A 228,193-nucleotide genomic window follows, 5' to 3' on the forward strand; every position below is an offset into this window, starting at 1 on the left:
CGGCAGGATATCCGCGGCACTCATCGAAGACAGGTGTTTCACAGGCAAGCGCTCCCTCACGTTCTCAAGGGCTCTATTGCCCTTCTTCACCGTGAATATAGCGCCTTGACGATAGAGCCCAGTGGAAAAGAGCAGATGCTGCGTGATGAAATGCTCCTCGGAACAACGGCCGGTCTTCCTCCGTTCCGAGGAGCATTTTCATGACAGGGTCCGGTCATGTCCGACACGCCCAGCCCAACGCCGCCGCAACCCAATGTACCAAGCCCGGCGCCCCGGCCCTCCTGGCCTTCGGAGCCCCAGCGAGCCCATAGGCGTTCCGCCCGAGACGCCGAGCGAGGCGCCCAGCCCCGGTGAACGTGTGGGGGATTCCCCCATCCGGCCCACAGGAGTTCCCGACCGGCCCTTTAGGCCCTTAACCGTCGGCTCAAGATGTGCTTTGACGCAGGGCAGGATCACAGGAGTTCCTGCCCATGGATACCGGAAAGCCCTCGAATGCGGCCCAAATGGCCTCTCCCTCCTATCGCCTGGCCGCCCTCGATCAGGATTTTCTGCTGGGCGATACGATGCGGGGTGTCCGCTTCCAGCTGGAATATGCCAAGGCCGAGGAGGAGCTGCGCATCTGGGGCGTTCGCTCGACCATCGTCGTGTTTGGGAGCGCGCGCGTTCGCGAGGACGGTCCTGGGCGGCATCCTTACTGGTATGGAGAGGCCCGAGCCTTCGGAGCGATTGCCTCACAGCGCGGCGGCGCATTGACATCCAACGGCGGGCTGCGTGACAACGTTATTGCAACGGGTGGCGGACCGGGCATCATGGAGGCGGCCAATCGCGGCGCATCGGACGTTGGCGCACCTTCCATCGGCTTCAACATCACTCTGCCGCACGAGCAGGAGCCGAATCCCTACTCGACGCCGGATCTGACCTTCCGCTTTCACTACTTCGCCATGCGCAAGATGCATCTCGCCATGCGTGCCAATGCGCTGGTGGTGTTCCCTGGCGGGTTCGGAACGCTCGACGAGCTTTTCGAGATCCTCACTCTTCGCCAGACTGGCAAGGTTCCGGCTCTTCCGATCGTCCTCTTCGACAAGGCCTATTGGCGATCCATCATCAAATTCGACGCTCTGCTGGAGCACGGCATGGTGAGCGAGCACGATCGCAAACTCGTTCATTTTGCAGAAAGCGCAGAGGAGACCTGGGCGACCTTGGTTGAGAACGGACTCCTCGTCCCCGCCGCCTGAACTGATCCGGCCGGACCCATCCTCTCTATCCTGAATTGACAAAGCCAGCGCGCTTCGTATGTAATATGTCACATGGGGATTGCGATCTCCCCACGAGGCGACATGCCCAAGCATCGCATCCGCTCTAGACATTTACGGATGCTCCATGTCGTCGTTCAACACCATTTCGGTCGACAAACTCGCCCGCCTCATCGGCACTCCCAAGTGCCCCGTTCTCATCGATGTCTGCACGGATGAAGACTTTGCTGCCAATCCGCGCAGCGTGCCGGGCGCCATACGCCGCTCCCACAGCACAGTACCGGACTGGGCTCACGAATTTGCGGGACGCTCCGTCGTTGCGATTTGCGAGAAAGGCCTCAAGCTCAGCCATGGCGTAGCGGCATGGCTCCGCCATGAGGGGATTATCGCAGACGTTCTGGAGGGCGGCATTCAGGCCTGGTCACAGGCAGGGTTACCCATGGTGCCGAAAGCCGTGCTGCCGCCGCGCGATCCTCAAGGGCGCACCATATGGGTCACACGCTCGCGGCCTAAAATAGATCGCATCGCATGTCCTTGGCTCATCCGACGTTTCATCGACGCCAACGCTGTCTTCCTGTTCGTTCCAACGTCCGAAGTTCAAGCCGTTGCCGAGCGCTTTGGAGCCACGCCTTTCGACATCGAAGGTGAAGGGATTTTCTGGAGCCACCGAGGCGAGCTCTGCACCTTCGATGTCATGGTTCAGGAATTCGGCCTCACGACCGAACCGCTCCTCCGGCTCGCCACGATCGTCAGAGGAGCCGACACGGCGCGGCTTGATCTTGCACCTCAAGCATCTGGTCTGCTAGCGGCCTCCTTGGGTCTTTCCCGCATGTTTGCCGACGACCTTGCTCAACTTGAGGCCGGGCTCCTGCTATACGATGCGTTCTATCGCTGGTGCAGGGACGCAACGGACGAGACCCACAACTGGCCTTCGAAGAAGGCGGGAGCGTAAAATGCGCGTGACGGTGCAAAGCTCGGGCGCGAGCCGCTCCCGAAGATCCTCCTATCATGGCGTCTCCTTGAGCGAGGCCCTCCGGGTCTGGCTGCGTGTCGCTGCTCTGAGCTTCGGCGGACCTGCGGGGCAGATCGCAGTGATGCACCGCATCCTCGTCGAGGAGAAACGCTGGATTTCGGAAGAGCGCTTTCTGCACGCCCTCAACTACTGCATGCTTCTGCCCGGTCCCGAGGCGCAGCAGCTTGCGACCTATATCGGCTGGCTTATGCACCGCACCTTCGGCGGCCTGATGGCCGGTGGATTGTTCATCCTGCCGGGCATCGTCGCCATCATGGGCCTCAGCTGGATCTATGCGCTTTATGGCAATGTCGGTTTCGTCGCGGCCCTGTTCTTCGGGTTGAAGGCCGCCGTCTTGGCCATCGTTCTGGAAGCCGTGCTGCGCATCGGCAAACGCGCGCTGAAGAATAGTGTCATGATCGGACTTGCCGCCGCAGCCTTTGTGGCGATCTTCTTTCTCAGCGTACCCTTTCCCATCATTATTCTCGCCGCTGCTCTCATTGGTTTTGTCGGCGCGCGAGCTGGCCTGCCCTCCTTTATAGCGGCCAGCAATGGCGCAAGCCGCCAAGACGCATCCGTTGATTTGCTTGGTGACGAGCTTCCTGTTCACGCACGCCCGAACAACTGGCGCAGCCTTCGTGTGGCCGCTCTATGGCTTGCACTCTGGCTGGTGCCGGTCCTTGCGCTCCTGCTCACACACGGCATGGGCAATGTCTTCAGCCAGATCGCCTTGTTCTTCTCAAAGATGGCGATGGTGACATTCGGCGGCGCCTATGCGGTCTTGGCTTATGTCGCGCAGCAGGCTGTCGAGACTTATGGCTGGCTGAAACCCGGTGAGATGCTGGATGGTCTCGGCATGGCTGAAACGACGCCTGGGCCACTGATCATGGTGCTGCAATTCGTAGGCTTCATGGCGGCGTTCCGCGATCCGGGCACACTCCATCCGCTCGTCGCCGGAACGCTTGGCGGACTGCTTACCACCTGGGTGACGTTCACGCCCTGTTTCCTCTGGATCTTTCTCGGTGCGCCCTACATCGAGCTGCTGCGTGGCAAGAGCACTTTGAGCGGCGCGCTCTCCGCCATCACGGCGGCCGTGGTCGGAGTCATCCTCAATCTTGCGATCTGGTTCGGCATCCACACGATCTTTCGTGAGGTTCATGCCTTTACATGGGGTCCCATCGCCCTTGATGCGCCAGTATGGGAGAGCGTGAACATCTGGGCGCTCCTGCTCGCGGTGGCCGCCATCATTGCCATGTTCCGCTTCAAGCTCGGCATGCTGCCGACCCTGGCGGCCACATCTGCAGCCGGCATTGCTCTTTACGCAGCCGGAGCGATCTCCTGATCGCGAAAAGAGGGAGGCAGAATTCTGCCTCCCTCGTTGACAACTCAGGTCACAGACGAAATCTGCCCGCCATCGACACGCAGGATCGAACCCGTCATGAAGGAGGCCTTCTCACTGGCAAGGAACACGGCAGCAGCCGCGAATTCCTCGATCTCGCCATAGCGGCCCGCCGGGATGCCCGCGCGCGCGGTGGCAGCCACATCCTCGACGGAGCGGCCCGTGCGCTCGGCGTTTGCCGCATCGAGCTGCTTCAGGCGATCGGTTGCAATTCGGCCCGGCGCGATGGCGTTGACGGTCACGCCGGAGGCGGCCACCTCGCTTGCGAGCGTCTTGCCCCAGCCCACGAGGGCCGGTCGGATTGCATTGGAGATTGCGAGGTTCGGGATCGGCTGAATGACACCCGACGAGATCACCGAAATGATACGCCCGAATTTGCGCTCGATCATGCCCGGCAGCAACTGGTCTGCGATGCGCACGAGATTGACGAACATCGCGTCGAAAGACTGGCGCCATTGATCGGACGACACACCTTGAGCTTTGCCGGGGGGCGGACCACCACTGTTGAGCACGAGAATGTCAACGCCGCCGAATGCCGCTGCCACATCCTTGGCAAGGGCATCGACCTGATCGACCTTGCCCGTATCGCAAATGAAGGGCAGCACATCGCGGCCGATCTTGTCGGCAGCTGCCTTTGAGCCTTCCATGGTGCGGCTCGCGATGGCGACGCGCGCGCCTTCTTCCGCCAGCCCTTGAGCGATGCCGAAGCCTAGCCCCTTGCTCGCGCCGAGAACGAGCGCGCGCTTTCCTTCCAACCCTGTCTTCATGCTTTTCAGGCTCCTTGTTATTCCGAGCGTTCGATGCGCTGCATCAGCCAATCGATGTCCGAAACCGTCTCCGGGCTTAGCTTCGGTCCGGGCTTGCGCAACGTGTCGTGCGCGATGATGCCGCGTTTCTTCAGGACATACTTGCGGACGGCAAGACCCACGCCGGGCTGCGTCTCATAGCGCACCAGCGGAAGGTGGCGATCAAAGAGATCGTGCGCTTCCTTGCGCTTGCCCTGCTTGATCAGGTTGACGACGCCCACGAGCATCTCCGGATAGGCATAGCCCGTCATCGCGCCGTCGGCACCACGCTCCATCTCGAAGGGAAGGAACAGGCCGCCATTACCGCAGAGAATCGAGACGCGGCGCACTTCGCCCTTGTCGCTCGCGCGGCGCAGCGTCGTGATCTTGTCGAGACCCGGCCAATCCTCGTGCTTGAGCATGACGCAGGACAGGTTCTGCTCGATAATGCGCATGATCACCTTCGGCGTCATGACCACGTTCGTGGTGAGCGGGTAATCCTGGATCACGAAAGGCACATCAGTGCCGATAGCTTCTACCGCATCCGCATAGTAGGACACGATCTGATCGTCGGTCCTGAGCGTCGAGGGTGGCGCGATCATCACGCCTGCGGCACCCGCATCCATGGCTTTGGCGGCGAGAGCCGACATGGCGGCAAAACCTGCGGCCGACACGCCGACGATGACCGGAACACGTCCAGCCACGGCTTTCATGACCTGACGAACGAAGGCCTGCGACTCGTCGGCCGCGAGCTTGGGCGCCTCGCCCATGATGCCGAGGATCGTGAGGCCCGTGGCGCCGGCCTCGAGATAGGCTTCCACCATACGGTCGGTAGAGGCCATATCCAATCGTCCATCGCCCTCGAAGGGCGTGGGACAGATAACATAGACGCCGGCGGCAGAGCTCGTGAGCAAAGTTTCCTCCATGGAAGGGTTTTGTACCTGCCCTTTCCATACACGGACCTGTCGCCGAATGCACCGGTCATGTGGGCGAATGCCCCTCATGCCGGTGCATGGAAGGTATGTAGAAAATCCGGGGCCTCAAGCGCTGCCGACCCGCCTGGGGCATCGTGCGGACCCAGCGGGCCGCGCGAGCGAAAAGGGCCACGTCAGTGACCCGATGGGCCGCGTCAGCGAAAAGTAGATCCGTTTTTTCGCTAGCGCGATCCCTTGGGACGCATCAACGATGCGCAGCTTGAGAAAGGGATCATCAAAGGGGGACCAAAAGTGCAGATCCGCTTTCTCGTCCGATGCTCTAGTGCCGTCCAGATCCGCTCTTCTTGCCGCCACCTTCCTGCTTGTTGACGGTTGCCCAGGCACGCCGCTCGGCTTCCTTCTCCGAGATGCCGCGGCTTTCGTAGGATTCCTCGATATGCTCGGCTTTGCGCTTCTGCTTGTCCGTATAAGCCGACTTGTCACCGCGAGGCATGGTGCTCTCCTGTGGTTGAAATCGCCAAGCCGCCACCGACCGCCGAGAGCCAGTGACGCTTCCTTGTTTCAACCCCGAGCGCGACAGGAGGGTTCCAGGGTGCGCCCGTCAGCCGCTGTTGCGCAGGCCTGCTGCGATGCCATTGATGGAAAGGTGAATGCCCTGAACGACCTGCTCGTCCGCATCACCCAAACGGTGACGCTTCAACAGCTCGATCTGGAGGTGGTTCAGCGGATCGAGATAAGGGAAGCGGTTGCGGATGGAACGTGCCAGCAGTGGGTTCTTATCAAGCAGAGTTTGCTGCTCCATGATGACCAGCAGCGTCTTGATTGAATCCTCCCACTCGCGTCTCAAGCGCGGGAAGATGGCTTCTCGCAGGGCTTCGTCCTCCACGAGCTTGGAATAACGCGAGGCGATGGCGATGTTGCTCTTGGCGAGCACCATGTCCATGTTCGACAAGAGCGCCTGGAAGAAGGGCCACTCGCGATACATCTCCTGCAGCAGCGCAAGTCCCGTATCCGGGTGCTTCTCCAGAAAGGCATCGACGGCGGAGCCGAAGCCGTACCAGCCCGGCAGCATGAGGCGGCACTGCGCCCAGCCGAACACCCAGGGAATTGCGCGCAGGTCCTCGATACGGCGTGAATTCGTACGAGAGGCCGGGCGGCTGCCGATGTTGAGATGGGCAATCTCGCCGATCACCGTTGATTCCCAGAAATAGCGCTCGAAGCCCTCTGTTTCGTAGACGAGGGCGCGATAGGCCTTGTAGGCGCTCTCCGAGAGTTCCTCCATCGCCTTGAGATACTCGTCGCGCGGCGCCGATCGATCCGAATGAAGCAGGGAGGCTTCCAGAGTCGCAGCCGCAAGGATTTCCAGATTGCGCCGTCCAAGATCGGGGTTCGAGTATTTGCCCGCGATCACTTCGCCCTGTTCGGTGATGCGGATCGCACCCTGCACGGCTCCGCCCGGCTGCGCGAGTATCGCCTGATAGCTTGGGCCGCCACCACGGCCGACGGAGCCACCACGGCCATGGAAGAGGCGCAAGCCAACGCCATGCCGCTTGAACACATCAACAAGCTCAGTCTCAGCCTTGTAGAGCTCCCAGCCTGACGTAAGATAGCCCCCGTCCTTGTTGCTGTCGGAATAGCCGAGCATCACCTCCTGAGCCTGGCCACGGCTGCGCAAGAGGCGCATGTAGTCGGGCAAAGCAAAAAGAGCATCCATGACACGGCTGCAGTTCCGCAGGTCCGCGATGGTCTCGAAGAGCGGGATGATATTGACGGCCGTCGCCCCTTCGCGCGGACGCAAAAGACCAGCTTCCTTCAGAAGAAGCGCAACTTCCAAAATGTCGGAGGGATCGCTCGCCTTGGAGATCACATAGTTCGGCACGGCTGCCTGCCCGTAGCGCCGATGCGCTTCAGCCGCCTCATGGACGATGGCGAGTTCCTTAGCCGTCTCCTCCGAGTATTCGAGATAAGGTGAGGTCAGGAGGCGTGGCGTCCTGAGTTCTTCGAGAAGCAGCGCAACACGCTTCTCTTCCGGGAGTGTCTCATAAGCCGTTCCCGGAACGGCTTTCTCGAACAATTCAGCGACAACCCGCTGATGCACGTCTGAGTTCTGACGCAGATCGAGGCTTGCGAGATGGAAGCCGAAGACATCGACCGCGCGGCGCAAGCGGCGCAGGCGTCCACGCGCGAGTGACCCGGAGCCGTTTGAAACCAGCGAACGGTGAAGCACCGAGAGATCGCCTAAAAATTCCTCCACGCTGCCATAGGCCGGAGCCTCGCCCACCGCGTGGCGCGCCACATCGCCATGGCCGAAGCTGATGGCCGTTGCCGCGAGGCGAGCATACATGCCCGAGATCGCCCGGCGATAGGGCTCGTCCTGCCGGTGAGGAGAGATATCCGGCGAGGCTTTCGCCAGATCGCGAACCTGTTCGGAGACATTCACGTAGCGCTCATCAAGCGACAGCTCGCCACCGAGGCAGTGCAGCTCTTCCAGATAGAAACCAAGGGCGTGCTTGCTCTGCAAGAGAAGCGCCTGCTTGAGCGCATCCGCCGTCACAAAGGGATTGCCGTCACGGTCGCCGCCGATCCAGCTGCCCATGCGCAGAAAAGAGGGGATCTCGACACTCTGCCAGACGGGATTCATGGCTGCGAGCTGGTCCTCCAGCGAGGCATAGACGCGCGGCAGCTCCTTGAAGAAAGTGTAATCATAATAGGACAGGCCGTTCACGACCTCGTCGATCACCTTCAGGCGATTGCGGCGTAGAATGCTCGTTTGCCACAGAGTCAGAACGGCCCGGCGAATACCCTCCTCGGTCGCGGCCTCTTCCTCAGGCGTCAGCTCGTAGCGATCGCGCTGGGCGAGGATCTGGGAGATCTCCATCTCACGATCAATGGTGCTCTTGCGGCGCACTTCGGTCGGATGCGCGGTCAGCACCGGCACGACCAAGGCTGATGCAAAGAAAGCCTGCATTGTGGCCTGACTGACGCTGGCCTCCTGAGCAAGCTTCAGAGCCCGTGCAAGGGTGCCCTCGCGCGGCTCGGGCGCGGCCATGGCATGCGCGCCCGCCATGGCATGGGCTCGGGACCGGCGCACGTGGTGCTGGTCTTCGGCGAGGTTCGCCAGGTGAGAGAAATAGCTGTAGGCGCGGATGATCTGGTTTGTACGGCCACGCGAGAGGCTGTTCAGGATCGTCTCGAGCTCCTTGCGGGCCGCCTCATCCTCATCCCGGTGGAAGCGGATCGAGGTCTGGCGGATGCGCTCCACGATCTCGTATACCGCCTCGCCTTCCTGCTCGCGGATCGTATCGCCGAGAAGCCGGCCCAGGAGCCGAATATCGTCGCGTAATGGAAGATCCTTTTCAGGCGTGACGTCGGGATTGATCAAGGACAAGGGGCTGACTCCCGCTCGGACAAATTGTGCGATGCGAGATAATGCCCGATCTCCCCCTGACGGCAAGTATCTTCTTAAATTCCACTCCCAACCGCCCAACGGCTTGGATCCGGGCCCTGACCGATCAAAGCGAGGCCGTAGGCGATGGACTCGAACTGGTCGGCCGAGGTCAGCCTCTCCTCCCCGAAGCGCTCGACGAAGAGGCGGCGGATGGCAGGGACGAAAGAGGTGCCGCCGGTGAGGAAGACCTTGTCGATCTCAGAGGCCGAAACACCGGAATTGGCGAGCGCCTCGTCCACGGTCCCGGCAATACGCCTGACATCCTCCGCGATCCAGCCTTCGAAATCGGCGCGGGTGATGCACGCCCTGATATCGACGCTTTCGCCCTTGAAGTGGAACTCCGTCTCCTCGTGGCGCGACAGAGCCACCTTCGCAGCGGACACCGCGCGATAAAGGGCAAAGCCCAGATCATACTCGATGATGTCGATGAACTTTTCCAGCGGCTCGGGTTCAAGCGCCACCTTGGCGAGTTCGCGCAGCTCCTTCAAATCGCCGCTGCTCTTCATCATCGCGAGCTGGTTCCAACGCGCGAAATTGGCATAGTAGTGGTTGGGAATCGACAGAGTCTTTCCCATGGAGCGATAGAGCCCGCCCTTCCCGAGCCGAGGTGAAACCACGTGATCGACGATGCGGTAATCGAAGGCGTCACCCGCGATACCGATGCCTGAATGCCCCAACGGCTCGGCACGTAGAATGCCCTTGTGGCGCGAAAAGCGCATGATGGAGAAGTCGCTGGTGCCGCCGCCGAAATCCGCGACCAGAACGGTCGAGTCGTGATTGAGCTGCCGCGCATAGAAGAAGGCGGCGCCGACCGGCTCATAGACATAGCGCGCGTGATCGGCGCCGAGCTTGCCGAAAGCGGCTCGGTAGCGCTGCATGGCAAGGTCGTCATCGGGGTTGTACCCCGCGAACTGCACCGGGCGACCGATGACCACATTCGGCACGCCCCAATCGAGCCGCGCGCCGCCATGCCGCACGAGGGTGCGCAAGAAGGTGCTCAACAGATCCTCAAAGCGATACCGGTCACGGAAGATGCGGGTTTCCTGAAACGTCGCGCTGGCGGCGAAGGTCTTGAAGGACTGGATGAAGCGGTGAGGATCCAGGCCCTCCAGGAACTGCTCGATCGCCCAGGGGCCACCCTCGACCTGGGTGCGCAGGCCATTGCCGTGGCGCTCATCCCAGAAGCAGAGGGCCGTGACATAGACTTTAAGGTGCTCCCCGCCATGGTCGAAGGTCAGCGCCTCGACGTGCCCGCGCGAATCGGCAACCGCGACCACCGTATTGCTGGTGCCGAAATCGATACCAATGGAAAGATCGTGGGAAGCGGACATGGGAAAACCGGCGAACTTTGGCTGAAGGGCCGGACGGTCTATACGCCTTGGCCTGAAGAGCCAAGAGGTTTTTCGAGGAATCTTTGCCTCGCCCTTCCCATGGGGCAGTGCGACCCCGGGGCTGGGGATAGGCCGTTGACCCGGAGGGCTCGCGCACCGTAGAAGCCGCGCCTTAGCTTATTGCGGAGACGTCCATGCTATCCATCGGTCAGCGCATTGCAAACGAACTCAATGTGCAGGAGTGGCAGGTCAAGGCGGCCATCGAATTGCTCGATGGCGGCGCGACCGTGCCCTTCATCGCGCGCTACCGCAAGGAAGTCACCGGAACGCTCGACGACGCTCAGCTGCGCACCCTTGAGGAGCGTCTGCGCTACCTGCGCGAGCTGGAAGACCGCCGCAAGACGATCCTCGACAGCATTCGCGAGCAGGGCAAGCTCACCGACGAGCTGGCGCTGCAGATCAACAATGCCGACACGAAGGCGCGCCTGGAAGACTTGTATCTTCCTTACAAGCCCAAGCGCCGCACCAAGGCCCAGATCGCCAAGGAGGCAGGTCTTGAACCTCTCGCCGACCTGATCCTCGCCGAACCCCAGCGCGAGCCGAAGGAGGCGGCCGCCGCTTTCGCCAATGCCGAGAAAGAGATAGCAACTCCTGAAGCGGCTTTGGAAGGCGCGCGCGCCATCCTCGTTGAGCGCTTCGCGGAAAACGCGGAACTTCTGGGTGCCTTGCGCGAGATCTACTGGGAGCGCGGCAGCCTGACGTCCAAGGTCCGCGACGGCAAGCGGACGGATGGCGCGAAATTCGCCGATTATTTCGATTTTGCGGAGCCGCTCACCAAGCTCCCCTCGCACCGCATTCTCGCGCTCTTCCGCGGCGAGAAGGAGGAAATCCTCGACCTGCGGATGGAAGAGGACAAGGACGCGGCAGAGCCCGGCTATGTCAGCCGCTACGAGGGCCGCACGGCACTTGCCTTCAACATCACCGATCAGGGCCGCCCGGGCGACAAGTGGCTTCTCGATACGGTGCGTTGGGCCTGGCGTACGAAGCTGCGTTTCTCCATCGAACTCGACATGAAAATGAAGCTCTGGCAGCTTGCCGAGGACGAAGCCGTGAAGGTCTTCGCCGGCAACCTGCGCGATCTTCTGCTCGCAGCTCCCGCCGGCACACGCCCGACGCTCGGGCTCGACCCGGGCTATCGCACGGGCGTGAAGGTCGCCGTAGTAGACGCTACGGGCAAAGTCGTTGCGACTGACACGATCTACCCGCACGAGCCGAAGCGCCAGTGGGATGAATCCATCGCGACGCTCGCTCGCCTCTGCCGCGTGCACAAGGTGGAACTCATCGCCATCGGCAATGGCACCGCCTCGCGTGAGACCGACAAGCTCGCGGGCGAGCTGGTGACCAAGCACCCGGACCTGAAGCTCACGAAGATCATGGTCTCGGAAGCAGGCGCCTCCGTCTATTCGGCTTCCGCTTATGCCAGCCAGGAACTGCCTGATCTCGATGTCTCGCTGCGCGGTGCGGTCTCAATCGCGCGTCGTTTGCAGGATCCTCTCGCGGAGCTCGTGAAGATCGACCCCAAATCCATCGGCGTCGGCCAGTACCAGCATGATCTCGCCGAATACAAGCTTTCGCGCTCTCTTGATGCGGTGGTGGAAGACTGCGTGAACGCGGTGGGCGTTGATCTCAACACCGCCTCCGCTCCGCTTCTATCACGCGTCTCGGGTCTCGGCGAATGGGTGGCGAAGAACATCGTCGAGCACCGCAACGTCAAAGGCCCCTTCAAGACGCGCAAGGCGCTGAGCGACGTGCCGGGCCTCGGCCCGAAGACCTTCGAGCAGGCCGCGGGCTTCCTCCGTATTCCAAACGGGGACGATCCGCTCGATGCCTCCGGCGTTCACCCGGAAGCCTATCCCGTCGTACGCCGCATTCTCGAAACGACGAAGAGTGACATCAAGGTTCTGATCGGCAATGGCGGCGTGCTGAAGAGGCTCAAGCCTGAGAGCTTCACGGACGAGAAGTTCGGCGTACCGACCGTAAAGGATATCCTCACTGAGCTCGAAAAGCCGGGCCGCGATCCGCGCCCCGAGTTCAAGACCGCCACCTTCATGGAAGGTGTCGAGAAAATCGGCGACCTGAAGCCGGGCATGATGCTGGAAGGTGTGGTGACGAACGTTGCCGCTTTCGGCGCCTTCGTCGATATCGGCGTTCACCAGGATGGCCTCGTGCACATCTCAGCTCTGTCGGACACCTTCGTGAAAGATCCGCGCGACGTGGTGAAGCCCGGCGACATCGTGAAAGTGAAGGTTCTCGAGGTCGATATTCCGCGCAAGCGCATTTCGCTGACGATGCGCATGAGCGACCCTGCGGAGAAACGCCCGGCTGGCCGCTCCGACGAGAACCGGGGTGCTTTCCAGAAGCATCGTTCTCAGGCAGAGAAAAAATCGACGACTTCAGCAGGCTCGGCAGCGTCTGGGGGTGCCTTGGCGGATGCTCTGCGTCGTGCCGGAATGGCATCCTCGGTGAAGGACAAGGACACGCGTCGCTGATCGCTTCTGATGGAGGGGCGGCGAGTATCATTATCGCACGAGAGCGAGGCACTCTCCTCTCATGCGATCTTCGCCTGTATTGGCAGATCAATCATCCTTGAATCTGTCTTATCCTTGAAGGCAAGGACGCTCTCCGACGGACCTGTGCTTGAGCGCCTCACCTGGGCCGTTTCGCTGATACGAATGGCGAAGGTTGTGGCATTTTTCGAGCAGCAAGCATGACGTCCGCGCTAAACCCAGACTAGGATGTCATGCGTTGTCGCACTCAACCGTCAACAATGTTCATCCCGCCGCGGGATCCGCCTGGCTCATCAAGTTCTGAACCGTGCGAGGCCAAAAGAGGAGATATCGATCGTACTTTTCCCATCGACGACGCATTGCGCGGCGACCTCGCCGATGGCTGCGGAATGTTTGAATCCGTGCCCCGAACAGGGAGAGACCACGAGGATCCGATCATTCTCGGGATGTCGATCGATCAGGAAGTTGGAATCAGGAGTAACAGTATAAAGACAGGTCACGGCGCGCTGAGCGTGAGGTCTCAAGCCCTGGACGCGACCTGCCAGGTGCTCGCTGCGCATGGCCGCGGATTCAGCGGGAGTGACGGTCCGCTCGATCTCATCGGGATGAACGAACGCATCATATTGTTCACCGGCTGTCTTGATGGCGTTGCTGCCGTTCAAGGATGGGAAACCGTAGAAGAAATCATTCGGGCTTGAACCATGCGACCAGATGAAGACCGGGCTCTTGGCCCAATGCTTCGCATAATCAGGATCGACCTCGAACCAGTGCATCACTTGGCGGCTGGGTGCGAGCAACCGCGTGAAAGGAGCTCCCAGCAGCGACGGCGCCCAGGATCCGGCGGAGATAATGGCCTGTGCAGCCAAGAGTTCGCCCTGCTCTGTGACGACCCGCACGCCGTCGCCATCTGATGCAACGGAGAGCACGCGTGTTCCAAGTTGCGTCATGGCTCCGAGAGCACGTGCGCGCTCCAATTGGACGGCAACGCAGCGTTCGGGATTGAGATAGCCTCCGCCTGGCTCGAAATAACCAATCTCGTCCTCGCGCAGCGTGAATTGCGGATACCGACGGCGGATCTCCGCCGCATCCAGCATCTCGTGAGGGATGCTGTAGGCAATCGCCGCCTTCTGCGTGCGCGCCAGGAATGCCGCCCGGATCGTGCCGTTGGAAACAGGGGTTGCCGTTTCTATGATCAGGCATCCGTTCTGCGTAAGAAGTCGCTGGCCTGTCTCAGCCTCCAACTCTTGCCAGATCTCGTTGGATCGTAGCGCAAGCGGCACATAGACCTCGCCTTCGCCGATGGCCTGACGGGTGATCCGCGTCTCGCCGTGCGTCGAACCCTGGTCATGAGGCGGGGCGAAGCGGTCGATACCGATAGCCCTCACGCCTCGCTTGGCCAGTTGGTAGAGGGCGGCAGAGCCCATGGCACCGAGTCCGATGACGGCAACATCACAAGTTTGGGGGAGGCTCATTGCACGCGAGATCCAAAGTTTTTTCTAATCCAAACAGAATCGGAGCTCTGCCGCAAGGGCATGCCGGCATGCCCCTGGCCCAGTCCTCATCTTGTGCCGCGCCGTGAACTGCTCTAGAACCCATTCTGTCTCACGGGGAGCCTCATACGAGGCTGAGAGGTGGCTGGGCCGCCGACCCGTCGAACCTGATCCGGGTCATGCCGGCGGAGGGAATGAGCATGCGACATCGCAGAGAAAGCTGCGCCCCGTGCGAGTTGTGCCGCCAACCCGGCTTGCATCATGCATGGGAGCAACCTTGATGTTACGCCGCCTTCTTCTCACACTTGCCTCGCTCTGCCTGGCAACGAATGTCGCTTTCGCACAGAGTAAGCCCGTTCTGACGGTCTACACCTACAGCTCGTTTGCCGGAAAGTACGGTCCGGGCAAAACGGTCAAGGAGCGCTTTGAGGCCACCTGTGGCTGTGAGCTCAACTGGGTGACCGCGGAAGATGCGGGCAGCCTTGTCGGACGCCTGCGCCTCGAAGGTAACGATACGAAGGCCGATGTCGTGGTCGGCCTCGACATGAACCTTGCGGCTGAAGCCAAGGCGCTCAGCCTCTTTGCGCCCCATGGGGCGGACGTGAAGGACCTGTCCCTTCCGATCTCCTGGAATGACGACACCTTCATCCCCTTCGACTGGGGTTATTACGCCTTTGTCTACGATGCCAACAAGCTCCCCAATCCGCCTAAGAGCCTTAAGGAACTCGTCGAGAACCCCAACGGTCCGAAAGTGGTGCTGCAGGATCCGCGCACGAGTGCGCCGGGCCTCGGCCTGCTGCTCTGGATGCAGAAGGTCTATGGCGACAAGGCAGGTGAGGCCTGGGCGCAGCTGAAGCCGCGCATCGTGACCTTCACGAAGGGATGGTCGGAGGCCTATGGCCTGTTCCTGAAAGGCGAAGCCGATATGGTGATGTCCTACACGACGTCGCCGGCCTATCACATCTCCGTGGAGAAGAAGGACAACTACAAGGCCGCCTCTTTCACGGAAGGGCACTACCTGCACGTCGAGCTTGCAGGCATGACGCGCACATCGAAGCAGCCGGAGCTTGCCAAGAAGTTCATGGCGTTTGTGCTGAGTGAGCCTTTCCAGTCCGCCATGCCCGAAGGCAACTGGATGATGCCGGCCAAGAATCCGGCATCGGGGCTGCCCGCCTCCTTCAGGGATCTTATACAGCCTCAGAAGGCCTTGCTGTTCACGCCGGAGGAAGTGCAGCAGAACCGCCGCGCCTTCACTGACGCTTGGCTCAACGCCACCGCGCGCTGACGCATCATCATGACGAGAAAGCCGCCTCATCCTGGAAGTCTCGTGGCCTTTGCCATCGTGGCTCTGGTTGTAAGCGGCTTTCTCGCTCTTGCGACTGTCGGTGGAGGGGAGCCTGCGTTTTTCTCCATCGGTCCCTATCTGTGGCGTATCCTTGCTTTCTCCATCATCCAGGCCACGCTTTCGACCATTCTCTCACTTGTGCTCGGAACTGCCCTGGCGCTTGCGCTGGCCCGCCGCCGCTTTCCGGCACGCGACATGGTTCTGGCACTCCTGGGCACCACGATGGTGATCCCCACCATCGTCGCCGTCTTTGCGGTTTTTGCCGTTTACGGGCGCAGCGGATGGATTGCCGACATGCTGCCTTTTCTCGGATGGAAAGGCAGCTTCAGCATCTTCGGCTATCCCGGCATTCTCATTGCGCATGTATTCCTGAATGCCCCCTTCGTGGCACGCATTCTTCTCGATTCGTTGAGCCTTGTGCCTGCGGAACATTGGCGTCTTGCGTCGGCTTTCGGATTCACACCCGCACAGATCTTCCGCCATCTCGACTGGCCCGTTCTGCGCGCGGAACTGTCGGGTCTGGCAGGGCTCGTGTTCCTGCTGTGCTTCAAGAGCTTCGCCATCGTGCTGGCGCTCGGCGGAGGGCCGAGCCGGTCCACTCTCGAAGTCGCTATCTATGAAGCGCTCAAGATCGACCTCGATTTTGGCCGTGCGGCCTGGCTCTCCCTGATCCAACTGGTCATCTGCCTGACACTGACCGGTCTTCTCAACTGGGCTCTGAAGAGACCTCCCACGGCTCACACCATCCGAGGCCTGATCCAGCGTCCCGATGCACGAGACGGACGCTTGAAGATCTTCGACATTGTCATCCTGACGACAGGAACGCTTTTCATCGCCCCTCTCGCTCTGAGCCTGCTGAGCGGACTGAGCCATATCGCCAATGTCGTCGACGCCGATCTTCTGCAGGCCTTCATCACGAGCATCGTGATTGCCGTCGTTGCTGCAGCGATTGCCTGCGTTCTCGCGCTTGCGCTCGCGTCCGCCGCGCGGCGCTGGCGCGTCGTCCTGCGCTCTCCTCGCATCGCTGCCTTCTATGACTTTCTCCCCAATACACTCCTCGCCGTGCCGCCTTTCGCGCTGACAGCGGGACTGTTTCTCATGGCGAGGCAGTTTGCCGATCCTTCATCGATCGGGATCGTTCTTCTGCCACTCATTAACGGGTTGGCCGCCATTCCCTTTGCCTATCGCTCCCTCGCTCCTCGCCTTCTGACAGCGGAAGAGCGCTATGGCCGCGTGGCTGCTTCGCTTGGCATCACTGGCTTGAACAAGCTCACTATTATGGACTGGCCTTTGCTCAGGCGCCCCTTCGGTGCGGCCTTTGCATTGGCCATGGCGCTCTCGTTCGGCGATTTTGGCATCATCGCTCTATTCGGCGGCCAGGAACTCATCACCCTGCCCTATCTTCTGTTCGAGAATCTGGGGGCGTATCGGCTCGACGAAGCATCGGCCATTGGCCTTTTCATCGTGCTCGTCGCCTTTCTCCTCGCTCATGTTTCAGGTCGCTTGTCCCATGCTGGTAATTGAGAACTGCCGCCTCACCTGGCCCGACTTTTCGGCCGACTACACCATGAGCGTGGAGAGCGGCGCGCTTTGCGCCGTTATCGGCCCGTCGGGCGGTGGAAAGACCACCTTGCTGCACATGATCGCAGGCTTCGAGACGCCGGAGAGCGGTACGCTCACCTTCGGCGGAGTGGACTTGCTGCCGCTCGAACCGGCGAAGCGTCCTGCGGCCATCGTGTTTCAGGACCACAATCTCTTCCCGCACCTGACGGCTGCACAGAACGTCGCTCTGGGCATTCGCCCCTCGCTCCGCATGTCCAACGATGAGCAAGCTCTCATCGAAGAGATGCTCGAATCCGTAGGTTTGAAGGGTTTCGGTGCGCGAAAGCCCGGCGAAATGTCGGGCGGACAGCGGCAGCGCGTGGCGCTGGCGCGTGCACTCGTGTCGGGCCGTCCGCTGATTCTGCTCGACGAGCCCTTCAGCAGCCTCGATCCAGGTTTGCGCCGGGACATGGTCCAGCTTGTCGGCGAACTGCGCCGGAAACGTCCCGTCACCATCCTCATGACGATCCACACGCCCGAAGATGTGGCCGATCTGGCCGATCAGATGGTCTTCGTCGCCGATGGCAGAGTGATCGCCTCCGATAGCCCCTCCGCCATCCTCCACGGCTCCCTCGCGCCAAGAATCGCCGCTGCGGTTTCCAATACCTGAAGCGCACGAGAGGTCTTCGGCCTCAAGTGACCTCATACTGGTATCGCCAGAAAATTCGCTAATCTCCTGGTCCAGTTCTGGTCCAGCATCGTTTTCACGATGATCATTTCATTTTGCCTTCCTGCTTCGGACATTGCCGCTGAAAGCCTGGGTATGGATTTATCGTACCTCTTCCCGAACTGGATATTAAGTGGCATTATTAAGGTTTGATGGCTCGCGACCCTGAGAACTCCTTTTCCCATGAATAATCCCCTTTTCCTCGGCATCGATAGCGGCGGGACGAAATGCCGGGCGCGGCTTCGAGATGCCGATGGCGCCTTGCTGGGAGAAGGAACGGGTGGCCCATCGAATATTCGCCTCGATCCCGATCTGGTCTGGAATTCCATTCTGACGGCCTGCCGTGAAGCGCTGGCCCAAGCCGGATTGCAGGAAGATGATCTCAAGACAATCCATGCCGGCATGGGGGCGGCTGGCGCAGGGCAGGCAAGCGCCGTCGAGCGGCTTCTCTCCCGCCCCTCCCCCTTCGCCTCTTTCACCATCGATACGGATGCGCACACCGCTTGGCTTGGCGCCTTCAATGGTGGCGATGGCGCCATCCTGATTCTGGGCACGGGCTCCTGCGGCTACGGCGGCGTTGGCGGACAGTGCCGCTACGTCGGCGGCTGGGGCTTCGAGATTTCCGACGAAGGCAGCGGAGCCGCCCTGGGGCGCGATCTCCTGCGCCGCTGCGTCTGGGCGCACGACGGGCGGATCCCTTCCACCCCTCTCTCCGACGCCCTTCTGGCCGAATTCAGCAACGATCTCGAAGTGCTGGTTGATTGGGTCGGCAATGCACGCCCCGGCGACTATGCCCGCTATGCGCCGCTGGTGTTCGAATATGCCAACCGGTGCGATCCGCTGGGCATCGCCTTAGTTGAGGCTTCAGCTGCGGGCGCCACGCGCATCGCGACGCGCCTGCTCGAACTCGGCGCACCGGCCCTGTGCCTGTTCGGCGGCTTGGCGGAGCCTTTGAGGCCCTGGCTGCCGCCGCCGGTTCAGCAAACGATCGTGCCGCCTCAGGCGGATGCCTTGGATGGGGCCATTCTTCTGGGGCGGAAGGCCTCGTCGCGGAGGCAGCCATGAGTGACCACGCCACTCCAGCTCTTGCTCTTCCGCTGGATGAGACCAATCCCACGCCGCTCTATCTCCAGCTTCAGCAATCCATCGAGGATGCTGTCCGCAAAGGCTCGCTGAAAGCAGACGACGCCCTTCCCGGCGAGCGCGATCTCGCCAAGCAACTCGGCATCTCGCGCGTAACCGTGCGCAAGGCCATTACCGGGCTGGTGAAGAAGGGCGTGCTCGTTCAGCGCTGGGGGTCGGGCACCTTCATCGCGTCGCAGATGCGCCTGGAACAGCCGCTCTCGCGTCTGTCGAGCTTCACGGACGATATGTCCGCGCGAGGTCTGCAATCTTCCGCCATTCTGTTGAACCGCTCCACTGGCCAGGCTTCGCCCGATGAGCTCATGGCGCTGGGCCTCTCTCCCGGCGAAAGCGTGAGCCGCGTCAATCGTTTGCGCATGGCCAACGACATTCCCATGGCCATCGAACATGCGGTGATCCCGTCCCGCTTCCTGCCGGACCCCAGCTTGGTGAAGCAATCGCTTTACGCTGCGCTGCATGAACAAGGTTATATGCCGACCCGCGCCCTGCAGCGGCTTCATGCGGTGCTGCTGAACGAGGAACAGGCGACCCTGCTCCACGTTCCACCCCAGAGCCCTGCCCTTTACATCGAGCGCCGCTCGTTCACGGCTACGGGCGAAGTCGTCGAGTTCACCTCGTCCTATTACCGGGGCGATGCCTATGATTTCGTGGCCGAGCTGACCATCAGCCCGCCCGAGCGGATGCCACATGATGATGCCTGATTCGAATCCTTCCATGACCGCCATGTTGAGCGAGGCCCGCGAAGCTCCGCAGGTGGTGGCGCGCCTGCTCGCCAGCAATGCGGCCCTGTGCCGTGACCTCGGCGAGCGCCTTCGTCGGTCCCCCCCGCCGTTTGCCGTCACCTGCGCGCGCGGCAGCTCGGACAATGCTGCGACCTTCGTCAAATACCTGCTCGAGATTCATTCAGGTCTCGTCACCGCCTCTGTAGGCCCCTCCGTGACATCGGTGTATGAGGCTCGCCCTCGCATGCGCGATGCGTTGTTTCTCGCCGTCTCGCAATCGGGCCGCAGCCCGGATATTCTCAATCTTGCGCAGGCCGGCCGCGACGATGGCGCATTGACGGTGGCTCTCGTCAATGACACCACATCGCCCCTGGCCTCGACCTGCGAGGTCGTGCTGCCGCTCCATGCGGGGCCAGAAAAAAGTGTTGCGGCGACAAAGTCATTCATCGCAGCGCTCGCCGCAGGCTTCCAGCTGGTGGCGCACTGGTCGCAGGACCAGGAGCTGCTTGCAGCCCTCGATACCTTGCCGGATATCCTCGCCAAGGCTGCTGACATCGACTGGTCGGCGGCGCTTCCTGAACTGTCTCAAGCCAACAATCTCTTCGTCGTCGGGCGCGGTGTCGGTTTCGCCGTCGCACAGGAAGCGGCACTCAAGCTGAAGGAGACGTCAGGCGTTCATGCAGAAGCCATGAGTGCAGCCGAGCTCATGCATGGTCCATGGACCCTGGCAGGCGATCACTTCCCCATCCTTGTCTTGAGCCAGCGCGACGAGACCCTGAGCGGTGTGAATGATCTCGTCACCAAGCTCAACGAACAGGGCGTTCCTGTCGTCGTCGCGGGTGCAGCCGAAGGGCCTGCGACCGTCCTGCTGCCCTCAGTCGAGAATGTGCACCCCTACCTTGCTCCGATCGCCATGATCCAGAGCTTCTATCCCCTCGTGAATGCCATTGCCCTGGCGCGCGGCCGCAATCCGGACAACCCACCGCGCCTGCGCAAAGTGACGGAGACGGTTTGATGCCGATTGCCCTGACAGGTGCCCGCGTCTTCGATGGCACGCATATGCTCGAAGGCCGCGCCGTCGTCATCGAGAACGGCCGCATCATTGCCGTCCCGCAAGAGCGGGATCTCGGCGCCGGGATCCGCCGACGTGCGGTGGCAGGTCTGCTTGCGCCAGGCTTCATTGACGTGCAGGTGAATGGCGGTGGCGGCGTGCTGTTCAACGATATGCGCAGTGTGGAAGGTCTCAAGACCATCGCCGCCGCGCATCGCAGATACGGCACCACAGGTCTTCTGCCCACCTTCATCACCGATACGCGAGAGAAGATGGCAGAGGCTGTCGAGGCCATGCGATCAGCGCTCTTCATGCGCATCCCAGGCGTGCTCGGCATCCACATCGAAGGCCCTTTCATCAGCCCTGAACGGAAAGGCGTGCACAACCCGTCTTTCATCAGGGCGATGGAGGAAGAAGATCTCGATATGCTGCGCTCTCTGAAAGATGGCTGCACTCTTGTGACGCTGGCTCCTGAGCGCAACAGCATGGAAACCATCGCCAAGCTGGCCGCTGCGGGCGTTCTCGTCTGTGCAGGCCATACGGCAAGCGATTACGACACGGTGACAGAAGCGATCCGCCATGGTCTCCGGGGCTTCACGCATCTCTATAATGCCATGCCGCCGCTCGCCGGACGCGATCCAGGACCGGTAGGCGCTGCGCTCGACAATCGCGACACGTGGTGCGGATTCATCGTCGATGGCCATCACGTCAGCGACGCATCCTTGCGTCTGGCTATCGCCGCCAAAGGCACTGAGCGAATGATGATCGTGACGGATGCCATGGCCGTCACCGGAACGGACATGAAGAGTTTCGATCTCCATGGCCGTACGATCTATCGCAAGGACGGCCGGCTCACAACGGAGGATGGAACGCTCGCGGGCTCGGACCTCGACATGGCAAGTGCCGTGCGAAATTCTGTGGAACGGCTTGGCCTTAGCCTGTCCGACGTGCTGCGCATGGCGTCTCTGGTGCCGGCAACCTTCTTGAGATTGGATCGCGAACTCGGACGCATCGCTCCGGGCTTCCGCGCCGACCTCGTTCTGCTCGACGAAGGCCTCCATGTGCAGGAGACCTGGATCGGTGGCGAGAGCCTCTCTTAAGCCGCTGCCTCCTTCTCGTAGAAGACGAAACTGCGATTGCGCCCCGCAAATTCGCGCTCATAGTTACGCGTGACGCGCCATCCGTGGCGCTCATAGAAACGGCGCGCTCCGTGGTTGTCGCGGAAGCACTCCAGGCTTGTCCCACCTCGCTCTTCCGCCGCGTCGAGAAGCCGGGCCCCGCCCCCCTGCCCGCTGACAGCAGGGTCCATGAAAAGCATGTCGATATGGCCATCGGTCATCAGCAGGAAGCCGGCGATCTTGCCATTTTGCTCTGCAAGCAACATGCGCTCATACGATGAGCGGAAGCGCTCGGCGAAGAAGGCGGCATTGCGGGCTGCGAGCACCTCCGGCTCGAGGATCGTTGCGAAGGCTGCGCAGTAAGATCTTTCGGCCACCCCAGCCAGAGCCGGAATATCTTCAACACTCGCTGGCCGCACGATCACGACTGACCTCTCAGGCGCGGATCAAGGGTGTCACGCAAGGCATCACCGAGAAGATTGAAGCCGAATGAGAGGAAAAGGATTGCAAATCCGGCAAAGATCGCGCTCCAGGGCGAGAGCATGAGGAAGTTGCGGCCTTCGGAGAGCATCAATCCGAGCGAGGGCGTCGGCGGTTGCGTGCCGAGGCCAAGGAACGAGAGCGAGGCCTCCACCAGGATCGCGGCGGAGAGCAGAAGGCTCGTCTGCACGAGGATGACGGAGGCCAGGTTCGGCAGGATGTGCAGGAAGATGATGCGCGCGTCCGATGCGCCGATGGCCCTTGCTCCGGCCACGAATTCGCTTTCGCAGAGAACCAGCGCCGGACCGCGCAGGAGCCGCGCGAAGATCGGCGTATAGACCACCGCGATAGCTGCCGCCGCGCTGTAGGTATGAGGGCCCAGCGCGGCGATGATGCCGATGGCAAGCAGCATCACCGGAAAAGCAAAGAGCACGTCCATGATGCGCATGATGATGCGGTCGAGCCAGCCGCGATAATAGGCTGCCATCAGACCAAGAGTCCCGCCGGCGAGCAGGGCGATGCCGACGGCAAGCACGCAGGCGATGAGCGACGTGCGATAGCCATAGAGAATGCGTGTCAGAACATCGCGTCCCAGCTGATCGGTGCCGAGCCAGTTGAGTTCGGTCGGGCCTCTCAGGCGGCGTGCCACGCTCTGCGCCATCGGGTCGTAAGGCGCAAGGAGTGGGGCGCCAACGGCAAGGACGATCTGGATCACCACCAGCAGCACGGCGAAGGTGAGGAGCTTGTTCTTGGTCAGAGATCGCACGGCTCAGGCCCTCACCCGCGGGTCAACGAGAATGTAGAGGAAGTCGACCAGGAAGTTCACGATGACAAAGCCTGCCGTCACGACGAGGATCGTCGCCTGAATCAGCGGATAGTTGCGCTCGGCAATAGCGCCGAGGATCAATCGGCCGAGGCCCGGAATCGCGAATACCTGTTCCACCACGATGGCGCCGCCGAGGAGATACCCGGTCATGATGCCGACGCTCGTGAGAAAGGGGATGAGTGCATTGCGCAGAGCATGCTTGTAAACCACGCGCCGCTCCGGCAGGCCCTTGGCGCGGGCTGTGCGGATGTAATCCTGCCCCAGGGCATCAAGCATGGCCGAGCGCACGAGGCGTGAGAGATTGGCAAGGATCGGAAGAGCCAGAGCGATGGACGGCAGCAGCATGCGTTGAAGATTGCCGATAGGGTCTTCAGAGAACGGCACATAGCCGAGCGATGCGAAACTCGGCGCCCAGGCGGAGAGCAGAAGAATCATGACGATCCCAAGCCAGAAGGACGGGATCGTGAGACCTGCAATAGCGCCGATGCGCATGGCGACATCAGCCGCACCGCCGCGCGTCTGCGCCATAAGACAGCCGATGGGGACCGCGAGAATCGCACCCATGACGAGCGCCAGGAAGGTGAGCTCGAGCGTCGGCCAGAGGTGTATGAAGATTTCGGTTGCGACCGGGCGACCGGTCCAGAGCGAGGTGCCGAAGTCGCCGTGAAGTGCTGCTCCAGCCCAGAGCAGATACTGCTCGATGATCGGGCGGTCGAGACCAACGCGCCGGTTAAGTTCCGCCATGCGCTCCGGTGTGATCTCGGTATTCGCGCCCAGCATGATCGCAACCGCATCGCCCGGGATCAGGCGGATCATCAGGAACACGATAACCGAAACGCCGAAGAGAACGATAACGAGGTCGATGAGACGCGCGAGCAGAACTCGATTCATCAGGACCAGCCCTTCAAAAAGGAGAGCGCCGGCGCATGCAAAAAGCCGCGCCGGCGCAGGTAGTGATTAGTAGGAAGCGCTGCGCAGCATCATGAGCGAGCGGTTCGGCATCACGTCATAGCCTTTGAGCTTGTCGTTCATGGCGGAGAACAGCGTGCCATAGGTGAGATGCGCAACGGGGCCCGAGCAGGCGAGTTTCTTCTGCACCTGATCATAGGCCTTCTTGCGCTCGGCCTGATCCGACAGAGTGCGCGCCTTGTCGAGCAGACTGTCGATCTCCGCATCCGAGTACTTGAACACGTTGGTCGAACCGCCCGTGCGGAAGGTGCGGTAGAAATACTCGTCCGGATCGGGCTGGCCAGCATTGATCGAGGCGAACATGTCGAAGTTGCTGTTGCGCCAATCCTGAATGAACTGGCCCTGCTCCTGGTTGATCAGCTCAACCTTGAAGCCTGCCTTGTTTAATTGCTCCTGCACGACCTGCGCGACGTCCTTGATGTCCTGGCGCGGCAGGACCTTCATAGACACGGCAACCGGAGTCGCCACACCGGCTTCCTTCAGGAGCGCCTGCGCCTTCGCCGGATCATGCGCATAGCAGCCGAACTCCTTCACATCGAGCGCCCAGGACTTGAGCGCCGGCGAGAGCGGGCCACCCGGCACGCCTGCGCCGAAGAGCGCCGCCTCCACGATCTCCTTGCGGTTGATCGCGTAGTTCACCGCCTCGCGCACCTTCGGGTTATCGAAAGGCGGCTTCGACACGTTCATGCCGATAAGTGTGTAGGCGAGGTCCATGGTCTCGGCGAGCTTCACGTTCGGCTTGCCCTTGAGCTGCAGGGCGGTCGCCGCATCGATGTTCGGTAGAAGCGCATATTGACCGTTGGTCAGGCCGACCTGGCGGGTGGCGGATTCAGGCACGATGTTGAACTTGAGTCCCGAAAGCTTCGGCAGGCCCTTCTCCCAATAGGCCTCGTTCTTGGTGAGCAGGATATAGCCGTTCGGCTGCCATTCCTGGAACTTGAACGGGCCGGTGCCGACAGGCTGCTTCTGGAGCGCGTCCTTGTTGGTCTCCATGGAGCGCGGCACGATGGCGATGGTGGCAAGTGAGCTGAGGAGAGCCGCCGAGGGCTCCTTGAGCTTCAGCTCGACCGTCTGCGCATCGACGGCATTGGCGCTCTCGACCGCAGAGAGGCGGCTGGCGAGAGGCGAAGCGATGTCCTTGCTGAGCAGGCGCTTCACGGAAGCCACCACGTCCGCGGCCTCCATTGCTGAACCGTCGTGGAATTTGACCCCTGAGCGCAGCTTGAAGGTATAGGTCCTGCCATCGCCCGAGACGGTCCAGGATTCGGCAAGGCTCGGAATGATCTTCAGGTCCCTGTCGATGGCGGTGAGGCCCTCATAAATGTTGCCGTTCACCACCATGAAGCTCGGAAAGGCGGTGATGAGGTGGGGGTCGAGGCCGGTGGGACCGAGATCCGCGCCGATTTCCAGAACCTGAGCCGAGGCGGTGGCCATCGCGGCCACCATGAAACCTGCGCTCAATGTGCTGCGCAGTGCTGACCTGAACATGCGTCTTGTCCTCCCTTGGAAGCCGCCAGGAATTTATAGACCAGCCGCCCGGACCTGTCATGGTCCAATCTCATACCACTCTAGACCACTTGGTTTCCTGTGCTATGGTCCGGCACCTGAGCCTGATCCCGGAGGAACCAATGCCCCAACGCCCGCCCGTCAAAGCCATTGGCGTGATCAGCGGAACGTCGATGGACGGCATCGATGTGTCCATCGTGGAGACGGATGGCGAGGCCTTCGTCCAACCGGGGCCCGGGCGCACCTTCTCCTACCCGGCTAACTTGAGACAGACTCTCCAGGAGCTGATCGCAGAGCCTGCCCGCGCGCAGAGCGAGCCGCTGGAGGATCTCGAACGAGCGGTGACGAGCGCGCATATCGACGCCATCCGTCGTTTCATGGAAGAGACGGGCATCACGTCGAAGGACGTGAACCTTATCGGCTTTCACGGCCAGACGGTCTATCACCGGCCCGAGATCCGTTTCACGCGTCAGCTCGGCCTCGGCGCCATGGTCGCGCAGGAGCTTGGCGTCGACACCGTTAATCGTTTCCGCCACGCAGATGTCGCCTCCGGCGGCGAAGGCGCACCCTTCGTGCCGCTCTATCATCGCGCGCTTGCGAGCTCGCTGTCGCAACCGATCATGATTCTCAATCTCGGCGGCGTCGGAAACGTCACCTATATCGACGGCGAGACGGTGATTGCGTTCGACACCGGGCCGGCGAGCGCTCTGCTCGACGATTTTATCCTGCGCCGACGCGGCTTGAGTTTCGACGAAAACGGAAAGCTCGCGGCCTCCGGCAAGGTGGATGAAAAGCTCGTAGCGGAATTCATGAGCAATCCGTTCTTCGACCGCCCTGCCCCCAAATCCCTCGACCGTCAGGATTTTCATGCGCGCGCGAAAGGCGTTGAGGTCTTGTCAGATGAAGACGGCGCGGCAACGCTGGCAGCCTTCACCGTCGAGTCCGTCGTTGCAGCCCTCCGCCACGTGCCGCGTGCGCCGCGGCGCTGGCTGGTCACTGGCGGCGGGCGTCTCAATGCGCATTTCATGCGCCGCCTGCACGAGCAGCTCGGCGTTCCTGTCGACCCCGTGGAAACTGTGGGCTGGAACGGGGATTTTCTCGAGGCGCAGGCCTTCGGCTATCTCGCCGTCAGGTCGACGCTCGGTTTGCCATTGAGCCTTCCGACCACGACGGGCGTACCCTATCCCATGCCCGGCGGCGAACTGCATCGCGCAGCTTGAATCATGTCTCTCGACACGATCATCGATCAAGCCTTCGCCCCTGCGGCATCTTCCATCGACCGCGGCGATATCCCCGGAGCGGTGCTCGGCATCGTGACCGCCGATGGGCAGCGCAATATGCGCTGGAAAGGCCATGCGCAGATCGAGCCGCACGAGGAGAGCCTGTCGCGCGAGACATGGTTCGATCTCGCATCGCTCACGAAGGTCATCTTCACCACCACAACGATTCTGCGTTTTGTGGAAGAAGGTCGCATCGCGCTCGACGACCTGCTGATCAAGGTCATTCCGGATCTGCGCCAATACGACATGAATGCGGCCGAGCGGCGTCTCACGTTCCGGCAATGCCTGGCGCATCAAACCCATCTGCCTGCGGTCGAGCCGCTCTACACCTACGGGCAGGATCCGAATACGCTGCGCGCCTTCATTCTCCAGCGTGTGTGGCAGAGTGGGCCGCCGGTCTATTCCGACATCAACTTCATGCTGCTCGGCATCGCGATCGAACGCATCACGGGAAAACCGCTGATCGACCAGCCGCTTCCTCAAAACTTTTCCTTCCGCCCAGACCCGCACCTCTGCGCAGCCACCGAGCGCTGCACATGGCGCGGTCGCGTGATCCGCGGCGAGGTGCACGACGAGAATGCCTTCGCGCTCGGCGGCGCGTCCGGTCATGCCGGTCTCTTCGGCACCATCGACGGTGTTCTGGATTTTGCGCGCGGGCTTCTCGAAGGCTCAATTCTCTCAGCCGATTCGCTCAAGGCCATTCGCACCCGCGAATCGGAAAAGCGCACCGTGGGCTGGGAGGGGGTTTATTCGGGCTGGCATGGGGGCGATGCCTGCTCTCCCGCCACCATCGGCCATACGGGTTTTACCGGCACAGGACTCTGGCTCGATTTCGAGCGCGGTCTCGCCTGGTCGCTCCTGACCAACCGGGTGCACCCCTCCCGCCATAAGGACAGCGGAATCTTAAGTCTTCGCCGTGCAACGGGCGAGCTGGTCATCGCGTTGTTCGACGGCCAGACCCGGTTTTAAGGATGCCCGCAAAAAGATGGTGACGTGGGCCTTCAGGGCCACCGCCATCGATTGCTGGACAGGCCAACTGGTCCTATATTGGTCTGGAAGAAAGTTGGCATAATGGCGACAGAACATTTCAGTACCCGCTTCCAGGATCTCGACACCTGGTCCAGCCTCGATGTCCTCACAGCCTTTTATGAGGGACAGCTCTCGGCGGTGGCCGCCGTGAGGTCGTCGCTTCCGGCCATCGCGACGGCGGCGGAAGAGGCGGCGGCGCGCCTGCGCCGGGGTGGGCGTCTCGTCTATGTGGGTGCCGGCACCTCCGGCCGCATCGGCGTTCAGGACGGCACGGAACTCCCGCCCACCTTCAACTGGCCCGACGACAAGCTCGTCTATCTCATCGCCGGCGGCGAGGGCGCCATCATGAGGGCGGTGGAGAATGCCGAGGATTCTGTCGAGGAAGGCATTGCCGGCATCCGCAACAACAAGATTGGGCCTAACGACGTGGTGATCGGCGTGGCTGCAAGCGGCAGAACGCCCTTCACCATCGCTGCGCTGAAGGAGGCCGCCATGCGCGGCGCGCAGACCATCGGCATCTCCAACAATGCGGATGCGCCCATTCTCGAAGCCTGCTCTTACCCGATTCTCGCCGACACGGGCGAGGAGGTGATCGCGGGATCGACCCGCATGAAGGCCGGCACGGCGCAGAAGGTGATTCTGAACCTTCTCTCCTCGCTTATCATGGTGCGCATGGGCCGCGTCTATCGTGGGCTCATGGTGAATATGCGCGCGACGAATGCGAAGCTGCGTCGCCGCAGCGAAGTGATGGTGATGCAGATCACCGATTGCGACGAGGCGACGGCGACGGATGCAATTCTCCAAGCCGGAGGGGACCTGAAGACCGCCGTTCTGATCGCCATGGGCGCTAGCCCACAGCAGGCCAAGGGCGCGCTCGAGCGCAGCGATGGTAATTTGCGCGAAGCCCTGGCAGACTTTTCCAAGGCGAAGAAGTAAGAGTCAAAGAAGTAAGACGCTCGCTTAAAACGAGCAGCAGAAGGGGCGAGATTGGCGTCATGGCATTGGGGCTTGGCATCGACGCAGGCGGAACGGCGACCCGGTGGCGCCTGGCCGATGATCAAGGCCAGTGTGTTGCGCAGGGCAAATCCGAGCCGCTGACAGGCCATCTGTTCTCGGCTGCCGCGGAAGAGAGAGCCCGCCAGATCATCCTCGACATGGCTCAAGAAGTGGCGCGAATGGGCAAGCCGCTGGGCATCATCGCGGGCATCACGGGTCTCACCCGCGACACGCCCGCGGAGGCGAAGATGCGCTCCCTCTTCGCGGAGATCTTCGAGCTACCTCAGGACAAGGTTTTCGTCGCCGAGGACATGTGGATCGCCTATCTGTCCTATTTCGCTCTGGGAGAAGGCATTCTCGTCTATAGCGGCACGGGCTCCATTGGCTATTACCTCTCCGAGAACAAGGAAGTGATCCGTGTCGGCGGGCGCGGCAACCTGATCGACGATGGCGGTTCGGGCTTCTGGATCGCCCGCGAAGCCCTGAAGACGGTTCTGCGGAAGGAAGAGGAAAGCCCGGGCAAAGGCTGGACCACGACCCTCGGCCAATGTCTCGCCAGAGCTCTCGGCGGCACCGATTGGAACCTCGTGCGCTCTTACGTCTATGGCGGCGACAGGGGCAAGATCGGCTCCCTCGCGCAGGCCGTCGGCGAGGCGGCGAAAGCCGATGACAAGACCGCCCTGCGGATCCTGCGCGAAGCGGGCGAGGAGCTTGCGCGTCTCGCCAATTGCCTGACCAAGCGCGTGGGCCCCCGCCCCGTGGCCCTGGCGGGCGGCGGCTCGCGGCTCCATCCCATCGTGGCGAACGCCTTCCGCCAGGATCTCATCGCCCCGGTCGAGTTCATCACCACCGATCTGGATGCCGCCATGACGGCGGCGAGGCTCGCGGCCACGTTGAGCAAAGTCCAGGGCTAATTCCACTCGCGTGGGATCATCTCTTCTCTTCGCTACGACGCAGGCCACTGTGGGATGGCTCACTCGACGTCATCGCCGGCCTTGTGCCGGTGATCCCGATTCGTAGCGCGGCGTCTTTCCAGTCGGGCCGGGATGAGCTCGGCCATAACGAGGAGGAGAGCGGCTCTGCCCGACGGAAAGCCTCCGGCCAAGCTTATGGCGAGGCTTGCCTATTGCCCCGGTCTCGTCCAAGACTTCGTCTCCATTCGGACCGAGACTGTTGTTGAAGCCATGCAAGCTCTTTTCGTAGGCCAGACCTATATTGATGTCACTTTCCTGGCGGATGAACTCCCCACGGGGGACGAGAAAACCGTCGCGCGAGATTACGCCATTTCCTTCGGCGGCAATGCGGTGACCGCCGCCTTCGCCTGCGCCAAGCTCGGCATTGCCCCCGACCTTCTGACCTCGATCGCCGACGACTGGCTGGGTCGCATGTTCATCGACATGGCTGCGAAATACGGCATCTCGGTTCATCACCGGAAAGTGAAGGAATCCTCGCTCTCCTTCATCATGCCGCGCGGCGGAAAGCGCGCCATCGTGCGCTGCCGCGACGACCATTACCTGCATCCCGTGCCGCCGCTGAACCTGCAGGGCTGCCGCGCGCTTCATCTCGACGGCCACCAGGCCGATGCGGCGATGCATTACGCCAAGACCTGCCGCGAAGCGGGCATTCTCACCTCTCTCGACGGCGGCGGCCTGCGCTCCAACACGCATGAGCTTCTCGAGTTCATCGATGTCGCCATCGTGGCCGAGCGTCTCTGCGAGCAGATGAACCTGAGCCCCGGTGAGATGCTCGCCTATCTGAAGGGCCGCGGCTGCAAGATCGGCGGCGTGACCATGGGTGAGCGCGGCATGCTCTGGTACGACGAGAAAGGCACGGAAAGCGTTCTGCCGGCACTCGACATTCCCGCCTCGCTCGTGGTGGACACCAACGGCGCGGGCGACATCTTCCACGGTTCGTACGTCTACTCTGCGATGGCACGCCCCGAGCTGCCCTGGCGCGAGCATTTCATCTTCGCTCGTGCGGCCTCTGCCCACGCCATTCAGCATCTCGGCAACGAGGCAAGCCTTCCGAGCCTGAAGGAGGTCGAGGAGACGCAAGTTCAGTTCTCGGAACGTAAGCTTGCGGCATGATGATGGGATTCCAGGAGGCCGCAAAACGCGCCGCGGCTTCCTGATCCGGTCGGATATGCAACAAAGTTAGTTACAAAGTAACGCATGCCGGTTACAATCGAATCCAGGTCGCTGCATACCGCAGTTGATGGGTTCATGGGATACCGGCGTGAGCTCCTTCAGAGCCTGGACACATGGCCTCGACGAGATACGGCTCGGACCGGGGGCGGCAGGGCTGAGCTATGAGTTCCTCTCCAGTCTTCTGGAGAATGCGCCGCTTGCCATCTGCCTGACCCTCGGTCACGAGCACCGTTACGCGCTCGCCAACAAGATCTTCCGATCGGCTCTCGCGCTTTCAGGCGACTTGGTCGGCAAACCGCTCCGTGAAGCTCTCGGCGACCGTTACACCGAGCAGACACGGGCTCCGCGACAATTTGTTCTCAAAACCGGCCAACCTTCTCAGATCACGAGCATCCCCTTTGGTCCCGACGCGATGGGGGAGACAACCTTCTGGGACATCACGTTCCTTCCCGTGCGGGATGCGGACAATCGGCTCAGCGGGGTCCTGTCGCTCGGCATTGACGTGACCCTGCGGGTGAATGCCACTCTTGAGGCCGACCGGCGGGCGCAGGAAGGCGCCATCAACAGCAAGCGTCTTGCTCTTGCCGTCGAAGCCACCGAGTTAGGTCTATGGGAATGGATCGCCGAAACCGGCGTCATCTATTGGTCGGATCGCCAGAGGGAAATCTTTGGCATCGGTGCCGATGAACCTCTCACCCACGAACTCTGGGTTTCGTCCATTCATCCCGATGACCGGGACTGGGTCGTCGAGAAAGTCGGCTCCCTCGTCGATCCTGCTTCGATGGGCAAGCTGCAGATCGAATACCGGATCGTCCGCCCCGATGGAGATGTTCGCTGGATCAGCAGCCGGGGCCGCATGCTCTATGAGACAGTGAACGGCAGACCGCAGGCAGCCCGCCTGCTCGGCACGATTCTCGACATTACCGAGCGCCGCACGAATGAAGAGGCGCGCCGCCTTCTTGCGAAGGAGCTCGACCACCGGGTGAAGAATCTCTTCGCCATGGCCAGTGCCATGGTGAGCATGACGGCGCGAGCGGCCACATCTCCGTCAGAGATGGCCGCATCCTTGCATGGTCGTCTGCAGGCCCTCGCCAGGGCCCACGAACTCATTCACCCCGCGCTTGCCGAAGACATCCCGCGTCAGCGCGAAACATCGGTCGCCGCGATTGCCGAAACCATTCTGGCTCCGCATCAGGATCTCGGCCTTCCGGATCGAATTCTGATCGATTGTGCGCCCATTTCGGCCGGCGAAAAATCTGCCACAAGCCTGACGCTCGTTCTGCACGAGCTTGCGACCAATGCTTCGAAATACGGCGCCCTCTCCACGGCGAACGGCCATCTCACGATCACCTGCTGGCACGATGGAGAGACCGTGTTTCTGTCCTGGCGGGAAAGAGATGGCCCTGCGATCGAGCGCCCGCCGGATACCAGCGGCTTCGGATCTCACTTGGCTCGCAAGAGCGTGACGGATCAGCTTGAAGGCGAGATCGTTTATGACTGGCAGCGAGAAGGTTTGCACGTCGAGCTGCGCGTGCCGCTCCCGCACCTCCTCCGATGAACAGAACGGATGAAAAAAGGCGGCTACTAAGCCGCCTTCTTTTGGTAATCCTTCACATCCGAGAACCGGATCGATTTGTATCGATCCATCTCATATTGCAGGTTGAAGGCGTTCGCCGCCATGAACACGGGCGCCTCATCGAGATCGCGCGCCATGGATGACAGGTGGCTCTCGATGAACTTGTCGAGCTCTCGCTGATCGTCCGCCGTGATCCAGCGGCAGATCGAAAAGCGCGTCGGCTCGTAGTCGATCGGCAGACCGTATTCGGCGCTGAGGCGTTCTTTCAGCACATCGAGCTGCAGCGCGCCGACGACGCCGACGATGGCACCGGAACCGTCCTGCGGAATGAAGAGCTGAACGACGCCCTCCTCCGCCATCTGCTGCAGCGCCTCGCGCAGCTTCTTTGCCTTCATCGCATCCTGCAGCTTGATGCGGCGCAGGATTTCGGGCGCGAAGCTCGGCACGCCACGGAACACGATGTCCTCGCCTTCGGTCAGCGTATCGCCGATGCGCAGCGTGCCGTGGTTCGGAATGCCCACCACGTCGCCGGCCCAGGCCTCGTCCGCGATCGCGCGGTCCTGCGCGAAGAAGAATTGCGGCGTGTTGAGGCTCATGGGCTTGCCCGTGCGCACGAGTTTCGCCTTCATGCCGCGCTGGAGCTTGCCGGAGCAGATGCGCATGAAGGCGATGCGGTCGCGGTGGTTCGGATCCATGTTGGCCTGGATCTTGAACACGAAGCCGGTCATGCGGCTCTCGCCCGCTTCCACGAGACGCTTGTCGGCCTCCTGGCCGCGCGGCGGCGGCGCATGTTCGGCCAACGCATCGATGAGGTCGCGCACGCCGAAATTGCGCAGAGCCGAGCCGAAGAACACGGGCGTGAGATGGCCTTCGCGGAATGCGCCGAGATTGAACGGCTTGCAGGCTTCCTGCGCCAGCATCGCCTCTTCCTGCCAGGCCTCCGCCTCTTCCGGGGGCAGCAGGCTCAGGAGCTTCGGATCGTCGGGTCCGATGACGGGCATCAACTCTTCATCCGTGTCGATGCGGCGCACGACGTTGCGGCGCAGATCGAAGGTGCCGGCGAAGCTCTTGCCCTGGCTGATCGGCCAGGTGACCGGCGCGGTGTCGAGGGCCAGCGTCTTCTCGATCTCGTCGAGCAGGTCGAAGGGGCTGCGCGCCTCGCGGTCCATCTTGTTGACGAAGGTCACGATGGGAATGTCGCGCATGCGGCACACTTCGAAGAGCTTGCGCGTGCGCGCCTCGATGCCCTTCGCGGCGTCGATCACCATGATGGCCGAGTCCACCGCCGTCAGCGTGCGGTAGGTGTCCTCCGAGAAGTCCTCGTGGCCCGGCGTGTCGAGCAGATTGAAGACGCAGCCGCCGTATTCGAAGGTCATGACCGAGGTCACGACGGAGATGCCGCGCTCCTTCTCGATGCCCATCCAGTCGGAGCGGGTCGAGACGCGGTTCTTCTTGGCCTTCACCTCGCCGGCGAGCTGGATCGCGCCTCCGAAGAGCAGCAGCTTCTCGGTGAGCGTGGTCTTACCCGCGTCGGGGTGGGAGATGATGGCAAAGGTTCGGCGGCGGCCCACAGGGGCCGGAAGGTCGGTCATGGCTCTCAAGGTTCTTGGTCGACGCAATGGGGGACAGAACGCCGCAGCGCTTTGCCCTTTCGTGGCTCTCTTCTGACCCCATATGGGGGTTTCCCGTCAACAGCGAAAGGAGGTGATCCAGTGTCTCATTGTCATACCCTACGGTCCCCGGTTGCCGTGACCTGGATCTTGGCCTCTGCCGAGATCAGTGCGTAACGCACGACCAAGGCCGGCTTTCAGCCGGGCTGTGGAACCGACAATGGAAAGGCCGCTCTTGAAGGGCGGCCTTTCTTTTTTGCTTGATCGCTCCTTGCCACCCTCCCCGTCATCCCCGGCCTTGGGTCGGGGATCCACGTCTTTCGACGGTGTGGTTCATAAGACGTGGATGGCCGGGACAAGCCCGGCCATGACGTGGTGAAACGTCTCGTGCTGTCTGGATCAAGCGCTGAGCAGCTTGCCCGTTCGCTTGGCCGTGGTGCCGGCCACCTTGGCGAGACGCGTGCCCTCGGTGACGAAGCGAAGGGCGATCCGGGCGAAGACCACGCCGTCGCAAGGGGCCTTCGCCTGGGTGACGGTGCCGCTATGCGGGTCCACGATATCGGCGATGACGTCGCCCGCTTTCACCCGGCTCCCCACTTCAGCCTGGAAGACCACGATCCCGGTCGCCGGTGAGGGGACCGGCTCGGAGGCCGCCAGCGGCGTCGGCTGGCAGCAGGGCGACGGGATCTGAGGGGCCTCGCCGGCAATGACGCCGCGCAGGATCATGTAGGCGATGAGCGCCGCCGCATCGCGCCGGGCGAGCTCGTGGCTCACATCCCGCTCGCCGCGGAATTCGAGGGTCGTGGAGTGGCAGCCGAAGGGGATCGGATGATCCTTGAAGCGGGCGGCGAGCTCGCCCCAGGGGCGGCTGCAGGCCTCATCGAACGGGTCGTCTCCCGATTCGTCCGCCAAAAGATAAGCCTGCGCGCCGATGAGCGCGGAGAGCGGCGCGAACTCGTCTTCCGAGCCGGTGTGGGTGTAGAGATGCTCCACGGCCTCCGCGTCGCAATGCAGGTCGAGCACGATATCGGCCTCGATGGCGAGGCTAAGCAGCGCCTTCTTCATCACCTCCGCCGGATTGCCCGTCTCCCAGGCGTCGAGCTCGGCGCGCAGGGCTTCGCGGATCAGACGGACATTGCTGTCTGCGTCAGCCGTGAGCTTTCCCTCGATCCGCTCGGCCACCTTGGGCACGAGATAAGGGTAGCCGCGGTTGAAGTTGAGGCCGTCCGCGAGATTGAAGCGTCCGATATGGTCGCCGAGAACGCGCTGCGCGAGGCCGATGGGATTGGCGCTCGGCACGAGGATGATCTCGCCCTTGATCTTGCCTTCGGCTTCGAGCGCGACAAGCCGCTTGCGCAGATGGTGGGCCGCGATCATGCCGGGGATCTCGTCCGCATGGAGAGAGGCCTGCACGTAGACGCGCGGGCGCGCGCCTTCTTGACCGAAGCGATGGACCGTCAGCGACAGGCTGGCACCGGGAGCAAGCGGCGAAAGGGCGATCTGTTCTGTTTTCATGATGAGCGAAGGGCGTCGTCAGCCTTGAGGCGGTTTGTTGAACCGTGCTCAAGGCATGAGGCTGACGTCTAAGCTGTCCACCCCTGCGACTTGAACACGAAGCGCTCCGGCTTCGTAACGAGTGCGGCCAACCCCTGCAAGGCCGGCTCGGCATTGACGATCACGAAGGCCGGCACCCTGCGCGCCCAGGAATCATGGGGGGCCTTGCGGTCGAAGGCCTCCCGGAAGCCGCCGCTCTGGAGAATGTCCACCATGCGCGGCGCGATGCCGCCGGCGATGAAGACGCCGCCGGAGGATTCGAAGGTCAGCGCCATGTCGCCCGCATAGCGCCCGAGCCAGCGGGCGAAGAGATCGAGCGCCGCCTGCGCCAGTTCGTCACCCTCGCGAGCCGCAGCCAGAACATCGTTCGGCTTGGCATAGGGGCACTGGACGCAGCGGTGGGCTGCCATGGCTTTCGCGATCCGGAACATGCCGGGACCGGAGAGGACAACCTCGGCCGAAATGCGCCCTCCGACGCGCTCAAGGTGAGGCCAGAGCGCGGCCTCCTCCTCCGTCGACGGGCCGAACTCGATGTGACCCGCCTCGGTCGCCACGATGGCGAGGCGATCCTCCACCGGAACAAGGGCGCCGACGCCCAAACCCGTGCCCGGCCCCAGGACAACGCGAGGGGCATCTGCCTCCCGGCGGCCGCTGCCGATGGGCGCGAGATCTCCCTTCTCTTCGCTCAGGACCGTCACCGAGGCCGCGACCGGCGTGTAGTCGTTGACAAGAGTCACGCGCTCGAGACCCAGCGCCCTGCCGATGGCCTCGGCATCGACCACCCACTGAGCATTGGTCAGACGGATCGCAGGCGCGTCCACACGCGTCGCGACCGCGATCATGGCGGAACGGGGCGCCGCCCCATCATAACCCTGGAGGGCGATTCTGATGGCATCGACGGGATCGGGCGTGTCGGCCGTCAGGGTGCGGGGCAAGAGGTGAACGGGCTCTCCGGGGGCGGGCAGGACAGCGAAGCGCGCATTCGTACCGCCGATATCCCCAAGCAGAACAGGAAATGCAAACATCGAGAGAGCCTATGGTCCTTGTTTAACCCCGCCCGAACGGTCACCGTCAGAACGCGTCTTCCCAGCTCCGGCTCAAGCGCACGGCGGAGTTGATGAGACCCACCATGGAGTAGGTCTGGGGAAAGTTGCCCCACAACTCACCGGTCGTGAAGTCGGCATCCTCGGAAAAGAGGCCGAAGGAATTGCGCAAGCTCAAGATTTGCTCGAACAGCTCCCGGGCTTCGTCCTTGCGTCCGATAGCGTTCAGAGCATCCACGTACCAGAAGCCGCAGATCATGAAAGCCGTGTGCATGCGCCCGAAATCGTCTTCCACATCATAACGCAGGAGAAGATCCCCGCGCCGCAGGGCCTTGCCCACCGCATCCACGGTGGCGATGAAGCGAGGATCGTCGGGCTTGACGAAGTTGAGCTCGGACAGGAGGAGCAGAGTCGCATCCAGGTGCTCACCATCGAAGGACGAGACGAAGGTGCCTTTCTCAGGGTTGAAGGCCCGCTCGTCGATGATGCGGTGCATCCGGTCTGCATTCTCCCGCCAGAAGGCAGCACGGTCCTGGCGGTCCATGGCGACGGCGATCTTCGTCAGCCGATCACAGGCGGCCCAGCACATCACGCTCGGAAAGGTGTGCACGGCCGCTTTCGTGCGCAGCTCCCAGGGGCCTGCATCGGGTTGGTCGAAAACCTCGATGGCCCGGTGACCCAGTTTCTCCAGATGCCTGAACAAAGCCCGGTTGCCTGTCGCACGGATCAGGCGCTTGTCGAGGAAGGCGTGGACCGACGCCAGCACGACGGAGCCATAGGCATCGTTCTGGATCTGCGTATAGGCCGCATTGCCCACGCGAACCGGCCCCATGCCGCGATAGCCTGCCAAGGCCGTCGCCTCGCGCTCCTCGAGATCGGGCGAGCGCGAGATGCTGAACAGCGGCGGCATGTCCCTCTGACCCGGAATGGCGTCCATGTCGTCGACGATGTTGGTGATGTAGGTGAGGTATTCCTCCATCGTCTTCGTCGTGCCGAGCCGGTTCAGCGCCTGGATGACGAAATAGGCGTCACGCAGCCAGCAATAGCGATAATCCCAGTTGCGCTGCGTATGGGGCGCTTCCGGCACCGAAGTCGTCAGCGCCGCGACGATGGCGCCCGTTTCCTCGAAGTTGCAGAGCTTGAGGGTGATCGCGGCGCGGATCACCGCCTCCTGCCAGTCAAAGGGGATGGAGAGCGAACGGACCCAGTCGAGCCAGAAATCAGTCGTGCTGTCGAGAAACTCGCGCGCGGTGGTGTCGGTCTCGGAACGCAGCGGTTCGTCCTCTCCGAAGAAGAAGGATATCGGCCGCTCCACCACGAAGGGCCGCTCCTCATGGACATAGGATACAGACGCGTCGGTGGTGAGCCTCAAGGAATAGCGCGGCCCCACGAAGCGCAGGTGATTGCTGCCGCGCGTCGTGTTCGGCGTGATACCGCCCCATTCGTAATGCGGACGCAGCCGCACACGGATCCGGGGACGACCCTTGATGGGCGTGACGCGGCGGATCAGCATCGGCGGGCGGAACGTGCGGTCGTAATGCTTGAAGCGTGGCGCGAAATCCGTGATCTCGAGGATGTTGCCGAAGGAATCCGTCATGCGCGAGACGAGGATGGCGGTATTCTGGAGATAACTCTGCTCGCAGCTGACCATGCCCACCATGTCGATGGCAAACACGCCCTTCTGCTCCGCATCCGTCTGCCCTTCAGGAGAGTCGAGCAGCGACGAGAAAACCGGATCGCCGTCGAACCGGGGGAAGCAGCTCCAGACGATTTGCGCCCGGCGATCCACCAGGGCCGCAATCATGCAATTACCGATGACGGCGAGGTCCAGTGAGCTCATCTCATCAATCATCCACGTTGAAAGGAAGGGCGCCCTTCGACGCCCATTCTGACAGGCAATGTCGCAGATCCGCAGGCGTTCCCAGGCGAAACCTGGCAATGGTTTCACCTGAACCGATACGGACGGACAGGCCGCCACGGTCATTCACCGTCCTGAATCCATTCTCGTCGGTCAAGTCATCACCGACGAAAATCGGCCTTCGCCCCTTGTACGGCGACGCATGAAGGAATCTCTCGATCACCTTTCCCTTGCCCGCTGCGGAAGGAAGAATTTCCGCAACGGCCTTGCCGTGCTGAAGGCGATACTCGCTCCCCAGAGCTTCCACGGCGGCATGGGCCGTCGTCAGAGCAAACTCCTTCTCCTGCGGCGCAAGTCGCCAATGGATGGCAACGGAGCAGCCCTTGTCCTCGATCAGCACGCCCGGCTTGGCAGAGACCGCGTCGTTCAAGCGCCCGATCATCCGGCGCAACTGGGGATGCTCCTCCGGATCGCAGAGCTGAAGCTCACCGGCGATGCGCTCCTCGAGACCATGGAGCCCCGCCATGTCGAATTGATAGGGCAGGAAATGCTGATCGAGAAAGGCGATCGGTCTTCCGCTGACGACGGCAAGCGCCCCGTCCAGGCGCGTCTGAAGAAGATTGAGTATGTCAGGCAAGGACGGGTCCACCACGACGGCATCGGGCCGCTCGACGATATCCACGAGCGTTCCATCGAAATCGAGAAAGAGCGCGTAGGCTCCATCCATAGCGGATCCTTGAACGGGCGCATCATGCATTGGCGGGAGCCCGCTTTCTGCCGGAGGCGATGAGGCGACGAATCCTCTGCCGCTTGCGCAAGCGCGAGGCGGCAAGCAGCATCTGCCCGGCCCAGCGATAGACGTTCCGTTCCTTGACCTGGTCGCGCATCAACCGCATGCGTTCACGCTGTTCATTCTGTGACATGGTCAGCGCACGGTTGATGGCCTCTCCCATGGCGTGAGCATTGTAAGGATTTACGATCAAGGCTTCCGACAGCTCACGCGAGGCCCCTGCAAAGGCCGAGAGAATGAGCACGCCCTCCTCGTCATCGCGCGCGGCCACGAACTCCTTGGCCACGAGATTCATGCCGTCGTGCAGGCTCGAAACGATGCAGAGATCGGCGGATCTGAACAGCTCGAACACCTCGTCGGGCTCGTGATGGCGGATCAGGAGCTTGATCGGCTCATACCCATTGCCGCCATGCCGTTCATTGATCTCGCGTGCGAGGGCTTCAGCCTCTTCCTGAAGCTGCCGGTAATTGGCAAGTTTGCTGCGCGTGGGAGCGGCGACCTGGACGAAGGCGAAATTGCCCTTCCATTCAGGATGCTCGTTGAGCAGCGCATCGATCGCCTGCATGCGGTCGAGGATACCTTTGGTATAATCGAACCGCTCGATGCCGACTCCGATGCGCATGTCCAACGGAAAACCGAGGCGCTCGCGGACGACGCGGCGGCATTCCTCGACAGGCTTCTGGCCTTCCAGTGCCGTCGGGGGCCACTCGATGGAAATAGGATAGGGACGGATCAGGGTTTCTTCGCCACCGAAGGTGACTGAATCCTTCTCCCGGTCGATACGGCTCTCGACATAGGAATCCACGGCATCCATGAAATTGTTGCAATGGGCCTGCGTATGGAAGCCGAGGATTGAGGAGCCGAGCAGGCCGTCGATGATTTCCTCGCGCCAAGGACAGATGCCGAAGGTCTCTGCATTCGGCCAGGGAATGTGCCAGAAAGTGACGATGGTGGCCTGAGGCAATCTGTTGCGGATCATGCGCGGCAGAAGCGAGAAGTGATAATCCTGCACCAGGATGATGGGATCCTCGCGCTTGGCTTCGGCCACCACCGCATCCGCGAACTTTTCATTGACGGCGCGGTAGAACTGCCAATCCTGCTCGCGGAAGATCGGCCGCACGAAAGCGATGTGGCAGAGAGGCCAGAGCCCCTCGTTGGCCGCGCCGTAATAATACCCGTCCTGCTCCTCATCCGTCAGCCAGACCCGGCGCAGCGTGTAGGAGGGATGAGCCGGCGGCACCGGCACCCGGTCATTGGCGTCCACCATCTCGCGATCCGCCGTGCCGCTGCCATGGGCCACCCAGGTTCCGCCACAGGCACGCACGACCGGCTCGAGAGCCGAGACAAGGCCGCTTGCCGGGATCTGGAGGGAGACCCCTCCGCTCTCGGTGCGGTTGTGGATGTAGGGCTCGCGGTTCGAGACCACGATCACCTCCGATCCGGACAATTCGTTGGCCAGAGCGGCCCGAAGCGTGTCGGGGTTCCAATCGGTATGCGCCGCATCGATCGTCCGTCGGGAGGCCTCCAATTCCTGGAGCACGTCGCGGATCTCCTGACCGAGAGGAATCATGTTCTCCTGCTCAGGAGCACCTGCAGCTCCCGCGCGAGCGTTCTCCAGAGCCTGGCGAATGGAGGCGAGCCAGCGCCTCATGATCAATGCCGCAATCATGGCCGCGAGCGCCGCCGCGCCGAAAGCGACCCCCGCGAGGGCCAGGAAGAGATAATTGCGCGCCTCCCCTCCCCGTTTGTCGGCATAGCTGAGGTCGTGCAGAACGACGAGGTGCCCCTCGCGTCCGGCCACGATCAGCGGAAACGAGCTCACCAGGATGCTGCGGCCCTCGGCGGCAATGGTGGAGAAGCTCTGTGTATCGGATCTTGCCGCCTGCTCGCAGGTGAAGGATGGCGGCATGTTGCGCGTCGGAGAGCGCAGTTCGTCCCCGTCGCAATAGCCGATCGCGAGAACCCGCTCGTCGGAGGCGATCCGCTCGAAAAGGCCGGCGAGCCGCGCGGCATCGTTACGGGCCAAAAGGCTCACGACCTGATCGCGGGCCGAATTGAACACAAGCTGGGACCGCAGCTCCACATCGCGCCGGGTCCACTGCTCCACGAAGGATGTGGCGAACGGAAGAACGGCCAGAATGACAATGGCCGCGACAAGCAACGCAATACCGCCGAAGCGAAAGATAATTCTCAAACCTCTGCTTCCCAGAACATTTCAGACATGTCGAAGGCTGAAGCCTAAACTCGGGAAAACCTCGATGTTTGGCCTCTGACCCGAACGCCGCACCTGGGGCGCCCGTCCCTGTTATGGGGTTCCATCCCGAACTTTCCAGGTTTGAGGCTCCCGCCGGGAGCCCGCCAGGCCATAAAAAACCGCAGCCGGCACAAGGCCGGCTGCGGTCTGGAAGCCATCCTTTTGAAGGACTTAATGCTCGCGGAAGGCGCGGGCGATCTGGTCCTTCATGGGCTTGAAGAAGTACTCGAGAGGCGTACGCTCGTTCACCTCGACGAAGACCTCGGCCTGCATGCCGGCGATCAGATGCAGGTTTTCGAGGCGCTTGATCTCGTCCTGCGGCAGCTCCACGCGGATCGTGTAGAAGGTCGCACCCGATTGCTGGTCGCGGGACACGTCGGCCGAGATGCGGCTGACGGTGCCATGGAGATCGGGCATCATGCGCGCATTCGAAGCATGCACCTTCACGGTCGCCTTCTGCCCGACCTTCACCTGATCGATGTCGTTGGGGAGAACCTTGGCTTCGAGCTCGAGCTTGTCGTTCGTGGGAACGATGAGCATGACGGGCTCCGCCGGCGAAATGACGCCACCGATAGTGTGGACATTCAGCTGATGCACATAGCCGTCGCTGGGGGCGCGGATGTCGATGCGCTTCAGCTGATCCTCAGCTGCCACGCGACGCTCCGTGTACTCGGCGATCTTGCTCTGCATTTCGCGCAGCTCCTGCATGGCTTCCGCGCGCATCTGCTCGTCGATCTGGATGATCTGGAACGAGGTTTCGGCGATGCGGCTTTCAGCCTGCGCCACGGATGCGATCAGCTGGCCACGCTGGCCTTCGATGCTGGCGGCATCACGCTCGAGAGCATTCAGGCGCGGGAGCTGCACCAGGTTCTTCTGGTAGAGATCGCGGACGCCTTTGAGCTCTTCCGTAATCAGCTCCGCCTCGCGGGCCTTCGCTTCCTGCTGGGCTCTCAGGCCCCTGATCTCATCCTGGGACTGGGCGATCCGCTTCCTGAGCTGATCCTTCTGCGCATCGCGCGTGGCGCGGCGCGCCTCGAAGAGGGTCCGCTCGGAAGACATGATCTTCTGAACGGCCGGATCGTTCAGGCGATTGGCGAATTCCGGCGGCATCTTGATCTCGGAGGCGCCGTCGCGCTCGGCCTCGAGGCGCGCCTGACGGCCGATATATTCGTCGAGCTGCTTTGCAACCACCTGGAGATTGGCGCGGGTCACCGTCTCGTCCAGACGGACCAGAAGATCGCCCGACTTGACGCGATCGCCGTCCTTCACCTTCAGCTCACCGACAATGCCGCCGGTGGCGTGCTGGACCTTCTTGACGCTTGAGTCGACGACGAACTGACCACCGGCGACGACGGCACCCGACAGGGTCGAGGTGGCGGCCCACAGACCGATCGTGCCGGCGAACAAGGCGATCATGGCCATGCCGGCAACGCTCGACTGACGCAGAACCTTCTCGTGCAGCGAAGGCTTTTGCGGCTGCTGTTGTAGGACGATCATTTAACCAACCTCCCGCAGGTTCGAGGCCTGCGCCTGCGCCGGCTGCACCCGTACCGTCGGGGCCTGCGCCGGGGCCGTATTACGTTTCATCACACTCTGCAGGACTTCGTCCCGCGGGCCGAAGGCCTTGATACGGCCCTCTTCCATGATGGCGACATGATCGACCTGTCCGAGAGCGGCAGGACGATGAGTAATGACGACGACGATGCCGCCACGCTGCCGGACCGACAGGATCGCCTGATTGAGCGCCTCGTCGCCGGCGCCGTCGAGGCTGGCATTCGGCTCGTCGAGCACGACCAGGAACGGATTGCCGTAGAGGGCGCGGGCCAGAGCGACGCGCTGGCGCTGACCACCCGAGAGAGAGGCGCCGGCCTCGCCGAGAACCGTATCGTAGCCGTTCGGCAGGTTAAGGATCAGCTCGTGAGCGCCTGCCGCCTGCGCCGCGGCAATGATGTCCTCCGGCTTGGCCTTCGACTGGAAGCGGGCGATATTCTCGGCAACGGTGCCTTCAAACAGCTCCACGTCCTGTGGCAGATAGCCGATGTGACGGCCGAGAGCATCCGGCTCCCACTGGTCGAGCGCCGCACCATCGAGGCGGACTTCGCCGCGCAGGGCCGGCCACACGCCGACGAGAGCACGGGCGAGGGTCGACTTGCCCGAGGCGCTGGGGCCGATCAGACCCAGACCCTGCCCGGCCTGAAGCTGCAGCGACGCGGCCTGGACGATCGGGAACTGAGCTCCCGGAGCGGAGACGTAAACGTCTTCCACGGACACCGCTGCTTTCGGAGCGGGAAGCGGCATGCGCTGTCCCTGCGCCGGAACCAGGGTCATGATGTGCTGAAGACGGCGATAGGCCTGACGGGACGCGGTAAAGCCCTTCCAGTGCGCGACGGCGATTTCGATCGGCGCGAGAGCGCGGGACATCAGGATCGAGCCGGCGATCATGAGACCGCCCGACATCTGCCCCTCGATCACCAGGAGAGCGCCGAGGCCCAGAATGCCCGACTGGAGAACCATGCGGAAAACCTTGGCGAAGGCGCTGATGCCGGCAGACGATTCGCTGGCGGTCAGGCCGTCATTGACGTGGCGGACATGCACCGCGTCATAGCGCTTGCCGAGATGGCCGAGCATGCCGAGCGCGCGGATGGCCTCCGCATTGCGGCGGCTCGTTTCGGCTAGGGCATGACGCTCGGCGCCGCTCTTCGTCACCTGCAGGGACGGCTCCTTGCTCTTGGCGTCCGTGTAGATCGTCAGGAAGACGATGCACACGCCGCCGATGACGGAGAAGACGCCGATCCACGGGTGGATCATGAAGCAGCCGATGAGGAAGATCGGCATGAAGGGCATGTCGAAGAGAGCCGTGGGGCCAAGGCTCGAAAGGAAGCCGCGGATCGTGTCCACGTCCCGGATCGGCTGCATGCTCTCGGCCTGCTTGGCACCCTTCAGCGGCATGGTCGCCACGAGATCGAACACGCGGGGGGCGAGGATCTCGTCGAAGCGGGCGCCGATGCGTGCCAGCATCCTGCCGCGCAGCATGTCGAGGCCGCCCGAAAGAGCATAGGCCGCCAGGACGATGAGGGAGAGACCGATCAGGGTCGGGATGCTCCGGCTCGACAGCACGCGGTCATAGACCTGCAGCATGTAGATCGAACCGGTCAGCGCGAGGATGTTCACGACAGCCGAAAAGCCGGCCACGCTGGTAAAAGAAGGTAAGCACGATTTCAGAGCGTCTTGGACCTCTGTGCTCTCTTCCCGATGTCTCGATGCCTGCTTCATTATCTTCTTTCCATCGATGGTCCGGTTGCCCGGCACACCGTTCAGTTGCAGTGCCACCATGCACGGTTATATCCTAGCATGGTGTTTACCATCTTGCGATGGCTTCGATGTCGGGCTTTGGACCGTAAGACCATCTTAGCAGGGCCGGGCGGGAGTGCCCGGCTTTTTCATGGCTCTTATGGATGAGATGCCCCCAAAGGTGGCGCCTTCCGTTACGCCACCCTTGTTGTAACCCTATTTCATATAACTATGTCAACTAAAACTCTTGGCAATTGTTGGGCAAGAAAATCTTGCCCTCTATTCGAAGGGGGAACGTAACGTGACCCTCTTCGTAGCGTAACTGTTTAGTAAATTTTGATGGTTAAGCCGATGTGACCCACAAATGAGGTCGCAATATGGACACGTCTCACTCCTCTCGCCCTCTCCCTGCGGACCATGGTCGCACCGGCGAACCGGCAGCGGGCCCTGTCCAGATTGACCCGGCTGCCAGCGCGGCTCTGGCCGAAGCCGTCAAAAGTGCCCGCCAGGGGCTGGTTCCGCCCTCGTCGGCTCTGGAGGCCCGTGCAAGGCAGGAGACTCCTGCCGCCGCGTCATTCCCCAGGAACTCCTTTCTGATGCAGGCCGGGACGGCTGTCCTGCTGGTCGGCGCCGGATGGCTGGCCTCCTACATGGGAACCTTAGGCAACCGGGATGCCATTCACCGCCTGGAGGCCGAGACCGCGCGCAGCCAGGAGATCCTGTCCAAGCTCAACGACGATCTGGCGGCGCTGAAGGGCACCATGACGGCGGCTCGGGACGTTGCGTATACTGCATCCACCTCCAAGGCCTCCGACCAATCCAAGCTCGCAGAAAAGGTCGACCGCCTCACCATTGCGGTCCAGGAGCCGGGCAAGAAACTGTCTGCCCTCGAGGAACGGCTCACCCGCATGGAAAGCCAGATCATGGCAAGCCTGAATGGCTTGAGCGCGAGCAAGCCTGCCGCGACAGCGGCAGCCCCTGCCAACGAACCCGACCGCGAGAGCGCCCCCGCGGCGAAGCAGGCGAAGACCGAGCCGGTCGAAGGCTGGGTGCTGCGCGAGGTCTATAACGGTTCGGCTCTGGTGGAGAGCCGCAACCGCGGCATCTATGAGGTGATGCCCGGCAATACCATTCCAGGTGCAGGCCGTGTGGAAGCCATCGAGCGCCGAGGTGGCCGCTGGGTCGTGGTAACCGACAAGGGTCTTATCAGCACCTACCGCTGATTAGCGCATCGTGCGGACCCGGAGGTCCGCCCCGAATAATGCGCTCCTCTAAGAGGAGCGCATCGGACTGCCCCCGAAAGTGCAAGTCCACTCTTCTCGCCCGATGCTCTAGTGCGGGATAATGAATCTCAGGCCATAGACGAGAGCGGCGAAAGCCGCGAGGCTTGCGAGATAGATGAGCACGAACCAGAGCAGGCGCTTGGAACGCCTCTCCGATGCACGATGCGTTTCTGCCTGCATCAGTGATATCCGTAGCCGCCGCCCTGGATCTCCTCGGCCACCTTTCCGCGGAACACGTAATAGGCATAGGCCGTGTAGGCGAAGGTGATCGGCAGCACGATGGCAAAGCCTACGAGTGCGAAGAGCTGGGAATGTACGGTGTTCGCCGTGTCCCAGATCGTCAGGTTCGGCGGCACGTTATAGGGAAAGAGGCTGACGCCGAGGCCGAGATAGCCGAGCAGGAAGAGCGTGATCGCCAGGAAGAACGGGCGATAGTGACGCCCCTCCTCGAGATCGCGGAACAGCCGATAGGCCGTGTAAATCGTGATCAGCGGAATGGGCGCGAGGAAGGCGATATTGGGCCAGGAGAACCAGCGCGTCTCGATCTGGCGCCCGAGGAACGGAACCCACAGGGACACGATGCCCATGGCGAGGATCGTCGCGATCAGAAAGCGAACCGCCATGCGCCGCGCCCAGATCTCCAGCTCACCCGTCGTCTTCATCACGCACCAGGTGGAGCCGAGAAGCCCGTAGCCGCAGACGAGGCTGATGCCGGTGACGACGCTGAAGGGTGTGAGAAAATCGAACGTACCGCCGGTGAACTGGTGTCCGTTATTGGCGAAGCCCTGCACGAAGGCGCCGAGCACCATTCCCTGAAAAAACGTGGCGAGCAGCGAGCCGAAGAAGAACGCATTGTCCCACAAGAATTTCGAACGCTCCGATTTGAAGCGGAATTCGAAGGCCACTCCGCGAAAGATCAGCGCAATCAGCATGAGGATGATCGGCACGTAGAGCGCCGGCATGAGCACCGCGTAAGCCACATGGAACACGGCAAAGAGACCGCCGCCGCCGAGGATGAGCCAGGTCTCGTTGCCGTCCCAGATGGGAGCGACGGAAAACATCATCCGGTCGCGCCAGTTCTCGCTGCGCGCGGCCTTGAAGAGAATGCCGACGCCGAGATCGAAACCGTCGACGATCACATACATGGCCACCGCCACCGCGATCAACCCTGCCCAGATCAGCGGCAGCCAGAAGGCGAGACCTTCGTATTCGTTCCCAAATCCGAACATGCTCTCGCCCTCCTATCGCGCCGGCTGCGCCCGATGACCCGGCCTGCCCTCGATGCCTTCGTCCGGCACGGAAAGCGGCCGCTTCGACTTCTTGGCCATGTCGTCGCCGCGAATGTCTTCGACCGGATCGGGCCCGCGCCGCAGGAGCTTGGCGAGATAATAGGAGCCGAAGCCGAAGATGAAGGCGTAGACGACGAAGAAGGTGACAAGCGATGCCGCCACTGCGCCCGCAGCCACGGGCGAGACCGCATCTGCCGTGCGCAGATGTCCGTAGACCACGAAGGGCTGGCGGCCGATCTCGGCCGTAAACCAGCCGAAGAGCACTGCGCCAAAGCCTGAGGGCGTCATGAGCATCGTGGCGGTGAGGAATGGCCTGTTCGTGAACAGCGTGCCCTTGAAGCGAAGATAGAGGCTCCACAGGCCGATGCCGAGCATCGCGAAGCCGAGGCCCACCATGATGCGGAAAGAGAAGAACACGGGCCAGACCGGCGGACGATCCTCCTTCGGCACCTCCTTGAGACCCGGAACGACGCCGTCGTAAGCATGGGTGAGAACCCAGCTGCCGATCTTCGGAATCCCGATCTCGTAATGGTTCGTTTCCGCCACTTCATCGGGAATGGCGAAGAGGCGAAGCGGCATGTTGGACATGCGATCCCAGTTGCCCTCGATCGCAGCGAGCTTTGTCGGCTGGTATTTGAGAACACCGAGGCCATGCAGATCGCCGATCACGATCTGGACCGGCACGAAGATGGCGGCGAACCACAAGGCCATCGAGAGGGAGCGCCGCGAAGCAGCGAGCTTCGCCTCCGGTGCATCATGCGGATGGCGCAGCAGCATCCACGCTGACATGCCCGCCACCGCAAAGGCCGTGGTGATGTAGCAGCCCATCACCATGTGCGCATAGCGCAGGGGGAAGGACGGGTTGAAGACGATCTCGAACCAATCGACCGGCACCATCTTGCCGTTCTCGATGGCAAATCCTGCCGGCGTCTGCATCCAGGAATTCGTGGACAGAATCCAGAAAGCGGAGATCAGCGTGCCCAAGGCCACCATGCAGGTGGCGAAGAAGTGCAGCCTGTCCCCCACCCTCTCCCAGCCGAAGAGCATGATGCCGAGGAAGGCCGCTTCGAGAAAGAAGGCTGTGAGGACCTCGTAAGCCATCAACGGCCCCACGACGTTTCCGGCAATCTCGGAAAAGCGCGACCAGTTCGTGCCGAACTGATAGCTCATGACGATGCCCGACACGACGCCGAGGCCGAAGGACACCGCGAAGACCTTCACCCAGAACCGGAAGAGATTGCGGTAGAGCGGATTTTTCGTGCGCAGCCAGTTGAATTCCAGCGCGGCAAGCCAGCTCGCGAGGCCGATGGTGAAAGCCGGAAAGATGATATGGAACGCAATCGTGAACGCAAACTGGATGCGCGACAGAATCAGGGCATCGAGTTCCATATCGCTTCCCCTATAACACCTGTCCTGCTTTTAGGGCGCAGGCGGCACGGGACCAGAGGCTGCGATCCTATGAGACCTGCGAATGCGGAATGAATTCTGCTCTCAGCGGCCGCCATCCCGTGCTGAGGCGCTGCAAGGCTTCGAGTTCCACCGGATCGTGGCTGCAGAAGATTCTCACGTCGCTCTGAGGATCGTTCGCCAGAGCCCGCAACCGCTCCTGGTTGTGGAGGCGCAGGGGCCGGTCCTCCTCCATCAGGCGCTGATAGGCGAGAAGCCCCGGGGTGCAGGACGGCACCTCGTCCATTTCATGACGATGGAAGTAAGCATCGCCCGCATTGAGAAGCCAGCCTTCCGGCGTGTCGATGGCAATGCCGGCATGGCCCATCGTGTGGCCGGGCAACGGAATCATCAGGATCTCGGGCGGCAGGCCGTCGAGATCGCGCACGGAGCCGAAGCCGAACCATCGTTCGCCCGAAGGATCATAGAAATGCCAGTCACGGACACCGTCCCATTGTTCGGGACGGTAGCGACGGCGGTGAATGAAGCCTTGGCGCACCTCGGCCTCTTCCACTTCGGCGCGCAGCACATGCACCGTCGCCTCGGGGAAATCCTCCAGGCCGCCCGCATGATCGAAGTCGAGATGCGTGAGCACGATGTGACGCACATCCCGGGGGGAGAAGCCCAGGCTCTTGACCTGCTCCAGGGCGGTGTAGCGATGATCCAGCTGGATGCGATTGACGCGGACGAAGAGCGGGCTGATCCGCTCGTAAGGATCCTCCACGTCGCGGGAGCCGATTCCCGTATCGACGAGGACAAGTCCATGGCGGTCCGTCTCAATCAGCTGGCAGTGACATACGAGTTGCCCGGTCAGACCCCGGCTCACGCCATCCCAGAGCTTTCCACCCAGAGGACACATGCAACCGCAATTGAGATGGTGAATGCGCATGGAGAGCCTCGCTGACAGGACGGAGCGAAACTCTAACGCCGGAGTTCAGGAGAATGTTCGAACCCGCAGCCGCTCTTAACGCTTCTTGCAGGCGAAAGGCGGGAAGGTGCTCGCGGTTCCGGCATTCATGGCGGCGACCACCATCATGTTCGCGAGCGCCAATTCCTCAGTGGAACGGGGACACACATCGGCCTGTGTCGCGCAGCCTGACGCCAGGAAGAATTCGTGCCGGTCGAGGAACTCATGCCCCAGTCCCGTCTTGCCCATCCGCGAAAGAGCTTCGGACCATGCCTTCTTGTAGCGGGCGCATTTGACCTCGGGCCAGCTCGGCTCCTGCGCACAAGCGCCGACATTCAAGCCCACCAGCATCCATACGAGAACAACAGATGCTGTAATCGAGCGGCCCATCTTATCCTCACTCTCATTGCCGATGCGATGGAGCATGGAGAAGGGATGAGGGTCAAGGTGTCACGCGCGCATCTCGGGCGGGCTTGTACCCTGCTTCCTGCTCGCTGTCGTGCGGCGGCTTTTCGCGGGCTTCTTCGCCGGCTGCTCGACCTCACGGGACAACCGCTCCTGCAGCAGGGTCAGCACCGCCGCTTCTTCCGGCCTCAAGGACGGCAGATCCTCGCGCAGCTCGGTTTCGATCTCCTTCTTGACCTCGATGAGCAGGCTGCCTTCGAGATAGCAGGAGAACACCTCCGGGTGCACATAGCACTTGCGGCAGATCGTGGGCGTGTTGCCGAGGCGCGCGGAGACCTGCTCGATGGCTTCACGGATGTTCTTCTTGGCTTTGGCCTCGCTGTCGAATTGCTCGAATTCGGCGAGCGCCAGGGCTGCGAGCACGGTGCCCGCCCAGGTGCGGAAGTCCTTGGCCGTGATGTCGCGCCCCGTGATCTCCTTGAGATAAGCATTCACGTCCGAGGACGTGACCGATTGCTGCTCGCCATTCTCGTCCAGATACTGGAACAGGTCCTGCCCCGGCAAATCCTGGCAGGCCTTCACGATCTTCGCGACACGGCGATCCTTCACCTGCAATTTCCAGGTCTTGCCGCTCTTGCCCTTGAACTGGAAGCGCAGCTCGCTGCCATCCACCTTCACATGCGGATCGCGCAGGGTGGTGAGGCCATAGCTTTTGTTCTGCTTGGCATAATCTTCGTTGCCGACGCGGATCAGCGTGTTCTCGAGAAGATGTACCACCGTCGCCAGCACCTTCTCGCGCGGCAGGCCCGGCCGGCTCATATGCTCGTCGATGGTCTTGCGGATCTCGGGCAAACCTTTGGCGAATTCGAGCATGCGCTCGTATTTCGTGCTCTCCCGCACTTCGCGGAAAGCAGAGTGATAGCGATATTGCTTGCGCCCCTTCACATCACGCCCCGTCGCTTGGATGTGACCGTTCGCCTTGGGGCAGATCCATACATCCGTATAGGCGGGTGGAATGGCGAGCGACTTGATGCGGTCGAGCGTCGCCTTGTCCTCGACCTTCTTCCCGTCCGGGCGCAGATAAGTGAATCCCTTGCCGGACTTCTTGCGCCGGATGCCGGGCTCCTCGTCGGAGACATAAGTCAACCCCGCTGTTTCGGCGGCGTCGCGCGGATCGACGATCGTGTCATTGGAGGAGGTCGGACCCAGCAGCATGGTTAGCCTTGTTTGAAAAGCAGAGGGTCAACCGGGCTGCGCCATGCCCGGTTCCCTGCGTGATGCGGACGCATTGTCCTGCGCATGGGCGTCCTGCCGGTCGTTACGGATCTTTAAGGCAAGAATGGTGCCGCTCAAGGCCAGGCTCAGGAGGTTGAAGACGATGAGCGGAACGGCGCCGATGAGAAAGCCGTAGGTCGACCACAGAACGAAGGCGGTAACGGTCACCATGTACATCCGCTTGGAGATCGCCGCCGTATCGCGCTCCCGCCAGGCCTTGAGCACCTGCGGCACGAAACTCGCCGTCGAGAGAATTCCCGCAACCGTCGCCAGGATCGTCGGCAACCACTCGCTCATGCGCGCCTCCTTTCCAGGCCGGGTGCAACGGGTTTACGAAATGGGTGGTTCCCTCGAAGGGCCAGGATCGTTAGAACGGCACGGCTCGTTCATTGAAGGTCCCCCTTGTCCGATCGTCCCAACCTCTCAGGCAGCAAGCTCGTCTTCATCGTCACCGAGGACTGGTTCTTCGCCTCCCATTTCCTGCCGATGGCGCGGGCCGCGCGCGAGCTGGGGCTCGAGGTTGCGGTCGTCACGCGCGTGCGTGCGCATCGCGAGATGATCGAGGCCACGGGCGCGCAGGTGATCCCGCTCGAGGCCGAGCGGCGCAGCATCAATCCTTGGAAGGCCGGTCTTGCCGCCGGCCAGCTCGCCGCGATCCTGAAGGACGAGAAGGCCGACATCGTCCATTGCATCGCGTTGAAGAGCATCCTGGTCGGAGGCTTCGCGGCCGCCCTCGCGGGGGTCAGCCGCCGGGTCTATGCGCTCACGGGCCTCGGCTTCCTGGGCGCGAGAACCGACCGGATCGGACGCCTGTCGCAACGAGCCTTACGGCTGCTGGTCCGCGGCCTCGAAACGAAGAAGACCCGTTATCTCTTCGAGAACACGGACGACCCTAAGCTCCTCGATCTCGATCCGACAGGACCCAACGTCACCGTCGTCGGAGGCGCGGGCATCGACCCCGAGGCGCTCAGACCCTCTCCCCTGCCCCCGCAGCCGCCGCTGAGGATTGCTCTCGTTGCCCGCATGCTCTGGTCGAAAGGCGTCGATCTCGCCGTCGAGGCTTTGCGCACGGCCCGAGCGAAGGGAGCGGCGGTCGAGCTCTCCCTCTATGGCGCACCCGATCCATCCAATCCGAAGGCCATTCCGGAAGAAACCCTGAAGGCGTGGAGCGCGGAACCGGGCATCTCCTGGCAGGGCGCGACGCAGGACATTTCCGCCGTCTGGCGCGACCACCACGTCGCCTGCCTGTCCTCCCGGGGCGGCGAGGGCCTGCCTCGCACGCTCCTTGAAGCGGCGGCTTGCGGCCGGGCCATCGTCACCACCGATGTCCCCGGCTGCCGCACCCTGGTGCGCCACGGCGTGGAGGGCTTCGTCGTCGCGCCCCATGATGCGACGGTTCTGAGCGAAGCCTTTCTGTCCCTCGCGGACGATCCGGCGCTCGTCGCACGCATGGGCGAGGCGGCGCGCGCCCGCGTTCTCGATGGCTTCACGGAGCGGGATGTGATGGAAAGCGTCAAACGGCTTTACGCCTCGATGCTGAGCTCATGATCACGGACCCTTTCGCCTTCATCCGCGCCGAAACACGGCTTCTGCCCGTGCCCCACACGCCGGAACTCTCTCTCTATGTGGCCGACGAGGCGACGGAGCTGTGGCAGAAGACCGAGGAGGAATTGGGCGAGATCGGCCTGCCTCCGCCCTTCTGGGCCTTCGCCTGGGCCGGTGGACAGGCCCTGGCCCGCTACATCCTCGACCATCCCGAAACCGTGAGCGGACGGCGCGTTCTCGATTTCGCATCGGGCTCGGGCCTCGTGGCGATTGCGGCCATGAAGGCGGGCGCCGCCGAGGTCGTCGCCTGCGACATCGACAGCTTCGCCATCGCCGCGATCCGGCTTAATGCCGAGGCGAACGGCGTCACCGTCACGCCCGTTCAGGCGGATCTGATCGGGCGGGATCAGGGATGGGACACCGTTCTGGCCGGCGATATCTGCTACGAGCGTGACCTCGCGGAGCGGGTCACGGATTGGCTGTTCGACTTAAGCCGGAGGGGCGCCACCGTTCTCATCGGTGACCCGGGCCGCAGCTACCTTCCCCGGGAGCGGCTCGACAGGCTTGCAGACTACGAGGTTCCGGTCACGCGGACCCTCGAGGATGCCGAGATCAAGAGGACGAGCGTCTGGGAATTTCGGATTCCGGGTCGCCTAGCGACCTGTTGACCATGCCGCGCTTGACGGGAAGGGCTTTTGGCATCAGCTAAACGGCGACGGCCTGATCCCGAACGGCCGCCGTGGATTGCAGCATGTCTTTGATGTCCTCTTCGCCCGAAGCCGCTTGCCTTGAAAGCCTCGCAGGCCCCGCCCCGCGCCACCGCACGGTAGGCGTGCGGGTCGGCTCCGTGATGGTCGGCGGCGGCGCGCCGATCGTCGTCCAGTCGATGACCAACACGGATACGGCGGATGTGGATTCCACCGTCGCCCAGGTGGCGGCGCTGAGCAGGGCCGGTTCGGAGCTCGTGCGCATCACGGTGGACCGGGACGAGGCCGCGGCAGCGGTGCCGAAGATCCGCGAGCGGCTCGACCGCCTGGGCGTGACCGTGCCGCTCGTGGGCGATTTCCACTATATCGGCCACCAGCTGCTGGCCGATCATCCGGCCTGTGCGGAAGCCCTCGACAAGTACCGCATCAACCCCGGCAATGTGGGCTTCAAGGAGAAGAAGGACCGGCAGTTCGGGGCAATCGTCGAAATGGCGATCAGGCACGGCAAGGCCGTGCGCATCGGTGCGAACTGGGGTTCCCTCGACCAGGAGCTGCTCACTCATCTGATGAACGAGAACGCGGCTTCCGCGAACCCGCGCGACATGCGCTGGGTGACGCGGGAGGCGATGATCCAGTCCGCCCTTCTCTCCGCGGCCCGTGCGGAAGAGATCGGCCTCGCTAAGGACCGCATCATTCTGTCCGCCAAGGTCTCCGCGGTGCAGGACCTGATCGCGGTCTATCAGGAACTGGCCCGCCGTTCCGACTACGCGATCCATCTGGGCCTCACCGAAGCCGGCATGGGCACGAAGGGCATCGTGGCCTCCTCCGCTGCCATCGGAATCCTGCTGCAGCAGGGCATCGGCGATACGATCCGTTATTCCCTCACACCCGAGCCGGGCGGAGACCGCACGCTCGAAGTGAAGACGGCGCAGGAATTGCTCCAGACTATGGGTTTTCGCACCTTCGTGCCGCTGGTCGCCGCCTGCCCAGGCTGCGGGCGTACGACGTCATCCGTGTTCCAGGAGTTGGCGCGGGATATCCAGAACTGGATTTCCACCTCCATGCCCGAGTGGCGGCGCACCTATCCCGGCGTCGAGAACCTGAACGTCGCTGTGATGGGTTGCATCGTGAATGGCCCCGGCGAGTCGAAGCACGCCAATATCGGCATTTCACTGCCCGGCACCGGTGAGCAGCCGGCCGCGCCCGTCTTCATCGACGGAAAGAAAGCTATGACGTTACGTGGCCCGACGCTCGCTCAGGATTTCCAGAAGATCGTGCTCGACTACATCGAGAAGACCTATGGTCAACCGGGGCGCGATGCTGCCGAGTGAGGCAGATGGAACCCTGATCGAAATTTCGTTTTAAGCTCAAGCGCGATATGCTAGACAGCCGCCGCGCCGGCAGTGACGGCCGCCACACTCACTGGCGCATCGTGCGGAAAAGTCGATCCGGTTTTCCGCTTAAACGATGCGCTCCCTGAGGAAGAGAGCATCGGATAAGTCCCAAAAGTGGTGTCCACTTTTGGGTCCGAGGCTTAGAAGGGGCCGCCCTTCGTCGTTATTGCAGAGTGACTTGGAACAAGGGCCGTCCGCGGGCCACCCGCAGTAGAAAAGCACACATGGCAGAACAACAAGCTGTCGCTCCCCGGCACGCGGATTCCGCGGCTCCGGAGGCCACCCTCCCCGAAGCTCATGCCCATACTCCCGGGGGCTTTTGGACGCTCATGCTCGGCGCCATCGGCGTCGTGTTCGGTGATATCGGTACGAGCCCGCTCTACGCCTTCAAGGAATCCGTCGCTGCCGCTGCCGCTGGCGCTCCTGTCACACGAGACATCATTCTCGGTGTTCTGTCCCTGATCCTGTGGTCGCTCGTTCTGGTCGTGACCATCAAGTATGTCGTGATCCTGCTGCGTGCCGACAACAAGGGCGAAGGTGGCACCCTGACTCTCGTCGCTCTGGCGCAGCGCGCGGTCCGGCACAGAGGCGGCCTCGTCCTCGCGCTCGGCATCGCCGGCGCCGGCCTCTTCTATGGCGATGCGGTTCTCACCCCTGCCATTTCGGTTCTTTCTGCTGTGGAGGGCCTGAAGCTCGTCGCACCCGATCTCGAATCCTACGTGGTGCCGATCACTCTCGGGATTCTGGCCGCCCTCTTCGTCGTCCAGAGCCGCGGGACGGGCAAGGTCGCTTCCTTTTTCGGCCCCGTCATGCTCGTCTGGTTCGCAGCGCTTGCCGTCGCCGGGGCGATGCACATCGCTGACGACCCTACTGTTCTGACGGCCATCAACCCGCTTCACTGCATCAGCTTCTTCATCAATCATCCGGCCGTATCGCTCGCCGTTCTGGGCGCCGTCTGTCTGTCGGTGACGGGCGCCGAGGCGCTCTATGCGGATCTCGGCCACTTCGGTGCGAAGCCGATCCGCAGCGCGTGGCTCTATCTCGTCTTCCCGGCGCTCGTGATCAATTACTTCGGCCAGGGCGCGATGGTGCTTGCCCATCCCGAAAAAGCCGAGTCGCCGCTCTTCCATCTGGTGCCGGAATGGGCATTGGTTCCCATGATCATTCTGGCGACGCTCGCCACCATCATCGCGAGCCAGGCCGTGATCACCGGCGCGTTCTCGCTCACCCGCCAGGCGATCCAGCTCGGTCTTCTGCCGCGCCTCGAGATCCGCTTCACGTCGGAAACCCACCAGGGCCAGATCTATCTGCCGCGCGTCAACTGGATGCTGCTGTTCGGCGTGATCGTGCTCGTCCTGATCTTCGGATCGTCGAGCAACCTGTCGCACGCTTACGGCGTGTCCGTGTTCGGTTCGATGTCGGTGGATGCGATCCTCGCCATCATCGTGATCTGGAAGGGCTGGCGCTGGTCGCTGGGCCTCACGCTCGCAATGATGTTGCCTTTCCTCTTCATCGATCTCGCCTTCTTTGGCGCGAATCTGCTGAAGCTGTTCACCGGCGGCTATGTGCCGGTCATTCTCGCATCGGTGCTCATCGTCACCATGTGGACCTGGGTGAAGGGCACGAACATCCTGTTCGAGAAGACCCGCAAGATCGACGTGCCGCTGCTCGAGCTGGTGCAGATGCTCGAAAAGAGCCCGCCGCACCGGGTGAAGGGCACCGCCGTCTTCCTCACGAGCGACCCCGACACCGCACCCGCAGCCCTTCTGCATAATCTCAAGCACAACAAGGTTCTGCACGAGAAGAACGTGATCCTCACCGTGCGCAGCGAGGACATTCCGCGCGTGGACGACGACGACCGCGTCGCCATCGAGCATGTGGGCGACTCGTTCTGGCGCATCCGCCTGAGCTACGGCTATATGGAAACACCGAACATCCCGCGTGGTCTCGCGATCCTGCGCAAGCAGGGCTTCAAGTTCGACATCATGGCGACGTCGTTCTTCCTCTCGCGGCGTTCGATCCGCCCGGCCAGCCAGTCGGGCATGCCGCTCTGGCAGGACAAGGTGTTCATCAGCCTCGCGAAGTCGGCGAGCGACGCCACGGACTTCTTCCAGATTCCCACCGGCCGCGTGGTGGAAGTGGGAACGCAGGTCACCGTGTAAGACCTGCAAGTTGCCATTCCCTCGCCGGAATGGCAGCTTCCCGGCATGACGATCACGCTCCTCCATCCATGCCTCGAATGGTTGCCTGCCTATGAGCAGGCGCTCGTGCGCGGCTGGTCCCCCAGCGCCGACCACAACAATGGCCCAGAGCAGCTGATGGCGCTGAGGGCCGATCCCGAACGTTTTCTTTTCGATCTCTACAACAGCCCGACTGTCCGTCAGCCCGACGGGCGCGAAGTGCCGCGATTGCCTGCGCATGATTTCTGGATCAGCGACGGTGAATTCTGCGGACGTATCAGCTTCCGCTTCGAACGGGGCGTGAAGGAGCTCAAGCCGACGTCCTACGGCCATATCGGCTATTCCATCGTGCCCTGGAAGCAACGGCGCGGCTATGCGACCGAGGCTCTGCGGCAGATTCTCCTTGTTGCTCATGACGAGGGTTTTGCGCGGGTTCAGATTACCTGCGACGACGACAACGAAGGCTCTCGCAAGGTGATCCTCGCCAATGGCGGCATTGCGGATGGCACCTTTCCGCACCTCACGCGGCCGGGCCATCGAAAGCTCTCCTTCTGGGTGCCCACACACGTGCGCTGATCGCCATAACCATCCGGCTGCCTTGACCAGGGTGACGATTGCCCCTAACCGACGCTCTTTTCCGCCGAGGACATCCTTCTTGAGCACTGCCCCTTCTTCGTCCGTCTCTCCCTTCACCCTCAGCCGCAGCGAGGCTGTTCTGGTGTTCGTGACGATGATCTGGGGCGCAACCTTCCTCACCGTCCAGACCGCGCTGAGCGTCAGCGGTCCGCTGTTCTTCGTAGGCCTTCGCTTCGGTACCGCTGCCCTGATGATGGCGATCATCGCCGCGCCGGTGCTGCGCGGGCTGACATGGAAGGAGATCAAGGCGGGCGTGATGATCGGAATCGCGATCTTCTTCGGCTACACGCTGCAGACTTACGGACTGCAATATATCCCCAGCAGCAAATCGGCCTTCATCACGGCGCTCTACGTGCCCATCGTGCCGCTGCTGCAATGGCTGGTGCTGAAGAAGCCGCCGAGCATCATGGCCTGGACGGGCATCGCCTTCGCCTTTGTTGGACTTGCGCTGCTGGCAGGTCCCGATGGAACCTCCATCGGCCTCGGACTTGGTGAATTGCTGACGCTCCTTTGCGCCGTCGCCATCTCCGCCGAGATCATTCTCATCGGCGGCTTTGCCGGAAAGGTCGATGCGCGCCGCGTCACCGTCGTGCAGCTCGCGACGACGTCGCTTCTCGCGCTCGGCCTCATGGCGCCGCTCGGCGAGCCGCTGCCGGAACCGTCATGGCTTCTGATCCTCAGCGCCGTCGGTCTCGGTCTTGCCAGCGCCGGCATTCAGCTCGCCATGAACTGGGCGCAGAAGACGGTATCGCCCACGCGCGCCACGGTGATCTATGCGGGCGAGCCCGTGTGGGCCGGAATCGTCGGCCGCCTCTATGGCGAGCGTCTGCCTGCTGCCGCGCTGATCGGTGCGGCCCTGATCGTTGCCGGCGTGATCGTCAGCGAGATGAAGCTGCCGCGCTGGTTCAAGCGTCGCCAGTCCGTCAGCGCTTAAACCTCACATCGCAGCCTCACCCTGAGGAACGTAGCGTCTCGAAGGGCGAGGCGTTTCCAGAACGCACTGGATCCTCCTTCGAGACGGGCCTGCGGCCCTCCCCAGGATGAGGACAGAGTGAGTGGAAGGGGCTTCAAACCTCGCGCTCGACGACGAAGCGAACCGCCTCGCGCAAGGTCTGCGCCCTGTCGCCGAAACTCTCGAGCGCGGCATCCGCCTTCTCGACGAGCTGACGGCATTCGCGCCTGGCGCCATCGAGTCCGAGCAGATCGACCAGGGTCGCCTTACCTTTCTCCTGATCCTTGCCCGTGCGCTTGCCGAGCGCCTCGGGCGAAGCCTCGCGGTCGAGAATGTCATCGGCCACCTGGAACGCAGCGCCGAGAGCGCGCCCGTACTCCACGAAGCTTCGGCGTGCACCCGCATCGGCTTTTCCAAGGATCGCGCCGGCTTCCACCGAGAAGGTGAGGATGGCGCCCGTCTTCATCATCTGAAGCTGGCGCACCGCCGCCTCGCCCATGGTCACAGCGCCATAGCGGCCCTCCGCCGAGAGATCGAGCAGCTGCCCGCCGACCATGCCGCCGAGACCGGAAGCGCGGGCAAGCCCCAGCACGAGATCGGAGCGCACGGCGGAATCCGAATCGGTTTCAGGATCGGCGAGCACCTCGAAGGCAAGCGCCTGCAGGGCATCGCCCACGAGAATCGCGGTCGCCTCGTCATAGGCCCGGTGCACCGTGGGACGCCCCCGGCGCAGATCGTCGTCGTCCATGGAAGGCAGGTCGTCATGCACCAGGGAATAGCAATGCAAGAGCTCGACGGCCGACCCTGCCCGCAACGGGCCCTGCCCCTCAAGGCCGAAGAGGCGCGCCGCCTCAATGGTGAGGAAAGGCCTCAATCGCTTGCCGCCACCGAGTACAGCATGCCGCATGGCTTCCATGAGCCGGGCAGGCCGGGCAATCTCGCCGTGGCGGACATTGTCTGCTAGCAAGGCTTGGAGATGGGCTTCGACGAGCCTTGCGGCCTCGGTGAGTCGCGCGCTGAAAGTGCTGGTGGATGGCATCATGATGAGCCCGAATTCGGAAGGGGCGGCCGCTCCCTCCGAGGAGAATGGTGGTGGACGAACGGGCCGGCGATGGACGCTGCGGTGGGAGCCTGCGCGCGAGCCGATGACGGCTGCCCGCTTCGTCCGCCGTCTCGTCCGGATCGGCCTCGGTGCCATTCTCTTATGGGTTGGCGCCGTCGTTTGGCTAGGGCTTTTGTACTGGGTCGTGCCCCCGGTCTCGACCCTCATGCTCGGCCGCTGGCTTTCTCTGCAGAGCGTGGAACGGGACTACGTATCCATCGACGGGATCTCCCCTCACCTGCCGCTCGCGGTCATGACCTCGGAGGACAGCCGGTTCTGCGAGCACAGCGGCGTGGACTGGACCGCCCTGCGCGAGGTGGTGGAAGAGGCCGACGAGGACGGGCCGACGCGCGGGGCCTCGACCATTCCCATGCAGGTGGCCAAGAACCTGTTTCTCACCCCGAGCCGCTCCTACCTCCGCAAAGGGCTGGAGATCCCGGTCGCCCTCTATCTCGACCTGATCTGGTCCAAGCGGCAGATGATGGAGGTTTACCTTAACATTGCCGAATGGGGCGAAGGGGTCTTCGGGGCCGAGGCTGCGGCGCAGAAATACTTCCGAAAGCCTGCCAAGAACCTGACCCGCCGGGAGGCGGCCCTGCTCGCCCGGGCGCTTCCAAACCCGCTCAAGCGCAATCCGGCCCGGCCGACTGCCCGTCTGAATGGTCTGGCAGGCCAGCTTCAGGCGCGGATGGCGGGGGCTGCCCCTTACAGCGAATGCCTGAAGCCCTGACCTGCGACCACGAAAAACCCTTGTGGTGCAGGAAAGGGCTAGATATTTCCCCAAAGACCTTGTATGAGGCGCAACCTCATCAAGTTTGAGATGTGAGCGTTCCCCGGTTGAGCGGGCGCTCCGCTTTTTTGACCGGAGACGAGAAATGGCCGTTCCTAAAAGAAAAACGTCGCCCTCGCGGCGTGGCATGCGTCGCTCCGCCGATGCCTTGAAGGCCCCGACCTACATCGAGGACAAGGATTCCGGCGAGCTTCGCCGTCCTCACCATATCGACCTGAAGACCGGCATGTACCGCGGCCGTCAGGTTCTGAAGGTGAAGGCTGAAGCGTAAGTTTTACGCGGCATGCAAGATAAAAAAACCGGCGCGCGATGCGCCGGTTTTTTTATGCCCGCAATCCCCAAAAGCCCTGATTTTTCTTACACTTTTTACAGTTCGTTAAGCCTGAAGGCCGATCCTTGAGCCTCGATTTTGAACGGGGCCGGAGCCTTCCGGCGCATCACGCGCCTCCCGCCCCACCCTGTTTTGCGTGTTCGAGGGTGAGAGTGATGGCGACGAAGCGGCCTGGCCAGGCGGGGATCTTTGAAGGAACACCCCGGACGCCGCGCAAGCGCCAAGTCCCTGAGGCCTTCCCGACCTCCCATTCCGGCGCCGCCTATTCCTGGGACATTCTGTCCGACACCCTGACCTGGAGCCCCAACGCTGCCGCGCTCTTGGGCATCCTGGCCCGGGACCTTCCACGGACAGGAAAGGCCTTCGCCCAGCTCGTCGAACCAGGAAGCGGCGTCTCCCGCCACGAGGCGAGTGCTGCTGGAGGCAATGGCAGCTTCGAGACCCGCTATGCCCTGCGCCTCGGACCCGATCAGATTCTCATGGTAGAGGATGCGGGCCGCTTTCAGCTGGATATTCAGGGCCGCCCCGCTTTCCTGCGCGGCCTGTTGCGGGCCGATCGGAGCCTGGCCCCTCAAGCACTGCCCGCCCGGGTCCAGGCCCGGTCCGGCCTGCTGGGTCAGATCCAGAACGGCATCAACGAGGCCCTTCGCCTCTCCCAGACCTGCACCCTGATCGTCGGCTCCCTCGACGGGGACGATGCGGATGCTCTCGACGTCATTGCCCGCAGGCTCCGCCCGATGATGCGGCGGCACGACCATTTCGGGGCCCTGAGCCCGAGCCGCTTCACCCTGACCCTGACCGGCTGTCCGACTTCGGAGGCCGTAGGCGCCATGAAGCGGGTGGCGGGCTTCCTGAAGGATTGCTCGGGACGGCTGACGCTTGCCGCCGCCTGCGCGCCGGACCAGACATTCAAGGCCACCAAGCTTTTGCGCTTTGCCGAGCAGGCCCTCGAGGCTGCGCTTGCAGGCGATGAGTCCTTCAGGCTCTACGATTCCCGGCCCGCGCCCCGTTCTGCTGCGACCGAGAAGGCCCCCTTCGATGTGGTGGCCGCGCTCAACGACCGAAGCCTGACCCTGGCCTGCCGGCCCATGATGGACGCCCATAGCCGCAGCCCGATTCTAATGCAGGCCGTGGCTGCTCTGACCGGCCCGGACGGACGGATCGTCCCGCTCGGCCCGCTCCCAGCCCTTGGCGATACGAATCTGAGCCTCCTCGTGGACGGGCGCATGCTGGAAATGGCGGCGGACTATCTCGCCCGCCACTGCCAGGAGCGTGTCGCCCTGCCGGTCTCCCCGGCATCCTTGAAGGATGCCGAATGGCTGCCCATGCTCGCCGCCCATCTCGGCGCGCGACCCGGCATCGAGTCGCGCCTCGTGATTGAGGTTCCGGAGATCGCGCTGGCCAAGGATGCGTCGCTCCTCGGACGCCTCCATGCGATGAAGGCCATCGGCATCGGCCTGTCGCTGTCCGGCTTCGGCCTCGGGTATATCGCGCCGTCAGCCTTGCGCCACATGCCTTTCGACATGCTGAAGATCGACGGCGTCTTCATCCTACCGCTCAAGCGCTCGACGGAGGACCGGCTCTTCGTGCGCGCCCTTGTCGAGCGGGCCCAGAACATGGGTATCGCCGTCGCTGCCGAATGGGTCGAGGACGAGGCAAGCGCGCGGCTGCTGACCGCCTGGGGCGTGGATTACCTGGAAGGCGCCCTGTTCGGCGAGCCGGAGGCCGTCGTGCCGCCGCAGAACCTGCAGCAAGTGCTGAAGGCCGCCAAGGCGTAAGCACTCGATCTTGTTGCTTGCCCCCATCACGCCATCACCGGCCTTGTGCCGGTGATCCCCGCCTTCATCAGATTTCCAATGCACAAACCTCATCCTGAGGAGCAGACGCAGTCTGTGTCTCGAAGGATGTTTCAGTGCCCTCTGGAATCTCCTTCGAGACGGCGCTGCGCGCCTCCTCAGGATGAGGTCGGTGAGCGTGAAAGCAGGAGGCCCGTTCCCGGATCAAGTCCAGGGACGGCCATGACAACCTAACCGAGAGAATCCCTACTTGTTCGCCAGCTTGTCGAGCTTGGCCTGCATGTCGGCCATCTGACGCTTGAGGGCGTCGAGATCGCTGGGTTCCTCGCCCTGAGGAGGAGCCATTGGCGCGGGAGCGCCCGGACCGCCCTGAGGGAAAGGCGAGAACATGCGCATGGCTTCCGTGAAGAAGCTCATGTTCTTGCGCACCTGCTCCTCCATGGCCTGGAAGGCCGAAGGGCCGAAGGCCTGGGCCATCTGCTCCCGGAGTTTCTGCTGCTCCTGGGACAGATTGTTCATGGAAAATTCGAGATAGCTCGGCACCAGGGCCTGCATGCTGTCGCCGTAGAAGCGGATGAGCTGGCGAAGCACCGTCACGGGGAGAAGGTTCTGCCCCTCCTTGTTCTCCTGCTCGAAGATGATCTGGGTCAGAACGCTGCGGGTGATGTCCTCACCCGACTTCGCGTCGTAGACCACGAAGTCCTCGCCCTGGCGGACCATGCCGGCCAGATCTTCCAGCGTCACATAGGCCGAAGTGCCGGTGTGATAGAGGCGGCGGTTGGCATATTTCTTGATGACAGTCGGCTGTTTTTCCGTCGCCATGTGGACCCGATACGCTCCTGAAAACCGGTGGCCGGGGCTCCCAGCGGGATCTCAGCGGCCTTAACTGATTATAAGCCTTATGCTCCACGATCAAAGCGCCAAAAGTCTAAGGGACTCCCGGCCTGCTTGTCCTATCCTGTCCTTGACATCGCACCGTCTGGGGCTTTGATCGAACCAGCACTATCTTTTGAACAGCGAGTCATAGGAGAGAGAAATGGCCCAAGACAGCATCGTCATTGTCGGCGCCGCGCGCACGCCGGTCGGCTCCTTCAACGGCGCTTTCGCCAACACCCCGGCCCACGATCTGGGCGCCGTCGCCATCAAGGCGGCGCTGGAGCGCGCCAAGGTCGAGGCTGCGGAAGTCGACGAGGTGATCCTCGGCCAGATCCTCACCGCAGGCCAGGGCCAGAACCCGGCCCGTCAGGCCGCCATGGCTGCGGGCGTGCCGCAGGAAAAGACCGCCTGGGGCCTCAACCAGCTCTGCGGCTCGGGCCTTCGCACAGTCGCCATCGGCATGCAGCAGATCGCCAACGGCGATGCCAGCATCATCGTGGCCGGCGGCCAGGAATCCATGTCGCTCGCCCCGCATGCCGCCTATATGCGCGCCGGCACCAAGATGGGCGACTTCAAGCTCGTGGACACCATGTTGAAGGACGGCCTGATGGATGCCTTCAACGGCTACCACATGGGCAACACCGCCGAAAACGTGGCCCAGCGCTGGCAGCTCACCCGCGAGGAGCAGGACCAGTTCGCGACCTCCTCGCAGAACAAGGCCGAGGCCGCCCAGAAGGAAGGCCGCTTCAAGGACGAGATCACGCCCGTCACCATCTCGTCCCGCAAGGGCGACATCGTGGTGGATCAGGACGAGTACATCCGTGCCGGAACGACCCTCGAGGCGCTCGCCAAGCTGAGACCCGCCTTCTCGAAGGACGGCACGGTGACCGCAGGCAACGCCTCGGGCATCAATGACGGCGCCGCCGCCCTCGTGCTGATGACGGAAGCCGAAGCGCAGAAGCGCGGCCTCACTCCGCTTGCCCGCATCGCCTCCTGGGCGACGGCCGGTGTCGATCCGGCGATCATGGGCACGGGCCCGATCCCGGCCTCCCGCAAGGCGCTCGAGAAGGCCGGCTGGAAAGTGTCCGACCTCGAGCTCGTGGAAGCGAACGAGGCCTTCGCGGCTCAGGCGCTCGCGGTCAACAAGGACATGGGCTGGGATCCGTCCATCGTGAACGTGAACGGTGGCGCGATCGCCATCGGCCACCCGATCGGCGCCTCCGGCGCGCGCGTGCTCGTGACCCTGCTGCACGAGATGGGCCGCCGCAACGCCAAGAAGGGCCTCGCCACCCTCTGCATCGGCGGCGGCATGGGCGTCGCCATGTGCCTGGAGCGCTAAGAGCGCTGAACACGGCACATCCTCATCCTGAGGAGCAGACGAAGTCTGCGTCTCGAAGGATGGTCCAGAGTGCACTGGAGACGCCTCGTCCTTCGAGACGGACCTGACGGTCCTCCTCAGGATGAGGCTCAGGACAGCGAGTTTCGACGTCTGATCGAGACTATGACGGCTTGCCCTCCCAAAAGGTGCAAGCCGTTTTCGTTAGGCCAAAAGGCCTAAGTGAAATAACGGGCCTACACCCTTCCCCACCGCGCCACATGTAATAAGCTGTGACTGGAAGTTGCCGGCCAACGGCACTCCACCTCACGAACGGATTCACCAGAAATCCGCCAGGGAAACGCTTGAGGAAGGAAACAGCATGGCGCGCGTTGCATTGGTCACTGGAGGCACTCGCGGCATCGGCGCCGCGATTTCAACGTCTCTGAAGCAGGCCGGGTACAGGGTTGCTGCGAATTACGGAGGGAATGACGAGGCGGCGAACCAGTTCAAATCCGAGACGGACATCCCCGTTTTCAAGTTCGACGTCTCCGATCCGGCCGCCTGCGAAGCCGGCATTCGAGCCGTGGAGGCACAACTCGGTCCCGTTGACATCCTCGTCAACAATGCGGGCATTACCCGCGACGGCATGTTCCACAAGATGACCTTCGATCAGTGGTCCGCTGTCATACGCACCAATCTCGATTCCATGTTCACCTGCACGCGTCCCGTGATCGAGGGCATGCGCGAACGAGGCTTCGGCCGCATCATCATCATTTCTTCCATCAACGGCCAGAAGGGCCAGATGGGACAGGCGAACTACTCGGCCGCGAAGGCGGGCGTGATCGGTTTTGCCAAGGCGCTCGCGCTCGAGAATGCGAACAAGGGTGTCACCGTCAACGTGATCGCACCCGGCTACATTGCCACCGAGATGGTGAAGGCCGTGCCGGAAGAGGTGCTGAAATCCAAGATCCTGCCGCTCATTCCGGTAGGCCGTCTCGGCGAGGCGGAAGAAGTCGCGCGCGGCGTGCTGTTCCTCGCAAGCGACGATGCTGGCTTCGTGACCGGCTCCACTCTGAGCCTCAACGGCGGGCAGTACATGGCCTGATTGGGTTTGCATCCCGGACAGAACTCTCGCTTCTGTCCGGGCCGTCCATGCATCCCACATCGCCCATCAAGGAACCAATCGATGAATCGAATCGACATGACAGGCCGGACCGTGGTCATCACGGGTGGGGCCCGCGGCATCGGCTACGCCATCGGCGAGCGGCTCGTTCAGTCGGGCGCGAGGGTCGCTGTCTGGGATCTGAATCTCGAGGAAGCCGAGGCGAGTGCCGCCGCGCTTTCCAAGGATTGCATCGGGTTGAGCGTCGATGTGGCGGACACCTTGTCCGTCGAGCACGCCACGCAGCAGACCCGCGCCGCCTTCGACCGCATCGACGGACTGGTGAACGGAGCCGGGATCACAGGCCCGGTCAAACCCCTGACGGAATACGCGGCCGAGGAATGGCGCAGCGTCGTCGAGGTCAACCTGACGGGCACCTTCAACTGCTGTCGCTCCATCGTGCCGATCATGCAGGAGAACAATTACGGCCGTATCGTCAACATCGCGTCGGTCGCCGGCAAGGAGGGCAATCCCAATCTCGCCGCCTACAGCGCCGCGAAGGCAGGCGTGATCGGCCTCACCAAGTCACTCGGCAAGGAACTCGCGAAGACGGGAATCGCCGTCAACTGCATCACGCCCACCACCGCCAAGACCAAGATCCTGGACACGCTGACACCGGAATTCATCGAGTATATGCGCGTGCGTATTCCGAGAGACCGCTTCGTCGAACTGCACGAGATCGCCGCCATGGTGGCCTGGCTCCTCTCCGAGGAGAACTCCTTCACGACAGCAGCAACCTTCGATCTCAGCGGCGGACGTACGACTTATTAAAAGTGTCTCACAAGATACCTCTCATATTAAGAGCCCAGCTTACATAAGGATGCGGTGCGCGTATTCCCTCCCCTGGGAGGGATGAAGGACGGGGGTCGGAAAATCGGAGCGCTGCGCGTCATCCAGAAAACACGACCACCCTACAACGTCATGGCCGGGCTTGGCCCAGCCATCCACGTCTTGGGAACCACAACGGATCAAAGACGTGGATCCCCGGCACAAGGCCGGGGATGACGAGCATTGATCGTGTTCAATCGCTCACCCGGCTGCACCATCCCACCCCTCTCCGCAAGAGGGAGGGGAAATTACCGTCATCGCAAAGCAACACCACTTCTCCGCTTCGCTTTCTTACGGATGACATGCTAGGTGGCGGGCATCATGACGACTCGCACCGCCACCACCATCGGCCTCGCCGCCATCCTGCTCTGGTCCATGCTCGCCCTGTTCACGGCAGCCACGGGCAAGATCCCCCCGTTCCAGCTCAACGCCATGACCTTTCTCGTCGGCGGGCTTGTGGGCATGGTGAGCTGGATCGCACGCCCCGAAGGCATCAAGGCGCTGCACCAGAAGCCTGTCGTCTGGGCGCTGGGGATTGGCGGTCTCTTCGGCTATCACGCGCTTTATTTCGCGGCTTTGCGCTGGGCGCCGCCGGCCGAATCGGGACTCATCAATTATCTCTGGCCGCTCCTGATCGTGCTGTTCTCGTCCCTGCTTCCGGGCGAGCATCTGCGCCGCGCGCATCTTGTCGGCGCGCTTCTGGGATTTGCGGGCGTCGTCGTGCTGATTGCCGGGCGCGGTGCGTTCGACGCACGGGCAGAGTATCTGCCGGGATACGCATGTGCCTTCGTCGCCGCTTTCGTCTGGGGTGCCTACTCGGTGCTCTCGCGGCGCTTCGGCCAGGTGCCGACCGATGCGGTAGCCGGATTCTGCCTCATGACGTCGTTGCTGAGCTGGGTCTGCCACTTCGCCTTCGAGACCACCGTGTGGCCGGAGACGACGACGCAATGGCTCGCCGTTCTCGCACTGGGCTTAGGCCCCGTGGGCGCGGCCTTCTATGTCTGGGACATCGGTATGAAGCGCGGCGACATCCGCTTCCTCGGTGTCGCTTCTTATGCGACGCCGGTGCTTTCGACGCTTCTGCTCGTGCTCACCGGCTATGCGGAACCGACGCTCACCCTCGCGCTCTCCTGCGGCCTCATCGTTGCAGGCGCGCTCGTTGCGACATTGATGCCCAAAGCATTTTCCGGCGAAGTGGCTCCGGTTCGCCGCAAGAAAATGCGGTAAAGCAGCTCTTAGCTGGACCGTCCGGGCATAACCCGGTGGGTGTAGCGATAGGCCGTCTCGAAGCCGGTGGTCTTATAAAGCGAGAGTGCGACCTCGTTCTCTTCACGCACCTGGAGATAGGCGCTATGCGCGCCCTCCTGGCAGCCCCAGGCCATGAGGCTCGCGACGACGCGGCGGCCAAGGCCAATGCCGCGCAGATCGGGCGACACCACGATGTCGTAGAGCCCGATATAGCCTCGCTCGACGACACCCAGGCCCCACGCCACCGGCTTCTCATCAAGATTGAGCGTGGCGAAAGCCGCTTTCGGACGGATACGGGAGACGATCTGCATCAGGGTGGTATCGTCGGCCTTGTCGCCCCCATAGGCTTCTGCAGCCTCGCGCACCCAACGCTTGGAGGCATGCGGTTCGAGAGTGATCTCAGGATCGACTTCGCAGTCGCCGGCCTTGATCGGCGCCACGAGCACATGCGTCGGCTCGATATCCCTGAAGCCGCGCATCTTCAGGCGCTCGTCCACATCTGCAGCCTGGAGCCCGTTCAGGCGGAAGGTCGGGCGCACATTCGCTTCGACGAAGCGGGCGATCATGTAGTCGATCAGCTCTTCGTCGAGAGAGGCGTTCGGCAGGAAGGGCGTCGCGGAATTGGCGCGTTTGGAATAGCCGTTGGCAAGACGCAGAATCCATCCGTCAAAAGCTTGATAATCGAAAGACGGCCAGGCGTTCAGAAGCCGGCTTTCGAGTCCGATGATGAGGCTGTGGTCATTCATGGGACGTGCCGCTCCTGCCATGGTGGTTGTCATCAGAACCTGTTCTTCCATTCTCTTAAGGATTGGAAGACCTCCTCGGGTGAAGCCCCTTCCTTATGAACGGTTTTCGCCACGCTAAGCTCCCCGGCCCGCAAGAAAGGATTGGTGGCCTTCTCCTGTCCGATCGTCGTCGGTACGAGGAAGCGTCCTTGCGCCTTCGCCTGCTCGGCTTCCCGGGCGCGCGCCTTCAGTGCGGCATTGTCCGGATCCGCCGCCAGCGCGAAGCGCGCATTGGAGAGCGTGTAATCGTGGCCGCAATAAACGCGCGTGTCATCGGGCAAGGCGGCAAGCCTCTGCAGCGTCTGCCAGAAACCGGCATAGGTGCCCTCGAACATGCGTCCGCAGCCGAGGGTGAAGAGGGTATCGCCTGCGAAGAGCGCGCGATCCTCGTCGAACCAATAGGAGACGTGATCCGCGCAATGGCCCGGTGTTTCGAGAACCCGGGCCTGGAGGGTGCCCACCAGCACCCCATCGCCTTCGCGCACCCACAGATCGGCGGAGGGAACCGCCTCGCGCGCCCTGGCGGGTGCCACCACCCGGCAGCCGGTGCGGCCCTTCAAGGCCTCGATGGCCTGCACGTGATCACTGTGTCGATGGGTGACAAGAATGTCGGTGAGGCTCCATCCCGTCTCGGCGAGAGCCGCAAGGATAGGCCCCTCCTCCGGCGCGTCGATGGCGGCGCAGGCGCCCGTATTGGGATCGTGGATCAGAACACCGATATTGTCCTGCAGGCAGAGAAAGGCGTGAATCTGGGCTGACATCGAGGAACCCTGTCTTGATGCACTCTGAGCTATCATGGAACACTCGGAGCTTGAAACCAGATCCCGCTCCCACATGAAACGCTGTCGAACTGGATCGAGAGGCACCCTGACGAGGCCATGAGTATCGACATCACCGACCTGCGCAGCTTCTACGCGAGCCCCCTCGGGGCCGTTACGCGCCGTCACGTCGGCCGGGCGATCGATAAATTCTGGGGGCCGCTGACCGGCCTGCGCGTGCTCGGCCTCGGCTATGCCCCGCCCTATCTGACGGGCGTCAAAGGCGATTGCGAGCGGGCTCTCGCCTTCATGCCCGCAAGCCAGGGCGTGGTGAACTGGCCGAGCACCGGAGCCTCCGCCTCCGCGCTCGTCGACCCGCTGATGATGCCCCTGCCCGATGCCTCGATCGACCGGGTGCTCGTGGTCCATGCGCTTGAGACGGTCGAAAGCCCGAGCGAGCTTCTGCACGAGATCTGGCGCATCCTGACCCCCGGCGGACGCATCATCATGGTCGCCCCCAACCGACGGGGACTCTGGGCCCGCATGGACACCACCCCCTTCGGCTACGGACAGCCCTACAGCCGCTCGCAGCTCAAAAGCCTGATGCGGCAGACATGGTTCTCGCCCGAAGGATGGGCGGAAACCCTCTACGTCCCTCCCCTCACCAACCGCCTGGTGCTCAGCACCGCCCAGGCCTGGGAGCGGATCGGCTCCAGCTTCTCCCTGCCGTTTGCAGGCCTCCATATCGTGGAAGCCACCAAGCAGCTCTACCGGCCCGGCACTGCCATGGCGGTGCGCCGCGTGCGCCGCGCGGCTCCGGTTTTCGTGCCGGCACCAGCAACCCGCATGGGCGACCTTCCTTGATTTCGCCCGGTTTTAGGGGAGTAAGACAGGGCTCAACTTGACTTGGACCGCCTAAATCGCCAGTGTCCGCCCGCTCCGGCGAGGCTATTCAGTCACGCCGGCTTCCATTTTCCATAGAGTCTGATGCGCAGTTATCTCGATTTCGAAAAGCCCGTCGCCGAGCTCGAGGCGAAGGTCGAAGAGCTCCGGGCCCTTGGTGAGAGCCGGGATGCCGTTTCCATCACGGACGACGTCTCGCGCCTCGAGGCCAAGGCGGCCGAGGCCCTGAAGGATCTCTATTCCAGGCTCACGCCCTGGCAGAAGACCCTGGTCGCGCGCCATCCGCAACGGCCCCATTTCGTGGATTACTGCGCGGGCCTGATCACCGAATTCACGCCGCTCTCCGGCGACCGCAAGTTTGCCGAGGACGAGGCCATTCTCGCCGGTTTCGGCCGCTTCCGGGGCCAGCCCGTCTGCGTTCTGGGCCAGGAGAAGGGCCACAACACGGAAACCCGCATCCGGCACAATTTCGGCATGGCTCGCCCCGAGGGCTACCGCAAGGCCGTGCGCCTGATGGAGATGGCGGACCGCTTCGGCTTAGCCGTTCTCTCCTTCGTGGACACCGCCGGCGCCTATCCTGGCATCGAGGCGGAGGAGCGCGGGCAGGCCGAGGCCATCGCCCGCTCGACCGAGATGCAGCTGGGACTCGGCGTGCCGAACGTCTCCATCATCATCGGCGAGGGCGGTTCGGGCGGCGCGATCGCGATCGCCACCGCCAACAAGGTGCTGATGATGGAGCACGCCATCTACAGCGTGATTTCGCCGGAAGGAGCGGCCTCGATCCTCTGGCGCGACGCGGCGCGTGCCCAGGACGCCGCCACCAATATGAAGATCACCGCCCAGGACCTCCTGCGGCTCGGCATCATCGACGGCATCGTGACCGAGCCCGTGGGCGGCGCCCACCGGGACCCGGAAGCCGCCATTCAGGCCGCCGGCAATGCCATCGAAGAAGCCCTCCACGATCTCGGCAATATGGGTCCCGCGGAAATTCGGGATCACCGGGCCGAGAAGTTCCTCAATATCGGCCGCAAGCTCTAGGCCGCCGATAATTCCGCTGCTGTGAAGCACAGCTCCTTGAGAAGCGAAATGGCCGGGACAAGCCCGGCCATGATGTGGAGGGCTTGGAGCCCGGTTGCAATCTCTCGCCCCCGCAAGGGAGAGGAGAAAATTGAGCGGCCTCAATGCCCTTCCGGCATCAGAATACCTCCGGAGAGGTGCCCCGTCGGGACGATAAACCCAGCAATACATTCCCTCCGAAGAGACGAATTTACCTCCCATTAACGATGACTCCATCACGGCCCCGCTTGCAGTAAGGGGCAGTTAAGGCTAACGATTTAGGGGTTAAGGGGAACTGTCAGGCATAACGTCGGCAGATCAGAAATTGCGGGGTCCCCCATGTTGAAGCGTATCGCATTGGCCGCGAGCCTGGCGCTCGCGCTTGCTGCCTGCCAGGACGAGAATCTCTCCCGAGGCTCAACGCGCCACCTTGCACCGATTCCGCCGGCCGCCATGGCGCTCATGTCGGCCAAGGGCATGTCCAAGGACGATCCCATCCTGATCCGAGCCTATAAGAAGGAATCGGAGCTGGAGGTCTGGAAGCGCGGCTCCAACGGCAAGTATGCCCTGCTCAAGACCTATCCCATCTGCCGCTGGTCCGGCCAGCTCGGCCCCAAGACCCGCGAAGGCGATCGTCAGGTACCGGAGGGCTTCTACACGGTGACCCCGGCGCAGATGAACCCGAACTCGAACTATTACCTGTCGTTCGATACCGGCTATCCGAACGCGTTCGACCGTTCGCTGGGCCGTAACGGCGGCGACATCATGGTCCACGGCTCGTGCTCCTCGCGCGGCTGCTTCGCCATGACGGATCAGAACATCGCCGAGATCTACGCCATCGCCCGCGAGGCTTTCGCCAGCGGCCAGCGCGCCTTCCAGTTCCAGTCCTATCCGTTCCGGATGACGGCCGAGAACCTGGCCAAGCATCGCCTCGACCCGAACATGACCTTCTGGAAGAACCTGAAGGAAGGCTCCGACACCTTCGAGGTGACGAAGGAAGAGGTGCAGGTGGCGGTCGCCAACAACCGCTACCAATTCGGCAAGGACACCTCCGTGGCCGAGGCTGTGATGCAGAAACAGCAACAGGACGAGAAGGAAGTGGCCGACCTCGTCGCCCGGGGCACGAAGCCGATCAAGCTCGTCTACAGCGACGGCGACACCCACGAATCCTTCCGCACGGCGCTCGCCAATGCCTCCGGCGTGTCCGACAGCAAGCTCGGTTACGTGAGCCGCACCGAGGGCATCTCCTCCGGCCCGCAGCAGGTCGCGCTCGACGACAGCGGCCGCGAGAAGATCGATACCCCGGCGACGGCCCTTGCCTTCGCTTCGATGAAGGAAGCGCCGGCCGAGGCTCCGCAACCGAGGGCCGTCGCTGCAGCACAACCCGTTGCCGCCGCTCCCGCCGCTGCGGCGACCGCATCGGCCTCGCAGGAGACGCCCTTCTACAAGAAGATGTTCGGCGGCGTCGCCGATCTCTTCAGCACCTCGTCCTCGCAGCCCGCCGCCGAGACGGCCCAGGCCGCACCGGTGACCACACCTGCAGCCGCTCCGGCGCGCGCAAAGGCTCCGGTGAAATCGCAGAAGCGGGCTGAGGCCACGACCGGCGTGAAGGTGGCTCAGGTCAGGAATTGAGCTGTGTGACAGTCTGAAAATCCCGAAAGCCCGCCGAAATGGCGGGCTTTTTGTTGGCGTTTCGGATCTGCCGTGAATTGCTTGGCGCATCGTGCGGAACCGGAGGCCCGCGTCAGCGACCCGAAGGGCCGCGTCAGCGAAAAGTGGATCCGGTTCCGCTTTCAACGATGTGCTCTCTATAGAAGGCAGCATCGGATCGAGCCCAAAAGTGCATTCCACTTTCCCCCCGATGCTCGAGCAACCTACCCTTCGCGAGCGAATTGAGGATCGGAGGCTCATTGTGTTCGACGATCCAAGCATCATCTCCCTGCCGAAGCCGCTGCAGCATCGGATCGACAGCTTCGCCCGGTCGCTTCTTCAGCCAGCCCGAGCCTTCGATTTTTCCACCCCGCCTTGTGAGCCCGCGCTGGTCTCTCCGGAATCCGTCTCCTGGCGTATCTTCAAGAATCCCGTCTCCGTCTTCATTGGCGGAGTGGCGGCGGTCCTCCTCGAGTTCGGGGAGTCGCGCGTCCGCGACGGTGTCTGGCAGCACAGCAGCTTTCGGACGGATCCGCTCACCAGGCTGCAGCGCACCGGCCTTGCCGCCATGATCACCATCTACGGCCCGCGCAGCAAGGCGGAAGCCATGATCGCGGGCGTTGTCCGGCGGCATGACCGCGTGACCGGGCAGACCCGCGAGGGCGAACCATATCATGCCAATGACCCGGTGCTGCTCGACTGGGTCCAGGCGACGGCCGGTTTCGGCTTCACCGAGGCCTACCATGCCTATGTGAGACACCTCACCGAGGACGATCGCCGCTCGCTGTTCGCGGAATCCGCCCCGATCGCGCGGCTCTATGGGGCCGTGGGAGCCCCCGCGTCGCGGCAGGAACTCGACCTTTTGTTCGAGGCCATGAAACCGAGACTCGCCGCCTCATCGATCATCTTCGAGCTTCTGGCGATCATGACGCGAACCCTGATCCTGCCTGCGCCGGTCCGCCCGATGCAAAAGGTGATGCTCAAGGCTGCGGTCGAGATTCTCCCGCTTTGGGTGCGCGAGCGGCTTGGGCTCGAAGGCCAATGGGCTCTCAATCCTGTTGAGCGCGCCCTTGTTCGCACCATGGCCGAGGCGAGCGACCGTCTCGTTCTGCCGTCGTCGCCAGCCGTTCAATCATGCCGCCGCCTCGGCCTGCCCGACGATTATCTCTATCGCAGCTAGCAGGACCTGCATCCATTCGGCGGGGATGCGGGACGTTATGAGCCCTGCGGCCGCTCATGCCCAATGCCACATGGCATCGTAATGGCTTTGGACTTGTTGCGGCGTCAGCTCGTAATCGTAGATTGCGACCTTTCCGATCGCTCCCATGAAGAAGGAGCGAAAGTCCCGGGTTCCGACGCGCAGCGGAGCAGTGCCGTCACTGGGATCGACTTGATGGGGACCCGACGGCAAGGTCTCCAGCAGGGAATCCATATCGTCCCATGGATTGGGAGACGGGTTGCTCCCATTAATGTAGATCTTGGTATATCCCGGGTCTGCCGGATCCAGGGGCGTCGTGTTGATCACGAAAACATAATGGATCCATTTGCCGGCTTGTACCTGAGTCTCGTCCTGGAGATACGATCCGATTCCGCGCGGATCATCCATGTTGTAGCCATACCCGGAAATCCGTCTGGCGCGATCCTCAGCATTGACGTCGCTATAGATGCGGGCGTGCCATTCCATCTCCCCAGGCTCTCCTTTGCCCATCCAATGAACATAACCCTCGGTCTCGTCACCGTCGTTCGGAAACATCGTGGTATCCGGGCGCAGCCACGCTTCGATAGTCAGGATGCCTGTGTGCGGGACGGAGAGATCGGGCGCATCCGGGAATTCGAAATAGCTGGTTTCCCCGTTGAAGACGGGAACCCGGTCGCCATTCGGCATCACCGCCACCGTGGCGATGTTATGATAGGTCCCGCTGCGGTCCAGATGGGCGCGATCGACTTCGGTCATCGATCGGATCGCCTCCGATAAGGGGAGAAAAAGCGTTGGGCGATCGGCGAGAACGGTCTCGTCATAGACGCTTCTGCCCATCGGCGAGATATCGCGTCCCGGGATGAGTTCGGCAGGCTTGTTGGACAGCAGAATCGAGAACTCAGCGTCCGGATCGCGATCGGTATTGCCGGACAGGATACCGGTCGTCGGATCATAGCGAAGCTGTCCGGGCCCGCTGAACGGAGCATCGCCGGGCACCAATGCCGTAAAGGCATTGAGACCGGACTTCACGCTGTTCGCGTCGATGGATGACAGATCGATCCTGTCCTGCCCGGGGACAAAGTCGGTAATGACGTCGGGACGAGCAGTCGGCGTATCCTGAATGGAGAATTTGAAGATATCGCGGCCAGCTCCCCCCGTCAGCCGATCGGCATCAAGGCCCCCGATCAGTCGATCATCGCCAGCACCTCCGTTGAGCACATCGCGCCCGGTTTCACCGAGAAGAGTGTCATTATGGTCTCCGCCGATGAGACGATCGTTGCCGGTGCCGCCGTAAAGCACGTCCAGCCCGGCTTCACCCATGAGAACATCGTTATGATCGCCGCCCTTGAGTTTATCGTTGCCGGTGCCGCCATAAAGCGTATCCAGTCCCGCGTCGCCCATCAGAACATCATTGTGCGTGCCTCCCTTGAGCCGATCGTTGCCGGTACCGCCATAGAGCACATCCTGTCCCGCATCGCCCACGAGAACATCGTTATGATCGCCGCCGATGAGACGGTCGTTGCCGGTGCCGCCATAGAGCGTATCCGGTCCGAGACCGCCGAGAAGGCTGTCGTTATGCCCACCGCCGACAAGCAGATCGTTTCCGACACCTCCATTGAGCGTATCATGCCCAAGACCTCCAATGAGGGTATCGTTACCCTCCGCTCCTTTGAGAACGTCCCGCCCGGAGCTGCCAACGATCCTGTCGTTCTTCATGCTGCCGGCGAGAGCAAAGGATGCCGAGATCTTGCCCTCTAGACGCACGGGTGCTCGAGCCCAAGAGGTCTCGACCGAATTGCTGGTCGAAGCCCGGAAGACATCGGCATCCGTGAGGATGTGCTTGCGTACCGGAATGTCTTTGCTGTCCGCGAAAATATCAGTTGGTCTTTTTGCCGTGCCGGTAGAACGATCTGCGTCGGTGTTCTCCGTGAGAAGAGACGCGGCGATCAAAGGCTTGATCTCGGTAAGGGCGTTTTCCTCATCAGCATGCATATCACAGCTCCCGCTCGCAAAATCGGGCCTTATGGTTCAATGATCTCCCGAGTCTGAGCTGTTGTAGAGCTATGTAGTATCATTTCAATGACACGACGATCGATGGCATGGGACATCGTCGGTTCCACACCAAGCATACAAACTTTAAGTTGTATGAAGAATGACGCGGCAACTTCAGAGAATCTGCCGCCATCCGGGGATGTGCCTAGGGTGACCTAGGCACATCGTAAGAGGACTCAAGCCACGAACTGGCCGTGGCAGTGCTTGAACTTCTTGCCCGAACCGCAGGGGCAGAGTTCGTTGCGGCTGACCCGGCCCCAGGTGGAGGGGTCGTTCGGGTCGCGCTGCGTTCCGGCAGGCGTCTCGGCGGCAGCGGCGGCGAAGCTGCGCACACCGCCCTCGCCGAAGGCCGCGCCCTGCGGCATGTCGAACTCGTTCTCGCCTGTCGCCGGGTCGAGATGCTGCGGGAACATGGGCGGCAGCGTCTGGGCCTCGGGCTGCTGGAACACAACCTGAATGCGCATGAGCTGCCCCGTCACCTGCTCGCGCAGATGAGCGACCATATTGTTGAAGAGCTCGAAGGCTTCCGACTTGTACTCGTTGAGCGGATCGCGCTGCGCGAGACCGCGCCAGCCGATGACCTGACGCAGGTGGTCGAGGGTCACGAGGTGCTCGCGCCAGAGATGATCGAGGCTCTGCAGCAGAACCTGCTTCTCGACATAGTTCATCACCTCGGCGGAGTTTGCCTCCACGCGCTGCGCATAAGCCTCGTCCGCAGCCTTCATGATGCGCTCGCGGATCTCGTCATCCGCGATGCCTTCCTCCTTCGCCCATTCCTCGACCGGCAGGTCGAGGTTGAGGAAGTTCGCGACGTTTGCTTTCAGGCCCTGAATATCCCACTGTTCCGCATAGGCGTTCTCGGGGATGGCGCGGGCGACGATGTCCTCGACCACGCCATGACGCATGTCGTCGATGGTGTCGCGCACGCTCTCTTCCGCCATGAATTCCTTGCGCTGTTCGAACACGACCTTGCGCTGGTCGTTCATGACGTTGTCGTATTTCAGGATGTTCTTGCGGATGTCGAAGTTGCGCGCCTCGACCTTCGCCTGCGCACGCTCGATGGCCTTGTTGATCCACGGATGGATGATGGCCTCGCCTTCCTTCAGACCCAGCTTCTGCAGCATGCCGTCCATGCGGTCGGAGCCGAAGATGCGCATCAGGTCGTCCTGAAGCGACAGATAGAACTTGGAACGGCCCGGATCGCCCTGACGGCCCGAGCGACCGCGCAGCTGGTTGTCGATGCGGCGGGACTCGTGACGCTCGGTGCCGAGCACGTAGAGACCGCCGGCTGCAAGTGCCCGCTCCTTGAACGCCGCGATCTCGTCGAGAATCTCCTTCTCGCGGCGTGCACGCTCTTCGCCTTCCACATCGACGAGCTCGCGCTCGATACGCATCTTGGCGTTACCGCCGAGCTGGATGTCGGTGCCGCGGCCTGCCATGTTGGTGGCGATCGTGATGGCGCCCGGCACGCCGGCCTGAGCCACGATGAAGGCCTCCTGCTCGTGGAAGCGGGCGTTCAGCACCGCGAAGTGCTTGGTGCCGCGACCGGCGCGCGCATCCTTGTAGAGAGGTTCGAGCGCCTGCGGGTTCTCGAAGTCGATGAGCTTGTAGCCTTCCTTGATCAGGAGCTCGGCGAGATATTCCGACTTCTCGATCGAGGTGGTGCCCACCAGGATCGGCTGGCCTTTGGCCGAAGCGGCCTCGATGTCGCGGATGACGGCCTGGTAGCGCTCTTCCGCCGTGCGGTAGACCTCGTCGTCATCGTCGACGCGGGCGACGGGACGGTTGGTCGGGATCTCGACCACTTCGAGGTTGTAGATTTCCAGGAACTCGTCGGCTTCGGTGGCTGCCGTACCGGTCATGCCGCCGAGCTTCTCGTAGAGACGGAAGTAGTTCTGGAAGGTGATGGAGGCGAGCGTCTGGTTCTCGGGCTGAACCTGCACGTGCTCCTTCGCTTCGAGCGCCTGGTGCAGGCCTTCCGAATAACGGCGGCCCGGCATCATGCGGCCGGTGAATTCGTCGATGATCACTACTTCGCCGTTGCGGACGATGTAGTCCTTGTCGCGCTGGAACAGGGTATGGGCGCGAAGCGCCTGGTTCATGTGGTGAACGAGGGTGGCGTTCTGCGCATCGTAGAGGTCGCCCTCCGTGAGCAGGCCCTCGGCGCGCAGAAGCTGCTCGATCTTCTCGGTGCCTTCTTCGGTGAGCGCCACCGAGCGCTGCTTCTCGTCGAGCTCATAATCGCTCTTGTCGAGGCGCGGGATGACCTTGTCGATGGCGTTGTAGAGTTCGGAGCGATCGTCGAGCGGACCGGAGATGATGAGCGGTGTGCGGGCCTCGTCGATGAGAATCGAGTCGACCTCGTCGACGATGGCGAAGTTGTGTCCACGCTGCACCATCTGCGCCATCTCGTACTTCATGTTGTCGCGCAGATAGTCGAAGCCGTACTCGTTGTTGGTGCCGTAAGTGATGTCGGCGGCATAGGCCTGGGCCCGCTCCTCATCGTCGAGGCCGTGGACGATCACGCCGACGGAGAGGCCGAGGAAGCGATAGATCTGGCCCATCCATTCGGCGTCGCGCTTGGCGAGGTAATCGTTCACCGTCACCACATGCACGCCCTTGCCGGCAAGCGCATTCAAGTAGACGGGCAGAGTCGCAACCAGGGTCTTGCCTTCACCGGTGCGCATCTCGGCGATGGAGCCCTCGTGGAGCACCATGCCGCCGATGAGCTGCACGTCGAAGTGGCGCTGACCGAGGGTGCGCTTGGCGGCCTCGCGGACCGTGGCGAAGGCGGGGACCAGGATGTCGTCCAGGGTCTTGCCCTGGCTAAGCTGGGCTTTGAACTCTTCCGTACGGCCCCGCAGCTGCTCGTCGGACAGGGCCTCCAGCTCGGCCTCCAACGCGTTGATGGCCGCGACCTTGGGCCGGTAGGACTTCAGCCGGCGATCGTTGACCGAGCCAAAGATTTTCTTCGCGAGAGAACCGAACATCGAGAGCCTTCGAAAATTCCAGAATTCAGGAGATAAGGGGCGTTTGGGCCGCCTTATAGACCTAATTATGCGGAAGCGCATCTTAAAGGCTGTGCCTGAATGGCGCAGCCTTAACTTCCACAGGCAGCCTTTAGAATAAGGCCACGCTGTGGGGGATGCTGTCGCATAAATATGCCATCGCTTGCAAACGTAAACAGGTTAGGCCATCTCATCGTTGCAGTCCGTGGGCCCACCAGTGCCCACCAGAGGAACGTCCATGTCTTATCTTACGGTTCGTAAAAGCCTTCTCGCCAGTCTTGTCGCCCTCGGAGCCGCCCTGCCCCTGATGGCCGGTGCCGCCCTTGCCCAGACGCCCCCGGCCTCGGCGACTTCGCCCGCGGCCGTGCCCGCCATCGACCCCGCCAAGGTGGTCGCCCGGGTGAACGGCATCGAGATCACGGAAGGGGATCTGGCCATCGCGGCCGAGGACCCGGCTCTCCAGATGCCGAACGTGCCCGACGAGCAGAAGCGCGAGATGCTGACCGGCTACCTGATCGACCTGAAGCTCGGCTCCAAGGCAGCCGAGGCCGCGAAGATCGGCAGCGGCGCGGATTTCGCCCGCAAGCTCGCTTACAACCGGGACAAGACCCTGCTGGACGAATATCTCGACCAGACCGCCAAGAAGGCCGTGACCCCGGAAGCCGCCCGCAAGCTCTATGACGAGACCGTCAAGAACATCCCGGCCGAGCAGGAGGTTCGCGCCCGCCACATCCTCGTGGAAAACGAGGACGAGGCCAAGAAGGTCGCCTCCCGCGTGAAGGGCGGCGAGGACTTCGCGAAGGTCGCAGGCGAGGTGTCCAAGGATCCCGGCTCCAAGACCGATGGCGGCGATCTCGGCTTCTTCACCAAGGACCGCATGGTCGAGCCCTTCGCCGAAGCCGCCTTCAAGCTCGAGCCCGGCCAGATCTCCGATCCGGTGAAGAGCCAGTTCGGCTGGCACGTGATCAAGGTCGAGGAGAAGCGCACGAAGCCTGCGCCGTCCTTCGAGGAGACCAAGGATCAGGTGGAAGCCTATCTCGGCCGCAAGGCGCAGCAGGATCTCATCATGAGCCTGCGCAAGGACGCCAAGATCGAGAAGCTCGACGACAAGGGCAACCTCGTCGAGCAGAAGCAGCAATAAGCGCGTTTCGCATGATCAAAGGGCGGCCTTCAGGGCCGCCCTTTTTGTTTCTAGCTCTGTCGAGTGTCATTCCCGGCCAGCGCAGCGGAGGGGAAGGGAATCCACTCTCACGTGCAACACCATAGACCCCCCTTCCCGGTCCTATGGACCGCCGGGGATGACAGCGGCTGAGCAAGCCGCCGTCACTTGTTCGTCCGGCCTATGCGGTTTGGATCGATGCCGCCTTCGCGGTTCGTCTCATTCTCAATATCGCCCTGGAAGGTCGAGCCGCCGTCGAGATTGCGCGGATCCTCGCCGGTCATGTAGGAGCCTTTGGATCGCCCGATCCCCGGATCGGCATTGAGGTCGCTGAGCGGCCGTTCCTGGGGCTTGGTCTTGGGGTGCTTGCCGGTCATGCCAGCCTCCATGGTTTTCAGACTGGGTCAACGAGGACACAGCATCCGCGTTCCTTGCGTTCTGCGGCCTCGCTTTCTGCAGCTTTGACTTGACAAAAAGCCTTAAAAAACCACAGGTCGCCTTTCCTAAACGGTATTCCATCCGCTCACGCCTCGAGACCCTCAGCATGTCCAAAACCGTGTCTCCGCTCGCGCCCAAGACATTCCCGACCCTTCCCGCCATCGAAGGCGTCCGGCTGGCAACGGCGGAGGCCGGCATCCGATACAAGAACCGAACGGACGTGCTCTATGTGACGCTCCCGAAGGAGACCACGGTGGCGGGCGTGTTCACACGCTCCAAATGCCCCTCGGCTCCGGTCGACTGGTGCCGCAAGAATCTTGCCAAGGGCGCGGCGCGCGCGCTCGTGGTCAATTCCGGCAATGCCAACGCCTTTACGGGCAAGAAGGGCGCGGAAGCGGTGAAGCTCACCGCCGAGATCGCCGCGGAGGCCGCAGGCTGCCGCGCCTCTCAGGTCTTCATCGCCTCCACCGGCGTGATCGGCGAGCCGCTCGACGCCACCAAGTTCCAAGGCGTGCTGGAGGCGTGCGAGAAGAAGGCAAAGCCCAGCGCGTGGCTCGATGCCGCAAAAGCCATCATGACCACCGATACCTTCCCGAAGGTGTCGACCCGCACGGCGACCATCGGCGGCGTCGAGGTGACGATCAACGGCATCGCCAAGGGCGCGGGCATGATTGCGCCCGACATGGCGACCATGCTCTCCTTCGTCTTCACCGATGCGCCGATTGCGGCCCCCGTTCTGCAGGCCCTGCTCAAGAAGGGCGCCGACAAGAGCTTCAACTGCGTGACGGTGGACAGCGATACCTCCACCTCCGACACCCTGCTCTTCTTCGCGACGGGTGCAGCCGCCAAGCGCGGCGCACCGGCGATCTCCCTGCCGAGCGACCGACGCCTCAAGGAATTCCGTGCGGCGCTCGAAAGCCTGCTCTGCGATCTTGCTCGGCAAGTCGCCCGCGACGGCGAGGGGGCGCGCAAGTTCCTGACCGTGAAGGTGACGGGCGCGACGGGTGCCACATCGGCCAAGCGCATCGCCATGGCGATCGCCAATTCGCCCCTCGTCAAGACGGCGGTGGCCGGTGAGGATGCGAACTGGGGCCGCGTGGTGATGGCCGTCGGCAAGGCGGGCGAGCCTGCCGAGCGCGACAAGCTCGCCATCTGGTTCGGCGATATCCGCGTGGCGGTGAAGGGCGCGCGCGACCCGGAATACAGCGAGGCGAAAACCTCTGCCTACATGAAGGGCGACGAGATCACGATCCGCGTCGATCTGGGCCTGGGACGCAGCGAGGCCACAGTCTGGACCTGCGACCTCACCAAGGCCTACGTGGAAATCAACGGTGATTACCGCAGCTGATCAACGTCAGGGAACGACGGTGATCGTTCGCTTGATCGTGACCCGCATCGGGCCGCCATATTGACCAGTGCCGATGAAGGTATAGGCAAACTCGTCCGATCCCTGATAGCCGGGCTTGGCGACATAATAAGGTGCCAGGCCCTGCACACCGGCTTTCCCGATCCTAGGCTGCTGGGAAATCACTGTTTCCTTAATAGCGCCCGGGATGCCGCTGATGTTGAAGGCACAACCTTTGCCGGCCTTCACGGTCATCGCCCCCTCGACCTCGGCGATTTCGCTATTGAAGTAGATTGGCGCACCCGAGCAGTTTTGGGCGAAGGCTGAGCCTCCCCAAAGGCAGCAGGCAACGAGAGTGGAAACGGCAAGCGGAGCGATCTTAATCACAGGAACCTCGACGAAACGATGGTCGATGCGTTTTTGGTCGTAGAATACGTTATATAGTTTTATTGATCAAGCGCACGAAATACGTTTCGCCGCCCTCCAAAAGCGCGATATGACAACCGCGCTCAAACCGATCCTCTACAATCAGAAGCCAGAACCCTCGTGTCCCCTCTCAAGCTCACCCTCGTCGTCGCCGTCGCTCTCGTCGACACGGACAACCGGATCCTTCTGGCGCAGCGCCCGGAGGGAAAGCAGCTGGCTGGGTTGTGGGAGTTTCCCGGCGGCAAGGTGGAGCCCGGCGAGCGGCCGGAGGAGACGCTGATCCGCGAGCTGCGCGAGGAGCTCGGCATTACGGTGAAGGAGCCCTGCCTTGCGCCGCTCACCTTCGCAAGCCATGCCTATGAGAGCTTCCACCTTCTCATGCCGCTTTACATCTGCCGCCGCTGGGAAGGCTTCGTGCAGTCCATGGAAGGGCAGGCCCTGAAATGGGTGAAACCGCAGGAGCTGCGCCTCTATCCCATGCCGCCGGCCGACGAGCCGCTGATTCCCTTCCTGCTCGATCTCCTCGGCTCTTAAGGCTTGAGCATGTCCCTCGACAAAGCCGGTGCGGCTCCCGCCCCGACGCCAGCTTTCATTCTGTCCAATCTCCTTGCCTGCTCCTTTCTCTGGGGCAGCGCCCTTCTGTTCGTGAAGCTGAGCGGAGACCTCAACCCCTTTGTCCTGGCCGCCATGCGCGGCGTAATCGGGGGCACGACTTTGGCTGCGTGGTTCATGCTCCAAGGCAAGAACATCCTGCCGCAGCGCCATGAATTAAAGGTCTGGGCCTTCCTCGGCACCTTCAACGGCTGGCTCCCCAATGTGCTCGTGGCTTATGCGCTCACGCAGATCGCGACCGCGCCGGCGGCGATGATCCAGGCCTCCTCCCCGCTCATCGTCGCGGTGATCTCCCATCTGATGTTCGCAGACGAGCGCTTGAGCCTTCAGCGGCTGTTCGGCGTTCTCGTCGGCTTCATCGGCATGGGCATCCTCATCGGCCCGGCAGCACTGCCGGATAGCGGCATCAATCCCCTTGGCATCATCGCCATGGTGCTGGTGGCCTGCAGCTATGCGGCGGCGAATGTGTATGTGCGCACGGTCAAGAATGTGGACCCGGCGCGCATGGCGCTGGGCCAGCAGATCGGCTCCGGCTCTGCCGCGATCGTGCTGGCGCTTGCGGTCGCAGGACCGCCGGCCTTCGCGCCGGTGCCGCTCCATATTGCACCTCTGCTCGCTCTGGGCGCGATGTCGACGGCGTTGCCGATCCTGCTCTTCATGCACATGATCCGCCGCACGGGACCGACGCGCGCTTCGATGGTCGGCTATCTCGCGCCGGTCTGGACCATTCTTCTGGCGGTTCTGTTTCTGAGCGAGAGCGTGGGCTTGCGCGAATTGCTCGGCGGCGCGGTGGTGCTCTCGGGCGTCGCGCTCGTTTCCTTGACGGGAAGGCTCAGGCCAGCGCGTTGAGCGCCTCGCGGGTTCTGGCTGGAATGTCGACGGGGCGTTGCGTCGCCCGGTCCACATGCACATGAACGAAATGCCCCTGGGCTGCCGCAAGCTCCGCGCCTTCCTTGAAGATGCCGATCACATAGCGCACCGATGAGCGGCCGAGATGCGCCACGCGGATACCGGCTTCCAGCGTCTCAGGGAAGGCGACGCTCTCGAAATAGACGCAGCCGGTTTCCACCACGAGTCCGATCACGGGACTATGGACGATATCGAGCAATCCCTCCTCGATAAGCCAGCCGTTCACCGCGGTGTCGAAGTAGGAATAGTAATGCACGTTATTCACGTGGCCATAACCGTCATTGTCCATCCAGCGCGTGGCAATGGGACGAAAGAGCGTGAAGGCGGAGCGGGAAAGCCGCGCGGGACGTTCGGACATGAGGCCTCTCACCAGGCCGCTTCGTAGATCGCGCGTGCGTCATCCAGAGACAGCGGACGCGGGTTGTTCACGAGAAGGCGGGTCTGCTTCATCGCATCCTCGGCCAGCAACGGGAGCGCATCCTGCGGAATGCCGACATCGCGCAGGCGCGGCTGAAGGCCGACCTTCGTGCTCAGCATTGCAAGCGCCTCGACGAAAGCGTCGGCACTCGCGCATCCTTCGAGATCCGGGAAGGCATGCGGCGCAAGCTCCGCATAAGCGATCTCGCAGGCGCTCGCATTGAAGCGCAGCACATGCGGCAGCACGAGCGCATTGGACAAGCCGTGCGGCACGCCGAAGTGACCACCGATGGGATAGGCCAATGCATGGACTGCGGCGACGGGCGAATTGGCGAAAGCCTGCCCCGCGAGCATGGAACCGAGCAGCATGGCAGCCCTCGCCTCGCCGTCCAGGCCGTGATGCACGGCGCGCTCGATATTGCGCCCGAGCAGACGCAGCGCTTCTTTCGCGAGCGCTTTCGAGACCGGATTGTTGTTCGCGCTTGTGGAGGTATAGGCCTCGATGGCGTGAACCATCGCGTCGATGCCGGTCGCCGCCGTCACATGCGGCGGAAGATTCAGCGTGAGATCGGGATCAAGCAGCGCGATGTCGGGAATGATGAGGGGCGAGACCACGCCCTTCTTCTCGTGCGCGCCGGTGGTGACGATCGAGATCGGCGTCACCTCCGATCCGGTCCCCGCCGTCGTCGGAACGGCGAGAAGCGGAAGCCTCGGCCCCTTCGCGACGCCGACACCATAGATGTCAGCAAGTTTCTCGCCGCTGCGAGCGAGCAGCGCGACGAGCTTCGCCACATCGATGGACGAGCCGCCGCCGAAGCCTATCACGGCCCGCGCATCGAAGGCCCGTGCTTTCGCGACCGCCGCCAGCACGACCGCCTCGGGCGGGTCGGCCACAACGCCATCGAACACATCGGCCGCAACGCCTGCTTCCTCCAGCGCGTGCAGAGCCTTTTCGATGAGACCCGCCTTCACCAGCCCGGCATCGGTGACGAGCGCGACACGGGGTCCGAGATGCTGCGCCGCAATCTCGCCGATGCGCGCAATGCTGCCGGAACCGAAGACGAAGGATGGGGCGGTGTTGAACGTGAAGGGCGTCATGGGGTCACTCGGTTTTTCAAGCAGAGTGGCCCGGAGGCGCGGGGTCAGCAAGCCCCACTAAAGCATCGAACCCACCAAGTGGATTCCACTTTCGGGATCAATTCGATGCTTCCTTTCTGGACAAGCCCATTCGCCACAGGCGCGACCTCGTCTGCCTTACCGGGGATGAACCGGAGCAGGCGCAAGGCTTCTCAGTCGCGGAATTCCTCGATGTCGTCGACCTTCTCCGGATAGAAGGCGATGTGCTCCTTGATGGCGGCGACGGACGGCGCCGGTTCCTCGTAGCTCCAGGCGGCGTTCTCTCGCACGAGCCCACCGCCCGAGACGGTGAAGTACGAGGCATCGCCCTTGTAGGGGCAATGGGTCTGGTGATCGGTGGCATCGAGCAGGTCCATGCGGACATCCTGGCGGGGGATGTACTGCACCGGCGGGAGCGAGGCTTCCTGGAGCGTGAGGGCCTGCGTCGTCTCGGCGATGATGAAGCCGCCGAGCATGACCCGAATGCGGTGCGGGTTCTTCGTGATCGTGATCGGATGGTCCGGGCCGGGCTCTTTCATGACATAGGGCTCTTCAGGGGGCTGTCTCGACAACTGAGATAGCGCAGCCCGGTTGCAGCTGAAGATCCCGATACGAAAGATCATTCCTTCTTCTGCGGTGCGGGCTCCCCCTCCTTCACGCCGAGCGCATCGGCCAGCCGCATCTTGGCGGAGCCTGGCCGCAACGGCTTCTGCTGGCTCTCATGCGGCGTCCAGCCGGAAAGCCACACAATCTCGAAGGTGGCGGAAATGCGCCCGTCCGGATCGGCGAAGCGCTCCGCATAGACCTGAGCCGCCCGCATCAGCGTGCCGCGCTTGAGCGGCGTCCGGCGGCGGTCGTTGAGCGCATTGGTCAGCCCCATCGCGCGCAGGTCGCGCATGAGAGCGAAGGCATTGGCGTAGCGCACGCGGATGACGTCCGAATCCGCGACCGGGAGAGCAAAGCCCGCCCGCTGGAGCAGACCTCCGATATCGCGCAGATCGGCGAAGGGCGCCACGCGCGGGCTGACCCCGCCCTCCATCTCGGCCTCGGCCTGGGTCAGGGCCTGCCGCAGTTCGGTGAGGGTGGAGCCACCGAGCAGCGCTCCCATGAAAAGGCCGTCGGCTTTCAGAGCGCGGCGGATCTGGATGAGCGCGCCCGGCAAGTCGTTGACGCCCTGGAGCGCCAGGAGCGACACCGCAAGGTCGAACTGCTCGCCGGAAAATGGCAGCCGCTCCTCGTCGCCCCACACGCTCCCCGCCTCGGGGGTCGGGGAGAGACGCACGACCTTCTCCGCAAGGCCGTTCTGCAACAGAGCCTTGGCCGCCGCAGGGGTCGGCGTGCCCACATCGAGGGCGACCGCGAAGGACCGCAGCACCGTCGAGAGCCGTTCCTGCAGATCCTCCACGGTCCGGACCAGGAGGAAATCGGCATAGCCGACCTTCAGCGCCCGAGACAGGCGCTGGCGGGCGAGGGAACGGTCGAAGACGTCAGGTGTGCTCATAAGGCGCTCGATATGGCGTGCCGAGGCGCGAGAGCCAAGCGATTTTCAGAAAGAGCACCGTCTTTCTTCCCTTTCCCCTTGCAAAGAGGGAAACACTGTCTCGCTCTCATGGCCCATATCCGCTAAGCTTGGCCGATGAGCGATCTCATCGAGATGCAACGGTTGCGGTTTTCCACCCGCCTGCTCCATGCGGTACGGACAGCCTTCCGCTCGACTTTGGGACTCCTCTATCCGCCCACCTGCATTGCCTGCCAGGCCGCCACGGGCGAGGCGCACGGTCTGTGCGCCGCCTGCTGGTCCGGCATCCGCTTCATCGAGCGCCCGTTCTGCGAACGCCTCGGGACGCCCTTCCAGGTCGATCTCGGCCAGCCCCTCCTCTCGCCTGCCGCCATCGCCGATCCGCCGGTCTTCGGGCACGCCCGGGCGGTCGCTGAATATGACGGCACCGCAAGCCTGCTCGTGCACCGGCTCAAGTACAACGATCGCTTGGAACTGGCCTGCGCCCTGGGCAGCATGATGACCCGGGCAGGCGCAGAGCTTTTGGGCGAGGCCGATGTGATCGTGCCCGTCCCGCTTCACCGCTGGCGTCTGTGGCGGCGGCGCTTCAACCAGGCCATGGCTCTGGCGAAGGTCGTGTCCCGGGAAAGCGGCGTGCCCTGCGATCCTTCGCTTCTCGCGCGCGTCAGGCGCACCCGCCGTCAGGTGGGGCTCACCAAGGCGCAGCGGCAGGATAACCTGCAGGGCGCCTTCCGCGTGCGGCAGGAGGCCAAGGCCCGGCTGACGGGCAGAAGGGTGCTCCTCATCGACGACGTGCTGACCACCGGTTCAACGGCCAATGCCGCCTCGCGGGCCCTTTTGAGAGGCGGCGCGGCCTCGGTGGATATTCTGGCCTTCGCGAGAGTTGTGCAGGAGTTGTGACAGAGCCCTGATTATCCCTATATCTAGGCACAACGTTCGGAGACATTCATGCCGTCCATCACGATCTACACCAAGGGCTGGTGCCCCTATTGCTCGGCCGCAAAACGGCTCCTCGGCGAGAAGGGGGTCGCCTTCACCGAGATCGATATCGAAAAGAAGCCCGAGGCGCGGGCGGAGATGATCCAGAAGGCCAATGGGCGCACCACCGTGCCGCAGATCTTCATCAACGAAAAGCATGTGGGCGGCTGCGACGACCTCTATGCTCTTGACGACCGGGGGCAACTTGAGCCCCTTCTGCAGGCCTGACGGAGACAACCTTCCATGAATCCTACCCGCTTCACCGCTGCCTGCATCCAGATGCGCTCCGGCCGCGACGTTCTGAAAAACCGCGATGCCGTTGTCGCCCTCGTGCGCGAAGCTGCCGAGAAAGGCGCGCATTTCGCCCAGACGCCGGAAATGACCTCCCTCGTCTGCCGCGAGCGGGCTGAAATGTTCGAGAAGGTCGGGCCGCAGGCACAGGATCCGGTTCTCGCCGCCTTGCGCGAGGTGGCGCGGGAAAAGGGCATCATGGTCCAGATCGGCTCCATTGCCGTGAAGGAGGGCGACAAGGTCGCCAACCGCGCCTTCCTCATCGATACGGACGGCGAGATCGTAGCAAGCTACGACAAGATCCACCTCTACGACGTCGACCTGCCGAACGGCGAGAGCTGGCGCGAATCGGCGACCTATACCGGCGGCAGCAAGGCGGTTCTGGCCGAGACGCCCTGGGGCTATCTCGGCATGACTATCTGCTACGACGTGCGCTTTGCCGCGCTCTACAAGGCGCTGGCCGAGAACGGCGCATCGTTCCTCTCGGCTCCCGCCGCCTTCACCAGGCAGACGGGCGAGGCGCATTGGAACATCCTGCATCGCGCACGGGCCATCGAGACCGGCTCTTTCATGATCTCCGCCGCGCAGGGCGGGTTGCACGAGGACGGCCGCGAGACCTTCGGTCATTCGATCATCGTCGATCCCTGGGGCCGCGTCCTGGCGGAAGGCGGCACGGAACCCGGCGTGATCCTGGCCGAGATCGATCCTGCCCTCGTCGCGGAGGTGCGCGGGCGCATTCCGACGCTCAAGAATGCGCGCCCCTTCAAGGTGGAGGTCGTGCCGGCTTCTGAAACTCTCGGTCGGGCGGCTTCCGCCTGACCGGTTTTGTTGCGTGTAGCGAAACCTAACAAGGACATGATCAAATACGCTCTGGCCTGCGAGCAGGCCCACGAATTCGAGAGTTGGTTTCCTTCAAGCGAGGCGTTCGAGACGCAGCGCAAGCGCGGCTTCGTGACCTGCCCGTTCTGCAACTCGTCAAAAGTGGACAAGCAGATCATGGCGCCCTCCATTGCGCGCACGGACAAGGCGCCTGCCGCACAGCCGGAGGCGCAGCCCGTCGCGGTCCTTTCCGACCAGGAGAGGGAGCTTCGCGCCACGCTTCGCACTCTGCGTGAGCACGTGATGAAGAATGCGGAGAATGTCGGCAAGGACTTCGCCGATGAAGCCCGCAGGATGCATTACGGCGAGGCGGAGGAGCGCTCGATCTACGGCGAGGCCGACCTTAAGGAAGCACGCGCTCTGCTGGAAGAAGGAATCGACGTCCTGCCGATTCCCGTCGTGCCGGATGACCGGAACTAGCCGCTCGCTCGGCGGCCAGTGCCTTGTCCGATCCGTTGAAAGGCGAATCTCTCCTTGGCGATCTTCTTCACGAGCGACACTCATTTCGGCGATCCACGCGTGCTGCGGATCGACAAGCGTCCCTTCAGGACGATCCCCGAACATGACGAGGCGCTCGTCGCCAACTGGAACGAAACGGTCTCGGCCGATGACGAGGTCTGGCATCTGGGCGACTTCGCCCTGCATGTGCGACCTGAGCGCATCGACGAGCTTCTCGGTCTTCTCAACGGGCGCAAGCACCTGATCATCGGCAACAATGATGGTCGGGACACTCTTGCGGCAAAGGGCTGGGAGAGCGTCCAAGCCTATGCCGAGCTCAATGTGGACGGCCGCGCCGTCGTCATGTGCCATTACGCCTTCCGCACCTGGAAGAACATGGGCCGCGGCTGGATCGATCTGCACGGCCACTCGCATGGCAAGCTCAAGCCCCAGACGCGGCAATACGATGTCGGCGTCGATCTGTGGGATTACCGGCCCGTCACCCTCGACACGATTCTGACCTCCCGGCAACGTCGCCGGAAGGCCAGTTCTTTATGAAGGCCGAGAGGAGAAAAACCTCTCATGCTTGCCTAGGACGAAGCCTCAAAGGCATCTCGGCCTGATCGAGCCTGCGGCTCCAGAGCGCGATCAGAAGTCCAGATGCGGGGAGCAGAGCAGCGACCCATGTGACGGCCCCAAGCCCGGGCCCGTGGTCGATCACGAAGCCGCCGAGCCAGGCTCCCAAGGCATTGCCCAGATTGAACGCGGCAATGTTGAGGCTCGACGCAAGGCTCTGACCTGCACCATCGGCTTTCTCGAGAACCCACATCTGCAGCGGCGGAACGGTCGCGAAGGCAGCCGCTCCCAACAGGCCGACGAAAGCGATTGCGGTCACGGGGTGACGAACACCGATTGTCATCGCCGCAAGAACGAGGGCCAGCAGAGCAAGACTTCCCAGCAGCGTCGCCATGAGGTGTCGGTCGGCAAGCCTGCCGCCGACAAGATTGCCCAGCACGAGTCCCGCGCCGAACACGAGAAGGATTGGCGACACGGCAGCTTCGGAGAAGCCGGTGATCTGCGTCAGGATCGGCGCGACGTAGGTGAAGACGGCGAAGACGCCCGCATAGCCGAGTACGGTGGTGAGAAGCCCCAGCAATACGGGACGACGCAGGAGGACCTTGAGCTCCTCCTTGATACCGCTCTCGGCAGGATCGGGGCGATCCTTAGGAACGAGCAGCGCGATCACGGCCAAAGCGATGACGCCGACGAAGGTCACGGCCCAGAAGGTCGCACGCCAGCCATAGGCCTGACCGAGCCATGTGCCGAAGGGGACACCAAGAATGTTGGCCACCGTCAGGCCCGTGAACATGATGGCGATGGCGGAAGCCTTCTTGTCGGCAGGCACAAGGCTTGTGGCGACGACCGAGCCGACGCCGAAGAATGTGCCATGCGCGAAAGCCGTCAGCACGCGCGCCGCCATGAGCATCGCGTAATCCGGCGCGATGGCACAGGCCAGGTTGCCGAGCGTGAACACGATCATGAGGCCAAGCAGAACGGTCTTGCGGGACCAGCGGCCCGTCACGGTCGTCAGGAGCGGTGCTCCCACCACGACGCCGAGCGCATAACCGGAGATGAGCAGCCCTGCCGCCGAGATCGTGACGCCGAGATCGGCACTCACCTGGAGCAGCAGACCCATGATGACGAATTCGGTGACGCCGATGCCGAAAGCACCGGCCGTCAAAGCATAAAGAGCAAGGGGCATGGGGCAGTCCTTGAAGGAAGTTGTCCGGAGAAGCGGCAGAAGCCGCGCGATTGCCGCAAGATGGACGCCATCCCATCGATGAACTAGCCTGCCGGCTGGAACAGCATTTATGAATTGAAGTCACAATGGTACGGGTGGACGTCAACCGGTTTGGCGAAATGGAAGTCTTTGTCAGGGTGGTCGATCTCGGCGGCTTCTCCGCAGCGGCGCGGGCCCTGCGGATGACACCCTCAGCCGTCAGCAAGCTCATCGCCCGGCTGGAGGCCCGGCTGGGCGCGCGCCTCGTCAACCGCTCGACCCGCAAGCTCCAGCTGACCCCTGAGGGAACCGCCTTCTACGACCGCTCCTTAAGCATCCTCGCCGATCTCGAGGAGGCCGAGCGCGACGCCGCGGCCGGCGCAGCCCCTCGCGGCCACCTGCGCGTGAACACCAATGTTCCCTTTGGAATGCACTATCTCATTCCCCTCCTCCCGGGTTTTCTCGCCCGACATCCGGAGGTGACCGTCGACGTGACCCTGACGGACAAGGTGATTGATCTGCTGGAGGACCGGGCCGACATCGCCATCCGGGTCGGCCCTCTGCGCAGCTCGCAGCTCGTGGCGCGCAAGCTGGGGGAGAGCCGCATGGTGCTCGTGGCGGCCCCCTCCTATCTGGAAAAGCATGGCGCCCCTCGTCGTCCCGATGATCTGACCCAGCACAACCTGTTGGGGTTCGGCTTTGCGCGGCAAAGCAACGGCTGGCCCTTCAAGGACACGCACGGCCATGTCACGGCCGTGGTGCCGACCGGCAATGCCATGGTCAGCGACGGGGAATCGATGAGGCTCCTCGTTCTGAGCGGCCTGGGGATCAGTCGCCTCTCGATGTTCCATATCGGCCCTGATATCGCAGCAGGACGCCTTGTTCCCGTGCTCGAAAGCCACAACCCTGGCGATACGGAGAGCATCCACGCCGTTTACGTCGGCGGCGGTCACCTGCCCGCGCGGGTTCGCGCCTTCCTGGATTATCTGGTTGAGACGGTCGATCTCGCATGAAGCCCTTCCTCATGCGAAGCCTTCATCGAGCAGAGTTGCTCCTGGTTTTGTGATGGGAACCTGAGCCATTCGTCCTTCAATTCAGAACTTTTCATCCTCATAACCGGTTTTTGGTCAGGGAGGATGGATGCATGGATCAGCCCAAAAGCAGCTCGAAGCCGAAGAGGCGCGTCTCGTTGATGCGCCGGTTCTTCGACAGCGAAGCTTCAGGTGGCATGATCCTGATGGGCGTGACCGTGATCGCCCTCGTTCTGGCCAACTCTCCATGGGCTGATGCTTATTTCGGTGTCTTGAAGACCTACGTCTTCGGTCTCAGCATCCTTCACTGGATCAACGATGCGCTGATGGCCGTGTTCTTCCTGCTGGTGGGGCTGGAGATCAAGCGCGAGATGCTCGACGGGCAACTCTCCACCTGGCCGCGGAGGATCCTGCCGGGCATCGCGGCCTTGGGCGGCATGATCGTGCCCGCCCTGGTCTACCTCACCATCACGCGCAACGAGCCGCATCTCCATCACGGCTGGGCCATTCCGGCAGCCACGGACATTGCCTTTGCGCTCGGTGTACTGGCGGTTCTCGGCTCGCGTGTGCCGACGTCCTTGAAAATCTTTCTGACGGCGCTCGCAATCCTGGATGATCTCGGCGCAATCATCATCATCGCTCTCTTCTACACGAGCGATCTCTCGCTCACGATGCTGGGCGCAGCCGCGCTCTGTCTTCTCGTGCTCGTCGCCTTCAACCGGTTCAACATCACAAGCCTTCTGCCCTATCTTGCAGTCGGTGCCGTGTTGTGGGTCTTCGTGCTCAAATCAGGCATTCACGCCACGTTGGCGGGCGTTGCCCTGGCGCTCACGATCCCGCTCCATCCCAGCCCGAAGAAGACCCGCGCGGAGGATGCACCGCTGCATCGCCTGGAGCAGGCCCTCCATGCCCCCGTCGCCTACGGCATCATCCCGATCTTCGGCCTCGCCAATGCGGGCGTGTCGCTGTCGGGCCTTTCGCTCGATGCGCTCACCAGCCCCCTGCCGTTCGGCATCGCCATGGGCCTTTTCATCGGCAAGCAGGTGGGTGTCTACAGCTTCGCCTATGCCGCCGTGCATCTGGGCTTCGCCGATATGCCCGCCGGTGCGTCACGGCTGCAATGCTACGGCGTCGCCCTGCTCTGCGGCATCGGCTTTACCATGAGCCTGTTCATCGGCGCTCTCGCCTTTCCGGGCGCGCCGGAGCTCTCCGATGCCACCAAGATCGGCGTGCTCATGGGCTCAGGCTTATCGGCCATCACAGGCTATGTCCTGCTCAGCTTCGCGCCGCGTGAGAAACGTCAGATGCGCGAAGCCAGAAGCATGTAATTGACGGACAGATCCCGCGAGAGAGACCAGCCGTCCCGCAACGGATTGTAGCCGACCCCCGTGATGTCGTTCACCCCGAAGCCCGCCTGTCGGAGGGCATCCGTCAGCTCGTCCGGCGTGACGAATCTGTCCCATTCATGGGTGCCCTTCGGCAGCCATCCGAGGATGTATTCGGCGCCCACGATGGCCGAAGCGAAGGAGCGCAGGGTCCGGTTGATCGTGGCCATGACGAGGATGCCGCCCGGCTTCACGGCCTTGGTGCAGGCATTCACGAAGGCCTGCACGTCCGCCACATGCTCCACCACCTCCATGGCGAGCACGATATCGAAAGCCTCAGCCCTTGCGACCACCGCCTCGACGGTTTCGTTGCGAAAATCGACCGGCACCCCTGCACGCTCCGCATGGAGCCGGGCCACCGAGATATTCGTCGGGGCAGGATCAAGTCCCGTCACCCTGGCGCCAAGCCGGCCCAGAGGCTCGGAGAGCACGCCGCCGCCGCAGCCCACATCGAGGATCGTCAGCCCCTCGAGAGACCGGGCGGAGCGCGGTTCGCGCCCGAACCGGCGGCAGGCCTCGTCGCGGATATAGGCCAGGCGGACGGGATTGAACTTGTGCAGGACCTTCATGGGGCCGTTCGGGTCCCACCACGTCTCGGCAATCTTCTCGAAACGGGCGACTTCGGCCGGGTCGATGGTCGTGGAGGCGGCGTCTGTCATGAGATCCGATTCCTTAGGCGAAAGAATTGATTTCCGCGCGTTGACAGCGCGCGGCCCTGCGGTCATGTATACGCGCCTTTTCGCGTCGCGAAGGGCAAAATTTTCCCTCAACCCACGGCCTTCTTCGCATGCCCCGTCTTGTCATGAAGTTCGGCGGTACATCCGTCGCCAACGTAGAGCGCATCCGCAACGTGGCGCGGCATGTCAAACGCGAGGTCGAGGCCGGCTACGACGTGGCCGTCGTGGTCTCGGCCATGGCCGGCAAGACCAACGAGCTGGTCGGCTGGGTGAAAGAGGCCAACGCCCTCTACGATGCCAAGGAATACGATGTGGTCGTCGCCTCAGGCGAGCAGATCACCTCCGGTCTCCTGGCCATCGCCTTGCAGGAGATGGGGGTCAATGCCCGCTCCTGGCAGGGCTGGCAGATCCCGATCATGACCTCGGACGCGCACGGCTCGGCCCGGATTGCCGATATCGACGGTTCCGGCATCATCGAAGGCTTTGAAAAGAATAAGGAAGTTGCCGTCGTGTCCGGCTTCCAGGGTGTCCACCAGGAGACCCGGCGCATCACGACGCTCGGCCGTGGCGGCTCGGATACCAGCGCGGTAGCCCTGGCCGCCGCTATCGGCGCAGAGCGCTGCGACATCTATACGGACGTGGACGGCGTCTACACTACCGATCCGCGCATTGTGCCGAAGGCTCAGCGCCTGGATAAGGTTTCCTACGAGGAAATGTTGGAAATGGCCTCGCTCGGGGCCAAGGTGCTCCAGGTGCGCTCGGTCGAGCTCGCCATGATGCACCGGGTCCCGACCTATGTGCGCTCCAGCTTCGACGATCCCGCCGATCCCAAGCTCGGCACCCTCATCTGCGACGAGGAAGACATCATGGAACAGCAGGTTGTCACGGGCATCGCCTATTCGCGCGACGAAGCCCAGATTACGTTGCGGAATGTGGCCGACAAGCCCGGCATCGCCGCCTCGATCTTCGTGCCTCTGGCCGAAGCCAACATCAACGTGGACATGATCATCCAGGTGGTCTCGGACGACACCACCACCACGGATCTCACCTTCACGGTCCCCTCCGCCGAATACGAGCGGGCCTGCGCTGTGCTGAACGCCCACAAGAACGAGATCGAGTTCCGGGACCTTCAGGGCGCGACCGACGTGGTGAAAGTCTCCGCCATCGGCGTCGGCATGCGCAGCCACGCAGGCGTCGCGGCCAGGGCCTTCAAGGCTCTGGCGGACAAGGGCATCAACATCCGAGCCATCACCACCTCCGAGATTAAATTCTCGGTTTTGATCGACTCGGCCTATACGGAGCTTGCCGTGCGCACGCTCCACTCGCTATACGGCCTGGACAAGGCCTAATCGAGGGTCGCCCGATTGACGTCCGGTCGGTCGGGCTGCAACACTCGGTTCAACAACCGCCGGTTCGGCTCGCCGGCTCCGAAGGATGGGAACCTGAAAGCTCATGCCAAGCGCTCCCGGCGGTCCGCGCCTTCTGCTGCGCCGCCTCCGCGAGATTATGGCGGAGCCGGTAGGAGCGCAGGACCGCCTCGATAAGATCGTCCGGCAAATCGCCGCCAACATGGTCGCGGAGGTGTGCTCCGTCTATGTGATGCGCGGCGATGGGGTTCTTGAGCTGTTCGCCACGGAAGGCCTGAACCGGGAAGCCGTCCATCTGACCGTCATGCGCTCGGGCGAGGGTCTTGTAGGCCTCATCGCCTCCACAGCCGAGCCGCTTGCCCTCTCCGACGCCCAGAGCCACCCGTCCTTCTCCTACAAGCCCGAGACGGGCGAAGAGATCTACCACGCCTTCCTCGGCGTACCGCTGCTGCGGGCCGGCAACACGCTGGGCGTCCTGGTCGTCCAGAACCGCACCTACCGGGTCTATACGGAAGAAGAGGTCGAGGCCCTTCAGACCACCGCCATGGTGGTCTCCGAGATGCTGGCCGCCGGCGAATTGCAGGCCCTGGCTCCGGTGGAAACCGGAATCGCCCTGCGCCGTCCCGTCTACCAGAAGGGCACAGCGCTGGCCGATGGCGTGGGCCTCGGTTACGTGGTGCTGCATGAGCCGCGGGTCGTCATCAAGAACCTGATTGCCGAGAACGTCGAGGCGGAGCTCCAGCGCCTGGACAAGGCTATCGGGGAGGTGCGCGTCTCCATCGACGAGCTGATCGAGCGGGGCGACGTGGCCCATCATGGCGAGCACCGCGAGGTGCTGGAAACCTTCCGCATGTTCGCCCATGACCAGGGCTGGCTGCGCCGCATGCGCGAGGCCGTGGCCTCGGGCCTCACCGCCGAAGCGGCCGTGGAACGGGTGCAATCCGACAACCGCGCCCGCATGCTGCGCCAGACGGACCCCTATCTCCGCGAGCGCCTGCACGACCTCGACGATCTCGCCAACCGCCTGCTCTTCCGCCTCGTCGGGCGCGACATGGTGGCCGAGCGAAGCTCATTGCCCGACAACGCCATCATCGTCGCCCGCTCCATGGGTCCGGCGGCGCTCCTCGATTACGACCGCTCGCGTCTGCGCGGCCTCGTGCTGGAGGAAGGCGGCCCGACAAGCCACATCGCCATCGTGGCGCGCGCCCTCGGCATTCCTGCTGTCGGCGAAGTATCGAACGCGACCTCGCTCACCGAGCCGGGCGATGCCATCATCGTCGACGGCGCGGCAGGCGAGGTGCAGATCCGGCCCAATGCCGATGTGGAAGCCGCCTATGCCGAAAAGGCACGGCTTCGCGCCAAGCGCCAGGAGCAGTATCAGAAGCTCCGCAACGTGCCCTCCGTCACCAAGGATGGCGTCGAAATCACGCTGCAGCTCAATGCAGGCCTTCTCGTCGATCTGCCGCATCTCTCCGAGACGGGGGCTGCCGGCGTCGGATTGTTCCGCACCGAGCTGCAGTTCATGATCGCGGAGAGGATGCCCTCGGCTTCCGACCAGCAGGCGCTCTACAGCGCCGTGTTCGCAGAGGCCGGCGACCGGCCCGTCACCTTCCGCACTCTCGATATCGGCGGCGACAAGATCCTGCCCTACATGCAGGCGGTCGAGGAAGAAAACCCGGCCCTGGGCTGGCGCGCGATTCGCATCGGCCTCGACCGGCCGGGCCTTTTGCGCGCGCAGGTGCGCGCCCTCCTCAAGGCAGCCGCCGGACGACCCTTGAAGATCATGTTCCCGATGGTGGCGACCTGCGACGAGTTCGAGCGCGCCAGAACCATCGTGGAGCGCGAGAAAAGCTATCTCTCGCATCACGGCCACGCCCTGCCCTCGGACCTGAAGCTCGGCGTGATGCTGGAAGTGCCCTCGCTCCTGTTCCAGCTCAAGGAAATCTGCGAGCGGGCCGATTTTATCTCCATCGGCTCGAACGACCTGATGCAGTTCCTCTTTGCCATCGACCGCGAGAACCGGCGCGTGGCGGATCGCTTCGATCCGTTGAGTGCGCCGATGCTGCGTGCCCTGAAGCTCGTGGCCGAACAAGCGCAGGCCTTGGGCTGCCAGGTGACCCTATGCGGCGAAATCGGCGGCCGTCCGCTCGAAGCCATGACGCTGCTCGGCCTCGGCTTCCGCTCGCTCTCCATGTCGCCGGCTTCCATCGGGCCGGTGAAGGCCATGCTGCTCGCGCTCGATGTCGCCGAGCTCAGCGCCTTCCTTCATGACGAACTGGAAAACGCGGGAAGCGGCGATACGCTGCGCCCGAAACTTGCTCAATTTGCCGAAAGCCGTGGTATTCCGGTCTGATGACGATTGCCCCTCCTTCCGACCGTTTGAACGCTATTCTTGCCCGCCATGACATCATCACGGCGACGCTCAATGCCGGCCCCGATCCGGAAACCTTCGTGGCGTTGTCACGCGAGCTCGCGGAGCTCGACGGCGTCGTGGGCGCAATCCGCGCCTATCGCGCGATGGAGGACAACCTGGATGGTCTTCAATCGCTGATCGATGATCCTTCGACCGATCCCGAGATGCGCAAGCTCGCGGAGGAAGAGTTGCCGCAGGCGCGCGAGGACCTTGAGAAGGCAGCGCAAGACTTACGCATCATGCTGCTGCCGAAGGACGAGGCTGACGAAAAGAGCGCGATCCTCGAAATCCGCGCCGGCACGGGCGGTGACGAAGCAGCTCTCTTCGCTGGCGATCTGCTGCGCATGTATACGCGCTATGCGGATCTCAAAGGCTGGAAGGTCGAGATCGTCTCCGAGAGCGAAGGCACGGCCGGCGGCTACAAGGAAGTGGTGGCCGAAGTCAAAGGACGCGGGGTGTTCGCGCGGCTCAAATTCGAGAGCGGCGTGCACCGTGTACAGCGCGTTCCCGACACCGAAACACAAGGCCGCATTCACACCTCCGCCGCGACCGTCGCCGTGCTGCCCGAAGCGGAAGACGTCGATATCGTCATCAACGATGCGGATCTGAAGATCGACACCATGCGTGCGCAGGGTGCCGGCGGTCAGCACGTGAACAAGACCGAGTCGGCGATCCGCATCACGCATATTCCGACAGGCACCGTGGTGTTCGTGCAGGACGAACGCTCGCAGCACAAGAACCGTGCGCGCGCCATGGCCCTCCTGCGCTCGCGTCTCTACGATGCCGAGCGCACGGCAAAGGATGCGGCACGTGCCGCCGACCGCAAATCGCAGGTCGGCTCCGGCGACCGCTCCGAGCGCATCCGCACCTACAACTTCCCGCAAGGGCGCGTGACGGATCACCGGATCAACCTCACGCTCTACAAGCTCGAGGAAGTGATGGCCGGCAATGCGCTCGACGAACTGATCGATGCGCTGATCACCGAGCATCAGGCAGCCCAGCTCGCCGATCAGGATCAGGCCGCATGATCGAAGGCAAGATCGAAGGCAAGATCGAAGGATTGAGCCATATCACGCTCATCACCAGCGATCTTTCGCGCATGACCGCGATCGTCGAACAAGTGCTCGACGGCAAGGAGATCTACTCGTCGGGCGATGAGACCTTCTCGCTCTCGCGTGAAAAGTTCTTCATCGTCGGCGGGCAGTGGATTGCCGTGATGGAAGGCGAGAGCCTGCCCTCGCGCACCTACAATCATATCGCCTTCAAGATTCCGGTCTCGGCCATCGATGATTATCGCACGCGGATCGAGAGCTTGAGCCTCGAGTTCCGCGAAGCGCGTCCCCGCGTCGAGGGCGAAGGTCATTCGCTCTATTTCTACGATCACGACAACCACCTGTTCGAGCTGCACACGGGCACGCTGGAAGAGCGCCTCGAACGCTACCGGCAGGGCCTTGCGGCGTGAGTGCCCTCACCCGTGCCCGGGCCCTCAGGAACCTGCGCCAAACCCTCTCCGAAGCAGGTTTCGAAACGGCGGCCGTGGACGCGCGCCTGCTTCTTCTGTCGGTTCTGCGCGTTCCGGCGACAGAGCTCATCATCAACCCCGATGCGCTGCTGACCACCGACGAGGCCGAGCGTCTCGAGGCCGCCACCGGCCGCCGCCTCGCCCATGAGCCGGTGGCGCGAATCATCGGGGAGCGGGAGTTCTGGGGCCTGCCCTTCGCCCTCTCGCCTGAGACCCTCGTGCCGCGCCCGGACACGGAAACCGTGGTGCAGACGGCGCTCGATCTCCTGCCTGACCGGCAGGCCCCGCTGCTGATGGCGGATTTCGGCACCGGCTCGGGCTCCCTGCTGGTCGCCCTCCTCCACGAGCTGCCCCAGGCCACCGGCCTTGGCGTGGATCTCTCGCTCGGCGCCCTCAAGACCGCTCGGCGGAACGCCTGGGCCAATGGGGTGGGCCGGCGCAGCTTTTTCGCCCTGTCCCACTGGGCGGATGCGATCGCGGGCCGCTTCGACCTGATCGTCTCGAACCCGCCCTATATCGCCTCCCCGGTCATTCCGACCCTCGACCAGGAGGTGCGGGATTATGACCCGCGCCTCGCCCTCGACGGCGGCCCGGATGGCCTGGACCCCTATCGGATCCTGCTGGGGCAAGCGAAGCGTCTCCTGGCTCCCGGGGGGCTTCTGGCGGTCGAGATCGGCTATGACCAGGCCGATGATTTACGAACCTTGGCCGCATCCCATGGTCTTGAAATCCTCAAAGTCGCGCACGATCTATCAAACAACCCCCGATGCGTTGCCATGAGGCATCCTTGACCGTGCAGGGTGAGGCATTCTTGCCTCAGGCGGGGGTAAAAGCTGAAAAATGGCTTGTTGGACCGGGAGGAACCCGCTAGATTCGATCATAGAGATCGTCCCCGGTCGTAAGAAAACGGCAGCTCCCGAGGGGAGCATGCCGGAAGACCAAACGATATCCATCGCGCAGGCAGGGGCTTTTTGAACAGCCGGGCGCGATCATCTGAACCCGATACTGAAGGATAGTCCGACGCCGATTGCGCGTCTTGACTGAACGACAGACGGTTTGCCACGCGAACGGTGGGCGCTGAGCCCGTTCGGTGAACATTGGCTTGCATATCGCGTGGGCTTGAAGAACCAGCGAGGCTCGTAGAGCAAAAAAATGAGACCAGGACAAAACAGGCGTATGCGCGGTCGCAACCGCAACAACGGAAACAAGGGTCCCAATCCCCTGACGAAGAGCTATGAGTCGAACGGCCCGGACGTGAAGATCCGCGGCACGGCTCAGCATATCGCCGAGAAATACAGCCAGCTCGCCCGAGATGCTCAGGCCAGCGGCGACCCGGTGGCGGCGGAAAACTATTTCCAGCATGCCGAGCACTATTACCGCATCATCGCCGCCGCCCAGGAGCAGCTGCGTGAGCAGTATGGCTACCAGCAGCGTTTCGACGAGGAAGGCGACGAAGAGGGCTTTGCTCAAGGCGAGCGCCCGAACTTCGAGCGCGCCGGCAGCAATGGCGAGGACATGGATTTCGGCTCCCAGCCGCAACCCTATGAGACCCGCGGCGAAGGCGAGCAGCGCCTCTCCCGCTTCGACCGTGGCGACCGCCCCGAACGTGGGGACCGTCAGGATCGCGGCGAGCGCCAGGATCGTGGAGACCGCCAGGACCGTCGTGAGCGCTTCCAGCGCGATCGCGGTCCGCGTCAGGATTTCCAGCGCGAGGATCAGCCCTTCGAGGGCCGTGGTGAAGGCGAACAGCGCGAACAGCGGCCGTCCCGCTTCGAGCGTGGCGACCGCCCCGAACGCGGGGAGCGCCCCGAGCGCGGCGACCGTCCGGAGCGTGGAGAGCGCCGTGAGCGCTTCCAGCGCGACCGCCGCCGTGACGAGGCGAACACCTCCGACACAGGTGGCCTGCCAGCCTTCCTGACAAACCCGGTGCGCTCCGCGCCTGCTCCTGTCGAGGATCAGAGCCCGGTGGCTCCGACGCTGGATTTCGGCGCCGAACCCGCCGCCGAGGAGCGTCCGCGCCGCCGCACCCGCCGCACCCGCCGTGACGTCGTCGAGAGCGCGGGCGACGAGGCTGCCAACTTCACGCCGGACGTGGAAACTCCTGCCGCCGAGTAACGGCTGAAAACGTGCGATAAGAACAAAAGGGAGAGCCATGCTCTCCCTTTTTTGTTGCACTGAGTTCTCGTGTCATTCCCGGCCGGAACGTCAGCTGATCCGGGCGCTTGATGAATCCCTCCACGTCATGGCCGGGCTTGTCCCGGCCATCCACGTCTTGCGGCGGATTGAAGACGTGGATCCCCGGAACAAGTCCGGGGATGACGCCTGTAATCCTACAAAGCGAGCGTCGCCTGCTCCGTCTCGAAGTGATCGCCAACCGCGATGCTCCCTCCGCTGAGAACTTCCGCATAGATGCCGCAATCGAAATGCCCGTAAGCCTCCATCAGGTTCTTCGGGATTTGCAGGTCGCGGATGCCGGTGTCCGGGTCCACATTGGTGGCTGCACAACGCTCGATGCGCTTCGTCACCTTCAGCCGCACACCGGAGGCCGTGGTGAGCACCTGGCCCACGAGGTCGAGCTCCGCCCAGGGCGCCAATCCGTCGATGTGAACGTTGCCACGGAAGCGCAAGGGATTGACCGGAGCGCCGACCACGTTCTCCAGCTGCCGCACGCTGGCGAGATTGATCAGCGAGACGAAGCCGCGCCGGGAATCGGTGAAGCGAAAGCCCTCCGGAGCCGTCAGCACCTTCGGCGGACCGCGCAGCTCCTTCGGCATATAGCGGCGAAAGAAGGCCTCGATGGCGAGCCGCCCTTCCCGCGTCGAGAGATCGCCGCGCGCCACCTCACGCCCACCCTCCTCGATGAAGAGCGTCGTGATCCGGTCGAGATAGCGTGTCTTCAACCGTGCCAGGCTCTCATTGCGCATGAGCATGAGGAACTTGATCTTGGGCTGGTGCTGCGGGCTTTGCGCATCGAAGCCGGCGGGACCGTTCTCGATGGCGAAAAGCCGGTCGCCGGGGAAATACCCGCCCTTGCTCAGAGTGGCGGATTCCAGGGTCTCGGGCGACAGGCCCTTCACGGGATAGCGTTGGAGGGAGGCGATGCGGATGGTCATGCTTCCTGGGTTAAGGCATGCCTCAAACGGAGAAAAGCCCTGCCGACACGCGGCAGGGCTCTCTCACCGAAAATCTGCATGAGACTTTTAAGAAGCGTCCCCCGAGCGGGCGACCTTTGACCGTTTCAGCTGGGGCGTGAAGCCGGCCTCGCGGCCGCGAGTGCTGTCGATCTCCACTTGGTGCGGGTCCTGCCTCATGCCTTCGTGAGAGGTCTGGTGCTCAGGAATATTGGCAGCGGGGCCTGCCTCCTGCTTCATGTGCAGCGCCTTCTCGGCATTGGCCATCAGCTCCTGGCGGGCCTTTTCAGCCTTGCGCTTCTTTGGGTTGAGGCGAGAAAGAAAATCAGAAAATGCCATGGGGAATTACTCCTTTGCGCGCGAAAGCACGCCATCGCTCTGGTCGCTGCGATGGGTGGGCGGGGTCTCGACGTTCTGACGGTTTTCAGGGATGTCGCGGGAGGTCTTCATGGTGCCGGTGGAATCGCCGATATCCTGTTCCTCGGCCGTGACGGCTCCGGCGCCTTCGCCACCTCTGAGCACCCGTCCGCGTTTCGTCGTATCGCCGAAGGTCCGAGGCGTCACGGAAGGTTGCTCCTCCAGCGGGCTCTCGGGCACAGCAAGGCCCAGCTCAGCATTGCGCGCTAGGTCTGCGCGGGCTTTCTCGGCATCTGAGCGCGGATCGCGCGTCATGGAAACCTCCTTGAATTCATTGAACTTGCTTGCAGGGTCAATGCGAGGGCGTGATAGGGGTTCCCCCTCTTGTTGTTCTCCATCAATGCCCCCACCTTAGGCGCAGCGGATGCTTCTCATTGAAGGTCCGACATCGCAGGGTTGGCCTGTGCCTCTTGAGAGGGCGGGCGAGCCTGAGGAGGGATGACACCATGAATTTCGAAAAATACACCGAGCGCGCCCGGGGTTTCGTTCAGGCTGCGCAGAATCTGGCCATGCGGGAAGGACACCCGCAGCTCTCGCCTGGGCATGTCTTAAAAGTTCTGCTCGACGATCCTGAAGGCCTGTGCGCCGGTCTCATCGACCGTGCGGGCGGTCGCTCGCGCGATGCCCATGCTGCCGTCGAGCAATGGCTCGCCAAGCAGCCGAAGGTCTCCGGCTCCGCCGCACAGCCGCAGGCGACGCGCGAGCTGATGCGCTTCTTCGACACCGCCGAGAAGGCCGCCGAGAAGGCGGGCGATTCTTACGTCACCGTCGAGCGCATGCTGCTGGCTTTGGCTGTCGAGAAGGACAGCGAAGCGGGCAGGATTCTGGCATCGGCCGGCGTGACCGCTCAAGGGTTGAACACCGCCATCAATGCTTTGCGCAAGGGCCGCACCGCCGACAACGCAACGGCGGAAAACGCTTATGATGCGCTGAAAAAATATGCGCGCGACCTCACCGAGGCGGCCCGCGAGGGCAAGCTCGATCCGGTGATCGGACGCGACGAGGAAATCCGTCGCACGATCCAGGTCCTCTCGCGTCGCACCAAGAACAATCCGGTTCTCATCGGCGAGCCCGGCGTCGGCAAGACCGCCATCGTGGAAGGCCTCGCGCTGCGCATCGTCAATGGCGACGTGCCGGAATCCTTGAAAGACAAGCAGCTGCTCGCTCTCGACATGGGTGCGCTGATCGCAGGCGCGAAGTATCGCGGCGAGTTCGAGGAACGCCTGAAGGCCGTTCTGCAGGAAGTGACGTCAGCCGAAGGCGGCATCATTCTCTTCATCGACGAGATGCACACCCTCGTCGGCGCAGGCAAGGCCGATGGCGCGATGGATGCCTCGAACCTGCTCAAGCCCGCGCTTGCGCGCGGCGAGCTGCACTGCGTCGGCGCGACCACGCTCGATGAATACCGCAAGCACGTGGAGAAGGACGCGGCGCTTGCCCGTCGTTTCCAGCCGGTCTTCGTGAACGAGCCCACCGTGGAAGACACGGTGTCGATTCTGCGCGGCTTGAAGGAGAAGTACGAGCAGCATCACGGGGTGCGCATCACCGACTCGGCGCTCGTTGCGGCGGCCACGCTCTCAAACCGCTACATCACGGACCGCTTCCTGCCGGACAAGGCGATCGACCTCGTCGACGAAGCCTCGTCCCGCCTGCGCATGCAGGTCGACTCGAAGCCGGAAGAGCTCGACAACATCGACCGTGAGATCGTGCGTCTCAAGATCGAGCAGGAGGCCCTGAAGAAGGAGACGGACGCCGCCTCCAAGGATCGCCTCGAGCGCCTGACGAAGGAGCTCGCGGATCTCGAAGAGCAATCGGCCGCCATCACGGCGCGCTGGAAGGCGGAGAAGGACAAGCTCGGCACGGCCGCCGATCTGAAGAAGAAGCTCGACGAGGCCCGTAACCAGCTGAGCCAGGCACAGCGCAACGGCGACTGGGCGAAGGCAGGCGAGCTTTCCTACGGCGTCATTCCGGGCCTGGAGAAGCAGCTTGCCGAGGTTGAGGCGAGGGCCGACGGCGGCGGCCTGATGGAAGAGGCGGTGACGCCCGACCACGTGGCGCAGGTCGTCTCGCGCTGGACCGGCGTGCCTGTCGACAAGATGCTGGAGGGCGAGCGCGAGAAACTCCTGCACATGGAGCAGGATCTCGCCAAGCGCGTCGTCGGTCAGCGCGAGGCGGTGGAAGCGGTCTCGACCGCCGTCCGCCGTGCGCGTGCAGGCCTGCAGGACCCGAACCGGCCCATCGGCTCGTTCATGTTCCTCGGCCCCACCGGTGTCGGCAAGACCGAGCTCACCAAGGCGCTCGCAAGCTTCCTCTTCGACGACGAGACCGCTCTCGTGCGCCTCGACATGTCGGAATACATGGAGAAGCACTCGGTCGCCCGTCTCATCGGCGCGCCTCCCGGCTATGTGGGCTACGAGGAGGGCGGCGCGCTGACGGAAGCCGTCCGCCGCAGGCCCTATCAGGTGGTGCTGTTCGACGAGATCGAGAAGGCGCATCCGGACGTGTTCAACGTCCTGCTGCAGGTGCTCGACGACGGACGCCTCACGGACGGGCAAGGCCGCACCGTGGACTTCCGCAACACGCTCATCATCATGACCTCGAATCTGGGCGCCGAGTATCTGGTGAACCAGCCCGAGGGTCAGGATACCGACGCGGTGCGCGATGAAGTCATGAGCGTGGTGCGTTCGCACTTCCGGCCCGAGTTCCTCAACCGCGTGGACGAGATCATCCTGTTCCACCGGCTGAAGCGCTCGGAGATGGGTTCCATCGTCGACATTCAGCTGAGCCGTCTGCAGAAGCTCCTGGAGGATCGCAAGATCACGCTGCAGCTTGATCCGGAAGCTCGCGAGTGGCTTAGCCAGAAGGGCTACGATCCAGCCTATGGTGCACGTCCGCTGAAACGCGTGATCCAGAAATACGTTCAGGATCCGCTGGCGGAAGCCATCCTTGCCGGCGAGATCAAGGACGGCGAGACCGTGCCGGTGCATGCAGGCCCCATGGGCCTGACCCTCGGCAATGCCACCGTGACAAAGGCCACGGAGCGTCCGCCGGAAGGCGTGCGGTTGAATTAAGCCGCAGAACACACATTGCAGAAGAAAGGCCGGGTCACCCCGGCCTTTCCTGTTTTCAGGAAGGGGTTCTATTCTGCGGCTGCGCGAAACTCTTCCTCGTCGCGAGTCGGAGGTCTGTTGCTTTCACGCAGCAGCGCGTCCTTGTCGACACGCTCGGCCTTGTCTTCACGAAGTTCACGCTTGGATCTGCGGAGCTGTTTGGCAGCCTTCTGCAAGGCCTGCCGGAACGCGGCGTAGAGGTCCTTGTTCTTGGCCTCGCCGGTCATCTTCTTCAGAGCGCCCATCTGGATATTCACCGTGCATCGATAGGTGATGCCCTCGCGGGCGACATGCACGGAAGCGGCACTTAAGCGCCCAAAGTACTTTCCTGCCACTTGGCGGATATTCGTTCTGGCGTATTCGGGAAACGCCTCGCCTAGATCGACGGTTGAGCTTTGCACCAGGATAGAATTTTCGGCGCCTTCGAGACTCATTCGTTCCTCCGTTCGTGAAGGTTCGGGGGCTAACGGCTGTTGTGCAGGATGGTTTCAGGGCACTAGGAAACAAATTCCTCCCTGCAAAGGTTATATCCGGTTCGGCTCCCGGAACTCGAAAACTCCTCTGCCAAGGAGGGCGTCAGCCTCGCACACGATTCGTCAGCCAGCAACAGGTTCTTCCACCGCGAGCGGAGCCGGCATCTCCCCGGCTTCCTTTCTGTTCGGCTTCGCGTGCTCGATCCTTATCTGCAAGGATCAGGGCCGGCGAGGCCGCTGGGCCACTTCGCCCACATCGATCACCCGCACCTCGACCGTGCGGGTGCGGTTGTCCCGCATGACCTTCAGCGCCACACTTTGCCCGACGCCAACCCGTTCAAGCCGATCCGTGAGATCGGACAGGCGCCGCACGGGCGCGTCCTCGATACCGACGATGATATCGCCGATCGCGCCCATGGCAGGATCGACCCCGCGCAACCCCGCCTGCTCCGCAGGCGAGCCCGGCGCCACGCCGGCAACGATCACGCCCGTCACACCAAGCTGAGCCGCAAGCGTTTCATTGGCGGCGAGAATGCCGATGCCGGGCGTGGGCACACGGCCGTTGCGAATGAGTTCGGGCACGACACGGTTCACCACGTCGACGGGAATGGCGAACCCGATGCCGGCATTCGTACCCGAGGGTGAAAAGATAGCTGTGGTGACGCCGATCAGCCGTCCGGCGGAATCAAGCAACGGCCCGCCGGAATTGCCGGGATTGATGGCGGCATCGGTCTGGATGACATCCGCGATCTCGCGCCCGCCGCTCGTGGGCAGCCGCCGCTTGAGCGCGCTGATGATGCCGGTCGTCAGCGACTGATCGAGCCCGAAGGGATTGCCGATCGCATAGGCCGTCTGCCCCACCTTCAGATCCGCCGAACGCCCCACGATCACGGGCGCAGGCAGGCTGCCTCGGCGCCCGAGACGCAGCACGGCAAGATCGTAGTTCGGCGCCTGTCCGACCACTTCCGCAGGCACCACCTCGCCGGAGGCAAGGCGCACCACGAAGCCGGCGCCGCTCGCCACCACATGATCGTTGGTTACCACATGACCGGCGGCATCCCAGACGAAGCCTGTTCCCGATCCGGACGGTTCGGCTTCGGTCGCAGGACCTCCCCGCGCGGACATGCTGACCACCTGCACGACGGAAGGCGCGACAGTCTCGAACACGCGAATCGTCGAACGCTCAAAATCAGACAGGTCGCCACGCGCCACGACGGGCTGCGGCTGGCGTGCGGAGAGCAGATAGGCATCCACGTAAGGCTGGAGAACGAGGATCGCGAGCAGCACCGCGACCACGAGCATGATGATGCGAGTCGCACGATCCTGCATCTTGCCTCCTCGATTGACGGGACCACCTCACAATGGACGCGCTTGGATGGACTTCGTTCCTCTCAAGGTGACGCCTCGAACAAAAGTCTCCTGCAAACGTTCGCCACGAAAGATCCTCGCAAAAGATCCTCGCAGGAGAATTTCATGTCCTCTCGCCGCCTCTTGATTGCCGGCATGGCCGTCGCGTTCACCCTCCCCGCTTTTGCCCAACAGCAGAACCAGGCAATCCCCTATCCCGTGTCGCCGCAACCCACCGAAACGCAGCCCAATCAGGGACTCGGCCAGGGAGCCGAGCAGCGTCAGCAGCGCACACAACAGGGCGGCGCGCCGCAGGACACGCGAACACCCATGCGCCAGGGCCAAGTCGGCAACGCACCTCAGGCCGGCGGCGCGCCCGCAGCGCAGGGCCAGCAGCAATCGCAGGCGGATCGCCAGTACATCCAGCAGGCGCTGGCCCTGAGCACGGTCTCGCTTCAGCAATCGAACTTCGCCCTGTCGAAGGTTCAGAATCCGCGCCTGAAACAATTCGCGGAATTCGAAATCGGCGAGCAGAACAACCTCGCGGATGTTCTGCACACTTTCGCCGATCCTGCGGCGACGGCCTCGACCACCTCGGGCGCCCAGGCCTCCGCATCGACCGCTCCTGAATTGTCGCAGGACGATTCCGCCGCCATGGAACGTCTGTCGAAAGCACAACCTGGCGCAGCATTCGACCGCGATTACGTCACCCTGCAGATTCAAGGCCACCAGAAGCTGCTGAAGCTGCAGGAGGATCAGATCAAGAGTTCCGGCAGCCGCGAGATGACCAACATCGCCAAGCTCGCGCGCGGACAGATCAGGGAGCATCTCGCCATGCTCGAGACCCTTCAGCAGGAGCTTGGCCGCTAAACATCTCCGGCCCCGCTTGTTTGCATGATGCGGAGCCGGAACCCCTCTTTCGACAGGTCGTTGCTTTCCAAGACTCGCGGGCTTTCTCCAGCCCACCTTAAACCTAAGAAGAGGAATATCCGATGGCGCGAGACAAGCGCGGAAATCCCCCGGAACCGGATGTGGATGAGGTGATGAACGAGCTGGCCCAGAATGAGGGCGGTGATGACTTCGTGGCCGGCCCCACCCAGCGCAATGATGTCGGCAATACCAAGCGTGCTGCGGCGAAAGCCACTGGCGCGATGGGCGCATCGAAGAAGCTCGATCCCGATCTCGACATCGATCATGTCGACGATGGCCGCGTGACGAGCGGCTCCAATGCCGGCGTCCGCTCGTTCAAGGAAGTGCCGGAAGAGGAAGATGACGACGCCGGCTTCCGGATGTCCAACGAGGAGATCGCGGCGGGCGCGACGACGACGGCTCAGAAGAGCCCTGCTCCTCGCTCCGCGCAGACGGATGCCGAGACCGGGCCCACCGGCATGAGCGGCGGCGCAGCCTCACGTAAGCGCGTGCCGGCTCCCGGCAATGCGGTGGATGTGCCGAAAGGAACCCTCGTGCGCGGCCATCCGACGGCGAGCCAGTCCGGCGGCCGCTCTCTCTCCTCCACGGGAGACGAGAAGCCTCCGAAGCGCTCCGCGCGCGCTGGCGGGGGACAGCACCAGCGCCCACCGGCCAAGGGCGGCTCGGAAGAGCGGTAATCTCCCGGTGTCTTTCCCGGCCGCAGCGCAGCGGAAGGGAAGGGAATCCGCTCGACCGCTTAGCTTTTTGGATCTCCTTCCCTCGCTTTGTTTGGCCTGAGGATGACACGGGTGCATGGCCCCTGCTCTTCTGCTGCATACCGGCCTCGACAGAAGGTGGAGTGACACGGTCCCGCCTCCCGCTTTATTGATCGTTCAGCCCAAATGGCTTTTTCGAAATAAAGTGACCGAGGAAACTCCCATGGATAGAAGAAAAGTTCTCAAAGGCGCAGGCTTGGCAGCTGCTGCCGGTGCCGTCGCCTCGCCCGCCGTCGCGCAGGCCAATCCTGAGATTCGCTGGCGCATGGCCTCGGCTTATCCCAAGAGCCTCGACACCCTCTACGGCGCAGGCGAGATGATCGCCAAGCGCGTGGCGGCAGCCACCGACAACAAGTTCCAGATCCAGGTCTTCGCGGCTGGCGAGATCGTCGGTGCGCTCCAGACTCTCGATGCGACGCAGAACGGCACCATCGAGTGCTCCTACACCCTGTCGAGCTTCTTCATCGGCAAGGATCCGACCTTCATGTTCGAGACCTCGGTGCCGTGGGGCATGAATGTGCGCCAGCACAATGCCTGGATGCATTACGGCGGCGGCCTCGATCTCGTTCGCGAGTTCATGAAGGACTACAATGTGTATCCCATTCCGGCAGGCCAGACGGGCGCGCAGATGGGCGGCTGGTTCCGCAAGGAGATCAACTCCATTGCGGATCTGCAGGGCCTCAAAATGCGCATCGCCGGCATGGGCGGCCAGATCATGCAGAAGCTCGGCGTGGTGCCACAGGTGCTGGCCGCAGGCGACATCTACCCGGCGCTGGAACGCGGTACGCTCGATGCGGTGGAGTTCTCGGGTCCTTACGACGACGAGAAGCTCGGCTTCGTGAAGGTCGCGAAGTATTATTACTACCCTGGCTTCTGGGAAGGCGGTGCGCAGCCCTCGCTCTATGTGAACATGGGCAAGTGGAACGAGCTTCCTGCGCACTACAAGGCGGTTCTCGAAGCAGCCTGCGCGGAAGCCAACGCTATGTGCGTAGCGAAGTACGATGCCCAGAACGCCGAGGCCATCCGCCGTCTCGTGGGCCAGGGCGTGCAGCTGCGTCCCTTCCCGCGGGACGTGATGGAGCAGAGCTACAAGGAAGCCTTCAAGCTCTACGGCGAGATCGCGGCCTCCAACGCGAAGTTCAAGAAGGTGTTCGATTCCTGGAGCGCCTTCCGCGAGAAGGAGCTGACCTGGTTCCGCATCGCCGAACTGCCCTTCGACTACTTTGTCAATCAGCAGCAGGGCCAGCGGTAAGCCTTAAATGGGGCGACGCGAAAGCGTCGCCTTTTCCTCGTCTATCGGGATCGATGCCTGTCCTGCTGCGTTGTCCGGTAACGGGACTCTCTGAGCACCATGGAGACAGGGTATGAACGACAAGATGCGCAATCGCAATCAGGACAAATCGCCCGGCAAGGCCGCACACAATGATCGGAAGCTGCCGGAGAATTCCAAGAAATCTCTCGACAAGAAGCTGGATGAAGGCGTGGAAGAGTCTTTTCCCGCGAGCGATCCGGTTTCCGTGAAGATCACGAAGTAAGGTCCTTTTTCATGACGTATGCCCCAGGTCTCGCGCCTGGGGCTTTTCGTTGTCAGCTGCGGCTTGCCACCGCAACTCCCAGCGCCGCGCAGGCCATTCCGGCCATCTGGATGAGGCTTAAGGATTCTCCGAACAGCAGGAAGGCCATGACGGCCGCGACGGGCGGCACGAGATAGAGCAGCGTCGCCACACCGACGACGGCACCCTGCCTGATGAGGAACAGCAACAGCCCGATGGCGCCGATGGAAAGGCCCAGGACCGCCCAGGCGAGCCCCCCGATCAGCGGCAGCGTCCATTCCATCCGTCCCTGCTCCGTCAGCAGAACCATCGGCAGGGTCACGATTGCGGCGCCGATATATTGCACGAAGGCGTTGACCCGCAGGTCCTTCGCGCTGCCGGCCCGCTTCTGCCAGATCGTGCCGAAGGTGATCGAGAGCATGCCGAGCACACAGATCACCAGCGGAAAGACAGGCACGCCGCCATCTCCCAGCTTCGGCGCCACGACGAGCGCGGCTCCCAGGAATCCGAGGCCGATCCCCGCCCAGCGGCGCGGCGATACCCGCTCCCCCAGCAGAGGCCCGGCCAGTGCCCCCGTCACCAAGGGCTGCAGCCCCGCCACCAGAGCGGAGATGCCGGCTGGAAGTCCATGCTTCACCGACCAGAACACCCCGCCAAGATAGCACCCGTGCAGGAGGGCACCGGCAAGCATTCCATTGGCCCATTCCTGCCCCGTGCGCGGCCAGGGCGCCCGGACGGCAAGGACGATCAGCCCCAGCACCAGGAGCGCCAGGAGATACCGGACCAGGAGGAAGGTCAGGGGATCGGCATAGGGCGCAACCGTCCGCGCCACGATGAAGCCGGTCGCCCAGATGACGACGAAGAGCGGGGGCGCGAGGCGGGCGAGAGGGGATGAGGTCATAGGGGATTGGGACCAAGCAACGGGGCGGGAGGCCGACACCTCCCCGGAAGGAGACCTTCTGCCATTCCCGAACCTCTCCTGTCGAGCGGCAGTTCGAGGACGCCTGTCTAGCGCATCGTGCGGACCTCCGATCCTGCACAAACGATCCGATGCTCCAGTCCCGTGTGCGCGGCAGCACATCGCAGGCCCGGCCCCGGGAATAAAGACCCATAAGCCAGGTTACGTAACGGCAGACAAGGAAACATTCTCAACAAGGGGTGCGATGCCGTTTGGCTCGGCCAAGACCGAGAACCGTCTCTCTGGTGCAGCCCCTATCCCAAGACCACAAGCCCTTAACGAGGACTTCCCATGACAACCCAATCGACAGACATCCTGCTGTCTGCCCTCTTGCCGACGCTGAACATCATCGAGGCCTCTGAAGCCGAAGGCGTCAACGAGACCTATACGGGCAGCGATGGGGTGACTGATGTCGTTTCCTACAAGAACGCGGGCGCTGCAGTCACCGTCGTCATGCCGGGTCCCGGCAGCACCAATGCCGGCGCACCGGCGGGAGGATGGGCTGCCGACGACACCTACAATTCCATCGAGGGAATTGAAGGCACGCGGTTCAATGACATGATCTATGGCAACGCGCAGAACAACGTCTTTATCGGCGGTGCTGGCGCGGACACGATTTATGGTGGAGACGGCGACGATACGATCAGCTACGCCACGGCGACCGCCGGCATCGTCGTGTCCTTGGGAACATACGTCGATTCAACGGGCGATGCGGCGGGCGACCGGTTCCAAAGCGTCGAGAACGTGATTGGCTCCGCCTTCGCCGACACCATCAACGGCACAAGCGGCAACAACACCATCGAAGCCGGGGGCGGCAACGATAAGATCGAAGGCTTCACGGGTGCCGATTCCATCGACGGTGGAGACGGCATCGATACGATCTACTACTGGTCTTCCGTTACGGGTGTGAATGTCAGCATGAGTCTGGCTGAAGGAGAGACCAACCCGGGCAATCCCAGCGCAGATGCCGGTGCGGGCGACGTGCTCGTCAACATCGAGAACATGGTCGGCAGCAAGTGGCACGACACATTGACCGGCAGCAACGGGGATAATGTGCTCGACGGATATCTGGCCGTTGGAACCCCGGCCGACATTCTCATCGGCAAGGGTGGAAACGACACGTATTACGTCGTTGCCTCCAATGGCGGCCAGGTGACTCAGATCGTCGAAGAGGCCGGTGAAGGATCGGGAACGGACCTGGCCTATACCAGCGTCAGCTACACACTGGCTGCCAATGTCGAGAAGCTGACGGCGCTCGCCGGCAAGGACAAGGCCATCAATCTCACCGGCAATAATCTCGCCAACACGATCATCGGCAACGAATACGGCAACCGGATCAATGGCGGCACCGGAGCCGATACGATGATGGGCGGGAAGGGCGACGACCTCTACTATGTCGACAGCACGTCCGACCGGGTGGTGGAAACCTCGACCGGCGGCACGGCGGACATCGTCTCCACCAGCGTCAGCCATACGCTGTCCTCTTACGTGGAACGGCTCTACGCCTCCGGCTCCGCCGCGATCACGCTCACCGGCAACACGCTCTCGAACGTGATCAAGGGCAATGCCGGTGCCAACAAGATCAACGGCGGCTATGGCAACGACATCCTCTATGGCGGGTCAGGCAAGGACATCTTCGTGTTCAGCACCGGCCTGAGCAGCAGCTCCAACAAGGACCGGATCATGGACTGGAATGCGACTTACGACACGATCCAGCTGGAGAATGCTGTCTTCAAGAAGCTGACCAAGGCGGGCACGCTCAGCTCGAGCTTCTTCAAGATCGGAGCCAAGGCGCTCGATGCCAATGACTACATCGGCTACAACAAGGCCACCGGTGACTTGTGGTACGATTCCAACGGCAATGCCGCTGGAGGTCAGGTGACCTTCGCCAATATCGGCGCGAACAAAGCCATCGCGTATAGCGATTTCGTCGTCATCTGATCGGCAGGTCATCCACGGCAAAGGCCTCCTCCGGGAGGCCTTTTCTGTTGGAACGTTCGGCAGGAGAGCCGTTTAAAGCTGATGAGGAGCAAGAATCCATCTAAGCTCGACAGGCGTTTTGCCTTGCCTGTTCTTCGTCGCCGCACCATCTCCAGCCTCCTGGAGCCTGATTGTTGAAACGCCTGCGCCTCTATCTCGAACTGCTGACGATCACCATGAACCGGTTCGTGCTCCACGATTCCTGGGCGATCGCAAGCCATATCGCGCTGTCGGTGCTGACCTCCTTGTTTCCCTTTCTCATTCTGGTGACGGCGCTGGCGGGCGTGTTCGGCACCGGCACCCTGGCCGATGAGGTCGCCGACCTCATTCTCGAAGCATGGCCGAAAGAGATCGCAGGTCCGATCGCCGGGGAAGTCCACCACATCCTCACCGGGCGACGCAGCGACGTGCTCACCTTGGGCGTGGTGCTGACCCTCTACTTTGCATCGAGCGGCGTCGAGAGCCTGAGAGTCGGCCTGAACCGCGCCTATAACGTGCGCGAGACCCGTGCCTGGTGGTTGACGCGCCTCGAATCCATCGCCTTCGTCATCGGCGGCGCCTTCGTGCTCATGGCGATGGCCGTGCTCGTAGTTCTGGGGCCTTTCATCTGGCGCGGCATCCTATGGTGGGTGCCGGCGCTGCGGCCCTTCGACGGTCTGATCGGTTTCCTGCGGATCGGCGTGGCCACCCTCGTCATCGTGGTCGGCCTGCTGCTGGCCCACAAGCTCATCCCTTCCGGACGTCGCAGCTTCCGCTCCGTGCTGCCGGGTGTCGGCGTGACGCTTTTCCTGTGGCTTCTCGGCGGCTTCGGCTTCAGCTGGTATCTCGAATACTATCCTGGCGCCTACGCCTCCACCTATGGCGGCCTCGCGACCGCCATGGTGGCGCTGATCTTCCTCTATACCTTAGGCGCAATCTTCCTTTTCGGCGGCGAATTGAACGGCACCATCCTGGCCGCCAAGCAACGGCGGCTCGAGAAGGAGCGGCAGCCCGAACTCACCGACGTGATTACGCTTCCCTGACCGTCAGAGATTGGGAGACACCCTGATCTCCAGCATCGCCGCCGCGGAGGGCCGCGCGTCGGCAGCGACCCCGTAGCCGACCTTGACGTTCAGCACGGACCGGAAGGCATCGTCGTGGGCGCTGAGCACGGTCTGGCCGACAATCTCCGACATCAGCCCCGCGCCGAGTGACCCGCTGGCGAGATCGAAGGTCATGTTCGGCGAGAACATCACCTGCGTGCTCCATCCATCGAGCGCCAGATTCAACGGGAGGCCAAGCGTTCCGCTCACCGTCTGCGAATAATTCCCCTCAAAATTGGTCACGGAACCGGATGTTGCGAGCTTCAAACTGGGGACATTCAAGCTTGCATGGCCTTCCGACCAGAACGCGTGCCAGCTGGCTGTCGATGAAAGGCTGCTTGCATCAGCGTCGCCGCGGCTCAGTTCGGTTCCGATCTGAAGATTGAGACTCTGAAAGGGCTGCACCTTGGCGCCAACGATCCGTGCGGCGGCATCCGCATGGAAAGCGTCCGCCCGTCTCCCGCCAAGGCCACTCGCCCAGATCTGGGTGCGGGGTAGGTTGGAGCCGGTCCCCTGCTTCGGCTTATTTCTGGAGACAGCCAGATGCTCATCCAGCCAGGTTCTCGTGATGTGAAAGGGAGAGTTGGGCAAGTTGTCCAAGGCCTGAGCCGAGGCATCAAGCGGATGAGATAAAAGCAAAACCGCTCCATAAATGAAGTAAATGCGCTTCATTGCCCCAAACAAGAATATAATCTTCTAAATTGTAAAAATCTTTGATGACTCAAAGAGATATTCTTTAATAAAAATTTAAACCTACAAACCCTGAGAAAATCACCTTTGTTCTCAGGAGCATGTCCCGTTACTTAAGAATCTGCCTGGTCCGGTTTGAGGAAAGACAGACGCGGCGTCAAAGAAAAACGGCCGGACTGTGCCCGGCCGTTTTGTCTCATCGGGTCGGATCGTTCAGCCGACGACGCGGTACTTCACGAAACCCTCCGGGGCATCGCCCATCTTCTCGACCTTGATGCCGGCTGGCTGGTAGGCGCTCGCATTCGGACCCGTCGTGAAGGTCATGGTGACGCCTGCGGGCACGACGAGGGACCAGGAGCCATCGGCCTTCGGCGCGACTTCCTTCTTCTCCAAGATGTACCGCATGATCGCATCGCGGGTAAGATCGGGCGCCTCGAACACGATGGTCGTGCCGTCATTTCCGGGGAAGTTGCCGCCACCGCCCGCGCGGTAGTTGTTCGTCACGACGATGAAAAGCTGATCGTCCGTCACGGGCCTGCCGTTATAGGTCAGGTCCTTGATGCGATGCGCATCGGCATTCACGACCTTGCCGTTGTCGTCGTAGCGCGATGCTTGCGTCGGATCGATCTTGTACTGCACGCCTGCGATGACGTCGAAATTATAGGCCGGGAACTTGGAATTGATGAGCTCCTGTTCGCCGCCCTTCGCCGGATCGATCTGGTTGTAGATGCCGGCCGAACGCTCGAGCCACTCGCGCACCTGCGCGCCCGTGACCTTCACCACGCGGATCGTGTTCGGATAGATGTAGATATCCGCCATGTCCTTGATGGCGAGCGGGCCGGGCTTGATCTCGGTGAAGTAGTTCGGGCCGCCGCGTCCGCCGGCCTTGAAGGGCGCGGCAGCGGACAGGATCGGCAGATCCTTGAAAGCAGACGTCTTGAGCTGGTCCGCCACATACCACGCCTGTGCCTCGGCCACGAGCTTTACGGAAGCATCGTCCGAAACCAGCGAGAAATAGGAATGAATCGGCACCGCCGTCTTGCCGACAGGCTCGCGCACGTATTTGAGCGTGGCGTCGTGATCGGCCTGAACCGCGGCAATGATACCTGCTTCTGAATCCACCTTCGCCACCACCTTGCGGTCGACACGGTCATAGATCGGGCGCGCCTCGGTGCGGAAGCCCGCGACCTTCCAGGCATCGCCCTCCTTCACGAGGTCGAGATCGATCACGCCGAGATGGCTGCCCCAGAAGCCGGCCATGACAGCGGGCTTGCCGTGCAGCGTGCCCGCCTTCACGTCGACGCCCTCGATGTTGTTGAACTCCTTGCCGCCCGGGAACACGAAGTGCTGGTGCCCGGTGAGGATGACATCGATGCCCTCGACCTTCGCCAGATGGAGTGCTGCATTCTCCTCGCCGCCCTTGCGCTCGCCGCCCGCAATGCCGGAATGGCAGAGCGCGACAACGATTTCGGCGCCTGCCTTCTTCAGATCCGGCACATGCTTGTTCGCGGCGTCGACGATGTCGATGGTGGTCACCTTGCCGTCGAGATTGGCCTTGTCCCACTGCACGATCTGCGGCGGCACGAAGCCGATCACGCCGATCTTCAGCTGCTGCTTGGCGCCGGATTCATCGACGAATTCGCGGTCGAGAACGAGCCATGGCTTGTAGAGCGTTTCGCCGTCGGCCTTGATCGCGTTGGCGCAGACGATCGGGAATTTCGCAGCGCCCAGCGAGTTCTGCAGGAACTCAAGCCCATAATTGAACTCGTGATTGCCGACCGTGCCGCAATCGTAGCTCAAGGTGTTCATAGCGGCGACGATGGGGTGCACGTCACCCTTCTTCATGCCCTTGCGATAGGACACGTAGTCGCCCAGCGGCGAGCCCTGGATGATATCGCCGTTGTCGAAGAGCAGGCTGTTCTTCGCCTCAGCCCGCGCCGCCTTCACGAGAGTCGCCGTGCGCGCAAGACCGACCGTGTCGTCTGGCGCATCGCGATAGTAATCATAGGGTAAGATGTTCACGTGAAGGTCGGTGGTCTCCATGATGCGGAGCTTCACCACCGGGCCGGCGGCCCAGGCGAGATGAGGCAGGCCCGAGAGAGCGGCAGCGGCCACACCGGTTTGAAGGACGCGGCGGCGGGTAATCGACGATGTCATGAGATATGTTTCCCTCTGGTGGAACGTTGTTCCTTAACCAGAGGGAAGCACATCTTTTATGACAGGATCAAGATAGCCGGCTCACGATGCCTGCAGGGCCTCGTCGAGGTCGCGGAAGAGATCCTCCACGTCCTCGATGCCGGTGGACAGACGCAGGAGATCCGACGGGCAAGGCGTTCCCGGGCCTTCGATGGAGGCGCGGTGCTCGATGAGGCTCTCGACGCCGCCAAGCGATGTCGCCCTTTTCCACAGGCGAACCCTCGCGGCCGTGCTGATGGCCGCAGCCTCCCCGTCCGTCACCTGGAACGAGAGCATGTAGCCGAAGCCGCCCTCCATCTGCCGCGCGGCGATGTCGTGGCCGGGATGCTGCGGCAGGCCGGGATAGAGCACCCGCGCCACCTTCGGGTGCGCGGAGAGGCGCTGCGCGAGATCGAGCGCAGACTTCGCCTGCGCCGCCGCGCGCACATGGAGCGTGCGCATGCCGCGCATGAGGAGATAGGCCTCGAAGGGGCCGAGGATCGCGCCCTGCATCTTGCGGATGGAGGCGACCTTCGCCCAGAACTCGTCGGCCTTGGCCCCTGCGAGCGCGCCTGCCACCACATCCGAATGACCGTTGAGCACCTTGGTCGCGGCATGCATGACGATGTCGGCGCCGAGGTTGAGCGGACGGGTGTGAACCGGCGAGGCGGTCGTGGAATCGACCGCCAGCTTTGCTCCCGCCGCATGGGCGATCTCGGCAACGGCCGCGATGTCGGTGATGGTCCAGAGGGGATTGGAGGGCGTTTCGACCCAGACGAGTTTCGTGCGGCCCGGAACGATGGCGGCACGCAGGGCATCGAGATCGTCCGTCTCCACGAAATCCACGCTGAGGCCCCAGCGCACGGCCTCCGTCATCAGCCAGCTGCGCAGCGCCCAGTACATGACCTTCGAAGCCACGATGTGATCGCCGGGATTCAGCGCCTGGAACACGGCGGTGGCCGCCGCCATGCCGGAAGAGAACAGCAGCGCGCCGGCCTCGGCCTCTTCCAGCATGGCCAGAACGCCTTCGGCCTCGCGGATCGTCGCGTTGTCGGGGCGGCCATAGACGAAGCCGGAGGAATAGGCGTTGTCCTCGTCGCGGATGTAGGTGGTCGCCACATGGATCGGCGGCACCACCGCTTTCGTGATCGGGTCCACATGGCCCATGGCTTGTGCGGTCAGGCTGCGCTTCGACCATGGGGAACGCGATGACGACATAGGAACCTCCGGGAAGCGTGACGGTTGCGTCACGGAATGTAAGACGCGCACCTCATAAAGGGATTTCGACGATGCATACAGATCAATCTGTGCCGGGCAGCCATGCAACGCCGCCGCTTTGGCGGCTCCTGATCGCCGTCCCGCCGGTCGTGGCCGTCAGCGTCGCCGGCGGGCTCGTGACGAGGGCCAAGATTCCAACCTGGTATGCCGATCTCGCCAAGCCCAGATTCACGCCGCCGAACTGGCTCTTCGCACCCGTCTGGACAACCCTTTATGTGCTGATGGCTTATGCGCTCTGGCGCATTCTTTCGCTGCCGAAGAACCTGCCCGGCCGGACAGCGGCGGCAGCGCTCTTCTTCGTGCAGCTCGCGCTGAACTCACTCTGGTCCTTCGCCTTCTTCGGCGCACAGAGCCCCCTGGCGGGTCTCATCGTCATCGCCGCCCTGATCGTGGCGATCCTCTCCACGATCATTGCATTCTGGAGGCTCGATCGGATCGCCGCTCTTCTCTTCGTGCCGTATCTCGCCTGGGTTGCCTACGCGACCCTTCTGAACGGCGTGGTCTGGCAGCTCAACAGCTGATCATTCCGGCTTGTCGAAAAGATCCGGGTTCGTGTCGTGGCGGTCGAGAACGCCGACGAACGGAAGCTGGCGGTAGGAATGGGCGACATCCATGCCGTAGCCGATCACGAACACGTCGGGGCAGGTGAAACCCACATAGTCCGGATCGATCGACACGGCGCGCTTGCCGGGCTTTTCCAGGAGAACGGCGGTCTTCACGCTCTTGGCGCCGCGGGCCATCAGCAGGTCCTTGGCGAAGGTGACCGTGCGGCCGGATTCGAGAATATCATCCACGAGCAGCACGTCGCGGCCGCGCACGTCGCTTTCCACGTCACGCAGGATCGTGACGTTGCCTGAGGAAACGGTGCCGTCGAGATAACTGGAGAGATGCACGAACTCCACTTGGGGGCTGAGGCCCGCACGGTGCAGGGCCCGGAGCAGATCCGCCGCAAACATGAAGCTTCCCTTCAGCACGGCGACGACCAGCAGGTTCTCAGGCTTGGCGTTCGCGATTTCCTGCGCCAGCGCCTCGTTGCGCTTGGCGATGGTCTCCTCGTCGAAGAGAACCCGGATGCGGTGGGAAGCAGTCATCGTCAATCTGTCCAGAAAACAAGTGGAAGCATTTGAAGGCTTCTCCCTTCACGACCATGGCGGAGCGCGGAAGTCAAACGGACTTCACGATTTTCACGGCAAAATCGGACGCTTAAGCCGCTTCAGACCGATCCTGCGGCAATGTTCCGCGACTGCTTCGCTTTCCGTCCATGCCCCGCAAGTTTATGGCTTGCTAACCATGGCGGGGCGATAACGGAACGAATCGCCTTGTGGCCGGACCTGTCCGGTCGGTCACTTTTGTCGCTGCTTCAGGAGGGTTCGGGCGCGCGTGAGAGCCTATTATGAAGAGGAATTCGATGAAGACATGGCCGTTCCGGCCGTGCATTTCGAGAATGTGGGCGTGCGTTACGGCATGGGGCCCGAGGTTCTGCGCGACCTGACCTTCTCGATCGAGCCGAATTCCTTCCAGTTCCTCACGGGTCCCTCGGGCGCGGGCAAGACCACGCTGCTGCGCCTCATCCTGCTCTCGGTGAAGCCGACGCGCGGGCTGATCTCGCTCTTCGGAGAGGATGTCTCCAAGATCTCGAAGAACGAGCTGACCGGCCTTCGCCGCCGCATGGGCGTGGTGTTCCAGGATTTCCGCCTGCTCGATCACCTCACGACCTACGAGAATGTCGCTCTGCCCTTGCGCGTCCAAGGCAAGGAGGAGGCGAGTTATCGCGCCGAGGTCGTCGAGCTGCTGCGCTGGGTAGGCCTGGGGGACCGCATGCACATGCTGCCGCCCGTGCTTTCGGGCGGTGAGAAGCAGCGCGCAGCCATTGCCCGTGCGCTCATCGTGCGGCCGGACCTGCTGCTTGCCGACGAGCCCACCGGCAACGTGGACCCTTCCCTCGCCCGGCGGCTGCTGCGCCTCTTCATCGAACTGAATCGGCTCGGAACGTCGGTGGTCATCGCCACGCACGATTTCAGCCTCATGGACCAGCTCAACGTTCGCCGCCTCGTGCTCGGCGACGGCCGGCTGCATATCGACGAGTGAGCCGGATGAACGCGCCGCAACCCCGCCTCAGGAAGGCCGCGGCCCAGAAGCCGCAGGGAGGAGAGAAGCGAACGCTCCCCGCCTCCTTGAGCCGCAACGCGCCGCTCGTGCCGGTCGACTCCGCCGGCGGTCAGGCTCTCGCCGCCGTCATCGCGATCCTCACCTTCCTTGCTGCCCTGTGCGCGGGCGGCGCGGAACTGGTCTCCGCCAGTTCCGCCCAGTGGCGCTCGGAAATCGCCCGCGAGGTCACCATCCAGATCCGTCCCAATCCCCAGCGCTCCATCGACGACGACGTGGCGCGCGCGGTGACGTTGGCGCGCCAGGCGCCGGGGGTGGAACAGGCGCAAGCTTTCACGAAGGAGGAATCGGAGCGTCTTCTGGAGCCGTGGCTTGGAACCGGCCTCGACTTCAAGGATCTTCCGGTGCCGCGCCTGATCGTGATCAAGCTCAAGGACGATGAGCGGCCCGATTTCGCCCCGCTCAAGCAAAGCCTGCAGAAGGAAGTGCCCGGCGCGACCTTGGACGATCACGCGCTCTGGGTCTCGCGCCTCTCGACCATGGCCAATACGATCATTGCCACGGGCGTATTTCTGGTGACCCTCGTTCTCGTCGCGGCGGGATTGGCGGTCATCTTCGCCACGCGCGGCGCCATGGCCGGCAACAAGGAAGTGGTGGAGGTGCTGCATTTCGTCGGTGCCAACGACGACTTCATCGCCAAGGAGTTCCAGCGCCGCTTCTTCCGCTTGGGCCTTCGAGGCAGCGCCATCGGCGCGAGCGGCGCTCTCGTTCTCATCATCATCTTGGGATTGATCACCCGCTCCTGGCGGGCAAGTCCGGCGGGCGACCAGATCGAGGCTCTGTTCGGGGCGTTCAGCATCAGTTGGACAGGTTATGTGGTCGTCATGCTCATCGCACTCCTCGTGGCGCTGATCACGGGCATCGTGTCCCGCCTGACGGTGAGACGTTTTCTTAACGGAAATGGTTGATCCTGGCACACCGTGCGGAAGAGGGGTCTCGGTTCTTCGCTAGCGCGGCCCTCCGGGTCGCAGACGCAGACCTCCGGTTCCGCATACAACGATGCGCTAGCTTACCTTTGGGAAAAGAGGGCTGCCTCTCCATTGCCGCATTCTCCACTATCATCGCCCAAGATGACCTCGCGAACGCACAATTGGGCGACGCCGAGCGCCATGGAACCCGCTGAAGCCTTGGGCTGGGGCTGGACGATGCCTGGCGCTCCGACGCATCCGACCAAGAGGTCCTTGACCCGGCGGCTCTTGAGCGCCGGCGCCTGGAGCTTTGCTGCTTTCTGTCTGATCGGCTTCCTCGGTTTTCTCGCCTTCGTCTACAGCATCGACCGCATCGAGCAGCCGCCCGAGACGCGTGCCGACGGCATCGTGGCGATGACAGGCGGCGCGCAGCGCATCGGTGACGCCATCGACCTCCTGGCGAAAGGCTACGCCAAGCGTCTCCTGATCTCCGGCGTCAATGAGAAAACCAACCGCGATCAGATCTCCCGCCTCAATCCCGGCCAGCGTCAGCTCTTCGATTGCTGCGTTGATCTGGATTACCGGGCCCGCAACACAATCGGCAACGCCATTGAGACGCGGCGCTGGGCGGAAGCGAACGGGTTTAACACCATCATCGTCGTGACCTCCAACTACCACATGCCCCGCATGCTGGTGGAACTCGACCACGCCCTGCCGAACCTGCAGAAGATCCCCTATCCCGTCGCAGCCACCATCGATCCGCACGAGTGGTGGCACAATCCCGCGACGGCCAAGATTCTGGTGACGGAATACCTGAAGTTCCTCGCCGTCTGGGTTCGTACCCGCTTCGAGGAGGATCCGGAGAGTTCCTCGGTCGCCCACATCATCAGCGGCGGCGCTCCGAGCCGGCAGGCGAACGTCCGGACATCCTGGCGCTAGCGCATCGTGCGGAACCGAAGGTCCGCTTCCAACGATGCTTCCTAGAAAGATGAAGCATCGGATCGTCCCCAAAAGTGCAAGTCCACTTTTGGGTCCGTTGCTCTAGAGCCTTGCGCCAAGACCGATTAAGGTGCGCCACCCGCGGAGCCGCATGCTCCGCTTTTTACGTCTTTTAGGAAGCCATGCTGTTCGTTCGCTCCCTGCTGTTCAACATTGCCTTCTATGCCAATCTCATCCTGTGGCTGATCATCCTCCTTCCGGGCCTGCTGGTGCCGCGTCGGACATTCATCAGGCTCGCTCAAGCCTGGGCGCATTCGTCTCTCTGGCTCCTGAGGGTTCTGGCCGGGACCAGGATCGATGTTCGCGGACGGGACAAGATCCCGGCTGGCGGGGCCCTGGTCGCCGCCAAGCATCAATCCCTTTGGGAAACCTTCGCGCTGGTGACCCTTTTCGACGACCCGACCTTCATCCTGAAGCGGGAGTTGATGTGGATTCCCTTTTTCGGGTGGTATCTCTGGAAAGCAGGCTGCGTTCCGGTGAACCGCAAGGCGGGATCCTCGGCCCTCCTCCAGATGACGGCCCGGGCCAAGGAAGAGGCGCAGCATGGCCGCCAGATCATTATCTTTCCGGAAGGCACGCGCCGCCCACCGGGAGCGCCGCCCGCCTACAAGTACGGCGTCGCGCATCTTTACAGCAATCTCGGCTTTCCCTGCATCCCGGTGGCGCTGAATTCCGGTCTCTACTGGCCCCGCCGCCAGTTCATCCGCCGCCCCGGCACGATCCGCGTGGAAATTCTCGACCCCATCGCTCCCGGACTGCCGCGTGAAGAGTTCTTCAGGCTCGCCCAGGAGCGGATCGAGGAAGCGTCCGACCGGCTGCTGGCCGAGGGACGGCGGGAGCTGGGCCTGAGCGATTCGGCCGAGAAAGCGGCCGTGTCGGCCTCAAAAGTTTGATATTGCTAAGCTTTCCAGCATCTTGACGGTTCGTCTCGTCCTTCCTACATATAAGAACATATGGCGAACAAACGAACCATATCCTGGAATACGGCCATGCGGGACCTCCGCAACGACCGAATGCGGAGGGCTGGCGTGCGCGAGGAACGCTTACGGGCAACGGCGGGGCTTCGCTCCTCCTCCACCTTGAGCTCATGGCGCGGCCTGTCCGGCCGCCGCTACATCGTCGGCGTGCATCCCCTTGAGTTGAGCGAATTACTGGAAGTCACCGATGCGGTGATCCTGGCGGTCCACCGTGACGAAGGCGGCACCGGTCACGTGGTCGATTCCGTGCTCGCGGGCGCTGAGCCCAGCCCGGAGACGCGGACCCGCTGGCTCGAAAAGGTGCGGGAGCGCGGCGCCTCGGAACTCCATATCCACCGCCTCGCCGATACGGAAGCACGCCGCCGCGAGATCCTGGCGGATCTGCGCGAGAACGCCGATCAGGCCTCCTGATCGAGCGCCTCGACGAGCCGCTGCATCAGCGGATCGACGACACCCATGCTCAGAAGATGCTCGTGGGTCGAGCGCACGTAATCCGGATTGGCGCCGGAGATACCCTGTCCCTGCCGCACCAGAGCCAGCACCTCGTCGAAGGAGAGATTGCCCGCATATTGCTCATGCCTGCGGTCGGCCACGTAGCCGAGGGCCGTCACGGCCCTGCCGTCGTCGAGCCGCACGGGCAGATGCCGCTCCAGATAGACGCTCGTCACCTGCTCGCGCTCGCGCAGGTAGTGCACCGTCGCCTGAGCCTCCTGCCTCGCCACGCGAAAAGCAACCCCGTGGCAGCGCCCGCCGCGATCGAGGCCGAGAACAAGGCCCGGATTCTCAGGCGTTCCGCGATGGACATGGGAGAGAACGCAGAGCGCGCGGCGATAGCCGTGAAGATGAGCGTGGCGGCGTTCGACAAAGGGAAAGCCTGGCCTCCACATGAGGGAGCCGTAGCCGAAAACCCACAGATCGTCAGACCCGTCCATCATCACTTGTCGTGCCCGAACCTTGCCTGCTTTGCTCTTTAAGGAGCACTGCCATCACGCAACACGTGTTCTCCACTTTTCCCACGGGCGCTAGAGCATCGGACCCAAAAGTGGACTTGCACTTTTGGGATTCATCCGATGCTTACGCTTTATGCTGGCGCATCGTCGTTTGCGGAAAACCGGGTCCACTTTTCCGCACGATGCGCTAACAGTTACGAAGCAGCAGCACAACAGGAGATCTTGCATGGCTGAGGCCATCCTCACGGAAAACAGGCGCCGTAGCCGCTTCTGGCTCTACACGCCTTTCGTCCTGCTGCTTCTCGTCGCCATTGCCTGGAGCGTAGCCTGGTTCGTCATCCGCAACCGCGCGGCCGAGTCGCTCGACGCATGGCTTGCGGCGGAAGCACAGAAGGGCTGGCAATGGACCTGCACGGACCGCACCGTCGCAGGCTATCCGTTCCGCATCGAGATCATCTGCAACACGCTCGATCTGAAGCAGGGCGCGGTGACGGCATCGTTCGGACGGACGGAAGCCATCGCTCAGGTGTACCAGCCGCGTCTCGTGATCGCCGAAATCGCGGGACCGTTACGCGCGAGCGACGGCAAGGTGAATGTGCAGGGCGAGTGGAAACTGATGCAGGCCAGCATTCACGCCTCGCCAACGGGCCTGCAGCGCCTCTCGATTGCGGCCAACGCCCCTAAGTTCAATGTGACGGGGCTTCTGCCGCAGGAGATCGCAACATCGGGCGAGCGTCTCGAACTGCATCTGCGCCCCAATCCCTCGCGAGCCTCCGAGAAGGCTTATGATACGGCAATTTTCGTGAAGCAGGCGCGCATTCCGCTGCTTGATACGCTCATCGGCGGCGCGGAGCCGACGGATCTGAATGCGGATCTCACGGCAACCCAGGTCGTCGGCTTTCAGGGCCGTCCGGTTGCTGAAGAACTCGAGCGCTGGCGCATTGCGGGCGGCACGCTCGACATTCTGATGCTGTCCGGAGCCAAAGGTCCGCGCCGCATCGAGGCGAAGGGGCGCTTGAACCTCGACGAGGAGCACAGACCCGCGGGCCAGCTCAGCCTGGCCGCGGCCGGCCTCGACGGCCTCATCGGCAAAGTCACGGGCAACCGCACGGGCGGCGCGCTGCTCGGTGCGTTGCTGGGGCAGAACCAGCGGGCTCCGGAAAAGACCAATGGACAGCCGCAGCTTGCAACCCTGCCGCCGCTGACCCTCAACAACGGGTTTCTCGCGATGGGACCTTTCGTGATCCCGAATGTGAGGCTGCAGCCGCTTTATTGAATGCGGTTAACATCGTCATGGCCGCACTTGTTGCGGCCATCCACGTCTTAAGAACCACTGCGCCATAAACACGTGGATGCCCGGGACAGGCCCGGGCATGACGGAAGTCGATATCAAGCCTTGTCCTCGCGCCTGCGTCCGAAATCGGGCTCCGGCGTTTCCTGGCCTGAGGAGATGATGCCACGGCGGATCGCGCGGGTGCGGGTGAAGAGATCGAACAGCTTGTCGCCCTCGCCCCAGCGGATGGCGCGTGCCAGCAGCGCGATGTCCTCGTTGAGGCGGCCCAGCATTTCGAGCACCGCTTCCTTGTTGTGCAGGAAGATGTCGCGCCACATGGTGGGGTCGGAAGCGGCGATGCGCGTGAAATCGCGGAATCCGCCGGCCGAGAACTTGATCACCTCGCCCTGCGTGACGGTTTCCAGATCCGCCGCCGTGCCCACGATGTTGTAGGCGATCAGATGCGGCACGTGGCTGGTGATGGCGAGCACGAGATCATGGTGCTGCGCCGTCATGATCTCCACATTCGAGCCCATGGCCGCCCAGAAGGCGCGCACGCGCTCGATAGCATCTTCGTCCGTGCCTTCCGGCGGCGTCAGGATGCACCAGCGGTTATGGAAGAGCGTCGCAAAGCCTGCATCGGGGCCTGAATGCTCCGTTCCCGCCACCGGATGCGCGGGCACGAAATGCACGCCCTCCGGCAGATGCGGCTGAACCTGCGCGATCACGGAGGCCTTCACCGAGCCCACATCCGACACGATGCAGCCAGGCTTCAGGCCCGGTTTCATGGCTTCAGCCACGGCGCCGCACACGCCCACCGGCACGCAGAGGATGACGAGATCCGCATCCTTCACGCCCGAGACGAAATCGGTCGTCGCTTCGTCCGCGATGGTCAGCTCGCGCACGCGCGCCACCACCTCCTCGCTGCGATCGATCGCAACGACGGTCGCGGCGAGATTGAGATGTTTCGCCGCCCGCGCGATCGACGACCCGATCAGGCCGAGACCGATCAGGGCAATGCGGTCGAACAGCGGCTTATCGAGAGGAGGCCCAAGACGCTCAGGCATTCTGAGCTCCCTTCCTGGCCCCATTCATGAAATCACGCAGAGCCTCGACGACGAGGCGGTTCGCCTCCTCGCTGCCGACCGTGAGACGAAGAGCCTGCGGCAGACCGTAAGCGTCGATCCGGCGCAGGATCAGGCCGCGGCTCAAGAGAAATTCGTCCGCGTCTTTCGCGGTCTTCCCCGACTCTTCAGGGAAGTTGATCATCAGGAAGTTCGCAACGCTCGGCGTGACTTCCAAGCCAAGCGCCTCGATCTCCTGGGTGAGCCAGTCGAGCCATTGCGCATTATGCTCGGCGGCTTTCGCCACATGCGCGTCATCCTGAACCGCCGCGATGCCGGCGGCCATCGCGGGACCGTTCATGTTGAAGGGACCGCGAATGCGGTTCACCGCATCCACGATATGCGCAGGCGCGACCATCCAGCCGATGCGCAGGCTCGCAAGGCCGTAGATCTTCGAGAAGGTGCGCGTCATCACCACATTCTCGGCGGTGGCGACGAGTTCCAACCCTGACTCGTAATCGTTGCGGCGCACGTATTCCGCATAGGCCGCATCGAGCACCAGCACCACATGCGGCGGCAGACCCGCATGCAGCCGCTTCACCTCGTCGAAGGGAATATAGGTGCCGGTCGGGTTGTTGGGGTTGGCGAGGAAGACGATCTTCGTCCTGTCCGTCACCTTGGCAAGGATCGCATCCACATCTGTGCGGTAGTTCTTCTCCGCCGCGACCACGGGCGTGCCGCCGGCAGCGAGGATCGCGATGCGATAGACGAGGAATCCGTGCTCGCTGTAGATGCCCTCGTCGCCGGGGCCCACATAGGCGCTGGTGATGTACGAGAGCAGCTCGTCGGAACCCGCTCCGCAGACGATGCGGTTGGGATCGAGCCCGTATTTCGCCGCAATGGCCTCGCGCAGTTTGGTGGCGGAGCCGTCCGGATAAAGCTCGAAATGGTCCGCGTTCCGCACGGCTTCGATCGCCTTCGGCGAGGGACCGAGCGGCGTCTCGTTCGAGGAGAGCTTATAGACCTTCGATCCCCCTGCGGCCTTGCTCTTGCCGGGCACATAGGCGTCGATCTTCATCACGCCGGGACGGGGTTCGGGACGAACGGACATGTCAAAGACTTCCTGAACAACAAAAACTCGGGATGAGACTTCCTGGCTTGGAGCGTTTCCTCATCGGCGAACCGGTACCCGCTTCGCCGGGGAATGCTCTAACGCAGCTTGATCTTTATTTCACGTGGAAACGTTCGGCATGACTGCCGACTTCCGCCAGCTGAGCGAGGCTCGCGCCTGCTTCCGTCAGCTCCTGATGGAGGCGGGAGGCCTCCACGATGCCGGGCACGGCAATGAGCTCGGAGAGGCCGTTGGCATCGGCAGCGCTTGCCACCACCTCGCCGCCGAGGCGCGTCAGCGCCTCGTTCGCACCCCTGTGCCAGCGCTCGAACTGGGCCGCATAGAGCACCACGTCGCGCACGGCGGCATCGGTGAGGGGCTTGGAGATCACGAAGACCGGAGTGCCCGCCGGATGATCCGGCCGCTCGATGAAGGGCAGGCGCGCGATGATCTTCGGGCGGCCTCTCTCGGTGAGGGTGCGCCACCAGGCACCGCTCGTCGCGCCCTGATCCAGGCGGAAAATGCCGAGATCGCCCCTGGAGTTCGCCACGGCCTCGATGACCGCCGCCGCGCTCGGATGGGTGATGTAGGGCACCGTGAAGCCGAAATGAAACCGGGCCGAGTCGCGCATGGGCGCATCGCCCCCCGACACGTCGGCATGGACCGAGTAGTTTGACTGCACATAGGTGAAGGTGCCGATGATCACCCGCCAGATGCTCTCGACCGTATCAAGTGGGAGAAGGCCCTGGTGGCGCTCGGCGAGCGCGCGCATCATCGAGGCCTCGCGGCCCGGACGGAAGGCTGAAGCGAGGCCCGTCTCGGAAGCCTTCTTGGACTCGATCAGCCGGTCGATGATGGTACCGCGCTCCATGAGCAGCCGATGCATCGCCTCATCGATACGGTCGATCTCCTGGCGCAGCTCGGCAAGGGACGGAACGGGCTTCTCGGCGGTCATGGCTTCAATCCTGGAACAGAGCCTCTTCTTTGGCCGGTTTGAAGCCGCTTGTCATCCCCGGCAATAACAGCAAGTGCCCCGGACAGTCAGTGGAGACGTTTTACAGTCGATTGACATCGGCCATCGACGGCAGGACTTTAATCTGGACAACCGAAGCTGCTCGAATGGCGCGATGACATACTCCGTCTACCTGCTGGCCAGCCGCCGCCACGGCACACTTTATCTCAGCGTCACGAGCAATCTGCCGCGCAGAGTGGAGCAGCACAAATCCAAGGTCATTCCCGGCTTCTCGGCGACCTACGACGTGACGCGTCTCGTCTGGTACGAGACCTACGAACGCATCGACGAGGCCATCACACGCGAAAAGAGCTTTAAGAAATGGCGGCGCGATTGGAAGATCCGTTTGATCGAGGACATGAACCCCGATTGGTCAGATCTCGACGGGTCGCTGAACATGTAGGCCCCATTCAGCCCCTCGTCATGGCCGGGCTTGTCCCGGCCATCCACGTCTTGAGAGCCGCAGCGCTTCCAAAGACGTGGATCCCCGGGACAAGCCCGGGGATGACGAGCGACGGCGAAGGCTGCGGCGGCAGCGAGCGGACAAGGATGTTCTCACTCTGTTCTTGACTTCGGTCCTAATCTGAACTATGTTGCATCTGTCCTGACCTGCCGGGGGCGCGCTCGCGAGGCGTCGTGACTGCGGGGTCGGGAGCGGTCCCGTGCGGGAGGTCAACGCAGCCTCCGGTGACGGGAGGCCCAGGCTGTGCAAGTCGGGCTCGGATCGGTCACAAGCCGCCCGCAGGTCGAGAAGCGACCGCTGCGGTGTCCGCTTGCGGCGGTTGACGGAGCCGGTGCCGCCTGTCCGCCTAAAGAAGCCGTGCGCGAGGAGCCGTTCGGTTCCACGCTTCACTTCCAAGATCGAGCCGGACCGCTCCTCGCGCCCCCCTCGACCCACACCCTCGGGCCGACACGCCGCGAGGACGTTTCCGCGCGCCCGCAGGCTCTTTGACATCGCGCCCGTTCCTCCAACCGAAAGCATAATGCCGGGTCTCATGTTCGTTGACGGCTCGACCTTCCCGAAGTACCCGTTGTTCGGAAAACCGAACGTAACCATCACCCATGACATTGTCCCCCCTCTCCATGGAAGCGCGCAGCCAAGCCGACGACCCGTCGAGCCTGGTCATGCGCTTTGGCGCGGATGAGCCTTTGATGATGGATTCCGGGGTGGCGCTGGCCCCTTGGCAGATCGCATACCAGACATACGGCGCGCTCAATGCCGAGAAGTCGAACGCCGTGCTGATCTGCCATGCGCTCACCGGCGACCAGCATGTGGCGAACGACAATCCCGTCACGGGCAAGCCTGGCTGGTGGCTGACCATGGTCGGCCCCGGCAAGCCGGTGGATACCAACCGTTTCTTCGTGATCTGCGCCAACGTGATCGGCGGCTGCATGGGCACCACGGGCCCGGCCTCGACCGATCCGGCGACCGGGCAGCCCTATGCCTTGGACTTTCCGGTGGTGACCATCCGCGACATGGTTCGGGCCCAGGCCGCTCTGATCGACAGGCTCGGCATCGAATCCCTGTTCTGCGTCATCGGCGGCTCCATGGGCGGCATGCAGGTGCTGCAATGGGCGGCAAGCTATCCCACCCGTGTCTTTGCCGCGCTGCCCATTGCGGCAGCCGCGCGCCACTCGGCCCAGAACATCGCGTTCCATGAGGTCGGCCGCCAGGCCGTGATGGCCGATCCCGACTGGCGCGGCGGGCGCTATCTGCTCGAGGGCACACGCCCCTCGAAAGGTCTCGCCGTCGCGCGCATGGGCGCGCATATCACCTATCTGTCCGAGATGGCCCTGCACCGGAAGTTCGGACGCAATTTCCAGGACCGCAGCGCGCCGACCTTCTCATTCGACGCCGATTTCCAGATCGAGAGCTACCTGCGCTATCAGGGCATCTCTTTCGTCGAGCGTTTCGACGCCAACTCTTATCTCTATGTGACGCGCGCGATGGATTATTTCGATCTCGCAGCGGAGCATGGCGGCTCGCTGGCAAAAGCCTTCAAAGGCTCGGCCACGCGCTTCTGCGTGATCTCCTTCACCTCCGACTGGCTGTTCCCGACATCGGATTCGCGCGCCATCGTGCATGCGCTCAATGCCGCCGCCGCATCCGTCGGTTTCGTGGAAGTGGAGAGCGACAAGGGTCACGACGCCTTCCTGCTCGACGAGCCCGCCATGTTTGCGGCGGCAAGCGGCTTCATCGATGCGGCGGCACGCGTGCGGGGGATCGCATGAGCCCATCGAGCCTTGCCCTTCCGGCGACCGACAATGTCACCGGCCATCGCCTCGATTTTCTGCTCGTTGCCGATATGGTCGAGCCCGGCTCCCGCGTGCTCGACGTGGGCTGCGGCGACGGCGCCCTGCTGTCGCTCCTTCGCGAGCGCAGGAACGTTGACGGACGCGGCATCGAGATTTCCCGCGACGGTGTGAATGCCTGCCTCGCCAAGGGCCTGCCCGTCATCCAGGGCGACGCGGATACGGACCTCGCCGATTATCCGGATGACGCCTTCGATTACGTGATCCTGTCGCAGACGATCCAGGCGACGCGCCAGCCGCGCGTCGTGCTGGAGCACCTGCTGCGCATCGGCAGGCGGGCGATCGTCTCCTTCCCCAATTTCGGCCATTGGCGCGTGCGCGTGGATCTCGCGCTCAAGGGCCGGATGCCGGTGACGGAGAACCTGCCCTATTCCTGGTACGACACGCCCAACATCCATTTCTGCACCATCCGCGATTTCGTGGAACTGTGCCGCGAGGTCGGCGCGCAGATGGAAAAAGCCGTTGCGCTGAATGCGGGCGGCAAGCCCATGCAGGTCAGCCTGCCCTGGTGGGTGTGGAACCTGCTCGGCGACCAGGGCGTGTTTCTGTTGAAGCGGCGGTAAAGCATTCCGTTTCCGTCATTCCGAAGCAGCTCGAACATCTCTGCTGTCATCCGCGAAGGCGGGGATCCATAACCACGACGATGGCAGGACGATTGATTTCGTAGCCGCCCTCTTCTGAACCGTTGCGGTTATGGGTTCCGGGCTCTCGCTTCGCTCGCCCCGGAATGACAGAATGTGCTATCCGTCTCCCGATGACAGCGGGTGCAGGTCGCGGACCATGCTCTTCAGACGCTCGTCCAGGACGTGGGTATAGATCTGCGTGGTGGAGATGTCGGAATGGCCGAGCAGCTCCTGCACCACGCGCAGGTCAGCGCCGTTCTGGAGCAGGTGGCTCGCGAAGGCATGACGCAGCACGTGGGGACTGATCTTGTCGGCCCGCAAGCCCGCTGCAGCGGCGACGGCCTTCAGGTCACGGGCAAAAGCCTGACGAGTGAGATACCCGCTCTCGCTGTCCGCCGGAAACAGCCAGGAACCGCCTGTCTTCCCCTGTTCTTCGAGCAAGGCAAGATAGGCGCGGGCCGCGTCCCGCGCGGCATCCGTGAGAGGGACAAGGCGCTCCTTCGCGCCCTTGCCCTTGACCACGAGGAAGCGGTCGCGGGTCTTGGCCGCACTCCGGGGAAGCGAGACCAGCTCGGAGACGCGAAGCCCGGTGGCGTAGAGGAGTTCCAGCAGACAGGCCATGCGGGCGGCCCGCAGGCGCTCTGCGGGGGAAGCCTCAGGCCGGGCAACACCCTCATGAGCGACCTGCAGAAGGCGGTCGACCTGATCGACCGAGAGAACCTTGGGCAGCACCCTGCCCCGCTTCGGCGCCGAGACGGCCGCGGTAGGGTCGGCGGGGGCATAGCCCTCCACGTAAAGGAATTTGTGGAACTGGCGGACAGCGGAGAGCCTGCGGGCGGCCGAGCTCGCCTTCAGGCCACGCTCTTCGAGACTGGCCATGAAGCCGCGGATGGTGGCGGCGGAGGCATTGTCAGGCCGGGCCCCGGCCTCGTTGAGATAGCTGAGATAATCGTCGAGATCGCGCCGATAGGCATCGAGCGTGTTCTTGGAGGCGCCGCGCTCGGCGGCAAGCATGTCCAGGAAAAGACTGGCTTGGCGCACGCCGCTCATGAGGACGAGGGCGTCCGCTGCGTGGGAACGGGCACCGTGATCTCACGCGGATCGGGATTGACGAAGGTCGCGAGCGCGAACATGGCGGCGAAGCCTAGGCCCGCGAGAACGGCAACGACGAGGAGAAACCGGAACAATGTGGGCACGGGAGCCTCTTTGACTGTTCCTCCGCTAGAACCATGCATAAGCCACAAAGGCAAGACCTAACCATAGGTTACATTCCACACGTCACACCATAAGCGCCCTATGCCAGAGCCGGAGCCCCGTGCTAGGACAGGGCCATGAACAATATCAGCCGCTTCAATCCGCTCGATGAAGCTGGCGGGCAGACTGAAAATCGCCGGCGCGGCCACCCGATCAGCCGCCAGCTCGGCATGCGGTCGATTGTGCTCGTCGGGCTCATGGGCGCCGGAAAAAGCACGGTGGGTCGCAGATTAGCCCAGACGCTCAAACTGCCTTTCCGCGACGCCGATCACGAGATCGAGGCGGCCGCCGGCATGACGATCCCCGACATTTTCGCCATCCATGGGGAGGAGCATTTCCGGGACGGGGAGCGCCGGGTCATCGCCCGCCTCCTCCAGGAAGGCCCGATGGTGCTGGCCACCGGCGGTGGAGCCTTCATGAACGAGGAAACCCGCCGAAACATCGCCGAGCACGGCATCTCGGTCTGGTTGAAGGCCGACCTCGACGTGCTCATGCGCCGTGTCCGCAAGCGCGACACGAGGCCCCTGCTGCGCAATCCCGATCCGGAAGGCACCATGCGCCGGCTCATGGAGATCCGCCACCCGGTCTATGCCCTGGCGGATCTCACCATCGATTCGCACGAGGCGCCCCATGACCGCGTGGTGGCCGACATCGTCAAGGCCTTGGGCGAATGGTTCGACAAGGACAAACAGGGAAATGCCGAATGAGCAGCGTACCGGCTCAGACCAGCACCGCCGCCACCATCATGGTTCCGGTTCCCCTCGGCGACAGAGCCTATGACATCCTCGTCGGGCGCGGCCTCATCGAGACGGCCGGTTCCCGTATCGCAGGCTTAAGCGCCCGCGCCGCAGCCATCGTGACGGACGAGCACGTGGGTCCGCTCTATGCACAGGCCCTCAGCCAGTCCCTGCAAGCCAATGGCCTTCGCGCCTCCGTGATCACTTTGCCCCCAGGCGAGGCGACGAAGTCCTATGCAAGCCTGGAGCGGGTCTGCGACGCCGTTCTGGAGGCCAGGATCGAGCGCGGCGATCTCGTGGTGGCTTTGGGCGGCGGCGTGATCGGCGATCTCGCAGGCTTCGCGGCAGCCGTCGTGCGTCGCGGCGTGCGCTTCGTACAGGTGCCGACCACTCTGCTCTCGCAGGTGGATTCGTCCGTCGGCGGAAAGACCGGCATCAACTCCCGCCACGGCAAAAACCTCGTCGGCGCCTTTCATCAGCCGAGCCTCGTGCTGGCCGATACCGCGCTGCTCGATACGCTGCCCGTCCGCGAAATGCGGGCAGGCTATGCGGAGGTGGTGAAATACGGCCTCATCGACGATGCGCGCTTCTTCGCCTGGTGCGAGGCGAACTGGAAGGGCATCTTCAACGGCGGCCCTGAGCGCGATGAAGCTGTCGCGCAGAGCTGCCGCTCGAAGGCTGCTGTCGTGGTGCGCGACGAGCACGAGACCGGTGACCGCGCGCTGCTCAATCTCGGCCATACCTTCGGCCACGCACTGGAGCGGATCACGCGATACGATTCCGCGCGCCTCGTTCACGGCGAGGGTGTCGCCATCGGCCTCAACCTCGCCTTCCGTTTCTCCGCTGCACTGGGGCTTTGCGCGATCTCGGAGGCAGAGCGCATCGAGGCGCACCTTGCGGCTGTTGGACTTCCCACGCGCCTGTCCCATGTATCGGGTGGGTGCGGCACGGTCGATGAACTGCTCGACGCCATGGCGCAGGACAAGAAGGTGAAGGGCGGATCGCTCACGTTCATTCTGGCGAAAGGCATCGGGGAGAGCTTCATCGCTCCCGGCATCGAGGCTGGGAAGGTCCGCGCCTTCCTGACGGATGAAATCAACGCATCGCGATCATGATCGAGGCATCCTCTTCCGGCGACCTCTGGTTTGCTGCTCTGTTTGTTATCTTCTGCCTTCTGCTGTCGGCCTTTTTCTCGGCAGGAGAGACGGCGTTCACGGCCGCTTCGCGTGCCCGCATGCTCATGCTGGAAAAGGGCGGCGACAAGCGTGCCCGATTGGTGAACCGGCTGCTCGAAATGCGCGAGCGCTTCATCGGCACCGTTCTGATCGGCAACAACATCGTCAATATCGGCGTGTCGGCCTTCGCCACCAGCGTGCTTGTCGCAATCTTCGGCGACGGCGGTGCGCTCTATGCCACCGCCATCATGTCGGTGCTGGTGATCGTGTTCGCGGAGGTTCTTCCCAAAACCATCGCCATCTCGTCGCCCGACAGCGTCTCGCTGTTTCTCTCGCGACCCATGTCCTGGGTCGTGGCGCTGCTCGGTCCGCTTGCCATCACCATCGAACGCATCGTGCGCCTCATGCTGCGTCCCTTCGGTATCCGGATTGGTGAGAATACGCCGATCCTCTCGGCATCAGAGGAAATCCGCGGTCAGGTGAATCTGCTGCACAAGGAAGGCGGCGTCGCGAAGGTGCAGCGCGACATGCTGGGCGGTCTACTCGATCTCGAGGATCTCACCGTCTCGGAAGTGATGGTTCACCGCACGAAGATGCGCACCATCAACGCGGATCTCTCATCGGAAGAGATCGTGCGCGAGGTGCTCTCCTCACCCTATACGCGCATGCCGCTCTGGCGCGGAAGCCAGGAGAACATCGTCGGCGTCCTCCATGCCAAGGATCTGCTGCGCGCACTTGATGCCGTGGGTGGCGATGCGAGCAAGCTGAAGGTGGAGGCGATTGCGCTGGAGAGCTGGTTCGTGCCGGACACCACGTCGCTCCGCGATCAGCTCAAGGCATTTCTCGCCAAGAAGACCCACTTCGCACTCGTCGTCGACGAGTATGGCGAGGTGATGGGTCTCGTGACCCTCGAGGACATCCTTGAGGAGATCGTCGGCGACATCAAGGACGAGCACGATCTCTCGGTGCAGGGCGTGCGGCCGCAACCCAACGGCTCCGTGAACGTGGACGGCTCCGTGCCGATCCGCGATCTCAACCGCGCCATGGACTGGAATCTTCCGGATGAGGAGGCCACCACCATCGCAGGCCTCGTCATTCATGAGGCCCAGACCATTCCCGATACGGGTCAGATCTTTACCTTCCACGGCTGCCGCTTCCAGGTACTGCGCAAATCGCGCAACCGCATTACCGCGCTCAGGATCACGCCGCTTCAGCCCACGCGGGGCAGAGAGCGCTGACGTCAGGCCTTCAGAAACGCGATCAACGCCCTGTTGATGCGCTCGGGCTCCTCCAGGTGGACCCAATGCGTTGCCATCTCGACCTTTTGCGCTTGGCCGTTGGCGCACAAGGCCAGACTATCCTCACATAAGCCGAATTCCAGAAAACGGTCGCGCATGCCCCAGATTGCGAGGACAGGCGGCCTCAGCTTGTCCGGTGAACGATGAGGAGGCTTGAGAGGCAGCGCGCGATACCAGTTCAGCATGCCTGTGAGCGCACCGGGCTGCGACCACGCTCTCCTGTATTCTACCAGATCCTGTTCCGAGAACGTGCCAGCCCGGCTCGTGCGCAGAAGCGCCCGCCTCAGCACACGGTGATCGTTGGCCGCCAGGAGAGCCTCGGGAAGATAGGGAACCTGAAAGAACCCGATATACGAGCTTTTCAGCATCTGGCTGGGGTGACGGCGCATGTAAGCGCCCGCAATGGCCGGATGCGGGGCGTTGATGGCGATCAGCCGCTCGATCAGCTCCGGATGTCGGGACGCCGCCCACCAGGCGACAAGGCCGCCCCAATCGTGACCGATGAGAGAATACCGGCTGTATCCGAGCTCCTCGCCCAAAGCGAGGACATCCTTCGCCAGCGTGTCGAGTTCGTAGGCCCTGCGGCCTTCCGGCTTGTCGCTGAGATTGTAGCCGCGTTGATCCGGCGCGAGCACATGAAAGCCGGCGCTCGCCAGCGGTTCGATTTGATAGCGCCAGCCCCACCAGAATTCCGGGAAGCCATGCAGCAGGAGGACGAGAGGCCCGTCCTTCGGCCCGGCCTCGATGCAATGGAATGTGATGCCGTTGGCCCGAAGGCGGATGCCGGTCGTGCGAGGGTCGATGGCCTGAACCATGATCCGTGGAACTCAGGCCTGAGCGGCGATGGATTCTCGCACCACCTGTACGGTGGATTCCTCCGCTGCCATGAACTGCGCACGGGCGAGCTCGGCGAAGCGCCCGCCCTTCGCCACGAGTTCATCAAAGGTGCCGGATTCGATGATGCGGCCCTGATCGAAGACGAGAATGCGATTGGCGTTGCGGATGGTGGCAAGGCGATGGGCGATGACGAAGGTCGTTCGGCCTTTCATCACCTCATCGAGCGCCCGCTGCAGCTTCCGCTCGGTGGCAGCGTCCAGCGCGCTCGTCGCCTCGTCCAGGATGAGGATTGGCGGGTTCTTCAACAGCGCACGCGCAATCGACAGGCGCTGGCGTTCGCCGCCGGAGAGGGAGCGCCCGCGCTCGCCGATCACCGAATCGAGCCCTTCCGCCTGACGGGAGATGAACTCGATGGCTTGGGCACGCTCCAGCGCCTCGATCATTTCCGCATCCGTGGCATTGGGGCGACCGACCTGGAGATTCTCGCGGATCGTGCGGGCAAAGAGCATCGGCTCCTGGAACACGACGCCGATATTGCGGCGGAGTGAAGCGAGGGTCACATCGCGGATGTCGTCGCCATCGATGCGGATGCAGCCCGATTGCGGATCGAAGGCCCGGTGCAGCAATCCCAGTGTCGTCGACTTGCCGGAACCCGTTGCGCCCACCAGTGCCACGTTCTCGCCCGGATGGATCGCGAAGGTCACGTCCTGCACGGCGGCCCGCTTGCCGTCGTAGGAAAAGCTCACATTGTCGAACACGACCTCGCCCTTGAAGCGAGCAACCGTTTTGGCGTTGGAGCGGTCGTGCACGGCAGGCGTCGTATCGAGAATCTCGAAGAATTCCTGCAGCTTCGGTGCCTGCATGAAGAGTTGATTGATGAAGCTCACGGCCTGTTCCAGACGTCCAATGAGCATCGTGGCCATGCTCATGAACATGACGATCTCGCCGATGGTCGCCAAGCCGCTGAGATGCAGCCATGTTCCGAGCAGGAAAATGGCAGTGACCGTGATGGTGGCCGAAGCACGAGACGCCACGGAAGCCAGCGCCCACCAGGACAGAACCGGGTTCTGCGCCTGCAGCAATTGCTGGATGATCGTACGCAGCGAACGGCTCTCGGCCTCAATGCGCGTGAACGACTGGATCACCGGAACATTGCCGAGGGCGTCAGAGGCATGTTCGGCGAGACTCGAGTGGTATCGCTCGACGGACCCCTGCAGGGTTTCGGTCTTGCGCAGCACGATGGCGGTGAGCACGGCGAACACGCCGACAAGCACGACGAGGAGCAGTCCCAGACGCCAGTTCAGGAATACGGTCAGCGGCAGGAGAACCACAAGTGCGATGAGTGCCGACAGATGCTCCCGGAAGAAGCCGAGCCAGAGCCAGGACATGCCGCTCGAGCCTTCCAGCATCACCTTCAACACGCGGCCCGAATGGGTGGAGGTGTGAAAGGCCAATGGCAGTTCGAGAACGTGCTCGAAGTAATCGGCGACAACGGCAAGGCGACGGCGATGGGCCAGACGGTCTGCGTGGAGTGCGACGAGAGCGCCCGCCCCGATGGAGAAAAGGCCGAAGGCCACCCAGGCGGCGATCAAGGGCATGAGCACGGAAAACGTGACGGGAGGTGAGCCCGGGATCTGCGCGCGGGTGAGAACGTCGATGATGCGGCCAAACAGGATCGGCTCGGCAAAGGCCGAAATTGCCAGGGCGACATTGGCCAGGGCGAGCAATGCGCCAATTCTCAGGTCAGACCCGAGTTGGCCCAGAACGCGCACATATAACCTGATCAGCCGCATAGGATCGACCTGCAACCATGGCGAAGCTCATCAATAGAACTCCGCTCCTGATAGAGAGTTTCGTAGCCCTGTTTGCCTAGAATGCCAAGGCTCTGGTCCATAGCCGCCTCACGCCTCACCCTGAGTTTCGCCATGAGGATGGGTATGGCCGTGTTTTCTGAAGCGCTTGTGGAGGCTGCCGATCCATCTCCGCCTCGGATGTGCAGCCCTCTGCAGCAGAGGCTTCGGCAGAAGGATCGCCCCTTCCTCCGTCTTGCGAATATGAAGGGTGCGTGTGTGGAATTCCTCAAGTCCCGGACGGTGCCCGATGGACATGACGGTTGCGCCCTTCAGATCCTCATCGAACAGGGACAACATGGAATCCTGGTTCTCCTCGTCGAGGGCGGAGGTGGCCTCGTCCATGAAGACCCAGCGGGGCTTGTGGAGCAGAACACGGGCGAAGGCGACGCGCTGCTGCTGGCCGAGGGAGAGAGTCTTGTCCCAGCGCTCGTGCTTGTCGAGCATGTCCAAGAATTCGCCCAGGCCGCAGCGTTCCAGGGCTGCACGGATATCCGCATCGTCGAAGGTATCGGGCGAGGCCGGATAGCTGAGCGCGGCCCTAAGCGTTCCGAGCGGCAGATAGGGGCGCTGCGGCAGAAACATCATCTCATTGCCGGGAGGAATGCGGATCCTGCCGGAACCCCAGGGCCAGAGACCGGAGATCGCCCTGAAGAGCGTGCTCTTGCCGGCGCCGGATTCGCCCATGATCAGCACCCGCTCCCCAGGCTGAATTTCCGCCGTTGCATCTTCGATGAGAATGCTGCCGTCGCTCAATGCAATGGACACCCCCTCGAAGCTGAGCCAGCCTTTCGGGTGCGGCTGAATATCGATCTTGCGGTTCTCGACCGTGACCTCGTCCAAGTCGATGGCCGCCTGGCGGAAGGTGGCGACACGCAGCACTGCCGAGCGCCAATCCGCAATCTTTGGAAAGTTGTCGACGAAATAGCGCAAAGCGGCCTGCACCTGATTGAAGGCACCAACCACCATCATCATGCCGCCGAAAGACAACCGCCCGCTGAAATAGCCCGGCGCGGCAGCGATGATCGGAACCACGATCGCGACCCATCCGTAGCCCGATGTGATCCAGGTCAGGCGGGCAAGGGCTCCTGAGAGGCGGCGTGTTGCCTTGAGAACCGCCTCCACGAATTCATCGAGGCTGCGCCGCTCGTCATTCTCGCCATTGTACAGCGAAACGCTCTCCGCACTCTCATTCACGCGCACGAGCGCGAAACGTAAGTCAGCTTCACGCGCATAGCGGAGTGTGTTGAGACGGATCAATGGACGCCCTACAAGCCACGTGAGCCCGGAGCCAATACCCGCATAGCCGATCGCAACCCACACCATGTAACCGGGGATCGATATCTCGTTTCCGCCGATGACGAAGATCGTCGTGCCAGAGAGCGTCCACAAAACGCCGATGAAGCTGACGAGCAGGAGAAAGGCCTGAAGCATGCCGACGCCAAGCTCCGTCGACAGCTCGGAGAACAGACGACAATCCTCCTGGAGACGCTGATCGGGCTGGCCGCTCGCCTCTCCCATGAAGCCGAGCTGATAGGCACGGTTGGGCTTGAGCCAGAGATCGAGCAAAACCTGGGTGAGGCGCTGCCTCAAGCGGATCTTGAGCCGCTCCTGAAGCCAGGTCTGCCCCACAACCAGCGCAAGCAGCGCGGCGACGATGACGAGGAAGACGAGAAGCTGATGGAAGAAAGCGGATGTATCACGCTTTTCCACTGCATCGAAGAAGGCACCGTTCCACTGGTTCAGCCGCACCTGTCCGATCATGTTGCCGATCAGAACGACGACAATGGCAATGGCAAGCCGCAGCATCGGCCAGCCTTTCCGGTTCCGGAACATGTCCCGAAACAACAGAAACAGCTCTCGTCCAATGCTGGGACGATGCTCTTGTGCATGTTCAGGGCCTTGCGGCTGCTCCGGCTGATGAGCGGCGGCGCGATTTGCCTCCTTCGCCAAAGTCTTCTCCTGACCGGGTCCAACCTCCTGATTGCTCCCTGTTGCGGGAGGGGGGGGCATTTGTTTGCCCAATTTGGGATCGAAGTCCGGCATGTCCCTGAAAGCGTACTCTTTCCGCGCCGACATTGACGCTGAAAGCTAAAGAGCTACGCTTCTGTTTAGGTTCCGGACTGCGACAGAACGGCTAAGTCTTTCAATCAGGCGAAATCCTGAATCAGCGCCTGTCCGCTGCGACGACCAGCGCCCAATAGACCTTATATTTGGAATTGGGCGTATAGGCCGTGGCAATGCCGATCCGTGTGGCCTTCGAATCGAGCAGCACGCGATTGTGTTGCGGACTCTCGCGCCAACCGGAGAAAGCTTCGGCCAGCGTGTGATAGCCTGCAGAGAGATTGGCAGCCGGCGCGACATAACCTGCCGAGGACAGGCGGCTCTTGAACGCATCGGCGGAACTCGGCTTGTCCGCCGCCGCCATCGCATCGGCCTCCGCCTGCGCCGCCGCCTGCAGATCGGGATCCAGGATAAGCGGGCCCAAGCCGTTGTTGCGGCGATAGGCGCCGATCATGTCCCGCGCCATGGCGGCATCCACCACGGCACCAGAATTGGCCATGGAAGCATAAAAGCTCGGTGTCTGCGGGCGTACTTTCTGCTCGGACTGGCATCCCGCCAGGACGAGCGCTGCAAGGCTGAAACAGATGAGGCTTTTCATGCCCGCGACTTATCCTTGAGAAGGGTTAAGGTTTCATCCTCATCCCCCGTCTTTTTGGACTCATCTGCCTTGGCCTCCTCGGCCTCCTCGGGCTCAGGCGTGCTCGGTGCGGGCACGCCGATGCCCGCCTTCCGAAGCCCCCGGAAAACCTCGAAATAGAGATCGCTCGACACGCGGGCCGCCGCATCGATGTCGTCCACGAAGCAGACGAGATCGAAGTCGATCGTGTTCTCCGTCACCTTCTTGAAGAGCACGCGCGGATTTGGCTCGCTCATCACCTCGCGATGCGCCAGTGCGGCGCGGCGCATGATGTCCGCCATCAAATCAGGATCGGTTGCGCGCGGCACGGGAACCGAAACGAGCACGCGCCCGACGCGGTCGTTTCGCACGCGGTTGCGCACAATGCCCGAGATCAGGTTCGAGTTCGGCACGATCAGCGTCGAGCGGTCGAAGGTCTGGATCTCAGTGGAGCGCACATTGATCCGGCGAACATAGCCCTCACCGTCACCCACGACCACAAGATCGCCCACACGGATCGGGCGCTCCCAGAGCAGGATCAGGCCTGAGATGAAGTTGTTGACGATGGATTGCAGGCCGAAACCGATACCCACCGACAGGGCACCGGCGACGATGGTCAGCCTCTCCAGACTAAGGCCCAGATAGGTGAAGGCAACGACGCCCGCCGTGATGACGCCTACATAGCCCGCCGCAGTGCGGATCGAGTTGCGCAAGCCTGCATCGAGGTCGGTAGCCGGCAGGAAGGTGTTGTCGAGCCAACGCTGAATGATGCGCGTAATCGTGAAGCCTGCCGCGAAAAGCAGCGCCGCAATCAGGATCGATGACAAGGAGATCGTGACATCGCCGACATTGAAGCCAAAGAACAGCGCCCGCAGCGAAGTCATGACATCCGTGGATTCGATGCCCCAGGGCAGCAGGACCAGCAGGATGGCAATGGTGATGAGCGCGAGCCGCGCAATGCCGCTCGCCAGCACGCCAATCTGTTCCAGGGAGCGGCGGCGGATACCCGTATTGGCCTGCAAGGTCGTGGCAAGCCTGCTCTGTCCGCGCAGCGATCCGCCGATGAATTCATCGGCCAGCGCAATGCCGAGGATCAGCATGGCGATAATAGTCGAGATCGAGACCGCCTGCTCAATGACGAAGGAAGCAAGAGCCGTGTAGCCGCCGAGCACGCTGCCGATGACAACAGCCACAACGAACCAGCCGAGGCTTCGCACCGGACCGCCGATATCGACCTCTTGTGGAACATAAGGGCCGAGGCAGGCCTCATCCTGGCTTTCACGAGTCGCAAACCGGCGCAGCAACTCCGCGAAGAGCAGAGCCATGGCCAGTGCGAAAACCGCCCTGGTGATCACTGTGATCGGCAGGGCCGCGGCGATGGCCTTGTTGAAGGCCTCGATCACCTTGCCGACGACCATGACGGTGGCGAGCGTGACGGAGAAGCGCATGATGCGCGCGGCAGAAGCGTCCCGGACAGGGATGAGGCGCCACGACGGATGATCCGGCGCGAGAATCGCATCGATAAGTGCCCGCACGAAGGCAATGAAGGCCAAGCCGCCGAGCAGCGATTTCACCACCTGCTCTAAACGCGGCGGGACGACGTCCGCGGCGTCGAAGGCCACCCAGACGATCCAGCTTCCGGCAATGGCTGGACCTGCGCCCAGCACGAGAACGCCGATGGCAGCCATCAAGCGGCTCCGGCGTGAAGGATCCGTGATCGCCGGATCGCGACGGACGAGACGCGGGGCGATCGAACGACGGCCGATATAAAGCGCGACGGCAGCGCCGATGGCCAATCCGAGGACGAAAAGGGCTCCGAGAGTCGCGTTGCGCTGCAATTGGTCGAAGGCGTCGGACAGCACGACCCGCTGAGCTCTGAGCTCCCGCGGGATTGCCTGAATCACGTTCATCCAGAGGTTGGGGCTGAGGAGGCCATCGCTCTGTTCGAAGAGCGCGCGCGCGAAACCGGCCCGGCGCAAGTCGCCGATCTGCGCGCTCAGCTGCTCGGCCTGCACCAGAAGCGCGCGCCCGAGACGTTGGGTCTCGTCGAGTTCCGCAACGGCCGCCTCGCGGTCGGCGCGATCTTTGGCGACATCGGCGCTTTCCTCGGGCTGCCCGCTGGCAGGCTTCGGTCCGAGCTGGGACAGGCGCTGACGGCTTGCCTCCAGCTTCGGCGCCTGCTCGTCGATGACAGTGCGGATGTCGGCGATGATAGGCTCGATCTGCTGGCGCAGGTTCTGCAGCTCCACATCGGACAGCACGCGCCCCTGGAGCGCCAGCTCCTTCTGGTCGAGATCCGCCTTGAAGCCATCGAGCTTGGCACGGGCCGCCTTCGTTTCAGCCGAGACGTTTGCTGCGGGCGTCGTATCAGAGGCCGCGGCCGGAGGCGATGCCGGTTGCTGGGGCACGGGGGCCTGAGGTGCGGCAGGGGCTTGAGCCTGGGGTTGGGCCCGGGATGGCGTTTGTGCCTGCTGGGCGAGAGCCAGGCCTCCCGAGGTCAGGCCGCACGCGATGATCACGGCGGAAAAGAGCCGCTTTAGTCCAATCCCTGTCATTCAGTCCGCCTTATCGCATTCCCTTGCGGGCCGGTTCTTTCGCGAATCAATAAGGCGAAAACTCGCCGCCGGGCAGCCGGAGCGCAACAAAAAAGCCTGGATGGTCGGGTTCCATCCAGGCTTTCTCGAAGAATTTCGTCTTTTATCGCTGCGCCGGTTCGTTGGCCGAGGGCTTGGCCTCCGGCACGGGATAAGCCGGGTTTGCAGGCGTGATCCGGTTTGTGGGATTGGCATTGGAGGAGCCCGTGGTCGAACCGGTTGTAGCCGAACGAGCGGCGTCCGTACCGGGGTCATCGGGAGATTGCGCGCCTGCCCAGATCAAGTAGCCACCCACGGCGATGGCGACCAGCAGGAGCGAGCCGAGCAAGACACCCAGGACCGGGCGGCCGGAGGCACCCTGGCGGGCGCGATCGTCTGGAATTTGTTGAGCCATCTCAAGCCTCTTTGGAATGAATGGGTTTTAGGGCGAGCAGCAGGGCTCGGCGTTATCAGGGCAACGCCAGATGCGAGGGAGCGGTTCCTGCCAAGCATCCGCGCTTCGCCAGCAAGCATTCAGACACCCTCCCCTGGATCCAATGCATTGTTTCGCCGTTGTTCGAGACGGGCCACTAACCAGTGTCAGAGACGAGGGGTCGATGGTTCGGGCAGGCTTTGGAAGCATCGATTGTCGCACCCCCCGGCATGGCTTTCGTCTCCCGGTCCGAAGCCATTTTTTCGCCGTCTTGGGCGCCCTTGGGTAATCTCTGATTCAAGGAGAAATCATGCAGGACAATCGCATCAGTCTGGACGGGAATTGGGAATTTTTGCACGTTGCCGATGATCGCCTGTCCGGCCCGGCGGAGGTTCGCCAGATCGTGGTGCCAAGTCCCTGGCAGGCCCAGTTCTCGGACCTACGCATGCGGGCGGGGATCGGCATCTATCGCAGGACGATCGAGATCGACGAATCGTGGCTGCACGACAGCATCTGGATCCGGTTCGGTGCCGTCTTCCACAATACGAAGGTCTTCATCAATGGTGAGGCCGTCGGCCACAACGAGGGTGGCTTCCTGCCCTTCTCGTTCGATGTGACGCCTCACCTCAAGCCGGGACCGAACGAGATCAAGGTGCGCGTGGACTCGCCCACCGACAACCCGGCCGAGTTCCCGGATTCGCCCTTTGCCGAAATCCCGTTCGGCAAGCAGAGCTGGTATGGCCCGCTCTCCGGCATTTGGCAGTCGGTCTATCTCGAGCGTCGTATTCCTGACCATATGAACCGCGTGCGTCTCGTTCCAAACCTGGCGACAGGTGTCGTGACATCGGGCGTGTTCTTTGCGCGCCCCCTCACGGACGCTACGCAGATCCGCATCGAGGTGACGGATCCGTCAGGCCAGGTCGTGATCGATGAGATGCATGAGACGCAAGTCGGCGTCACCAGCATGCCCTTCGAGCTGAAGGTGCCGGATGTGCAGCCGTGGTCGCCTGATCATCCGAATCTCTATCGCGTCCGCTTGCAGCTCATGCGTAGTGGTGAGGTGAAGGACGAGATTGCCGACAATTTCGGTTTCCGCACCATCGAGACACGCAACGGCAAGTTCTATCTCAATGGCGAGCCGCTCTACTTACGCGCGGCGCTCGATCAGGATTACTACCCGGACACGATCTGCACCGTGCCGTCAGTAGAATTCCTGGAGGATCAGTTCCGGAAAGCGAAGGAACTCGGCCTCAACTGCCTGCGCTGCCACATCAAGGCGGCGGATCCGCGCTATTACGAAACCGCGGACCGCATGGGCATGCTGATCTGGACGGAGCTTCCCAACGGCGGCATGGCCACCGATCGCTCGCGCGGACGCAAGGAAAAACTCCTGAAAGGCATCGTCGACCGCGACTGCAACCACCCGTCCATCATCATCTGGACGATCATCAACGAAAACTGGGGCGTCGACCTCGTCAACGACGCAGACCACCGCGACTGGCTCAAGCGCACCTTCGCGTGGCTCAAAGCCTATGACCCAACGCGCCTCGTCGTCGACAACTCGCCGCTGGCACCCAGCTTCCACGTGGAATCCGATATCGCGGATTATCACTTCTATGCTGCGTACCCGGATCATCGCGCGGCGTGGGATCAGTTCGTGGACGAATTGTCGAACCGCGCGTCGTGGCTCTACTCACCTCACGGCGATGCGGTGATCACCGGTCGCGAGCCGCTCATGTGTTCCGAGTTCGGCAATTGGGGCCTGCCCTATCCGAAGGATTTGCGCGACGCCAAGGGCGAGGAGCCCTGGTGGTTCGAGACCGGCCACGACTGGGGCGAGGGCGTGATGTATGCCCACGGCGTCGAGAACCGCTTCTCGGACTGGAGCCTGGACCGCGTTTTCGGCGACCTGCGCCGTTTCGTGATCGCCGCGCAATGGCAGCAGTTCCGCGCCTTCAAGTACGAGATCGAGGCCATGCGCCGGAAGCCCAATCTGGCCGGCTACGTAATCACCGAGCTGCACGACTGCCACTGGGAGTCGAACGGCCTGCTCGACATGCGCCGCAATACACGCGTGTTCCACGAGCTGTTCCACATCTTCAACACGGATACGGTAATCGTGCCGAAATGGGAGCGCGCCTCCTATTGGTCGGGCGAGACGGTGGCGCTGGAGCTGGCGGTCGCGCACGGTGCGGGAGCACCGCTCGAGAACTGCCATCTTGAGATCAGCATCTGCAATGAGACGCAGCGCATCGATCTGCCGCCGATCGAAGCACCGAACGTGCTCGATATCGGTCGGGTCGAGGTGCAGCTCCCGGAGATGGACGAGGCCTCGTTGCGGCGAATCAGCTTCACGCTGCGCGCATCCGATGGTCGCCTCATCGCGCAGAATCACCATGACATCGCCATTCACCCGAAGCGCACAAGGCCTATGCATGTGCGGGAGCTGGTGTGGTCGCCGGATGAGGACATCCGCGAGCGCTTCCGCGCTCTCGGTTACACCATGGCACGCGCCTTCGAGGAATCGACGCTGGTCGTTTCCCGCACGCACAACAAGGCGATTGCCGATCATGTGCGCGCCGGAGCCAAGCTCCTGCTGCTGCCGGAAGAGGACATGACTCTCTATCCGTTCTTCCCCCACTGGCAGGCGGTGAGAGTGCAGTCACGGCACGGCACCCTGTGGTCGGGCGACTGGGCCTCCTCCTTCGGCTGGCTGCGACGCTCGGGCCATTTCGCCCGCTTCCCGTCAGGCCCACTGCTCGATGAGACTATGGACCGCGTGCTGCCCGACTTCGTGATCTCGGGCTGCAACCTGCTCGATTTCCAGGCCCGCGTCTTCGCCGGTCTCGTGGTCGGCTGGATTCACAAGCCGGTCGCGCTGGGCGTCGAGCGCTCCTATGGACGCGGCCGCCTTGTCGCCTCGACGCTCCGCCTGTTCCGGGATGCGCCGATGGCCGATCCCACGGCAACGATGCTGATGGATGCCCTGGTGGAGCTGGCGGTCGAGTCCCGCGCTGCCCGTCTCGAAGAAGCCGTGCGGGCCGCGGAAGCCGCGGCCTGACCGACCTACGCGATCCGAAGCAGAAACGGCGCGGATCCCTCCGCGCCGTTCTCATAGCCTCTTGGAAGATCGCTCCTGCTATTCGGCAGCCACTTTCAGGCTCTCCTCCGACCACTCAACCTCGCTGTCGATGAAGAAGCGATCAAGCGCGCTTTCAAGCCGGGGCATGAGGATGCCACGCTCGGTGGAAAGCGCTGTCCTGAGAACCGGCAGATCGCTTGCCTCCGTCACGAGGCTCGGATCGAAGCCTGCCCTCTCGGCCGCCTGCGCCGCCAGATCGCGCCAGGAAATCTCACCGATATTGGCCATGTGCCAGATCCCTGTTCCGCCGTCGATCAGCAGATCGAGAGACGTGTTCACAAGATCGGGTACGTAAGTCGGCGACACGATATCGACACTGGCCTCGACCCCCTCCCCTTTGCTCAAGGCCTTGAGGATCGACCAGACGAAATTGTAGCGATCCCATGGGCCGAAGAAGGCGCTCGTGCGGATGATGAGGGCTTTGTCGTGCGCGGCCAGAACCCGCCGCTCGGCCTCCGCCTTGCTCGCGCCATAGACGGTGGTGGGATTGACCTCGTCACTTTCGACATAAGGCCTGTCGAGTGTTCCATCGAAGACGAGGTCGGATGAGAAGGTCACGAGCGGGATCCCAAGGTCCGCGCAAGCTTTCGCCAAAATCTCAGCTCCTACCGCATTCTCACGGAAACAGGCTACGGCATCGTCTTCAGCCTCCGACACGCGCACATAACCTGCGGTATTGATGACGGCCCAGGGCCTGTGGCAGGCAAGAGTCTGCTCCACACTCTTTGCATCCGCAATATCCATGTCGGCTCGCGAGAGCGGCACATGGTTGAGTCCACGAAACTCGGCCAGACGCGAAAAAGCACGCCCCAGCGTTCCGGTGGCGCCCGTAATCAGAAGCCGGCGCGGCTCGTCAGCAAGCCAGCAGGACCGCGATGGCTTGGACGGACGCTTGTAGAACCGAATGTCGCGCTTCCACCATCCCGCACGGTCGAGAACCGGATGATCATAGCTGCCGGTCTTCGCGAGCGCCTCGGCGGCATGGGCCAGAGCCGTACGCCGAGGTTCAGGCGCCCGCACGTCGAAGGGACCAGCCTCATAGAAACCATTGCGCCGCGTGAGCAGGCTGTTCCAGTCCACCGCGCCGAAGAGCGACCAGACGGTCACGGCGCGAATGTCGGCACCTTCATCCCGCAAAGCCTTGACGTCGTTCCACACCTCGATCAGCCAGCGCAGTTGATCGTCGCGCGAACTGCCATGGTGGACCTCCGTCACCGCGATGGGACGCTTGTAGCGCTCCCATACCTCGCGCAACCGGGCCGCAGGGCCGATATCCTCAAGCGGCAGCGGCATGCGCACCGCTTCCGCATCCGCATATTGGTGGCGCCCGTTACCTCCCCAATGGTGCTCGGGATAGCGCTTCATGTTCTCGTCGAGATAGCGCTCGCTCGTGAGGTAATGATTGATGCCGATGATGTCGGGTGCAGCATCGGCTTCGAGAAAGAGTTCGAGATCCGCTTCGCTGACGCCGTTCTCGATGAAGATCGGCCACCACGGATGGTGCCGATCCACCATACCGCAAAGGAGATCGAAGCTTAAATAACGGCGCTGGTTCTCATGCTCGGCCTGATAGGCCAGCAAGGGCGTCGAGAAGGTCTTTCCCATGTCCTCCGTCTGCACAAGCTGCGCATCCGGCCGAATTTTGCGAATGGCACGCATGGACAGAACACTGGCCTTGCATTCGTTCACGAGAATTTTGAGGAAAGCCTCATAACTCGTGCCATGCGGATACCAATGGCCATAGAGCCCGGAGAAACGCGCCGTGGTGAGCGGCTCGTTGACGGGAGTGTAGAGATCGAGATGCGGATAGCGCTCGGCCACTTTGGCGGCATGACGTGCGAGAAGTTCCGGCCAAGCCGGATCAAGCATATGCGTGTAGCGCGGGCCGCTGCCATGATGGCACAGGCCCGCGATAACACGGATTCCGCGCTTCCGAAGCCGCCCCAGACGCTCGTCGTGCCATGTGAAATCAGTGTGGTCCGGGCTCTCGGGGGAAATCGTCTCCCAAAGAACCGGGTGTCGCAGCGTGCGGATTCCAAGTTCAGCAATGCGATCAAGATCCTCGACGCGATTGGTGTACCCGGTCTCCAGGCTTTGGTCGCGGTAATCGTCGCCAACACGCGCAACAGTACATTCGATACCGCCCCAAAGCTCCAGGGGTTGCTTCATCATTAAGCTCCGAGCTATTTTTTTACCGGACGTTCAAAAACTATGCTCAGTGCAGTTTGTTCGATGAAGCTTATCTGTCATGACATCATCGCAGCCGATGACGAGATTGCCTTGACGCTTGACGTATCCGCATCGACCGGCAGGGCATCGTTGATGCGCCGGAAGGTGGCGAGCGCCTGGCCGACGATCTGGTCCATGTTGTAGTAGCGATAGGTCGCCAAGCGGCCCACGAACCACACATCGGGAGTTGCCAAAGCCAGGCGCTCATACTTCTTGAAGAGCTCCTGATTTTCAGGCTTCGGAATCGGGTAGTAGGGATCGCCTTCAGCAGACGGATACTCGTAGGTCAGAGCGGTCTTTGCATGCTCCTGGCCCGTGAGATGCTTGTACTCCGTCACGCGGGTGTAGTCATGGGTCTGCGGATAATTCACCACGCCCACCGACTGATGCCAGGGCTTGTTGAGGGTGACATGCTCGAAGCGCAGCGAACGATAAGGTAACTTTCCGAACTGATAGTTGAAATACTCGTCGATGGGACCGGTATAGATGACGCGGCGATGCGGCACGATGTGCTTTATGTCTTCATAATCCGTCTGCGTCATGATGTGGATGTTCGGGTTGCTCACCATCTTCTCGAACATCCGGGTATAGCCGTGCTTCGGCATGAACTGGAACTCGTCCGCAAAGTAGCGGTCATCCCGGTTCGTGCGGGTCGGCACGCGCGAGGTCACCGACTTGTCGAGTTCCGACGGATCGAGGCCCCATTGCTTACGGGTATAGCCGCGGAAGAACTTTTCGTAGAGTTCACGCCCCACTGTTGAGACCACCACATCTTCCGACGTTCTGATCTCACCGATCTTCTCGGCGCGTTCGGCAAACCATTCCTGCAGCTGCTCGGATGTGAGGTTCAATCCGTAGAGCTTGTTGACGGTGTCGAGATTAATCGGAATCGGCACCTGCATGCCGTCTACTTCAGCCAGAACCCGGTGTTCGTAGAAACGCCACTCGGTGAAGCGGGAGAGATAATCGAAGATCTGCTTTGAATTGGTGTGGAAGATGTGCGGACCGTACTGATGGATCAGGAGGCCGTCATCATCGTAACGATCGTAAGCATTTCCGCCAATATGATTACGGCGGTCGATGAGAAGAACGCGTTCGTTGCGCTCGGTTGCAAGACGCTCAGCCAGAACAGAGCCCGCAAAGCCGGCGCCGACAATCAGCCAGTCATACATTCAGATCACTCCGCAGGCGTGGTGGCATAGATGGAGAGGGGGGCAGCGGCAGGACGGTCCGCCATCGTTTCGCCTGTGGCATCGAGCATGAGTTTGTGCATGGAGGCCCACGTCTTGTCCCATGATCCTTGAGTGAGATGCCGATCGACCTTGGCAAGCCAGGCCTCTTTCGGCCGGCCGAGTATGGTTTCGACCTTGGCGACCACCTCCTCCGCATTGCGCGCGATCTCGACGAGACCCTTTTCACCATAGGGCTTCACCACGTCTGTGATGGGCGTCGAGACCACCGGCACGCCGGCGGCGAGAAACTCGGGTGTTTTGGTCGGGCTGATGAATTTTGTCGCTTCGTTGAGCGCGAAGTTCATGAAGCCGACATCCCAGCCCGAGAGATACTGCGGCAGTTCGCTATAGTGCTTACTGCCGAGCCAGTGGATGTTGGAGCGCTGCGGCAGGGTGGCGGGATCGATCTTCACAACCGGACCGATCATGATGAACTGCCAATCGGGGCGCAGGTCCGCAACCTCGGCCAAAAGGTCGATATCCATACGCTCGTCCACCACGCCGAAGAACCCAAGGCGCGGATGCGGGATATACGCTTGGTCCTCCGGGTCCGGATGGATGGAACGCGCCTGCGAGAAATGGTTGAAATCGATGGAGGACGGAAAACCGTGGACGCTCCGATGACGGTTCTTCTTGGCTTCGTAGAGGCTCATGCCGCCGGTGAACACGAGATCGCAGCGGGAAAAGAGCGCGCTCTCAAGATCGAGCAATTGCTGCGACGCGCCACGAAAGAGTGAAAGCTCGTCCATATTGTCATAGACACAGAGATCGCACTCGAAGTCACTGGAGAAAGCCATGGCCATCGGCGTGTAATACCAGAATACGCGCGAGCCATTGGACTCCCGTCCGATCAAGGCTTCTGTCAGATCGTGCTGTTCGGCGATGATGTCCTCATGCGAGAGACCTTCCGGCAGCATCGGGACGGCGATGGTGACACCCTGCGGGCGGGTGCTCACGTCCATATGCGGCTTGATGCCGGCTTTGAAGATAGGTTCTTCAATGATCAGGACATCGTAATGCTTGACGGCGCGGCTAAGCAGGTGCTGCGGACGCTGCCAGACGAAATCCCACCGAAGGTGCGAGAAACAGACGAGGAGAGGCTTTTCGGAACTGGCCTGATAAGGCGAACGGAGGGCATGCGGCTGCGTCATCAAACGCTCATGCATAGCGCGATCCTCAAACTACAGATGTGTATCACGGTCGGACGGAAAATCACGGTCCGGGGCGAATGAAAGCTATGACTTTAGTGAAGCGCACCGGAGAAGGGTCACGGGCGCAATCGTTTACTCAACGCAATGGGCGCTATTTGGTTCCAACTGCATTCATGTTCGTGAACGACTATTCATGATGATTGTTCGTATCACTTCTTCTCCAGCATCAGGGTTCCTTGCTTTTGGATGAAGGTCTTTGCCTTTTCAGCCACCATGGCGAGAATCCACGGTAGCTGCACTTCCACACGCACCTGTTCTTCCATCACCTGGACATTGCCGCTTACGTTCTGGCCCATGGCTCCAACGCGGAAGTCCATGCGGTCCCCGGCCCAGCTTTCATCAATGGACGCAATCTTGTCGCCGAACTGCGATTTGAGGCTGCTCATTCCGCCCTGCAGCCTGCGCAAAGCCTCGGCCTTGCCAAGGTTATGTGGAATGGAAACGACGAGAGGCTTAGACATGGCGATACTCCGCTTGTTGTCTCAACAAGCGGGGCAGCACGGCTCAGGTTCCGTCGTCAGAGCATTTCGACCTTGATGGCGCGGATGACAAGGGTTTCCTGTTGGAAGCGGCGCTCAAGCTCCGCGCGGTAGTTTTCCCACCAGGCGTGATCGAGTTCGCGTGCCATCACTTCGAACACGACAATGTCGTCATGGGCGGTATGACCACCCTCCTTCCAAACCCCTTCCGCGGGCGCGCGGGTGAAGCTGGTGATGCCGCCGAACCGCTCCGACAATTCGGAGCGAACACGACCGTAAGCCTTCCCATCGAAGCGGCGGCCTGCATTGTCGGCCAGCGGCAGAAGAAGCTGCACCAGATGCATTGCCTTGATCCTGCGGCAGAAACAATCACAGGATTTCGGCGAAGCCCTGTGCGATGCAGCAGGAAATAGTTCAGGAAAGAAGAAAGGCGAGTCCTGAAAGATCAGGCAAGAAGAGCAGCAAAAAGATCCTGATCCGTTTCAGGCCAATCATCATCGACTTGGTAGCGGCTCGATGGTTTCGAGACCCGCCACGGGCGGAGGGTCGAAGCCTGGAATGCCTCGGATGGACGCAAGCGGCGGGCCGTGCCGTCGGAGAGCACCTCATCGATCACGACGAAACCAAAGATGTTGAGCCTGGTCGCCATGTCCTTGGTTGCTCGGTCATCTGCCGAAACCGGCAGCGAACCTACAGAATAAACCGCATCCATGAGGCTCTTCTGATCGCGGCGCGGATTGGCCGACGAGCGAGCGCCCGGAAAGCGAATGACGTTCGTCGGCTGAGACGATCTCGATTCCATGTAAGCAACCCTTGGTCCCGAATCGGGCCAAGAATCGCCGCAAGGGATTAAGAAGCGCCTAACTCTATCGAGGTAGGCCCCTAGTTGAGCCTGTGCAGGGAGACATAGCCGGTACCGGTGGCGGTCAGACCCAAGGCCTGAGCCGGTCCCTTGGCCAGATCAATGATCCGTCTGTGCGCGAAAGGCCCTCGATCATTGACGCGGACGATGACCGAGCGGCCGTTCGATTCGTTCACGACCCTGAGCCTCGTGCCGAACGGCAGAGAGGGGTGGGCTGCCGTCATGTCGTAGGTGTTGAACCGCTCTCCGCTGGCGGTTTTCCGTCCGTGAAAGCCGGGGCCGTACCAGGAGGCGGTGCCCCTCTGAAATTCCTGACCCAGGCTGGCTTGCGAGATGGATCCCGTCGTCGCGGGATCATTGGAAGCAGTCGTATTGCATGCAGCAACGAGTAGAAGTGGTGCCATTGCTGACACGCGGGTGAGGATGTTCCTCAAAGATGGTCTCCCCTTCCGTTTTAATTGGAAGTGAAGCTCAACTTTAAAAAGGCAAGAATAAGGCGGTTCGATTTCTGCCTTGCAAACTCATACTTTTGCGCCGGTGGATTAGTGTGATCTATAGCCTGCAAAAGGCGCAAATCAGCCAGAAATAGCCTGGATATAGTTTCAATTGCCCTGAATCATTTTACTCGTTTCTACCTCTTTTGAGCTTTGCCTCTGGTTGCCGGAGCCGGCTGTTCTACTTGTGTTGGGTTACGGATTTTCCTGTAACCAGCAGCGGTGAGGGTTGCCGATCCACGCCGAACGCCTTGCACTCGCCGTATAAGGCCATTGTCGGCGCAGGCGCCGGGCATGCCATCCGCGCCGGTCGGACCGCAAAGCGTATCTCTCAGCTCGCGAATGCCTCCTGAACATCCTGCGGCACCGCCGTGACAAGGCCGAGGCGGTCGCGGCGCACCCAGCGCCAGAGCATCAGCGAGGCAACGACGCCAAGTCCCGTCGCCAAGCCGATCCAGATGCCGATGCCACGAAGCGGCGTGCCGAAGGCCAGGATCACGCCGAGCGGCAGGCCAATGCCCCAATAGCCGAAGGCCGCATAGATCATCGGCACCCGCGTATCCTGCAGGCCGCGCAACATGCCGGCGCCCACGGCCTGTGAGGCATCAGCGAGCTGGAAAATCGCCGCCATGACCAGGAAGGAAACGGCAAAGCCGATCACCGGCGCGTTCTTCGGATCATTGAGATCCAAGAAGGCACTCAGCAGCAGGTGCGGCGCAAAGAGCATGAGAGACGCCGTGACGATCATGAAGCTCGCGGCAAGGGCAAAAGCAGTCCAGCCCGCCCGGGTCACGCCTGCTGCATCCTGCGCACCATAGGCCCGACCCACGCGCACCGTCGCCGCCTGGCTCAATCCGAAGGGCACCATGAAGCAGAAGGATGCGATCTGGAGAGCGATGGCATGAGCGGCCAGTTCATTGCCGCCGATGCGTCCCATGAGCAGCGCCGCCGCATTGAAGATCGTGACCTCGAAGGCGAGCGTCAGGCCGATGGGCACGCCGATGCGCCAAAGCGTCCGGTAACGCGGCCAGTCGGAGCGCCAGAAGCGTCCGAAGATATGATAGCGTTTGAGCTTCGGGTCGAGGCCGATCACCAAGGCCAGGGCCGCGAACATGAAGGTGCTCGAAACCACCGTGCCGACGCCTGCGCCGATCAGGCCGAGGTGAGGCATGCCGAACTTGCCGAACATGAAGCAATAGGCGGCTCCCAAGTTCACAGGCACAGCGATAATGCCGATGACGAGTGGCCAACCGGGACGTTCCAACGCCGCCAGGAACGAGCGCAGCACCAGATAGAGCAGGAACGGCAGCAGGCTCCATTGGAGTGCGCGCATGTACTCGCCCGCCTCGTGCGCGAGCCTCGGCTCCTGTCCCATGGCGAGGAGAATGAATTCGCCATTCCAGGAGACGATCCAGATCGGCACCGCAACGGTGAGTGCCGCCCAGAATCCCTGCCGAACCGTGCGGCGCACCTCGCGGACGGAGTGACGCCTGCGACCCAGCTCCTCGGCAATCAGAGGCGAGGTTGCGCTCATGAGGCCGATGCCGAAAATCAGGAAAGCGAAATAGAGATTCGTGCCGAGCGCGCCGGCCGCCAGGGCCTCGGAGCCGAGCCATCCCATGAGGATGACATCCGATGTCATCAGGGCGTTCTGCGCCACGTTGGTCAGAATCAGGGGCCAGCCCAAGGACAGTGTGGCCCGCAGCTCCGCAACCCAAGCGGATTTATCGAATTTCTCATTTTTCGCGATCATGATGGCGGGTTTTTACCCAAAGGAAGCCACGAAAGCCACACCACGGTTCCGAAAAGAGGGGGAGAAGGCAAAAACAAGGAACTCAGCTACACCGCGCCCGTTCACTCCCACGCCTCACGCTTTCGTGTTCTGCCGGAGTTCTCGATGGCGCAGATTGCGCTTCCCACGTCGATCGATTTTCTTGTGCCTCCGGTGCTTTACAACGAGCAGGGCGAGGTGCGCACGGTCGGCGTGGAGATCGAGTTCGTAGGGCCTTCCGCCGAGAAGACGGTGCAAGCCTTGCAGGAAGCGCTGGGGGGCCGGCTCATCGAGGTGGACCCACATTCCTTTGCCTTGAAGGATTCCGCTATCGGCGAGCTGATGGTCGAGCTCGACAGCCGCATTCTGCATCCGGGCAAAAGTGCAGGCAGCCAGAAAGGCGTGCTGCCCAAGATCGCCGCCCTCTTTGGCTTTGCCGCAAGCTATCTCGTGCCCTGCGAGCTGGTGACGGCACCGACCCCTATCGACCGCCTGCAGGAGCTCGACCGTATTCTCGCTATCCTGCGCAAGCTCGGCGCGAAGGGCACCCAGGATGCGCCTTTCTACGCCTTTGGGCTTCACTTCAATCCGGAAATCCCGCGCCAGGATGCCCAGACCCTCGCAGCCTTCATGAAGAGCTTCGTGCTCCTGAACCCTTGGCTGCGCCGGGAGGTCTCGCCCGACCGTACCCGCAATCTCCTTGGCTTCGCCGATCCGTTCCCGACAGATTACGTGCGCATGATCGTCTCACCCGATTACTGGCCCGGCATCCCGCGTTTCATTGACGATTATCTGGCGGCTAATCCCACTCGCAACCGGGATCTCGATCTGCTCCCGCTTCTGCATCATCTCGACAAGGAGCGCGTGCGCGCCGTGCTGCCGAACGAGAAGATCAACGGACGGCCGACCTTTCACTATCGGCTGCCCGATGCACGCGTGAGCGACCCGGGCTGGAGCATCGCGCCGGATTGGAATCGCTGGGTGGCCATAGAGCGCTTGGCTGCCAACCGCGAGAAACTCGATATGGTGGGCAGCACCTATCTTGCTTTCCAAGGCGAGGACAAAAGCTGGGCCAACGTGGTGGAGCAGGTCGTGCGGTCATGACAAGGCCTTTGATTGGCGTTACGACGTCAAGACGTGGCGGTTGGCGCAGTTACCTCATGCATCGCCTGGCGCTCGCCCGCGTGGGTGCGCGCTCCGTCCGGCTCGTGCCAGGCGAGCCCCTGCCCGAGGAGCCGTTGCAAGGCCTCGTCATCGGCGGCGGCGACGATATCGGCGCAGAGATCTATGGCGGACAGGTCCTGCCCGATGTGCGCATCGACCCGGAGCGGGACAAGATGGAGTTGTCACTCCTGAAGGCTGCGTTGCCTGAGCAACTCCCGATCCTCGGTATCTGCCGGGGCTCGCAGATGATTAACGTGGCCCTGGGAGGAACCCTGCACACGGATATCTATGAAGTCTATGTTCAGGCGCCGAAGATGCGTACGGTTCTGCCGAAGAAGCGTGTGGCCATCGAGCAGGATTCCCGGCTCGACAGGATCCTGCGCTGCAATCCCTGCCTCGTGAATGCATTGCACCATCAATCCGTGGACCGGCTCGGCGAGGGCTTGAAGATCGCAGCGCGCGACGAGAGCGGGATCGTTCAGGCCATCGAGAACGAGAAGGCACCGTTCCTCATCGGCGTTCAATGGCATCCTGAGCTTCTGGTCTGGAAGAAGCCGCAGCAACGGCTGTTCGCCGCGCTTGTGCGGGCGGCGGAAGAGGTCGCCGCTCCTTTGACGGCTGCGGCCATGGTCTCGTGATCACCTCACGCGCTTCGTCGTGCGCGGAAACAGCGGCACGATTTTGTTGCCATCATCGCGCGGCGTCAGGTGCCGCTGGATCACAGCATGCAGATCGCGGCTGATAATGGGCTTTTGCAACAGCGGGAATTCGTTCGCATCACCCGCGGCGACCGGATTACCCGTGATCAGCAGAACGGGAAGCCCAGGGAAGATCTGGCGCACTTCGCGGGCCAGCATGACACCGTTCATGGTACCCGGCATGGCGATATCGGTCAGGACGAGACCGGGCCTGCGTGCATTGAGGTTCTTGATGGCCTGCGCGGCATCGGTGGCGATGCTGGTCACATAGCCGAACTCTTCCAGAGTGGATTGCAGCGCGAGAGCAACCTCGAGTTCGTCGTCAACGATGAGGACTTCCGCATTCTGTCGCACGTCCTCGCTCGGCAACTCATCGTCGCCGTTACCTCCGAAAGGCAGCATCGTCGCGGCCTGTGCGCGCGGCAAGTATAAAGTGATCGCCACATCCACGCCGTTGCGGGAAACCTTCGAGGCTCCGCCGATGCCTTGCAGGAAATGCAAACTGCGGTTCAGACGCAGCCATGACGAGACATCGATGTCCTGCAGCATGAAGGCCGGTTCTGCAGCCTCATCCGGATCCGGAGAGTTTTCCCCGGCAATGCTGCGGATCGTGAGCTGAACAAACTCGCCTTCGATCTCCAAATTCGGGAGAGAGCCCTTCTCAACCTGCGCGTTCTGCGCTTCGAGCGAGATCGCACCGCCCTGGGTCAGAGCGTCGCGCACATAGGCGCTCAAGGTCACGATCGCGGTTTCAATATCGTCTGGGTCGGCCTCGACCGGCCAGAGCTCCTCGTCCAACGACACACGCAGCTCCACGGTGTCGCGCAGAAGGGAGCGCCCCATCAAAGCCGCAACTGAATCAATTCTCTCAGACAGGTCGAGATACTGAACCCTGGATTCACTCTGCCGGGCGAAAGCGGCGGACTTGGCGATGAGTTTGGCAGCTTGGTCCGATGCCACAAGTGCCGAAAGCAGCTTGCGCTGGATCGATGGCTGATCCTTCATCTGGCGGGCAACCGCATCGATATTGGCGCTGATCACCATGAGTTTGTTGTTGAGATCATGAATGATTCCGTCCCGCAGATGCTCGACCGCCTGAGCCTTCTGACTACGGCGCAGAGCTTCCTCGTCCTCGACGGGAGAGGCTTCTTCAGGAGAATGGAGAGCCGGCTCGACGGTGATGGTCTCAAACACGGACGCATCATCGATGGCCGGCTTTTTTCGCTTAAAAATCCTGCGGACCTGCCGCCCCACCAGCAAGGGAGCCCCCGCGGCAACCGATAGAAAGAGGGCCAGGGCGACGACAAGGGTTTCCGAGTTCCGGGTATAGGCAGCCCCAGCCAGCGCCAGACCTGACAGGATCAGGGCGAAGGACAAGATCAGAAAAGACAGCCTCAGGATCGCCGGCACCGGTTGCTCGCGTTTCTCACAAACCCATTGACCTGACGCCCGCAAGGCGCCACTTCGGGACGTTATCTTGTGTAGCACGAATGAACGACAAGCGAGACAGCTCTCGCAATAAAGTTCTCGTTCCGGATTAAGGAGATGAATGTGCGGCTTTCTTATGTCCTTGGCCTTCTTTCAGCCGTGGCCGCGGCCGGCCTGACCCTGAACGGAGTTACAGCGCAGGAAGCCATCGAGCGCCGTGTGAACGAGCTGCTCGGGCAGATGACCCTGGAAGAGAAAGTCGGACAGCTGAACCTCGTCTCCCACGGTCCTCCTCTGCGCTGGGAAGACATTTCCGAGGGTAAGGCCGGAGCGGTGCTGAACTTCAACAATGCCGAGGACGTGGCTCGAGCCCAGGCGCTCGTCCAGCAGTCGCGGCTCAAGATTCCGCTGCTCTACGGCCTCGACGTCCTCCACGGCTTCCGAACCCAATTCCCCCTTCCCCTGGGAGAGGCCGCAGCCTTCAACCCGCGCATCTCGTTTCTCGCTTCCGAGTGGGCCGCGAAGGAAGCGTCTTACGTGGGCGTGAACTGGACGTTCGCGCCCATGGCCGACCTCTCGCGCGACAGCCGCTGGGGCCGCATCGTCGAAGGATTTGGCGAGGATCCCTATCTCGGCTCCGTGCTGACGGCCGCGCGGGTGGAAGGTTTCCGGAAAGGCGGTCTTGCCGCTGCCACGAAGCACTTCGCAGGCTATGGTGCGCCCCAGGGCGGACGCGACTACGACACTACCTACATCCCCCGCGCGGAGATGTACGATACCTATCTCCCCTCGTTCCGCGCGGCGGCGGAAGCCGGATCGGCGAGCTTCATGGCCGCCTTCAACGCCCTCAACGGCGAACCCTCCACCGCGAATGCGTGGCTGTTGACCGATGTGCTGCGCAACCAGTGGGGCTTCGACGGCTTCGTCACCTCCGACTGGGTCGGCATCGGCGAACTGATGAATCACGGCATCGCGGCCGATGGCGCCGAGGCGGCGCGCAAGGCGATTCTCGCCGGCGTCGACATGGACATGATGGGCCAGCTCTATATCAAGCATCTGCCCGACGAGGTGCGCGCCGGCCGCGTGCCGGAAAGCGTGATCGACGAATCGGTCCGCCGGATCCTTCGCACCAAGATGCGCCTCGGCCTCTTCGATCAGCCAGCCATCGACCCCAAGCGCACGGATGCAAACTTCCCCTCGAAGGAAGCGCGCCAAGCCGCGCGTGAAGTTGCGCGTGAAACCCTCGTGCTGTTGCAGAACAAAGACGATCTGCTGCCAGTGAAACCCGGCACTCGCTCGATCGCCGTCATCGGACCCCTCGCCGATGCGCCTCACGACCAGATGGGCCCGCATGCGGCCCGCGGTCACAAGGAGGACAGCGTCACGCTGCTTCAGGGCATCCGCCAGCGGGCACAATCCGCCGGGGTCGCGGTAAACCACGCGCCGGCCTGCGATCTCATGTGCCGCTCGACGGAACAGTTGCCCGCAGCCATCGAGGCTGCAAGAAAGGCTGATCTCGTGATCGCCGTGTTCGGCGAGCCGCAGGAGCTTTCGGGCGAGGCGGCTTCTCGTGCCTATCTCGACCTCAGCGGCAAGCAGAAGGAGGTTCTGGAGGCGCTCGCCGATACGGGCCAGCCGATCGCGCTCGTGATCATCGGCGGTCGTCCTCAGATCCTGAACTCATTGGCCGAGCGCATCCCGTCGATCCTCATGGCCTGGTATCCCGGCACTGAAGGCGGCAATGCCGTGGCGGATGTGCTGTTCGGCGATTTCAGCCCCAGCGGCAAGCTCCCGCTCACATGGCCGCGCGCTACGGGTCAGCTGCCGATGTATTACAACCGTCTGCCATCGAGCCGCCCGACCCTTCCGAACAACCGCTTCACGCTGCAATACATCGATGAGGCTATCACGCCGCTCTACCCGTTCGGCTGGGGCCTCAGCTATACGCAGTTCGCGTATTCGGACGCGACCATTGGGCAAAAGCAGCTCGATGCAGGTCAGATACTTGACGTATCCATGAACGTGACGAACAAGGGATCACGGGCCGGACAGGAAGTGGTGCAGCTTTACATCCGTGATCCGGTGGCAAGCCGCAGCCGTCCTCTGCGCCAGTTGAAGGCCTTCGAGAAGATCAATCTGAATCCGGGTGAGACGAAACGCGTGAGCTTACGCGTTCCGGTCGAATCCTTAGGCTTCCATCTCGATGACGGCAGCTATGTCGTCGAGGCGGGCGCGATCCAGGTTTTTGTCGGTGGGAGTTCTCTGGCCGAACAGGTCGGCGAGGTGGAGATCGTCAAGACGATCAGCCTGCCGTCCGATGAACGACGCGCCTCCGCCTCGACAAGCATCGCGCAGTAATCCTAACCGAGCAGCCCGAAGCGGCTTCGGGCAGCTTTTTGATCGGTGGACCCCGCCAGTCCGGCGCAGTAATGTCATGTCAATGGACGTACAGCTGAGACATGCCAGGCACCGCATCGCCGCCGCCCGAACGTTAAGGTCGGTGAAGGCGATTGCTGCCTCTGAGCGCACAGGCGCAGCGGATACGCTCCTCGGTATGGCGCTCACCTTCATCGCGGGCGCGACCAATGCCGGCGGCTTTCTCGCCGTCGGGCAATACACGTCGCATATGTCCGGCATTCTCTCGTCCATGGCGGACAATCTGGCCCTGGGCAGCGTGACGCTTGTCGTCATTGGCCTTGCAGCATTCGTTCCCTTCGTCTCAGGGGCGGCCTGCTCCGCCATTCTGATCAACTGGGGCAGGCGGCATCATCTCGGCAGCCGCTATGCCCTGCCTTTGATGCTGGAGGCCGTGCTTTTGTGCATCTTCGGCGTGCTGGGCTGGCTGGCGCACCCCTCGACCCAATTCGTTGTGGGCGCCATACCGCTTCTTTGCTTCATCATGGGCCTGCAGAATGCCACAGTGACGAAGATCTCCGGCGCGCGCATGCGCACGACCCATGTCACCGGCATCGTGACGGATATCGGCATCGAGCTCGGCAAGCTTATCTATTGGAACCGTAGCGGTCATCGCGACGGACTCGTGATGGCAGACCGTGAGAAGCTGCGTCTGCTGCTCCTGCTGCTCGGCTCATTCTTCACCGGCGGCGTCACGGGCGCCATCGGCTTCAGCCATCTCGGCTTTCTGTTCTCCCTGCCCTTCGCCCTGCTGCTCGTGCTGCTGGCGGGCCCACCGCTCGCGGAGGACTTCATCAGCCGCGCCAAGCCCTCGCGCGCGCATTAAGCGCCCTCCCATTACCAGCACCTTTGCCAACCTCTGCCAAAGGACTATGCTCAAGCTAGCGCTGTGCGCGGCAGCCAAGTGTGCATGGTGCTCACAAGGGAGGAGCCGGGCATGTTTGCCCGGTCAAAAGCATAAAGGTCGGAACAAACCATGCGTATCGGCGTGCCGAAAGAAATCAAGAACCACGAGTATCGCGTTGGCCTCGTACCCTCATCCGTCGCAGAGCTTGTGCATCACGGTCACAGCGTGACGATCGAACACGACGCGGGTCTGGGCGCGGGAGTGACGGACCGCGAATACGAAGCCGCAGGGGCCGTCATCGTTGACGGGCCGGACCGGATTTTCGCAGAGGCGGAGATGGTCGTGAAGGTGAAGGAGCCCCTGGCGGAGGAACGCAGACGTCTTCGCCCTGGCCAAATCCTCTTCACCTATCTCCATCTCGCGCCCGACTTGAAGCAGACCGAGGATCTCATCAAGAGCGGCGCCACCTGCATCGCCTATGAGACGGTGACGTCAGCCGCCGGCGCCCTGCCGTTGCTGACACCCATGTCGGAGGTCGCCGGACGTCTCGCGCCGCAAGTGGGCGCACATTGCCTCGAGAAGGCGCAAGGCGGACGCGGCATTCTGCTCGGCGGCGTTCCCGGCGTGCCTGGGGCTGAAGTGGTCGTTCTCGGGGGCGGCGTATCGGGCACGCATGCGGCGACCATCGCGCTCGGCATGGGGGCGCATGTCACGGTGATCGACCGCTCGGCCGAAGTGCTGCGCCGCCTGTCGGCCCAGTTCAACGGGGCCGTGCGCACGGTCTTTTCGACGCGCGATGTCATTGCCCAGGCCGTCACGAGCGCCGATCTCGTCATCGGCGCCGTTCTGGTGCCGGGAGCGGCAGCCCCGAAGCTGATCACCGCCGAGATGGTGCGGCAGATGAAAGGGGGCTCCGTCTTCGTCGACATCGCCATCGATCAGGGCGGCTGCTCCGAAACATCGCGACCCACAACCCACTCAGCCCCGACCTACATCGTGGACGACGTGGTTCATTACTGCGTCACCAACATGCCGGGAGCGGTGGCCCGCACGTCCACGTTCGCGCTCAACAACGTCACCCTGCCCTTCACCCTCGCGCTGGCGGACAAGGGATGGCGACAGGCGCTGAAGGATGACCGTTTCCTGCGCGACGGACTCAACGTCCATGCCGGAAAGATCACATGCCGCCCGGTCGCAGAAGCGCATGGACTTGCCTATACGTCGGCCGATGAGGTTCTCGGCTAGCGACGGAACAAGGAACAACGGACAAGCGTGATGGTTCACTCGTGACAGAGTGGATCGTCACCGATGCTTGGTTGAAAGCATCAGCCATCGAGCGAATCGACAGAGGTTGAAACTGCCGGGCCCAGTATCGGTGCGCCTCTTCGGGAAACCAGTATCCGTCCATGCCCGAGCGAGCAGCAGCCCCGTCATCGTCGCAGCCCGAGAGCACTGTCCCGGATGCCCGTGCCCGCCGGATCACACGGACCACCGGCGGGCTGCTCCTTCTCGCCATGACGCTCTGGATGCTCCGCTCCTATCTGACGGCATTGTGCTGGGCGGTCATCATTGCCATCAGTGTCTGGCCGCTCTACCGCCGTGTCCAAGCTCGTCTTGAGGATTCCCGTATTGCTGCGCCCCTGCTCATGACCAGTGCCCTTGCCTTGCTCCTGGTCACTCCTCTGGCCCTGGTCCTCACCGAAGTCGGTCGTGAGGGGCAGATCGTGATGGGCTGGCTCACGCAGCTGCAGCAGAACGGAATGCCGGTGCCGGCCTCTATCCAGCATCTGCCAATTCTGGGTCAGCAACTCAATGCCTGGTGGCAGACGCATCTCGGCCAACCCCAATCCGCCCAGCAGTTTCTCAGCAGCTTCAATAGCCAGACCCTGGCCGAATGGTCGAAGACCCTTGGCGGCGCACTGTTGTCCCGCGTGCTGCAGGCTTTCCTGACCTTCCTCACATTGTTCATGTTGCTCCGCGAAGGCGAACAGATCGGAGGCCGCGTGCTGACGGCGATCGATCGATGGTTTGGCACACCCGGGGAGCGACTGGCCGAGACGATGACGGAGGCCGTGCGGGGAACTGTGAACGGCACGATCCTCGTCGCCATCGGCGAAGGCATTCTCATCGGGATCGGCTTCTTCGTGGCAGGCGTGCCGAATGCGGCCCTGTTCACCGTTCTCACGACAGCTTTCGCCATGCTCCCCATGGGGGCATGGCTCGCTTTCGGAACAGCGGCCATCATCCTGGTTCTGAGCGGGGGCGCGATTGCCGTGGCATTGGCTGTCTTCGCGTGGGGCGCGGCGGTGATGCTGATCGGCGACAACATCGTTCAACCGGCTCTGGTCGGCGGCGCAGTGCGTCTACCCTTCCTGTGGACCTTATTCGGCATCCTCGGAGGATTGGAGACGTTCGGACTGATCGGCCTGTTTCTCGGCCCCGTCCTCATGGCTGCCCTGCTGACGATCTGGAAACAGCAGAGCAAACCCGCGCTGAGCAATAGATTGCCAACCCATCCTTGACAGCAAGGAACATCAAAGCAGGCGTGGCAGTTCACTCGTGACACAGTGGAGCGTCGTCCATGCCTCGTTCGAACAGCAAACCCGTCGAAATGATAGCCCGCTTGGGATACGGCGCGCGCGGGATCGTCTATGGTCTCGTCGGCGGCCTTGCCCTTCTTGCCGCGATCGGTTCGGGCGGTCAGACCGGAGGCAGTCGGAGCGCATTACAAACACTCCTTTCTCAACCGCTAGGCCAATTCTGGCTTGTTCTGATCGCGCTTGGCCTCTTCGGATTCTGCACTTGGCGCGTAGTGGAAGCGCTGACCGACGCCGACCATCGCGGATCGGACATGAAGGGCTGGGGAGTCAGGATAGCCCATTTCATCAGCGGCGCGGTTTATGCCGGCCTTGGCGTGTCCGCTCTGAGGCTTGCGCTAGGCCAGGGCTCCGGCGGCGGAGAAGACCAAGCCGCTCAGGATTGGACGGCTTGGCTCATGAGCAAGCCCTTCGGATTATGGCTTGTGGGCCTTATCGGCCTCGCCGTTGCGGCGACGGGTCTCGGCTTTGCCTGGAAAGCCTGGCGCGGTGATGTCGCCGCGCGTCTTTCGCTACCAGCCGACAAGCGGCGATGGGTGACCTCTCTCGGGCGCATGGGGTTTGCCGCACGCGGCATCGTCTTCGTCATCATCGGCGGCTTTCTCATGCTCGCGGCGCTCCACAGCTCTTCGTCAGAGGTCCACGGTCTCGGCGGCGCCTTGCAGACCCTGCAGCAGCAACCCTATGGCCGGGTGCTGCTGGCGTTGACGGCCATCGGCCTCTTCGCTTTTGGTCTTTTCGGCCTGGTGCAGGCCCGCTACCGCCATATCGATGCACCGGACATCGACGACGCGAAAGCAGCCGTGGCGCAGATGGGACATTGAGATGGTTTGGTAATCCATCAAACATTACTGAACCTTAACTTGAGACCTTTGCTTCCGGTGAGATCATAGGCGCATCTTCTCCGACAACAGACCCGGTGTCCTATGAACAAAGCTCTGCTCTTGCGGCTGCATCGTTGGGTGGCTCTGATCTTTGGGCTTCCTCTGCTCGCCATCGTTCTGACCGGCCTTGTCCTGTCCTTCGAACCGATCGTCGTTCAAAGCGCGATGAAGCCTGGCTCCGTCACCGTGCAAGCCGTCGAAGGATTGCTTCAGCGCTATGACCCGCAAGGAAGCGCACGAGCCCTCTTCCTTCGTCCGCATGAGAATACGCTGACGATCAGCAGCGGACGACCCGGTGGCGGAGCCGAGATTGATCTGTCGACCGGCCAGCCGGTCACACAGGACGCGACGACACTATCCGACATCTTCGGGCTATCGCGTCAGATCCATGAGCATCTGCTCCTCCGGGCCGGTTGGCTCGTCACGGCCTCAACCATCGCCATGCTGGTGCTCATCGTGATCGGCATTCTCATGGGTGTGCCCAAGCTGCGCAATACGCCGGCAGGATGGCACAAGGGTGTAGCCTGGTTCCTGCTTCCGCTTGTTGCTTTGAGCCCGCTGACGGGGTTGCTGCTGGCGCTTGGCGTGACATTCACGTCAGCTTCTCCTGCTGCAAGGCCGTCCGGCCCTCCGTTGCCTCTGCTGGAAGCTGTCCGTGTGCTCGGCACCGATCACGACGTCTCCACTCTCACCTGGATCCGGCCGCTCGGCGAAAATCTCGTGGCTCGCATCGCTGTGGATGGGGAATTGAAAACCTATACGCTCACCCGCGATGGCGCCGCTCCCGGCGCCAGGATGTGGCCGCGTCTCATCCATGAAGGCACATGGGGCGGATTGGCCCTCTCGATTCTCAATCTCGTCACGTCGATAGCCTTGCTCGGTCTGCTTGTGACAGGTGTGTGGATCTGGGCGCATCGGAAGTTGCGCCGTGGTCCGAGCCGGCAGCGGCTTGCAAGAGGCGCCTTGGCTCGGTGAGAGGTAAGAGCGACTGACGAGGTAAGGTTGGATTACGGTAGCCGAGGGCAACCTGATCGCTCATGACATGTACTCAAAAACGAAGGCGCTCAGGAGAGGAACCTCCTGAGCGCCTTCGTGCATATTTGCCTCAAGCGTTCTGCGTCGTGAGCCCTGTCCAGTCCGCATCGTGAGAATCTTGATTGGCCCAATAGTAGCCGCGTTCGATCATGGCGATCTTCTGCTCCGCAAGGCGGATCAGAATACTGTCAGGCGTGGAATGCCTCAGCTCGCGCAACGCGTCCTTGATCTCGCTGAGGGCATGGGTGATGACCATCGGAACTTCACCCGCCATCAATTTCTGCTCCAAAACCATCGGCAATGCTCCACATACCTGCGGTGGATGGTCCATGTCCTTCCGGTCTGACGATCTCACGACCAGCCAAAGGCAAAATCCATCGCACTTGGATCAAACGAGCAGGTCACCGTCGGATCGACTGCTTCGGCCATGAGCTTAGGCGTCCCGAGAAGACGTCATGCTTACGGTTACATTACAGGTGTGTAATGCAGTTGTCGGTTTCGGGAGGTGTGCTTGATCACATGACGAGCAGGCTGCAGGCTCTTCTCACCGGATATTGAAGCGAAGAGGCACCGTGAAGGTCAGTTGCTGCTGTGGAAGTGCGTCCGGCGCTGAAGGCAGTGCAGTTCCAGGTGCCGCTGTCGCCAGGGCGGCTTCGTCGAGAACATCGTTTCCCGTGCCGCGCACCAATGATGCGCTGATGATCCGGCCGGAGCGCTGCATTGTGAAGCGGATGGTTGCGACGCCCGACACCCCCTGCCTGCGTGCGGCATCGGGATAGCGGAGACGGTTGCGCAGGGCTGCGGCCAATTGAGCCGCATAGCGATTGATCACGTTCGGATCTGCGGAAGCCGCAGCCCCTCCATTGTTCTCGCGTGAAGAGGCAGCCTGCTGCGGTCGCGGGGCCGAAGAGGCGATGTTCTTCTTCGGCGTGGGCTTACGCGGTTTAGGAGGATCCTTGCGCTCCGTCTTGGGCTGCACAGGCGGCTTCGCGGGCTCCGGGGCAGGCTTCGGCTCCACGATCTCCTCCGGCGGAGGCAGGGCTTCGACCACCTGGTGCTCGGAAGGGGGCGCCAGCTCAACTGGCTTATCCTCAATCGGCGGAGGCTCCGGCGCCTCCTCGGGCGGATCGGTCTCCGCGACCTCTTCAGGGGGTGGAGCTTCCTCTTCGACCGGCTCGGGAACGGGCTCGGGCGGCTGAACCTCCGTTACCTCCGGAGGGGGCTCAGCGGGTGGTGTCACCTCTGCGGGAGCAAGCATCTCCTCGAATGCCATCGCAGGAGCCAGATCGATGGTAATCTCCTGCTCACCCGGCGGGCTCTGAACATGATGGGGCGACCCGATCGTCACGGCCGCCAGAGCACCGGCATGCAGGATGAAGGCGGCCAGAAAGGCAGCGCCAATCCGCTTTCGGCCTATCATCGGCCCTGTATTCTGAATCGCGAGAGGCATGGACTATCGTTATTGCGAAGCTGTTCCGCCGGGCGCCTGCGCGATCAAAGAGACCTTGCTGAAGCCCGCAGCACTGACCTGCCCCATGATTTCGATGACGCGCCCGTAAGGGACGCTCCGGTCGCCACGCACCAGGACAACCTGATTCGGATCCTGTGCAGCAAACTCCTTCAGGCGCGACAGCATCGTTTCCGGCAGCAAGGGTTCCTTGTCGAGGAAGGGTTGACCATTCTGATCGATGCTGATGACGACGGGCTGCTTCGGTTTCGAAACCTTCGGCGCAGCTGTCTTCGGCAATTGCACCGGAACCCCGACGGTCATGAGAGGTGCGGCCACCATGAAGATGATGAGCAGCACCAGCATCACGTCGACGAGTGGCGTGACATTGATCTCGGAGAGGGGTGCTGCTCCGAACTCGTCGTCCGGCTCGTGCGAGCGGATTGGACCCATTCCCATTATTCGGCAGCCTCCGTCCGCAGATGAGGCTTGCGGTCACGTGCAAGGCGATCTCCGAGGGCCGTAATCCCTGCTGCAAAGGATTGCTGCACGCGCCCCAGATCGGTCGTCAGCTTGTTGTAGGCGATCACCGCAGGAATTGCAGCGACGAGTCCGATCGCGGTTGCAAACAGCGCCTCGGCAATGCCGGGCGCCACGACGGACAGGCTGGTGTCCTGGCTCTTCGCGATGGCCGAGAACGAGTTCATGATGCCCCAGACCGTGCCGAACAATCCAATGAACGGCGCCGCCGATCCTGTGGTCGCGAGGAAGGGCAGTCCGGTCTGGAGCTGGCGCATGTCGACCACAAGTGCCGCACGCATGGCGCGCTCGATCCGCTCGCGCCGTTCGGAACGGCTCTCGGAAGGGTCCTGATCGCGCCAGGCCTCCTGTGCCGCTGCCATGATGCGCCCGACCGATCCGGACATCTGCGGATGAAGCTGCCCGCCGGCACGTGCCGTGGTCTCGAAAGAGCGGGCTTGCCGCCGCAACGCAACCAGACGGAGGATCTTGTCGAAGATAATCGTCCAGCATCCGAGCGATGCGAGCACCAGAAAAATCATAACGCCTTTGACGATGGGATCGGCCTGCAGGAACAGCGCAAGGAATGACAGATCATGCGGCGTGACGGTCTCGGTCATGGCGACGGTCTCACTTTGTTATGGAAATGATGCGACGAGGATTCGATGTCCACATGCCGCCGCTCTAATGAATGGACGCGCGGCCGACTTGCGAAGCGCGTGAGGCAAAACGGGCTTGCAACTGGTTGAGTCTTTCAGACGCGCTCGAAACGGATTCGCAAAGACAAGTGGCAGCCCCTCCCATCAATGCCTCCGCGGCCTCGTGCATTTCGGAGAAGGATCCGCGGCGGGCCAAACCGATGATTCTGATGAGGCGCTCTTCATCGGCCGTTGTCCGACAGCACGTCGCCGGCAAAAAGCGCCATTCCCCCATGCACTCGCGGCGGATGGAGCGCATGATCCCTGTCATCGCCGCCACGAGTTGCGGCCCCTCGATTGGGCCTAGTGTCCGCTCGGCAGCGTCGTGAGCCGCTTCCCAGCAGGCAACGTCGCTCGTCATATAGCCGGCCGCGATGAAGCGCAGGACCGCAAGCGCCAGCACTTCGGAATCATCCATGCAGACATCGGCAACGCGGCTCAGATGATGTTGATCGTGACGGCACATATCTTCACCCATCGAGCAAGCATTCATCTTCATCGTGCAGGAGCGTGGCGGGGACAGACCTGTTTGCCTGCGACCCGGCAACGCCATGCGGTTTCTTGATTGCGAGATGCAATTCTGGACGACTGCAAACAATCGAACCGGAATTTTTAGTATCAAGGATCTGATTTATAGGTCAACGACTTAAGGCGAAATCAGAGCCTTTCTAAAAAGTGCTCTATCCCGTTGCGAGAAGGATCGAATTCTCTTCTCTAAAAATCGTCCAGACTAAAAAATTCCCTCGTTCTATCGCAAAAGGTCGATCTGAATTGGTTCTTGGTCATGCCACCTTGTCTTCTGACGCATTCGACTTGAGCGTCTTTGCCTCTGGAAGCGGACAGAGAGATCCGCAATCCTCAAAGCCTGGCAAAAGGTAGCGCAGGCAGCAAACCTTGCGCGCTCGCGTCAGCTGCCCTTCAACCTCGCAACAGCGCACCATGCCGTGCATCGGATGAGGACGCCCTTTCGCATTGGTGCGGCACTCAAGCAAGGCGCGGCCTTCACTCATGATTGCCTGGCTTGGATTGAGCGCATCCGCCTGCTCAAGGGCCCACTGGAAAGCGGTAGCGGCGTTGGTCCAGAGAAGACGCGGCGACACACGGAAATGATCGGCAAAATGCTCGACCAAGGGCTCGATGTGCCCCTCGAAAAGACGAGAGAAGCGGCCCGTTGTTCCTATACATCCCTCCCTGCCATCATCGGAAAGAACGATAGCGGCCGTGCGGCCTTCTTCGTTGAGAGCGATATTCACATGCTCCAGCTCGAGCGGCAGTTCTCTGTCGAGCAGCAGGATTGCGGCCGTGGCTGGAACGATGAGGATGCCGAAGTGCCACTGCGTCCACATCGAGACGATCGCGCGGCGATCAGCTCCCGGATAAGCCTTGGCATAGTGGCGCAGGAGTTCGTCTGCGATAACTCCATCGAGCAGGTCGCGACCGGAGAGAACGGTCGGGTGCTCGCCAGGAAGGGCCAACCCGTCCCTGTACCATTGGAAAGGCCCCGTGAAGCAGGGTGCAAGGGAGGGAATCATGGCACGTGGGACGCCAACTCTCCGGCCGGAGCGTTCTCGTGCCGACTCCGGGCTTCAGCCGAGCGCCCGCTCAGGAGCGCAACCGGAATCACCGCCGCGAGAGCAAGGGCACCGTTGAGACCAAAGAAGACGCCATATCCGTAATGCTGCGAGATCCAGCCGGCTCCCACACCCCCTGCCATGCTCACGAGAGCATCCATGCATTGCAGGAGCGTGAAGTCGACGCCGGCTTGGCGTGGATCCGAAAGCGACATGAATTGCGCATAAAGAGCAACGAAGCCGAGTGCCAAGATACCGGAGGAGCTTGCAAGGGCGAGCACGAGCAGGATGCTCTGAGGCACGCCACCGGATCGGGCGGCGAGCGCGAGACCGCACAGGGCGAGAGCCTGCAGCACGAGAGCGAGAAGCATGATGGATCGAGTCCCCCACGCGCGCACCAGCGCACCGCCCAGGAGAGCACAGGCGAAACCGGCGATCAGTCCTCCAAGGCCGTTGAGGATGCCGAGGGACGTCAGGTCGAGGCCTGAATCGATCAGGAAAGGCCCGAGCATGCTCAGGCCCCATTTCTGCGTGAAGGCATAGAGAGCCGCCAGCACGAGTCCTTTGCGCATCTCGATTCGCCCAAGCGCATCACGCAGGGACGGCCGATGCACGCGCTTATCGGCGGAATCGACCGCAGGCGAGCGCAGGAAAGGCAGGCCGAGCAGCACGAGCATTACGGCCATGCTGATGGTTGCCCATGTCCAATTGAAGCGCGCAACGAGGATGAGATAGAGCCCCGATCCGATGGCGGCTCCGAGATAGGCTCCCCCGACCTGCGCGGCATTGACCCAGCCGCAATGTCGCTCGGAGAGGCTCTCGACGGCTTCCGCATCGCAGGCGATATCGACGGTGGAGGCCGCAAAGGCGATCAGCATGAGAATCCCTAAGAGCGGTACGAAACTCGTCGGTCCGATCATGCCGAGGAGAACGAGGCCGAGTGCCGAGATCATGCCCCCGATAAAAACGATGGAACGTGAGCGGTTCGGCCCTACCGGGGGCAGCCTGTAGCGTTCGATGGCCGGAGCCCAGAGGAACTTCAGCACCCAGGGCAGGACGGCGAGATAGGTCAGGCCGATCTGATCGAGCGACACGCCCCTGTCGCGCAGGACACTCGGAAGGGCGCTGAACGTCACTCCTCCGATGATGCTCTGCCCCACGTACAATCCGCCGAGCATCAGGACGACGGCGATCGGAGAATGGAGATGCCGCACGACGATCACCAGCGGTAGCGCAGGCTTGCGATCACCTTGCGGCCTTCGTCGTAGTAGCAATAGCCGGAGGTGCAGACCTGGCTGACTTCATCGAGCAGGTTCGTGGCATTCACCTGGAAGCGCATGCCCTTCATGCTCGAGTTAAGGTTCTCGAGATCGTAGTGGATCGCTGCATCGAGGTAGGTGCGGGCTTCGTTGTCGAGAATGGCCCTGCTGAGATTGTCGCCGAGGCTGGAGCCGACATAGCGCACGCCGCCTGCGATGCCGAAGCCCTTCGCCGCGCCGTCCTGGACCGTATAATCGAGCCAGAGCGACGCCATGTGATAGGGCACGCTCGTGAGCCGGTTGCCCTCCGTTTCCGGCGTCAGGCGCAAGATGCGCGCATCCGTGTAGGAATAGGACGCCTGAATGTTGAGTCCGTTCGTGAGCGACGCGATGCCCTCGATTTCGAAGCCCTGCGAACGCAGATCGAGCTGGACCTGCTCGTTGAGACCGTTCACGACTTCGAAGACACGCGCATTGTCCTGACGAAGATCGAAGATAGCGGCGCGCAGCGACGCATTGGTGCCCGGCAGGTCATATTTCACACCGAACTCGACCTGTTCACCGGTGGTCGGCTCGGCGACGGCGCCACTCACCACTGTGCCCGGGTTCGGGGTGAAGGACGTGCCGTAGCTCACGTAAGGCGCGAGGCCGAAATCGGTGACGTAGCCCAAAGCCGCGCGGCCGGTGAACTTGCCGTCGTCGCGCTTGAACTCCATTCCGGCCGTCTCGTAGTTGCTCGTGAGCCAGTCGTGGCGCCCGCCGAGGGTCAGACGCCAGTTCTGCCACTTGAGCTGGTCCTGGACATAGACACCCGTGAGCGTCTGCGTCTGACGCGGGTGGTAGAGAAGCTCGGGATCCTCTCCCACCGGAACGCCGCCATAACCCTCCTTCGACCGATAGCGGAGATGGCTGACATCCAATCCGGTCAGGATCGTGTGATCGACGTCACCTGTTCTGACACGACTTTCGAGATGCGTGTCGCTCACGATGCCCCAATTGTTCTCGCGCACGAGACCGGGCGTGCCCACATAGACGTATTCCTGGTTCGTGCCGAGCGCGGAGAAGCGCGTGCGCTGCCGAAGCGTGAACATGTCGTTGAAGCGGTGCTCGAATTCATAGCCGATCCGGCCCTGCTGCTGGCTAAAGTCGTTGTAGCGCCTGTCGCCCGCGAAGACTTTCGTCGCGCCGATCGACTTGTAGGCGATGTTGCCCTGGCGATCCACGTAAGGACCGTAATCGTTCACATAGGCCGCCGTGCCGCCCGTCGTGGAATCCATGTATTCGCCAAGAAGCGTGAAGGTCGTTGCATCATTCGGCTTCCACGTGAAGGCCGGCGCGATGAAGACGCGATCATCCTTGACCGCGTCGATATCCGTGCCGGCCTCACGCATGAGACCGGTGAGCCGATAGAATAACGTGTTGTCGGAAGCGACGGGACCGGACAGGTCGAAATTGCCCTGCAGGCGACCATAGGATCCGGTCTGGACCTCCACTTCGCGGAACGGGACGAAGGTGGGACGCTTCGAGATCAGATCGACAATGCCGCCGGTGCTGCTTGCGCCATAAATGGATGCGGCCGGCCCGCGTAAGATAGCGATCCCCTCGAGTCCATAGGGCTCGATGCGCCAGAGGCCGTTCGGGCTGTTGACCTGCCGCAATCCGTCGCGGAACACGCCCGTATAGGTGACGTCGATGCCACGGATCGAGAAGGCGTCATAACGCGGGTCGAATCCATAACTGCCGACACGCGCACCCGGCGTATAGGACACGGCATCGAGCAGCGCCTGAGGCTTGCGGTCCTCAATCTGCTTCTGCGTAACGGTCGAGATCGATTGCGGCGTTTCGAGAAGAGGGGTGTCCGTCTTCGTTGCGCTCCGCGTCGCGGTTGCGACATAGCCGTTCGCCGTCATCGCGCCGCTCTGGTCAGCCCCCTGCACCTGAACGGTAATCTCCTCCAGCTCGATTGCCGGCGTCCCAGCCGATTGCGCGAGCGCAGCGCTCGAGACCAGCGTGAGAGCTGATGATGCCAGCAGGGAAAGAGAAAATTTCATGACGCAACCCCCAAAGAGAAAATGAGGGTTTGCGCCTATCAGAGCAGATTATTTCGAGTCAAATACTATGTTTTACATTTATTCTAATAAAAAATTGCTGTTTAGAAAATTTATATACTACGTGAACACCAACCCGCAGAGATTTAAATTTCAACAATTCTAAAGAACCATCCAATGCAGTTTCAAATTCAGAACCGTCTACGCATTACTGTCCACGAATTAGGGAGGATGCCTCGGGCACTGAGATGCTTTGTACGCACGATCTGGGTGCCGGTGGCCAGCTGGCATGCACTTTCCCGCAAGGCATGGCTCCTCTTCGCGCAGAATGCGTGAAAAGCAACCCTGGTTCAGAGGAAAGAGGCGAGGGAAACTGGCGATCCCGGGAAGACTCGAACTTCCGACCTTCGGTTTAGGAATTGGTGATGTCGGGTTCACGGGGCCCAACGGAGTATTACTACCCATAACAGCTATGTATCTGAAAGTTCTATGGTTTTTCGGATTTGGTGTGGTACGTTAAGTACACAGCATAACAGACCATATCGCTTGGTTTGATTACCCTGAGTTTACCCGGAGACAGGGAATATATTGCGCGTGTACCCAGCTGGGGCCGACACAAAAACGGGCATAGGAGCCCAGCTGACGTTGGTGCGAGCTGATGCATCGGACATCGGTGAACCTGTAGAGCGCAAGGCGCTAAAACCCCTTACCGCTGCGGCTGTGGCACGGTACCAGCCGACAACTAAGCGGCGCGAGATTCCTGATGGCGGCTCACAGGGCCTCCGGCTGGTCGTTCAGCCGAGCGGTGCAAAATCTTGGGCAATGCGCTTCCGCCGCCCCAATGGAAAAACAGCAAAGATTACACTCGGTCCTATCGACCTATCCGGAACTGAAACTCCTGAGGAACCAGTCTTAGGTGCGCCGCCTACCTTGGCAGCAGCACGACGTCTCGCAGCTGAGCTTCAGCGCCAGCGTGCCATCGGCCGGGATGTAGGCTCCGACTGCGTTACATTGAAGCGACAGCGTCGTAGGGCGGCACAGGTGCGTTCCGAGAATACCTTTTCTATCGCGGCCCGGCAGTTCGTGGAGGAACACGCGAGCACGAAAACGCGCCGCTGGAAGGAGACGGCTCGGCTGCTCGGCTTAAGTCCTCTGGACCTTAAAACCATACCGGGCGGGCTGGTGGATCGCTGGCACGATAAACCCATCTCAGAGATCAGCACCGATGACGTCTACGCCCTGGTGGACGAAGCTCGGCGGCAAGGCATTCCAGGCATCGGCCGGCGCAACACGGGACTATCGGAAGCACGAGCCCGTGCCATGTTCTCCTGCTTATCGAAAATGTTCGGTTGGTTAGTCGCCCATCGGCGCACCAAAACAAATCCATGTGTCGGGATCCCTCGGCCGGCAGCCCCTCCTGCTCGGGAACGCGTGTCAAGTGATTCAGAGATCCGCTGGTTCTGGACAGCATGTGACACACTCAGCAGCCCCTTCGGCCCATTATTGAAGTTCCTTCTGATAGCAGGTGCACGGCTGAATGAAGTCGCAAGGATGACCCGTCATGAGCTATCCGAAGACGGATCTACTTGGACACAATCGGGAGCCCGGACCAAAAACAGGCGCTCGCATATCGTTGTTTTGCCACAACTCGCACGGGAGATCTTGGGGGAGGTCAAAGTCATCTCGAGCGAGGCAGCCCTTGTTTTCCCCACCAATGGGCGCTCGCCTGTGTCCGGCTTCGTTGAAGACATGACCATAGAGGGAATTCGCCCATCGCTGATCATTCTAGACAATCTTTCATCTTTAGCTGCAGGGCTCGACGAGAACGATAACTCTGCTTTGGATAGGTTTCTGCGTTTCCTGTGTCAGCTCAGACATGGCGGACTTACGGTTCTTCTGGTGCACCATGCCAATAAGACGGGTGACCAACGCGGCGCATCGCGTCGGGAAGATCTCTTGGATACTTCAATCAAGCTTGCGCTGCCCGACAAGAATCAAGTGGCTTCGCACGATGGCGGCCATTTCATGATGGAATTCACAAAAATACGAGGGCGTACCCCAAAGCCCAACAAGCTTGAGATTAAACTTGTGCCAAGGCCCGGAGGGCTTGTGGGACTGTCATGGGGCCAAGGGCCCGTGATTGCGACTCACGAAGAAATTTTGCGCGCGATTGCAACAGAGCGTCCAAGAACACAAGCTGAGCTTGGGGAGAAGCTCGGACGTATCAAAGGAACTCTCAGCAGACAGCTCAGCAAGCTTGAGAAACGGGGCTTAATCACGCGGGAGCCAATTGCTCTAACCCCAGAAGGCAAGAAGCGAGCCTTGGAGCTCTGGCCAGATTTATGGGGTATTCTGGCTAATCAAGAGAATGCTCCCTTTTAGGCTTCACTGCAAAGGGTAAAGGTTTCCAGTTTCCCCGCCTAACGGGGGAAACTGAAACCGCCCTAGAAACCTATGTTCTTTGGGTTTCCTTACATCTTAATCGCTTCGACGAGATCAAGGATGCCAAGGCCCATCACGCCTTCTCTTCGCGCCTCAAGCTTAGCCATTTAAGCTCACAATTTGCGCAATAAGTGGGTCGATGTCTGATTTCGGGTGTAAAGTGTATGACCCGAAACAAGGCCGCTCTAGGGGGTACGATCCGTCTCTCAAACCGATCCTATTCGATACTCCTTCGCTGTACCCCTCTGCCGAGATCCACCTTTTCTCCGGCGTCTTTTACCGAGCGCTGATCGCCAAAATTATTCGGGGAGCGGAGTCATGGGACGACTATCATTGTTGCTCGTCAATGCGCTGTCGATGAACGGCACTCAACCTTGTTGGTTTTTGTGGTGGCTTAGCCTCAGTTAGGCTGTGGATTCATTAAGTGGCGGTACGGTAGAAACCTATCGTTGCCGATAGTGGCCTGGGGCCGACCCGAACCGGCCATTAAGTTCGGCTGCTGCGGCCACCAAGTTCTCATCTTACGTCGCACCCAACCGCAGAATGTGGAGCAACGATTACCCAGTACGTTGCTCTCGTGTGGAATCTCTTTTTCTTACTGTGACTTGCGGCTAAAATAGATTCCCTACATGCCACCCGGGTAACGCAAGGGTTATCAAAAGCGCGTTTTCTGCCGGCCTCGTACAGCTCCGCCGCAGAACCCATCAGCATCGCAATTCATATAAACTGTCAAATCGTCGAGTGTAGAGACATCGAATGTCGGCTCTGATTGACAAAGCGGACTAAGAACTTCGGTCCGGGAAGTGCCAGTTCCGGACCTTCCCACCTCGCTGCACTCCGGGCAGAGCTCTCAAATCTCGTCCCCATCCACGCCCCCGAGTCTGAGCAGTCGATCCGGGCGCATTTCCGCGAGCGAGTTGATCCCGAGAAGCCCCATGTTCCGGCTGATCTCGGTCGAGAGAATGTTGATGGCATGGCTGACACCTGCCTCGCCTCCGATTGCAGCCGCATAAACGAACGGGCGACCGACGAAGACGAACGAGGCGCCAAGAGCGATTGCCTTCAGTACGTCGGAGCCTCGCCGGATACCGCCATCCATCATGACGGGAATCGAAGCGCCCACTGCATCGGCAACGGCCGGCAGGACGCGGAGGGGCGAGACCGCTCCATCGAGCTGCCGTCCGCCATGGTTCGAGACGACGACGCCGTCGACGCCGCTGTCCCGGGCGATGCAGGCATCCTGCTTGGCCATGATGCCCTTCACGACCAGGCGCCCCTTCCACCGTTCTCGGATCAGCTCCAGATGACGCCAGTTCAAATGGTCCTTGGCTCCGAAGTCCCGCATCACGCTCTTGGCCAGGATCGGCGCTCCACGGGTAGCATAGGAATTCTCGAAATGCGGCATGCCGTGTTTCAGCAGCGTTCGCAAAAACGTGTTAAGCGTCCAGTTCGGCCTTGTCAGACCGTCCAAAGCCAAGCGCAGACTGGGCCGAAGCGGCGTAGAGAAGCCGCTACGGACGTTATTTTCGCGATTGGCCAGGACTGCTGTGTCCACGGTCAGCACGAGTGTTCCGAACCCTGCCCGCTCGACCCGCTCGAGCAGTCCGAGGATCCGGTCAGGGTCACCCGGGAGATAGGCCTGGAACCAGGCAGCAGGGTTCGCCTCGGCGACCTCCTCCAGCCGAATGAGGGAAGACCCACTCATCACCATCGGGATGTTCGCCTGCGCGGCTGTCCGCGCCAGGACCAGATCGCCGCGGTAGGCCGACAGGGCACTGATCCCCATCGGAGCGATCCCGAACGGGGCCGCATACGAGTGACCGAGCAGTTCGACCTTCTGCGTTCGCTTGGACACGTCGACCAGCACACGTGGGATGAAGCCGAACTCCCCGAACGCCGACCGATTGTCACGAAGGGAGGCATTGGTCTCGGAGGCCCCCGACACGTACCCGAAGATCGGTCGCGGCAGATGGCGGCGCGCCGCAACCTCGAAATCGTCGAGTGCCAGGATCTTTCGCAGGCGACGCGGGAGAGCGGCGGGAGGTGTTCGCACGATGCCCTTTGCCGGCGTGGATTCCATGTCAGTCGTGGAGCGCTCCATGCCGCGCGGCGTGTCAGAAGTTGCCATGAAAGTCTTCTCTCCAATTATTGATGAATGAGGAACGGCACGACGCTCCGGTGACCAACCGTGGCACCTCGGGCACCAGACATTCCAATGTCGCGCTCATAGATCGAGGCTCCTCAGGATCACCTTGCGCCGAACATGGACGATCCCGCTGAAGGCAAAGGTCACGGCCGCTCCGACTGCCAAAGGCCCGCGCAGCCCCGTAAGATCGGACAGTGCCCCGATGGCTAAGGCACCAAGGGCTGGTGCCCCCCGGAAGATCATGCTGTGCAGCGCGAGGAGCCTGCCCCGCAGATGATCAGGCACGGCAAGCTGGATCACAATCTGATTGGCAATTCCGCTCACGACCATGCCGAAACCCAAGATGAACAGGGCGAGAAGCCCTAACAACTTCTGATGTGCGAGGGCGGCAACGAGCAATGCCGCACCCATCAAGAGTCCGTTGGACAGAGCCATCGTCGCCAAGGCCGTCGGATCGGCTTGCCGGCTGAGACAAATCGCACCGACCAGCGACCCGAGGCCGATCGTGGACGTCATAAGGGCGAATCCGTTTGCGTCGGACCCGAACAAGGCCGCATAGCTTGGCATGAGTTCGAGAATTGGCCGGACGCACAGCGAGACCACTGTCAGCATCAAGAGCATGGCACCGAGCCCGATATGCCCGATGGCGTAGCGCCACCCTTCGACAACGGAATTCAGCAGGCTGCGGCTGGTAGATGGGGCTTGGTCAAGGGTGACGAGGCGAATACGGGCGAGCGTCCACGAGAAGGCCGCGAACGTCCCGAAGTTGATTGCGAACGCCAGGGTGAGGCTGCCCTTCGCGATCACAAGACCCGCGATGGCGGGGCCAATGAAACGGGCGGTGTTGAACACGATGGAATTGACCGCAACGGCACTGACCAGGTTCTCGCGACCGACGAGATCGGGGAGCAGCGCCATGCGGAAGGGCTGGTTGAAGGCCGTGACGACTCCACTGATCAGAGCGAGCACCAGGATCAGCAATGGGGACAGCGAGCCAAAGGCGCTGAGGACGGTGAGCAGACCTGCATGCACCATGAGCAAGGCCTGGCTGATCCGCGTGACCCGGAGCCGATCGGATCGGTCAGCCAGAGCGCCGGCTAAGGGTGTGACAAGGACCATCGGAAACAGGTCGGCGAAGGCAATGGCCCCAAGCCATGCCCCGGAGCCCGTCAGTTCCCAAACGAGCCAGCCGAGTGCGACCCGCTGTACCCATGTACCGATGAGCGAGAAAACATTGCCGATGGTGAAGTTGAGATAGTTAGCCTCGGACAACGCCGCACGGACGCCATGCCATCCGTTTCGCATCGCTACAGCCGCCCCATTGCGGAGACCTCACAGGTACACGGTACGCGTGACGCCTTCACACGGACCGAGATGGATCATGGCCTCGATCTTCCGAGGACCGAACCAGGGGCCCGACAGGGCGGATCCAACCGCGGATGCCCTGCCGGGACCAAGTCTCAAACCGGACACTCTGCGCGTGAGTGTCTCAGGCTTCCTCTTCAACGAAGGCTTCCTCACGAGTCTTGCGGATGGCAGGCACCAGCAGCAGGACGAACAGCGCCGCGGAGGCAATCAGCAGGGCCAGGCTGATCGGCCGCTCGATGAAAACGCTCGGGCTTCCCTGCGAGATCAGCATCGCCCGCCGCAGGTTCGTCTCCAGCAAAGGCCCAAGGACGAAACCAAGCAGGAGTGGTCCCGGCTCGCACTTCGCTTTCCGGAACAGGTAGCCCAGGAAGCCAAAACCAACGGCAAGAGCGACATCGAACGCCCGATTGCTGACGCTGTAGACACCGACGCAGCAGAACAGAAGGATCGCCGGGTAGAGGAGACGGTATGGCACCGTCAGCAGCTTCACCCAAAGCCCGATCAACGGAAGGTTGATGACCAGGAGCATCAGGTTGCCGATCCACATGCTGGCAATCAGCCCCCAGAAGAGATCGGGCTGGTTGTGCATGACGGAGGGGCCCGGCGTAATGCCATGAATGGTCATTGCGCCCAGCAGCATGGCCATCACGGCATTCGAGGGAATCCCGAGCGTCAGCAACGGAATGAACGAGGATTGGGCTCCGGCATTGTTGGCCGCCTCCGGACCTGCCACACCTTGGATTGCGCCCCTGCCAAACTCTTTCGGGTTGCGGGAAACCTTCTTCTCCAGAGTGTAGGCGCTGAATGCGCTGAGCGTCGCCCCACCGCCGGGAAGGATGCCGAGGAACGTCCCCAAGCCCGTACCACGGAGGACTGCTGGCCATGCCTTCCGGAAGTCTTCGCGGGTTGGCCAGAGACGGGTGATCTTGGTTGCGATCAACCCCCGGGACTCCGGGCTTTCAAGATTGACGATAATCTCGGCGATGCCGAAGAGGCCGACGGCGATGACGACGAACTCGATGCCGTCAAAGAGCTCGACCGCGCCAAAGGTGAGACGCTCGGATCCACTGTTCACGTCGGTGCCGACCCACCCTAGAAGGAGGCCGATGCCGATCATGCCGATAGCCTTGATCACCGACCCGCTGGCGAGAATCGTCGCGCACAGCAAACCGAAGACCGTAAGGGAGAAATACTCGGCCGGGCCGAAGTCGAGTGCGAAGCTCGCCAAGGTCGGGCCTGCCACCGCCAGTCCGATGGTCGACACGGTCCCGGCGAAGAACGATCCCAAGGCCGCTATCGCCAGGGCTGCACCCGCGCGGCCCTGCTTGGCCATCTGGTAGCCGTCGAGCGCGGTCACAACCGATGACGCTTCGCCAGGCAGGTTGACCAGGATCGCGGTCGTCGATCCTCCATACTGTGCCCCGTAGAAAATGCCTGCGAGCATAATCAGCGCCGCCAGCGGCGGGAGAAAGAACGTGATCGGCAGGAGAATCGCCAGGGTTGCGGTCGGACCGATTCCTGGGAGCACGCCGATGAGCGTGCCCAAAAGGGCACCGATGAGACAGAACAGAAGATTGGTCGGGGTGGCAGCCGTGCTGAACCCGAGAATGAGTGAATCAAGAAATTCCATCAGAACGGCCCCAACTGCATCTGGACGCCCAGCCCAACGATGAAAACGAGAATGCCGAAGATCGTCAGCACCACGATGGAGGCGGCAATCTCACGTAGACGCGTTTCGGGGTCGGCCAAGCTGCCGACGCCAATGAGCCATGCAGTCGCGATGACGAAGCCCAAAGACTCGGCCGCGTAGGCGAAACCTGCCACAGCGACAAGAATGATCAGGAGCGGGCGCAAGCGAACAGCACCGAGGCCCTCGCTTGAACGCATGAGACCCATGATTGTCACCCCAAGGCCGATCAGCAGGATCAGCGCCGAGACGATCAGCGGAAGGTAACCCGGACCCATCATCGCGGCATTGCCCATCCTCAGGTCACGCCCGGCCCAAAGGCCGAGCGCTCCGATGACGATGAAAATCAAGCCTGCAAGAAGATCAGGTTGGTTACCATTCCGCCCGAGTTCCGAGCGGTTGACCATTACTGCACCCAGGGTGTCTTGTTCCAAATGTCCTGGAACGATTGCAGCCGCTTCGGCATCTGCTGTTCCCACTCCTCACCCGACAGATAGGCGAGCGGAAGAGCGAGCTTCTTGGCCTCTGCCTGGAACTCAGGACTGTCGACGACCTTCTTCACCGCCTCCGAGAACTTGGCGCGGATGTCAGCGGGAACGTCTCGGCGTGCGGCCAGACCGCGCTCCGAGCTCATGAAGACCTCGACACCCTGCTCTTTGGCCGTCGGAACATCCGGTGCCTCGGGGGACCGCTTGTCGCCGAAGGTCACCAGAGGACGAATGGTGGTCAGGTCGCCGCCGGCAAACTCGCTGACGTTCAGGCCACCTGTCGTGATGTGGCCGCCGAGGAGGGCCGTACGTGTCTCGCCAGCTCCAGGGAACGGGACGTGGGTCAGGGTCACACCGGCCGCCTGCTCGAGCAGGATCATGGCGAGGTGATCATCGGTTCCGACGCCGGAGGTGCCAACCGACACCGACCCTGGTTTTGCCTTGGCTTGGTCAATCAGATCCTTGAGCGATTTGATCGGGGAGTCGCTTTTCACGACGTAAGCCGTCGGATCGTCGACGATGCGCGCCACGGCCTGGATGCTCTTCGGGTCGTACCGCAGCTTGCGCTGCACCTGCATTGACAGGTAGCCGGGCGTGTTGATGAACGAGAAGGTGTAGCCATCCGGCTTAGCTTGGGAGAGATAGGTGTAGGCGATCTCACCGGAAGCGCCGGGCTTGTTGACGATCACGATCTTGGCGCCGAGTTCCTTCTCCAGGAACGGCTGCATGGCGCGGGCCATGACGTCGGTGCTTCCGCCTGGCGCGAACGCCACGACGATCTCGATGGGACGATCTTTCGGCCACTCGGCATAAGCGGCTGTCGCAGTGGCGCTTATGGCGAGAGCACCAATACAAAGTGTTTTCAGGGTCTTCAGCACAGTTTCCTCTCCTTGTGAGCACTGTTGATGGGTTTATCCGCCTCAGGCGCGTGCTCGTTGGCGCGGCCAGCGGGACGAATTCTGGTCCTCGGTCTTACCGCCGAGTTGTCGTGTGAGTTCATCTGAGATGGATCTCAGTGGCTCAAGATGGCGGGCGACGGCCTCTTGATCGATCCGGCCTGTCGGACCTGCCACGCCGAGGACCCCGACAACCTCTTGGCCGTGCCCGAAGATTGGACAGGCAATGCTAGCGACCTGCGGATCGCGTTCGCCGAACGTTGCATAGAAGTGGTCGCGGCGGATCTGATCGTAGGGCTCTCCGGGTTCGCCGCTGAAAGCGAGGAGCACGCGTCCGGGCGCGCCGCGGTCGAGCGGCAGCAGATCGCCGGTCCTTGCGCGATGGCCGATGGATTGCGGTGAATCCACGCGGAACAAGCAAAGGCGCTTGTCGCCCTCGCGAACATAGAACGCGGCACTTTCCCCGGTTTCCTGGGCCAGCCGACGCAGGGCCGGTTGGACGTAATCCTCGATCCGGAAACTGGCCTGGTACAGGGTACCCAATCGGGCAAGCTTCGGTCCGAGGCGGAAGGTCGCGTCATCATTGCGCACGAGATAGCCGGCGCGAGCGAGGGACTTCGTGAAACGTAGAACTGTCGGCTTCGATAGGCCGACGCGACGCGCGAGTTCCGCCAGACTGAGCGACCTGTCATTGGCCGTAAAGGCATCGAGCACGGCCAGGGCACGCTCAACGGCGATGACCCCACCTTCCTCCCGCGCTTCGACGTCCAAGGCCTGTCTTGGCATATTCGTTTCACTCTGCGTAACGGCATTTCTTACTATGAAATACTGCGGAAATGTGCTTCTGTCAAAGCGCGCCGTCAAGCAAGAAAATTTCGTGAGGCGGCATCCTTTAGTCGATCAACTTGCCAGGGCTTGGATCCCGCGTCGCAGGACGGGTTGGGAGACAGGCCTTGAAACGGGAGAGGAAAGTGCTGGGAAGTCAGCCAAAGGAAGAAGCGTCAGACGCGTTGCCACCACATCGAGGCCGAGCCGTGCTCATCACAGGCTCGGCCCTCGCGGGAGAAGCCGCGGCCAACTTGGAGGCGCACGGCCTGCAAGCTCATTACTGCAAGCCCTATGCGTCGCCCGAGGACATCGCAAGGCTCGCGTCTGACCTCCAGATCGAAGGATTGATCGTCCGGCAGGGACAGATTGATGAGACCGTCATCGCAGCCTCGCCGCGCCTGAAGGTCATCGCGAAGCACGGCACGGGCGTGAACAACATCGATCTCGAGGCCGCCGCGCGGCTCGGCATCCCGGTTCTTCGGGCCCTAGGTGCAAATGCACGGTCGGTGGCCGAGCACGCCATTGCGCTATCAATTGCCTTGCTGAAGGACCTCGTGCCGCTGGACCGAGCCGTCAAGAGTGGAGATTGGCCCAAAGCCAGCTACGTCGGCCGTGACGTTGCCGGCACCAAGCTCGGACTGGTGGGCTTCGGCGCCATCGGACAGGAGGTTGCCACGCTGGCGCGGGGACTGGGGATGTCCGTTTCGGTCTTCGATCCTTATACCACCGACCTGCCGCAGGGGGTCAGCCGTGAAACCGATCTCGATGACCTCCTGGCAACGTCGGACATCGTCAGCCTGCACTGCCCGCTGACGACGGAGACACGTCACCTCATCAATGCGGAACGCCTTACCCGGATGAAGCGAGACGCCTTCCTCGTGAACACCGCGCGTGGAGAAATCGTCGATGAGGCGGCCCTGGTGGCTGCCCTGCGGAATGGGACAATTGCAGGAGCGGGTCTCGACAGCTTCGCCGAGGAGCCGCCGCCGAAAGACAGCCCACTCTGGTCACTGCCGAACATCATCGTGACGCCGCATACGGGCGGAGCGGCAAAGGGCGCCATGCGGGCCATGGCGGAGACCGCCGCACGCCACGTCATCAGCGTCCTGGATGGCGATGGACCCGACCTCAGGAGTGTCGCCAACCCAACCTTCCAGGACGCAGCATCCGCTGCGCGCTAAACAAACCGACACGACGCGGCCCACTCATACCGCCCCCCGCGTCGCGTCCAGAACCATTCAACAGTATGAAAAGGGAGCACTAACTTGACCATCGGATTCAGAGTTCTACCCCGTCAGCGCAAGGTCAATGCGGACGTCGTGCAGCAGTTTCGGGAATTGCCCGTCGCCAACGTCAGCGATGTCATGTCACGCATGACGGCTGCCGGCTCACGGCTGCGTCCGCTCCACGCAGGCGGGATTCTGGCAGGCCCCGCGCTGACCGTGAAGACCCGCCCCGGTGACAACCTCATGGTGCATAAGGCCCTCCAGATCGCGGAGCCGGGCGACGTCATCGTCGTCGATGCCGGAGGCGACCTGACCAATGCCATCATCGGCGAACTCATGCTCGCCCACGCCGAGAAGATCGGTCTTGCAGGGATCGTGATCAATGGTGCGGTGCGCGACTACGGTTACATCCGCACCCACGGGTTTCCCGTCTTCGCCGCGGGCGTGACGCACCGTGGTCCCTACAAGGACGGCCCGGGCGAAATCAATGTGCCGATCGCGATCGACGGAATGGTCGTTGAACCTGGCGACCTGATCATTGGCGACGATGATGGCCTGCTCTGCGTCTCCTTCGACGATACCGCGGCAATTTACGCCGATGCCAAGGCAAAGCAGGCGGCCGAAGCCAAGACCATGGCAGCAACCCAGGAGGGCAACGTTTCAAAGCCGTGGGTCGACGAGGCCTTGAAGCGATTGGGATGTGAAGGCGTCTAAGGCTCTGATGTTTGAACGACCGGCTGCATCAGCCGGTCGTTTTTTATGTCCCGACCAAACTTTCCAAATTTGCCAATTATGGCTTTGGACCTGGCCCATAGAACAGTCGCCTCATATGCATGCACTTTTTTCCTCTTGGGTCGTTACACGCGAAGGTCGCCTACGGGTCGATGCTGTTGAAAAACTCCCGAGGGCTGCTTCGTCCATCTATTACTAGCGTCAGCGTGCCAGATTAGGCCCAGCATCCTGTATGCTGACCACGCACAGAACGGCAGTTGCCGAGTTCTTCAACAGCATCGGTCATCCTCTGCCGATCCCCGACATCTAGGAACATCCGGTGTTCCTCGAGAGAGCAAACTTTGGGTCTACTTCCGAGAGGTGCCAGGAGCAGACGGAGAGCCCTATGGTCTCAATGGGCCGTCTAACATGGAGAGAGCAGCGCCGCGCTACCTGCAATTAAGCCAAGCCGCTAGGAGCTAAGTGGCTCGCCGCTTGATCTTTCTTCCGCAAGCCAATGACGCCGTTTGCACAATCACCGCAACCTATGACTTTCGGGGTCGGCGGCGCCCGACCGTGCCGGTATCGTATCTGCCGGGCGACCTATCCGTGACTAGGGACTAGGCAACCTCCGATAGGGCCGGAAGCGAGGATTGGGGACCTGCCTCAGACACGTCCGCTTCGCGCACCCCAGTTGTTCAGGCCAATCCGACAGCTCATCCGATGGATGGGCATCAGCTTGCGATACCGGTGACAAGCAGTCTCAGGCTCCACAGCGCGCTCAAACAGTTGCGGACACGGCTTCGACGAAGCGAGAAAGCTCGTCTTCCGTGTTGTAGTAGTGCGGGGATGCCCGCAGCACCACGGGAAGCTGGCGGGCTCTCGCATCGAGCAACGTACTCGATGGGCGGGACACGCTGATGTTGTAGCCGGATTGGGCGAGCCTTGCCTTCAGGGCATCGGGATCGCGGCCCCCAACCGTGAAAGTGACGATGGAGGCCGGGTCCGGGCCAAGATCGTGGAGTGAGACTCCAGGGATGGCTTGCAGGCCGGCGCGCAGGCTCGTCGAGAGCGTTCGGCAGCGTGACTCGATGGCTTCAAGGCCGAGGTCAAGGGCGTAGTCGATGGCGCGCCCGAGCCCGAGCCGGGCTGCGTAGTTGTTCTCCCAGGTCTCAAAGCGGCGTGCGTCCTCTCGCAGCTCGTACCGATCGGGGGCAACCCAGGGCGCCGCAAAGTGGTCGAGCATCGGTGGCTCCAGCGTGCGCAGGAGCTCGCGGCGTACGTAGAGGAAGCCCGTGCCGCGCGGGCCGCGCAGGAACTTGCGGCCGGTCGCCGTGAGGATATCGCAGCCGAGATCATTGACCCGGGTCGGCATCTGACCGACGGCCTGACACGCGTCGAGCAGGTAAGTCACGCCGTGCCGGCGCGCGATCCGGCCGACGGCCGCCGCGGGATTGCGCAGACCGCCGTTCGTCGGGACCCAGGTGATAGCGATCAGCTTTACGCGACCATCGATCATGCGTTCGAGCGCCTCGGGATCGAGCACGCCGTCACCATCGTCGGGCACGACCTCAATGACTGCGCCGGTGCGCTTGGCGACCTGCAAGAAGGCGACGTAATTGGCCGCGTACTCGGCGCGCGCCGTGAGGATCCGATCTCCGGGCTGGAAGTCAAGGGCGTAGAAGGCGAGCTGCCAAGCGACTGTCGCGTTCTCGGCCAGAGCGATCTCGTCACGCTCCGCGCCAAGCAGGCGAGCCACGCTGTCGTAGACGCCGTCGAGAGCGTCAGCGGCTTCGCCGGCTGCCTCGTACCCGCCGATCTCGGCCTCGCGGGTAAGGTAGCCGACCATCGCATCCAGCACCGTTTGCGGCATCAGTCCGGCGCCAGCGTTGTTGAGGTGAACGCGGTGCGCGACGCCCGGCGTTTCGGACCTGAGCTTTGCGACGTTGAGACCCATGCGGTAACTCTCCTATCCGCACGATCGCGGAAGCTGGGGAGGTTATGAGGGTCATGTCGGGAGGGATCAACCGGCTGGCTGACGATTTCTGACAGAAGTGAGGCTACGTCTTACCCCATGGTTGGTTCCGCTCTCGGGTTATCGGCTGATGCACGCGCTCTACCTCATCGGAACCATGGGCCGCAGCACCTCAAAGTCTGCTCGGGGTCACGGGCAGAAGCTCGAGGAAAATCGCGAAGGTCCGCTTACAAACTCATCACGGACGGTCCAAGTCTTTCTAATAAGCAGCCTTGGGCTAGAAACCGGTTTCACGCCGCTGATAGGTTGTAGGCCCCGGGAGATTCTACTCACCCAGAGCTTATCTTTAGGTGTCAGTGACTGTTTTGATGGCTGGCCAAGTGACAGAAGTGGCTTCGCATTCTGAAGACGCACTGCATCTGGGATCGGCCTAGTGACCCCTGCGAATGTTTAGACGCGCCTCTTATCCAGCGATCTCACCTCGCAACCTACGAATCTCTTTTGCCGTTTCCGCGACCGACGCTGGAGTGCCGCCAAACAGGCCTGCGCGAAAAGCAGGATCATCTGCTGGCAAGTTGGCATAGGTATCAAGCCGCTGATTCAGGTAGTCACCGAAATCTCTCCAGAAGTAATGGCCTGGAGGTATATAGAAGTGAATGCCGGTCTCTTTCACGCGCAATAGCCGACGATACCCAAACTCCAATGCGATCAAGAACTCAAGCTGATCCGCCAGCTCCCGCCCTTCTTCTTGACTTATGTTGATCAAGCCAAGCTCAGCCCCAAGCAGCGACGCCAGCCAAAGGCTTTGAGGAGCCTTCTTATTCTCGAGCCCAGCCAGGAACTTCCATTCCATTCCTGAGTATCTTGAGTACGATGCAAATGGCAGGACTTCTACCGCGGATGGCTCCTCCCCTACCCGGGTTGGCATGGGCGCATCAAGCATTGACTTGAGGAGAGAATGATCTCCCCGATCTAACATGCCTGCCAGCGCCCAGTAGAAACAGAGTGAGGCTCCGGTGTCGCGAAGTGCGCTCCAGTACTCGAATCCGCCTGGTGACTTCGCAGAGAGCACTAGGCTCCGAATGGTGCGGATGACAGCCTTGTTGGCGTTCGCAGTACCCCAACGCCCACAGATTAATGCTGCCTTTCGCAGTACCTCCGTAAGAGCCACCATCTTCGTGACGAGCGCATTCATAGCCGCGCTATCAGGAGAAGCGGTCGGGTACTCACTCCCAGTGACAAAATCTCTGACTTTTGCCGATTCCTCAGCCAGGAAATCTGACCATTCCATCGCGTACGCGTCGTCACGGCAGTACTTGCGGACCAGGGCGAGTGCCATCGAGACACTCGCCGGGTGCGGTCTTGAGGCAAGCCGCAGGGCATCGAGAGTGTGAAAGAGCCTTTTGAAGAAGCTGTCGGCATCGGTGACTGGAATCACGCGTCCGTCGCGGTGATCTATGAGATCCTGCGCCATCGATGCAGTTCTTCCACGAGCAGCCCAATACAGCGGGTATCTCCGCGACGGGGTGCGGAGGATTGCTGCACGTAAGGCTAAGTCCCACTCCCCGGACCAGCCCACCACTAGAAGGCCGAATCGGTCGAACACCTCATCAAGAAGGGTATTCATGCCAGATGCGTAGTCTGCCAGCTCAGCTTCTGTGTTCTTGATCCGGGTATCGAGATAATCGCCGTGGACTTTGATGACCGTGCATCGGGAGTGGACGAGAGGGGTCGCTCCCGCAATAGCATCCTCGCTGGCAACCACAGTCGGCTCAACCCCGACATCGCGAAGGGCATTCTCCAGCAGACGGTCGAAGTTCGTTGTGATGATGACCCGGATCGTTCCCTGGGCGACCATGGCAGCGATGGCGCGGTGGGCCTCCGTGGGTCGACGGGCGTCACTTTCCGCCGCTGGATCGATGTACCCGTGCAGAATGGAGCGGCGTTCGCTAGGAGATGACGCGAGGGCGTCAAGGATCTCAGAGTAACTCGGCTCCTTCCTGTATTTATCGTGGTACCAAGCCGCCCAGTCTGGATGCTCAAGAACCCCGTCCAGCGCCGCCAAGCGCCGAATCAGATCCACAGTAATCTCCCACCCGGTCGCGATCCCTGCTGATCGGGAGAGGCCAGAACCCACCAGCAAGGCATACACGCCTGGACTGTGATGAAGAGAAAGAGCGAGGGCGTCGAAGGCTTTGAGTTCTGGAGATGGCATCGAAGAGTACGAACCTGGAGAGCGTGAGTTATCGCGAAGGTTTGTTGTCTTACAGCATCCGGCTTATCTGTTCATCTGAACAGAAGCAGCGGGTTATCGCAGCCCATCAGATCTTAAGCTCAAGCCGCAAAAGTTTACCCTCGATGCCGAACGAGGCCCAATAGAGCTCTATAGAATGGGGCTAAGCGGTTGAAAGAATTGGCGATCCCGGGAAGACTCGAACTTCCGACCTTCGGTTTAGGAAACCGCTGCTCTGTCCTGCTGAGCTACGGGACCGCTGAGAAGACGGGATTTAGCATGGTCGCAGCGGGCATGCCAGAGGGTTGCGATTGTCGTTCCGCTTCTCGACTGCCCCCCCGCTTCGATACGGAGCCGACTCTGCCACCGTGCCACCGGCCATCGGCACGGCGGCAGGGTCGGGCCTCTAGCGTGTCGCAGCCTCCGGCATATGGACCGGAAGCATCAGGTGCTCGTAAGGCGTGTCGGGCCACATGACGTAGGGCTGGGACGTGTCGGGCTTCGCGTTTCGAGGATAGCCCTCCATCATTCCCTTGGCCCCCACCACCATGACGTGAGGACCTGTCTCGACCCAGTTGTTGGTGGCCTCGGGCTTTTGGGCATAAGGATCGGTGTTGCTGGCGTCCGTGCCGCCTGCGAGCATGTAGAGGAAGCCGACCTTGTTTCTCGGCGGCTCCTTCTTCTCGATCCAGGCTTTCGCCCATTCCATCGCGTTCCGGTCACCGCACATGGGATCGGGTCCCGGCGTGCTCGGATTGTCGGGCAGACAGGTGAAGCCGTTGGTTCCTTTCCTCAGTTCCCGCATCTGCCCATCGGGAGAAATCGCCACGATGGCGGCATCCTTGGCGACAGCGGGCGGAGCCGCCGCCATGGCACTCTTGATGAGATCCTCATCGCTCATGGAAGCTGCCGGGTGCGATGCTGGGCAGAAGCCGTGCCGATGAAGACGAAAGTCATAACGCTGCAGGCAAACCACGCGAGACTGTGATGCCGTTCCATGGCTCACCTCCTATTGCTGCGCGACCGGCTTGCCTATCCTACTCCTCTCCTGTGCCTCAGAGAACGAACTATCTTGGGGAAGCCGCGCCGCGCATTCCGGAACTCCCCACGCTTGGATCGGTTTGTGAGAGGAACCGGAGGCATTTCATGACTCAGACCCTGCGCGATTTCCTCAAAGCTGTTGAGAATCTTCCCCCCGATACTCTGCTCTGCGTCGCGGAGGTGGACGAGGCTTTCGCTTCCCATGTGGAGGAGTTCGAGATCATCGAGAACGCCAAGCTGCAGAATAAGAAGTCGGAGGGTTCGGAGGCCGTCGAACTCGGCAACGGCAATCAGACTGTCGTGGTGATCCGCTGGTAGGGCGATGAGCCTGCTGTCACGCCTGAAACCAACGGCAGCGTGATCGATTGACCCTGCAGGCACATGTTCAAGGCGTATGAGTCTTGGGCATTCCTCAGGAAGGTCATGGCGGCTCCAGCACCCAGGACACGCAGCATCCGCAGGGCGAGGACGGCAACGGCGCCTACAAGCCTCAGCACGAAGCGTCAGCAAGAGAAGAGATCATGAGCAGCACCGGCAACCGCAGCAATCCGAACGAAACCCGCGTGGCGGGCCATCGCGAGGGACAGAGCGAACAAGCTCACACCAACGCCTCCGGTAAGCCCGAGATCGGGCGCCAGGGCGGCGCGACCCACCAGGAAACCCGCGACCACAACAAGCACAACGAACCGGGCCAGAGCGGGCATAAGCCCCAGAAGCACAGCCCCGCACAGGAAAAGCACTAAGGTTGCATTTTCAATGCCTAGCCGCCTTGATACGCCTGCGTATGATCCTTCGTCTCAGACGGGATCACACATGCGGATCGGGATTGCGCTAGGTTTTGGCATGGCCCTCCTGACAGGCCCGGTCGCGGCTCAGGAGAGCGCACCCCCGCGCCTGCTTCCCAAGAACCTCCTTCCCAAGAACCTCCTTCCCAAGAACCTGCCCGGCTGCGCCGGTGAGGCACGCCAGGACCGGCTCGAAGGGATGACGCCTGAGGGCGATCTTGTGCTGGGCTCCGAGGGCATAGCCAGATTGTCCGGTCTCAGGCTGCCGGCCGAGCCCGTCCTCAGGCAGCAGGCGCTGGATTGGCTCAGAGCCCGGGCCGGGGAGCCTCTTCTGGTCACGGTTCAGGGCACGCGGGACCGGTGGAATCGTCTGCCTGTCCGGGTCCGTCTCTTGAAGGATTCCTTGATTTTCGACCTCACCCACGGCCTTGTCGAGGCTGGGCTGGCCATCGTCGATCCCGGAGCTGACTCCCCCTTCTGCCAGCCAGAATTATTCGCCCTCGAGGAAACAGCCCGTGAACGACGCCTTGGTCTTTGGGCCGATGGCCGCTATAACCCACTCTCTGTTGATCAGGCCGACCGCTTGAAGGAGCGCGTCGGCAGCTTCGTCATCGTCGAAGGGCGGGTTCGAAGCGTCGGCGAACGCAAGCAGAGAACCTATTTGAATTTCGGGGGGCACTGGGCAGACGACTTCACGATCATCATCCCGAAGAAAACCTGGATGCAGATGGCCGAGCGCGGCCTTTCAGCGGACTCGCTGAAGGGCCATATCATTCGGACCCGAGGCATTTTGCAGTCTTGGCAAGGCACCGCCCTTACCGTTGATTCGGCAGAGATGATCGAGCGTCTTGAGGACGGATACCTTCAAGACGGACGAATTGAAGACAAACGCTTGGCCCGATGAGCGAGCATGCGCGATAGACGTCACACAGCTAAGATCCGGATCGCCGCCGGCTTGATGATCTCGAGTCTGGTTGCGGGCTGCGCGGGCTTCGGCAATGCCTCTCTGCCGGCCAATGCACCGCGGGTGCTCGGCCCGGATCGCGACCGCGATCATATCCGCTTGGTTTCGGCCTTTGGCGGCGAAGGCCGGGCTCCCCAGCTTGAGCGCCTTCTGACCGATGCCGTGAACCGGCTCGTCATGGCCACCGACCGGCCTGACGAGGCCTATCAGGTGACAATCCTCAATTCGCCCGTGGTGAACGCCTTCGCCCTGCCGAATGGGCGCCTCTATGTCACCCGTGGCCTGCTGGCCCTGGCAAATGACACCTCGGAGGTCGCGGCCGTGCTCTCGCACGAGATCGCGCATGTCACTCTCCGCCATGCCTCACAGCGCAACGAGCTGCAGGCGCGCTCCGCTCTGATCGAGCGAGTGGCGGAAAACGTTCTGAACAATTCCCAGGAAGCTGCCGTGGTGCAGGACCAAGCCCGCTCATCGCTGGCGAGCTTCTCGCGTTCGCAGGAGCTCGAGGCGGATCGGACCGGCGTCGCGGTTCTGGCGCGGGCAGGCTTCGACCCCTATGGCGCGCCCCGCTTCCTCACCGCTCTGGGCCGCTCGGCCAACAGCACCAGCAATCCCGACCGGGTCGCCTCCCATCCCAGCACGAACGAACGGATCTCGCGGGCCCTTCAGGCGGCGCGACGCGCAGGCCCTCCGGGCATGGGCGAGACCGGCAGGCTTGAATATCTGACGGCTCTCAATGGCTTGGCTTATGGGGATGATCCAGGCGACGGTGTCGTGAAGGGTCGACGCTTCATCCATGCACGCCTCGGCGTCGCTTTCGAGGCGCCCGAGGGCTTTACTCTGGAGAATACCTCTCAGGCCGTTCTCGGCTCCTCCGCCGATGGCGAGCGCCGGCTGCTCTTCGATGCAGCCGATACCCCGGCCGGACAGAGCCTCGAGGAAGTTCTTCGTTCCACCTGGACCGATACCATCGAGCCAGGAAGCCTCGTGACGGCGATGGTGAATGACCTGCCTATCGTGACGGCTCTCTCCAACGGTAAGGAATGGACCTTCCGTCTCTCCGCCATTCGCATCGGCAACACCACCTATCGCCTCATCATGGCGGCCCGTAACGGAGGCTCGGATCTGGAGGGCATGTTCCAGCGGACGCTCAACAGCGTGCGCCAAGTTCAGCCGGAGGAAGCCCGTCGCATCCGGCCGCTCAAGCTGCAGATCGTGACGGCCCAGCGCGGCGACACGGCGCAATCGCTTGCCTCACACATGCCGATTGACCGTCCGCTCGACCGGTTCCTGCTGCTCAATGGACTTGAGCGGAACGGGCCGTTGAAGGTCGGCGAGCGCTACAAAATCGTCGTCGAGTAGCAGTAGGCTTGGCAAGCTTACACAGCCTCACCTGAGGAGCGGGCTCGCTTCCCCGGGGTGAGGACAGCGCTTTTCATGATCGCTAGCGCATCGTGTGGACCCGGAGGGCCACGTCAGTGAAAAGTGGACCCGGTTTCCGCGCAACCGATGCGCTCATCAAAGAAGAAGCGTCGGATCGATCCCAAAAGCAATCAGGCGAGCCGGTATCCGGCTCGCCTGATGTCTTTCCAAGGGTCTCGACAATCCTCAGACGAAAGCACCCGAGGCCTGAGGATACTTGTCCATCAGGGCGCGCTTGAGCTTTTCCAGAGCACGGTTCTCGATCTGGCGGACACGCTCCTTCGAGATTCCCAGACGATCGCCAAGGAATTCGAGGGTCACCTGCTCGTCGTCAAGACGGCGCGCCTGGAGGATGCGCAGCTCACGCTCGTTGAGGACCTCGAGCGCCTGCTTGAGCCAGCGCACGCGGCGCTCGGTGTCGATCACATCGCTCACGTTCTCATCCGGCAGCGGGCTCGTATCCACGAGAAACTCCACGCGCTCTGCGGAGTTGGACGGGTCTGCATCGAGCACCGGCGCGTTGAGGGATGTGTCGGGAGCCGAAAGGCGGGCATCCATGAGGGCGACATCCGCCTTGGACACACCGATCGCCTCGGCGATCTTCTCATGCACATCGGCGGAGATGCGCTCCTCGCCACCACGGGTCAGGCGAGCGCGCAGGCGGCGGAGGTTGAAGAAAAGAGCCTTCTGAGCGGAACTTGTTCCGCCACGGACAATTGACCAGTTACGAAGGATGTAGTCCTGCACGGAGGCACGGATCCACCAGGTTGCGTATGTGGAGAAGCGGACTTCGCGCTCCGGCTCGAACCGGGCGGCGGCTTCGAGAAGACCCACATGTCCTTCTTGAACGAGATCCGCCATCGGCAGGCCATAATGACGAAAACGGGCCGCAAGCGCTATCACGAGGCGCATGTGCGCGGCTGTCAGTTGGTGAAGAGCTGTTTCATCGCCGTGTTCCTTCCAGCGCACGGCCAGCTCATGCTCCTCTTCTCTTTCGAGAAAAGGCGCATTCATGGCTGCGCGAACGAAACGACGACGAACCCCTGAGATTTCTCCCATTGTGTCCTCCCTTGGCAGAGACACAACGAGCGAGGCGGGAAAAAGTTCACGCCGAATAGCCAAGTTTTGCGAAATAGATTCCAAAGCCATGAAAACAAGGCGTCTTCGCAAATAAAAAGCCTGGCACGAGGCCAGGCTTTCGAAAGGCTCGGTCGAAGGTGCTGCTTTTTTAAGCAGCCTCTTCCTGCATATCGTCGCCATCGGCATCGCCATCGGCTTCAGCACCCTTGGCGCGGCGCGGGGACTTGGCGAGGCTCTGCTCGATAAGCTTGAGCGCTTCCGTATCCGTGATCTTGTTCACGGCAGCGATCTCGCGCACGACGCGGTCGAGAGCCGATTCATAGAGCTGGCGCTCGCTGTAGGACTGCTCGGGCTGGGCCTCGGAGCGGTACAGATCGCGCACGACTTCCGTAACGGCAATCAGATCGCCTGAATTGATCTTCGCCTCGTATTCCTGAGCGCGGCGCGACCACATGGTGCGCTTCACGCGGGCACGACCCGTCAGAACGTCCAGAGCCTTTTGAACCAGAGCCGGTTCGGCGAGCTTGCGCATGCCGACGCTGGCAGCTTTCGCGGTCGGAACTCGCAGGACCATCTTGTCCTTATCGAAGGAGACCACGTACAGCTCCAGCTTGAAGCCGGCGATTTCCTGCTCTTCGATGGCGGTGATGCGGCCGACGCCGTGAGCGGGGTAAACAATGGCTTCGCCGGATTTGAAACCCAGGCGCTGGGCGGACTTCTTAGCGGTTGTCATGCGAGAGAGGCCTCCTTGCATGGTCCCTTGCCGGTTCAGGCTCGGGAGCGTGGTTCCGCTGAGCAGGGACCCAGGGGAACAGGAATGAGATGAGTGGTAACGGAACTTGACTATTCCGCTCGACTCCCTGATGTAAGCCAGCAGCTAGAAAACGCTCTTCCCCGAACCCAAGGCAGGCTGAGCTCCCTTAAGCCGGGTTACGTGCATCATTGCTTCAGTGTGTGAACCGACGACCTGCGGGGACGGTGCACGGCTTGAGCGCAAGCGACGGCATCCACAGACCCTACCACAGTCTGGCCGAAAAAGCAAAAATATTTCAAAGCGTAGCGTAAAGAAGCTCGGTTTATGGCCGAGTTCCAGGCGCTTCAAGGAAGAGGGGCTTCGGAGTTCCACATCAGCCGATACCCTGTCGAAATGATCATCGGCTCGACCCTGGAAGCGCCACCTTAAGCGCCGATCCGCTTATCGCATCGGCGGACCCAACGGGCCACGTCAGCGAAAAGCGGACCCGGTTTTCCGCTCAAACGATGCGCCCATCGATGCTCTAGTCGCCCTCGCCGGGATTAGGCGTGAAATACTTCTCGAACTTGCCCGCAACGCCGTCGAATTCCTTGGCGTCGACCGGGGGCTCCTTCTTCTGCGTGATGTTGGGCCAGCTCTTGGCTAGGTCGGCATTGAGCTTCAGCCACTGCTCGAGACCAGGCTCGGCATCCGGCTTGATGGCCTCGGCCGGGCATTCCGGCTCGCAGACACCGCAATCGATGCACTCGTCCGGGTGAATGACGAGCATGTTCTCACCCTCGTAGAAACAGTCCACCGGACACACCTCGACGCAGTCCATGTATTTGCACTTGATGCAATTTTCAGTGACGACGTAGGTCATGAACGGTCCTTCAGGAGTCTGTTCCAAAAAGAAAGCGGATACTGCCGCCGCTCTAGCCCTTGTCGCCGTCGCTGACAAGCGTCGCGTTGTCTCCGTTGAGATCGGCGTAGAGCTGCCTTGCTTCCGGCGCAGGACCTCGACGCGCGCCGAGGCCCTCCACCCGCACCACCAGGGTTGCGCGGGCCAGGGCGATGGTCACCACGTCACCGACAGCCACCGCCTTGGCGGCACTGTCCGTGCGCTGGCCGTTGACCCGGACGAACCCGCTCGCGACGAGCTTGGCGGCCAATGTCCGGGTTTTGGCAAAGCGTGCGAACCAGAGCCACTTGTCGAGCCGCTGCCGGTCCTCACGCATTCACAGCCTCACTTCTTTCCGTCTTCGAGCTGGGCCTTGAGGGCTATGAGCTTGGCGAAGGGCGAGTTCGGGTCCGGCTGCTTCTCGCGGCGCTCCTGCCCGCCCTCACGGCGGTTGTCGGAGCGCTTATCGGGACGCGGGCCGCGACGGTCGTCCGGGCGGGGTCCACGCGGCGGACGGTTCTGCGGACGGCCGCCCTCCCCTTGAGCCTCGCGGCGCGGGCGCTCGCCTTGGTGCTGGCCTTGGCCTTCGCCATGGCGGGGGCGCCGGTCGCCGCGTTCGGGACGCTCGCCGCGCTCCTGACGGGGGCCTCGAGCCTCGCGTCCCTGGCGGGCATGACCGCCGTCGTGATGACGGCGGTGCTGACGCCAGACCTCGATCATCTCGGGCTCGGCAGGAGCCTGAGCAGGGGTTTCGACTGCGCCCTCGGACGGGGCCATGGCCTGGCCTTCGGGAGAGGCCACGGCCTCGGCGGCGCTGGCCTCGAGGACCTCGGCCGGGACGGAAGCTTCGGGAGCTTCCACGGCCACTGCGCCAGTTTCCTCAGCCATGGTCTGAGCCTCGGCCGGAGCCTCAGCTGCGGCCTGCTCGCCCTCGGCCGCCTGCGGCGCTGCTGCCAGTGGAGCGGTAATAGCAGGACCTGGACGACGTTCCATCACATAGCCAAGCGACTTCAGGATGGTGGCGAAGTCCTCGCCGGCGCAGCCGACGAGCGACGTCATGGCCACAGTCGGTACGAAGCCTTCGCCATCGGCGGCACCGGCCGGCGGCTCGCCAGGAGTGATGCCGGGACGATAGGCGATCGCCGGACGGATCAGATCCGCCAGGCGCTCCAGGATGTCGACGCGCACGGCACGGCCGCCGCAGACGCGGAAGCCGGCGGCGCGATAAAGCCCGTGCGCGATCTCCGGATCGACCGGGATCGAGGTGCGGCCGGACTGGGCAAGATGGGCGATCTCGTCGATGCCCTTCTGGTCGAGGCCGCCATTCTGGAGGGCCCAGAGCTGCGTCGCGAGCACGCGCGGAGCGGGCTTCAGCAGGGCCGGCAGATAAAGGTGATAGGCGCCGAAGCGCACGCCCGCCTTGCGGAGCGCCGCGCGGGCATCCTGGTCGAGGCTGCGCACCTCGTTGAGAACCTTGGCGCGCTCGAGAACGCCGAGAGCCTCGCCGATCTGGAAGGCAATGCCGCGGGCGAGCCCCGTCAGTTCGGCATTGGTCTCGAGATCCATCACTGGGCCGAGCAGGCGCACCACATAGGCCTTGAGCCAGGCACGCAGGCGGGTATCCACCTTGTCGCGGGCGGGACCGGTGAGGTGCTCGTCCGAGAGAACGCGCACACGCGGCTCGAAGAGCTTGTCGCCGGGCTCCAGCTTGGCCACGGGATCGCCCATCCAGCGGACCGTGCCGTCGTTGGACAAAACCAGCGTCGTATCGGGAGTTTCGGCGAACCGGTCGGCCCGCGCCTCGATCTCGCCGGCCAAGGCCTTGCTGGCGGCATTGCGCAGCGTCTTGGCTTCCGTGGTGTCGGCCTGGGGATCAGGCACGAAATGGAAGCCGTGCAGGTGGCCGATATGTTGCCCCTCGACAGTGACGTCGCCGGTGGTCGTAATTTCCGCTTCGAGCATTGTGTTCTCTCTCAAGCGCCGCATGAGAACGCTCGTCCGCCGGTCAATGAATCTTTGGGCGAGACGTTCATGAAGCGCATCCGATAGCTTGTCCTCTACCTGACGCGCAACACCCTGCCAATGCTCCGGGTCCTTCAACCAGTCAGGACGGTTTGCGACAAAAGACCAAGTCCGTACCTGGGCGATGCGGTTGGAGAGGGTGTCGATATCGCCATCCGTCCGGTCCGAAGCCGAGAGATGGCGGGCAAACCAGTCCGCCGGAACAGCCCCGTCCTTCATGAGAAAGCGATAGAGCTGGCCGACGAGGTCCGCGTGAGTTTGAGGCGAAACTTTCCGATAATCGGGCACCTGGCAGATCTGCCAGAGCCGCTCGACCGCATATTTCGTGCGGGCGAAGGCCTGGATATCGTCGTCCCGAGCCAGGAGTTCCAGTGCGGCCACGTCCTCGCCCATGGGAGCGCGCACGAGGCCATGTTCCCGGGGCTGCTGGCTTAAGGAATCGCGCAGACGACCGAGGGACGAGAAATCGAGGTCCGGATTGCGCCATTGCAGGATGCGCACGGGATCGAAGGTGTGGTTTTCCAGCGCCTCCACGGTCTCCGCGTCGAAAGGCGGGCAGCGGCCCGTGGAACCGAAGGTGCCGTCGCGCATATGGCGACCCGCGCGGCCGGCGATCTGGGCGAGCTCCGGATTGTAGAGCTTGCGGAAGCGGAAACCGTCGAACTTCTTGTCGGCGGCGAAGGCCACATGGTCCACATCGAGGTTGAGGCCCATGCCGATGGCGTCCGTGGCGATGAGATAATCCACGTCCCCGTTCTGATAGAGCTCGACCTGGGCGTTGCGGGTGCGGGGCGAGAGCGCCCCCAGAACCACGGCCGCACCGCCGCTCTGGCGGCGGATGAGTTCCGCGATGCCGTAGACCTCCTCCGCCGAGAAGGCGACGATGGCCGAGCGGCGGGGCAGACGCGAGACCTTCTTCTCGCCGGCAAAGGTGAGCTTCGAGAGGCGTGGCCGCGTGACCACGTGAACGCCGGGAATCAGCGCCTCGATGAGGGGGCGCATGGTCATGGAGCCGATGAGCAGCGTCTCATCGCGCCCGCGCTGGTTCAGGAGGCGATCGGTGAAGACATGGCCGCGATCGAGGTCGGCGGCGAGCTGGATCTCGTCGATGGCCACGAACGACGCATCGATATCGCGCGGCATGGCCTCCACGGTCGAGATCCAGTAGCGGGGGCGGTCCGGCTTGATCTTCTCCTCGCCCGTGATGAGAGCGACGTTGTGCGGCCCCGCCTTGTCGACAACCCTTTGATAGACCTCGCGCGCGAGCAGGCGCAGCGGCAGGCCGATCATGCCGCTGTCGTGACCGAGCATGCGCTCGATGGCGAGGTGGGTCTTGCCAGTATTGGTGGGTCCGAGCACGGCGGTCACGCCGCGCGCGCGCACTTGCGGAGGAAGAGAACGGCGAACCATGCCTGGATGTCGGGTAATGTCGGATCTGATCCCGGGTGAGAGGGACGAGACGCCCCCGCATCGACCGATGCAGGCAGCCTTCTCACAAAACAGGCCTGGCCCAAAGGTCCGGCAGCAGGCTCTCTCTTATATGGGACCTCGGACCGGTTTCGCTACCGTAAACCTGAGAATTCTCCAGGGATTTTGAGGGCTTATTGCCCGGCCCCGGCTTTGATGGGGTCCTTCCCCCTGATCGCGGGCTTGGCCGCCGTCGCCTTAGCCTCGCCCTCCACCGACCAGCTGGCCGCCTCGAGCTCGCCCATGCCGATCATGGTGCGCACGGCAACCTTGATCGGGAAGAGCACGCGCGCGCCCTCCACGGGTGCCAGCCACACGTTCATGTCCTTGTTCTCCTGCATGAACTTGATGGTGCTCCGTTGCGGACGATGGCCGGAGATCGGCACCCAGCGAGCGTTGCAGACGAGGACGGGCCCCGAATAACCCGGCACCTCGACATTCTGCGTCCCGGCATAGGAGAGCACGATGTTCTGACGCGTGGCGCCATCGAAGACCGGGATCGTGCGATTGCAATTGGCCTGATCGGTGAGGCCTTTTGACGCCATGGCCGGCATGATGAGGGCGCTCAAGGGATCGATGACCCCTTTCTTGTCGGCCTCCTTCACCGGCACGCGATCCTCCTTCGGCTCCAGCGGCGGCACGACCTCGGCCTTGACCACGTTGCCGTCATCAAGCGCCATGCGCACGGTACGCTGCTCGCCGGAGGATTTGGAGGTGACGGTAAAGTCCTGCGGCTGAAGCTGGGCCCCGGCAATCGTGCCGGAGGCCGTGCCCGCGCCCTTGCCGCCTGTGATCATTTTCACGAGGCCAGAGAGCTTCACGCTGCCCTGCACCTCATATTTCGGGCCTTTGAAGGTTGAGGACAGATCAGCCTTCCCCAGCGGCAGGCCAGCCAAGGAGAGATTATAGTTCACCTTGAGCGTCTGGGCGGCCTGGGCCTGAGCCTGAGAGCCAAGAGCGGCCAAGCTGAAGGTCAACAGAGCTGGAGCGATGAAGCGCATTGGGTTTTCTGAGGGCTGTCCCGTTAGTCTATTCTGTTGCATCGCACAGGAATCGGAATAAATCATGACCGAGGCAATGCAAAAAAACGAGTTGTGCTGCCTCACTATTCTTGACGCGGGGCCCTTTTTCAGCCTATAGCCCTGCACCTTCCAAGGACTTCTGGTGTCCGGCCGCGCGGGATCTGCGTTGAAGCAAACCCGCGAGATCGAAGCCGCGACCCTTTATGACGATAGGATTGAACCATGTCGCGCCGTTGCGAACTGACCGGCAAGGCCGTGCTGAGTGGCCACCTCGTGAGCCACTCGAACCGCAAGACGAAGCGGAAGTTCCTGCCGAACCTCTGCAACGTCACGCTCCAGTCTGAGACCCTGCAGCGCTCCGTGCGCCTGCGCGTTTCCGCCCATGCTCTGCGTTCCGTCGAGCATCGCGGCGGCCTCGACGCCTTCCTCGCGAAGGCCTCGGCTGACGAGCTGTCCACCACCGCCCTCGCTGTCAAGCGTGAGATCGAGAAGAAGCTCGCTGCTGCGAGCTGATCTCGGCTCATCACGTTTTCTACGCTGCGGGCGGCCTCACGGCCGCCCGTTTTGCGTTGTCTGAATGGCTTAGTTAGCCGCTGCCCAGGAAGGCCGATCATGATCAAGACCGAGCACCGCGACTTCCTCATTGCGCTCGCTGCGATGACTCTCGTCGTCCTCTCGTCGAATATTCTGGTTCAGTATCCCTTCCAACATCTGGGGCTGGGCAACTATCTGACCTGGGGCGCCTTCAGCTATCCCTTTTCGTTCCTCGTGACCGATCTGTCGAATCGCCGCTTCGGGCCCAAAGGCGCACGCAAGGTCGTCTATGCCGGTTTCGCGCTGGCCGTGGTGCTCTCGGTGATCCTGGCGACGCCCCGTATCGCCATTGCCTCGGGCGCGGCCTTCCTGGTCGCCCAGCTTCTCGACATCCAAATCTTCTTCCGCCTGCGCGGTCACGCCTGGTGGATGCCGCCCTTTGTCTCGTCCGTCATCTCGTCAGGACTCGATACGGCGATCTTCTTCTCGTTCGCGTTCTATTGCGGAATCGTCCCGGGCCTCGGCCTCACCATCAGCGACGCGCTCGGCCATGCGGGCATTGCCGATCAGTGCATCGCCCTGCCCTGGACGAACCTGGCGATTGCCGATTACCTGGTGAAGCTCGCGCTCGCCGCCATCGCGATCGCGCCCTACGGCGCGATCCTGCGGTTCATGCGCTACGAAGCGAAACATCACCATCAGGTGGCCTGATCGCTGGAGCATCGAACCCAAAGCGGAACCCACTTTGGGTTCGATCCGCCAGTCAATCGCGAAGCCGCCGGACATCCGTACGCTTCGCGTCACCACCCGCAGCGGCAACTCCCGCGACGGCAGGATCCTGCCGGCCGCACTTGAGGCGACGCAGGTCGGTACCCGGCCCGGGGGCACCGGCTTTCAGCATGCTGAGATTGCCGACCGGAGCGGTGGCTCCCGAGAGGCCGGCGTCGAGGAGTTCCTTCGTAATCCGGGTCCGCGTCGCCGCACTGGGAGATCCGAGGACCACAGCAACGACACGCCTGCCTCCGCGGACGGCAGAGGCGGCCACGTTGAAGCCGGAGGCGCACACGTATCCCGTCTTGGTCGCCTCGAGGGCGGCATAGTCCTCGATCAGCTTGTTGGTGTTCTTCAGCATCCGACCGTTGACCGTGATTGACGGTGTCCTAAACAAGTCGGCATGACCGGGATGATAGCCGAGGACGACGAGCATGAGGACAGCCATGTCCCTGGCATTCGTCACTTGGCGATCGTCATGCAGGCCATTGGCATTGACGAAGCGCGTCCCGCTCATCCCGAGGCGCCGGGCCTCTGCGTTCATTGCCGCGACGAACGACGCCTCGCTGCCGCCGACGGCTTCCGCGATCGCGACCGCCACGTCGTTGGCGCTCTTGACCATCATCACGCGCAGGGCGTCCTCCAGCCGGAGAGAGGTGCCCGGTGAGACACCTAACTTTGAGGGGGCCTGGGCCGCGGCCCGCGCGCTCAGGACAATGGACGTATCCATGGTCAGCTTGCCGCTCTCGACCGCCATGAGGGCGAGATGCGCCGTCATCAGCTTGGTCAGCGATGCCGGGTGCCAGGAACGGGTGGCCTCCTGGGCCGCCAAGATATTGCCGGATGACGCATCCACCAGCAGCAGGGGCGTGGCATCGGCGGAGGCCGTCGTCAGAAAAAAGCCAGCGGCCAGCAGGATCGAGGGCGCCTTCATGGACCGATGGTTGCCCGAACCGCGGCTGCTCGCAAGCAGCCAGGAGCGCACTACCCCGAAATCGCCGGGCCGATGGGCTCGACAGCGCCAGGCAGGACCTGGCGCATCGTGCGGACCCGAAGGGCCGCGTCAGCGACCCGAAGGGCCGCGTCAGCGAAAAGCGGACCCGGTTTTCCGCACGAACGATGCGCTCCTCTCGGGACTGAGCATCGGATGCATCCCAAAAGTGCAAGTCCACTTTTCTCGTCCGATGCTCTAGAGCACCTTCTCTGCGTAAGGTGGATGGGGAATGGCCTGATGCGCCGCGCGCAAAGCGGCCGACCAGCGCTCGCGCAGATCGCGGAAGTAAGGCTCGTCTTCCTGGATGCGGTAGTTGATCTGGGCTTTCAGCGCATCGCGCTTGGCCACCACGATATCGATGGGAAGACCGACGCCGAGATTGGATTTGAGCGTCGAATCCATCGAGATGAGACCGAGCTTGAGGGCCTCGACGAGTTCCGTGTCATGCGAGATCGCCCGGTCGAGGATGGGCTTGCCGTATTTCGGCTCGCCGATCTGCAGGAAGGGCGTGTCGAGAGTCGCCTCGATGGCATTGCCCGCGGAATAGACCTGATAGAGGCGCATCTGCCCCTGCCCGATCTGCCCACCGAGCAGCATGGTGACGTCGAAGGTCATGTTCCGCTTTTCCATCTCCGCGCCGTCGATGGCATAGACCTGACGGATGGCGCGGCCGACGAGCTGGGCGGCCTTGAACATGCTGGGCACAGTCATGAGCGTCTCGAGCTCGCCCGTTTCCGGATTCTCAACACCGTCCGACAGAAGCGACATGACCGACTGGCTCACCGACAGGTTACCGGCTGTCGCGAGCGTCACCAGCCGCTCGCCGGGCTTTTCGAACAGGTGCAGCTTGCGGAACGTGGCGATGTTGTCGACACCCGCATTGGTGCGCGTATCCGCGATCATCACGAGGCCATCGCGCACGAGGATGCCAACGCAATAGGTCATGGGTGCTCCTCCGGGTGCCTTTTGGTCGAGCTGCGGTTTTAAGGCCATCCTCTAAGCCTGTGCTTGACGGGCGCCCTCGATCCTTAAACGAACGTCGAGCGCTTCACGGGAGATTCCGTAATAGCTGCCTCTGACGGGAGCTGCATCAAGATAATCGAGCCCGGTGGCGAGCCGCACATAGTGTTCCGTTGCGGAAACACCATTCGCCGGATCGAAGCTCACCCAGCCGAGATCGGGGATGAAGGCCTCCACCCAGGCATGGCCCGCCTCCTGCCGGGGCTCTCCGGGCTTATGAAGATAGCCGGAGACGTAGCGTGCGGGAATTTTCAAGAACCGGGCGGCTGCCAGAAAAACATGTGCAAAATCCTGGCACACTCCATGCCCCGCCGTGAATGCCTCCGTCGCTGTGGTGCCGGGATGGGTCGCATCCGCATCGAAACGCAGGCGCTCGCCGATCGCGCCAGTCAGCACATGCGCCCGATCGAGAGGAGTGGAGGAGCGTCCTGCCATCTCTTCGGCAAACTCACGGATGGCGGCATCGTCTCGTGTGAGCGGGGTCTGTCTCAAATAAAACAGCTCCGGAAAGCGCTCGACACCCCCGCGAACGATCCCCGCCGTATCGGCGGTTTCGATGTCGCCGGCCACGCGCAGGGTGATCTGCTCGACAGGTCCTGCCACAAAGAGGCTATGCGCGATGTTGCCGTACCAATCCTCCCGCCGCAGGAGCTTGGCCTCGCAATTCACATCGATATTCCATGACAGGATGGTTTGGCCCTCGTGACCGCGCGGCGTGAGACGCAAGAGTTGGATCGCGGATTTAACCGGCTCGCTGTAGCGATAGACCGTCTCGTGTGTGATGCGGATGCGCATGATTCAGCCCAGATATTGCTGCGTGATGGCAAGACCGAGCCGGTTGTTCTCGGCGACGAATTCCTGCAGGAATTCGTGCAGCCCCTGCTGGAAAATGTCTTCGATGTTCCGGTTCATCAGCCGGGCGTGGATGGAGCGCGCCTGACGTTGCGCGCTGCCGGACAGACCATAACGGTGAGCGATGTCATCGAGATGCCGGGAAAGCGCGCCGTAGCAGGCCGCAAGCGAGCGCGGCATCTCCTCTCGCAGGATCAGCAGATCCGCCACGAGCCAGGGCCGCAGATTCTGGTGATAGACCCATTGATAGCTCACCAGCGCCGAAACCGAGCGCAGGATGGCGGCCCATTGGTAGTAATCGATGCCGCCGCCCACTTCCGCATCCTTGGGCAACAGCACGTGGTACTTCACGTCGAGCACGCGCGCGGTGTTGTCGGCACGTTCGATATAGACGCCGAGACGCGAGAACCAATAGGCATCGTTCCGCAGCATGGTGCGCATGGCGGAGCCATCGTAGCGAAGCGAAGCTTCCTTCACGAGATTAAGGAAGCGCGGCAGCTCCTCGACATCGATCTTCTTCGTCCTGTAGCGACGCAGGTCGAGCCAAGCGGAGTTGATCGCTTCCCACATCTCGGAGGTGAGCGCCGAGCGGACCGAGCGTGCGTTCTGCCGCGCCGTGTTGAAGCAGCATTGAATGCTCGACGGATTCTCCTCGGAGAAGGCGAGGAACTCGATCACGCGCTCAGGCGTGACCTCGCCATAATGCGCTCGGAACTGATCGATGCCACATGCGGTCACGAGAGCGGATTCCCATTCATTCGTCTCAATGCCGTTGTAGGAAATCGGCATCGAGGCCATGCGGTAGGCGACATCGAGAATGCGGGCGGTATTCTCGGCGCGCTCCACATAGCGGGAGAGCCAATAGAGGCTGTCTGCATCACGGCTCAGCACGGCAACGCTCCCCGCTCATTCGCTTAACACCCAGGTATCCTTGGTCCCGCCGCCCTGGCTCGAATTCACGACGAGCGAACCTTCGGTCAACGCGACGCGGGTCAAGCCGCCCGGCACCAGTCTTACGCCGTCGCGCCCGCTCAAGACGAAGGGCCGCAGGTCCACATGGCGCGGAGCCAAGCCCTTTTCCGTAAAGACGGGACTCGTGGAGAGGGCGAGCGTCGGCTGCGCGATATAATTGTCGGGCGCTGCCAGGATGCGGGCGCGGAAATGGTCGCGCGCTTCTGCTGTCGAATGCGGCCCGACAAGCATGCCGTAACCGCCCGATCCGTTGACCTCCTTCACGACGAGCTCGTGCAGATGGTCGAGCACATAGGAAAGAGCCTCCTCCTCGCGACAGCGCCATGTGGGCACGTTCTTGAGGATCGGCTCCTCGCCCATGTAGAAGCGCACGATATCGGGCACGTAAGAGTACATGGCCTTGTCGTCGGCGATGCCCGTCCCCGGTGCATTGGCGATGGCGACATTGCCTGCGCGATAGGCTGCGATCAGTCCCGGAACGCCCAGCGCGGAATCGGGGCGGAACACCAACGGATCGAGGAAGTCGTCGTCGATGCGGCTGTAGATGACGTCAACGCGTTTCGGTCCCTCGGTGGTGCGCATATAGACGATTTCATCTCGCACGAAGAGATCGCGGCCCTCCACCAGCTCGACGCCCATCCGATCTGCGAGGAAGCTGTGTTCGTAATAGGCGGAATTGAGAGAACCCGGCGTGAGCAGAACCACCGTCGGCTCCCACGGGCTGCTCGCCGGCGCGACGGATTTGAGCGTACCGAGCAGCTCGTCCACATAGTTCTCGATGGGGCGGATGCGCTGCTTCGCCACGAGATCTGGGAACAGACGCATCATGACCTCGCGGTTCTCCAGCATGTAGGAGACGCCGGAAGGCGTGCGCAGATTGTCCTCGAGCACATAGAAATCCTTGTCGTCGACGCGCACGATGTCGACGCCGGCCACCTGCACATAGATGTCTCTGGTGAGCGACAATCCATGCATTTGCGGCCGGTAATAGGGATTGAGAAAAACAAGCTCCGGCGGAATGATCCCGGCGCGCAGAATTTCGCGCGGCCCATAGATATCCTTCAGAAAGAGGTTGAGCGCCCTGACCCGCTGCTCGAGTCCTCGCGAAAGATGAGCCCATTCAGAGCCCGAAAGAATGCGCGGGATGATGTCGAACGGGATCAGCCGTTCGTCGGCTTCCGTGTTGCCGTAGACTGCAAAGGTGATGCCGACCCGGCGGAAGAAGAGTTCCGCCTCCTCGCGGCGATGTTCCAGGAGTTGTGGCGGCGCGGATGTCAGCCATTCCTGGAGTACCTGGTAGGCCTCCCGGCTCTCGCCATCGAGGCCGTTCATCTCGTCGAAGATCGCTTGCGCCGTCACAGGGTCCGCCACCTTCCCTTTGGATAAGTGGTGCAAGAATATGCGCCACATCCCTTCAAGAGAAGGTTAGTTGCCTAAAACGAAGGACGGCAAGAGCTACTAAAAGCCGAGAAGGTGCAGGGAGTGATGAGAAAAAGCGCAACTGCCCAAACAGAAGGCAGACATGCTGCGTATCACGCTTCGAGGGAGAACTCCAGCAACAGGGTTCGCTGGAGGCTTGCGTTGAAGTTGTTGTCGGAGATCAGGGTGACGATGGTCTCGCGCCCTTCGCGGTGAACCGCGAGACCTTCCATGTTGTCGATCTGGTGCGAGGCTTCGCTCTCATAGATTGTCTCGCCATCAACCCTCGCGCCCGCCTTGATGGCGGAAGCAGCCACGCGGCGCAGGCGGCACCCAAATCCACCGAACAGCGAGAAGCGGCGTTCGAGGACAATCGCTTCGCCCGTATCGAGGAACGCAAGGTCCGTGACGTCATAGCCGTTCCGGCCCGCCATCTCGAAAGCGCCCTGCCTTGGACCGGTGAGGATGAAGCCCGTTCCCCCTTCCGCAATGCCGACGAGGGCCCCCGCGAGCGTCGAGCGCTGCGGCGCGAGAGCCAACGCCTCAAGCCCTCCATTGCTCGGCAGATCCTTCAGCTCCTTCGGTACCGGGATCGGAACGCCCTCGATCAGGGCTCCCTCCCGGTCCAGCTCGTAGCGGATCACGGCGTGGTTGCGCTCGACACCGACGAAGGCCACGTTGTCGGCGATCGTGAGGCTTTCCGTGTCGTAGTAGCGAGACCGGCGGGCGAGCTGTCCGTTGCTCAGGAGCAAAGGCGCCATCACCGCATTGGACAATCCGGACAAGCGCCCGTCCGAAGTCTCGATGCGCGCCTTCAGCACCTGCGCATTATCGGCGAGCGCTACGAGCTCCTGCCCTTTCGCGGAACGCCACAGACCGGAGAACCCGCCGAAGGCGGACACATCCGATCTCAGGTTGAGACCGGAACGAAAGAAGAGAGATCCGAATTGTGTACGGTCGGGATCGGTCGCGGAGAGGCGGCTGAGCGGCTGAGCGGTGACAGTGATCCGTGTGGCGTTGCGAAACGCCTGCGGGCGTTGGGCAAAGGCTGTGCCCGCTGCACCGGCGGCGATGAGAGCACCGCCGCCGATCAGTAGATTTCTTCGCGTAACAAGCCTCACGCGTGAGCCCGGCGACGGGGCGCTGCTCCGCGCGCGGGCAGGGCATTTTCCTCGAACAGCTCCGCGAGTTTTTCCGTCATCACGCCGCCGAGTTCCTCCGCATCGACAATGGTCACGGCGCGGCGGTAATAGCGCGTCACGTCATGGCCGATACCGATGGCAATGAGCTCCACCGGCGAGCGCGTCTCGATCTCTTCGATGATGTAGCGCAGATGCCGTTCGAGGTAGTTGCCCGGATTGACCGAAAGCGTCGAGTCGTCGACCGGCGCGCCGTCCGAGATCACCATCAGGATGCGCCGCTGCTCGGGGCGGCCGAGCAGACGCTTGTACGCCCAATCGAGCGCCTCGCCGTCGATGTTTTCCTTCAGCAGACCCTCGCGCATCATAAGGCCGAGGTTCTTGCGCGCACGCCGCCATGGCGCATCCGCCGACTTGTAGATGATGTGGCGAAGATCGTTGAGACGGCCGGGATTCGCAGGCTTGCCGTTCTGCAGCCACATCTCGCGAGCCTGTCCGCCCTTCCATGCGCGGGTGGTGAAGCCGAGGATCTCCACCTTCACGCCGCAACGCTCCAGGGTGCGCGCGAGAATATCGGCGCAGGTGGCGGCCACTGTGATCGGACGTCCGCGCATAGAGCCGGAATTGTCGAGCAGCAGCGTCACCACCGTATCGCGGAAGTTTGTGTCCTGCTCCTGCTTGAAGCTCAGCGGCTGGAACGGATCCATGATGATGCGCGGCAGGCGCACCGGATCGAGCGTACCCTCTTCGAGATCGAATTCCCAGGCGCGGTTCTGCTGCGCCATGAGGCGGCGCTGCAGGCGGTTGGCGAGACGCCCCACCACGCCCTGGAGATGCGCGAGCTGCTTGTCGAGATAAGCGCGAAGGCGCGTCAGCTCGTCCGCATCGCAGAGATCTTCCGCATGGATGATCTCGTCGAACTTGGCGGTATAGGCCTTGTAATCGGGCCCGCGCGCCTCGTTGGCGCGGGACGGCGGACGCCAGGATTCGCCAGCCTCGTCGGAATCGGCCTCCTCCGCTTCCTCGGGAAGCTCGCCGGAAGGCCCATCGGCCTCTTCCGTCGCGCCGTCTTCCATCTCGTCGCTCGAATCCTCGCTGACCTCGACCTCGGCGCGATCGCCCTGGGATTCCTGCTCGGATTCGCCTTCGCCCTGCTGCTCCTGCTGCTCGGATTCGTTGTCTTCCTCGTTCTCCTCGTCTTCCTGATCGAAGGTCGCATCGTCGGCCATGTCGAGGGAGGAGAGCATCTCCCGGATGCCGCGCGCGAAGTCGCGCTGGCTGTCGATGTTCTTCAACAGGCCATCGAGGTCTTTCCCGGCGCGATCCTCGATGAAGTCGCGCCAGAGATCGACGATCTTTCTCGCCGCCTGCGGCGGCTTCGCGCCGGTCAGGCGCTCGCGCACCAGGAGCGCCAGCGCATCCTCGATCGGCGCATCGGCGCGATCGGTGATCTCCTCGTATTTACCGCCGCGGTGATAGCGGTCTTCCAGCATCGCCGAGATATTGGAGGAAATGCCTGCCATGCGGCGCGAGCCGATGGATTCCACGCGCGCCTGCTCGACCGCGTCGAATACGGCGCGGGCAGCCTGGCCTTCAGGCGCGAGCCTGCGGTGGAGGACGGCGTCGTGACAGGCGAGACGCAGGGCCATGGCATCCGCGTTGCCGCGCAGGATCGCCACGTCCTGCGACGTAAGCTTTCGCGGCGGTTCCGGCAGGCGGGCCTTGTCCTGGCCCATCAGCACCGGACGGTCGGAGGCAAAGGCCACCTCGAGATCGGGCTTTCGGGCGATAGCCTTCATGGCGCCGGCGATGGAGCGCTTGAGCGGCTCAGCCGGCGCTTCCTTCTTCTCACCTGGCTTGCGGTTCGAGATGGACATCTCACCTCTCCTGTCATTCCCGCTGTGTCATCCCCGCGAGGGCGGGGACCCATAAACACAGGCCATATTCCAGTCCTGCTCCGTCCCGTTTATGGATTCCGGGCTCCGCTGCGCGGCCCCGGAATGACAGGAAGAATGCGTTACGACAGCACCATGTTCACGGCGCTTTCCGGCAGTTCCTTGCCGAAGGAGCGCTGATAGAACTCGGCCACCAGGGCGCGCTCCAGCTCGTCGCACTTGTTGAGGAAGGTGACGCGGAAGGCGAAGCCCGTGTCGCCGAAGATCTCGGCGTTCTCGGCCCAGGTGATCACCGTGCGCGGGCTCATGACGGTGGAGAGATCCCCGTTCATGAAGGCGCTGCGGGTGAGATCGGCCACGCGCACCATCTTGTTGACGATATCGCGGCCCTCGGTGCTCTCCTGATAGTGCTTCGCCTTGGAGAGGACGATGTCCACCTCCTTGTCGTGCGGCAGGTAGTTGAGCGTGGTCACGATCGACCAGCGGTCCATCTGGCCCTGGTTGATCTGCTGGGTGCCGTGATAGAGGCCGGACGTATCGCCGAGGCCTACCGTGTTGGCGGTGGCGAAGAGGCGGAAAGCCGGGTGAGGACGGATCACGCGCTTCTGGTCGAGAAGCGTGAGCTTGCCCGACTGCTCCAGCACGCGCTGGATCACGAACATCACGTCCGGACGGCCGGCATCGTACTCGTCGAACACGAGGGCCACATTATGCTGCAGCGCCCAGGGCAGAATGCCGTCCTGGAAGGCGGTGACCTGCTTGCCTTCCTGGAGCACGATGGCGTCCTTGCCGACGAGGTCGATACGCGACACGTGGCTGTCCAGGTTCACGCGCACGCAGGGCCAGTTGAGGCGGGCAGCCACCTGCTCGATATGGGTGGACTTACCCGTGCCGTGATAGCCGGTGATCATCACGCGGCGGTTGCGCGCGAAGCCTGCCAGGATGGCGAGCGTCGTCTCCCGGTCGAACAGGTAATCCGGATCAAGATCGGGCACATGCTCTTCGGTCTGGGAGAAGGCCGGAACTTCCAGATCCGAGTCGATGCCGAAGACCTGTCGCACGGATACCTTCATATCCGGCAGCAGGGTCGTTGTATCGGTTTGTGCCGTCATAGGGGCCTCTCGGATTGAGGGTTTTCAATACTTGCCATGGCTTCATAAACTCCATGGCGGTGCGGTGCAATTTCCTAAACGCTGAAGAGGGCTGCATAAAACGATGTCGTCTCAGCAGAGACCAGCGCTCTTGAGGGTATCATGCGCCTTGATGATGTCCCGCAGCCGCTCCTCGAAAGAGCGGTCCCCACCATTGGCGTCGGGGTGGAAGCGCTTCACCAGGGCCTTGTACTGGGCCTTGATGGCGGGTCCGTCGGCGGTTTCGTCCAACCCTAGGATGTCCAGCGCCCGGCGCACGGCCCCTGTATGGCGGGGTCGCTTGGGCTCTGGGCGGGCCCTGTGGGTGCGGGCCTGGGTGAAGTCCTCGCCTCTCAGGATGCCCAAGGGGTCGAAATAGGCCCAGTCGCGGGTTTCCTGCTTGGCCTCCTCACCCTCAGCCTTGCCGGAGGTGTTCACGCCCATGGCCCAGGTCGGGCGATGGCCGATGATCGCATCCTTCTGGTAGGCCGCGACCGCCGAATCGGACATGCCCGAGAAATAGTTGTAGGATGCATTGTACTCGCGCACATGATCCAGACAGAAACGCCAGTACTGGCCCTCGCGGTCCCGGCCTTTCGGCGCGCGGTATTCGCCCGACGCCTTGCAGCCGGGATGCTCGCAGACAGGTCCCTTGACCTCCCGCGGCTCATCGGCGGAAGGCTTGATCCGGATACGGTCGAAAAGAGGCGAGTTGAGATCCATGATTCAAACATTATGAGGGGCATGAGGCCTTGAGCCAAGGCTTAAGAGCTTTTCGCCGCAGACCCGTTCAAAAAGGCTTATCAAATCGCATGACCCTGAACCGCTGGATCACACAAACCCTGCAGGAGCGCCTGCACCCGTCCCAACTGACCGTCACGGACGAGTCGGAACAGCATCGCGGTCATGGCGGATGGAGGGAGGGGGGCGAAACTCACTTCAGGGTACATATCGTATCTGAAGCCTTCATCGGCAAGAGCCGGGTCGAGCGCCACCGTCTCGTCAACGAGGTGTTGAAGGACGCCTTCGACAAGGGCCTGCATGCCCTGGCCGTCCAGGCCAAGGCGCCGGGGGAGTAGCGCGAGATCGGCTCAACCCGTCATGGCCGGGCTCGTCCCGGCCATCCCGACTGGAAAGGCGCTGCGCTACGAATCGGGATCCCCGGCACAGAGCCGGCGATGACGGGCAGCGTGTGTAGATGGATCCCCTTCCCTCGCCTTCGGCCCGCCGGGGATGATCAAGCACGTGGTGCTTGATCACTTGATCCGCTCGAGCACGCTCACGTAGTTCGCGACCGCCGCGCCGCCCATGTTGAAGATGCCGCCGAGCTTAGGGGCCGTCACCTGCATGCCACCGGCCTCCTCGCAGAGCTGCATGGCCGAGAGCGCATGCATGGACACGCCTGTCGCACCGATGGGGTGTCCTTTCGCCTTCAGGCCGCCGGAGGGGTTCACCGGCAGCCTGCCGTCGCGATTCGTCCAGCCTTCCTTGACGGCGATCGCGCCCTGCCCGGGCGGCGTCAGGCCCATGGCCTCGTATTCGATAAGCTCGGCAATGGTGAAGCAGTCGTGGGTCTCGACGAAGGAGAGATCGGAGAGCTGGATACCGGCCTGATCCAGCGCCCGCCGCCACGCTTGCGTGCAGCCCTCGAACTGAACGATGTCGCGCTTCGACATGGGCAGGAAATCCTGCGCATGAGCGGTCGCGCGGAACGCCACGGCCCGGCGCATGCGCAACGCCGTCTCGGTATCCGTCAGCACGAGCGCGGCCGCGCCATCGGAGACGAGCGAGCAATCGGTCCGCTTGAGAGGGCCTGCCACGAAGGGGTTCTTCTCGCTCTCGGCCCGGCAGAACTCGAAGCCGAGATCCTTGCGCATCTGCGCATAGGGATTGTCGACGCCGTTCCTGTGGTTCTTGGCGGCAATCAGCGCCAGCGCATCCGATTGGTCGCCATAGCGCTGAAAATATTGGCCCGCAATCTTGCCGAACACGCCGGCAAAGCCTGCGGGCGTCTCGCCATCCTCGGGCACATAGGAGCACTTGAGCAGGATGTTGCCGATCTCAGGACCGGGCGTGCGGGTCATCTGCTCGACGCCGACCACCAGCACCGTCCTGGCGCGCCTGGCTTCGATGGTCTTGATAGCCTGATGCACGGCCGCAGAGCCGGTGGCGCAGGCGTTCTCGACGCGGGTGGCCGGCTTGAAACGGAACTCGTCACTTGCCTGGAAGACGAGGGAGGCCGTGAAATCCTGAGGCGAGAAACCGCCGTTGAAATGGCCAAGCACCACCTCGTCCACGTCTTCCGCGCCGATGCCCGCATGTTCCAGCGCCTCGTTGGCGACGCGGACGATGAGGCTCTCGACGGTTTCCACGTCGAGCTTGCCGAACGGGGTATGCGCCCAGCCGACGATGCAGGCTGTCATGGGGGTCTCCTTACAAACTTCGTTGTTGGGCATAAGGTGGAATGCTTCCGACCTTTCGGCAAGCCGGCCCTGGTCGAAGGCTTGAGCCCTTTCGATCGCCCCTTGAATTTGCCGCGGCTTAGGCCTCCATGGACGACCTGGAACGAATCATCGGAAGTCTCCCATGCGCCTCTGCGTCTTCTGCGGCTCGAATGCAGGCCAGGACCCCGTCTACATGGAAACCGCCCGTTTGCTGGGTGAAACCCTGGCGAGAAACGGCATCGGGCTCGTCTATGGCGGCGCTTCGGTCGGACTCATGGGTGCCGTGGCGGATGCGGTGCTTGGCAAGGGTGGCCATGTGATCGGCGTGATGCCCCAGGCGCTCGTCGACAAGGAAATCGCGCATGCAGGGCTGAGCGACCTGCGGGTCGTCGGCTCGATGCATGAGCGCAAGGCGCTCATGGCCGAACTCTCCGACGGCTTCATTGCCCTGCCGGGCGGTCTCGGCACCTTCGAGGAACTGTTCGAGGTCTGGACCTGGGCGCAGCTCGGCTATCACAAGAAGCCCTGCGCCCTGCTGAACGTCTCTGGGTTCTACGACAGGCTCGCACATTTCCTCGACGATGTGGTGGAGCGCGGCTTCGTGAAACCCGTTCATCGGGCCATGCTGATCGTGAAAGACGAACCCGCCGCCTTGATTGACGCGATCCGCAGCTATGAGCCGCCGAAGGTCGAGAAGTGGATCAAGGCAGGTGAGCGTTGATTGAGATTGTAACGGCGCTCATTCGTGATGAGCAGGGTCGCGTGCTGCTCGTTCGCAAGATCGGCACCGACAGCTTTATGCAGCCGGGCGGCAAACGCGAGGCGAACGAAGACGATTTGACGACGCTTACCCGGGAAATCAGGGAAGAGCTCGGCTGCACCGTCGTTCCGGATTCGATCCGGCCTCTAGGAACCTTCGAGGCTCCTGCCGCCAACGAGCCGGGCCGATGGGTGCGGGCCCGCGCCTACAAGGTCCGCATAACAGGTCAGATTTCCTGCGAGGCCGAAATTGCCGAGCTCATCTGGGTGGATCCGGGCAAGCCTTGTGAGCGAAAACTGGCTCCGCTCACACGGGACACGATTCTGCCTCTCGCCCTGTCGCCGGAGAATCAGGCCTTGTAGGCCCCTACGCCCTCTCCGAGAGCGGCATTGCTCGCCTCGCGGATCTTGGCGGCAGCCTCATCATAGAGGAAGGGCAGAAAGGCAAAGCGCCGCCCGGACGTGACCTTCGAGACGGCATGCAGAAGCGGCGCAGAGAATACAACGGCTCCGCCGAGCGGTGCCTTGTAGCTGCGCGAGCCGTATTCGGGAAAGCTCACCTCGCCGCCTTCGAAATCGTCGTTGAGATTGACGGAAACCGCAAAACGCCGGTGAGCCGTTCCTTTTGTGGTGTTGTCCCGGTGCGCGCGGAAATGCCCACCATCCTCCGCCGCGTAGCAGGAGACGATGTAACGCTCCATTCGGGTGGGCTGGAAGAAATGCACCTTCTCGATTTCGGGGTTCACGCGCCGAATGATACGGCGCTGCAGCTGCCCGATCAGCTCGGGATCCGTGATCGTGAAATCCTTGCGGCGCTTGTGGTTAGGATCATGCGCGGCGACAGTCTTTCCGTCGACTTCGCGCATGAAGCCGGATTCCTCGCCCCCATGCTCCTGATAAAGGCCGATGAGGTGTTGGCAGAAAGCGGGCTCGAACACGTCCGGAATGATGAGAATGGGAGCCGGTATCTCGAATCCGGCGAAATGGTCGACCGGCGGCAGGGCGCGCAGATAAGCCATCACCTCCTCGCGGTCGCTCCCATCATTTCTGAAGGGAAAGATCGCACGAATGCGAAGCGTCGGATTGAGCACCATCCAGAAGCGACGGAGCGCCACCTGCACTTTTCCTGACGCGACGTCATGCGGAATTGTGCCATAGAGCCTGCCGACCACGCCGTCGAAATCCCAGAAGTGGCGGATGCCGGGCACGATCTGCCGGGCGCGCGCTTCGGACAAATCCGATGGATCGCAGCTCACGCCGAACAGGGCGATTTTGTCGTCGTCGAAGAGATCGCGATGCGTCTCCTGGAAGGCGCGCAGGGTTTCACGTCCGACCTCGTCCGATCCGGTTCCGTAAAAGCACAGGACAAGATAGCGCCCGGCTGCGGCCTCGAAATGAAACTGGGGATTGGCCGTAGAATTCTGCACGAACCAGGGGGCGGGATCGCCAACCTGAAAGGCACGATAGGGAGATCTTTGAGAAGCAGCAGAAGCGGGGACAGTCATAAGATGCTCCACAACATATTGACATGTTATGCCATAACTAATGCATTCTCGCAGAACAATCCGCAACCGCCTTGAAACAACTGCCCCGCTTCGTTGTTCTTCAAAGCGAGCGGCTCTTGCCACTCTCTTGCCATGGAGTTCGGTACAAAGGGTAGACCGGGTTGCGATGAATAACCCAAACCTAGCCAAGGCCAAGGTTTGGGACTAAAAATATAGCCCAGCTGGCAAGCGGGGCTTTTGGTTCCCCTCTCCGACCGTTGTACAAGTCTTAAGGAGTCGTTCGTATGAACGTTAGCCGAGCCCTGCGCGTGACAGCCTTTGCCATTGCCGCTTTCGTGAGCGGACAGGCTCTGGCCGCCGGCGGCCCTGCCCTCGTGGTCGAGGTTGAATCCGGCCGCGTTCTGCACGCAGAGCGGGCGACCGATCCGTGGTATCCGGCCTCCATCACCAAGCTGATGACGGCTTATGTCGCCCTCGACAAGGTCAAGCGTGGCCAGCTGAGCATGGATACCTTGTTGACGGTGCCAGACAGCGCCGCCGCGCTGCCGCCGTCCAAGATGGGTTTCAAGCCGGGCACGCAGATCCGCCTCGACAACGCTCTCAAGATCATGCTGGTGAAGTCGGCCAATGATATCGCCGCGACGATTGCGGAGAATATCGGCGGTTCCATCGATGGCTTCGCGGCGCTCATGAACGCCCATGCGCAGCGGCTCGGCATGGTGAGCAGCCATTTCGCCAATCCGCACGGCCTGCCGGACGAGCGCAACCAGACCACCGCCCGCGACATGGCCGTCCTGGCGCGCGCGTTGCTGACGGAATTTCCGGAATATCAGGACCTGTTCCATATCGGCGCCGTCCAGTTCGGCCGCCGCATCATGCGCAACACCAACGGCCTTATCGGCCGCTACCCCGGTGCCGACGGCATGAAGACTGGGTTCATCTGCTCGTCCGGCTTCAACGTGGTGGCGAGCGCCACCCGCGATGGACGCCACCTGATTACCGTCGTGCTCGGGGCACCTTCCGCCAACGAGCGCACCATGAAGGCAGCGGAACTCTTTGACCGTGGCTTCAACAGCAAGGTGAACTTCACCAATCCCGAGCTTGCGGCTCTGCCCGCTTCGGCCAACGCGACGCCACCGGACATGCGCTCGGTGATCTGTGACCGTCGCGGCCCGATGCCTCAGGAAGAGGACACCCCCGTGGTCGCCGAAGAGGATTCGAACATTCCGAACCTCTTCTCCTCAGAGGTGATGGCATTTGCCGGCGACACCCAGAAGCCCGCGCGCACCGTGCTCGGCCCCCGTACCGCCGTGCAGCCGGAGCGCGTCTGGATCGGCCTGAACCCGCCATCCGAGGCCGAACTCGCCGCCCAGGCCGCAGCGGAAGAGGCGGCAGAGAAAGCCCGCCTGAGCAAGAAGAAGGCGACGACCTCCAAAAAGAAGGCCAGCAAGCAAGCCGCGAAGGATCCGGATGTGACGCCGGTGATCGAGGAAGGCGACAAGACGAAGGGCAAAGGCCGCGTGAGCGTCACCGTCAAGCCGGTGAGCGGCAACACGAAGGCGACCGATCAGAAGCCTGCCGCCAAGTCAAAGGCTCAGAAGGCAGATGCCTCGTCAAAAGCCAAATCGGCGACGAACTGACCTTATCCATCGTCCGATAGCGCCCGGCCTAAAGCCGGGCGTTTTGCTTCTAGCGCATCGTGCGGAACCGAAGGTCCGCGTCAGCGAAAAGTGGCTCCGGTTTTCCGCGCAAACGATGCGCTCCTCTAGGAAATGAGCATCGGATGAGTCCCAAAAGTGCAAATCCACTTTTCACGTCCGATGCTCTGCCCCCTTGCATTCGCTCCCGATCCGCGCGAACGGTGCGGGTCTCCCATCAGTTTCACCCGAAATGACGCGCTCCTCCCACGCCTCCGGCCTTCTCTTCGCTATCGGCGCCGCCAGTTGCTACGGCTTCAACATCGTCTTCGCACGCATGGCATCCTTTGCCGGCGCCAGCGGCTCGGCCATCGTGGTCTACCGGGTGTTCCTGATGCTGGTGCTCGTGGCAGCCGTAGCGGCAATCGCGCGACGCTCGCTCGCCATGGCGCGGGAGGAACGAGGAAAGCTCCTCCTGCTTGGCATCTCCAGCGCTCTTCAGGGCATTTGCTATCTTTCGTCCGTCGCCTTCATTCCCGTGACGGTCGCGGCGGTTGTGTTCTACACCTATCCGATCATCATCGTTCTCGCGAGCCCGTTCGTGGAAAGGACGCCACTGACGCCTGCCCTCACCGGCGTCGTCGCGATCGCGACCCTCGGCGTCTGCCTGGTGGTAGGACCGGCCTTTTCAGATCTCGACTGGCGAGGCTTGGCCCTCGCCTTCAGCGCCAGCATCATCACGGCCATCCAGTTCTTCACCGCAGCGCGCTGCACCAGCACAGGGGTGGTAGCGAAGGTGTTCTGGATTCAGCTGATTATCCTACCCACCGCGATCCTCATCAGCCTTGTCACAGAGCAGTTCGCACCGCCATCGATCCTTGCTCTCGCTCCCTTTGCGGTTGCCATGACCATCGGCGGCTACATTGCCGGATTCGTGCTGCAGTTCCTGGCGCTGGGACGCATCTCGGCGGTCGCAGCCGGAATTGCCTTCTGCACCGAGCCGGTGGTTGCGACCCTTTCCTCAGCCATTATCCTCAATGAAGGCCTGTCCTCCCTGCAGGTTGCAGGCGGCACCCTTGTGCTGGCTGCGATCATCGCCAACGTTCTCCTGGAACAGCGCCGCATGAAGAACGCGGCCCTGATTCCGGTTGCGGATGAGAAGTCATGACGAACGCTCACCAGACCCCGCCTGCGCCGATCCCGCTGACGATCCTCACCGGCTTTCTCGGTGCCGGAAAGACCACCCTGCTCAACCGGATGCTTAAAGATCCGGCGCTGCAGGACACGGTCGTCATCATGAACGAGTTCGGAGAGATCGGCCTCGATCACCTGCTGGTGGAGACCGTCGATGAAGGCATGGTTCTTCTGTCCGCCGGCTGTCTCTGCTGCACCGTTCGTGGCGATCTTATTGCGACCCTCGAGGATCTCCTGCGCAAGCGCGACAACAACCGCATCCTGCCCTTCAAGCGCGTGATCATCGAAACCACGGGCCTCGCGGATCCCGCTCCGATCCTTCATGCCGTGCTCTATCATCCGTATCTCTCCATGCGCTACGCCGTGGAAGGCGTGGTGACGGTGATCGATGCGGTGAACGGCTCCAGCACCCTCGACGCACACCGGGAGGCCGTGAAGCAGGCCGCCGTCGCGGAGCGGATCGTCATTGCAAAGGCTGATCTCGTTCAGGATCAGGCGGGCGTTTCGGACCTTCAGGACAGACTGCGCCAGCTCAATCCGGGCGCGACGATCCTCAGGGCCGATGCGCCGGTCGAAGACATCATTGCAGGCGGCCTTTTCGATCTTGACGGCAAGATTGCCGATGTCGCCGAATGGCTCAAGACGGAAGCCGTGGAAGAGGCCGAGCGCGAGAGCCATGCGCACCAGCACGCGCATCACCACGGCCATCACGGCCATGACCATCATCACCATCACGACGTGAACCGGCACGACGAGAGCATCCGCGCCTTCTGCCTCACCAGCGATCAGCCGATCCGCCAGGGGACGCTGGACATGTTCCTCGACCTGCTTCGCTCATCGCAAGGTGCGAAGCTGTTGCGCGTGAAGGGGCTGGTCGCGCTCGCCGAGGATCCGGATCATCCGGTGGTGATCCACGGCGTGCAGCACGTGATCCACGTGCCTGCCATACTGCCGCGCTGGCCGAGCGAGGATCGCCGCAGCCGCCTCGTCTTCATCGTTGACGATCTGGAGCGTGAGACGGTGGAGAAGCTCTGGAACGCCTTCCTCGGAAAGCCCGCCATCGACCAACCGGACGCGGCGGCGCTCTCCGACAATCCTCTGTCTCTGCGTCGCTAGCGCATCGTACGGACCTCGGGTTCCGCGCAGACGATCCGATGCTCTAGGCTGCCATCTGCGAGCGCTGCGCCCACCCGGTCATGGAGCGCTCCGCAGACGCGGTGATTGCGTACATGGCGACGCCGAGCACCGCGAGCACCATGAGCGCAGCCCAGACGAGCGGCACCTCGAAAGCGGCGGACGCGCGCGTAAGCAGATTGCCGATACCAACGTTCGACGCATTCTGCTCGCCGATGACCGATCCCACGTAGGCCAGAGTGATGGAAATTTTCATGGATCCGAAAAAATACGGCATCGCACGCGGCACTCCGACCTTGAACACGATGTCCTTCTTGGAGGCGCCGAGCGCGCGCAGCACGTCCTCCATTTCGGGCTCTACCGTGGCGATGCCGGTAGCGACATTCACCACGATCGGGAAGAACGAGATGAGGAAGGCCGTCAGCACCGGCGGCACCCAGCCGACGCCGAACCAGAACACGAGAATCGGCACCACGGCCACTTTCGGGATCGAGTTGAAGCCGACGAGCAGGGGATAGCTCCCTGCATTGATGAGCTTCGAGGAGCCCAGCAGCATGCCGAGAAGAAGGCCGAAGCCTACGGCAAGCCCGAAGCCTGCGAGCGTCATCCAAAGCGTGTGCAGGGCATGATAGGTCAGCTGGCTCCGGTACTCCCACACGGCAAGCAGGATCGTGGAGGGTGCCGGCAGGATGAAACTCGAGATTTTGAATGCGCGGCAGACGATCTCCCACAGCAGGAAGAAACCGACGGTGAAGACCCATGGCGCGACAGCGAGTTGATTCTTGGCTTTCATGAGAGGCTCACGCCGCCTTGCGCGCCTGCGCGATATGACCGCGCAGCTCGTGGACGAGTTCGGAAAATTCCGGCGTATAGGTGATCTCGAGATCGCGCGGACGTGGAAAGGTCACCTCACGCTCGGCCACGATGCGGCCGGGGCGCGCACTCATGCAGAAGATGCGATCCGCCAGGAAGGCCGCCTCGCGTAGATCATGCGTGACGAGAATGATCGTGACCTTCTGTGCCGCATGGAGATCGCGCATCACGCACCACAATTCCTCACGGGTGAAACTGTCGAGCGCGCCGAAGGGCTCGTCCAGCATCAGGAGCTTCGGCTCGTGGATGAGCGCACGGCAGAGGGAGGCGCGCTGCTGCATGCCTCCGGAGAGCTGCCAGGGATATCGATGACCTTGGCCCTTCAGACCCACCTGCTCCAAAAGGCCCTCAGCTTTTGCGACATATTCCGCCTTGTGCTTGCGCAGTCGGGAGCGATGCGGCTCCACGATTTCGAGCGGCAGCAGGATGTTGTCGAGGGTCGTGCGCCAGGGGAGCATGGTGGGGTTCTGAAACGCCATGCCCGCGAGCTTGACCGGCGCGCCCACCTCCTTGCCGTCCACGATCACCGTTCCCTCGCGAGGGAACTGCAATCCGGTGGCAAGTTTCATCAGCGTGGACTTGCCGCAACCTGAGGGGCCGACGATGGCGGCGAACTCACCCTCGTTGATCCGGATGGTCAGGCTCTGAACCGCCGGAATACCATCCTCGGCGCGGGCATAGACATGAGTGACGTCGTGAATGTCGACGAAGGGCTTCATGCAACGAACTGCCTTGAGAGAAATGGAAAGGCCCGGTCACTGCTGCGACCGGGCCTCGGAAGTCTCAGTTCACTTTCCGCTGGTCGGCCGCAGGCAGGAACTCTTCCGTGAACACGCTCTCCACACTCGGCTTCTGCTTGTAAGTGAACGTCAGACCAATCTGATCGAGGGCCTTGGCGAAGCGCGCCTTGTCGATGCCGCCAAAGCCGTTCTCCTTCACCCAAGGCGTGAGCATGTTCTGCTCCAGCACCATCTTGAGACGCTCAAGCTCCACGTCCTTCTTGGCGACGTCGTTGCGCTTGACCACCGAATCCACGGCGCTTGCCGGATCCTTCACCGTATCCTGCACGCCCTTCATGATCGCGCGCAGCAAGCCTTTCACCGCCTCCGGCTTCTCCTGCGCGAACTTGTGCGACACGATGATGGTGTTGCCATAGAGGTCCACGCCATAATCGCTCATGAGCAGGACGACGATGTCATCCGCCGGAACACCGCGCGACTTCAGGTTGATGTAGGACGACATGGAGAAGCCGAACACCGCGTCGACTTCGCCCTGCGCCAGCATCGGCTCGCGAACGGGGAAGCCCACATTCTCGAACTTCATGCCTGAATCGTCGAGCTTGTTCACCGTTTTGAAGATCGGCCATTGCGCATAGGCGCCATCCGCTGCCGGCGCGCCGAACTTCTTCCCCTGCAGGCTCGACGCTTCCTTGGAGATGCCGCGGCTCTTGCGCCCGATGATCGCGAAGGGCGGACGGTCATACATCACCATCACGGCCTTGATATCCGTGTCGGGGTTCTCATCGCGGAAACGCACGAGTGAGTTCACGTCGCCGAAGCCCACGTCATAGGTGCCCGATGCCACGCGGGAGATCGGCTCGCGGGAGCCTGCCGCCGGATCGATCGTGACATCGAGCCCTTCGGCCTTGAAGTAGCCCTTGTCGAGCGCCACGGCAAAGGGCGCTGCCGGACCCTCCCAGCGCCAGTCGAGGGAAAACCGCACCGGGGTCTGCGCCTGGGCGGCAGCGCTCCCGAGCAGCACCGCCACGCCGGCTAGGATCCCCCTGATCCACCGAGGCTTCGTCGAACGTTCTGACTCCATCACTGTTACCTCTGCTTTATGGCCCAGCCTCTTGAACGAGCTGGAATGGCTTGAGTTGCCTTGTTGTTGACCATGCAAGCAGATCGGTGAGCAGGGTCAAGCCTGTAGCCCGGGCAAGCCTGCCCCGAAGACGCTCATCTGACGCAAAATTGAGCAGAAACCCCTTCGGCGGGAACCCTTGACCTCCTTTCACCCTCTCACCATGTTGGGTGCCGTCGGTGACCGGGCCCCTCTGGCAGGCGGATGAACCCCTGTGATGTCGGAGCCGATTTGGTTCAACAATGGGTTCGGTCAGATGCTCGAAGTCTTAGCTTTAAGCTGGCTTGGCACTCCCGCGTGGATGTGGCTTGCCTTCCTTGGAATCGTCCTTGCTCTCCTCGTCCTCGATCTGGGCGTGCTTCACCGTAAGCACCATGAGGTCGGCGTGCGCGAGAGCCTTGTCATGAGTGCCTTCTACATCACCCTCGGCGTCGCCTTCGGCGGCTTCGTGTGGTGGTATCTCGGCCCCGATGCGGGCATGAACTATCTCACCGGCTTTGCGGTCGAGAAGGCGCTGGCGATGGATAACGTGTTCGTCATCGCCATGATCTTCTCGTTCTTCGCCGTGCCGCGCCTCTACCAGCACCGGGTGCTGTTCTGGGGCATTCTCGGCGTCATCGTCCTGCGCGCGCTCATGATCGGCTTTGGTGCCGCGGTGATCTCGCAGTTCTCCTGGGTTCTCTATATCTTCGCGGCATTCCTCATCGGCACGGGCGTGAAGATGCTCATCTTCTCCGACACGGAATATGACATCTCCAAGAACCCGGTGATCGGCTATATGCGCCGTCACTTCAACGTGACCGACGAGCATCATGACCAGCACTTCTTCGTGAAGAAGCCGCACCCGGAGACCGGCAAGCTCGTGTGGTTCATGACGCCGCTCTTCATGGCACTGGTGCTCGTCGAGATTGCGGACGTGATCTTCGCAGTGGACTCGGTTCCGGCGATCTTCGCCATCACCACGGACCCGTTCATCGTCTACACGTCGAACATCTTCGCGATCCTGGGGCTTCGCGCGCTCTATTTTGCGCTCGCCGCCATGGTGCACCGTTTCCACTATCTGAAGTATGCACTGGCCTTCGTGCTGATCTTCATCGGCTCCAAGATCTTCGTGGCCGACATGCTGGGCCTCGCCAAGATTCCGGCCCCGGTCTCTCTCGGCGTGACCTTCGCCATCCTCGCAGCAGGCGTCGGCTGGAGCCTCTGGAAGACGCGGGGCGAAGAGCCGGAAGCGAAGCAGGGAGCCGGCTAACCCTCGCCGGATCAGGTGGCATGCGCAATGGCACTCGCTCCACTTGCCTAGCAAAGCATCTGATCCCAAAAATCATCAAGATCGGGGGAGAGGTGGCCTAGCGCATCGTGCGGACCCGAAGGGCCGCGGTAGCGAAAAATGGACCCGGTTTTCCGCAATCAACGATGCGCTCATCAAAGAAGAAAGCATCGGATCGAATCTCAAAAGTGGATTCCACTTTTTTCGCCCGATGCTCTAGCGCTTTGCTGGTTCCACCGCTCACCTGAAACTGCAGCGCATGATCCAGAAGGCGCGGGCTCACCCGCTCCTCCCCCACCGCCAGTCGGGTGTTCCCGACTTGGGCAGGAAAGAGCAGGTCTCGGGCAAGCCCGGGGCCTGTGGGGAAGGAGGGTTGCAGAGCCATGCTGGTTTCAGGTCTCACCCTGCCGTCTCCTTGGTGTCATTCCGGCGTTAAGCCAGGACCGTCCTACCGCGTCATGGCCATCCCCGGATTTGGTCCGGGGATCAGTCCCGGCGCTCCCGTCTTGGGAACCACAGCGCTTTGAAGGCGGTGATGACGAGAGGAATCCTT

General features: G+C 62.3%; 205 protein-coding genes, 1 tRNA gene, 2 pseudogenes and 1 riboswitch. Of the genes and pseudogenes, 99 read left to right on the plus strand and 109 right to left on the minus strand.

All coding sequences use genetic code 11. The features are described 5' to 3' along the window. From ACUXUR_RS03100 to chrA, 4 genes are all read left to right on the plus strand, one after another. Window positions 1-204, plus strand: a 204-nt coding sequence (locus tag ACUXUR_RS03100) for a hypothetical protein (protein ID WP_445500881.1), incomplete at its 5' end; no start/stop codon positions are given. Between the two features lie 266 nt (window positions 205-470). Further along, on the plus strand, window positions 471-1,235 hold the full coding sequence (locus ACUXUR_RS03105) for an LOG family protein (RefSeq protein WP_445500882.1): 765 nt from the start codon (window positions 471-473) through the stop codon (window positions 1,233-1,235). Between the two features lie 145 nt (window positions 1,236-1,380). Further along, window positions 1,381-2,205, plus strand: coding sequence for a chromate resistance protein ChrB domain-containing protein (locus ACUXUR_RS03110; RefSeq protein WP_445500883.1), 825 nt, complete (start codon window positions 1,381-1,383; stop codon window positions 2,203-2,205). 1 nt (window position 2,206) lies between these two features. Beyond that, window positions 2,207-3,607, plus strand: coding sequence for a chromate efflux transporter (gene chrA / locus ACUXUR_RS03115; RefSeq protein ID WP_445500884.1), 1,401 nt, complete (start codon window positions 2,207-2,209; stop codon window positions 3,605-3,607). 44 nt (window positions 3,608-3,651) lie between these two features. Here chrA and ACUXUR_RS03120 read toward each other — a convergent pair whose 3' ends face one another. The 5 genes and pseudogenes from ACUXUR_RS03120 to ACUXUR_RS03140 form a co-directional block, all read right to left on the minus strand. Next, window positions 3,652-4,431 carry an SDR family oxidoreductase gene (locus tag ACUXUR_RS03120; RefSeq protein WP_445500885.1) on the minus strand — a complete coding sequence of 260 codons (780 nt, stop codon included), beginning with the start codon at window positions 4,429-4,431 and terminating at the stop codon, window positions 3,652-3,654. 17 nt (window positions 4,432-4,448) lie between these two features. After that, complete coding sequence (locus tag ACUXUR_RS03125) at window positions 4,449-5,375, minus strand: dihydrodipicolinate synthase family protein (RefSeq protein WP_445500886.1); 927 nt, start codon at window positions 5,373-5,375, stop codon at window positions 4,449-4,451. Between the two features lie 334 nt (window positions 5,376-5,709). Beyond that, a pseudogene (locus ACUXUR_RS03130) lies at window positions 5,710-5,877 on the minus strand (plasmid stabilization protein); the annotation flags it as partial. Between the two features lie 108 nt (window positions 5,878-5,985). Next, window positions 5,986-8,772 (minus strand): phosphoenolpyruvate carboxylase, encoded by a 2,787-nt coding sequence (gene ppc / locus ACUXUR_RS03135; protein WP_445500887.1) that lies wholly within the window; start codon window positions 8,770-8,772, stop codon window positions 5,986-5,988. A 74-nt stretch (window positions 8,773-8,846) separates the two neighbouring features. After that, window positions 8,847-10,163 (minus strand): Hsp70 family protein, encoded by a 1,317-nt coding sequence (locus ACUXUR_RS03140; RefSeq protein ID WP_445500888.1) that lies wholly within the window; start codon window positions 10,161-10,163, stop codon window positions 8,847-8,849. A gap of 194 nt (window positions 10,164-10,357) precedes the next feature. On the opposite strand from ACUXUR_RS03140, the gene ACUXUR_RS03145 reads away from it, so the two are divergent. Next, complete coding sequence (locus tag ACUXUR_RS03145; RefSeq protein ID WP_445500889.1) at window positions 10,358-12,712, plus strand: Tex family protein; 2,355 nt, start codon at window positions 10,358-10,360, stop codon at window positions 12,710-12,712. Window positions 12,713-13,023: 311 nt separating this feature from the next. Here ACUXUR_RS03145 and solA read toward each other — a convergent pair whose 3' ends face one another. Further along, window positions 13,024-14,202 (minus strand): N-methyl-L-tryptophan oxidase, encoded by a 1,179-nt coding sequence (gene solA, locus ACUXUR_RS03150; RefSeq protein ID WP_445500890.1) that lies wholly within the window; start codon window positions 14,200-14,202, stop codon window positions 13,024-13,026. A gap of 123 nt (window positions 14,203-14,325) precedes the next feature. Beyond that, window positions 14,326-14,432, plus strand: a riboswitch (TPP riboswitch). Between the two features lie 68 nt (window positions 14,433-14,500). On the opposite strand from solA, the gene thiB reads away from it, so the two are divergent. The 7 genes from thiB to nagA all read left to right on the plus strand — a co-directional run bounded on the left by thiB (window position 14,501) and on the right by nagA (window position 21,850). Further along, window positions 14,501-15,505: a thiamine ABC transporter substrate binding subunit gene (gene thiB, locus ACUXUR_RS03155; RefSeq protein ID WP_445500891.1), complete on the plus strand. Its 1,005-nt coding sequence runs from the start codon at window positions 14,501-14,503 to the stop codon at window positions 15,503-15,505. Window positions 15,506-15,514: 9 nt separating this feature from the next. Next, complete coding sequence (locus ACUXUR_RS03160; protein WP_445500892.1) at window positions 15,515-17,089, plus strand: ABC transporter permease subunit; 1,575 nt, start codon at window positions 15,515-15,517, stop codon at window positions 17,087-17,089. After that, a complete protein-coding gene (locus tag ACUXUR_RS03165) occupies window positions 17,076-17,777 on the plus strand; it encodes a thiamine ABC transporter ATP-binding protein (protein ID WP_445500893.1) in 702 nt (233 codons plus the stop codon). The genes ACUXUR_RS03160 and ACUXUR_RS03165 overlap by 14 nt, the downstream gene beginning before the upstream one ends. 240 nt (window positions 17,778-18,017) lie before the next feature. Beyond that, a complete protein-coding gene (locus ACUXUR_RS03170; RefSeq protein WP_445500894.1) occupies window positions 18,018-18,899 on the plus strand; it encodes a glucosamine kinase nucleotide-binding domain-containing protein in 882 nt (293 codons plus the stop codon). Beyond that, on the plus strand, window positions 18,896-19,678 hold the full coding sequence (locus tag ACUXUR_RS03175) for a GntR family transcriptional regulator (protein ID WP_445500895.1): 783 nt from the start codon (window positions 18,896-18,898) through the stop codon (window positions 19,676-19,678). Before ACUXUR_RS03170 ends, ACUXUR_RS03175 begins: the two co-directional genes overlap by 4 nt. Continuing rightward, a complete protein-coding gene (locus tag ACUXUR_RS03180; protein WP_445500896.1) occupies window positions 19,665-20,714 on the plus strand; it encodes an SIS domain-containing protein in 1,050 nt (349 codons plus the stop codon). The genes ACUXUR_RS03175 and ACUXUR_RS03180 overlap by 14 nt, the downstream gene beginning before the upstream one ends. Further along, the gene (nagA, locus tag ACUXUR_RS03185) at window positions 20,714-21,850 is read left to right on the plus strand and encodes an N-acetylglucosamine-6-phosphate deacetylase (RefSeq protein WP_445500897.1); all 1,137 of its coding nucleotides are present in this window, start codon (window positions 20,714-20,716) and stop codon (window positions 21,848-21,850) included. Before ACUXUR_RS03180 ends, nagA begins: the two co-directional genes overlap by 1 nt. Here nagA and ACUXUR_RS03190 read toward each other — a convergent pair. The 4 genes from ACUXUR_RS03190 to ACUXUR_RS03205 form a co-directional block, all read right to left on the minus strand. Then, window positions 21,847-22,293, minus strand: a complete 447-nt coding sequence (locus ACUXUR_RS03190) for a GNAT family N-acetyltransferase (RefSeq protein ID WP_445500898.1) — start codon at window positions 22,291-22,293, stop codon at window positions 21,847-21,849. The genes nagA and ACUXUR_RS03190 overlap by 4 nt on opposite strands. Next, entirely contained in the window at window positions 22,290-23,114 is an 825-nt protein-coding gene (locus ACUXUR_RS03195) for an ABC transporter permease (protein ID WP_445500899.1), read from the minus strand. Before ACUXUR_RS03195 ends, ACUXUR_RS03190 begins: the two co-directional genes overlap by 4 nt. Window positions 23,115-23,117: 3 nt before the next feature. Next, complete coding sequence (locus tag ACUXUR_RS03200; RefSeq protein WP_445500900.1) at window positions 23,118-24,065, minus strand: ABC transporter permease; 948 nt, start codon at window positions 24,063-24,065, stop codon at window positions 23,118-23,120. A gap of 66 nt (window positions 24,066-24,131) precedes the next feature. Next, window positions 24,132-25,631, minus strand: a complete 1,500-nt coding sequence (locus ACUXUR_RS03205) for an ABC transporter substrate-binding protein (protein WP_445500901.1) — start codon at window positions 25,629-25,631, stop codon at window positions 24,132-24,134. Between the two features lie 140 nt (window positions 25,632-25,771). Between ACUXUR_RS03205 and ACUXUR_RS03210 the strand changes: the two genes are divergently transcribed. The 6 genes from ACUXUR_RS03210 (at window position 25,772) to ACUXUR_RS03235 (ending at window position 32,659) form a co-directional block, all read left to right on the plus strand. Beyond that, window positions 25,772-26,869, plus strand: a complete 1,098-nt coding sequence (locus tag ACUXUR_RS03210; RefSeq protein ID WP_445500902.1) for an anhydro-N-acetylmuramic acid kinase — start codon at window positions 25,772-25,774, stop codon at window positions 26,867-26,869. Between the two features lie 3 nt (window positions 26,870-26,872). Further along, the gene (locus tag ACUXUR_RS03215) at window positions 26,873-27,898 is read left to right on the plus strand and encodes a serine hydrolase domain-containing protein (protein WP_445500903.1); all 1,026 of its coding nucleotides are present in this window, start codon (window positions 26,873-26,875) and stop codon (window positions 27,896-27,898) included. 102 nt (window positions 27,899-28,000) lie between these two features. After that, the gene (locus tag ACUXUR_RS03220) at window positions 28,001-28,894 is read left to right on the plus strand and encodes an N-acetylmuramic acid 6-phosphate etherase (RefSeq protein WP_445500904.1); all 894 of its coding nucleotides are present in this window, start codon (window positions 28,001-28,003) and stop codon (window positions 28,892-28,894) included. Window positions 28,895-28,953: 59 nt separating this feature from the next. Continuing rightward, window positions 28,954-29,868 carry an N-acetylglucosamine kinase gene (locus ACUXUR_RS03225; RefSeq protein WP_445500905.1) on the plus strand — a complete coding sequence of 305 codons (915 nt, stop codon included), beginning with the start codon at window positions 28,954-28,956 and terminating at the stop codon, window positions 29,866-29,868. A 270-nt stretch (window positions 29,869-30,138) separates the two neighbouring features. Continuing rightward, window positions 30,139-31,041 carry a sugar kinase gene (locus ACUXUR_RS03230; protein ID WP_445500906.1) on the plus strand — a complete coding sequence of 301 codons (903 nt, stop codon included), beginning with the start codon at window positions 30,139-30,141 and terminating at the stop codon, window positions 31,039-31,041. A gap of 148 nt (window positions 31,042-31,189) precedes the next feature. After that, window positions 31,190-32,659, plus strand: a complete 1,470-nt coding sequence (locus ACUXUR_RS03235; RefSeq protein WP_445500907.1) for a PAS domain-containing sensor histidine kinase — start codon at window positions 31,190-31,192, stop codon at window positions 32,657-32,659. 26 nt (window positions 32,660-32,685) lie between these two features. On the opposite strand, the gene ACUXUR_RS03240 is transcribed toward ACUXUR_RS03235, so the two are convergent. The 8 genes from ACUXUR_RS03240 to ACUXUR_RS03275 form a co-directional block, all read right to left on the minus strand. After that, window positions 32,686-34,269, minus strand: a complete 1,584-nt coding sequence (locus ACUXUR_RS03240) for a peptide chain release factor 3 (RefSeq protein WP_445500908.1) — start codon at window positions 34,267-34,269, stop codon at window positions 32,686-32,688. Between the two features lie 417 nt (window positions 34,270-34,686). Beyond that, window positions 34,687-35,802, minus strand: a complete 1,116-nt coding sequence (locus ACUXUR_RS03245; protein WP_445500909.1) for a succinylglutamate desuccinylase/aspartoacylase family protein — start codon at window positions 35,800-35,802, stop codon at window positions 34,687-34,689. 68 nt (window positions 35,803-35,870) lie between these two features. Continuing rightward, entirely contained in the window at window positions 35,871-36,848 is a 978-nt protein-coding gene (locus ACUXUR_RS03250) for a glucokinase (protein ID WP_445501262.1), read from the minus strand. A 64-nt stretch (window positions 36,849-36,912) separates the two neighbouring features. Further along, entirely contained in the window at window positions 36,913-38,724 is a 1,812-nt protein-coding gene (locus ACUXUR_RS03255) for a glycoside hydrolase family 15 protein (protein ID WP_445500910.1), read from the minus strand. A 4-nt stretch (window positions 38,725-38,728) separates the two neighbouring features. After that, the gene (otsB, locus tag ACUXUR_RS03260) at window positions 38,729-39,469 is read right to left on the minus strand and encodes a trehalose-phosphatase (protein WP_445500911.1); all 741 of its coding nucleotides are present in this window, start codon (window positions 39,467-39,469) and stop codon (window positions 38,729-38,731) included. 22 nt (window positions 39,470-39,491) lie between these two features. Then, complete coding sequence (locus tag ACUXUR_RS03265; protein ID WP_445500912.1) at window positions 39,492-41,726, minus strand: alpha,alpha-trehalose-phosphate synthase (UDP-forming); 2,235 nt, start codon at window positions 41,724-41,726, stop codon at window positions 39,492-39,494. A gap of 231 nt (window positions 41,727-41,957) precedes the next feature. After that, complete coding sequence (locus tag ACUXUR_RS03270) at window positions 41,958-43,283, minus strand: HlyD family type I secretion periplasmic adaptor subunit (RefSeq protein WP_445500913.1); 1,326 nt, start codon at window positions 43,281-43,283, stop codon at window positions 41,958-41,960. After that, a complete protein-coding gene (locus ACUXUR_RS03275; protein WP_445500914.1) occupies window positions 43,284-45,059 on the minus strand; it encodes a type I secretion system permease/ATPase in 1,776 nt (591 codons plus the stop codon). It abuts the gene before it with no gap. A 395-nt stretch (window positions 45,060-45,454) separates the two neighbouring features. Here ACUXUR_RS03275 and ACUXUR_RS03280 point away from each other — a divergent pair, with 395 nt between their 5' ends. Beyond that, window positions 45,455-46,300, plus strand: coding sequence for a hypothetical protein (locus ACUXUR_RS03280; protein WP_445500915.1), 846 nt, complete (start codon window positions 45,455-45,457; stop codon window positions 46,298-46,300). Window positions 46,301-46,408: 108 nt separating this feature from the next. Here ACUXUR_RS03280 and ACUXUR_RS03285 read toward each other — a convergent pair whose 3' ends face one another. From ACUXUR_RS03285 to ACUXUR_RS03315, 7 genes are all read right to left on the minus strand, one after another. Continuing rightward, window positions 46,409-46,540 (minus strand): hypothetical protein, encoded by a 132-nt coding sequence (locus ACUXUR_RS03285; protein ID WP_445500916.1) that lies wholly within the window; start codon window positions 46,538-46,540, stop codon window positions 46,409-46,411. After that, window positions 46,540-47,589: a cytochrome d ubiquinol oxidase subunit II gene (cydB, locus tag ACUXUR_RS03290; protein ID WP_445500917.1), complete on the minus strand. Its 1,050-nt coding sequence runs from the start codon at window positions 47,587-47,589 to the stop codon at window positions 46,540-46,542. The genes ACUXUR_RS03285 and cydB overlap by 1 nt, the downstream gene beginning before the upstream one ends. Before the next feature lie 12 nt (window positions 47,590-47,601). Further along, the gene (locus ACUXUR_RS03295; RefSeq protein ID WP_445500918.1) at window positions 47,602-49,038 is read right to left on the minus strand and encodes a cytochrome ubiquinol oxidase subunit I; all 1,437 of its coding nucleotides are present in this window, start codon (window positions 49,036-49,038) and stop codon (window positions 47,602-47,604) included. Between the two features lie 67 nt (window positions 49,039-49,105). Continuing rightward, entirely contained in the window at window positions 49,106-49,984 is an 879-nt protein-coding gene (locus ACUXUR_RS03300) for an MBL fold metallo-hydrolase (RefSeq protein WP_445500919.1), read from the minus strand. A gap of 75 nt (window positions 49,985-50,059) precedes the next feature. Continuing rightward, a complete protein-coding gene (locus tag ACUXUR_RS03305; RefSeq protein ID WP_445500920.1) occupies window positions 50,060-50,392 on the minus strand; it encodes a hypothetical protein in 333 nt (110 codons plus the stop codon). A 60-nt stretch (window positions 50,393-50,452) separates the two neighbouring features. Continuing rightward, window positions 50,453-51,622: a DNA topoisomerase IB gene (locus ACUXUR_RS03310; protein ID WP_445500921.1), complete on the minus strand. Its 1,170-nt coding sequence runs from the start codon at window positions 51,620-51,622 to the stop codon at window positions 50,453-50,455. Window positions 51,623-51,649: 27 nt separating this feature from the next. Beyond that, entirely contained in the window at window positions 51,650-51,979 is a 330-nt protein-coding gene (locus ACUXUR_RS03315; protein ID WP_445500922.1) for a SemiSWEET family sugar transporter, read from the minus strand. A gap of 105 nt (window positions 51,980-52,084) precedes the next feature. Between ACUXUR_RS03315 and ACUXUR_RS03320 the strand changes: the two genes are divergently transcribed. The 6 genes from ACUXUR_RS03320 to ACUXUR_RS03345 all read left to right on the plus strand — a co-directional run bounded on the left by ACUXUR_RS03320 (window position 52,085) and on the right by ACUXUR_RS03345 (window position 59,078). Then, the gene (locus tag ACUXUR_RS03320; RefSeq protein ID WP_445500923.1) at window positions 52,085-53,230 is read left to right on the plus strand and encodes a glycosyltransferase family 4 protein; all 1,146 of its coding nucleotides are present in this window, start codon (window positions 52,085-52,087) and stop codon (window positions 53,228-53,230) included. Next, window positions 53,227-53,895, plus strand: a complete 669-nt coding sequence (locus ACUXUR_RS03325) for a class I SAM-dependent methyltransferase (protein WP_445500924.1) — start codon at window positions 53,227-53,229, stop codon at window positions 53,893-53,895. Before ACUXUR_RS03320 ends, ACUXUR_RS03325 begins: the two co-directional genes overlap by 4 nt. 83 nt (window positions 53,896-53,978) lie before the next feature. Then, window positions 53,979-55,265 (plus strand): flavodoxin-dependent (E)-4-hydroxy-3-methylbut-2-enyl-diphosphate synthase, encoded by a 1,287-nt coding sequence (ispG, locus tag ACUXUR_RS03330; RefSeq protein ID WP_445500925.1) that lies wholly within the window; start codon window positions 53,979-53,981, stop codon window positions 55,263-55,265. A gap of 287 nt (window positions 55,266-55,552) precedes the next feature. Continuing rightward, window positions 55,553-57,490: a potassium transporter Kup gene (locus ACUXUR_RS03335; RefSeq protein ID WP_445500926.1), complete on the plus strand. Its 1,938-nt coding sequence runs from the start codon at window positions 55,553-55,555 to the stop codon at window positions 57,488-57,490. A gap of 45 nt (window positions 57,491-57,535) precedes the next feature. Continuing rightward, the gene (locus tag ACUXUR_RS03340) at window positions 57,536-58,084 is read left to right on the plus strand and encodes a GNAT family N-acetyltransferase (RefSeq protein ID WP_445500927.1); all 549 of its coding nucleotides are present in this window, start codon (window positions 57,536-57,538) and stop codon (window positions 58,082-58,084) included. 79 nt (window positions 58,085-58,163) lie between these two features. After that, window positions 58,164-59,078, plus strand: coding sequence for a DMT family transporter (locus tag ACUXUR_RS03345; protein WP_445500928.1), 915 nt, complete (start codon window positions 58,164-58,166; stop codon window positions 59,076-59,078). 133 nt (window positions 59,079-59,211) lie between these two features. Here ACUXUR_RS03345 and ACUXUR_RS03350 read toward each other — a convergent pair whose 3' ends face one another. Then, window positions 59,212-60,138 (minus strand): polyprenyl synthetase family protein, encoded by a 927-nt coding sequence (locus ACUXUR_RS03350; protein WP_445500929.1) that lies wholly within the window; start codon window positions 60,136-60,138, stop codon window positions 59,212-59,214. Between ACUXUR_RS03350 and mtgA the strand changes: the two genes are divergently transcribed. The 3 genes from mtgA (at window position 60,137) to ACUXUR_RS03365 (ending at window position 63,097) form a co-directional block, all read left to right on the plus strand. Continuing rightward, window positions 60,137-60,928, plus strand: a complete 792-nt coding sequence (mtgA, locus tag ACUXUR_RS03355) for a monofunctional biosynthetic peptidoglycan transglycosylase (protein WP_445500930.1) — start codon at window positions 60,137-60,139, stop codon at window positions 60,926-60,928. The two genes, ACUXUR_RS03350 and mtgA, sit on opposite strands and share 2 nt — an antisense overlap. A 145-nt stretch (window positions 60,929-61,073) precedes the next feature. After that, window positions 61,074-61,259, plus strand: coding sequence for a 50S ribosomal protein L32 (rpmF, locus tag ACUXUR_RS03360; protein ID WP_445500931.1), 186 nt, complete (start codon window positions 61,074-61,076; stop codon window positions 61,257-61,259). Window positions 61,260-61,474: 215 nt separating this feature from the next. Next, window positions 61,475-63,097 carry an EAL domain-containing protein gene (locus tag ACUXUR_RS03365; RefSeq protein ID WP_445500932.1) on the plus strand — a complete coding sequence of 541 codons (1,623 nt, stop codon included), beginning with the start codon at window positions 61,475-61,477 and terminating at the stop codon, window positions 63,095-63,097. A 264-nt stretch (window positions 63,098-63,361) separates the two neighbouring features. On the opposite strand, the gene phaR is transcribed toward ACUXUR_RS03365, so the two are convergent. Further along, the gene (gene phaR / locus ACUXUR_RS03370; protein ID WP_445500933.1) at window positions 63,362-63,937 is read right to left on the minus strand and encodes a polyhydroxyalkanoate synthesis repressor PhaR; all 576 of its coding nucleotides are present in this window, start codon (window positions 63,935-63,937) and stop codon (window positions 63,362-63,364) included. A gap of 214 nt (window positions 63,938-64,151) precedes the next feature. Here phaR and ACUXUR_RS03375 point away from each other — a divergent pair, with 214 nt between their 5' ends. The 4 genes from ACUXUR_RS03375 to yddG all read left to right on the plus strand — a co-directional run bounded on the left by ACUXUR_RS03375 (window position 64,152) and on the right by yddG (window position 68,526). Beyond that, window positions 64,152-65,330, plus strand: coding sequence for an acetyl-CoA C-acetyltransferase (locus ACUXUR_RS03375; protein ID WP_445500934.1), 1,179 nt, complete (start codon window positions 64,152-64,154; stop codon window positions 65,328-65,330). Between the two features lie 358 nt (window positions 65,331-65,688). Continuing rightward, entirely contained in the window at window positions 65,689-66,414 is a 726-nt protein-coding gene (gene phbB, locus ACUXUR_RS03380; RefSeq protein ID WP_445500935.1) for an acetoacetyl-CoA reductase, read from the plus strand. Window positions 66,415-66,495: 81 nt separating this feature from the next. Next, the gene (locus ACUXUR_RS03385) at window positions 66,496-67,242 is read left to right on the plus strand and encodes an SDR family NAD(P)-dependent oxidoreductase (protein WP_445500936.1); all 747 of its coding nucleotides are present in this window, start codon (window positions 66,496-66,498) and stop codon (window positions 67,240-67,242) included. Window positions 67,243-67,620: 378 nt separating this feature from the next. Next, window positions 67,621-68,526 (plus strand): aromatic amino acid exporter YddG, encoded by a 906-nt coding sequence (gene yddG, locus ACUXUR_RS03390; RefSeq protein ID WP_445500937.1) that lies wholly within the window; start codon window positions 67,621-67,623, stop codon window positions 68,524-68,526. 8 nt (window positions 68,527-68,534) lie between these two features. On the opposite strand, the gene ACUXUR_RS03395 is transcribed toward yddG, so the two are convergent. Then, window positions 68,535-69,293: a GNAT family N-acetyltransferase gene (locus ACUXUR_RS03395; protein WP_445500938.1), complete on the minus strand. Its 759-nt coding sequence runs from the start codon at window positions 69,291-69,293 to the stop codon at window positions 68,535-68,537. A 32-nt stretch (window positions 69,294-69,325) separates the two neighbouring features. Further along, window positions 69,326-70,093, minus strand: coding sequence for a hydroxyacylglutathione hydrolase (gene gloB / locus ACUXUR_RS03400; protein ID WP_445500939.1), 768 nt, complete (start codon window positions 70,091-70,093; stop codon window positions 69,326-69,328). A 117-nt stretch (window positions 70,094-70,210) separates the two neighbouring features. Between gloB and ACUXUR_RS03405 the strand changes: the two genes are divergently transcribed. The 4 genes from ACUXUR_RS03405 (at window position 70,211) to ACUXUR_RS03420 (ending at window position 74,879) form a co-directional block, all read left to right on the plus strand. Further along, window positions 70,211-70,954, plus strand: a complete 744-nt coding sequence (locus ACUXUR_RS03405) for a class I SAM-dependent methyltransferase (RefSeq protein ID WP_445500940.1) — start codon at window positions 70,211-70,213, stop codon at window positions 70,952-70,954. A 123-nt stretch (window positions 70,955-71,077) separates the two neighbouring features. Then, a complete protein-coding gene (locus ACUXUR_RS03410; RefSeq protein WP_445500941.1) occupies window positions 71,078-72,031 on the plus strand; it encodes an acetyl-CoA carboxylase carboxyltransferase subunit alpha in 954 nt (317 codons plus the stop codon). Between the two features lie 357 nt (window positions 72,032-72,388). Further along, a complete protein-coding gene (locus ACUXUR_RS03415) occupies window positions 72,389-73,681 on the plus strand; it encodes a L,D-transpeptidase family protein (RefSeq protein ID WP_445500942.1) in 1,293 nt (430 codons plus the stop codon). A gap of 280 nt (window positions 73,682-73,961) precedes the next feature. Then, window positions 73,962-74,879 carry an oxygenase MpaB family protein gene (locus ACUXUR_RS03420; protein WP_445500943.1) on the plus strand — a complete coding sequence of 306 codons (918 nt, stop codon included), beginning with the start codon at window positions 73,962-73,964 and terminating at the stop codon, window positions 74,877-74,879. A 54-nt stretch (window positions 74,880-74,933) separates the two neighbouring features. On the opposite strand, the gene ACUXUR_RS03425 is transcribed toward ACUXUR_RS03420, so the two are convergent. Both ACUXUR_RS03425 and secA read right to left on the minus strand, forming a co-directional pair. After that, window positions 74,934-76,889: a M10 family metallopeptidase C-terminal domain-containing protein gene (locus ACUXUR_RS03425; RefSeq protein ID WP_445500944.1), complete on the minus strand. Its 1,956-nt coding sequence runs from the start codon at window positions 76,887-76,889 to the stop codon at window positions 74,934-74,936. A 236-nt stretch (window positions 76,890-77,125) separates the two neighbouring features. Continuing rightward, on the minus strand, window positions 77,126-79,939 hold the full coding sequence (secA, locus tag ACUXUR_RS03430; protein ID WP_445500945.1) for a preprotein translocase subunit SecA: 2,814 nt from the start codon (window positions 79,937-79,939) through the stop codon (window positions 77,126-77,128). 256 nt (window positions 79,940-80,195) lie between these two features. Here secA and ACUXUR_RS03435 point away from each other — a divergent pair, with 256 nt between their 5' ends. Further along, window positions 80,196-81,098 (plus strand): peptidylprolyl isomerase, encoded by a 903-nt coding sequence (locus tag ACUXUR_RS03435; RefSeq protein ID WP_445500946.1) that lies wholly within the window; start codon window positions 80,196-80,198, stop codon window positions 81,096-81,098. A gap of 182 nt (window positions 81,099-81,280) precedes the next feature. On the opposite strand, the gene ACUXUR_RS03440 is transcribed toward ACUXUR_RS03435, so the two are convergent. Beyond that, entirely contained in the window at window positions 81,281-81,493 is a 213-nt protein-coding gene (locus ACUXUR_RS03440; protein WP_445500947.1) for a hypothetical protein, read from the minus strand. 167 nt (window positions 81,494-81,660) lie between these two features. On the opposite strand from ACUXUR_RS03440, the gene argJ reads away from it, so the two are divergent. Then, the gene (gene argJ / locus ACUXUR_RS03445) at window positions 81,661-82,902 is read left to right on the plus strand and encodes a bifunctional glutamate N-acetyltransferase/amino-acid acetyltransferase ArgJ (protein WP_445500948.1); all 1,242 of its coding nucleotides are present in this window, start codon (window positions 81,661-81,663) and stop codon (window positions 82,900-82,902) included. A gap of 6 nt (window positions 82,903-82,908) precedes the next feature. On the opposite strand, the gene ACUXUR_RS03450 is transcribed toward argJ, so the two are convergent. Continuing rightward, entirely contained in the window at window positions 82,909-83,286 is a 378-nt protein-coding gene (locus ACUXUR_RS03450; RefSeq protein ID WP_445500949.1) for a hypothetical protein, read from the minus strand. Between the two features lie 159 nt (window positions 83,287-83,445). Between ACUXUR_RS03450 and ACUXUR_RS03455 the strand changes: the two genes are divergently transcribed. Next, the gene (locus ACUXUR_RS03455) at window positions 83,446-83,859 is read left to right on the plus strand and encodes a (deoxy)nucleoside triphosphate pyrophosphohydrolase (protein ID WP_445500950.1); all 414 of its coding nucleotides are present in this window, start codon (window positions 83,446-83,448) and stop codon (window positions 83,857-83,859) included. A 9-nt stretch (window positions 83,860-83,868) separates the two neighbouring features. Further along, the gene (locus ACUXUR_RS03460; protein WP_445500951.1) at window positions 83,869-84,786 is read left to right on the plus strand and encodes a DMT family transporter; all 918 of its coding nucleotides are present in this window, start codon (window positions 83,869-83,871) and stop codon (window positions 84,784-84,786) included. Here ACUXUR_RS03460 and ACUXUR_RS03465 read toward each other — a convergent pair. From ACUXUR_RS03465 to ACUXUR_RS03480, 4 genes are all read right to left on the minus strand, one after another. Continuing rightward, window positions 84,770-85,204 carry an acyl-CoA thioesterase gene (locus ACUXUR_RS03465; protein ID WP_445500952.1) on the minus strand — a complete coding sequence of 145 codons (435 nt, stop codon included), beginning with the start codon at window positions 85,202-85,204 and terminating at the stop codon, window positions 84,770-84,772. The two genes, ACUXUR_RS03460 and ACUXUR_RS03465, sit on opposite strands and share 17 nt — an antisense overlap. A gap of 8 nt (window positions 85,205-85,212) precedes the next feature. Beyond that, a complete protein-coding gene (locus ACUXUR_RS03470; protein ID WP_445500953.1) occupies window positions 85,213-86,361 on the minus strand; it encodes an iron-containing alcohol dehydrogenase in 1,149 nt (382 codons plus the stop codon). Window positions 86,362-86,552: 191 nt separating this feature from the next. After that, entirely contained in the window at window positions 86,553-86,918 is a 366-nt protein-coding gene (locus ACUXUR_RS03475) for a DUF427 domain-containing protein (protein WP_445500954.1), read from the minus strand. Window positions 86,919-86,998: 80 nt separating this feature from the next. Next, a complete protein-coding gene (locus ACUXUR_RS03480) occupies window positions 86,999-87,880 on the minus strand; it encodes a methyltransferase domain-containing protein (protein ID WP_445500955.1) in 882 nt (293 codons plus the stop codon). Window positions 87,881-88,033: 153 nt separating this feature from the next. Between ACUXUR_RS03480 and ACUXUR_RS03485 the strand changes: the two genes are divergently transcribed. The 5 genes from ACUXUR_RS03485 to ACUXUR_RS03505 are packed head-to-tail and all read left to right on the plus strand — an operon-like array spanning window position 88,034 to window position 91,042. After that, window positions 88,034-88,798, plus strand: coding sequence for a ComF family protein (locus ACUXUR_RS03485; RefSeq protein ID WP_445501263.1), 765 nt, complete (start codon window positions 88,034-88,036; stop codon window positions 88,796-88,798). 48 nt (window positions 88,799-88,846) lie between these two features. Then, the gene (gene grxC, locus ACUXUR_RS03490; protein ID WP_445500956.1) at window positions 88,847-89,104 is read left to right on the plus strand and encodes a glutaredoxin 3; all 258 of its coding nucleotides are present in this window, start codon (window positions 88,847-88,849) and stop codon (window positions 89,102-89,104) included. Window positions 89,105-89,119: 15 nt separating this feature from the next. Beyond that, the gene (locus ACUXUR_RS03495) at window positions 89,120-89,986 is read left to right on the plus strand and encodes a carbon-nitrogen hydrolase family protein (protein WP_445500957.1); all 867 of its coding nucleotides are present in this window, start codon (window positions 89,120-89,122) and stop codon (window positions 89,984-89,986) included. A 36-nt stretch (window positions 89,987-90,022) separates the two neighbouring features. After that, on the plus strand, window positions 90,023-90,466 hold the full coding sequence (locus ACUXUR_RS03500; protein WP_445500958.1) for a DUF1178 family protein: 444 nt from the start codon (window positions 90,023-90,025) through the stop codon (window positions 90,464-90,466). A gap of 54 nt (window positions 90,467-90,520) precedes the next feature. Further along, window positions 90,521-91,042, plus strand: a complete 522-nt coding sequence (locus ACUXUR_RS03505; RefSeq protein WP_445500959.1) for a metallophosphoesterase family protein — start codon at window positions 90,521-90,523, stop codon at window positions 91,040-91,042. Window positions 91,043-91,064: 22 nt separating this feature from the next. On the opposite strand, the gene ACUXUR_RS03510 is transcribed toward ACUXUR_RS03505, so the two are convergent. After that, window positions 91,065-92,246: an MFS transporter gene (locus ACUXUR_RS03510; RefSeq protein WP_445500960.1), complete on the minus strand. Its 1,182-nt coding sequence runs from the start codon at window positions 92,244-92,246 to the stop codon at window positions 91,065-91,067. 125 nt (window positions 92,247-92,371) lie between these two features. On the opposite strand from ACUXUR_RS03510, the gene ACUXUR_RS03515 reads away from it, so the two are divergent. Then, window positions 92,372-93,277, plus strand: a complete 906-nt coding sequence (locus ACUXUR_RS03515) for a LysR family transcriptional regulator (protein WP_445500961.1) — start codon at window positions 92,372-92,374, stop codon at window positions 93,275-93,277. Window positions 93,278-93,408: 131 nt separating this feature from the next. Beyond that, a complete protein-coding gene (nhaA, locus tag ACUXUR_RS03520) occupies window positions 93,409-94,623 on the plus strand; it encodes a Na+/H+ antiporter NhaA (RefSeq protein ID WP_445500962.1) in 1,215 nt (404 codons plus the stop codon). On the opposite strand, the gene ubiG is transcribed toward nhaA, so the two are convergent. Further along, complete coding sequence (gene ubiG / locus ACUXUR_RS03525; RefSeq protein WP_445500963.1) at window positions 94,596-95,339, minus strand: bifunctional 2-polyprenyl-6-hydroxyphenol methylase/3-demethylubiquinol 3-O-methyltransferase UbiG; 744 nt, start codon at window positions 95,337-95,339, stop codon at window positions 94,596-94,598. The two genes, nhaA and ubiG, sit on opposite strands and share 28 nt — an antisense overlap. 128 nt (window positions 95,340-95,467) lie before the next feature. On the opposite strand from ubiG, the gene ACUXUR_RS03530 reads away from it, so the two are divergent. The 6 genes from ACUXUR_RS03530 (at window position 95,468) to ACUXUR_RS03555 (ending at window position 102,774) form a co-directional block, all read left to right on the plus strand. Next, window positions 95,468-96,706 (plus strand): aspartate kinase, encoded by a 1,239-nt coding sequence (locus ACUXUR_RS03530; RefSeq protein ID WP_445500964.1) that lies wholly within the window; start codon window positions 95,468-95,470, stop codon window positions 96,704-96,706. A gap of 103 nt (window positions 96,707-96,809) precedes the next feature. Continuing rightward, on the plus strand, window positions 96,810-99,077 hold the full coding sequence (gene ptsP, locus ACUXUR_RS03535; protein ID WP_445500965.1) for a phosphoenolpyruvate--protein phosphotransferase: 2,268 nt from the start codon (window positions 96,810-96,812) through the stop codon (window positions 99,075-99,077). Then, window positions 99,077-100,165: a peptide chain release factor 1 gene (gene prfA, locus ACUXUR_RS03540; RefSeq protein ID WP_445500966.1), complete on the plus strand. Its 1,089-nt coding sequence runs from the start codon at window positions 99,077-99,079 to the stop codon at window positions 100,163-100,165. The genes ptsP and prfA overlap by 1 nt, the downstream gene beginning before the upstream one ends. Further along, window positions 100,162-100,599, plus strand: coding sequence for a FosX/FosE/FosI family fosfomycin resistance hydrolase (fosX, locus tag ACUXUR_RS03545; protein WP_445500967.1), 438 nt, complete (start codon window positions 100,162-100,164; stop codon window positions 100,597-100,599). Before prfA ends, fosX begins: the two co-directional genes overlap by 4 nt. Then, window positions 100,596-101,450, plus strand: coding sequence for a peptide chain release factor N(5)-glutamine methyltransferase (prmC, locus tag ACUXUR_RS03550; RefSeq protein ID WP_445500968.1), 855 nt, complete (start codon window positions 100,596-100,598; stop codon window positions 101,448-101,450). Before fosX ends, prmC begins: the two co-directional genes overlap by 4 nt. A 385-nt stretch (window positions 101,451-101,835) precedes the next feature. Continuing rightward, the gene (locus ACUXUR_RS03555) at window positions 101,836-102,774 is read left to right on the plus strand and encodes a DUF4167 domain-containing protein (RefSeq protein ID WP_445500969.1); all 939 of its coding nucleotides are present in this window, start codon (window positions 101,836-101,838) and stop codon (window positions 102,772-102,774) included. A 215-nt stretch (window positions 102,775-102,989) separates the two neighbouring features. On the opposite strand, the gene ACUXUR_RS03560 is transcribed toward ACUXUR_RS03555, so the two are convergent. The 3 genes from ACUXUR_RS03560 to ACUXUR_RS03570 all read right to left on the minus strand — a co-directional run bounded on the left by ACUXUR_RS03560 (window position 102,990) and on the right by ACUXUR_RS03570 (window position 104,462). After that, window positions 102,990-103,772, minus strand: coding sequence for an MOSC domain-containing protein (locus tag ACUXUR_RS03560; RefSeq protein ID WP_445500970.1), 783 nt, complete (start codon window positions 103,770-103,772; stop codon window positions 102,990-102,992). Between the two features lie 87 nt (window positions 103,773-103,859). After that, a complete protein-coding gene (locus ACUXUR_RS03565; protein WP_445500971.1) occupies window positions 103,860-104,129 on the minus strand; it encodes a hypothetical protein in 270 nt (89 codons plus the stop codon). Window positions 104,130-104,135: 6 nt separating this feature from the next. After that, window positions 104,136-104,462: a hypothetical protein gene (locus tag ACUXUR_RS03570; RefSeq protein ID WP_445500972.1), complete on the minus strand. Its 327-nt coding sequence runs from the start codon at window positions 104,460-104,462 to the stop codon at window positions 104,136-104,138. Between the two features lie 191 nt (window positions 104,463-104,653). On the opposite strand from ACUXUR_RS03570, the gene clpB reads away from it, so the two are divergent. Continuing rightward, complete coding sequence (gene clpB, locus ACUXUR_RS03575) at window positions 104,654-107,278, plus strand: ATP-dependent chaperone ClpB (protein WP_445500973.1); 2,625 nt, start codon at window positions 104,654-104,656, stop codon at window positions 107,276-107,278. A gap of 68 nt (window positions 107,279-107,346) precedes the next feature. Here the strand turns inward: clpB and hpf are convergent, their stop codons facing one another. Next, window positions 107,347-107,751: a ribosome hibernation-promoting factor, HPF/YfiA family gene (gene hpf, locus ACUXUR_RS03580; protein ID WP_445500974.1), complete on the minus strand. Its 405-nt coding sequence runs from the start codon at window positions 107,749-107,751 to the stop codon at window positions 107,347-107,349. 258 nt (window positions 107,752-108,009) lie between these two features. After that, complete coding sequence (locus tag ACUXUR_RS03585) at window positions 108,010-109,119, minus strand: S1C family serine protease (protein WP_445500975.1); 1,110 nt, start codon at window positions 109,117-109,119, stop codon at window positions 108,010-108,012. 144 nt (window positions 109,120-109,263) lie between these two features. Between ACUXUR_RS03585 and ACUXUR_RS03590 the strand changes: the two genes are divergently transcribed. The 4 genes from ACUXUR_RS03590 (at window position 109,264) to ACUXUR_RS03605 (ending at window position 112,357) form a co-directional block, all read left to right on the plus strand. Then, window positions 109,264-110,007, plus strand: a complete 744-nt coding sequence (locus tag ACUXUR_RS03590) for a DUF4142 domain-containing protein (protein WP_445500976.1) — start codon at window positions 109,264-109,266, stop codon at window positions 110,005-110,007. A 122-nt stretch (window positions 110,008-110,129) separates the two neighbouring features. Then, on the plus strand, window positions 110,130-110,744 hold the full coding sequence (locus ACUXUR_RS03595) for a hypothetical protein (RefSeq protein ID WP_445500977.1): 615 nt from the start codon (window positions 110,130-110,132) through the stop codon (window positions 110,742-110,744). Window positions 110,745-110,985: 241 nt separating this feature from the next. After that, complete coding sequence (locus ACUXUR_RS03600) at window positions 110,986-112,074, plus strand: TRAP transporter substrate-binding protein (protein WP_445500978.1); 1,089 nt, start codon at window positions 110,986-110,988, stop codon at window positions 112,072-112,074. Between the two features lie 112 nt (window positions 112,075-112,186). Then, on the plus strand, window positions 112,187-112,357 hold the full coding sequence (locus ACUXUR_RS03605; RefSeq protein ID WP_445500979.1) for a hypothetical protein: 171 nt from the start codon (window positions 112,187-112,189) through the stop codon (window positions 112,355-112,357). Window positions 112,358-112,409: 52 nt separating this feature from the next. Here ACUXUR_RS03605 and ACUXUR_RS03610 read toward each other — a convergent pair whose 3' ends face one another. After that, entirely contained in the window at window positions 112,410-113,276 is an 867-nt protein-coding gene (locus tag ACUXUR_RS03610; RefSeq protein ID WP_445500980.1) for a DMT family transporter, read from the minus strand. Between the two features lie 348 nt (window positions 113,277-113,624). Between ACUXUR_RS03610 and ACUXUR_RS03615 the strand changes: the two genes are divergently transcribed. Continuing rightward, window positions 113,625-115,274: a calcium-binding protein gene (locus ACUXUR_RS03615; protein WP_445500981.1), complete on the plus strand. Its 1,650-nt coding sequence runs from the start codon at window positions 113,625-113,627 to the stop codon at window positions 115,272-115,274. Window positions 115,275-115,447: 173 nt separating this feature from the next. After that, window positions 115,448-116,335, plus strand: a complete 888-nt coding sequence (locus ACUXUR_RS03620; protein ID WP_445500982.1) for a YihY/virulence factor BrkB family protein — start codon at window positions 115,448-115,450, stop codon at window positions 116,333-116,335. Between the two features lie 3 nt (window positions 116,336-116,338). Here the strand turns inward: ACUXUR_RS03620 and ACUXUR_RS03625 are convergent, their stop codons facing one another. The 3 genes from ACUXUR_RS03625 to ACUXUR_RS03635 form a co-directional block, all read right to left on the minus strand. Next, on the minus strand, window positions 116,339-116,638 hold the full coding sequence (locus ACUXUR_RS03625) for a hypothetical protein (protein ID WP_445500983.1): 300 nt from the start codon (window positions 116,636-116,638) through the stop codon (window positions 116,339-116,341). A gap of 660 nt (window positions 116,639-117,298) precedes the next feature. Continuing rightward, window positions 117,299-119,242 carry a bifunctional 2',3'-cyclic-nucleotide 2'-phosphodiesterase/3'-nucleotidase gene (locus tag ACUXUR_RS03630; protein ID WP_445500984.1) on the minus strand — a complete coding sequence of 648 codons (1,944 nt, stop codon included), beginning with the start codon at window positions 119,240-119,242 and terminating at the stop codon, window positions 117,299-117,301. Window positions 119,243-119,323: 81 nt separating this feature from the next. Beyond that, a complete protein-coding gene (locus tag ACUXUR_RS03635) occupies window positions 119,324-120,478 on the minus strand; it encodes a trans-sulfuration enzyme family protein (RefSeq protein WP_445500985.1) in 1,155 nt (384 codons plus the stop codon). 71 nt (window positions 120,479-120,549) lie between these two features. Between ACUXUR_RS03635 and ACUXUR_RS03640 the strand changes: the two genes are divergently transcribed. Further along, window positions 120,550-121,059: a TspO/MBR family protein gene (locus ACUXUR_RS03640; RefSeq protein ID WP_445500986.1), complete on the plus strand. Its 510-nt coding sequence runs from the start codon at window positions 120,550-120,552 to the stop codon at window positions 121,057-121,059. Here the strand turns inward: ACUXUR_RS03640 and hpt are convergent, their stop codons facing one another. Beyond that, window positions 121,060-121,629 (minus strand): hypoxanthine phosphoribosyltransferase, encoded by a 570-nt coding sequence (gene hpt / locus ACUXUR_RS03645; protein WP_445500987.1) that lies wholly within the window; start codon window positions 121,627-121,629, stop codon window positions 121,060-121,062. Window positions 121,630-121,954: 325 nt separating this feature from the next. Here hpt and ftsE point away from each other — a divergent pair, with 325 nt between their 5' ends. The 5 genes from ftsE to ACUXUR_RS03670 all read left to right on the plus strand — a co-directional run bounded on the left by ftsE (window position 121,955) and on the right by ACUXUR_RS03670 (window position 125,999). After that, window positions 121,955-122,626 carry a cell division ATP-binding protein FtsE gene (gene ftsE, locus ACUXUR_RS03650; protein ID WP_047190236.1) on the plus strand — a complete coding sequence of 224 codons (672 nt, stop codon included), beginning with the start codon at window positions 121,955-121,957 and terminating at the stop codon, window positions 122,624-122,626. Window positions 122,627-122,631: 5 nt separating this feature from the next. After that, the gene (locus ACUXUR_RS03655) at window positions 122,632-123,612 is read left to right on the plus strand and encodes a cell division protein FtsX (RefSeq protein ID WP_445500988.1); all 981 of its coding nucleotides are present in this window, start codon (window positions 122,632-122,634) and stop codon (window positions 123,610-123,612) included. Between the two features lie 162 nt (window positions 123,613-123,774). Further along, a complete protein-coding gene (locus ACUXUR_RS03660) occupies window positions 123,775-124,551 on the plus strand; it encodes a YdcF family protein (RefSeq protein WP_445500989.1) in 777 nt (258 codons plus the stop codon). A gap of 182 nt (window positions 124,552-124,733) precedes the next feature. Then, window positions 124,734-125,504, plus strand: a complete 771-nt coding sequence (locus ACUXUR_RS03665) for a lysophospholipid acyltransferase family protein (RefSeq protein WP_445500990.1) — start codon at window positions 124,734-124,736, stop codon at window positions 125,502-125,504. A gap of 96 nt (window positions 125,505-125,600) precedes the next feature. Continuing rightward, complete coding sequence (locus ACUXUR_RS03670) at window positions 125,601-125,999, plus strand: hypothetical protein (RefSeq protein WP_445500991.1); 399 nt, start codon at window positions 125,601-125,603, stop codon at window positions 125,997-125,999. On the opposite strand, the gene ACUXUR_RS03675 is transcribed toward ACUXUR_RS03670, so the two are convergent. Beyond that, window positions 125,987-126,523 (minus strand): gamma-glutamylcyclotransferase, encoded by a 537-nt coding sequence (locus ACUXUR_RS03675; protein ID WP_445500992.1) that lies wholly within the window; start codon window positions 126,521-126,523, stop codon window positions 125,987-125,989. The two genes, ACUXUR_RS03670 and ACUXUR_RS03675, sit on opposite strands and share 13 nt — an antisense overlap. 241 nt (window positions 126,524-126,764) lie before the next feature. On the opposite strand from ACUXUR_RS03675, the gene ACUXUR_RS03680 reads away from it, so the two are divergent. After that, complete coding sequence (locus tag ACUXUR_RS03680; RefSeq protein ID WP_445500993.1) at window positions 126,765-127,814, plus strand: DUF2125 domain-containing protein; 1,050 nt, start codon at window positions 126,765-126,767, stop codon at window positions 127,812-127,814. A 113-nt stretch (window positions 127,815-127,927) separates the two neighbouring features. Here the strand turns inward: ACUXUR_RS03680 and ACUXUR_RS03685 are convergent, their stop codons facing one another. The 3 genes from ACUXUR_RS03685 to ACUXUR_RS03695 form a co-directional block, all read right to left on the minus strand. Continuing rightward, window positions 127,928-128,878, minus strand: a complete 951-nt coding sequence (locus ACUXUR_RS03685) for a prephenate/arogenate dehydrogenase family protein (protein WP_445500994.1) — start codon at window positions 128,876-128,878, stop codon at window positions 127,928-127,930. Next, window positions 128,871-129,986: a histidinol-phosphate transaminase gene (gene hisC / locus ACUXUR_RS03690; RefSeq protein ID WP_445500995.1), complete on the minus strand. Its 1,116-nt coding sequence runs from the start codon at window positions 129,984-129,986 to the stop codon at window positions 128,871-128,873. The genes ACUXUR_RS03685 and hisC overlap by 8 nt, the downstream gene beginning before the upstream one ends. Before the next feature lie 115 nt (window positions 129,987-130,101). Next, window positions 130,102-130,941, minus strand: a complete 840-nt coding sequence (locus ACUXUR_RS03695) for a chorismate mutase (RefSeq protein WP_445500996.1) — start codon at window positions 130,939-130,941, stop codon at window positions 130,102-130,104. Window positions 130,942-131,113: 172 nt separating this feature from the next. Between ACUXUR_RS03695 and ACUXUR_RS03700 the strand changes: the two genes are divergently transcribed. The 3 genes from ACUXUR_RS03700 (at window position 131,114) to metW (ending at window position 133,874) form a co-directional block, all read left to right on the plus strand. Next, on the plus strand, window positions 131,114-131,401 hold the full coding sequence (locus ACUXUR_RS03700) for a GIY-YIG nuclease family protein (protein ID WP_445500997.1): 288 nt from the start codon (window positions 131,114-131,116) through the stop codon (window positions 131,399-131,401). A gap of 659 nt (window positions 131,402-132,060) precedes the next feature. Beyond that, window positions 132,061-133,230, plus strand: coding sequence for a homoserine O-acetyltransferase MetX (gene metX, locus ACUXUR_RS03705; RefSeq protein WP_445500998.1), 1,170 nt, complete (start codon window positions 132,061-132,063; stop codon window positions 133,228-133,230). After that, window positions 133,227-133,874, plus strand: a complete 648-nt coding sequence (gene metW / locus ACUXUR_RS03710; RefSeq protein WP_445500999.1) for a methionine biosynthesis protein MetW — start codon at window positions 133,227-133,229, stop codon at window positions 133,872-133,874. The genes metX and metW overlap by 4 nt, the downstream gene beginning before the upstream one ends. Window positions 133,875-134,051: 177 nt before the next feature. Here the strand turns inward: metW and xerD are convergent, their stop codons facing one another. Further along, entirely contained in the window at window positions 134,052-134,984 is a 933-nt protein-coding gene (gene xerD, locus ACUXUR_RS03715) for a site-specific tyrosine recombinase XerD (RefSeq protein WP_445501000.1), read from the minus strand. Then, window positions 134,981-135,130 (minus strand): histidine kinase, encoded by a 150-nt coding sequence (locus ACUXUR_RS03720; RefSeq protein ID WP_445501001.1) that lies wholly within the window; start codon window positions 135,128-135,130, stop codon window positions 134,981-134,983. Before ACUXUR_RS03720 ends, xerD begins: the two co-directional genes overlap by 4 nt. A gap of 135 nt (window positions 135,131-135,265) precedes the next feature. On the opposite strand from ACUXUR_RS03720, the gene ACUXUR_RS03725 reads away from it, so the two are divergent. From ACUXUR_RS03725 to ACUXUR_RS03735, 3 genes are read left to right on the plus strand one after another with little or no spacing between them, the layout of a single operon-like run. Continuing rightward, window positions 135,266-135,895: a shikimate kinase gene (locus ACUXUR_RS03725; RefSeq protein WP_445501002.1), complete on the plus strand. Its 630-nt coding sequence runs from the start codon at window positions 135,266-135,268 to the stop codon at window positions 135,893-135,895. Next, window positions 135,892-137,040, plus strand: coding sequence for a 3-dehydroquinate synthase (aroB, locus tag ACUXUR_RS03730; protein ID WP_445501003.1), 1,149 nt, complete (start codon window positions 135,892-135,894; stop codon window positions 137,038-137,040). The genes ACUXUR_RS03725 and aroB overlap by 4 nt, the downstream gene beginning before the upstream one ends. Further along, window positions 137,037-138,338, plus strand: coding sequence for an HlyC/CorC family transporter (locus tag ACUXUR_RS03735; protein ID WP_445501004.1), 1,302 nt, complete (start codon window positions 137,037-137,039; stop codon window positions 138,336-138,338). The genes aroB and ACUXUR_RS03735 overlap by 4 nt, the downstream gene beginning before the upstream one ends. Window positions 138,339-138,340: 2 nt before the next feature. Here ACUXUR_RS03735 and ACUXUR_RS03740 read toward each other — a convergent pair whose 3' ends face one another. From ACUXUR_RS03740 to ACUXUR_RS03765, 6 genes are all read right to left on the minus strand, one after another. Beyond that, window positions 138,341-139,213 (minus strand): alpha/beta fold hydrolase, encoded by an 873-nt coding sequence (locus tag ACUXUR_RS03740; RefSeq protein WP_445501005.1) that lies wholly within the window; start codon window positions 139,211-139,213, stop codon window positions 138,341-138,343. Window positions 139,214-139,225: 12 nt separating this feature from the next. Then, complete coding sequence (locus ACUXUR_RS03745) at window positions 139,226-141,028, minus strand: glucan ABC transporter ATP-binding protein/ permease (protein WP_445501006.1); 1,803 nt, start codon at window positions 141,026-141,028, stop codon at window positions 139,226-139,228. A gap of 108 nt (window positions 141,029-141,136) precedes the next feature. Then, window positions 141,137-143,038 carry an ABC transporter ATP-binding protein/permease gene (locus ACUXUR_RS03750; RefSeq protein WP_445501007.1) on the minus strand — a complete coding sequence of 634 codons (1,902 nt, stop codon included), beginning with the start codon at window positions 143,036-143,038 and terminating at the stop codon, window positions 141,137-141,139. Window positions 143,039-143,252: 214 nt separating this feature from the next. Beyond that, window positions 143,253-143,747 (minus strand): CAP domain-containing protein, encoded by a 495-nt coding sequence (locus tag ACUXUR_RS03755; RefSeq protein WP_445501008.1) that lies wholly within the window; start codon window positions 143,745-143,747, stop codon window positions 143,253-143,255. Then, the gene (locus ACUXUR_RS03760; RefSeq protein ID WP_445501009.1) at window positions 143,744-146,320 is read right to left on the minus strand and encodes a DUF3772 domain-containing protein; all 2,577 of its coding nucleotides are present in this window, start codon (window positions 146,318-146,320) and stop codon (window positions 143,744-143,746) included. Before ACUXUR_RS03760 ends, ACUXUR_RS03755 begins: the two co-directional genes overlap by 4 nt. Before the next feature lie 142 nt (window positions 146,321-146,462). Continuing rightward, window positions 146,463-146,753 (minus strand): hypothetical protein, encoded by a 291-nt coding sequence (locus ACUXUR_RS03765; protein ID WP_445501010.1) that lies wholly within the window; start codon window positions 146,751-146,753, stop codon window positions 146,463-146,465. A 328-nt stretch (window positions 146,754-147,081) separates the two neighbouring features. On the opposite strand from ACUXUR_RS03765, the gene ACUXUR_RS03770 reads away from it, so the two are divergent. After that, window positions 147,082-149,832: a glycoside hydrolase family 2 protein gene (locus tag ACUXUR_RS03770; protein ID WP_445501011.1), complete on the plus strand. Its 2,751-nt coding sequence runs from the start codon at window positions 147,082-147,084 to the stop codon at window positions 149,830-149,832. A gap of 78 nt (window positions 149,833-149,910) precedes the next feature. On the opposite strand, the gene ACUXUR_RS03775 is transcribed toward ACUXUR_RS03770, so the two are convergent. The 8 genes from ACUXUR_RS03775 to ACUXUR_RS03810 form a co-directional block, all read right to left on the minus strand. Beyond that, window positions 149,911-152,085, minus strand: a complete 2,175-nt coding sequence (locus tag ACUXUR_RS03775; protein ID WP_445501012.1) for a family 1 glycosylhydrolase — start codon at window positions 152,083-152,085, stop codon at window positions 149,911-149,913. A gap of 74 nt (window positions 152,086-152,159) precedes the next feature. Beyond that, window positions 152,160-153,314, minus strand: coding sequence for a UDP-galactopyranose mutase (glf, locus tag ACUXUR_RS03780; RefSeq protein WP_445501013.1), 1,155 nt, complete (start codon window positions 153,312-153,314; stop codon window positions 152,160-152,162). A 5-nt stretch (window positions 153,315-153,319) separates the two neighbouring features. Continuing rightward, complete coding sequence (locus ACUXUR_RS03785; protein WP_445501014.1) at window positions 153,320-154,525, minus strand: glycosyltransferase; 1,206 nt, start codon at window positions 154,523-154,525, stop codon at window positions 153,320-153,322. A gap of 209 nt (window positions 154,526-154,734) precedes the next feature. Then, the gene (locus tag ACUXUR_RS03790; RefSeq protein WP_445501015.1) at window positions 154,735-155,046 is read right to left on the minus strand and encodes a polyhydroxyalkanoic acid system family protein; all 312 of its coding nucleotides are present in this window, start codon (window positions 155,044-155,046) and stop codon (window positions 154,735-154,737) included. Window positions 155,047-155,102: 56 nt separating this feature from the next. Then, a complete protein-coding gene (locus tag ACUXUR_RS03795; RefSeq protein WP_445501016.1) occupies window positions 155,103-155,408 on the minus strand; it encodes a hypothetical protein in 306 nt (101 codons plus the stop codon). Between the two features lie 101 nt (window positions 155,409-155,509). After that, window positions 155,510-155,866 (minus strand): hypothetical protein, encoded by a 357-nt coding sequence (locus tag ACUXUR_RS03800; protein WP_445501017.1) that lies wholly within the window; start codon window positions 155,864-155,866, stop codon window positions 155,510-155,512. Between the two features lie 80 nt (window positions 155,867-155,946). Beyond that, window positions 155,947-156,330, minus strand: a complete 384-nt coding sequence (locus ACUXUR_RS03805) for a septal ring lytic transglycosylase RlpA family protein (RefSeq protein ID WP_445501018.1) — start codon at window positions 156,328-156,330, stop codon at window positions 155,947-155,949. 421 nt (window positions 156,331-156,751) lie between these two features. Continuing rightward, window positions 156,752-158,173, minus strand: a complete 1,422-nt coding sequence (locus ACUXUR_RS03810; protein WP_445501019.1) for an MATE family efflux transporter — start codon at window positions 158,171-158,173, stop codon at window positions 156,752-156,754. 144 nt (window positions 158,174-158,317) lie between these two features. Here ACUXUR_RS03810 and ACUXUR_RS03815 point away from each other — a divergent pair, with 144 nt between their 5' ends. Together ACUXUR_RS03815 and ACUXUR_RS03820 are read left to right on the plus strand one after the other, a co-directional pair. Then, complete coding sequence (locus ACUXUR_RS03815) at window positions 158,318-159,295, plus strand: amidoligase family protein (RefSeq protein ID WP_445501020.1); 978 nt, start codon at window positions 158,318-158,320, stop codon at window positions 159,293-159,295. Between the two features lie 56 nt (window positions 159,296-159,351). After that, complete coding sequence (locus tag ACUXUR_RS03820) at window positions 159,352-159,993, plus strand: gamma-glutamyl-gamma-aminobutyrate hydrolase family protein (RefSeq protein WP_445501021.1); 642 nt, start codon at window positions 159,352-159,354, stop codon at window positions 159,991-159,993. Here the strand turns inward: ACUXUR_RS03820 and ACUXUR_RS03825 are convergent, their stop codons facing one another. Beyond that, window positions 159,994-161,463 (minus strand): response regulator, encoded by a 1,470-nt coding sequence (locus ACUXUR_RS03825; RefSeq protein ID WP_445501022.1) that lies wholly within the window; start codon window positions 161,461-161,463, stop codon window positions 159,994-159,996. It lies immediately after the preceding gene. A 135-nt stretch (window positions 161,464-161,598) separates the two neighbouring features. On the opposite strand from ACUXUR_RS03825, the gene bglX reads away from it, so the two are divergent. From bglX to ACUXUR_RS03855, 6 genes are all read left to right on the plus strand, one after another. Next, on the plus strand, window positions 161,599-163,839 hold the full coding sequence (gene bglX, locus ACUXUR_RS03830) for a beta-glucosidase BglX (RefSeq protein ID WP_445501023.1): 2,241 nt from the start codon (window positions 161,599-161,601) through the stop codon (window positions 163,837-163,839). Between the two features lie 76 nt (window positions 163,840-163,915). Continuing rightward, on the plus strand, window positions 163,916-164,722 hold the full coding sequence (locus ACUXUR_RS03835; protein ID WP_445501024.1) for a YoaK family protein: 807 nt from the start codon (window positions 163,916-163,918) through the stop codon (window positions 164,720-164,722). Between the two features lie 150 nt (window positions 164,723-164,872). After that, a complete protein-coding gene (gene ald, locus ACUXUR_RS03840; protein WP_445501025.1) occupies window positions 164,873-165,988 on the plus strand; it encodes an alanine dehydrogenase in 1,116 nt (371 codons plus the stop codon). Window positions 165,989-166,149: 161 nt separating this feature from the next. Next, window positions 166,150-167,265, plus strand: coding sequence for an AI-2E family transporter (locus tag ACUXUR_RS03845; protein WP_445501026.1), 1,116 nt, complete (start codon window positions 166,150-166,152; stop codon window positions 167,263-167,265). A 59-nt stretch (window positions 167,266-167,324) separates the two neighbouring features. Next, window positions 167,325-168,164: a DUF1206 domain-containing protein gene (locus ACUXUR_RS03850; protein WP_445501027.1), complete on the plus strand. Its 840-nt coding sequence runs from the start codon at window positions 167,325-167,327 to the stop codon at window positions 168,162-168,164. A gap of 102 nt (window positions 168,165-168,266) precedes the next feature. Next, the gene (locus tag ACUXUR_RS03855; protein ID WP_445501028.1) at window positions 168,267-169,199 is read left to right on the plus strand and encodes a PepSY-associated TM helix domain-containing protein; all 933 of its coding nucleotides are present in this window, start codon (window positions 168,267-168,269) and stop codon (window positions 169,197-169,199) included. 130 nt (window positions 169,200-169,329) lie between these two features. Here ACUXUR_RS03855 and ACUXUR_RS03860 read toward each other — a convergent pair whose 3' ends face one another. From ACUXUR_RS03860 to ACUXUR_RS03895, 8 genes are all read right to left on the minus strand, one after another. Then, a complete protein-coding gene (locus ACUXUR_RS03860; protein WP_445501029.1) occupies window positions 169,330-169,533 on the minus strand; it encodes a hypothetical protein in 204 nt (67 codons plus the stop codon). A gap of 270 nt (window positions 169,534-169,803) precedes the next feature. Beyond that, on the minus strand, window positions 169,804-170,709 hold the full coding sequence (locus ACUXUR_RS03865; protein ID WP_445501030.1) for an energy transducer TonB family protein: 906 nt from the start codon (window positions 170,707-170,709) through the stop codon (window positions 169,804-169,806). Window positions 170,710-170,718: 9 nt separating this feature from the next. Next, window positions 170,719-171,165 carry a protein TolR gene (gene tolR / locus ACUXUR_RS03870; RefSeq protein WP_445501031.1) on the minus strand — a complete coding sequence of 149 codons (447 nt, stop codon included), beginning with the start codon at window positions 171,163-171,165 and terminating at the stop codon, window positions 170,719-170,721. Further along, window positions 171,165-171,845 (minus strand): MotA/TolQ/ExbB proton channel family protein, encoded by a 681-nt coding sequence (locus ACUXUR_RS03875; protein WP_445501032.1) that lies wholly within the window; start codon window positions 171,843-171,845, stop codon window positions 171,165-171,167. Before ACUXUR_RS03875 ends, tolR begins: the two co-directional genes overlap by 1 nt. 64 nt (window positions 171,846-171,909) lie before the next feature. Beyond that, window positions 171,910-172,422 carry a hypothetical protein gene (locus ACUXUR_RS03880; protein WP_445501033.1) on the minus strand — a complete coding sequence of 171 codons (513 nt, stop codon included), beginning with the start codon at window positions 172,420-172,422 and terminating at the stop codon, window positions 171,910-171,912. A 283-nt stretch (window positions 172,423-172,705) separates the two neighbouring features. Continuing rightward, window positions 172,706-173,455, minus strand: coding sequence for a siderophore-iron reductase FhuF (fhuF, locus tag ACUXUR_RS03885; RefSeq protein ID WP_445501034.1), 750 nt, complete (start codon window positions 173,453-173,455; stop codon window positions 172,706-172,708). Beyond that, a complete protein-coding gene (locus ACUXUR_RS03890; RefSeq protein WP_445501035.1) occupies window positions 173,452-174,708 on the minus strand; it encodes an MFS transporter in 1,257 nt (418 codons plus the stop codon). The genes fhuF and ACUXUR_RS03890 overlap by 4 nt, the downstream gene beginning before the upstream one ends. A gap of 5 nt (window positions 174,709-174,713) precedes the next feature. Next, window positions 174,714-176,804: a TonB-dependent siderophore receptor gene (locus tag ACUXUR_RS03895; RefSeq protein ID WP_445501036.1), complete on the minus strand. Its 2,091-nt coding sequence runs from the start codon at window positions 176,802-176,804 to the stop codon at window positions 174,714-174,716. A gap of 645 nt (window positions 176,805-177,449) precedes the next feature. On the opposite strand from ACUXUR_RS03895, the pseudogene ACUXUR_RS03900 reads away from it, so the two are divergent. Both ACUXUR_RS03900 and ACUXUR_RS03905 read left to right on the plus strand, forming a co-directional pair. Continuing rightward, window positions 177,450-177,782, plus strand: a pseudogene (locus ACUXUR_RS03900) (Arm DNA-binding domain-containing protein); the annotation flags it as partial. 60 nt (window positions 177,783-177,842) lie between these two features. After that, on the plus strand, window positions 177,843-179,183 hold the full coding sequence (locus ACUXUR_RS03905) for an AAA family ATPase (RefSeq protein WP_445501264.1): 1,341 nt from the start codon (window positions 177,843-177,845) through the stop codon (window positions 179,181-179,183). Between the two features lie 910 nt (window positions 179,184-180,093). Here the strand turns inward: ACUXUR_RS03905 and ACUXUR_RS03910 are convergent. From ACUXUR_RS03910 to ACUXUR_RS03935, 6 genes are all read right to left on the minus strand, one after another. After that, window positions 180,094-181,323 (minus strand): alpha-hydroxy acid oxidase, encoded by a 1,230-nt coding sequence (locus tag ACUXUR_RS03910; protein WP_445501265.1) that lies wholly within the window; start codon window positions 181,321-181,323, stop codon window positions 180,094-180,096. A 144-nt stretch (window positions 181,324-181,467) separates the two neighbouring features. Next, window positions 181,468-182,694 (minus strand): MFS transporter, encoded by a 1,227-nt coding sequence (locus tag ACUXUR_RS03915; protein WP_445501037.1) that lies wholly within the window; start codon window positions 182,692-182,694, stop codon window positions 181,468-181,470. Window positions 182,695-182,878: 184 nt separating this feature from the next. Continuing rightward, window positions 182,879-184,387, minus strand: coding sequence for a tripartite tricarboxylate transporter permease (locus tag ACUXUR_RS03920; protein ID WP_445501038.1), 1,509 nt, complete (start codon window positions 184,385-184,387; stop codon window positions 182,879-182,881). After that, window positions 184,387-184,851 carry a tripartite tricarboxylate transporter TctB family protein gene (locus tag ACUXUR_RS03925; RefSeq protein ID WP_445501039.1) on the minus strand — a complete coding sequence of 155 codons (465 nt, stop codon included), beginning with the start codon at window positions 184,849-184,851 and terminating at the stop codon, window positions 184,387-184,389. The genes ACUXUR_RS03920 and ACUXUR_RS03925 overlap by 1 nt, the downstream gene beginning before the upstream one ends. Then, on the minus strand, window positions 184,851-185,810 hold the full coding sequence (locus tag ACUXUR_RS03930; protein ID WP_445501040.1) for a tripartite tricarboxylate transporter substrate binding protein: 960 nt from the start codon (window positions 185,808-185,810) through the stop codon (window positions 184,851-184,853). Before ACUXUR_RS03930 ends, ACUXUR_RS03925 begins: the two co-directional genes overlap by 1 nt. A gap of 42 nt (window positions 185,811-185,852) precedes the next feature. After that, a complete protein-coding gene (locus ACUXUR_RS03935) occupies window positions 185,853-186,614 on the minus strand; it encodes an IclR family transcriptional regulator (protein ID WP_445501041.1) in 762 nt (253 codons plus the stop codon). 248 nt (window positions 186,615-186,862) lie between these two features. On the opposite strand from ACUXUR_RS03935, the gene ACUXUR_RS03940 reads away from it, so the two are divergent. Both ACUXUR_RS03940 and ACUXUR_RS03945 read left to right on the plus strand, forming a co-directional pair. Beyond that, window positions 186,863-187,837, plus strand: a complete 975-nt coding sequence (locus tag ACUXUR_RS03940; protein ID WP_445501042.1) for a hydroxyacid dehydrogenase — start codon at window positions 186,863-186,865, stop codon at window positions 187,835-187,837. Window positions 187,838-187,921: 84 nt separating this feature from the next. Further along, entirely contained in the window at window positions 187,922-188,596 is a 675-nt protein-coding gene (locus tag ACUXUR_RS03945; protein ID WP_445501043.1) for an RraA family protein, read from the plus strand. A gap of 778 nt (window positions 188,597-189,374) precedes the next feature. Here ACUXUR_RS03945 and ACUXUR_RS03950 read toward each other — a convergent pair. From ACUXUR_RS03950 to ACUXUR_RS03965, 4 genes are all read right to left on the minus strand, one after another. Next, window positions 189,375-190,550: an aminotransferase class V-fold PLP-dependent enzyme gene (locus ACUXUR_RS03950; protein WP_445501044.1), complete on the minus strand. Its 1,176-nt coding sequence runs from the start codon at window positions 190,548-190,550 to the stop codon at window positions 189,375-189,377. A gap of 481 nt (window positions 190,551-191,031) precedes the next feature. Beyond that, window positions 191,032-192,783 carry an SIR2 family protein gene (locus ACUXUR_RS03955; protein ID WP_445501045.1) on the minus strand — a complete coding sequence of 584 codons (1,752 nt, stop codon included), beginning with the start codon at window positions 192,781-192,783 and terminating at the stop codon, window positions 191,032-191,034. 199 nt (window positions 192,784-192,982) lie between these two features. Beyond that, window positions 192,983-193,059: transfer RNA gene (locus ACUXUR_RS03960), tRNA-Arg, on the minus strand. 148 nt (window positions 193,060-193,207) lie between these two features. Then, a complete protein-coding gene (locus ACUXUR_RS03965) occupies window positions 193,208-193,702 on the minus strand; it encodes a hypothetical protein (RefSeq protein ID WP_445501046.1) in 495 nt (164 codons plus the stop codon). 245 nt (window positions 193,703-193,947) lie between these two features. Between ACUXUR_RS03965 and ACUXUR_RS03970 the strand changes: the two genes are divergently transcribed. From ACUXUR_RS03970 to ACUXUR_RS03985, 4 genes are all read left to right on the plus strand, one after another. Beyond that, on the plus strand, window positions 193,948-194,160 hold the full coding sequence (locus ACUXUR_RS03970) for a sugar phosphorylase (RefSeq protein ID WP_445501047.1): 213 nt from the start codon (window positions 193,948-193,950) through the stop codon (window positions 194,158-194,160). An 83-nt stretch (window positions 194,161-194,243) separates the two neighbouring features. After that, complete coding sequence (locus tag ACUXUR_RS03975) at window positions 194,244-194,585, plus strand: hypothetical protein (RefSeq protein WP_445501048.1); 342 nt, start codon at window positions 194,244-194,246, stop codon at window positions 194,583-194,585. A 100-nt stretch (window positions 194,586-194,685) separates the two neighbouring features. After that, on the plus strand, window positions 194,686-195,531 hold the full coding sequence (locus ACUXUR_RS03980; protein ID WP_445501049.1) for a thermonuclease family protein: 846 nt from the start codon (window positions 194,686-194,688) through the stop codon (window positions 195,529-195,531). A 6-nt stretch (window positions 195,532-195,537) separates the two neighbouring features. Continuing rightward, complete coding sequence (locus ACUXUR_RS03985; protein WP_445501050.1) at window positions 195,538-196,953, plus strand: M48 family metalloprotease; 1,416 nt, start codon at window positions 195,538-195,540, stop codon at window positions 196,951-196,953. A 246-nt stretch (window positions 196,954-197,199) separates the two neighbouring features. On the opposite strand, the gene ACUXUR_RS03990 is transcribed toward ACUXUR_RS03985, so the two are convergent. The 6 genes from ACUXUR_RS03990 to ACUXUR_RS04015 form a co-directional block, all read right to left on the minus strand. Beyond that, the gene (locus ACUXUR_RS03990) at window positions 197,200-198,072 is read right to left on the minus strand and encodes an RNA polymerase factor sigma-32 (RefSeq protein WP_445501051.1); all 873 of its coding nucleotides are present in this window, start codon (window positions 198,070-198,072) and stop codon (window positions 197,200-197,202) included. 169 nt (window positions 198,073-198,241) lie between these two features. Continuing rightward, entirely contained in the window at window positions 198,242-198,826 is a 585-nt protein-coding gene (locus ACUXUR_RS03995) for a CarD family transcriptional regulator (protein ID WP_445501052.1), read from the minus strand. Window positions 198,827-199,370: 544 nt separating this feature from the next. Then, complete coding sequence (gene fdxA / locus ACUXUR_RS04000; RefSeq protein WP_445501053.1) at window positions 199,371-199,709, minus strand: ferredoxin FdxA; 339 nt, start codon at window positions 199,707-199,709, stop codon at window positions 199,371-199,373. A 52-nt stretch (window positions 199,710-199,761) separates the two neighbouring features. After that, window positions 199,762-200,064 carry an RNA-binding S4 domain-containing protein gene (locus tag ACUXUR_RS04005; protein ID WP_445501054.1) on the minus strand — a complete coding sequence of 101 codons (303 nt, stop codon included), beginning with the start codon at window positions 200,062-200,064 and terminating at the stop codon, window positions 199,762-199,764. Between the two features lie 8 nt (window positions 200,065-200,072). Beyond that, window positions 200,073-203,159: a helicase-related protein gene (locus ACUXUR_RS04010; RefSeq protein WP_445501055.1), complete on the minus strand. Its 3,087-nt coding sequence runs from the start codon at window positions 203,157-203,159 to the stop codon at window positions 200,073-200,075. A 191-nt stretch (window positions 203,160-203,350) separates the two neighbouring features. Next, the gene (locus ACUXUR_RS04015) at window positions 203,351-204,217 is read right to left on the minus strand and encodes a DUF3108 domain-containing protein (RefSeq protein ID WP_445501056.1); all 867 of its coding nucleotides are present in this window, start codon (window positions 204,215-204,217) and stop codon (window positions 203,351-203,353) included. Between the two features lie 243 nt (window positions 204,218-204,460). On the opposite strand from ACUXUR_RS04015, the gene rpmB reads away from it, so the two are divergent. Continuing rightward, complete coding sequence (gene rpmB / locus ACUXUR_RS04020) at window positions 204,461-204,751, plus strand: 50S ribosomal protein L28 (RefSeq protein ID WP_047190249.1); 291 nt, start codon at window positions 204,461-204,463, stop codon at window positions 204,749-204,751. A 99-nt stretch (window positions 204,752-204,850) separates the two neighbouring features. Further along, a complete protein-coding gene (locus tag ACUXUR_RS04025; RefSeq protein WP_445501057.1) occupies window positions 204,851-205,483 on the plus strand; it encodes a queuosine precursor transporter in 633 nt (210 codons plus the stop codon). Between the two features lie 52 nt (window positions 205,484-205,535). On the opposite strand, the gene ACUXUR_RS04030 is transcribed toward ACUXUR_RS04025, so the two are convergent. From ACUXUR_RS04030 to ACUXUR_RS04070, 9 genes are all read right to left on the minus strand, one after another. Beyond that, the gene (locus tag ACUXUR_RS04030; protein ID WP_445501058.1) at window positions 205,536-206,477 is read right to left on the minus strand and encodes a D-alanyl-D-alanine carboxypeptidase family protein; all 942 of its coding nucleotides are present in this window, start codon (window positions 206,475-206,477) and stop codon (window positions 205,536-205,538) included. A gap of 255 nt (window positions 206,478-206,732) precedes the next feature. Continuing rightward, window positions 206,733-207,482, minus strand: coding sequence for a proteasome-type protease (locus tag ACUXUR_RS04035; protein WP_445501059.1), 750 nt, complete (start codon window positions 207,480-207,482; stop codon window positions 206,733-206,735). Between the two features lie 51 nt (window positions 207,483-207,533). After that, a complete protein-coding gene (locus ACUXUR_RS04040) occupies window positions 207,534-208,352 on the minus strand; it encodes a transglutaminase family protein (protein WP_445501060.1) in 819 nt (272 codons plus the stop codon). A gap of 3 nt (window positions 208,353-208,355) precedes the next feature. Further along, complete coding sequence (locus ACUXUR_RS04045) at window positions 208,356-209,300, minus strand: alpha-E domain-containing protein (protein WP_445501061.1); 945 nt, start codon at window positions 209,298-209,300, stop codon at window positions 208,356-208,358. Window positions 209,301-209,315: 15 nt separating this feature from the next. Next, the gene (locus ACUXUR_RS04050) at window positions 209,316-210,713 is read right to left on the minus strand and encodes a circularly permuted type 2 ATP-grasp protein (RefSeq protein WP_445501266.1); all 1,398 of its coding nucleotides are present in this window, start codon (window positions 210,711-210,713) and stop codon (window positions 209,316-209,318) included. A 200-nt stretch (window positions 210,714-210,913) separates the two neighbouring features. After that, window positions 210,914-211,921 (minus strand): esterase-like activity of phytase family protein, encoded by a 1,008-nt coding sequence (locus ACUXUR_RS04055; protein WP_445501062.1) that lies wholly within the window; start codon window positions 211,919-211,921, stop codon window positions 210,914-210,916. Then, entirely contained in the window at window positions 211,918-213,816 is a 1,899-nt protein-coding gene (gene cobT / locus ACUXUR_RS04060) for a cobaltochelatase subunit CobT (protein WP_445501063.1), read from the minus strand. The genes ACUXUR_RS04055 and cobT overlap by 4 nt, the downstream gene beginning before the upstream one ends. A 140-nt stretch (window positions 213,817-213,956) precedes the next feature. Further along, entirely contained in the window at window positions 213,957-214,946 is a 990-nt protein-coding gene (gene cobS / locus ACUXUR_RS04065; protein ID WP_445501064.1) for a cobaltochelatase subunit CobS, read from the minus strand. 111 nt (window positions 214,947-215,057) lie between these two features. After that, entirely contained in the window at window positions 215,058-215,687 is a 630-nt protein-coding gene (locus ACUXUR_RS04070) for a J domain-containing protein (protein WP_445501065.1), read from the minus strand. A gap of 89 nt (window positions 215,688-215,776) precedes the next feature. Between ACUXUR_RS04070 and ACUXUR_RS04075 the strand changes: the two genes are divergently transcribed. Further along, window positions 215,777-216,043 carry a BolA family protein gene (locus tag ACUXUR_RS04075; protein WP_445501066.1) on the plus strand — a complete coding sequence of 89 codons (267 nt, stop codon included), beginning with the start codon at window positions 215,777-215,779 and terminating at the stop codon, window positions 216,041-216,043. Window positions 216,044-216,220: 177 nt separating this feature from the next. Here the strand turns inward: ACUXUR_RS04075 and ACUXUR_RS04080 are convergent, their stop codons facing one another. Further along, window positions 216,221-217,387: an acetyl-CoA acetyltransferase gene (locus ACUXUR_RS04080; RefSeq protein WP_445501067.1), complete on the minus strand. Its 1,167-nt coding sequence runs from the start codon at window positions 217,385-217,387 to the stop codon at window positions 216,221-216,223. 163 nt (window positions 217,388-217,550) lie between these two features. On the opposite strand from ACUXUR_RS04080, the gene ACUXUR_RS04085 reads away from it, so the two are divergent. Both ACUXUR_RS04085 and ACUXUR_RS04090 read left to right on the plus strand, forming a co-directional pair. Beyond that, window positions 217,551-218,129, plus strand: coding sequence for an LOG family protein (locus ACUXUR_RS04085; protein WP_445501068.1), 579 nt, complete (start codon window positions 217,551-217,553; stop codon window positions 218,127-218,129). Continuing rightward, window positions 218,126-218,530 (plus strand): NUDIX hydrolase, encoded by a 405-nt coding sequence (locus tag ACUXUR_RS04090; protein WP_445501069.1) that lies wholly within the window; start codon window positions 218,126-218,128, stop codon window positions 218,528-218,530. The genes ACUXUR_RS04085 and ACUXUR_RS04090 overlap by 4 nt, the downstream gene beginning before the upstream one ends. Here ACUXUR_RS04090 and ACUXUR_RS04095 read toward each other — a convergent pair. Continuing rightward, the gene (locus ACUXUR_RS04095; RefSeq protein ID WP_445501070.1) at window positions 218,518-219,672 is read right to left on the minus strand and encodes a 2OG-Fe(II) oxygenase; all 1,155 of its coding nucleotides are present in this window, start codon (window positions 219,670-219,672) and stop codon (window positions 218,518-218,520) included. The two genes, ACUXUR_RS04090 and ACUXUR_RS04095, sit on opposite strands and share 13 nt — an antisense overlap. A gap of 284 nt (window positions 219,673-219,956) precedes the next feature. On the opposite strand from ACUXUR_RS04095, the gene ACUXUR_RS04100 reads away from it, so the two are divergent. From ACUXUR_RS04100 to ACUXUR_RS04110, 3 genes are all read left to right on the plus strand, one after another. After that, a complete protein-coding gene (locus tag ACUXUR_RS04100; protein WP_445501071.1) occupies window positions 219,957-221,312 on the plus strand; it encodes a D-alanyl-D-alanine carboxypeptidase family protein in 1,356 nt (451 codons plus the stop codon). A gap of 250 nt (window positions 221,313-221,562) precedes the next feature. Then, complete coding sequence (locus tag ACUXUR_RS04105; RefSeq protein WP_445501072.1) at window positions 221,563-222,477, plus strand: DMT family transporter; 915 nt, start codon at window positions 221,563-221,565, stop codon at window positions 222,475-222,477. After that, window positions 222,474-223,619, plus strand: a complete 1,146-nt coding sequence (locus tag ACUXUR_RS04110; RefSeq protein ID WP_445501073.1) for a CobW family GTP-binding protein — start codon at window positions 222,474-222,476, stop codon at window positions 223,617-223,619. Before ACUXUR_RS04105 ends, ACUXUR_RS04110 begins: the two co-directional genes overlap by 4 nt. A 43-nt stretch (window positions 223,620-223,662) precedes the next feature. On the opposite strand, the gene ACUXUR_RS04115 is transcribed toward ACUXUR_RS04110, so the two are convergent. The 3 genes from ACUXUR_RS04115 to ACUXUR_RS04125 all read right to left on the minus strand — a co-directional run bounded on the left by ACUXUR_RS04115 (window position 223,663) and on the right by ACUXUR_RS04125 (window position 226,331). Beyond that, window positions 223,663-224,430 carry an ABC transporter permease gene (locus tag ACUXUR_RS04115; RefSeq protein WP_445501074.1) on the minus strand — a complete coding sequence of 256 codons (768 nt, stop codon included), beginning with the start codon at window positions 224,428-224,430 and terminating at the stop codon, window positions 223,663-223,665. A 7-nt stretch (window positions 224,431-224,437) separates the two neighbouring features. Further along, window positions 224,438-225,229, minus strand: a complete 792-nt coding sequence (locus ACUXUR_RS04120) for an ABC transporter ATP-binding protein (RefSeq protein ID WP_445501075.1) — start codon at window positions 225,227-225,229, stop codon at window positions 224,438-224,440. 64 nt (window positions 225,230-225,293) lie between these two features. Beyond that, the gene (locus ACUXUR_RS04125; protein ID WP_445501076.1) at window positions 225,294-226,331 is read right to left on the minus strand and encodes an ABC transporter substrate-binding protein; all 1,038 of its coding nucleotides are present in this window, start codon (window positions 226,329-226,331) and stop codon (window positions 225,294-225,296) included. A gap of 256 nt (window positions 226,332-226,587) precedes the next feature. Here ACUXUR_RS04125 and ACUXUR_RS04130 point away from each other — a divergent pair, with 256 nt between their 5' ends. Further along, the gene (locus ACUXUR_RS04130) at window positions 226,588-227,622 is read left to right on the plus strand and encodes a TerC family protein (RefSeq protein WP_445501077.1); all 1,035 of its coding nucleotides are present in this window, start codon (window positions 226,588-226,590) and stop codon (window positions 227,620-227,622) included. Between the two features lie 97 nt (window positions 227,623-227,719). Here ACUXUR_RS04130 and ACUXUR_RS04135 read toward each other — a convergent pair whose 3' ends face one another. Next, window positions 227,720-228,025, minus strand: coding sequence for a hypothetical protein (locus ACUXUR_RS04135; RefSeq protein ID WP_445501078.1), 306 nt, complete (start codon window positions 228,023-228,025; stop codon window positions 227,720-227,722). Window positions 228,026-228,193: the final 168 nt, after the last annotated feature.

Source organism: Microvirga medicaginis, assembly GCF_052658925.1.

Bases quoted from the DNA above. Each gene is read 5' to 3' on its own strand.
- ACUXUR_RS03105 (WP_445500882.1), top strand. From the start codon at position 471: ATGGATACCGGAAAGCCCTCGAATGCGGCCCAAATGGCCTCTCCCTCC.
- ACUXUR_RS03110 (WP_445500883.1), top strand. From the start codon at position 1,381: ATGTCGTCGTTCAACACCATTTCGGTCGACAAACTCGCCCGCCTCATC.
- chrA (WP_445500884.1), top strand. From the start codon at position 2,207: ATGCGCGTGACGGTGCAAAGCTCGGGCGCGAGCCGCTCCCGAAGATCC.
- ACUXUR_RS03120 (WP_445500885.1), bottom strand. From the start codon at position 4,431: ATGAAGACAGGGTTGGAAGGAAAGCGCGCGCTCGTTCTCGGCGCGAGC.
- ACUXUR_RS03125 (WP_445500886.1), bottom strand. From the start codon at position 5,375: ATGGAGGAAACTTTGCTCACGAGCTCTGCCGCCGGCGTCTATGTTATC.
- ACUXUR_RS03140 (WP_445500888.1), bottom strand. From the start codon at position 10,163: ATGTCCGCTTCCCACGATCTTTCCATTGGTATCGATTTCGGCACCAGC.
- ACUXUR_RS03145 (WP_445500889.1), top strand. From the start codon at position 10,358: ATGCTATCCATCGGTCAGCGCATTGCAAACGAACTCAATGTGCAGGAG.
- solA (WP_445500890.1), bottom strand. From the start codon at position 14,202: ATGAGCCTCCCCCAAACTTGTGATGTTGCCGTCATCGGACTCGGTGCC.
- thiB (WP_445500891.1), top strand. From the start codon at position 14,501: ATGTTACGCCGCCTTCTTCTCACACTTGCCTCGCTCTGCCTGGCAACG.
- ACUXUR_RS03160 (WP_445500892.1), top strand. From the start codon at position 15,515: ATGACGAGAAAGCCGCCTCATCCTGGAAGTCTCGTGGCCTTTGCCATC.
- ACUXUR_RS03165 (WP_445500893.1), top strand. From the start codon at position 17,076: ATGCTGGTAATTGAGAACTGCCGCCTCACCTGGCCCGACTTTTCGGCC.
- ACUXUR_RS03170 (WP_445500894.1), top strand. From the start codon at position 18,018: ATGAATAATCCCCTTTTCCTCGGCATCGATAGCGGCGGGACGAAATGC.
- ACUXUR_RS03175 (WP_445500895.1), top strand. From the start codon at position 18,896: ATGAGTGACCACGCCACTCCAGCTCTTGCTCTTCCGCTGGATGAGACC.
- ACUXUR_RS03180 (WP_445500896.1), top strand. From the start codon at position 19,665: ATGATGATGCCTGATTCGAATCCTTCCATGACCGCCATGTTGAGCGAG.
- nagA (WP_445500897.1), top strand. From the start codon at position 20,714: ATGCCGATTGCCCTGACAGGTGCCCGCGTCTTCGATGGCACGCATATG.
- ACUXUR_RS03200 (WP_445500900.1), bottom strand. From the start codon at position 24,065: ATGAATCGAGTTCTGCTCGCGCGTCTCATCGACCTCGTTATCGTTCTC.
- ACUXUR_RS03205 (WP_445500901.1), bottom strand. From the start codon at position 25,631: ATGTTCAGGTCAGCACTGCGCAGCACATTGAGCGCAGGTTTCATGGTG.
- ACUXUR_RS03210 (WP_445500902.1), top strand. From the start codon at position 25,772: ATGCCCCAACGCCCGCCCGTCAAAGCCATTGGCGTGATCAGCGGAACG.
- ACUXUR_RS03215 (WP_445500903.1), top strand. From the start codon at position 26,873: ATGTCTCTCGACACGATCATCGATCAAGCCTTCGCCCCTGCGGCATCT.
- ACUXUR_RS03220 (WP_445500904.1), top strand. From the start codon at position 28,001: ATGGCGACAGAACATTTCAGTACCCGCTTCCAGGATCTCGACACCTGG.
- ACUXUR_RS03225 (WP_445500905.1), top strand. From the start codon at position 28,954: ATGGCATTGGGGCTTGGCATCGACGCAGGCGGAACGGCGACCCGGTGG.
- ACUXUR_RS03230 (WP_445500906.1), top strand. From the start codon at position 30,139: ATGCAAGCTCTTTTCGTAGGCCAGACCTATATTGATGTCACTTTCCTG.
- ACUXUR_RS03240 (WP_445500908.1), bottom strand. From the start codon at position 34,269: ATGACCGACCTTCCGGCCCCTGTGGGCCGCCGCCGAACCTTTGCCATC.
- ACUXUR_RS03245 (WP_445500909.1), bottom strand. From the start codon at position 35,802: ATGAAAACAGAACAGATCGCCCTTTCGCCGCTTGCTCCCGGTGCCAGC.
- ACUXUR_RS03255 (WP_445500910.1), bottom strand. From the start codon at position 38,724: ATGAGCTCACTGGACCTCGCCGTCATCGGTAATTGCATGATTGCGGCC.
- otsB (WP_445500911.1), bottom strand. From the start codon at position 39,469: ATGGATGGAGCCTACGCGCTCTTTCTCGATTTCGATGGAACGCTCGTG.
- ACUXUR_RS03270 (WP_445500913.1), bottom strand. From the start codon at position 43,283: ATGATCGTCCTACAACAGCAGCCGCAAAAGCCTTCGCTGCACGAGAAG.
- ACUXUR_RS03275 (WP_445500914.1), bottom strand. From the start codon at position 45,059: ATGAAGCAGGCATCGAGACATCGGGAAGAGAGCACAGAGGTCCAAGAC.
- ACUXUR_RS03280 (WP_445500915.1), top strand. From the start codon at position 45,455: ATGGACACGTCTCACTCCTCTCGCCCTCTCCCTGCGGACCATGGTCGC.
- ACUXUR_RS03285 (WP_445500916.1), bottom strand. From the start codon at position 46,540: ATGCAGGCAGAAACGCATCGTGCATCGGAGAGGCGTTCCAAGCGCCTG.
- cydB (WP_445500917.1), bottom strand. From the start codon at position 47,589: ATGTTCGGATTTGGGAACGAATACGAAGGTCTCGCCTTCTGGCTGCCG.
- ACUXUR_RS03295 (WP_445500918.1), bottom strand. From the start codon at position 49,038: ATGGAACTCGATGCCCTGATTCTGTCGCGCATCCAGTTTGCGTTCACG.
- ACUXUR_RS03300 (WP_445500919.1), bottom strand. From the start codon at position 49,984: ATGCGCATTCACCATCTCAATTGCGGTTGCATGTGTCCTCTGGGTGGA.
- ACUXUR_RS03305 (WP_445500920.1), bottom strand. From the start codon at position 50,392: ATGGGCCGCTCGATTACAGCATCTGTTGTTCTCGTATGGATGCTGGTG.
- ACUXUR_RS03310 (WP_445500921.1), bottom strand. From the start codon at position 51,622: ATGCTGCTGGGTCCGACCTCCTCCAATGACACGATCGTCGATCCGCGC.
- ACUXUR_RS03315 (WP_445500922.1), bottom strand. From the start codon at position 51,979: ATGAGCGAGTGGTTGCCGACGATCCTGGCGACGGTTGCGGGAATTCTC.
- ACUXUR_RS03325 (WP_445500924.1), top strand. From the start codon at position 53,227: ATGATCACGGACCCTTTCGCCTTCATCCGCGCCGAAACACGGCTTCTG.
- ispG (WP_445500925.1), top strand. From the start codon at position 53,979: ATGTCTTTGATGTCCTCTTCGCCCGAAGCCGCTTGCCTTGAAAGCCTC.
- ACUXUR_RS03335 (WP_445500926.1), top strand. From the start codon at position 55,553: ATGGCAGAACAACAAGCTGTCGCTCCCCGGCACGCGGATTCCGCGGCT.
- ACUXUR_RS03340 (WP_445500927.1), top strand. From the start codon at position 57,536: ATGACGATCACGCTCCTCCATCCATGCCTCGAATGGTTGCCTGCCTAT.
- mtgA (WP_445500930.1), top strand. From the start codon at position 60,137: ATGATGAGCCCGAATTCGGAAGGGGCGGCCGCTCCCTCCGAGGAGAAT.
- ACUXUR_RS03350 (WP_445500929.1), bottom strand. From the start codon at position 60,138: ATGATGCCATCCACCAGCACTTTCAGCGCGCGACTCACCGAGGCCGCA.
- rpmF (WP_445500931.1), top strand. From the start codon at position 61,074: ATGGCCGTTCCTAAAAGAAAAACGTCGCCCTCGCGGCGTGGCATGCGT.
- ACUXUR_RS03365 (WP_445500932.1), top strand. From the start codon at position 61,475: ATGGCGACGAAGCGGCCTGGCCAGGCGGGGATCTTTGAAGGAACACCC.
- phaR (WP_445500933.1), bottom strand. From the start codon at position 63,937: ATGGCGACGGAAAAACAGCCGACTGTCATCAAGAAATATGCCAACCGC.
- ACUXUR_RS03375 (WP_445500934.1), top strand. From the start codon at position 64,152: ATGGCCCAAGACAGCATCGTCATTGTCGGCGCCGCGCGCACGCCGGTC.
- phbB (WP_445500935.1), top strand. From the start codon at position 65,689: ATGGCGCGCGTTGCATTGGTCACTGGAGGCACTCGCGGCATCGGCGCC.
- ACUXUR_RS03385 (WP_445500936.1), top strand. From the start codon at position 66,496: ATGAATCGAATCGACATGACAGGCCGGACCGTGGTCATCACGGGTGGG.
- yddG (WP_445500937.1), top strand. From the start codon at position 67,621: ATGACGACTCGCACCGCCACCACCATCGGCCTCGCCGCCATCCTGCTC.
- ACUXUR_RS03395 (WP_445500938.1), bottom strand. From the start codon at position 69,293: ATGAATGACCACAGCCTCATCATCGGACTCGAAAGCCGGCTTCTGAAC.
- gloB (WP_445500939.1), bottom strand. From the start codon at position 70,093: ATGTCAGCCCAGATTCACGCCTTTCTCTGCCTGCAGGACAATATCGGT.
- ACUXUR_RS03405 (WP_445500940.1), top strand. From the start codon at position 70,211: ATGAGTATCGACATCACCGACCTGCGCAGCTTCTACGCGAGCCCCCTC.
- ACUXUR_RS03410 (WP_445500941.1), top strand. From the start codon at position 71,078: ATGCGCAGTTATCTCGATTTCGAAAAGCCCGTCGCCGAGCTCGAGGCG.
- ACUXUR_RS03415 (WP_445500942.1), top strand. From the start codon at position 72,389: ATGTTGAAGCGTATCGCATTGGCCGCGAGCCTGGCGCTCGCGCTTGCT.
- ACUXUR_RS03425 (WP_445500944.1), bottom strand. From the start codon at position 76,889: ATGCATGCTGATGAGGAAAACGCCCTTACCGAGATCAAGCCTTTGATC.
- secA (WP_445500945.1), bottom strand. From the start codon at position 79,939: ATGTTCGGTTCTCTCGCGAAGAAAATCTTTGGCTCGGTCAACGATCGC.
- ACUXUR_RS03435 (WP_445500946.1), top strand. From the start codon at position 80,196: ATGTCTTATCTTACGGTTCGTAAAAGCCTTCTCGCCAGTCTTGTCGCC.
- ACUXUR_RS03440 (WP_445500947.1), bottom strand. From the start codon at position 81,493: ATGACCGGCAAGCACCCCAAGACCAAGCCCCAGGAACGGCCGCTCAGC.
- argJ (WP_445500948.1), top strand. From the start codon at position 81,661: ATGTCCAAAACCGTGTCTCCGCTCGCGCCCAAGACATTCCCGACCCTT.
- ACUXUR_RS03460 (WP_445500951.1), top strand. From the start codon at position 83,869: ATGTCCCTCGACAAAGCCGGTGCGGCTCCCGCCCCGACGCCAGCTTTC.
- ACUXUR_RS03465 (WP_445500952.1), bottom strand. From the start codon at position 85,204: ATGTCCGAACGTCCCGCGCGGCTTTCCCGCTCCGCCTTCACGCTCTTT.
- ACUXUR_RS03470 (WP_445500953.1), bottom strand. From the start codon at position 86,361: ATGACGCCCTTCACGTTCAACACCGCCCCATCCTTCGTCTTCGGTTCC.
- ACUXUR_RS03475 (WP_445500954.1), bottom strand. From the start codon at position 86,918: ATGAAAGAGCCCGGCCCGGACCATCCGATCACGATCACGAAGAACCCG.
- ACUXUR_RS03480 (WP_445500955.1), bottom strand. From the start codon at position 87,880: ATGAGCACACCTGACGTCTTCGACCGTTCCCTCGCCCGCCAGCGCCTG.
- ACUXUR_RS03485 (WP_445501263.1), top strand. From the start codon at position 88,034: ATGCAACGGTTGCGGTTTTCCACCCGCCTGCTCCATGCGGTACGGACA.
- grxC (WP_445500956.1), top strand. From the start codon at position 88,847: ATGCCGTCCATCACGATCTACACCAAGGGCTGGTGCCCCTATTGCTCG.
- ACUXUR_RS03495 (WP_445500957.1), top strand. From the start codon at position 89,120: ATGAATCCTACCCGCTTCACCGCTGCCTGCATCCAGATGCGCTCCGGC.
- ACUXUR_RS03500 (WP_445500958.1), top strand. From the start codon at position 90,023: ATGATCAAATACGCTCTGGCCTGCGAGCAGGCCCACGAATTCGAGAGT.
- ACUXUR_RS03510 (WP_445500960.1), bottom strand. From the start codon at position 92,246: ATGCCCCTTGCTCTTTATGCTTTGACGGCCGGTGCTTTCGGCATCGGC.
- ACUXUR_RS03515 (WP_445500961.1), top strand. From the start codon at position 92,372: ATGGTACGGGTGGACGTCAACCGGTTTGGCGAAATGGAAGTCTTTGTC.
- nhaA (WP_445500962.1), top strand. From the start codon at position 93,409: ATGGATCAGCCCAAAAGCAGCTCGAAGCCGAAGAGGCGCGTCTCGTTG.
- ubiG (WP_445500963.1), bottom strand. From the start codon at position 95,339: ATGACAGACGCCGCCTCCACGACCATCGACCCGGCCGAAGTCGCCCGT.
- ACUXUR_RS03530 (WP_445500964.1), top strand. From the start codon at position 95,468: ATGCCCCGTCTTGTCATGAAGTTCGGCGGTACATCCGTCGCCAACGTA.
- ptsP (WP_445500965.1), top strand. From the start codon at position 96,810: ATGCCAAGCGCTCCCGGCGGTCCGCGCCTTCTGCTGCGCCGCCTCCGC.
- prfA (WP_445500966.1), top strand. From the start codon at position 99,077: ATGACGATTGCCCCTCCTTCCGACCGTTTGAACGCTATTCTTGCCCGC.
- fosX (WP_445500967.1), top strand. From the start codon at position 100,162: ATGATCGAAGGCAAGATCGAAGGCAAGATCGAAGGATTGAGCCATATC.
- ACUXUR_RS03555 (WP_445500969.1), top strand. From the start codon at position 101,836: ATGCGCGGTCGCAACCGCAACAACGGAAACAAGGGTCCCAATCCCCTG.
- ACUXUR_RS03560 (WP_445500970.1), bottom strand. From the start codon at position 103,772: ATGACCATCCGCATCGCCTCCCTCCAACGCTATCCCGTGAAGGGCCTG.
- ACUXUR_RS03565 (WP_445500971.1), bottom strand. From the start codon at position 104,129: ATGGCATTTTCTGATTTTCTTTCTCGCCTCAACCCAAAGAAGCGCAAG.
- ACUXUR_RS03570 (WP_445500972.1), bottom strand. From the start codon at position 104,462: ATGACGCGCGATCCGCGCTCAGATGCCGAGAAAGCCCGCGCAGACCTA.
- clpB (WP_445500973.1), top strand. From the start codon at position 104,654: ATGAATTTCGAAAAATACACCGAGCGCGCCCGGGGTTTCGTTCAGGCT.
- hpf (WP_445500974.1), bottom strand. From the start codon at position 107,751: ATGAGTCTCGAAGGCGCCGAAAATTCTATCCTGGTGCAAAGCTCAACC.
- ACUXUR_RS03585 (WP_445500975.1), bottom strand. From the start codon at position 109,119: ATGCAGGATCGTGCGACTCGCATCATCATGCTCGTGGTCGCGGTGCTG.
- ACUXUR_RS03590 (WP_445500976.1), top strand. From the start codon at position 109,264: ATGTCCTCTCGCCGCCTCTTGATTGCCGGCATGGCCGTCGCGTTCACC.
- ACUXUR_RS03595 (WP_445500977.1), top strand. From the start codon at position 110,130: ATGGCGCGAGACAAGCGCGGAAATCCCCCGGAACCGGATGTGGATGAG.
- ACUXUR_RS03600 (WP_445500978.1), top strand. From the start codon at position 110,986: ATGGATAGAAGAAAAGTTCTCAAAGGCGCAGGCTTGGCAGCTGCTGCC.
- ACUXUR_RS03605 (WP_445500979.1), top strand. From the start codon at position 112,187: ATGAACGACAAGATGCGCAATCGCAATCAGGACAAATCGCCCGGCAAG.
- ACUXUR_RS03610 (WP_445500980.1), bottom strand. From the start codon at position 113,276: ATGACCTCATCCCCTCTCGCCCGCCTCGCGCCCCCGCTCTTCGTCGTC.
- ACUXUR_RS03615 (WP_445500981.1), top strand. From the start codon at position 113,625: ATGACAACCCAATCGACAGACATCCTGCTGTCTGCCCTCTTGCCGACG.
- ACUXUR_RS03630 (WP_445500984.1), bottom strand. From the start codon at position 119,242: ATGACATCGTCGATTACCCGCCGCCGCGTCCTTCAAACCGGTGTGGCC.
- ACUXUR_RS03635 (WP_445500985.1), bottom strand. From the start codon at position 120,478: ATGTCGTCATCGCGTTCCCCATGGTCGAAGCGCAGCCTGACCGCACAA.
- ACUXUR_RS03640 (WP_445500986.1), top strand. From the start codon at position 120,550: ATGCATACAGATCAATCTGTGCCGGGCAGCCATGCAACGCCGCCGCTT.
- hpt (WP_445500987.1), bottom strand. From the start codon at position 121,629: ATGACTGCTTCCCACCGCATCCGGGTTCTCTTCGACGAGGAGACCATC.
- ftsE (WP_047190236.1), top strand. From the start codon at position 121,955: ATGGCCGTTCCGGCCGTGCATTTCGAGAATGTGGGCGTGCGTTACGGC.
- ACUXUR_RS03655 (WP_445500988.1), top strand. From the start codon at position 122,632: ATGAACGCGCCGCAACCCCGCCTCAGGAAGGCCGCGGCCCAGAAGCCG.
- ACUXUR_RS03660 (WP_445500989.1), top strand. From the start codon at position 123,775: ATGACCTCGCGAACGCACAATTGGGCGACGCCGAGCGCCATGGAACCC.
- ACUXUR_RS03665 (WP_445500990.1), top strand. From the start codon at position 124,734: ATGCTGTTCGTTCGCTCCCTGCTGTTCAACATTGCCTTCTATGCCAAT.
- ACUXUR_RS03670 (WP_445500991.1), top strand. From the start codon at position 125,601: ATGCGGGACCTCCGCAACGACCGAATGCGGAGGGCTGGCGTGCGCGAG.
- ACUXUR_RS03675 (WP_445500992.1), bottom strand. From the start codon at position 126,523: ATGATGGACGGGTCTGACGATCTGTGGGTTTTCGGCTACGGCTCCCTC.
- ACUXUR_RS03680 (WP_445500993.1), top strand. From the start codon at position 126,765: ATGGCTGAGGCCATCCTCACGGAAAACAGGCGCCGTAGCCGCTTCTGG.
- ACUXUR_RS03685 (WP_445500994.1), bottom strand. From the start codon at position 128,878: ATGCCTGAGCGTCTTGGGCCTCCTCTCGATAAGCCGCTGTTCGACCGC.
- hisC (WP_445500995.1), bottom strand. From the start codon at position 129,986: ATGTCCGTTCGTCCCGAACCCCGTCCCGGCGTGATGAAGATCGACGCC.
- ACUXUR_RS03695 (WP_445500996.1), bottom strand. From the start codon at position 130,941: ATGACCGCCGAGAAGCCCGTTCCGTCCCTTGCCGAGCTGCGCCAGGAG.
- ACUXUR_RS03700 (WP_445500997.1), top strand. From the start codon at position 131,114: ATGACATACTCCGTCTACCTGCTGGCCAGCCGCCGCCACGGCACACTT.
- metX (WP_445500998.1), top strand. From the start codon at position 132,061: ATGACATTGTCCCCCCTCTCCATGGAAGCGCGCAGCCAAGCCGACGAC.
- metW (WP_445500999.1), top strand. From the start codon at position 133,227: ATGAGCCCATCGAGCCTTGCCCTTCCGGCGACCGACAATGTCACCGGC.
- xerD (WP_445501000.1), bottom strand. From the start codon at position 134,984: ATGAGCGGCGTGCGCCAAGCCAGTCTTTTCCTGGACATGCTTGCCGCC.
- ACUXUR_RS03725 (WP_445501002.1), top strand. From the start codon at position 135,266: ATGAACAATATCAGCCGCTTCAATCCGCTCGATGAAGCTGGCGGGCAG.
- aroB (WP_445501003.1), top strand. From the start codon at position 135,892: ATGAGCAGCGTACCGGCTCAGACCAGCACCGCCGCCACCATCATGGTT.
- ACUXUR_RS03735 (WP_445501004.1), top strand. From the start codon at position 137,037: ATGATCGAGGCATCCTCTTCCGGCGACCTCTGGTTTGCTGCTCTGTTT.
- ACUXUR_RS03740 (WP_445501005.1), bottom strand. From the start codon at position 139,213: ATGGTTCAGGCCATCGACCCTCGCACGACCGGCATCCGCCTTCGGGCC.
- ACUXUR_RS03745 (WP_445501006.1), bottom strand. From the start codon at position 141,028: ATGCGGCTGATCAGGTTATATGTGCGCGTTCTGGGCCAACTCGGGTCT.
- ACUXUR_RS03755 (WP_445501008.1), bottom strand. From the start codon at position 143,747: ATGAAAAGCCTCATCTGTTTCAGCCTTGCAGCGCTCGTCCTGGCGGGA.
- ACUXUR_RS03760 (WP_445501009.1), bottom strand. From the start codon at position 146,320: ATGACAGGGATTGGACTAAAGCGGCTCTTTTCCGCCGTGATCATCGCG.
- ACUXUR_RS03765 (WP_445501010.1), bottom strand. From the start codon at position 146,753: ATGGCTCAACAAATTCCAGACGATCGCGCCCGCCAGGGTGCCTCCGGC.
- ACUXUR_RS03770 (WP_445501011.1), top strand. From the start codon at position 147,082: ATGCAGGACAATCGCATCAGTCTGGACGGGAATTGGGAATTTTTGCAC.
- ACUXUR_RS03775 (WP_445501012.1), bottom strand. From the start codon at position 152,085: ATGATGAAGCAACCCCTGGAGCTTTGGGGCGGTATCGAATGTACTGTT.
- glf (WP_445501013.1), bottom strand. From the start codon at position 153,314: ATGTATGACTGGCTGATTGTCGGCGCCGGCTTTGCGGGCTCTGTTCTG.
- ACUXUR_RS03785 (WP_445501014.1), bottom strand. From the start codon at position 154,525: ATGACGCAGCCGCATGCCCTCCGTTCGCCTTATCAGGCCAGTTCCGAA.
- ACUXUR_RS03790 (WP_445501015.1), bottom strand. From the start codon at position 155,046: ATGTCTAAGCCTCTCGTCGTTTCCATTCCACATAACCTTGGCAAGGCC.
- ACUXUR_RS03795 (WP_445501016.1), bottom strand. From the start codon at position 155,408: ATGCATCTGGTGCAGCTTCTTCTGCCGCTGGCCGACAATGCAGGCCGC.
- ACUXUR_RS03800 (WP_445501017.1), bottom strand. From the start codon at position 155,866: ATGGAATCGAGATCGTCTCAGCCGACGAACGTCATTCGCTTTCCGGGC.
- ACUXUR_RS03805 (WP_445501018.1), bottom strand. From the start codon at position 156,330: ATGGCACCACTTCTACTCGTTGCTGCATGCAATACGACTGCTTCCAAT.
- ACUXUR_RS03810 (WP_445501019.1), bottom strand. From the start codon at position 158,173: ATGATCGCGAAAAATGAGAAATTCGATAAATCCGCTTGGGTTGCGGAG.
- ACUXUR_RS03815 (WP_445501020.1), top strand. From the start codon at position 158,318: ATGGCGCAGATTGCGCTTCCCACGTCGATCGATTTTCTTGTGCCTCCG.
- ACUXUR_RS03820 (WP_445501021.1), top strand. From the start codon at position 159,352: ATGCATCGCCTGGCGCTCGCCCGCGTGGGTGCGCGCTCCGTCCGGCTC.
- bglX (WP_445501023.1), top strand. From the start codon at position 161,599: ATGAATGTGCGGCTTTCTTATGTCCTTGGCCTTCTTTCAGCCGTGGCC.
- ACUXUR_RS03835 (WP_445501024.1), top strand. From the start codon at position 163,916: ATGTCAATGGACGTACAGCTGAGACATGCCAGGCACCGCATCGCCGCC.
- ald (WP_445501025.1), top strand. From the start codon at position 164,873: ATGCGTATCGGCGTGCCGAAAGAAATCAAGAACCACGAGTATCGCGTT.
- ACUXUR_RS03845 (WP_445501026.1), top strand. From the start codon at position 166,150: ATGCCCGAGCGAGCAGCAGCCCCGTCATCGTCGCAGCCCGAGAGCACT.
- ACUXUR_RS03850 (WP_445501027.1), top strand. From the start codon at position 167,325: ATGCCTCGTTCGAACAGCAAACCCGTCGAAATGATAGCCCGCTTGGGA.
- ACUXUR_RS03855 (WP_445501028.1), top strand. From the start codon at position 168,267: ATGAACAAAGCTCTGCTCTTGCGGCTGCATCGTTGGGTGGCTCTGATC.
- ACUXUR_RS03860 (WP_445501029.1), bottom strand. From the start codon at position 169,533: ATGGCGGGTGAAGTTCCGATGGTCATCACCCATGCCCTCAGCGAGATC.
- ACUXUR_RS03865 (WP_445501030.1), bottom strand. From the start codon at position 170,709: ATGCCTCTCGCGATTCAGAATACAGGGCCGATGATAGGCCGAAAGCGG.
- tolR (WP_445501031.1), bottom strand. From the start codon at position 171,165: ATGGGAATGGGTCCAATCCGCTCGCACGAGCCGGACGACGAGTTCGGA.
- ACUXUR_RS03875 (WP_445501032.1), bottom strand. From the start codon at position 171,845: ATGACCGAGACCGTCACGCCGCATGATCTGTCATTCCTTGCGCTGTTC.
- ACUXUR_RS03880 (WP_445501033.1), bottom strand. From the start codon at position 172,422: ATGAAGATGAATGCTTGCTCGATGGGTGAAGATATGTGCCGTCACGAT.
- fhuF (WP_445501034.1), bottom strand. From the start codon at position 173,455: ATGATTCCCTCCCTTGCACCCTGCTTCACGGGGCCTTTCCAATGGTAC.
- ACUXUR_RS03895 (WP_445501036.1), bottom strand. From the start codon at position 176,804: ATGAAATTTTCTCTTTCCCTGCTGGCATCATCAGCTCTCACGCTGGTC.
- ACUXUR_RS03910 (WP_445501265.1), bottom strand. From the start codon at position 181,323: ATGGAATCCACGCCGGCAAAGGGCATCGTGCGAACACCTCCCGCCGCT.
- ACUXUR_RS03915 (WP_445501037.1), bottom strand. From the start codon at position 182,694: ATGCGAAACGGATGGCATGGCGTCCGTGCGGCGTTGTCCGAGGCTAAC.
- ACUXUR_RS03920 (WP_445501038.1), bottom strand. From the start codon at position 184,387: ATGGAATTTCTTGATTCACTCATTCTCGGGTTCAGCACGGCTGCCACC.
- ACUXUR_RS03925 (WP_445501039.1), bottom strand. From the start codon at position 184,851: ATGGTCAACCGCTCGGAACTCGGGCGGAATGGTAACCAACCTGATCTT.
- ACUXUR_RS03935 (WP_445501041.1), bottom strand. From the start codon at position 186,614: ATGCCAAGACAGGCCTTGGACGTCGAAGCGCGGGAGGAAGGTGGGGTC.
- ACUXUR_RS03950 (WP_445501044.1), bottom strand. From the start codon at position 190,550: ATGGGTCTCAACGTCGCAAAGCTCAGGTCCGAAACGCCGGGCGTCGCG.
- ACUXUR_RS03955 (WP_445501045.1), bottom strand. From the start codon at position 192,783: ATGCCATCTCCAGAACTCAAAGCCTTCGACGCCCTCGCTCTTTCTCTT.
- ACUXUR_RS03965 (WP_445501046.1), bottom strand. From the start codon at position 193,702: ATGAGCGATGAGGATCTCATCAAGAGTGCCATGGCGGCGGCTCCGCCC.
- ACUXUR_RS03970 (WP_445501047.1), top strand. From the start codon at position 193,948: ATGACTCAGACCCTGCGCGATTTCCTCAAAGCTGTTGAGAATCTTCCC.
- ACUXUR_RS03980 (WP_445501049.1), top strand. From the start codon at position 194,686: ATGGCCCTCCTGACAGGCCCGGTCGCGGCTCAGGAGAGCGCACCCCCG.
- ACUXUR_RS03985 (WP_445501050.1), top strand. From the start codon at position 195,538: ATGCGCGATAGACGTCACACAGCTAAGATCCGGATCGCCGCCGGCTTG.
- ACUXUR_RS03990 (WP_445501051.1), bottom strand. From the start codon at position 198,072: ATGGGAGAAATCTCAGGGGTTCGTCGTCGTTTCGTTCGCGCAGCCATG.
- ACUXUR_RS03995 (WP_445501052.1), bottom strand. From the start codon at position 198,826: ATGACAACCGCTAAGAAGTCCGCCCAGCGCCTGGGTTTCAAATCCGGC.
- fdxA (WP_445501053.1), bottom strand. From the start codon at position 199,709: ATGACCTACGTCGTCACTGAAAATTGCATCAAGTGCAAATACATGGAC.
- ACUXUR_RS04005 (WP_445501054.1), bottom strand. From the start codon at position 200,064: ATGCGTGAGGACCGGCAGCGGCTCGACAAGTGGCTCTGGTTCGCACGC.
- ACUXUR_RS04010 (WP_445501055.1), bottom strand. From the start codon at position 203,159: ATGGTTCGCCGTTCTCTTCCTCCGCAAGTGCGCGCGCGCGGCGTGACC.
- ACUXUR_RS04015 (WP_445501056.1), bottom strand. From the start codon at position 204,217: ATGCGCTTCATCGCTCCAGCTCTGTTGACCTTCAGCTTGGCCGCTCTT.
- rpmB (WP_047190249.1), top strand. From the start codon at position 204,461: ATGTCGCGCCGTTGCGAACTGACCGGCAAGGCCGTGCTGAGTGGCCAC.
- ACUXUR_RS04025 (WP_445501057.1), top strand. From the start codon at position 204,851: ATGATCAAGACCGAGCACCGCGACTTCCTCATTGCGCTCGCTGCGATG.
- ACUXUR_RS04030 (WP_445501058.1), bottom strand. From the start codon at position 206,477: ATGAAGGCGCCCTCGATCCTGCTGGCCGCTGGCTTTTTTCTGACGACG.
- ACUXUR_RS04035 (WP_445501059.1), bottom strand. From the start codon at position 207,482: ATGACCTATTGCGTTGGCATCCTCGTGCGCGATGGCCTCGTGATGATC.
- ACUXUR_RS04040 (WP_445501060.1), bottom strand. From the start codon at position 208,352: ATGCGCATCCGCATCACACACGAGACGGTCTATCGCTACAGCGAGCCG.
- ACUXUR_RS04050 (WP_445501266.1), bottom strand. From the start codon at position 210,713: ATGAACGGCCTCGATGGCGAGAGCCGGGAGGCCTACCAGGTACTCCAG.
- cobT (WP_445501063.1), bottom strand. From the start codon at position 213,816: ATGTCCATCTCGAACCGCAAGCCAGGTGAGAAGAAGGAAGCGCCGGCT.
- cobS (WP_445501064.1), bottom strand. From the start codon at position 214,946: ATGACGGCACAAACCGATACAACGACCCTGCTGCCGGATATGAAGGTA.
- ACUXUR_RS04070 (WP_445501065.1), bottom strand. From the start codon at position 215,687: ATGGATCTCAACTCGCCTCTTTTCGACCGTATCCGGATCAAGCCTTCC.
- ACUXUR_RS04075 (WP_445501066.1), top strand. From the start codon at position 215,777: ATGACCCTGAACCGCTGGATCACACAAACCCTGCAGGAGCGCCTGCAC.
- ACUXUR_RS04080 (WP_445501067.1), bottom strand. From the start codon at position 217,387: ATGACAGCCTGCATCGTCGGCTGGGCGCATACCCCGTTCGGCAAGCTC.
- ACUXUR_RS04085 (WP_445501068.1), top strand. From the start codon at position 217,551: ATGCGCCTCTGCGTCTTCTGCGGCTCGAATGCAGGCCAGGACCCCGTC.
- ACUXUR_RS04095 (WP_445501070.1), bottom strand. From the start codon at position 219,672: ATGACTGTCCCCGCTTCTGCTGCTTCTCAAAGATCTCCCTATCGTGCC.
- ACUXUR_RS04100 (WP_445501071.1), top strand. From the start codon at position 219,957: ATGAACGTTAGCCGAGCCCTGCGCGTGACAGCCTTTGCCATTGCCGCT.
- ACUXUR_RS04105 (WP_445501072.1), top strand. From the start codon at position 221,563: ATGACGCGCTCCTCCCACGCCTCCGGCCTTCTCTTCGCTATCGGCGCC.
- ACUXUR_RS04110 (WP_445501073.1), top strand. From the start codon at position 222,474: ATGACGAACGCTCACCAGACCCCGCCTGCGCCGATCCCGCTGACGATC.
- ACUXUR_RS04115 (WP_445501074.1), bottom strand. From the start codon at position 224,430: ATGAAAGCCAAGAATCAACTCGCTGTCGCGCCATGGGTCTTCACCGTC.
- ACUXUR_RS04120 (WP_445501075.1), bottom strand. From the start codon at position 225,229: ATGAAGCCCTTCGTCGACATTCACGACGTCACTCATGTCTATGCCCGC.
- ACUXUR_RS04125 (WP_445501076.1), bottom strand. From the start codon at position 226,331: ATGGAGTCAGAACGTTCGACGAAGCCTCGGTGGATCAGGGGGATCCTA.
- ACUXUR_RS04130 (WP_445501077.1), top strand. From the start codon at position 226,588: ATGTCGGAGCCGATTTGGTTCAACAATGGGTTCGGTCAGATGCTCGAA.
- ACUXUR_RS04135 (WP_445501078.1), bottom strand. From the start codon at position 228,025: ATGGCTCTGCAACCCTCCTTCCCCACAGGCCCCGGGCTTGCCCGAGAC.